We start from the raw sequence: 229,183 nt of genomic DNA, 5'->3' as shown, positions 1-229,183 counted from the left end.
TGGCGAACCCGTGCACACAACCGGCGCCCGCCCAGGCGACGTCGCCGGGGCCGAGCCGGTACACCGTGCCGTCGAAGGTCGCGTCGACCGCGCCTTCGAGGATCAGGTACGTCTCCTCGAAGGGGTGGTCGTGGGTGCCCGCGACGCCGTCGGGCGCGTACTGCACCATGAACATCGTCGAGGCGACGGCGCCCAGGTCGGCGTCGACCATCATCTTCACGGTGATCCCGCTGTAGACGAGGAGCGCGGTGCGCATGCTCGCCGACACCGCGAGGAGATCCTGCGACTGCTTCCCCGGGTCCATCTGCGCGGGCTCGAAGTGGCCGAAGGAGCGGGTGCGCGGGTCACGGACGTCGATCCGGACGGGGTCGCGGCGGGGCAGTGCGGGCACCGTCCGGGTGTCGTGGCCGTAGCGGGCCCGCGGCACCGGGGCGAGCATGTCGGCCCAGCGGGCGCCGGTGTCACCGGCGCCCCGCCAGGCGTGCGGCACTCCGGTCGGCAGGAGTCCGTAGTCGCCCTCTTCAAGGAGGTACGCGCCTTCCGGCACGTCGAGGATCACGGTGCCGTCGAGCACGCAGAAGCTCTCCTCGTAGGAGTGCACGTGCGCCTCGACCGTGCCGCCCGGCAGCAACTCGCAGACGCCGAAGCCGGTGTGGACGCTGCCGTCGTCCTCGCCGACCAACTGCCGCCGCCGGTGGCCGCGTTCGTCGTACTCCGGCGGCGGCACATCGGCGGCGCGGCGCACCAGGTGAGCGGTCACCGTGCCGCCTTCGCGGCCAGGAGCCGGTCGCGGGACTCCTCGACGAGCCGCCGGGCGCGGGCCACGTCGGCGGTCAGCCTGCCGTCCCGCTTGCGGATCACACCGTCGACGAGCACGGTGTCGACGTTGGAGACGTCCGCGCAGAGCGTCACGGCGGCCGCCGCGTCGTGCACGGGCGCGATGTTGAGCGCGGTGGCGTCGATCGCGACGATGTCGGCCCGTTTGCCGGGGGTGAGGGAACCGGTGCGGTCCTCGAGGCCTGCGACATGCGCGCCGTTCAGGGTCGCGATCTCCAGCATCCGACGGGCCGTCAGCATCGTTTCCGGCACCGGGACATCGGCCTGCCAGCACTCGGCGTTGACGCGGGCTCGCTCGGCGCCGAAGGCCGCGCGGATCTGGGTGAACATGTCGCCGGGGACGGTGGTGACGACGTCGATGCTCAAGGAGGGCCGCAGTCCGTGCTCGATCGCCTTCATCACCGGCGGCCACCCGTGCCCCATCTGGGTCTCGACCTGCGGTGCGATGGACACCGTGCCGCCGCTGTCGGCGACCATCCGCCACTCCTCCTCGCTGAAGTAGCAGCAGTGGATGTAGGTGGTGTCCGGGCCGAGGAGGCCGAGGTCGTCGAGTTGCCTGACCATGCCGAAGCGCCCGGCCATACGGCCCATGCCGACGTGGACGGTGATCGGGATGCCCAACTCCCGTGCCAGGCCCCACTCGGAGGCCACGACGTCGTTGACGCAGAAGCCGGGGCCGCGGGTGGCGAGGGCCAGGGTGAGCAGACCGTCGTCGGAGGCGAAGTAGCGGTCCCTGATCCGCCGTACGTCGTCGCCCGGGATCGCGATCTTGCTCTCGAACCAGTAGTCGGCGAGGGAGGTGTTGGCGCTGCCGTAGGCGTACTGGGCGCGGATGCCGGTCTCGGCGAGGGCCCGGATCGCGGCGTCGGGATGCTCCGGGGTGTTGTTGATGTGCGACCAGTCGACGACGGTGGTGATGCCCGCGTTGAGGCATTCCAGGGCGCCGGCGAGATTGGCCGCGTACACGTCCTCGGGGGTGTAGAGCGGGGCGAAGGTGTCGAGGATGTCGACGAAGTAATCGTCGAGGGTGGCGTCGGGAGCGACCCCGCGGATCGAGGCCTCCCAGGTGTGGCGGTGGGTGTCGACGAAGCCGGGGATCACGATCCGCCCGGTCATGTCGAGGACTTCGGCGTCCGCGTCGATCCCGGGCCCCACGGCCGCGATCCTTCCGTCCTCGACGAGGACGTCCCCCTGGGGAAGGTCCCCGATGTCGGGGTCCATCGAGATCACATGGCCGGCACGCAGGAGTGTCCGACGGGTCATGTCCCTTCCTCCCTTGGGGTGTTCAGTACGCGGTGAGGCCGCGGACGGCGGCCACGACCTTGTCGACGGTGGGGATGACCCGCTCCTCCAGCGCGTCGGCGAACGGCAGCGGCACGCACTCCCCCGCAACCCGCCGCACGGGCGCGTCCAGCAGACCGAACCCCTCGTCGGCGACGACCGAGACGACGGTGGCGCCCCAGCCGCCCTGATACGGGTTCTCCTCGACGGTGACGAGGCGCGAGGTCCGGGCGAGCGAGGCGAGCACGGTGCTCATGTCCAGCGGCACCAGACAGCGCAGATCGACGACCTCGGCCTCGATGCCCTCCTCCGCGAGCCGGGCGGCGGCCCGCTGCGCGACCGGCACCATCGCGGCGAGGGCGACCAGCGTGACGTCGGCGCCCTCGCGCACGACGGCCGCGCGTCCCAGTTCGACCACATGGTCCGGCGGCGGGGGCGAACCCTTCGAGGCCAGCAGCCCCTTGTGCTCGAAGAAGACGACCGGGTCGTCGCTGCGGATCGCCGCCGCCATCATGCCGATCACGTCGGCGGGCGTGGCCGGTGCCGCGATCTTCAGGCCGGGGACGGTGAGCGCCCAGTTCTCGGTGGACTGCGAGTGCTGGGCGCCGAAGCCGAGCCCGCCGCCGTTGGCGGTGCGAACGACGAGGGGCACGGTGACCTGACCGCCCGTCATGTAACGCACCTTGGGTATCTCGTTGGCGAGGTAGTCCCAACAACAGGCCAAAAAGTCCGAGAACATGATCTCCGCGACGGGCCGCATCCCGGTCATGGCGGCCCCCATCGCCGCGCCGACGATGGCCTGTTCGGAGATCGGCGTGTCCCACACCCGCCCGGGCCCGAACTCCTTGAACAGCCCGGCGGTCGTCTTGAACACCCCGCCGGCCTCCCCGATGTCCTCCCCCAGGCACACCACGGCCGCGTCCCGCCGCATCTCCCGCGCGATGCCCTCGGCGACCGCCTCCCGATAGGTGATCACGTCCGCCATGCGGCACCCCCGTCGGCCCATACGTCCGTCAGCGCCTGCTCCGGACCGGGCCCGGGCGCGCTCTTCGCCGCCTCGACGGCCTGCCGTACGACGTCCCGGGCGCGTTCGTCGGCGGCGGTGACCGTCTCCTCGGGCACCCCCAGCTCGGTCAGCCGCCCCCGTGCGAGGTCCAACGGGTCGTGCTCGAGCCAGCGTTCGACCTCCTCGGCGGGACGGTAGGCAGCCGGGTCGGCGCGGCTGTGCCCGAAGTGCCGGTAGGTCGCGGCCTCCAGCAGAGCGGGCCCGTCTCCTGCCCGGGCCCGTTCCGCGAGCCGTTCCACGGCTTCCTTGACGGCGACGACGTCGTTGCCGTCGACGGTGTCGCCCGGGATGCCGTAGGCGGGCGCCCGGTCGGCGGCGGGCCGGGCGACCGCGGTGACGTCGGCGATCGGCGTGTACTCCATGTAGAGGTTGTTCTCGCAGACGAACAGCACGGGCAGCTTCCACACGGCGGCCAGGTTGAGCGCCTCGTGGAAGGCGCCGATGTTGGTCGCCCCGTCGCCGAAGAAGGCCACCGCGACCTGGTCGGTGCCGCGCAGCCGCGCCGACCAGGCCGCACCGGCCGCCATCGGGAGGTGGGCGCCGACGATGGCGTAGGAGCCGAGCATGCCGGTGGAGGCCTTGGTGAGGTGCATGGAGCCGCCCTTGGCTCCGCACAACCCCGTCGCCCTGCTCATGAGTTCGGCGAGGCACTCCTCGGGGGTGGCGCCCCGGGCCAGCGCGTGATGGTGGCCGCGGTAGGTGGCGAAGACGTAGTCGTCGGGGCGCAGGGCGGCGCTCGCGCCGACGGCGATCGCCTCGTGGCCGGCGGCGAGATGGGTGGTGCCCTTGACCAGGCCCTGGAGGAACAGGTCGTGGGCGGCCTTCTCGGTGCGGCGGACGATGACCATCTGCTCGTACAGGGCGAGGAGTTCGGTCGCCTCCATCAGTGGTCCCTTGTGTTGAGATGCGACTGGGACTCCCGCCGGGTGTTGAGCTCGCCGCCCACCGTCCAGTACTTGCGGCCCGCCACCAGCAGTTCCTCCGCCGGGAACTTGGTGATGACCTCGCAGCCGTCGGCGGTGACGACGAGCTCCTCCTCGATGCGGGCCGCGGACCAGCCGTCGGCGGCCGGCCAGTACGTCTCCAGGGCGAACACCATGCCCTCTTCGAGGACTTCGGGGTGGTCGAGGGAGACCAGGCGGCTGAAGATGGGCTTCTCCCAGATGGACAGGCCCACCCCGTGGCCGTACTGCAGCGCGAACGCGGCCGTCTCGTCGGCGAAGCCGAACTCCTCGGCGCGCGGCCAGACCTGGACGATGTCGGCGGTGGTGGCGCCGGGCCGGACGAGCGCGATCGCCTGGTCCATGTATGAGCGGCAGCGCACATAGGCGTCCCGTTGCGCACCGGACGCGCTGCCGACGGCGAAGGTGCGGTAGTAGCAGGTGCGGTAGCCGAGATGGCTGTGCAGGATGTCGAAGAAGGCGGGGTCACCGGGGCGGATCAGACGGTCGCTGTAGACGTGCGGGTGGGGTGAACAGCGTTCCCCGGAGATGGCGTTGACGCCTTCGACGTACTCGCTGCCCAGGTCGTACAGCACCTTGCTGACCAGTCCGACGCACTCGTTCTCGCGCACACCTGGGCGCAGGTACCCGTACAGCTCCTCGTACGCCGCGTCCACCATCGCGCAGGCCTGGGTGAGCAGGGAGATCTCGTCGCGGGTCTTGATGCGGCGGGCCTCCAGGAAGACCTGCTGGCCGTCGACGACGTCGATGCCCTCGGCGCGCAGCGCGGCGAGGACCGGCATCTCGGCGACGTCGATGCCCAACGGCTCGCCCGCCAGGCCGTGTTCGCGCAGTTCGGCGGCGATCTTCGCGGCGACGTCCGCGGCGATCCCGGCGTCCGGGTGGAAGGCGCCGCGGAGGGTGGAGATCCCGGCGCGGGCGCCGGTGGGCGGGCCTTCCTTGCCGTCGCTGTAGTCCAGCCAGGGGTTGTACAGCTGGTGGTGGCGGGCGGCGGAGCCGAAGTCCCAGACGACGGGTTCGCCGCCGCGGGTCAGCAGGGCGAAGCGGATCAGCTTGTCCATCGCCCAGGTGCCGATGTGCGTGGCGGTCATGTAGCGGATGTTGGCGAAGTCGAAGCTCAGCACCGCGCCGAGCGAGGAACGGTTCAGGGTCTCGTGCAGCCGGGCCAGCCGCTGCCTGCGCAGCCGGTCCAGGTCGATGCGCTCTTCCCAGTCGACGGCGTTGGGTCCGAACGTGCGGATCGCCATGGCGACCACCCCCACTGCGGAGTGAACGACCGCGCGGAGGAAGTGTCAAGTGTTACTGAACACTCGGGCCGGCCACGAACCACACACCCACGGCCGGTTCACCGCCGTCGTTGCGGTAGCGGTGCGGGGTCGTCGACTCGAAGCAGACGGCGTCACCGGGGCGCAGGGTGCGCTCCTCGAAGCCGAGGGTGAGGACGAGTTCGCCGGAGGTCAGATAGCCGTACTCCGTGCCCGCGTGCCGCATCAGTCCGCCCGAGCCGGCGGAGGAGCCGCCGGGCCGGTAGGTCACGAGCAGGAAGTCGACATCGGTGCCCGGGATGTGCCCGAGCCGCTCCCACACGACGCCCGAGTCCAGCTCCAGGATCTCCCGTTCACCGGGGCTGACCAGGGGTCCGATGCGTCGTGCGGGGTCGGCGGCGAAGGCGGCGAGGGCGTGCAGGACGGTGGTGTCGGCACGCGTCGCGACCGGCTCCGCCGCCTCGAAGAGCGACTCGACGGAGATGCCGAGCGCCGTCGTGATCGCGTACAGCGTGCTCACCGACGGCTGGCTCTTACCGGTCTCGATCTGCGACACCAGACTCGCGGAGACCCCGATCTCCCGCGCCAGGGCCCGCAGACTCAGCCCGCTCTCCAGACGCGCCCGCCGGATCCGCGCGCCGACGGGCGGCACGGCGACAGGGGACACGGGCGGCTCCTCTCATGGCCGGAATGTGCAGCACCATTGAACAGCCGGGGGCGCGATGAGAACAGTGCCGCAGGTGACGGGCCCGGGGTTGCGGACCCGCGTCCCCCTCGGCCGGACGGCCAGGTCCCCTCAGAGCGCTGCCGAACCGCCGTCGACCTCACCGGATCCGCTCAGCCGCCCGGGCGGATGAGCCCCGTCAGATACCGCCACAGCGACGACCGCCGCGTGATCCCCTGTTCCTGATCCGGTAGGCCCGCCTCCGGCTCCGCGGGCTTCGCGGGCTCCGGGGGCATCTCGCCGGACAGCTCGTAACGCACCGGCAGGGAGCGCAGCCCGCGCATGAACGGCGAGGAGCGCCAAGGAAGCTGGTCCACCGGCAGGGCGGGCTCCAGATGCCCGAACCGTTCGACGATCCGGCTCACCCCGGCCGCGGCGATCGTCGACGCCAGCTCACGGGCCGGGCACTGGCGGGGCCCCGCGCCCCATGCCAGATGCGCGCGGCTGCTGATGCTGGAGGAGCCGGGTGTCGTCTGTCCGGCGAACAGCGGGTCGGCGTGCGCGGCGGCGGCGGAGACCCAGACGGGGTCGCCGGCGTGGACGGTGTAGTTGCCGAGCGGGGTGTCGGCGGCCGCGAACCTCGGTACGAAGTTGACGAGCGGCGGCTTGCGCATGGCGACCCGGTTCATGGTCTCCCGGATCATCCCGGCGGACAGCGTGTGGCGCACCCCGCCGTCGCTCTCCCCGGAGATCACCTCGACGACGGTGTTGGCGATGAGGATGCCGACGTGGTCGGAGGTCATGCCGAGCAGCATGAACAGTTCGCGGGCCAGTTCGTCGACCGTGAGGCCGGGGTGGGCGGCGAGCAGCTGGGAGGGGAAGTCCTCGCCGGGATTCTCCGTCTTGGCGGCGGCCAGCTCCGAGAGCGTCACCAGCAGCCGGGCCAGGGCGGGTTCGGCGTCGGGCCCGGCGTCCAGGACCCGCCACATGTCCATCAGCGCGTCGTCGCCCTGTGAGCCGGGGAAGCCCAGCAGATGGCTCGCGGCCATCAGCGGCAGCGGACGTGAGAACTGCGCCGACAGATCGGCGAGTCCGGTACGGCCGCCCTGCGCGATCAGGTCGATCAGCTCGTCGGCGTAGCCGGTGACGGCCGCCCTGAGCCGTTTGGCCTGCGGCTGGCGCGGGTCCTGGAAGGGTCTGAGGGCCGTGTCCCAGGCGCCGCGGAGCCGGGGGTAGCCGGGACCGCCCTGGATCAGTACGTGGTTGACCTCCAGGGAGGGTCCCAGCGGCCAGTCGGCGGGCACCCGCCCCTCGGTGCGGGCCCGCCAGTTCTCCAGCCCCTTGGGCCAGCCCGCGTTGTCCTGGAGCACCTGGAGCGACTCGCGGTAGCCGAGCACCAGCCAGGCGGGGACGCCCAGCAGGTCGACCGGCGCGACGGGGCCGTGCCGCTCGCGCAGCCGCTCGTAGACGAGCGCGGGGCGGGTCTCGTAGTCCCGGGTCAGCAGGGGTTGCGGAGCAAGATCTTCCAGTCGTACGCCGTCGCGTCCGCCGTCAGCCGTCGGCTCTCCTCCGTCGACCGCTTGGAATTCCATGGTGCTGTCGCCCCCTTCGACCCCGCGCGTAGCGAACCGCACGGAACCTTACTCAGGGGTTCACATATGGCAAGGGCCGGGGTACTCGCCGGTAGCGTTCAGTCCCGCTCGCCCTTCCCGCGCACCAACTCCTCCAGCCGGTCGAAGCGTTCGTGCAGCGCCCGGGCCGCCTCCTGGGCGAGACGATGGCGGCGCTTCTCCTCCCGTCCGACGAACCAGGTGGCCAGCGCCGCGGTGACCATGCCGTACGTGGTGATCCCGACGACCATCACCACGGCGCCGACGATCCGGCCCCACAGGGTCACGGGGTAGAAGTCGCCGTACCCGACGGTGGTCGCGGTCTCCACCGACCACCACAGCGCCTTCGGGTACGACGTCAGACTGGCGCCCCGCGCCCCCTCCTCGGCGGCCACCACCGCCCACGAGCCGAGGAGCATCACCGCCACCAGAACCGCCGTGGCGCCGCCCGCCGCCTTCAGATGCAGCGGGCGCCCCTTCCGGCCGAGCAGCAACTCGACGGCTCTGGCGAGGAATCCGGGCAGCATGGCGACTCCTTCGGTGCGGGCACGGCTCGGCATCAGTGTCGGGTCGGGAGCGCGGGCGGGCATGCCGGGCGGGTCGTTCGAGTCGCCGTCAGCCCCACCGCTCACCCGAACGGCCCTCACCGGCTTCGGGAGGGCGGGCTCACGGCCCCTGCGCCAGGCGGGCACCCATGGGTGGGCCGGAGCGCCTCCAGGGCCTGCCGAGCTGCGCGTCCGGCCGGCAACCCCCCTTTCTCACCTTTCACTTGAGCCGATTCCCGGGACATCTTGATCATCCGGCGGCACAATGGCGACGACGGCCCGCGGCGCCGCGGTCGTCGGGCGAGGAGAGGACGAGACGTGAGCGACACCCCGTCGGACGGGACGCCGAAGCTCGACACCAGCGTCGCGCACAACGCACGCGTGTGGAACTACTGGATCGGCGGCAAGGACAACTACGAGGTCGACCAGCGGGTCGGCGAGCATGTCGCGGGGATGTTCCCGATCATCCGGGCCATCGCCCGCGCCGACCGCGACTTCCTCGGCCGGGCCGTGACCCACCTCGCCGCCGAGCGCGGGGTGCGGCAGTTCCTGGACATCGGCACCGGTCTGCCGACGGTGGACAACACCCACGAGATCGCCCAGCGCATCGCCCCGGACGCCCGGATCGTCTACGTCGACAACGACCCCATCGTCCTCGCCCACGCCCGCACCCTGCTCACCAGCTCCGGCGAGGGCGTCACCGACTACATCGACGCCGACGTCCACGACCCGGCGGCGATCCTCGAACGCGCCGCGCGCACCCTGGACTTCACCGAGCCGGTCGCCGTGATGATGCTGGGCATCCTCAACTTCGTCCTCGACTACGACAAGGCGCGGGACATCGTCCGCCAGGTGCTGGCCGCGGTCCCCTCCGGCAGCTTCCTGGTGCTGACCCACCCCACCTTCGACGACGCTCTCGGCGGCGCGGGCCAGATCCCGGCCATGAAGTTCTGGAACGAGAACGCCACCCCGCCGATCACCGCCCGCAGCGGCACCGACATCGCCGCGTTCTTCGACGGCCTGGAGCTCCTGGAGCCGGGCCTGGTGTCGTGCTCTCAGTGGCGTTCCGAGTCCGACTCCGCGGGCGCGGTACCGCAGTTCGGCGCGGTGGCCGTGAAACCCTGACGCGGAAGCCCAGGCCGTCGTGGAGGACGTATGACCCCCGTTGCTGACCTCACCGACCCCGTACCCGGCGGACGCCCCGGTGACGTCGAACGCGCAACCGCACTCACCGGCGAACTGTCCGGGAAAGGCGTCCACGGGATCGTCCTGTCGTACGTCGACACGGCGGGCGTCGGCCGGGTGAAGACGATCCCCACGGCGAAGCTCGCCTCGGCGGCCGCCTGGGGCGTCGGCATGTCCCCGGTCTTCGACACCTTCCTGGCGAACGACTCCATCGTCAGCACCGACGTCCTCGGCTCCCCCGACGGCGATCTGCGCCTCTACCCCGACCTCGGCCGACTCGTGGTCCTGGCCGGGCAGCCGGGCTGGGCGTGGGCGCCGGTCGACCGCATCACGCAGGAGGGCGAGCGCCACCCGGGCTGCACCCGCACCTTCCTGCGCACCCTGGTCGCGGAGGCGGAACGCCGGCACGGCATCACCTTCCAGGCGGCCGTGGAGATCGAGTGGGCGGTCGGTCAAGGCCCGGCGGCCGCCGGGGAGTTCGTGCCGGCGGTCTCCGGTCCCGCGTACGGCGCGATCCGGCAGGTCGAGCTCAGCGACTGCACGGCCGACCTGCTGGCGGCGCTCGCGGCGCAGGACGTGGACGTCGACCAGCTCCATCCCGAGTACGCGGCAGGGCAGTTCGAGATCTCCGTGGGCGCGCTGGACCCGGTGGCGGCGGCCGACCGGAGCGTGCTGGTACGGCAGACGATCCGTGCCGTCGCCCAAAGGCACGGGTTCGTGGTCTCGTTCGCCCCGGCGGTCCTCGCCCAGGGCGTCGGCAATGGCGGCCACCTGCATCTGTCCGCGTGGCGCGACGGCACGAACCTCCACTCGGGCGGCGCCGGCCGCTACGGCATGACACCGGAGGCGGAGTCCTTCGCGGCCGGGATCCTGCGCCGCCTCCCGGCCCTCACGGCACTCACCGCCCCGAGCCCCGCCAGCTATCTCCGCCTCAAACCCTCCCAGTGGGCCGGGGTGTTCACCGCCTGGGGCCGGGAGCGGCGGGAGGCGGCGGTACGGATCGTCACCGGCACTCTGGGCCTGCGCGACCAGGCCGCCAACCTGGAGGTCAAGCCGGTCGACCTGGCCGCCAACCCGTATCTGGCGCTGGGCGGTGTGATCGCGGCGGGCCTGGACGGCATCGCCTCGGCGGCGGGGCTGCCCGAGGAGAGCGCCGGGGACCCCGCCCGCCTCACCATGGAGGAGGCGAAGGCCCGTGACGTGCGCCGGCTGCCGACCTCACTGACCGAGGCCGTGACGGAGTTCCGCGCCGACGACGTACTGCGTGACGCCCTGGGCCCGGTCCTCGCCGACGCCGTCGTCGCCGTACGGGAAGGGGAGGTCGCGGCCGTCGACGGCTGGGACCCCGAGCGGATCGCGGCGGCGTACCGCTGGAAGTACTGACATGAGCGCCGTCCACGAGGCGCTCGGCGCCCTCGGTCTGGTCGACCACCACTGCCACGGCGTAGCCGGGGCCGACCTGGACCGGCCCGCCTTCGAGTCCCTTCTCACCGAGGGCGACCGATGGCCGGGCAGCTCACCCTTCGACACTCCCGTGGGCGTGGCGGTGCGCCGCCACTGCGCACCCCTGCTGGACCTGGACCGGCACGCCCCGCCCGAGGAGTACCTGGCGCGGCGCGCGGACATCGGCTGGCAGGAGGTGAACCGCCGCTTCCTGGCCGCCTCGGGGACGGACACGTACTGCGTGGACACGGGATTCGGCCCGACGGAGCTGGCGGCCGACGACGTGTACGAGGTCGTACGGCTGGAGAGCGTCGAGGAGACGGTGGTGACGCAGGGGGTGGAGCCGGACGCCTACGCCGACGCGTTCCGCTCGGCGGCGCTCCAGGCGGTACGGCGGCCGGGCGTGGTCGCGGTGAAGTCCGTCGCGGCCTACCGGACGGGCTTCGGCCTGGACCCGGCGCGCCCGTCGGAGAAGGAGGTCGAGCGGGCGGCCCGTGAGCGGCTGGCGGCGGGCGGCCGCCTGGAGCACCCGGTCCTCGTCCGCAACCTGCTCTGGACGGCCGTCGACCTCGGCCTCCCCCTCCAGCTCCACACCGGCTTCGGCGACAACGACATCCGCCTGCACCGGGCGGACCCGAGCCGTCTCACGGACTGGCTGCACCTGACCGCGGGCACGATCCCTGTCATGCTCCTGCACTGCTGGCCGTACCAGCGCCAGGCCGCCTATCTGGCGGCGGTCTTCGAGCAGGTGTACCTCGACGTCGGCCTCACCCTCCACCACGTGGGCCCGGCGCGGGCGCGCACGATCCTGGAGGAGGCACTGGAGATCACACCGTTCCGCAAACTGCTGTACAGCTCCGACGCGTACGGTCTGGCGGAGTTCTACGCGCTCGGCGCGCTGTCCTTCCGGCGGGGCCTGGGCGAACTGCTCCAGGACCGGGTGGCCGCCGACGAAATGAGCCTGTCCGACGCGCTACGGCTCGCAGAGTGGGCGGGAGCACACAATGCGCGCCGGGTCTACCGCCTTTCCGGCCCCTCCTGAAAGTATGATCAAGCAATGTCTGACATGACCGAAACCACGCCCGGCTGGCTGACGACGGACGACCTCGAGCAGGCGCGCGCCCGGATGCCGATCCTGTACGTCGAGGCCGTGCCCGTGCGGGTCGACGACAGCGGCGAAGTGACCAGCGTCGGCCTCCTGCTGCGGATCGGCCCCGACGGAACGGTCAGCCGGACGCTGGTCTCCGGCCGCGTGCTGCACCACGAGCGCGTCCGCGACGCCCTCATGCGCAACCTGGAGAAGGACCTCGGCCCGGTGGCCCTGCCCCGCATCCCGGCCGCCCCGCAGCCCTTCACGGTCGCCGAGTACTTCCCGACGCAGGGCATCACGCCATACCACGACCCCCGTCAGCACGCTGTGTCGCTGGCCTACGTCGTCCCGGTGACCGGCGACTGCCGCCCCCGCCAGGACGCCCTGGACCTGGTGTGGTTCAGCCCCCAGGAGGCGGTGTCGGAGGCGGTGCAGAGCGAGATGCCGGGCGGACACGGGGTGCTGCTCAAGCAGGCGCTGGCGCACTTGGGGTGTGCGATCTGACGGAGGGACCCTGTTCGGCGGCGCGCCGTGCGCAGGACATGAGGCCACGGCGCGTCGCGTCGACAGCGCTTGACGCTCGTGGGCAATGAGGGGAAAGTTGGACATATACGCCGTAAACATACGGCGTCAGGAGTGAAGTGAAGGATCGGGCCCATGAGCCCACCCACGACGGTTCTCGTGACCGGCGGAGCCGGTTTCATCGGCAGTCATGCGTGTGCCGATCTGCTCGACCACGGCTACGAAGTGATCGTCGTCGACGACTACTCCAACAGCAGCCCGCAGGTCCTTCCTCGCCTGGAGCGGGTCGCCGGCCGATTCGTGGGAGCGGTCTACGAACTGGACATCCGGGACCGGCGCGCCCTGTCCGCCGTCTTCGACCGGCACTCCGTGGACGCCGTCATGCACTTCGCCGGGCTGAAGGCCGTGGGCGCATCGACCCGGATGCCCGTCGCGTACTACGACAGCAACGTCGGCGGCCTGACCTCCCTGTTGCGGGCCATGCACGGCCACGGGGTGCACCGGCTCGTCTTCTCGTCCTCATGCACGATCTACGGCGACGCCGGACACGGCCCGCTCCCCGAGACGACCCCGGCCCGGCCGACCAACCCCTACGCGTTCTCCAAGTGGCTGTGCGAGCAGATCCTCAAGGACGTCTGTCTGCGCCATCCCGATTACAGCGTCCTGTGTCTGCGCTATTTCAACCCGGCCGGCGCCCACCCCAGCGGACTGCTGGGCGAGGACCCCCGAGGCACGTCCGGCAACCTGATGCCGCACGTCGCCCAGGTGGCCACCGGACGTCAGGAAAAGGTCCGCGTCTTCGGTGGCGACTACCCGACCACCGACGGGACCGCCGTCCGGGACTATCTGCATGTGCTGGACACGGCCGAGGCGCATCGCATCGCGCTGGACCATCTCGTGGACACGGTCGGCCTGCGGGTCTACAACCTGGGGGCCGGCAGGGGCAGTTCGGTCCTGGAGGTCGTCGCCGCGTTCTCCGAGGCCTGCGGCAGGCCCATCCCGTACGAGATCGTGTCCCGCCGGTCGGGCGACGTGGCGGAACTCGTCGCCGACGCGAGCGCCGTGGACCGGGACTGGGGCTGGCACCCCACCCGCGGCCTCGCCGAGATGTGCCACGACGCATGGCGGTTCCAGCTGCTCAATCCGCACGGTTACGCCGGCGCCGCACGGCATCCCGGCGAGAAGCGCTGAGCCTGCCGCCGGCGTCCGGTGCACCGGACGCCGACAGGGCGAACGCCGTCTCCACCAAGGCGATGTGGCTGAACGCCTGAGGAGCGTTACCCAGTTGACGCCCGGCGTCCGGATCCCACTGCTCTGCGAGCAGGCCCACGTCGTTGCGGATCGAGAGCACCCGCTCGAACGCCTCCCGGGCCTGTTCGGCATGGCCGGTCACGGCCAGGGCGTCGGCGTACCACAGCGAGCACGACACGAAGGTCCCCTCCGATCCCCGTCCGCCGTCGACGGCGTGCGGACCGTCGCCGCCCGGTGCGTACCGCCGCACGAACCCGCCCCGGTCGAGACCCCGCATCGCACGGACAGTTCCGGACACCCGCTCGTCCCACGGCGGCAGAAAGCCGAGCCTGGGTATCAGCAGTGCCGAGGCGTCCAAGGCCGTCGAACCGAAGGACTGCACGAAGCACCGCTGCCGGGCGTCCCACCCCCGACGGCAGACCTCCCGGTGCACCTCGTCCCGCATGGCCCGCCATTCACCCGAGGAACCGTTCCTGCCGAGCAACTCCCCCATGCGCAGAGCACGGTCGGCGGCCACCCAGACCATGACCTTGGAGTGGACGAACTGCTGACCCGGACCGCGCACCTGCCACAGGCCCTGGTCCGGTTCGCGCCAATGCCTGCACAGATGACCCATGAGGGCCTCCACCAGGCTCCACACATGGGACGGCATGGGGATTCCGGCCCGGAGCGAGAGACAGAGCGCATCCAGGACCTCGCCGTACACGTCCAGCTGGTACTGGCTCATGGCGGAGTTGCCGAACCGCACAGGCCGCGAACCCTCGTAGCCCGGCAGCCACGGCGCCTCGGTCTCGGGCAACAGCCGCTGCCCTCCTACGCCGTAGACGGTCTGCAGGTCCGCGGGGTCGCCCGCGATGGCCCGCACCAGCCAGTCCAGCCAGGCCGTGGCCTCGGCCCGGTACCCGCTGCGCAGCAGACAGGACAGGGTCAGGGCGGAGTCACGGAGCCAGCAGTACCGGTGGTCCCAGTTGTGTTCCCCGCCGATGCGACCGGGCAGCGACGTCGTGGGCGCCGCGACGATACCGCCGGTGGGCGCGTAGGTGAGCGCCTTCAGGGTGATCAGTGAGCGGAGCACCGCTTCCCGCCACGGGCCCTCGTAGCGGCACCGGCCGCTCCAGCGCCGCCAGAAGTCCCCGGTCTCCTTCAGCAGCGTCTCCGCCGGCACGCAGAGTGGGGACGGTGGCGCGGGCAGGTGGGACGGGGACCAGACCAGCGTCAGGGCCAGCCGTCGGCCGGCCGGGACGGTGAAGTCGTACACCGTGGAGTCCGCACCGTCGGATGCCCGCACCGGGCTGTCGGCACCCAGCCAGACGGCGTCCGGGCCGGCGACCGCGACCGTGTGGTCCTCGCCGCGCCGGATCCACGGCACCACGCGGCCCTGATGGAACCGCAGCCGCAGCTCGCTGCGCATGGACGCACAGCCCGACAGGGCCTCGACGACCCTGACGAGGCACGGCAGTCGGACACGGGGCGGCATGAAGTCCGTGACGCGCACCGTCCCTGTGGCGGTCGTCCACTGCGAGTCCAGAACCAGGGTGTCCGACCGGTAGGCACGGCTCGTACAACGGCCGGAGCCGACGGGCGCGACCCGCCAGAACCCGTTGCGCTCCGTGCCGAGCAGCGCGGCGAGACAGGCGGGCGAGTCGAAGCGGGGCAGGCACAGCCAGTCGACGGAACCGTTCCTGCCGACCATGGCGGCGGTCTCCATGTCGCTGATGAGGGCGTAGTCCTCGATCGGTGCGCTCATGACCGACGTCACCGGCCGTCATTTCGTCCGTGACCGGATCCATGTCGGGTAGACGGGCGATCGTGCGGCGAAGTGGAGGGAGCCGATGAACCCGGCCCCACCGGTGACCAGCATGCGGGTGGTGACCATGACGGAACCTGTGTCTTCGTACGGGTCCCGGCGCCGACGGCGACGGCAGCTGCGCCGTCGGCGCCTCGATCCCCGTGGAGGAGAAAGGCGTATATTTACGCCGTATACGTACATCATCCCTCCAGGAATGGGTCAGGTCAACTCACACCCTCTTGACATTGCATCCAAATCGGTCAAACGTGTATATATACGTTGTAAACGTACGGGGGCGGCCTCTCAGGGAAGCGGGAACAGCTCGTGCGGTGCGTCGTTGAGCCTCTTCAGCACACGGAGCAGCTCCGGGTGTTCGGCCAGCTCGCCGCCCTCGTACTCCCAGGAGAAGGTCATCTGCCCCAGCCACGCGGAGCGCTGCCACTGCGCGATCATCCCGGTCAGCTCCTCGGCCGTCGGCCAGCGCCACTGCTCGAAGGAGAACGCCTGGAGCATGCCCATGTACCGGGTCACGCCCGCCTCCTCCAGCCGCTCGAGGACCTGAGGGATCTTGGACCAGTCGCAGGGCTCACCGACCAGGCAGGGGTACACATTCACGCTCATCACATCCGTCGTGCCACGGAAAGCAGCGAAGTGCTCGGGCTTGTCGACGTTGACCACCGTAAACCGGTCGGTGTCCGGATCGAGGGCCCGCACGAGCGCGGACCGGTCGCGTACGTCGGCGGCGGCCAAGGGGCAGTTGCGGTTGGTGTTGGGCTCATCCGCCACGAAGTATCCGGCGATCCCGGGCGACCGGGCCAGCGCATAGCGCTCGAAGCGATCCCTGACCTCCGCGTCGCTCCAGTTCCAGACACAGCGCTCCTTGTCGTAGCCGCCGAGCCACACCAGTGCACGCTGCCCGGTGGTGACCTGCGAGACCCGTTCGGGCGTGACGTCGATCAGCGAGTAGCCGTAGCGCGCGGTCGCCGGGTCCGTGGTGTTGAGGGCCACGGAGAGGAACCCTCCGCTCGACGCGGACCCGTCGGGCTCCCCCGACGAGGAGACCTGCCGACAGGAGAGCGTCGCCACCAGCAGCAGACCGGAGGCGAACACCGCGAGGAATCTGCGCCGCCGTCGGCGACGGGCACGGAGGTCGGCCATCGGCATGCCTCCCACTCACTGAAGATTTCCGGCTATTACGACAAAAGCCTCTTTTCGAGCCTACTGAGGTTGTGCGATGGAATTCAACGAAGCTCTGCGCCGCACCGTCGGAGGACACTGGCGGCTTCTCGTGCTGTTCATCGTCCTGCCGATGCTCGTCGTGGGTGTGCTCGAACTCCGTGACGCGCGAGCGTACGTCTCCAAGGCGCGGGTCCAGGCCTCGGCCACGCTGCCTGCGACGGACGTGCAGGCCAACGCCATGCTCAGCCGGGTGAAAGCCGTCGCCACCAGTAGTTCCGTCGTGTCGACGGCCCTCGAGGAGTCGAAGGTCACCGACCGCACCCCCGCCCAGGTGGCCAAGGAGACCAGAGTCTCCCGGCTGGGCGGCTCCTCCGTGTTCACCGTCAAGGTCACCGACGCCGACCCCAGAACGGCCGAGAAACTGGCCGGCGCGTTGTCCGAGGAACTCGTGACCTTCTTCAACGGGACCGGAAACCTGCTGGTCACCCAGCTGACGGACCGTGAGGCCGCCCTCCACGACGAGCGGGTACGGGTCGCCGGAGAGCTGCCGGGTGCCAAGGACGCGGCCGAATCCGGGCGGCTCACCGCCGAGCTGAGCTCTCTCGACCAACAGATCCAGGACGTTCAGGCCTCCCTGCGCGCCGCGGAGGCCGCCGGTCTCGGCGACCGCACCGCCTCCCTGCTCTCCCCTGCCAGCGACGCCGTTCCCGTGCCTCCGCTGTCCCGCACCGACATGGCGCTCGCCGGGATGGGCGGGCTCGTCGCGGGGCTGCTGGCCGTGACGCTGCTGGAGGTCTTCCGACCTCATGTCGCCGGGCCGAGCGCATTCGCCCGCGAACTCGACGCCCCTGTGCTGGGCCGTCTCCGCACGACCGAACGCCGCGGCCGCAAAGCCGGTCCCGGGGCGCCCGCCTGCCTCCACACCGAAACGGTCGTCGCGCTGCGCCGAGCCGTCGCGCGCACCAGGGCGGGAACCGTGGTGCTGACCGGACCGGCCGGCGAGGAGCGGCTGGGCACGCTCGCGAAGGAACTCGAGGCACGGCTCGACCTGTCCGTCGTCCCCGGCAGCGGGCCGGACCCGGAGCTGCGGGCGGGTCACCTCGGCGGGCCGCACGCCGCGGGGACGGTCCCCGACGGCAACGACGGCCAGGAGCACTACGGGCTCATCCGCACGCTCACCACCTCACGCATACGCGAGGCCACCGCCCTCACGGACGGCCGTGCCGTTCCCCGGCCCGCCACCGCCGTCCGGGTCCGTGCCTTGCACCAGGTGGACGACGTCTCCGACACCGCCCGGCACGTCCTGCTCGTCGTCGAACCGGAATTTCCCCCCTACGCCGAGCTGCGCAGGGTGCGCAACCTTGTGGCCGCGACCGGTTGGCAGGTCATCGGCGTCCTGGGGGATCACTCCACTCGCCGGTCCCGCAAGGCGGCCCGATCGGAGCGTGGCTGATGCAGGCTCTGCTGATCCAGGCCGGGCAGCGTCTCGTGGTGGACTGCCCTTCGCCGTCGCTGTCCCGGCTGCTGTCCGAAGGCGGCGCGGGGGCCTGGCGCCCCTCGGGCACGGACACCGCGGACGTGCGCGTCGAGGTGCAGTCGCACAACCGACCGTTCGACGTGCGCGGCTGGGCTCCGCTGTGCCGTGGCGGATACGCCCGGGACGACGCGGTGGTGCTGTCCAACGCCTGCGGCAGCGGGTTCGACCTGAGGCTCACGGTCGCTGCCCGGCGGCTGCTGGTCGAGGCACGCTGGAGTCCGCCTGCCCGCGAGCGCCTCGCCGCACGACTGCTGCGCTCCCGGTTCCACCTGCTGGCGCGAGCCGCACTGCTGCAGTACCCGGCGCTGTGGTGGGCCGGCTGCCGGGGCCGGGTGCCGGTGCACGCCGGTGCGGTGACTCTCGGTACCGCGGTGCCGCTGCTGGCCGGTCCGGGCGGGGTGGGCCGGTCGACGCTGGTGCTGGGCGCCGTCACGGCCGGGGAGCGGGCCTGCTCCGACAACCTGTGCGTCACCGACGGCGTGGACGTCCACGGGCTGGTCGAGCCCATGCGGCTTCAGGGCGGCCGCGGCCGTCACATGTCCTACGGGCGTACCGAACGCCCCCTGCTCGGGCGGGTGGACGCCCTGCGCCCGGACCGGCTCGTGGTACTGCGCAAAGCAGTCGCCGGCCGGCCGACGGTGCGTCCCCTGGAGCCCGGCCAGGCGGCACGGTCCCTGGTCACCGCCACGTATCTGGCCGGGGAACTGCGCCGTTACTGGCCCTTCGCGGCGGCCCTCGCTCTGGGGACGGGACGAGGGCCCGCCCACCCCCCGGTGGAGTCGGTGGCACTGCGGCTCGTCCGGCGGCTTCCGGCCGTCGAGCTCACCCTCGGCGACCGGCCGGAGGAAGGGCTCGCCGCGCTGTACCGCCTTGCCTCCGAGACCCTGGAGCGGGCGGAGGCGACGCCATGAGCAGGCTGCGGGTGGCCACCGTCATCACCCGGTTCGAGGCCGGAGCGGGCATCGTCGCCCTGCGTGGCGCACAGGCCCTGGACCCGGCCGTGTACCGCACCACGATCATCACCGGACAGGGGGACCGGCTGCTCGAACTCGCCGCCGGGTCCGGCATCGAGGTGGTCGTCGAGCCGACGCTGCGCTCGCCGGTCGCGCCCCTCCACGACCTGCTCGCCCTGCAGCGGCTGACCCGGCTGTTCGCACGACGGGGGTTCGACATCGTGCACACCCACAGCGCCAAGGCGGGCACGCTGGGGCGGCTGGCGGCCCGGCGGACCGGGGTGCCCCGGATCGTCCACACGTTCCACGGGCTGCCGTATCACGAGTTCCAGTCGGCTGCCCGGCGCACCGCGTACATCGGTGTCGAGCGCACCGTCGGACGCTTCACCGACGTCGCGCTGTGTGTCGGCTCGGCCGTGTCGGTCGAGGTGGTGCGCCGCGGCCTCGTGCCGCCCGAGCGGGTCCGCACGATCGGTGTCCCGGTGGAGCCCAACTGCCCGGACAGGACGCCTGCCGCCCGGGCACGGGCCCGCAAGGCGCTCGGCCTGACCGGCACGGGCCCGGTGGTGGGAGCCGTCGGGCGGCTCGCCTACCAGAAGAACCCCGAGACCTTTGTCCGTGCCGTGCTCGCGCTGGGCCGCTCCGATGTCACGGGGGTGTGGATAGGCGGGGGCGAACTGACCCGGACGGTCCGGGAGTTGATCACACGAGAACAGGCGTCGGTGGTACTGGCCGGGGAGCGCCCGGACGTCCCGGACCTCCTTCCGGCCTTCGACGTGTTCGCCCTGCCGAGTCGGTACGAGGGGCTCCCGGTCGCCGTCGTCGAGGCGATGGCCGGCGGGATTCCCGTGGTGGCCACGGCCGTCAATTCCGTGCCGGACGTGGTGGTGCCGGGTCGTACCGGACTGCTGGTGCCCCCGCAGCGGCCCGACCTGCTGGCCCGGGCGGTCGGTCATCTGCTGGATCACCCGCGGGAGGCGCAGCGGCTCGCCACCGCGGCCCGGGCGCGGATCGGCGACGGCTTCAGCGGCAGGGCGCTGGGCGCGGAGCTGACCGCCGCCTACGCCTGCGAACCCACCTGACCCGAGGAGTCCTCGTGCGCGTCGACATCATCAACGCAACGCACCACGGTCCGGCCGACGGCACCGGGGCCGTCGGCCTCACCGTGTTCGACAGCGCCGAGGCCCCCGCCGACCCGGCACTGCTGGGCCGGCTCCGCCACGGCACCGAGTCGGCGGATCTGGCCGCTCCTCCGGTGGTGCTGCCGGACTTCTGCCACAAGGGCAAGTCGGAGATGCCGTCGAGCATCGCGGTCGCCACCCGAGGATCGATCCGCCCCGCCCTGACCGACGCGGCGCTGAACTGCGGGATGGCGCTGGCCGTGCTGGACGTGCCGCGCCCCTCCGACAGAGCCGTCGAGGAGTTCTACGGCCGCGTCCGCCGGAGGTACCCCGACCCGCCGCGCTGGAAGTTCGAGTTGTCCCGCGCCGAGGTGCTGCGGGCGGCCGTCGAAGGCGCCCGGTTCGCCGCCGACCGATTCGGTCTGGACGCCGCAGATCTTGAGCGGATCGAGGAGTTCGGTCACCTCCCGGTCGAGGAGTTCGGCGGCGCACAGCGCGCCCGCCGCGAACTTCCGTGGCTGTGCGTGCAGTTGGCCCGACTGCGCTTCGGCGGCATCGGCCCCAGCACTCATTTCCTGGAGCTCCAGGAGGTCGAAGAGGTACTGGATCCCGGCATCGCCGAGCAACTCGGGGTGCGCAAGGGCCAGGTGACCCTGCAGTTCCACAACGGCGGGGGTGTACTGACCGGCCAGCTCGGCGAACTGTACGCGCGGCGGCTCGCGGCGTCCCGACTGCTGCGTGCCGAGATGGCGGTGCAGAAGCCGCTGTCGCACCTTCTGGGGGCGGGCAGTCCGGCGCAGGCCCGACGGCGGTACGCGGCGTACTTCCGCCACGGCTGCCCTCCGGTGCCCGTCGACGGCGACGAGGGCCGACGACTGCTGATGGCGCAGCGGCTCGCCATGAACTACGGCTTCGCCTACCGGCTGGCCACCTACGCCACCCTGCGCAGCGTCGCCCGGATCGCCTTCGGCGCCTCACTGCGGCTCGTGGTGGACTCGCCGCACAATTCCGTCTACGAGGAACTCGTCGACGGCGAGCCCGCGTTCGTGCACCGGCACAACGCGGCCCGGGCGTGGACACCGCCGCTCATGGCGGGCCACCCGGTCTTCGCGCACACCGGCCAGCCGCTGCTGGTGCCCGGCACGAACCGCACGTCGTCGTTCCTGTGCGTCCCGGCGGCACAGGCGAAGCGCAGTCTCTACACCGCCTGTCACGGCACCGGCAGCATCATCGGTGCCTTCGAACGCAGCGGCCGCAGCGGTCCGGACCCACGGCACCGGCACACACTGCGCTTCAGCTACGACCGGCCCGCACCGCGCAGTGTCCCTCAGCTGGACGACGCCGGCGTCGACGCGGCGATGGCCATCCTGTCCGGTAACGGCCTGGCCCGTCCGGTGGCCCGGCTACGACCGTTCGCGGTGCTGTCATGAGGGCCGCGGCACCGGAACGGACCCTGCTCCTGCACCAACTGCTGCCCCCGGGGCGGCGGTACGTGGCACTGCCGTCGCGGCACCGCCCGATCGTGGTCGCCGAGGACCGGCCGGCGGTGCTGACGTATGTCCGCGAGGCCCTGCTGTCCGTGCCCCCGCCACTGCCGACGTGGCTCTATCCGGCTGCCCGGGCAGCACTGGGTGTTCCGGCGGTACGGCGATGTGTGCCGGGGCTGACCGTACCCGTACGAGACGGTGGCGCCGCGCGCGACGACGGCGTCGACCGCCTGCTGGCTTCCTCGGGCCCCGTGCTCCTGCTGGACCACAGCCACGACCCGGACGCACGGGTCGTCCTGCTCCTGTTCCCGCCCGGCTCGGCACGGCCCGCCCTGGTCGTGAAGGTCCCGGCCGAGCCGGTCGGTGCGGCCGCCGTGGTCCGGGAGGCCGAGCGGCTGCGGGCCATGACGGCACTGCCGCTGGACGAGGTCCGGCCTACCGTGCCCACCGTCGTGGAACTGCTGCGGCACAAGGGCCTGCCGGCACTCGTGACCACCGCTCTGCCCGGCCTGCCGATGCTGGTCGGGTACCACCGTCCGGGGCACCACACCCGTACGGGACCGGTGCACGCGGACTTCGGCGCGGCAGCGGCCTGGCTGGCGGCCTTCCAGTCGGCCACCGCCGGTGAGCCCGCCCCACTCGAGATCCCGGCGCGGGCGCCCCGCCCGCCGGACCACCGCCCGGACGACGACCGTGCCCGGCAGCAGCTGCACGCCCTGCACCGCCGACTGCGCCGATACGCCGCTCCCACGACCGCGGTGCACGGGGACTTCTGGGCCGGGAACATCCTGCTCCGAGAGGGCCAGGTCTCCGGTGTCGTCGACTGGGAGCGCGCTCGGACGGCCGGCAGTCCCCTCGCCGACCCCGCCCGTTTCGTCGTGGCCTACTGCGAATACCTCGACCGGCGCACCAGGCCGGGGCACCGGGTTCGCGGTCACCCCGGGCTCGTGGCCGGGGAGCCCGGGGCGGCCCTGGCCTACGCCCTGGACGGTACGGGCTGGTACCCGCGCCTGGTCCGCGAGTTTCTCGCCATGGTGCTGCGGCGGCTCGGCCTGCCCCTCGTGTGCGGGCGGGACGCCGTGCTGGCGGAGCTGGCCGCGGTGGCTGCCGAAGCCACGGACCCGGAGTTCGCCGCTTCCCAGCTCCGCGCGTTCCTCAGGCTGGCCTCGGCCGAGGAGGCACCATGACCACCCTGCCCGGCTCAGCCCGAGGAGGCGCCGACACCGAGATGAGCGCGGCCGCCTCCGCCCCGGAGCGCACCCGGGACGAGGCGCTCACCGCAACGGTGGCGCTCGTCGCCTGTGCCGCGATGGTCTTCCAGCCGATCCTGCGCCCCGCCGGCCCCGCCAACAGTTCTCCGGTGGACGTGTTCACCCTCGCCACCGTGCTGATCAGCGTCCTGTGGGCGGCGACCTGCGGACGACGGCTCGGCGCGCCGTACTGCCTGGCGGGCGGTCTGATGCTGCTGAGCGGTGCGGTGGCGGGCCTCGCGGGCCCACTCCCCCTCACCTCGTTGCTGAACCTCGCCAAGGAGCTTCTCCTGCTGGCCTGGTGTGTGGCGCTGTACAACATCGCGCGTCGGCCCGGTGTCCTGCGGCTGCTCACCGCGTCGTTCGCGTACGCGGCCGTGGTCTGGGCGTCGGTCCTGGTGGCCGCCGGCTTCCTGCATCTCACTGCGATCGAGGGGATCAGCCCCACCGAGGGAGACCGGAAGCTGTTCACCCTGGGCGACCCCAACTACGCCGCCACGTACTGGGTGGTGTCACTCCTCATGGTGCACGCCGCCCAGCGTCCGCGTTCCTGGCTGCTGCGCTGGTACGGCTATGCGGTCCTGCTCTGGGCGCTGCTGCTCAGCCAGTCGAACGGCGGCATCCTCGAACTGGCCGTCGCCCTGGTCTTCCTCACCGCGCACCGGGCCTACCGCACGAGCGGTCCGGCCGCGGCGACCGCCGTCGTCCTGCTCGTCGCCCTCGCGGCCGGCGGCGCGCTCAGGGCGGCCGACCTCGCCGATGTCCAGGACCGGGCGCGGCAGTCCGACCATTCCTTGCTGGTGAACACGCTCGGTCGGAGCGGGGCCAGCACCGAACAGCGCGGCACGCTGGTGCGGGAGAGCTTCCAGTTGTACGACCAGCAGTGGCTGACGGGTTCGGGTCCCGGTACGACGAAGCAGCTCTTCGAGGACCAGCAGTTCCCGTACGCCAAGGAGGCCCACGACGACTACCTCGCGGCCCTCGTCGAGCGCGGACCGCTCGGCGCGGTGGCACTGCTGCTTCTGGTGGCGTCCGCGGCTTGGCGGGCTTCCCGCGCGCTGCGCGCACCGCCGGAAAGCCGCTTCGCAGCCGAGGTACCCCGGCCTGCCGGGCTGGTCGCGGCCCTGCTGGCGCTCGCCGTGGCCGCCGCCTACTACGAGGTTCTGCACTTCCGCTTCCTCTGGGTGCTGCTGGCGCTGGTGGCCGTCCTCGCGTCCGCTCCTGAGAAGGACCCGCCATGAAGGCCGCGGCCGAGCAGCGAAGCCCGGAGCTGGGGCCGCGCACCATGGCCGGCAACCTGGCGGCGCAGGGATGTGCGGTGTTCCTGGTCTTCCTCTCCGGTCTGCTCGTCGCCCGGCTGTCCGGCCCCGAGGTACTGGGCGGATACGCGCTGCTGCGGGTGCTGCCGTGGCTGACCGGTGTCGTGGTCAGCTGTGGGCTGCCGCTGGCGAGTGCCTACTACCTCGCGGGGGAGCTGCGCGACGATCCCCGGCTGCGACCGACACTGGCACTGCTCGCCGCCGTCGGCTCGACGGCCGGCGCCCTGGTGTGGCTTGCCATGGTCCCCTTGCTCGACGGCTTCTTCCCCGACGTTCCGCGGTGGCAGCTGACCCTCGTCGCGGTCACCGTGCTCACCCAGCTGCTCACGGTGTGGGGCAAGGCCTGCTGCCAGGGCCGGGCCGACATGCCGGGGGCCGATCTGGTCATCGTCGCGGAGGAGTTTCTCTTCCTGCCCGCCTACGGGCTTGCCCTGCTGACCGGGTTGCGGGACACCGATGCGGTGGTCGCCGGACTGCTCGGAGGCGGGGTGGCCGCCACCGCGACCTCGTTGGGCCGGCTGGTGCGCACCGGGTTCGGACACCGCTGGGGCCGTCCGTCGGCCCCCCTGGCCGCGGAGGTACTGCGCTACGGCGCCCGTGGGCAGTTGGGCAACCTGCTGCTGCTGGTCAACCTCCGGTTGGACTTTCTCGCCGTGGGTGCGCTGTCCGGCCCCGCGGTGCTCGGCGTGTACGCCGTCGCCTCGAAGTTCGCCGAGCTGGTCCGGCTGCCCGCTGTTGCGGTGCACTACGTGCTGTACCCCCGGTTCGCACGGGACGGCCCACTGCTGGCCGGCCAGGAGATGCGCCGTATGCTTCCGCGCGCCCTCGCCGTGACCGCCGCGCCGGTCCCGCTCCTGCTGGGCGCCGCCGCGCTCGTCCTGCCGCTGTTGTACGGCCCGGCCTTCTCCGCCGCGGTGCTCCCTGCCTGCATCCTGCTCGGCGGCCTGGCCTTCGAGGGTGCGACGGCCGTGTGCACCGCCTATCTGTACGGCGTCGGCCGGCCCGGGCTCACCTCCTGTGCCATGGGTGCCGGTGTCGCTGTGACCGTCGTCCTGGACGTGCTGCTCATCCCGCGGTTCGGGGCGGTCGGAGCGGCGGTGGCGTCCAGTGCCTCGTACCTGGTCACCGCCGTGGTGGCGGTGACCCTGACCTGGGCCGTGACCCGATCCCGAAGGAATCACCATGCGTACGGCATCCGTTCGTCCCGCCTCCGCGCACCCGCCCGGCCGCGTCGTCCTCATCGGCGCCGTGCACGAGGCCCGGGCGGCGCTGAGCGCCCTGCTCCACTCACCGCTGGTCCGCCTCACGACGGTGATCACCCCACCTGACGAGGACCTGTGCAGGCTGGCGGGCGCCGCAGATCTCTCGGCCGCGGCCCGGGCCGCCGGCGTACCCGTCCTGCGCGAGACCGACCTCGACACGCCCGCGGTGCGGGCACGGATCCGTGCTTCGGACCCGGACCTGCTGGTGGTCGTCGGCTGGACCAGGCTGCTCGGGCCCGAGCTGCTGTCCGTGCCACGCCACGGCTGCGTCGGCTTCCACGCGTCCCTGCTGCCGCGCCACCGCGGACGGGCACCGGTGAACTGGGCGATCCTGCGCGGCGAGAAGGTCACCGGCAACACGATGATGATGCTCGACCCCGGGGCGGACACCGGGGACATCGTGGATCAGCGAACGCTGTCCATCGGCCCCGAGGACACCTGCGGCAGCGTGTACGACCGGGTCGCCCGGGCGGGTGCCGAGATGCTGCTCGCGCACCTTCCCGGCCTGCTCACCGGTACGGCGCCGCGACGACCGCAGGACCCCGCCGCGGGCGATGTGCTGCCACGCCGCACTCCTGGCATGGGCGTCATCGACTGGGACCGTCCGGCGTCCGCGGTGCACGACTGGGTGCGGGCACTGACCTCGCCGTACCCGGGAGCGTTCGGCGTGCTGGACGGTGAGCGCGTGATGATCTGGCGTACCCGTCCGCCCGGCGACGACGAGCCTGCCGGACCGCCCGGCCAGGTGCTCGCCGTGGAATCCGGCGGTGTGCGGATCGCCACGCGCGGCGGCAGTGTCGTGGTCACCGAGATGAGCGACCGGGCCGGTCCGCCGGGCCCCGCGGACCGGTGGTCGCGCCGGGTCGGTGTGCTGCCCGGGGCTCGTTTCGCGGCGGTACCTCCGGCGGTGTCCCGCTGGGTGCTGGGCGAAGGGCCACGCCCCCTGGGGGCGACACGATGAGCACCGTCCTCGTGCTGGCCGCTCACCCCGACGACGAAGTCCTCGGCGTCGGTGCCACCCTGGCCCGCCATGTCCGGGAAGGTGACGCCGTCCATGCCGTCGTGTTCGCCGAGGGAGCCTCGAGCCGCTACCGGGAGGGGCTCGCGGAGGAGTTGTCCAAGTCGGCGCGCCGCGCGGCGCAGGTTCTCGGCCTCGCCTCGCTGGAGCTGTGGTCGCTGCCGGACCAGCGCCTGGACACACTCCCCCTGATCGAGGTGGTCCAGCGGGTGGAGACGGTGGTGGACGGGCTGCGCCCGGACCTGGTCTACACACACTTCCCCGGCGATGTGAACACCGATCACGGCGTCGTCGCCCGTGCCGCCTGGACCGCCTGCCGCCCCTATGTGCTGCCGAGCCTGCGCAGGTTCGCCGTTTTCGAGACGCCGTCGTCCACGGAGTGGGGCTGGTCGGCCGAACGTCCGTTCTCTCCGTCTCTCTACGTCGATGTCACCCGCACCCTCGACGACAAGCTCGGGGCGATGAGCTGTTACGAGACCGAGCTGCGCGATCCTCCGCATCCGAGGTCGCTGCACGCGCTTCGGGAACGGGCCGCCTACTGGGGCAGCCGGGTGGGCCGTCCGGCGGTCGAGCCGTTCCAGGTACTGCGGGAGGTGCTGTGATCGTGAGACACCTGCCGGGACTGCACGCAGACACCCGACTGCGGCGTGCCGTGGACATCGTCGTCGCACTGGTGCTGCTGCCGACGCTGCTGGTGCCGATGGCGATGCTGGCCGTGCTGGTACGGAGCACCAGCCGCGGGCCCGCGGTGTACCGCCAGTGGCGGGTCGGCCGTGGGCTGCGCCCGTTCACCATCCTCAAGTTCCGTTCCATGGTGGTCGGAGCCGATCGCGCGGGCCCCGCGGTCACCGCAGACGCCGACCCCAGGACCACTTCCGTGGGCCGGTGGCTGCGCCGAAGCCACCTCGACGAACTCCCGCAGCTGATCAACCTGTTGCGCGGCGACATGACCCTGGTCGGACCACGTCCTGAGGTGGAGCGCTTCCTTCCGTACTACACCTCACAGGAGCTGCGGTTGCTGGACGTGCGCCCCGGCATCATCGGCCCCGGCGCACTGTACGTGGCCGGGCGCGGCACCGAACTCGACGACGCCGCGCGCGCCGAGGAGCGCTACGTGCAGTCACAGTTGCACACCAAGCTCGCCCTGGACATCGCCTACCTGCGCGACCGACGGTTCGGCACCGACGTGCACCTGGTGGCGGAGGCGGTCCTCGTCAGCTTCCGTCGTTCTGCACCGTCCGCCACCGCGCCCGCAGCTCCGCCGTGTCCAGGATCAGGGCGTACTGGCCCCGGATCATCTCCGATCGGACGATCGGCGCGATGGTGAAGGTGGTGTCGGAGGCGTCCAGGTGCCGTAGCCCGAGCAACAGATCGCGCAGATCACCGTTGGACATCCGGTCGTCCACGCTCACAGCGCGGGTGACGGCGTCGAGCATCCTGGCGGTGCCGAACGGGTCGGTGAGACCGACCTCGCTGCGTATCTCGGTCATCAGGCTGCGCAGGAACTGCTGCTGGTGCTTGATCCGGTCCAGTTCGCCGCCGGGCACACCGTGGCGCTGCCGGACGTAGGCCAGTGCCTCTTCCCCGTGCATGACGTGGGTGCCGGCCGTGAAGTGCCGCTCCAGTACGGGGTCGTAGGAATCCTCGGGCACGGTGATGGGCACCCCGCCGACGGCGTCGGTCAGCGCCTTGAAGCCGTGCCAGTCGATGACACCGAAGTGGTCGACACGCACCCTCGTCAGCTGCTCGACCGTCTGTACGAGCAGGGCTGGACCGCCCCAGGAGAACGCGGCATTGACCTTCGCCGAGCCGTGGCCGGGGATGGGGACCCAGCTGTCCCTGGGGAGGGACATCACATAGGTCCGGTGCTTGTCGGCGCTCAGATGGACCAGCATCAGGGTGTCGCTGCGTTGTGCTCCGTACCTCCACAGCCGGGCCGTCGCATCGCTTCCGGTGGTCGGCCGCTGCGAGCGGCTGTCGACTCCGGCCAGCAGGAAGGTCGTACCTCCGTCGTGGGACGCGGGTCTGAACGGACGCGGGCCGGAGGGGAAGGCATCGGGGATACGGGTGACCTGGTCGCCGTAGTGATCGGTGCCCCACCACACGGCACCGGCGCCCAGCCCGACCACGGCCAGGACGAGGGCGAGACCGGTCAGCAGCACGGCCCGGACGAGACGGTGGCGTTTCCCGAAGCGCTGTCTGGGTTGCCAACCCGGCCAGCCGTGCCGCGCGGACATCAGAAGTCGTCCGGGTAAGGGGCGGTCAGGGCCGCGGGATTCCGCTCGTCCGGCTGGGTCGCGGGGAACCCGGGCAGGAGCTCGGCGAGGGCACGACGCACCTCTTGCGCGTCGTTGCGTTCCGCCGCACCGTACAGGGCGGGGAGTCGTACGGTCGCGCTGTCGGCGTGGGATGTGGGGGTCGCCGCGAGGATCCTGGGGTGTGCAGTGGGGGTGTGCCGTTCCTGGGCGGAGAACAGGGTCTCGTTGAGCTTCTCCCCCGGCCGCAGTCCGGTGAAGCGGATGTCGACATCGGGCACATGCACCGAGCGGGCGAACTTGCGGACGAGGTCCACGATCCGCACCGGACTGCTCATGTCCAGGACGAACACTTCTCCGCCCCGGGCCATGCGGGCCGCCTCGAGCACCAGCCCGACGGCCTCCTCGACGGTCATGAAGAACCGGGTCACGTCGGGGTGGGTCACGGTCACCGGGGACCCTGTGCCCAGTTGTTCGGCCACCACCGAGAGCAGCGAGCCTCGGCTGCCGAGGACGTTGCCGAACCGGACCGCCGTGAAGACGGTCCCCTGAGGAGCGTGCTGCTGCGCGCCCCGCACGATGAGCTCGGCCAGGCGTTTCGTGGCTCCGAGCACGGACACCGGGTCGGCGGCCTTGTCCGTGGAGATCAGTACGAACCGTCCGGTTCCGACGGCCGCAGCGGCGCGGACCAGGTTCTCCGTGCCGCGCACATTCGACTTCACGCCTTCACAGGGGTGCAGTTCGAGGAGTGGCAGATGCTTGTGCGCCGCCGCGTGGAAGACGACCTCGGGGCGCAGTTCACGGAAGACCTGGTCGATGCGGCGGCGGTCGCGGATGTCGGAGATGACGATGTCGTCGCTGCACAGGGCATCGCCGTAGAGCTCCAGTTGCAGCCGGTGCAGGTTGGACTCGTCGTGGTCGAGCAGGAAGAGCCGGTTCGGGCCGAAAGCGCGTACCTGATGGCACAGTTCACTGCCGATGGAGCCGCCCGCCCCGGTGACCAGTACCCGGCGGCCCGCGACCACCGAACGTGCCTCGGGGCTGACCACATGCATCTCGGCGCGGCCGATCAGCTCGCTCACGTCCAGCTCTCGCAGGTCGGAGCCGACCACGTCACGCCGGAGCGCCGCGATGAACGACGGCAGGTAGCGCACACTGGCACCTGCCGCCTCGGCGGCCCGCGCCACGCGACGGAAGCGGCCCGGGACCAGGCCGGGTATCGCCACGACGACCGCCTCGATCCGGTGCTCGAGCACGCTGGCGCCGGTTTCGTCCAGCTTCCCCAGCACCGGCAGACCGCCGGCCTCCCGCTTGGCCGGATCGTCGTCGAGGAAGCCGAGCGGCTCCAGGCCGAACTCCGGTGCCCGCGCCAGGTCCCGGGCGAGCGCCCGGCCCGCCTCACCGGCTCCGATGACCAGGGTGCGCAGCCCGGTGGGACGCCGGTGCGGCACGGGCCGGGCGGCGAGCCGGGCCAGTTCTGCACAGACACGGTCGACGGCGTCCTCGGCCAGCGCCGGGTACAGGGGCAGCGACAGCAGCTGCGGGAACAGCGCGTCCGCTCCTGGCAGCCCGCCGGGCGGGACGATCGCGGCGCGCTGGAAGTACGGCATGTGGTGCAACGGGATGAAGTGGACGGAGGTGCCGACGCCCCGTTCCGCCAAGCGGTCGACGACCTCGTCCCGGCCGGTCCCGAACTCCTCCAGTACACGCACCACATACAGATGACGTGCGTGCGTCCCGCCGGGTGGGACGTCCAGCGGTTCGAGCCCGCCGACGGCCGAGAGGGCCGTGTCGTAGCGCGTGGACAGGGTGTGCCGCACCTGCTGCCAGCTGTCGAGGTGGCGCAGCTGGGCCCTCCCCACGGCGGCCTGTACATCCGTCATGTTCGCCTTGAGGCCCGCCTCCTCGACGGAATACCGCCAGGTGCTCCCGGTCAGGTTCCGCCGCCAGGCGTCGGCGGACATGCCGTGGAGCCTCGCGCGGCGAATCCGGTCGGCGAAGTCCCCGTCGGCGGTGGTGATCATGCCCCCCTCACCGATGGGCAGGTTCTTGGTGGCGTAGAAGCTGAAGCAGGCGGCTCGGGACAGCGCGCCGACGGCTCGGTCGCCGACCGAGGTGCCCAGGGCGTGGGCGGCGTCCTCGATCACATGGGTGAGGGGCAGCCGGGCCGCTTCGGCGAGTTCGGCCACGGGCGCCGGGGCGCCGCCGTAGTGCAGGACCACCATGGCCTGCGGGCAGCCGCAGGCCCGGGCGGCTCGGGCGACGGAGGCGGGCGTCGCGAGCCCGGTGCGCGGATCGACGTCGACGAGCACAGGCACCAGACCGGCGTGCAGAATCGCGTGGGCCGCGCCGCAGAACGTCACCGCCGGGATCAGGACCCTGCCGCCGGTCGGCAGCTTCAGCCCGCGCAGCGCCAGTTCCAGGGCTGCGGTACAGGAACTCACCGCAATCGCCCGTTGGGCGCCGACGTACGCGGCGAACTCCTCCTCGAACAGCTCCGTCTCGTGCCCGGTGGTGACCCAGCCCGACGCGAACACCCGCTGCGCCGCCCGCTGGGCCTGGGGACTGATCCGGGTCACCGCGAAGGGGACATCCGCTTCCTTCGCGGGCCCGGCAGCCCCCTTCCGGGGCCGCCACCGATGGACTGTCATGGTGTGCTCCCCGGTTCCGGCGCTTCTTGGGGGCACGGCGACGTAGCCGTGGTCCGAATGGCGTATATTTACGTCGTATACGTACATATTCCACTCGAAGATGCATAGAGTCAACACCGACGCGGGCCGACAAGCATCCGGAGGACGACATGGTCAAGGGCAGGGAAGCCGACGAGGCTCCAGCTCGCCGCGCGGGCGACCGTGGCCGCTACGGCCGCCTCAGCCGCGAACGCGTCCTCGCCAGCGCCCTGGACCTCGTGGACCGCGACGGCCTCTCCGCGCTGAGCATGCGCCGCCTGGGCGCCGAGCTCGGAGTCGAGGCGATGGCCCTGTACCGGTACGCGTCGAGCAAGGACGCGCTGCTGGACGGGCTGGTCGAGGCGCTGTACCTGGAGCTGGAGGAGTTGCTGGCCGCCCACGGCCCGGCGTCCGGATGGCGTGCCGAGCTCGACCGGATCGCGGCGGCGACGTACGACGTGTGCCTGGCCCATCCCCAGGTCGTGCCGCTGCTGTCGACCCGCATGCTGGCGGTCCCGCTGGCCCGGCGGCCGCTCGCGACCCTGCGGCACCACGAACGGGTGGTCGGTCTGCTGCAGGAGGCGGGGCTCGGCGCGGACCGGACCGCCGCAGCGTTCCGCGCCTTCACCGGCTGGGTCCTCGGGTACGTGTCGGTGGAACTGCAGGCCATGGTCGACAACCCCGAGGAACCCGAACCCGCGTTCCGGCTCGGCCTGCATCACATGCCTCCGCAGGAGCTTCCCCGGCTGCGCGAGCTCGCTCCCGCCCTCGCGGAGCGGGGTGGCCCGGAGGGGCTGGCATCGGGACTGGACGCGCTGCTGGAGCGTTTCACCCGGAGCGCATGAGGCTTCCCCGGGCATCCGGAGGACACCGGTGCGCCGGACGGACGGACCGCCCTGCGCAAAGGGTTTCGAGCACACGAAAAGGACCCTCACAGGCATCCGCCTGTGAAGGCCCTTCACACCGTCGGGACGACAGGATTTGAACCTGCGACCCCTTGACCCCCAGTCAAGTGCGCTACCAAGCTGCGCCACGTCCCGGTGTCCGTCTGACCTGGGGTTTCCCCCGGCCGAACGTGCATGGAAACAATACCGCACTCGGGTCGGTGGTCGCGCACCCCTTTATCCGGGCCGGCCGGCGATCCCGACATGCCTCTCGGCGCCGGCCATGACGGACGGACTCAGCCCACCGCCGGCCGCCCCAACTCGGGGTACGACTCCAGGAGCCGGGGCGGGGCCGCCTGGCGCCAGGAGTCGGCCAGGATGTCCCGCAGTTCGTCCTCGTCCTCCAGTGCGGCGAGCCGGGCCCGCACCCACGCGAACTGCGCCTCGTGGTCGGCGATCCAGAACTTCTCCGGCTCGGCCAGCACCAGTTCGTCCCGCTCCTCCTTGGGACAGCGCACCGCGAGGGAGGTCTCCTCCTCGGGGAGCGTGGCGAACATCTTGCCCGCGACCCGGAAGGTGGGCATGCTCCAGGCGATCTTCTCGGTGGTGTCCGGCAGGGACAGGGCGATTCGGCGTACGTCTTCTGCATCCGGCATGGGACGCACCGTAACCGGTCCCACTGACAATCACCTGGTGGGAGCGGTCGCCCCCAGTCGCTTGAAGTACAGCGTGGTCGGTCGCAGGACCCCGGCCGGGTCGGCCGCGTAGTCCGGGATCACCCCGGCCCGGGTCCAGCCGGCCGAGGTGTAGAGGCGCTCGGCCGGGCTGTCGGTCTCGGTGTCCAGGTGGAGGAGGATGACATCGGCCGCGGCGGCCGCCTCCTCGGCCGTCGTCAGCAGAGCGCGGCCCAGTCCACGGCCACGGGCGTCCCGGTGCACCATCAGCTTCACCAGCTCGGCGCGGTGACGGCTGTTGGGCTTGTCGGGGAAGGCCAGGCCGACCGTCCCGACCACGCGCTCCCCGTCCTGGGCCGCCCAGGTCGCGAGCGCCCCGGCGGCCACCGCCGCGGCCCGCCCCTTCCACCAGGCGGCGGCCTCGGTGTGCCCCAGGGGGGCGAGGAAGCCGATCGAGGCGCCCGAGTCCACGGTGTCCACCATCAGCTCGGCCAACTCATCGAGGCGCTCCAGCACTTCACTCGCGGACAGACGTACCACCCTCACGGCAGCACCACCGCCAGCACATACCGCACCGGCTCCGGCCCGGCGCACCGGAACCGCGTCGGCCCCCACACCCGCAGCCGCAGACAGTCACCGGCGTCGAGACGGTGCTCGACGTCCTGCGCGGTCACCTCCAGGGCTCCTTCCAGCACCCAGATGTGCTGCTCCAGACCGGGCACGGGCGGCCGGTCGTACGCGATGTCGGCGCCCGCCGCGAGCCGCCCCTCGACGAGTTCGCCGCGCAGGCCGCTGTGCGGCGGTGACACGGACCGCCGTACGAACCCGGAGGCCCGGTCCTGCCACACCGCCTGCTCGGCGGCCCGGACCAGCAGCGCGGGCTCGGACTCGACCTCGCTGAGCAGCTGGGACATGGTCCGCCCGTACACCCCGCAGAGCCGGTTCAGCAGCGACGCGGTGGGGCTGATCTCCGCCCGCTCCGCCCGCGACAGCGTCGACCTGCTCACCCCGCTGCGCTCCGCCAACTCCCCCAGCGACCAACCGCGTTCGGCCCGCAGCTCGGCGAGCCGGGTACCCAGGCGGGCGTCCACGGGATCCGGCGGGATCTCGATGCCTTGTTTCACATCCGGGACCGTATCCCAGATATGAAACGGTGGGGTTAAAGAACCCTCCCATCCCCTCGCGTCCCGCCGTCGAGGCAGGAAACGCAGGCCTACGCTCCCGCCGCGTCCCCCAACGCCCCCAGCACCGTCCGGATCAGCGGATGCCCTTCCGCCCCCCGCCGCACCGCCGCGAACACCCTCCGCGTGGGTGCCGCTCCGTCGACCGGGCGTACGACCACGCCCGCGAGGTCCATGCCCCGCAGCGCGGACCGTGGCACCAGGGCCACGCCGACGCCGGCCGAGGCGAGGGCGACGACGGCGCGGAAGTCGTCCGAGGAGTGCTCCAGACGGGGTTCGAAGCCGGCGTGCTCGCAGGCCAGGACCACCACGTCGTGGCAGGGGTTGCCTGGGTACGGGCCGATCCACGGGTCCTTGGCCAGTTCGGCCAGCGGTACCTCTTCCCTGTCGGCGAGGCGATGGTTCATCGGTACGACGGCGTCGAAGGGCTCGGCGTACAGGGGTACGTGCGTCAGGCGTGGGTCGTCGGCCGCGGGCGCGCCCCGGTACTCGACGGCGACGGCGACATCGACCTGCCGGTCCAGCACCATCGGCAGGCTCGCGTAGCCCTCGGCGTCCTGGACGCGGATGTGGACGCCGGGCGCGGTGTCGGCGAGGCGGGCCACGGCCGGGGCGACGACCAGGGCGATGCCGGTCGCGAAGGAGGCGACGGTGACGGTGCCGGCCTCGCCGGAGCCGTACGCCGCGAGTTCCGCCTCCGCGCGCTCCAGCTGGGCGAGGACGGCGTTGGTGTGGCTGAGCAGGATCTCGCCGGCCGCGGTCAGCCGTACGCCCTTCGCGCCGCGCTCGACGAGGCGGTGTCCCGTCTCCTGTTCCAGCGCGGTCAGCTGCTGGGAGACCGCGGAGGGCGTGAGATACAGCGCGGCGGCAGCCGCGGTCACCGTGCGGTGGTCGGCCACCGCACGGAGGATGTGGAGCCGCCGCGCTTCGATCATGGGATCGATTGTCTCAAATGCCCCGCGTGTTCCTGCCCAGGCCTCTCACCCCCGCCCTCTCACCTCGCCTCCCGCTCACGCCTCGCGCTCAGGCATCTCACTCAGACCTCCAGCTCGGCCCGGGCCGACACGAAGGCGTCCACGGCGCGGTCGACGTCGTCGGTGGAGTGCGCGGCCGACAGCTGGACACGGATACGGGCCTGGCCCTGGGGCACGACCGGGTACGAGAAGCCGATCACATACACGCCGCGCTCCAGCAGCAGCTCCGCCATACGGCCCGCGACCGCCGCGTCACCGATCATCACCGGCGCGATGGCGTGGTCGCCGGGGAGGATGTCGAAGCCTTCCTCGGTCATGCGGCGGCGGAACAGGGCGGTGTTCTCGGCGAGCCGCACCCGCAGGTCGTCCGCCGACTCCAGCAGATCGAGCACCTTCAGGGACGCGGCGGCGATCACCGGGGCGAGGGTGTTGGAGAACAGGTACGGGCGGGAGCGCTGGCGCAGCAGCGCGACGATCTCCGCGCGGGCCGCCACATAGCCGCCGGACGCGCCGCCGAGCGCCTTGCCGAGGGTGCCGGTGATGATGTCCACGCGGTCCATGACGCCGTGCAGTTCGGGGGTGCCGCGGCCGCCGGGGCCGACGAAGCCGACGGCGTGCGAGTCGTCGACCATGACCATCGCGTCGTAGCGGTCGGCGAGGTCGCAGATCTCGTGGAGCGGGGCGACGTAACCGTCCATGGAGAACACGCCGTCGGTGACGATCAGTCGGCGGCGCGCGTCGGAGGCGTCCTTCAACTGCCGTTCCAGGTCGGCCAGATCACGGTTGGCGTAGCGGAAGCGGCGGGCCTTGGACAGCCGGATGCCGTCGATGATCGACGCGTGGTTCAGGGCGTCGGAGATGACCGCGTCCTCCGGGCCCAACAGGGTCTCGAAGACACCGCCGTTGGCGTCGAAGCAGGAGGAGTACAAGATCGTGTCCTCCTGGCCGAGGAACGCCGACAGCCGCGCCTCCAGCTCCTTGTGCACCTCCTGCGTGCCGCAGATGAAGCGCACGGACGCCATGCCGTAGCCCCAGCGGTCCAGGGCCTCGTGGGCGGCGGCGACGACCTCGGGGTGGTCGGCGAGGCCGAGGTAGTTGTTGGCACAGAAGTTGAGGACCTCGCCGGGGCGGCCGCCCGCGGTGACGGCGACGGTCGCGGACTGCGGGGTCCCGATGACGCGCTCGGGCTTGTGCAGACCGGCGGCGCGGATCTCGTCGAGGGTGGCGCGCAGGTCCTCGCGCACGGAGTCGAACATGACAGAAGCTCCTGAAGCAGTGGGGAAGTTACGCGGTCCAGTCGAGGATGACCTTGCCGCCGCGGCCGCTCGCGGCGTCCGCGAACGCCGCCTCAAAGTCGCGGTAGCCGTACCGGCCGGTGATCACGGGGGCGAGGTCGAGGCCGCCTTCCAGGAGCACCGACATCGCGTACCAGGTCTCGAACATCTCCCGGCCGTAGATGCCCTTGATCGTGATCATCGAGGTGACGATCCGGGCCCAGTCCACCGGGAACTCCTGGGCCGGCAGGCCGAGCATGGCGATCCGGCCGCCGTGCGTCATGTTGGCGATCATGTCGCGCATCGCCTCGGGGCGGCCGGACATCTCAAGGCCGATGTCGAAGCCCTCCCGCAGCCCCAACTCCCGCTGCCCGTCGGCGATCTGATGCTCCGCCACATTCAGCGCCAGGCTGACACCGATCTTGCGGGCCAGCTCCAGGCGCTCCTCGCTGACATCGGTGATCACGACGTTGCGGGCACCCGCGTGGCGGGCGACCGCGGCCGCCATCAGGCCGATCGGCCCGGCGCCGGTGATGAGCACGTCCTCGCCGACCAACGGGAACGACAGCGCGGTGTGCACGGCGTTGCCGAACGGGTCGAAGATCGCGGCGACGTCGAGGTCGACGGGGACGCGGTGCACCCAGACATTGGCGGCGGGCAGCGCGACGTACTCGGCGAAGGCCCCGTCGCGCCCCACGCCGAGACCGACGGTCGCCCGGCACAGATGGCGGCGCCCGGCGAGACAGTTGCGGCACTTGCCGCAGACGAGGTGGCCCTCGCCGCTGACCCGGTCGCCGACGGCGATGTCGGTGACGTCACGGCCGGTCTCCACGACCTCGCCGACGAACTCGTGCCCGAGCACCAGCGGCGTCCGGATCGTCTGCTGCGCCCAGCCGTCCCAGGACCGGATGTGCAGATCGGTGCCGCAGATCCCGGTGCGCAGCACCTTGATCAGTACGTCGCCGGGACCGACGGCGGGCTCCGGAACGTCCGCGAGCCACAGCCCGGGCTCCGCCTTCTCCTTGACCAGCGCCTTCAACGCTACGGCTCCTGTGCGTGAGAACCCGTGCGCGGGCATGCCGGGGCGGCCCGCGTCCGGGAAGAGGGTGGGATCGCGTAGCAATCTGCCGTACGGCACCGCCTGAGGTCCATCGAGGTTTTCTTAACCCGGGCCGCAGCTCTGCTTCACGCCTGCCGCGCCCGGCGGGAACACCGGCCCCGGGATGCCCGTTGACATCGGCAGGAACGCATCGGACCGACGGGGAGCCGCACATGAACGCCGCACGTGATCTCGCTGTACTGGCGCTGGCCGCGTCGCCCGGCACCCCGCTCGAGCAGGGCGATGTCTCGCTCGCGCTCGCGGGTGCCGAGCTGCTGGACCTCGTCGAGGCCGGTGCGCTCGTCGTCGACTCCGACCGCATCGTGCCCGGGGCGCCGCCGGAGACCGGGGACCCTCTGCTGGACGAGGCGGCCGCCACGTTCGTACGACAGGAGCCGTACGAGGCGGTCGAGGACTGGCTGTGGCGGCGGGGCGAGGGCCTGTCCGCGGCGTACTCCTCGGCCCTGGAGTCGGAGGGGCTGGCGACTCGGGAGCGGGGCCGCCGTATCCCGGTGCGCAGCGGGCGCACGGTGCTGCTCGACTCCCCGGAGCGGACCCGCGCCGAAGAGCGCCTGGCATCGGCCGAGCCTGTCCTCACCACGCTGGCCACCGCCGCCGGGCTGCAGGACGAGCGGGCGGAGACCCTTGAGGACCTGACCGACGACACGGTCACGGCCGTACTGGCGGCCGTCGGGGACGCGGTGATGGAACTGGAGGGCGTCCGCCAGCGACGGGCGGTAGAGAACTCCGCGTTCGACAACATCTGGCGGGGCGGGGTCTGAGCCTTCGGAGCGGCGAGGGCCTCAGAGCGAACAGGGCCTCCGGGCGAACAGGGCCTCCGGGCGAACAGCGCCTCAGAGCGGGAGGCCGTCCGCCTCCATCCGCTCCACCTTGGCGACGAGTTCCGCCGCGGCCGACTTGATGGTGTCCAGCCCGGCCCTCCCCCAGGGCCGCGGCTCGACGTCGACGACACACACCGTGCCCAGGACCATCCCCGTCCGGTCGATCAGCGGTGCGCCCAGATAGGAGCGGATGCCGAACTCGTCGACGACCGGATTGCCGGCGAACCGCGGGTAGTCGCAGACGTCCTCCAGGACCAGGGCCTTGCGGCGGACCACCACATGGGGGCAGAAGCCGTGGTCGCGCTCCAGATGGCGGCCGAGCTCCGGCTTGGTCTCGTCGGTCCTCACCACCGGCCGGACGTCCGGGGTGTGCAGTCCGGCGAAGAACTGCCGGTTCTCGTCGATGAAGTTGACCATGGCGTACGGCGCTCCGGTCAGCTCGGCGAGCCGGTCCGCGAACGCGTCCAGGGCCGGTTCCGGGTGCTCGCCCAGACCCAGCCCGTGCAGTCGGCGGGCCCGCGCGGGAGCCTCCTTGTCCTCGGGGGTCAGCAGCAGACGACCGGCGGGGCGCACCGGGTCGTAGCTCATCGGCGGGTTCCGTCGCTGTGGGTGTGGGTCATATGCGGCTCCATCAGGGTGTGTAGAGGGTGTGTACGGGGATCACATGTGGGCGCCGTGGCTCGGGGCGGGCGCGGGCGCGTGCGCGATGAGATGGCGTACGAGGGTCAGCAGGGTCTGGACGCCGGAGCTGGAGATCCGGGCGTCGCAGCGGACGACGGGGATCTCCGGGGCGAGGTCGATGGCGGCGCGGACCTCCTCCGGGTCATAGCGGTACGAACCGTCGAACTCGTTGATCGCGACGATGAAGCCGAGGCCGCGCTGCTCGAAGAAGTCGACGGCGGCGAAGCAGTCCTCCAGTCTGCGGGTGTCGGCGAGGATGACCGCGCCGAGCGCACCCTCGGACAGCTCGTCCCACATGAACCAGAACCGCTCCTGCCCGGGCGTGCCGAACAGGTAGAGCACATGTTCCGGATCGAGGGTGATGCGGCCGAAGTCCATGGCCACGGTGGTCTCGACCTTGTTCTCGATTCCGTCGAGGTTGTCGGTCGCGGCGCTCACCGTGGTGAGCAGTTCCTCCGTGCTGAGCGGCGCGATCTCGCTGACCGCACCGACGAAGGTCGTCTTGCCTACTCCGAACCCTCCCGCCACCAGGATCTTGAGTGCGGTGGGGAATGGGTCAGAGCTGTCGTCGTAGTCCATCGAGCACTGCCTCCAGAAGGGCCCGGTCAGTCGGGTTGTGGGTGAACTCGGGGGGCTTGGTGGTGAGCGCCCCGCAGTCGACGAGGTCCGACAGCAGCACCTTGGTGACGGCCGCCGGCAGCTTCAGATGGGCGGCGACCTCGGCGACCGAGACGGGCGCGCGGCACAGGTCGAGTGCCTGCGTGTGCTCGGGGCCGAGGTAGCCGAGGGGGGTGGCTCCGGTGACCATCACCTGCGACAGGAGGTCGAGGGCGATGGTGGGCCGGGTGCGGCCGTTGCTGACCGTGAAGGGGCGCACCAGGCGTCCGGCCGCGTCGTCGAGCCAGGGCCCGTCGCCGGCCATGGCCACGCTCAAGGCCTCATCGCCGTGGGTTCGCCTGCGTGCTGCCGGGGCGCTGTGACCAGATAGGGGCGGACGCTCTTGACCAGCATCGCCATCTCGTAACCGAGGACCGCCGCGTCGGCCTCACGGCCGGCGAGGACGGCGAGACAGGTGCCGGAGCCGGCGGTGGTCACGAACAGCAGGGTCGAGTCCAGTTCGACGACGACCTGGCGGACGTCTCCGCCGTCACCGAAGCGGACTCCGGCGCTGCGGCCGAGGGAGTACAGCCCTGAGGCCAGGGCGGCCATGTGGTCGGCACTGTCGGTGTCGAGTCCGTGGACCGACTTCACGAGGCCGTCGCAGGAGAGGAGGACCGCGCTGGTGGTGTGCGGTACGCGCTGCACGAGGCCGCTCATCAGCCAGTCGAGATCGGATACATGGCCGGTCGGCGCTTCGCTCGCCATGGTGGATCGACTCCTTGAGGTACGAAGGTCTGCGGGAGCGCTGGGGGGTGGGGTGGAAACGGGGGTGGTCATCCGGCGGTTGCGCTCCCGTCGTGCCGGGTGGGGGTGGTGTGATCGGGCCGGACCGCGGACATGCCGTCCCGCGCGCCGCGCACGTCGGCTATCCGGCCGGGCTCCATGGCGGGGACGTCGTTCGGCGACCGGTCTCGGAGGGAGGCGTCCCGGTGGGGGGCGTCCTGGTGGGTGAGGTCCAGGGGCGCGGGTGCGGGCTGCGGGAGGTCGGTGTGGGCGGCCCCTGTGCGGGCGGACTCCCCCGTACGGGCGGGCTCCGTGGCGGGTGAGTCCGGGTACGCCGGCCCCGGGCGCGTCGGCGCCGGGCGCCCGATCCCGGAGTGGGCCGTGCCCGAGTGGGCCGTGCCCGCGTGGGCCGTGTCCAAGGGGGCCGTGTCCGAGCGGGTTCCGTCCGATTGCGTGACGCCTGTGTGGGCCGAGCCCATGTGCGTACCGCCCATGGTGGTCGGGGCGGGGCCCAGGGTATCCATGGGGCCGACGTCCGTGTGGCCGCCGCCCATGGGCCCGACATCCATGTGCCCGCCGCCCATGCGCCCCGCGTCCACGTGCCCGGCATCCATGTGCCCGCCGCCCATGCGCCCGGCGTCCAGATACCCCGCGTCCATACGCGAGGTCGACTCCGTCTCCTCCGCCTCCATGTGCTGCTGCGCCTCGGCGAGGCCGATGCCCCGCTGGAAGGCGGCCATCAGACCCGGGTCGTGCCCGGCGAGGTACTCGGTCTCGGGGCGCGGTGCCGCCGGGCCGTCGCGGAGTTGGGGGGCGATGTGCTCCTGGGCGCGGCGGCGGGGCAGTTGGGGCTTGCCCATGGTGCCGCGGACGGTGCCGGTGCGCGGGGTGGGCGGCAGCGAGGTGCTCTCCACGACGAGCGGCCGGTCGTCGGGCCGGATGCCGGGCACGGCCTCCGCCGGGTTGGGCCGCTCCTGGTGGGTGCCGCGCACGGGCAGCGGTACCGCACCCGAGGCGTCCCGCCCCGGCGCCGCCGCCCGTGGGGCGTCCGGCTGCTGCCGACGGGGCGAGGCGAAGGGTACGACGCGCTGGGCCCCGGTGTCGGACACGGATCCGGCAGGGCCGCCGGCCCCCGCCCCGGTCCTCGGGTCCGCGCCCCCTCTTCCGGTTCCCGCTCCCTGATACTGCTGCGGCGCCACGGGAACCCCGGTCGTCCCCGCCGAGCCCTGCGGCGCCCCTGCCGGGGGTGCCGGGGTCGGCGGCTGCGACGGCGACGGCGACGGCACCCGCGGTACGGCGCCGGGCATGTCGGGATCCGCGCCCAACAGCCCCTGCGGCACGACGAGTACGGCCTGCACACCGCCGTAGATGTTGGTCTGCAGCCGGACGTTGATGCCGTGCCGCCGGGCGAGCTGCGAGACCACGAACAGTCCGATCCGTCCGTCCGCGAGCAGGCTCGCCACATTGACCTGGTCGGGGTCGGCGAGCAGCGCGTTCATCTTGTTCTGCTCGCCGACCGGCATGCCGAGGCCGCGGTCCTCGACCTCGACGGCGAGCCCGGAGGTGACGAGGTTGGCGCGCAGCAGGACCTGGGTGTGCGGGGCGGAGAACACCGTGGCGTTCTCGACGAGTTCGGCGAGCAGATGGATGACATCGGCCACGGCGTGTCCGCGCAGGGTGCCGTCGATGGGCGGCACGAGCTTGACCCGGGAGTACTGCTCGACCTCGGCGATGGCCGAGCGCAGCACCTCGGTCATGGAGACCGGGTGGCTCCACTGGCGGCGTGAGACGGCCCCGCCGAGCACGGCGAGGTTCTCGGCGTGGCGCCGGATACGGGTGGCGAGGTGGTCGACATGGAAGAGCCCCTTGAGCAGGTCGGGGTCCTCGATCTCGTTCTCCAGCTCGTCGAGGATGGAGATCTCGCGGTGCACCAGCGACTGCAGCCGCCGGGCGAGGTTGAGGAAGACCTCCAGTTTCTGTTCACTGCCCGCCTGGCTGGACAGCTGGGCGGCCGCCACGACCGCGGTGACGGCGCCGTCGTGCGCCCGGGCCAGGTCGGCGGCGAGCAGCTCGAAGTCGTCGGCGTTGTCCGGGGGCCCGCCGCGCGGCTTGCGCTGGGGCGCTCCCTCGCCGCGCCGCAAGGCCTCGACGAGCGCGCGCAGTTCGGCCTCGCCACGTGCGCTGCCGCGCCGCAGTGCGCCGATGCGGTCGCTCACCGCCTTGGCGGCGCGGTCCGCGGCGACGGCGGCGATGAGGATGCCGGCGAGCGCCACCGAGACGGCGCCCGCGAGGACTCCTCCAAGGATGAGTCCGGGGCGGGCTCCGGTGGAGCGGATCGTGAAGAGGACGGCTGCCGAGGCGGCGAGGGCGACCGCGATGGGCGGCAGCACGGCGAGCCGCAGCAGTTGGGGCCGTATGTGGGTCTCGGGCAGCGCGGGTACGGGCCGGGCGGCGGGCTTTCCGTGCCGGCCGCCTTCGCGGCGGTCTGCGCGTGCCGCCGGTGCGCGGAGCTGAGACATCGGTGTCCTCGTACTGGTGGTCCGTCGGGCCTGGTTGCCGGGCGGGCTCGGGCGTCCGCGGCCGGGCTCCCGGGGCCCGGGTCGCGCTCCCGTCGCCTCCCGGGTGCGCTCGCTGCGGGCGGCGCGCACTCCGACGCGGTCGTCGGTCACCGGCTTCCCCCGGCTCCCGGTCGCGGTCGAGCTGGGGGAATCCCCATCGCCTCGACTCCCTCCTCCGGCTCGCGGCTCCACGGCGCCCCCGGCAGGGCATGCGCCATCGCGGTGTCGGTCGAGAGCGCCGAAAAAACCGGTACCGCGTCGTCCGACGGACACTCACAGTAGTCGGCAACGCTTCATGTGCGGTGGGCAGTTGACAAACTCGTACGGAGAGCGTCCCGCTCTGGTATGAGGCCTCGTACGACAGCCCGATAAGCCCCTCGATCATCCGCTCCGGAAGAGCGAAACTCTGATCGAACCTGGTCAGATGCGGTCACGAAGAGACGGCGAGGGCCGGAGAGCATCTCGCTCTCCGGCCCTCGCCGTACGCCGTTCTCCGGCCCGGGCTCAGCCCGCGGGCACGGCCTCGGGCTCCCCGGTGCCCTCGGGCTCCACACCGGGAACGTCACGCACCGTATCGGCCTTGGGGACAGCTTCGGCGACCGCCGCATCGACGGGCCAGCCACCCTCCGGTGCCTGGGCGACCCCGCGCCACCACGGCTCGTTCGGCACGGTCTCGGCGGTCGGCTCGAAGGGCTCGCCCGGCCGGGGCAGCGCGGTCCGCGCACCCACCGCACGCGCCGCCGCGACGGTCCCCTCCCCCGGCTCCGCCCACGCGTGCGTGGAGAGGTTGAAGGTGGCCCAGTGGATCGGCAGCATCAGACCGGCCGCGGGTCCGCCCTGGAGGTCGAGGTGGGCGCGCATGCCCTCCTCGGGGGTCATGTGGATGTCCGGCCAGAAGTCGCTGTACGCGCCGATCTGGATCATCGTGGCGTCGAACGGGCCGTGCTGGGCGCCGATCTCCTTGAAGCCCTCGAAGTAGCCGGTGTCGCCGCTGTGGTAGACCCGGTGCTCCTCGCCGGCCACGACCCAGGAGGCCCAGAGGGTGTGCTGGGTGTTGCGCAGGCCGCGGCCGCAGAAGTGGCGGGCCGGGGTGGCGGTGAGGGTCAGGCCGCCGACCGTGGTCGCCTCGTGCCAGTCCAGCTCGCGCAGCCGGTCGGCGGAGACGCCCCAGTGCTCCAGATGGGCGCCCACGCCGAGGGGCACGGCGAACAGGGTGTCCGTGTCGGCCAGTGCCTTGATCGTGGGCATGTCCAGGTGGTCGTAGTGGTCGTGCGAGATGACGACCACGTCGACCGGGCCGAGAGCGGCGATCGGCAGGGGTACCGGGTGGAGCCGCTTGGGGCCGGCGAAGGGGAACGGGGAGCAGCGCTCGCCCCAGACCGGGTCGAAGAGCACCCGCTGTCCGTCGATCTCGGCGAGGACGCTGGAGTGGCCCATCCAGGTCAGCCGCAGTCCGGTCGCGGGCGGCCGGGCGATGTCGGCGAGTGTGGTGGCGTGCACGGGGATCCGGCCCTTGGGGGCGCGGCGGGGCCGTTCGTCCTTGTCGAAGTAGACCTTGGCGAGTTCCACGGTCGACCCCGAGGGCCGGGTGCGGGTGACGCCGCCGGGGTTCTGGAAGACCCCGTCCTTGAAGTGCGGCGACCTGTGGATGCGCGCGAGGCGCTCACCGCTCGGATCCACGCCGAAGGCATCGGGCTGCAGCGCTCGGAGCCCGGCGCTCAGGGAACGGAAACCGGACACGGTACCTCCAGGTGGAGTCGGTGAGGCATTCCATTATGGTCGGCCCCTCCGACAAACCTCGATCAGCCCCGATCAGCACTGGTCATGGCGGTCAGGACGGTCACGGTGGCCACAGCGGCCACGGCAGTCGTGACCGTCAGAGCGGTCACGGCGGTCCTGACGGTCAGGGCAGTCGCGACGAGACCCCTGCCCCGCACTCCTGACGTACCGACGATCACGCCCCCCTTGCCCGCTGCCCCTACCGCTCCGGCTCGCCCCACCCCGTCACATCCACCGCGTCCCCGACCGCGACCTTCCCGGGCCGCAGCACCGAGAACTTCGCGCCGAACACCGTGCCGACGGCCCCACGCCGGTATCCCGCCAGGGTCCGGATGGGTTCCGGCCCGTCCTTGATGCCGTTCTCCTGGTCGACCAGGGTGACCGCACAGCGGATGGCGAGCTTGGCGTAGGCCAGTTCGGTGCCGCCGATCAGGATGCGGTGGGCCCGGTCCTCGGTGTGCGGCTCGTCCCAGCCGCCGATCACGATGTTGGGTCGGAAACGGTTCATCGACAGGGGCTCCCCGCCCCGCTCGGCGATCTTCTCGTTGAGCAGGTCGAGGGAGGACCGCGACAGGACGTGCAGCGCGCCGCTGTCGGCCCAGCCCGCCCTGCCCGGCACCCTGCCGTCGGTCATCCGGTCGTGCTCCGGCGGCACCCGCACGAGCCGGCTCGGGACACCGAGCACCTCGGTGAGCCACTGGGCCACGCCGTCGCCCTGGTCGATGCCCCGGTACGGCGTCCCGAACAGGTCGACCGGCCGCCGCGCCCCGGTGGTGTCGACGTCGACGGCCACCTCGCCCTGTCCAGGCGCCCGCAGTGTGAGCCGCTCACCGCCAACGTCGATGCCGGGCCGGATCAGCGCGAGCCGGGGAGCGCGCCGCTGGGTCCGGAAGACGCCCTCCTCGCTGACGACCATGAAGGCACGGTCGTGGGCGAGTCCGGCGGGCGTCACCATCGCCTCGCTCGCCGAGATCCCGGCACAGCCCTTGACCGGGTAGTACGACAACTCGACGACGTCGGCCATGTCCGCCCCCTCCGACGGCCAGCACGTTCCCCGAGCGAACCTATCGAGGATGCCCGGGCGCCCGCCAACCGGTTTTCGCACTCGCCCCGCACGCGTTGACAGGGCCCGACACCCATTCCGATACTGACTGGCGATTCAGTAACCGTCCGTCGGCGGGCATCCCCCGCGGCCCGCATGGAGGCACCGTGTCCGACCTCCCCACCGAACTGGTCCCGTTCCGTCAGGAGCAGCGCGACATCGTGGACCTCGTGCGCGCGTTCGCACGTGAGGAGATTCGGCCACGCGCGCGTGCCGTCGACGAGGCGGACGTGGAGACACCGTGGGACCTGTGGCGCAAGGCCGCGAAGGTCGGCATCACCGGCTTCATGCTGCCCGAGGAGTACGGCGGGGGCGGCTTCACCGACGTCTTCACCCAGTGCCTCGTGCAGGAGGAGCTGTGCGTCGGTGACCTGGGAATCGGCAACCTGCTCTGCTCGAACGGCTTCTTCGCCGACCCCGTCCTGGAACTGGGCAGCGAGGAGCAGAAGCGGACCTGGCTGACCCCGCTGACCGGCCCCGACACTCCGATGACGGCCCTGGCGACGACCGAGCCGGGGGCGGGTTCCGACGCCGCCTCGATCATCACCACCGCCCACCGCACGGACGGCGGCTATCGCCTCAACGGCCAGAAGGCATGGATCTCCAACGCCGGCGAGGCCGAGCAGTACGTCGTGTTCGCCAAGACGGAACCGACGCAGCGCTCGCGGGGCGTGACCGCGTTCCTGCTCCGCAAGGACACCGAGGGGCTGTCCTTCGGCGAGCCCATGCGGAAGATGGGCCAGCGCGCGATCGTGTGCCGGGAGGTCTTCCTCCGGGACGTCCTCGTCCCCGAGGAGCACCGGCTCGGCGCGGAGGGCCGGGGCTTCCACGGGCTGATGCGCACCTTCGACATCTCGCGCGTGGTGCTGGGCGCCGCCGCGACAGGCGTCGCGCGGGCCGCGTACGAGTACGCGCGCGACTACGCCCGCGAGCGACGCCAGTTCCGCAAGCCGATCGTCGAGCACCAGGCGGTCGCCTTCCGTCTCGCCGACATGCGCACGCGCGTGGAGCAGGCCCGGCTGATGACCTGGCGGGCCGCCAAGCGCCTGGACGCAGGTCTGGACGCGACCGCCGAGGCCGCCATGGCGAAACTGACGGCGTCCGAGACCGCCGCGTACTGCACCTGGGCGGCGGTGCAGACCCTGGGCGGCTGGGGGTACTCCAGGGAGTTCCCGGTCGAGCAGTGGATGCGGGACGCCAGGCTGGAGGAGATCGAGGAGGGCACCTCGGACATCATGCGCCTCCTCATCTCGCGGAGCCTGTGATGGGACACGCCATGACAGCGGCCGGGGACGAGCTCCTCACCGGCGGCGAAGCCCTCGTACGCGCCCTGTGCGGGCACGCCGTGACCCGGGTCTTCGGCATCCCCGGCACCCACAACCTGGAGATCTACCGGCATCTCGCGGCCTACGGCATACGGCATGTGACGCCCCGCCACGAACAGGGCGCCGGGTACGCGGCCGACGGGTACGCGCGCGTGACGGGACGTCCCGGAGTCGTCCTCACGACGACCGGGCCCGCGCTGCTCAACGCCGCCGCGGCCGTCGGGCAGGCCTACTCGGACAGCGTGCCGCTGCTCGTCGTCTCGCCCGGCATGCCGTTGCGCCACCCGCGCCTGTCGACCGGCCTGCTGCACGAGACGCGCAGCCAGACCGAGGCGCTGCGGGGCGTGGCCGCGTTCAGTCATCGTGTCTCCTCGGTCGGCGAGATCGACGCCGCCGTGGCGCGGGCGTTCACCCTGTTCCGTACGGGCCGGCCACGCCCCGTGCACATCGAGATCCCGCTCGATCTGCTGGAGGCCGCGGAGCGTGTCGGCCCCGCCCGCATCAGCCCGCCGCTGCCCCGGGTGACTGCGGACCCGTTCGCGGTACGGGAGGCCGCGCGGGCCCTCGCCGCCGCTGAGCGCCCGGCGCTGGTCCTCGGCGGCGGCGCGCGGGACGCCCGGCAGCCCTGCCTCGCTCTCGCCGAACGCCTGGGCGCCCCCGTGGTCACCACGGCCAACGGCAAGGGCTGCGTCCCCGAGACACACCCCCTGTCCCTCGGGGTCTCGCTGCACAGCGCGGCGGTGCAGAAGTGGCTCGTCTCCCGGGACGTCGTCGTGGCGGTGGGCACCGAGCTCGCCGAGTCCGACTTCTGGGCGCCGCCGCCTCCGCTCGACGGCACGCTGGTCCGGATCGACATCGACCCGGACCAGATGTACGCGGGCGCCCCTGCGGACGTGCCTCTTGTAGGGCACGCGCGTGCCGTGCTGGAGGCGCTGCTGCCGGAGCTGCCGACCCACACGCGCGTGCCGGGCAGCCACGACCACCCACAGCCGCCGGTCGACGCCGCTCAACCTCGGCTCGACCCCGCACGACCGGCACTCAGCGCCTCACAACCGTCACTCGACCCCGCCCGATCACCGCTCGACCGCGCCCGATCACCGCTCGACCCGGGACACTCACCGCTCGCCCCCGCGCAGTTGCCACCGCACCACGCGCGCGTGCCGGAGGACGTCCGCGCCCTCCGCGCCGCCCGCGACGCCGAGACCGCCACGCGCGACGCCCGCTGGATCCCGTACCTCGAAGCGATCCGTTCCGTGCTCGCCGAGGACGCGGTCGTCACCTCGGACAGCGCCCAGTGCTGCTACTACGGCGCACTGCCCCACCTCCCGATCGGCACGACGGGCCGCTACCTCCACCCCACCGGCTTCGGCACCCTCGGCTACGCGCTCCCCGCCGCGATCGGCGCCAAGGTCGCACGCCCCGACCGGCAGGTGGTGGCGCTCAGCGGGGACGGCGGCCTGCAGTTCACGGTGCAGGAACTGGCGACCGCCGTACAGCTCCGGCTCCCGCTGCCGATCGTCGTGTTCGACAACGGCGGCTACGGCGAGATCCGCGACGAGATGAGAGCGCGCGGCGACGCACCCACCGCGGTGGACCTCCCGCCGGTCGACCTGCCCGCGCTGGCCCGCGCGTACGGCGGCCACGGCACGCACGCGTGCAACGCCGATGAGCTGGTCCAGTCCCTCACCGAGGCCCTGGACAGACCCGCCCCCACCCTGATCACCGTTTCCGAGGAGACCGCATGACCGCCCCCCTGATGTCGCTCACCTGGACCGACCATGTCACCGGCCGCCAGGGCTTCCTGGTCGTCGACCGGCTGGTGCGCGGTGTCTCCAGCGGCGGGCTGCGCATGCGTGAGGGCTGCACGCTCGACGAGGTGACCGGCCTCGCGCGCGGGATGACGATGAAGGAGGCCCTGCACTACAGCCCCGAGGGCCGCTACATCCCGCTGGGCGGGGCCAAGGGCGGCATCGACTGCGATCCCCGGGATCCGGCGGCGTACGAGGTGCTGGTGCGGTATCTGCGCGCCATGAAGCCGTACGTGGAGGGTCTCTGGACGACCGGCGAGGATCTCGGCCTCACCCAGGACCTGGTGGACCGGGCGGCGGCCGAGGCCGGACTCGTCTCGTCGATCCAGGCCGTCTATCCCCTCCTCGACGACGAGGCGGCGGCACGGCGGCGGCTCGCGGACGCTTTCGCCGTCGAGGTGGACGGCATAGGGCTGGACGAGCTGGTCGGCGGGTGCGGGGTCGCCGAGTCCGCGCTGGCGGCCCTGGACCGCGCCGGGGTGCCGTACCCGGGAACACGGGTGGCCGTGCAGGGCCTCGGCACCATGGGCGGGGCCACGGCCCGCTTCCTCGCGCGCGCGGGACTCACGGTCGTCGCCGTCGCCGACGTCAAGGGCACGATCGCCAACCCGGCGGGGCTGGACGTCGAGGCGCTGCTCGTCGCGCGGGACGCGTACGGCACGGTGGACCGTGCGGTGCTGCGCCCTGGGGACCTCGAACTGCCGGGGGACGCCTGGCTGTCGGCCGAGGCGGAGGTGCTGGTGCCGGCCGCGGTGTCGTACGCGATCGACGCGGCCGACCAGGGGCGGATCACCGCCCGCTGGATCGTCGAGGCGGCCAACATGCCGGTCCGGCCGGAGGCCGAGGAACTGCTGGCCGCGCGCGGGGTGACCGTTCTGCCGGACGTGGTCGTCAACTCCGGGACGAACGCCTGGTGGTGGTGGACCCTGTTCGGCGACATCGGCCCCGACGCGGACGAGGCGTTCGCCCACACGCGCCGCTCCATGCGGGTCCTGGTCGAGCAGATGCTCGCCCGCGCGGAGACCGACGGAACGACCCCGCGCGCGGCCGCTCACGCCATCGTGGCCGACCGGCTGCCGGTGATCGCCGAGCGGTTCGGCTGGTACCGGTGACGTCGGTCGGGGCACTCCCCCGGTCCGGCGGCGCGGCTCTCCCGGCAGCTGTGTTCGACCCTCGCTCGGTGGCGGTCGTGGGCGCGTCCGACCGCCCCAGGAAGTGGGGGTACTGGCTCGCGAAGGGTGCGCTCGCCGGGCGCGACCGCCGCGAGGTGCACCTCGTCAACCGGCGCGGCGGCGCCCTGGACGGCGTGCCGTTCCGGGCGGGCCTCGACGGCGTGCGGTGCGAGCACGTCGTGGTCGCCGTACCGGCCCCGCACGTGCGCCCGGTGGTGGCCGAGGCACTCGCGGCGGGCGCACACTGCGCCACCGTCGTCACCTCGGGCACCGATCCGACCGAGGAGCAGACGCTCACGGACCCGGTCACGAGCGCCGGAGCGCGGCTGCTCGGCCCCAAAGGCACTGCCCGGCTCACCGCGACGGGCGCCCCTCATGTACCGGCGACGGTGCCGCCCCCGGTGCACCGCATCCACGACGGCGGCTACGAGACGGTCCGTGAGCTGCTGGCGTCGTACGGACTGGCCTTCCCCGTCGCCGAGTTCGTGACGGACGTGAGCCAGGCGGCACAGGCCGCGCACCGGATCGGCGCTCCCCTGGTCCTCAAGGCGATGGGGATCGCCCGCAAGACCGAGGCCGGCGGTGTGGCCCTGCACCTCGCCGACCAGCAGGCGCTCCGCGCCGCCTTTCGCCGTATGCGTGCCGCGACCGGCGCCGTGCGCTTCGCCGTGGAGGCCATGGCGGCACCGCCGTACGCCCGTGAACTCATCGTCGGGGTGCGCCAGGACCCCGCCTTCGGGGTCCCGTCGTCCTCGTCGACGCCGGCGGTGTCAACGCGGAGCTCCTCGCCGACACCGTGCAGGCCCTGGCTCCGCTCAGCCGCGTACGCGCGCGTGCCCTGCTCCTCGAACTGCGCCATGCACCGCCGCTGACCGGGGGGCGCGGCGCCCCGGCCGTGCACCTGGACGCGGCGGCGGCAGCCGTGTGCGCCGTGGCCCGGGCCGGGGCCGAGCACCCTGAGCTCGCCGAGCTGGAGGTCAATCCTCTGCTCGTGCACCCGGGCGGCGCCCTCGCGTTGGACGCGCACGCCGTACCGCGGAACGCACGCTGACGGGGGCGCGGCCACGGCCGCCGGCCGGTCGATCCGACGGGAGCGACCTCGCCCGGCGCCGTCGGCGGTGACGGAATAGGGTGACCGCGTGGCGAGAGTGCGGTTGAGTGTGCCCGAGCGGCGTGAGGAGCTGTTGCGGGCCGCCATCGAGCAGATCGAGGCGCGGGGAGTGGCGGCGGTCAGGATCGCCGACGTGGCCTCTGCGCTCGGGGTGAGCAACGCGCTGGTGCTGTACCACTTCTCGACGAAGGAGAAGCTGGTCGCCGCCGCGTTCGCGTACGCCGCGCAGGACGATCTCGCGCAGCTGCGCAAGCTGCTCGGCCGCCGTACGACGGCACTGCGCCGGCTGCGGTCGGCGGTGCGCTGGTACGCCCCGACCGGCCAGGCCAAGGGCTGGCGGCTGTGGATCGAGGGCTGGGCGGCGGCGCTGCGTGAGCCCGCGCTGCGGGAGGTCACCCGGGATCTCGACAAGCAGTGGAAGGCGGCGATCGCCGAAGTCGTCGCGGAGGGCGTGAGCGCGGGCGAGTTCCAGTGCCCGGACCCGGCTGCCGCGGCGCTGCGTCTGACCGCACTCCTGGACGGTCTCGCCGTCCAGCTGACGTCGTACCCGGGCTCGGTGTCGCGGGTCCGCGCACAGGAGTGGGTGGACGAGGCGCTGGCCCGGGAACTCGGCCTGGGGGCCGAGACGTTGAGCGCACAGGAGCGCTGAGGGGGCCGCACGGGCCCTGCGCACGAAGCGGCGCCCCGCAAGAGCCGGAACCGGCCTCGCCGACCGACAGAAAGGGCCCCCGCCCGTGGTCCCACCGACCGCCCCACCTCCCCTGCCCGGCACGACGAAGGTGCTGTCCGTCGGACTGCACCCGCGGGTGCTCGACTACAGCCGGATGCCCGGCGGGGTCGACGAGGAGGCCTTCACCGCCCGGATCGAGGCGGCGCACACCGCGCTGCGCGAGGCGGGGTTCGATGTGGTGCCCTGTCTGATCGACACCGACCCGGACCGCTCCGAGACGGCCGTCCGGGAGCAGCTCAAGGCGCATGCGTTCGGCGTGGCGATGATCGGCGGCGGCGTGCGGATGGCGCCGGAGAACACCGTGCTGTTCGAGCGGCTCGTCAACGTGCTCACCGAGGCGGCGCCCGGGATCCGGCTGTGCTTCAACTCGTCGCCGGAGAACACGGTCGAGGCGTTGAGCCGCTGGATCCGGCCGTAGCCGGAGTGGGAGCCGTCCGTGTCCGGGCGGCTCACACCGGCCGATGCGCGGACGGTCTCACGGTCTCTCAGTCCAGCTCGTACACCGCGGCCACCGAAGCCGTCGCCTTGATCTCCCCCGGCGCCAGCGGCACCGCGCCGGCACCGCCCGCCGGTGCGTCCGCGGCGACCGGCGGCATCGGCACGACATACCCCGTGCCGCCCTCGCTCAGCGAGACCAGCCGGCCGAGCCGGTGACCGCTGAGCTGGGCGTACTCCTCGGCCTTGGCTCGCGCGTCGTCGTGCGCGGCCTTGCGGGCGCGGGCCTGGAGCGGGCGGCGGTCGTCGAGGTCGAACACGACGGAGTTGATGCGGCCCGCGTTGCCGGTGGCGTCGGTGACGGCCTTGAGCAGGGCACCGGTGGCGGCGACCTTGCGCACCTTGATCGAGAAGGTCTGGGAGGCCTGGTAGCCCTTGAGCGTGGACTCGCCGTCGTCGTAGTCGTAGACGGGGGTGAGGGAGACGTTCTCGGTCCGGACGTCCTTGTCGGCGACTCCCTGGGCTCGTACGGCCTTCAGCAGCGCTGCGGCGGCCTTGCTCTGCGCGTCGAGCGCGGCCTGGGTGGTCTTGGCCGTGACTTCCACGCCCGCGCCGACCAGCGCGATGTCGGGGTCGCCGACGGCGCTGCCCTCGCCGGTCACGCTGACGGTGGCAGGCGCCATGGCGACGCGCGACACGGGGGCGGGGGCGTGGGCGGCGATGGTGACGGCGGCGGCAGCGGGCGCGGCAAGGGCGGGCAGGCCCAGGGCCAGCAGGGTCACAGCGATCGCGGCGGCAGGCGTACGGGGAACGGGCATGCGCGGTCCGGTCCTTCCGGGGTCGGTAACGGTGTGCCGTCATCCCAGCACCGGACCCGGGACCGGAACGCGCACCACTCCCGCGCGGTCACCTCACTGGTCGAGCCGACGGAGGCCGCCCTGCCCGGCGACACGCGAGCCACACCACGCCAGGCCTGAGCGCCCCGCCGTGGTCAGCCACCGCAAGGCCGGGACACCCTGCTGGCATCCGTCGCCTCACGGCCCGGACAGCCCGTCACCGTCAGCCCGTACAAGGGGGCCGCCGTCGCGCCGTCGCGCGGCGCGAGCACCGCCGCCCCGTCACGCCACCGACGCGATCCGCATCTTGATGTCGTCCGGCGACAGCGTGCCCTTGGCCGTCACATGGTCGCCCGAGGACTCCCCGCGCAGTCGCCGCCCGATCCACGGCACCAGGTACTCCCGCGCCCAGTGCACGTCGTCGCGCCGCACGTCGAGCGTGCCGCGGGGCGGCAGCGGGGGCCAGGGCTGGTCGGGGTCGGCCGGGACCTCCAGGCCGAGCACCTGACCGGCGCGGAGCGCCACGCGCGTGTGCCCGTCGGCGGAGAGGTGCAGCCGGTCGCCGTCCCAGGCCCGGCGGTCCTGGATGGTCTTCAGGGACCACAGGTCGAGCACCGGACAGCCGTACCGGTCGGCGACCGCGCGGACATGCCCGTTGTACGTGGCGATCTTGCCGCGCAGATGCTTGAGCACGGGCACGCCACGGGTGTCGAAGCCGGTCGTCACCATCACGGTGCCGCACGCCTCGGTCAGCCGGGCGACCGCCCGCTCGAAGCGCTCCGCCACCTCGTCGGGGTCGCTGCCGGGCCGGAGGATGTCGTTGCCGCCCGCACAGAAGGAGACCAGCTCCGGCGCGAGTTCCACGGCCTTGGGGAGCTGGTCCTCGACGATCTGGTCGAGGAGTTTCCCGCGCACGGCGAGGTTGGCGTACGAGAAGTCGCCCTCGGGCCGCCGGTCGGCGAGAAGTACCGCGAACCGGTCGGCCCAGCCGACGAACGCCCCGTCGGGACCGGGGTCGCCGACGCCCTCGGTGAAGCTGTCCCCCACCGCAACGTACGACCCGATCACTGCTCTGCTGTCACTCTTCGAATCGTCTGCCACAGAGGCATGATTCACCTTCGAATGTGACCTACGCGACCGTAGGGAAGGGTTGACGTGCGGTGAGATAAGCCACTCCTAAAGTGTTGGCCAAGCCCGGAATACCTCTCCCATCAGCGATGTTGAGGGCTCACCGGTGCTGAGGGTTCGGCCGCCACACCCGGAAGTCGCTGAAGCGGAAGTGGCTCCAGGTGGTCCGGAAGGCGAAGTGCCCGTTCGTCTTGAGGTAGTCGTACTCGGCCGGCTGCCCGCCCCGCCGGGTGGCGAAGATGTCCTCCGGGGACCGGGCGTCGACGGCGTTCCAGAAGTTGTTGAGGTCGGAGACCCGGTCGTTGACACCGCCCTCGGAGACGGGGGTGGCCGTGTACTCGATGACGTACGGGCCTTCGAGCCGCTGCCTGAACCAGATCGTCGCTCCGGCCGGCACCTCGGCCTCCAGGGTGCCGCGAGCGGCGGTGACGGTGCCGCCCTTCTCCAGCTCCACGGCCCACTGGCCGAGGCCGTGGCGGAAGTCGTCGCGGGCGATCAGGCGGCCGCGGTGGTGCGCGGAGTGGGCGCCGGCGGCCGGGGCCGGGGCGAGGGTGGCCAGGGCGGCACCGGCCGCCAGGGCTCCGAAGGCTCTACGCGTGGTCGTCACTGACGCAACACATTGATCATGAACCCGCATCGATCACGAATCCGGAGGGCCCGACAGTCCGGAGGACCCGACACCGAAGGCCGGACCCGGGGATCGGGGTCCGGCCTTCGATGGCACAGGGGAAGGGGTCAGCCGACGGAGACGCCCTTCGAGCGGAGGTAGGCGACCGGGTCCACGTCCGAGCCGTAGTCCGGCGTGGTGCGGATCTCGAAGTGCAGATGCGGTCCGGTGACATTGCCGGTCGCACCGCAGAGGCCGACCTGCTGGCCCTCGGTGACGGTCTGGCCGGCCGAGACCGAGAGCGAGGACAGGTGGGCGTACTGGGCGTAGTAGCCGTCGGCGAGCCGGATGACGACCTGGTTGCCGTACGCACCGCCCCAGCCGGCGGAGACGACGGTGCCCGCGCCGACGGCCTTGAGCGAGGTGCCGGTCGGGACGACGAAGTCGACGCCCGTGTGGTAGCCGCTGGACCACATGCTGCCCGCCATGCGGTACGGGGTGCCGACGGTGGCACCGGCCACGGGGAGCGTGAAGCCGCTGGAGCTGCCGGTGCTGGTCGACTCGCTGCTCCGGGTGGCCGTCGTCGTATCCGAGGAGGACGACTTGGAGGCGGAGGAATCGGAGGAACCAGAGGAAGCGGACGACGACTTTCGGGTGTTCGTCGGCTTCTCGGCGCTCGCCGACTTCTCCGTGCTCGCGGCGGCCCTCTTGCCGATGCTGAGCTTCAGACCGGGGTGGATCAACGACGGGTCGGAGCCGACGGCCTCACGGTTGTCCGAGTAGAGCTTCCGCCAGCCACCGCTGACGTTCTGCTCGTCGGCGATCTTCGAGAGATAGTCACCGGCGCGCACCGAATAGGTGCGCACGGTCGCGGCGTTCGCGGCACTCTTCTTCTCCGCGGCCTTCTTCGCGGCGGCGGTCTTCTCGGCCGCGGCCTTCTCGGCGACCGGAAGGGCTGATACGGCCTTTTCCGAAACGGACTGCGGGGTGGCCGCGTGGGCGCCGGCGGCGCCCATCAGCGGGAGGGCGAGTGCGGCTCCGCCGGTGCCGGCGACGGCGATCGAGCGGGTGAGGCGCTGGGTCTTGGGACGGCGGTGCTTACCCTTCGCGGGCATGGGCGAGTTCCTCTCCGGCGCCTGCGAGGTGAGCTGTCGGGTGCGAGCTGGAGATGCCCGGCCGCACCGAAGTGCGACTTAACCCCTAGCCGTTCCGGAGACCGGAACAGGCGGTTGTACCTGTGGGTCCCCCGCTCCTGCCGTGCACGGGTGAGTTGTGCGGATTCCGGGCGGCGGCAGGATTGGGCGTCCGTCCGGATTGATGGCGAACGTAAGCGAGCAAGACGCAAAGGGACAAGTAAGAGGTTCCACACGAATGCGTTCCTCTTGATCCGCTATGAGAATCGGCGGTCACCCTGCGTGAATTACGCCCGTCGCCCGCCCCGCAAAACCCCAGTAAAAGCTGGGGAATTACGTGAACATGACGGGCGACTGACGGTCACGGATATGACGCTGCTCACGTGGCACATTCACAGCTTCCCTTATTCCAGAGCGAGTTGGAATGAAGGATGAGGAAGGCGCCAATTCGGACAGATTGCTCAGATGCGGCGCAGCCGGAGAACTGCCGCATCCAGATCGCCGCGCAATGCCATACGAAGTCCGTGATGCAGCAATACGGCACCTCTGTGAACTTCACCCGTTTCGAGGCATTCGTACGACGCTGTCGGGTCGAGCCCGCGCAGCCGCACCGCCGGTACGGGCTCGCCGTAGCTCTGCGCCTGGAGCCAGGCGAGGACGACGGTCTCGTCGCCGAGGACGTACTGCACGGCACTCAGTCCGCCCCGCGGGGGCCGCAGCCGGTGGAGCTCGCCGCGCTGCACGAGCGGCCGGATCTCCTTGTAGAGCTCCACCCACTCACGGGCCTCGGCGAGCTCCTCCTCGGTCCACCGGGTGAGGTCGCCGCCGACGCCGAGGACCCCGGCCATGGCGCTCACGAACCGGAAGCGCAGCGAGCTGACCCGGCCGTTGAGCATGGCGTTCGGACTGTCGGTGACCCAGGCGGCCATCACGCGCGCGGGGTGGATCTGGCTGAAGCCGTGCTGGATGGCGAGCCGGTCGAGCGGGTCGGTGTTGTCGGAGGTCCACACCTGGTCGGTGCGGCTCAGGACACCGAGGTCGATCCGGCCGCCGCCGCCCGAGCAGGACTCGAAGGCGACGCCGGGGTGGGCGGCCCTGAGGCGGTCCAGCAGGGCGTAGAAGCCGTGCACATGGTCGACCCACAGGCGCTGCGGGTAAGGCTCGCCGGGCCAGCCGGCGTCGGTGAAGCAGCGGTTGAAGTCCCACTTCACATAGTCGATCGGGGCGCTGGTCAGGAGCGTGTCGAGCTGCTGCCAGAGATACTCCTGGACATCCTCGCGTGCGAGGTTCAGTACGAGCTGGTTGCGGAACTCCGTCCGCTTTCGTCCCGGCTGGTACTGCACCCAGTCCGGGTGCGCCCGGTACAGCTCGCTGTCCGGGTTGACCATCTCGGGTTCCACCCAGATGCCGAACTGCATGCCGAGGGCGTGCACCTGGTCGGCCAGGGGCTTCAGGCCGCCGGGGAAGCGGTCCGGGTTGGGCGTCCAGTCGCCGAGCCCGGCGCGGTCGCTGGTGCGGGCGCCGAACCAGCCGTCGTCGACCACGAACAGTTCGACACCGATCGCCGCCGCCCGCCGGGCGAGGGCGCCCTGCTGCTCCTCGGAGATGTCGAACTCGGTGGCCTCCCAGCAGTTGAACAGCACGGGCCGGTCCTGCCCGGCGTCCGGGATGACGTAAGCCCGCTGGTAGGCGTGCCAGGCCCGGCTCGCCCCGCCGAAGCCGCCGTCGCTCCACAGCCCGGCGAAGACGGGGGTGGTGAAGGACTCCCCCGGCGCCAGCCGCAGCAGGCCCGACTCGTCGTACCCGGCGCCGCCGGTGATCTGCACGCGCGCGTCGGGGAGTTGCGCCACGGCGATCCGCCAGGAGCCCGACCAGCCCAGCGCGCAGCCGTAGACCTCGCCGCGCTCCTCGGTGGCGTCCGTGTCGAGCGCGACCCACGGCAGGTACTGGTGCCCGGTGTGGCCGCGCCGGCTGCCGATGACCTTCTCACCGTAGGTGAGGGGGGCCGCGGTCAGCCGGGACTCGGCGGCCCAGCGGCCGTGCAGATGGGTCAGCCGCCAGTCCTCGCGGTCGGGCAGGGTCCAGGTCGCGGAGTCGGCGCGCAGCAGCTCCACGGCCTCGGCCCCCTGGTTGTCCAGGGTCACCCAGCGCTCCAGGACATCGCCGCGCATCCGGTAGTGCAGGGTGATCGCCAGTCCGTCGTCATGGAACAGCAGCCGGAGTTCGTCGCCGTCGGGAGCCGTCACGGTCTCGTACGACGTGAAGGTCCACTCGGTCCCGCGCCGCTCGGCGGTGCGCACGGACAGCGCGGGCCGTACGAAGCGGGGGCCGCCCTCGACGGGGTACTCCTCGCGGCCGTCGAGCTGCGACTCGAAGGGCCGGTAGTCGGGCAGCGGGCGTACCGCGAGGGCCTCGGCGTCGGCGAGCGCGATCGCGGGGCCCCAGTGCAGATGCAGGAGCTCGTCGTTCTCGCCGAGAGAGACGGCATAACTGCTGGCAGGCCCGGAGAGAAGCCAGGTGCGGCCGGTTTCGGAGATCTCCAGCATCAGACCCTCACATATTCGAACAGTGACGCTCAAGTGCCAACATCATCAACGTCCGTGCGGCTCTGATGCAACGCCTGTGGACAACTCATTGCCCCAGGAATCCATGTCGTATCGTCAAGAGCGTGCCCGCCGACGTGCCGTGCGGCGGGACCGGCTGGGAGGAGCCCCCGTGACGCAGCAGATCCCGTCGACCGAGCCCGAGCTGGCCGGTGTCCGCAATTTCCGTGACGTGGGCGGCCTGCCGACCGTGGACGGACGGCGGGTGCGGTACGGGGTGCTGTTCCGCAGCGGCCACCTGGCCCACGCGACCGACGAGGACGCCGCCTTCCTGTCCTCGCTGGGGCTGCACACGGTCTTCGACTTCCGCAACGCCTCGGACCAGAAGCTGGAAGGCCCCGACGTCGAGCTGCCGGGCGTGCGCAATGTGAACCTCCCGCTGAGCGACCCGGCGGACGGCGCGGAGTTCTGGAAGATGGTCCGGGACGGCGAGATCGAGACGCTGCGCGAGCTCCTCGGCGACGACAAGGCGGCGAACCGGATGATCGCCTCGTACCGCCAGATCATCAAGGAGCGCACCGCCGAGCACTCCCGCGTGCTGCACTCCCTCGCCGAGGACAGCGTCCCCGCGCTGATGCACTGCGCGGCGGGCAAGGACCGCGCGGGTCTGTCCATAGCGGTGACGCTGCTCGCCCTCGGGGTGGAGCGGGAGGCGATCGTCGCCGACTACCTGGAGTCGAACGCCAAGCACCGCCGCTACAAGGTGCACCGCAGCAGCAAGTCCACCGCCGCGTACTCCCCCGAGGTCATGGAGCTGCTGAGCCCGCTCTTCGACGCGCGCGCCGAGTATCTGCTGGCCGCGTTCGAGACCATCGAGGAGACCTGGGGCAGCGTCGACGCCTATCTGGAGCAGGGGCTCGGTGTCACACCGGAGCGCCGGGAGCGGCTGCGGGTGCGGCTGCTCGACTGACGGTCGCGGGCTCTACTGCTTGGCTCCGAGCTCGAACAGCAGATAGACGAAGGCCGCGAAGACGTGCCCCACCGCGATGTAGATGATCAGCCGCACCCACAGGGCGCGCGGGAACTTCTCCTCCATGTCGGTCATGGCGTCTCTCCAGTGGTCGGGCCCAGGCACAGGGTGGCCGTGGGGCTCTGCAGCAGGGTGTGGACGAAGAGCAGCTCGACCCCGCCCGGGTCCTGGGCCGCGATGCGGTGCGGGGTCAGCGAGTCGAAGTGCGCGCTGTCGCCGGGGGCGAGCCGGTGCGTGGTGTCGCCGAGGTGCAGTCGCAGCCGCCCCTTGAGGACGTACAGCCATTCCTCGCCGGGGTGGACGCGCACGATGTCGCCCTGGGAGCCGTGCGGGACATGGACGCGCAGCGCCTGCATGCCACGTCCCGGTGAGCCGGCCTGCCAGTAGGTCCAGCCGCCGGCGGCGGTGGGTTCCATGTCAAAGGCGCGTACGACGGCGTCCCGTTCGGTGACCGTCTCGCCGAGCAGCTCCGAGACCGTCGTACCGTAGATGCGGGCGAGCGCGAGCAGCATCGGCAGCGAGGGCTGGCGCCGGCCGGTCTCCAGCCGGGACAGGTGGGCGGGCGACAGCCCGGCGGCACGGGCCGCGGCCTCCAGGGTCAGGGAGGCGCGGCGGCGCAGTGCGCGCAGCTGCGGGGCGACGACGGGCAGGAGGCCGGCCTGCTCGGCAGGGTCCCCGCTCTCGGGAGAGCTCATGCTCTCCATTCAGCCGGAGGCTTGCCTCCACGGCAAATTTCTTGCCTCAGAGGCAAAACTCCCGGCCGTGGTCCTACCGGTTGGCCACCGCCTGCTTGACCAACGTCTTGCCGAAGTCCCACATCAGGCCGCCCCCGCTGTGCGCGTCGTCCATGACCTCCGTGAAGGCGTCCACGAACCGCTCCACCTCCCGTTCGCCGACGGTCAGCGGCGGGATCAGCTTGATCACCTCAAGGTGGTCCCCGGAGACCTGGGTGAGGATCCGGTGCCGTTGCAGCAGCGGTACGACGACCATCTGCGCGAAGAGACCCTTGCGGGCGGCCTGCAGCATGGTCCAGCGGCTGCGCAGCCCGAGGGACTTGGGCCGGCCGAACTCGATGCCGACCATCAGTCCCCGGCCGCGCACATCGGCGAGCAGCTCGTACTTGTCGACGAGGGCCGCGAGCCGGGACCTGAGCAGTTCCCCGGTGGCGCGGGCGTTGGCGACGATCTGCTCGTTCTCCATGACGGACAGCACGGCGAGACCGGCCGCCATGGCCTGCGCGTTGGACCCGAAGCTCGCGGAGTGCACGAGCACCCGGTCGATCGACGAGTAGACCTTCTTGAAGATCCAGTCCTTGCCGAGCGTGGCGCCGACCGGCACATAGCCGCCGGAGAGCGCCTTGGCCACGCAGACCAGGTCCGGCTCGACGCCGTCCTCGTGCTGGTAGGCGTAGAAGTCGCCGGTCCGCCCGAGCCCGGTCTGCACCTCGTCCGCGATCAGCAGGGCCTTGTGCCTGTGCAGCAGTTCCTGGGCGGCGCGCAGATAGCCGGGCGGGGCCTCGTGGACGCCCTTGCCCTGGATCGGCTCGACGATCAGGGCGGCGACGTCGCCCTTCTTCAACTCCCTCGCCAGGGCGTCGAGATCACCGAGAGGCACGGCCGTGTCGGGCAGCAGCGGGGCGAAGCCGTCCCGGAAGCCGTCCTCGCCGTTGACCGACAGCGAGCCCGTGGTCAGCCCGTGGAAGGCGTGATCGCAGTACAGGACGCGCGGCTTGCCGGTGGCCCGCCGGGCGAACTTCAGTGCGGTCTCCACCGCTTCCGTACCGCTGTTGCCGAAGAACACCCGGTCCAGGTGCGGGCTGTGCGTGAGGAGCTTCTCGGCCAGCAGCCCGGGCAGCGGCTGGCAGTCGAAGCGGGTGAGGTCGGCGAGCTGGGCGTCGAGGACGTCGTGCAGCGCCTTGCGGACGACGGGGTGATGACGGCCGAGGCCCATCACTCCGAACCCGGCGAGCATGTCCAGGTAGTCGTTGCCGTCGGCGTCCCAGAAGTAGGCGCCCTCGGCCCGCTCGTAGACCTTGTCGAAGCCGATGGTGTGCAGCATGCGCGGGAGCTGGTGGTTGAGGTACCTGGTGTGCAGCTCGTAGCGCTCGGCTCCGCGCTCGGCGAGGAGTCTGCCGAGGTCGAACTCCGTGGTCATTCGGCGTTCTCCTTGATCGCCGCAGCCGGGTCGGCTGCCACTTCCTTGACGGCCAGGCTCGCGCTGATCCGCCCGGCGACCTCGACCGGCGTGAGACCGATGTCGGCGAGCACCTCACCGCGCTTGGCGTGTGCGAGGAACTGCTCGGGGATCCCGAACCGCCGTACGGGTACGTCGACTTCGGCGTCCCCGAGCGCGAGGGCGACGGCGGAACCGACGCCGGCCGCGCGGCTGTTGTCCTCGACGACGGCGACCAGTCGGTGCTCGGCGGCGAGGCCGGGCAGCGCCGGGTCGACGGGTTTGATCCAACGGGGGTCCACGACCGTGCAGTTGATGCCGCGGGCCGCCAGCAGCTCGGCGGCCTGCAGACAGACCGGCGCCATGACACCGACGGCCACCAGGAGCACCTCGGGCCGCTCCCCCCGGTGCAGCACGTCCATGCCGCCCACCCGGTCCACCGCGGGGATCTCCGGGCCGACCGACTCCTTCGGGAAACGGACGAGCGTCGGCGCGTCGTCCACCGCCACGGCCTCCCTGAGCTGCGACCGCAGCTGGTCGGCGTCGCGGGGCGCGGCGATCCTGAGGCCCGGTACGACCTGGAGGATCGACATGTCCCACATGCCGTTGTGCGAGGCCCCGTCCACACCCGTCACCCCGGCCCGGTCCAGCACGAAGGTCACCCCGCAGCGATGCAGTGCGACGTCCATCAGGAGCTGGTCGAAGGCGCGGTTGAGGAAGGTCGCGTACACGGCCACGACGGGATGCAGCCCGCCGGTCGCGAGCCCCGCCGCGGACACCGCCGCGTGCTGCTCGGCGATCCCCACGTCCCACACCCGGTCCGGGAACCGTGCCGCGAACTTGCCGAGCCCCACCGGGTGCAGCATGGCCGCCGTGATCGCCACGACGTCCTCCCGCTCCTGCCCGATCGCGACGATCTCGTCCCCGAACACCGAGGTCCAGGAAGGCCCGTTGGAGGGCGAGAGCGGCTCGCAGGTGAGCGGGTCCATCACCCCGACGGTGTGGAAGTGGTCCTCCTCATGGGCGAGGGCGGGCTCGTATCCGCGCCCCTTCTCGGTGAGGCAGTGGATCAGCACCGGCCCGTGGAAGCGTTTCGCGCGCCGCAGCGCCGACTCGACGGCCCCGATGTCATGCCCGTCGATCGGGCCGACGTACTTCAGCCCGAGGTCCTCGAACATGCCCTGCGGCGCGAACGCGTCCTTGAAGCCCTTCTTCGCGCCGTGCAGCGACTCGTAGATCGTGTGGCCGACGACCGGGGTCCGCAGCAGTACGTCCTTCCCCCAGGCCAGGACCTTCTCGTAACTGTCGGTCGTGCGCAGGGTCGCCAGGTGGTTCGCGAGGCCCCCGATCGTCGGCGAGTACGACCGCTCGTTGTCGTTGACGACGATGATCAGCGGCCGGTCCTTGGCGGCCGCGATGTTGTTGAGCGCCTCCCAGGCCATCCCGCCGGTGAGCGCCCCGTCGCCGATGACGGCGACCACATGCCCCTTCTCGCCCTGCACCTCGCGGGCCTTGGCGAGTCCGTCGGCCCAGCCGAGCGCGGTGGAGGCGTGGCTGTTCTCGACGATGTCGTGCTCGGACTCCTCACGCGACGGATAGCCGGACAGCCCGCCCTTGCCGCGCAACTTCGAAAAATCCTGACGCCCCGTCAGAATCTTGTGCACATAGCTCTGATGGCCGGTGTCCCAGACAATGCGGTCGACGGGTGACTCGAAGACCCGGTGGAGGGCGATGGAGAGTTCCACCACCCCCAGATTGGGCCCGAGGTGTCCGCCCGTCCTGGCGACCGCGTGCACCAGGAACTCCCTTATCTCCTCGGACAGTTGACCGAGTTCCACCTCGGACAACGCCCTCAGGTCGCGCGGTCCCCGGATGTTCTCCAGAATCGTCACGTCGGGCCCCCTTCGGTCCGTGCTGTTCAACTCACGGTGACGGCCGGCTCCCCCGACGCGACGCCGTCCTGCTCCATCTGTTCGGCGATCTTCATCGCCTCCTCGATGAGGGTCTCCACGATCTTCGACTCGGGGACGGTCTTGACGACCTCTCCCTTGACGAAGATCTGTCCCTTGCCGTTGCCGGAGGCGACCCCCAGGTCCGCCTCCCGGGCCTCGCCGGGACCGTTGACCACACATCCCATGACCGCGACACGCAGGGGCACTTCCATGCCCTCCAGGCCCGCCGTGACCTCGTCGGCCAGCTTGTAGACGTCGACCTGGGCGCGCCCGCAGGACGGACACGACACGATCTCCAGCCGGCGTTGCCTGAGGTTCAGGGACTCCAGGATCTGGATGCCGACCTTGACCTCCTCGGCGGGCGGCGCGGACAGCGAGACCCGGATCGTGTCCCCGATCCCCCGGCTGAGCAGCGCCCCGAAGGCGACGGCGGACTTGATCGTGCCCTGGAAGGCCGGACCGGCCTCGGTCACGCCCAGATGCAGCGGGTAGTCGCACTGCTCGGCGAGCAGGGTGTAGGCCCCCACCATCACCACGGGATCGTTGTGCTTGACGGAGATCTTGATGTCCCGGAAGCCGTGCTCCTCGAAGAGCGACGCCTCCCACAGGGCGCTCTCCACGAGCGCCTCCGGAGTCGCCTTCCCGTACTTCTGCAGCAGCCGCCGGTCCAGCGATCCCGCGTTGACGCCGATCCGGATCGGCGTGCCGTGGTCCTTCGCGGCCCGCGCGATCTCCTTGACCTTGTCGTCGAACTGCTTGATGTTGCCGGGATTGACGCGTACGGCCGCACAGCCGGCCTCGATCGCGGCGAACACGTACTTGGGCTGGAAGTGGATGTCCGCGATCACCGGGATCTGGGACTTGCGGGCGATGGTGGCCAGCGCGTCCGCGTCGTCCTGCGTGGGGCAGGCGACGCGGACGATCTGGCAGCCGGACGCGGTGAGTTCGGCGATCTGCTGGAGGGTGGCGCCGATGTCGGAGGTGCGGGTGGTCGTCATCGACTGCACCGACACCGGTGCCCCGCCCCCGACCGCCACCGGCCCGACCTGGATCTGCCGCGACACGCGCCGCTCGGCGATCGGCCGGACCGGTACTTCGGGGACGCCGAGAGAGACGGCGGTCATGACCTCACTCCCGGTTTCCGGAGACCGTCTCGCGCATCGCGCGCAGCGACTCCTTGAGCGAGCCCATGGTGGCGAGGACGGCGGTCGGCTCATAGCCGCAGTGCGCCATGCAGTTGGCGCAGCGCGGGTCCTTGCCGCGGCCGTACTTGTCCCAGTCCGTCTCCTCGATGAGTTCGCGGTACGTCGGCACGTACCCGTCGCTCATCAGGTAGCAGGGGCGCTGCCAGCCGAACAGGGAGTAGTTCGGGATGGCCCACGCGGTGCACGGGAAGTCGACCTTGCCCTCCAGGAAGTCCAGGAAGAGCGGCGAGTGGTTCAGCCGCCACTTGCGGCGGTTGCCGCCCGCGAAGGCCTTCTTGAACAGTTCGCGGGTCTGCTCGACGCCCAGGAAGTGCTCCTGGTCGGGCGCCTTCTCGTAGGCGTAGGCGGGCGAGATCATCATCTCGTCGACCTGCAGGTCGTCGTTGAGGAAGTTGAGCACCTCGATGATGGTCTGCGGGGTGTCGGTGTTGAAGAAGGTCGAGTTGGTGGTGACCCGGAAGCCGCGCTTCTTGGCCTCCTTGATCGCCTCCACGGCCTCGTCGAACACGCCCTCCTTCGCGACCGACTCGTCGTGCCGCTCGCGCAGCCCGTCGATGTGCACGGCGAAGGCGAAGTAGGGCGAGGGCTTGAACTTGTCCATCTTCTTGCGCAGCAGCATGGCGTTGGTGCAGAGGAAGACGTACTTCTTCTTCGCCACCAACTGCCGCACGATCTCGTCGATCTGAGGGTGCATCAGCGGCTCACCGCCGGCGATGGACACCATCGGCGCACCCGACTCCAGGACCGCCCCGACGGCCTGGGCGACCGGCATGCGCTGCTTGAGCACACCGGCCGGATGCTGGATCTTGCCGCAGCCCTCACACTTGAGGTTGCATGCGAAGAGGGGTTCCAGTTCCACGATGAGCGGGAACTTGTCCCGCTTGCGGAGCTTCTGTTCGGCCAAGTATGTAGCGACCTTGATGGATTGACGCAGCGGCATGGCCATCTGGCTCACCTCCTGGGGAGCAGCAAGGAACGGTGCCATTCATAGAAAGCCGGTAGGACGGAACGAAGGACACGGAAGGCCGATATTCCACCGCGTACCGTGCCGATCCGGACGAGTTCATGTTCTGGAGCGTCCACGACCACCCGTACGGCCGCAACGGGGCGCACGCCCGTGCGCACGGCGCTGTGGAGCGTGGCCGCGGACTCCATGTCGACCGCGATCGCGCCGGTCGCGAGCAGGTCGGACCGTTCATGACCACGTACGACGTGATCGGAGCCGGTGAGCGGTCCGGTGTGGACGGTACGTCCGGGTACGGCCCGGACCAGCTCCTTGACGAGTAGGTCGGTCCCCACGCACGGAACGGTTCCGTCCGGATTCCGGGTCTCCTCGGCGACGACGAGATCCCCGGGGTGCATTCCGGGGGCGAGCCCCGCACAGAAGCCCGTGGCCAGCACCGCGGCACCGGCGAGGCCCGGATCGGCGAGGGCGCGGGTGACGGCCCGCTCGGCCGCCTTGGGCCCCATGCCGGTACGGAGCACGGTGACCGGCCCGTCGGCGCCGCCGCGGTCACCGCTGCGCAGGGCGAGGTGCTCGATGCCGAGCGCGCAGGCGATCAGCAGTGGTGCGGGGGCCGGTCGGTCGCTCATCTCATGCCTCCCCCGCCTCGGCGAACGGCTCTCCGTGGACGTACCGGCCGAGTGCGGTCAGCGGGAAGACCTGCCGGTAGAGGTGGTAGTTGATGGAGAAGTCCCAGGGGAAGCCGGTGCCGGTGAAGTAGGGCTCGTCCCAGGAGCCGTCCTCCCGCTGGGTGGCGGCGAGCCACTCGACGCCCCGCTCGACGGCCTTGGAGTCCTTCTCACCCGCGGCCAGCAGCGCCATCAGCGCCCAGGCCGTCTGCGAGGCGGTCGAGGCACCGCGGCCGCTCCACTTCGTGGACTCCTTGTAGGAGCGCAGGTCCTCGCCCCAGCCGCCGTCGTCGTTCTGGACGGACTCCAGCCAGGTCACCGCCCGGCGGATCGCCGGGTGCGCGGCGGGGATGCCGGCGGCGGTGAGCGCGGGCACCACCGACCCCGTCCCGTAGATGTAGTTGACGCCCCAGCGTCCGAACCACGAACCGTCCGGCTCCTGTTCGGCGAGCAGCCACTCGATGCCGCGCCGGGTGCGCGGATCGTGGGAGAGCCCCTCGACCGCGAGCATCTCCACCACATGGGCCGTCACATCGGCGGACGGCGGGTCGATGACCTCGCCGAAGTCGCAGAACGGCAGCCGGTTGGGGAACGGGCTGGTGTTGTCGACGTCGAAGGCGCCCCAGGCCCCGTTCTTCGACTGCATCCCGAGGTTCCAGCGCACCCCGCGCCCGATCGCCCGCTCCACGCGCTCCGGGTCGTGGTGTCTGACGCGACGCAGCGCGAGGACGACCTCGGCGGTGTCGTCGATGTCGGGGTAGTTGTCGTTGTGGAACTCGAACGCCCAGCCGCCCGGCGGAAGTTGCGGCCGTTTGACGGCCCAGTCACCCGGCCGGACGATCTCCTCGCCGAGCATCCAGTCGGCGGCCTTGACGAGCTGGGGATGGTCGGCGGGCACGCCCGCGTCGGCGAGCGCGATGGTCGCGAGGCAGGTGTCCCACACCGGCGACTGACAGGCCTCGATCATCCGGGCCCCGTCCTCGCGCCAGACGGCGAAGCGGTCCAGGGACTCGAGCCCCGCCCGCATCACCGGGTGTTCGAGGTCGTAGCCGAGGAGGTGCAGCGCGATGACCGAGTACACGGCCGGCGGCTGGATGCCGCCCCAGCAGCCGTCGTTCTCCTGCCGCTCGATGATCCAGCGGGCCGCGGAGTTCATGGCGGCCCGGCGCAGTCTGCGCGGGGCGACCTTGCGCAGCCGGTGCAGCGCCTTGTCGAGGCGCTGGAAGGCACCGTCCCAACTGGCCACCGGGGCCAGGGGTTTGGGCGGATTGGGCTGGGCCGGGTCGGTGTGGAGCTCGTCGAGCGGGAAGGGCGCGGGCCGTACCGGGCGCTTCGCGGAGACGATCGTCAGCGGGACGATGGTCTGGCGGGCCCAGCAGCCGAAGTCGTAGATGTTGAGCGGCACCCACTTCGGGAAGTAGATGAGCTCGGGCGGGAGTTCGGGCAGGTCCTCCCACTTCCACCAGCCGAACAGGGCGAGCCAGATCCGGGTGAAGACTCGGGCGGAGGCGATTCCGCCCTGGGCCCGGATCCACTCCGACGCCCTCGCCATGTGCGGCGCGTCGGGCGCGTCACCGGCCAGCCGCAGGGCGACGTACGCCTCGATGGTGGTGGAGAGTTCGCCGGGTCCGCCGTAGAAGGAGGCCCAGGTGCCGTCCTCGCGCTGCTCGCCGCGGATGAACAGTCCGGCCGCCCGGGTCATCGACTCGTCGCGGATGCCCAGAAACTGACGGAGCAGCAGATCCTCGGCGTCCATGGTGACGTTGGTCTCCAGGTCGCCCTTCCACCAGCCCTGGGTGTCCTGCCGGGACAGCAGATGGTCGGTGGCGCGCTGGACGGCGCGTACGGCGGCTTCGTGCACCCCGGCCGCCACGGGGGTCTCGATGTCGGTTTCGCTGGCCGCGGCAGCGCGGGGCGGCAGTGCCCCGGTGCTTCCGTCGGTCGTCGCTGTCATGGCTTCCCCTTCGTGCAGTGTGCAGTGTGGTGCTCTGCTGTGGGTCCGCCGTCGGCCGGTGCCTTTCCTTTCCTCGCAGCACCGGCCGGCGACTACGCGAGGGCTATTCGACCGATAGTGATCATCTCTTTCGTACGACGACGAAGTCCGCGAGCGCCGTGAACTGCTGTCGCACCCGGTCGGGCATGTCGACGGAGTCCAGGGCCTCGATGGCGACGGTGTGCTGGCGGCGGGCCTCGTCGGCGGTCCACTCGCGACCGCCGGCCTCCTCGATCAGGGCGGCACGGGCCGCGAACTCCTCCTCGGAGAAGTTCTCGAAGTCGCTGCTCTTGGCGTCCGCGGCGAGGATCTCGCCGAGCCGGTCCGAGGCGGGCCCGCCCGCCGCGAGCGCGGCCACGACCGGCAGGGACTTCTTGCGCTGGCGCAGGTCGCTCCAGGTCTGCTTGCCGGTGGAGACCGGGTCGCCCCAGATGCCGAGCAGGTCGTCGACGGCCTGGAAGGCGAGACCGAGGTGGTAGCCGTACTTCTCCAGGGTGTCGGCGGTGCGGTCGTCCGCGCCGCCGAGCACGGCGCCGATGGAGCTGGCGCAGGCCAGCAGGGCGCCGGTCTTGTTGCCCTCCATCTCCAGGCACTCCTCGACGCTGACGCGGTCGCGGTGCTCGTAGGAGATGTCCTGGGCCTGTCCGTCGATCAGGGCGCGGGTCGCGGCGGTCAGGCGGCGGGTGGCGCGGCCGGCCTCGACGGTGCCGAGTTCGAGGAGGACCTCGTTGGCGAGCGCGAACAGGGCGTCGCCGACGAGGATCGCCTGGGCGGGGCCGTGCACCTTCCAGACGGTGTCACGGTGGCGGCGCTGTTCGTCCCCGTCCATCAGGTCGTCGTGCAGCAGCGAGAAGTTGTGGACCAGCTCCACGGCGACGGCGCCGGGGATGCCGGTCTCGGGGGCGGCGCCGGTGACCTCGGCGGAGAGCACCGCGAGGGCGGGGCGCACGGCCTTGCCGCCGTCGCCGGAGGTCGGGTTGCCGTCGGCGTCGATCCAGCCGAAGTGGTAGGCGGAAACGGTGTCCATGGGAGGGGCCAGGCGGTCGATCGCCGCGCGCAGTACCGGTGTCGCCAAGGTCCGGCCGCGCTCCAGCAGCGCGGTCACGTCCACCGCCTCGGCAGCCGTCGAGGCCGGGGGCACAGTGGGCACAGTCTCTCCTCTTGTTGCGGTACCGGGGGTGCGGGGGCCTGCCGCGTGCTGATCGAGCATCACGCCGCCTCCTCTACGTCGAAGAGGTGGCTCGGGCGGGGCCGGCCCAGGGCGCTCAGCGCGGCGTCCGCCGCACCGACACCACTGCGGACCGCACTCTCCATGGTCGCGGGCCACCCTGTGGCGGTCCACGCTCCGGCCAGGTACAGGCCGGGGGCTCTGGTGCGGGCGCCGGGCCGCAGCCGCCCGACGCCGGGGGCGGGATCGAACGTCGCCGTCCGCTCCCTGGTCACGAAGAAGTCCTTCACCTCGGCACCGCGGGTGCCGGGCAGCAGCCGCTCCAGCTCGGGGAGGTACTTCTCCCGGAGCGCGGCGACCGGTTCGTCGATCTCGTCCTGCGCGGCCGACTGGGACAGCGCGAGGTACTGGCCCTCGCGCAGCCCGGAGGCGTCGGTGCGGTCGAAGACCCACTGCACCGGGGTGCCGAGGGCGGCGAAGAAGGGACGGTTCAGCACCGTGCGGTCGTAGACGACGTGCACGTTGAGGATCGGCGCGGTGCCGATCCTCAGCAGCTGCTCAGGGGCGTCGAGCGCACCCTCCGGCAGCAGATCGTGGGCCTCGCGCTGGGGTACGGCGAGCACGACGGTGTCCGCCCGGAGCGTCTCGCCGGGAACCTGAACGCTCCAAGTCCCGTTCTCGTCAGTAGAGATGGAGGTGACGCGTGTACGGACCTCGATACGGACGCCGACGGACTCGAGCGCCTTGCGGGCCAGCCGGTCGTGCAGTTCGCCCAGCGGGACGCGAGCCCATCCGATGTCGGCCGCGCCCGGGTCGGACAGCAGACCGGTCTTGAACACCATCGCGGCGAGCCCCAGCGAGGCGTCGCCCGCGACCGCGTTGAGGGTGGCGACCCCGACCAGGTCCCACAGGGCCTCGACGGCACGCGCCGACTGACCGTGCGCGGTCAGCCAGCTGCCGAAGTCCTGTGCGTCCAGGTCCGGATCGGCGAGGTCGAGCCCCTTGAGCGCGAGCGCGGCCCGGCCCACCTTGGCCCGCTCGGCGAGCGAGAGATGCGGATACGTCGCCAGGCTGCGCCCCAGATGCAGGGGCACCGGCAGGGCGTCGCGCCGCAGTCTGCCGAGCCGCCGTCCCTCGGGCTTGCCGACGTCGACGACGGGTACGTCGAGACGGTCCTGCAGCGGCGCCAGCGCCGTGCCCTCGATCCGGTCGAGGAACCAGCGGTAGGCGGTGCAGCAGCGCAGATAGACGTGCTGTCCGTTGTCGACGGTCAGGTCGCCGCGCTGGAAGGAGAAGGCGAGCCCGCCCAGGCGCGGCCGGCCTTCCAGCAGGGTGACGCGGACTCCTGCGTCCGCGAGCGCGAGCGCGGCGGTGATGCCGGCGAGCCCGCCGCCGATCACGACGGCGTCCCGCCCGGGCTGTTTGCCGTCGGTCATCGCACACCCTCCCCTGCACGGCCGCCGCGGTGCTTGAACGGTGCACGGCAGACCATTGCAGTCAGGGACGCCGTCCCCGTACGGAGGGTTGCGTGCCACTTATCTCCGGTGGCATCACCTTGGACCGAATTGTCCATCAGGCGCGCCTCCTGACGGTCCGCCGCGTCACATGCCGGGCGTCGAGGCCGGAGAGGCCGCGGACGGCGACGTACGCCTTCTCGCGTCCGGGCAGCGAGACCCGGCCGCGCAGCACCGCCTCGGGGTCGCGCTCGATGCGGTCGAGGAGACGGCGGTAGATGCCGGCCATCGCGGCGACACAGGCGCCGCTGCGCCGGTCGAGCATGGGCAGGAGCCGGTAGCCCTCGGCGAAAAGGGCGCGGGCCCGGCGCACCTCGAAGTGCACGAGGCCCGCGAAGTCGGAGCCCTCCGGCGGCACCGACCCCTTGAACCCGGCCGAGCAGCCGAACTTCGCGAGGTCGTCGGAGGGCAGATAGGTGCGCCCACCCTCGGCGTCCTCGCGGACGTCCCGCAGGATGTTGGTGAGCTGAAGTGCGAGACCGAGCGTGTCGGCATACTCCGGCGCGCGCTCGACGCCGCGCGCCCCCGGTTCCGTGCCGAACACGCCGAGCGAGAGCCGCCCGATCGCGCCCGCCACGCAGCGGCAGTAGACCTTCAGGTCGTCCCAGGTCTCGTAGGTCTCGCCGCGGACGTCCATCAGGACGCCGTCGATCAGCTCGTCCAGGCCGCCCAGCGGGATCGGGAAGGTCGCGGCGGCATGGGTGAGGGCGACCGCCACCGGGTCGGTGTCGTCCTCGTCGACCACCCCGTCGCGGACCCGGGCCAGCATCGCCCGGGTGTCCTCGAGTCTGGCCGCCTTGACCTTGTCGTCCAGCGCGCCGTCGCCGATGTCGTCGACGCGGCGCGAGAACGCGTAGAGCGCCGACATCGCGCGACGCCTGGGCGTCGGCAGCAGTCTGATGCCGTACGCGAAGTTACGTGCCTGCTGTCCGGTGACGGCCTCGCAGTAGCTGTAGGCGGCGAGTACCGGTGCGGACACGTGTGGTTCGGCCTCCACGGTCCGGATCACCCCTCTCCTCGCAGAGTCACGCCCACCTCACGCAGCAACTGGAGCTTGCCGGGCTTGGGCGGGCCGGGAAGTACGTCGTATTCGGCGGCGGCAATCGCACGGATTGCCGCCCTTCCCCCCGCCACGAACCCTGCGAGCAGCAGCTTCAGCCTGCCGTGGACGCTACCCACCAGAGGGGCGCCTTCATTCAGGAGACCGCGGGCGCGTTCTGCTTCGTACGCAACCAGTGCGCGCACCGATGCGCCTGCGGTCCTTGTGGCGAGATCCGCCTCCTCGACATGAAAGCGCTTCATGTCCGCGGCGGGCAGATAGATCCGGTCGCGGCCGAGGTCCTCGGCCACGTCCTGGAGGTGTTCGACGATCTGGAGCGCCGTGCAGATCGCGTCGGACAGACGGATCCGCTCGGGGGTCGAGGTGCCGGTGACGCCGAGGACGAGGCGGCCGACGGGGTTGGCCGACAGCTCGCAGTAGGCGAGCAGGTCGTCGTAGGTCTCGTAGCGTTTGACCAGCTGGTCCTGGCGGTTGGCGGCGACCAGGCCGAGGAAGGGCTCGGGGGTGAGCGAGCAGCGGCGGACCGTCGGCTGCAGTCGGCGCAGCAGGGGGTGGCGGGGCTCACCGGAGAAGACCCGGTTCAGGTCGGCCTCGAAGGCGTCCAGCAGGTGCAGCCGGTCCTCGGCCCGCTCGATGTCCACGCCGAGCAGACGCGCGTCGGCGCCGCCCGGGGCGAGGTCGCCGTCGCCGATGTCGTCGACAAGGCGGGCGAAGCCGTACACGGCCATGAGGTCGTCGCGCCAGGCCCGGGGCAGGAAGAAGGGGGCCACGGGGAAGTTCTCACCCGCGGCCTTGTCCAGCGTGCCGCGCTCCGCCGCCGAGGCGCGCGCCGCATCGGTTCCCGTCACCGCCGGCCGCCCGGGGCCGGGACGGCACATGCTGCGTTGAGCTGGGGAGTTTCCGTAGCCATAGCCGTCACGTCTCCCGTTCTACACCGCCGACCCAATACACACTATTTCGGACACGCCGCCCGGCCTTCCGCGCAGCCGCCCTGCCTGAGGGTGTCGGGCATTATCGCCCCACTTGCCGCGATTCGGGACCGGTACAGCTTACGTTGTACAACGCAGCGAGGTTCGCCGGGGTGTCCTGCACATCACAACAACACACCGATTGACTTCAAGATTCCTACGCCGCCTTGAAGTTGACGTTTCCTTTGCAGACGTGGGGCCCCGCCGGAGCAGTTCCGGCGGGGCCCCACGAAGCGTTGTGGCCCGATACGTCCAGGGCCGGGTGGACTACTTGCCCGTGAACTTCTCGTACTCCTTGAGGACCTCTTCGGTCGGGCCGTCCATGCGCAGTTCGCCGCGTTCCAGCCACAGGACACGGTTGCAGGTGTCACGGATCGACTTGTTGTTGTGACTGACCAGAAACACCGTGCCGGCCTCCTTGCGCAGCTCCCGGATGCGCTGCTCGGAGCGCTTCTGGAACTTGCGGTCGCCGGTGGCCAGGGCCTCGTCGATCATCAGGACGTCGTGGTCCTTGGCGGCGGCGATGGAGAAGCGGAGCCGGGCCGCCATGCCGGAGGAGTAGGTGCGCATCGGAAGGGTGATGAAGTCGCCCTTCTCGTTGATCCCGGAGAAGTCGACGATCTCCTGGTAGCGCTCCTTGATCTGCTCGCGGGACATACCCATGGCGAGCCCGCCCAGTATGACGTTCCGCTCGCCGGTGAGGTCGTTCATGAGCGCCGCGTTGACGCCGAGGAGCGAGGGCTGGCCGTCGGTGTAGACCTTGCCGCTCTCGGCGGGCAGGAGGCCCGCGATGGCGCGCAGCAGGGTCGACTTGCCGGAGCCGTTGGAGCCGATCAGGCCGATGGCCTCGCCGCGGTAGGCGGTGAAGGAGACACCGCGCACGGCGTGCACCTTGCGCACTCCGCGTTCCTCGCCGCGCTTGATGATGCGGCTGAGGGCGGCGGTGGCGCTGCCCTTGCCGGTCTTGGCACCGTTGACGCGGTAGACGATGTGCAGGTCGTCCGCGATGACGGTGGGGCGGGGGTCCCGCTGCTGCTCAGCCACGGCCGTACCTCTCTTCCGCCTTCCAGAAGTAGACGAAGCCGCCGAGCGCGAAGAGCACCGCCCAGCCGCCGGCGGCGGCCCAGACGTGCTCGGGGAGGTTCTCGGAGCCGTAGCCGTCGATGAGGGCGAAGCGCATGAGGTCCATGTAGATCGCCGCCGGGTTCCACTGCAGGACATCGGCGAGCCAGGCCGGCTTGTCCTCCAGCATGATCGGGATGGAGAACATCACGCCCGACGCGTACATCCACGTACGCATCACGAACGGCATCAGCTGGGCCAGGTCCGGGGTCTTGGCGCCGGCCCGGGCCATGATCAGGGCGAGGCCGGTGTTGAAGAGGAACTGCAGGGCCAGGACCGGGACGATCAGCGCCCACGACAGGTCCGGGTAGCTGCCGAAGACACAGGTCACCGCGAACAGCACCAGCATCGAGGCGAGCAGCTGCTGGAGCTGCTGGAGCGCGAAGGAGACCGGCAGCGAGGCGCGCGGGAAGTGCAGGGCGCGGACCAGACCGAGGTTGCCGGAGATCGCGCGGACGCCCGCCATGACGGAGCTCTGCGTGAAGGTGAACACGAAGACGCCCGTGACCAGGAACGGGATGTAGACCTCGCGGGACATGCCCCGGTCGGCCTCCAGGATCACGCCGAAGATGAAGAAGTACACCGCGGCGTTCAGCAGCGGGGTCACCACCTGCCACAGCTGCCCGAGCTTGGCCTGGCTGTACTGGGCGGTCAGCTTCGCCCGCGAGAAGGCGAGGATGAAGTGACGTCGGGCCCAGAGCTGGCGGACGTACTCGACGAGCGAGGGGCGGGCGCCGCTCACGGACAGCCCGTACTTGTCGGCGAGCTGTGCCGCCGTGAGGCCCTCGTCGGGCGACGGAGGCGTGGTCACCGCGACTCCGCCGTCATGCGTTGTCTCACTCACTGGTGGAAACACTTTCGTCTTCGAGATGCGCAGCCTGTGCGGGCTTGGGCATGAGCCTTGACCGGGCGGACCCGGTGGCTCTCGGAATCGAGCTTGTCAGATGACCGGGGGCCGGCCCAGTCGGGTCAGCCGCCACACCGTACGCCACTTCATCGGCTTGCGTGGGCCGCACGCGGTGCTCCAGCCCTCGCGGAATCCGCCGAACCAGGCCTTCAGCGCGGGCCGGGAGGGGCGGCGCAGCAGGGTGAGCAGCATCCAGACCCCGAGGTAGACCGGGACCAGGAGGGCGGGGAGGTTGCGGCGGGCGAGCCAGACGCGGTTGCGGGCGACCATGCGGTGGTAGACCGCGTGCCGCGAGGGCGCGGTCGTGGGGTGGTACAGCACCATGTCGGACCGGTAGTCGATCATCCAGCCCGCGTCGAGGGCCCGCCATGCCAGGTCGGTTTCCTCGTGGGCGTAGAAGAATTCGTCCGGCAGGCCCCCGACTTCGGCGAAGACCTGGGTGCGTACGGCGTTGGCGCCGCCGAGGAAGGTGGTCACCCGGGAGGAGCGCATCGGGTCCGAGGCGCGCAGCCGGGGGACGTGGCGGCGCTGGGTGACGCCGGTGTCCGGGTCGGCGATGCGGAAGCTGACGATGCCGAGCCTGGGGTCTTCGGCGAACGCCGTGCGGCACAGCTCGGCGGTGTCGTGGCCCGCGAGGAGGCCGTCGTCGTCGAGGAAGAGCAATATGTCGACGTCACGGCCGCTGGGCCCGAACGCCTCGATGCCGACGTTGCGGCCGCCGGGGATGCCGAGGTTCTCGGGCAGCTCGATCGTGCGGACGCCCTCGGGGACCTCGGGCACGGGCGAGCCGTTGCCGACGACGACCACCTCGACGCGGTCGCCGTCCTGCTTGGCGACCGAGTCGAGCAGGGCGCGGAGCTCGTCGGGGCGGTTGCCCATGGTGATGATGACCGCGCCGACCTTCAGCGGGGCGCTGCCGGGGGCGCTCACTTCAGCCTGCTCGACGCAAGGATGGACACCAGGTGCAGCAGCGTCTGGAGCAGCGCGATACCGGCCAGGACCGCGACACCGAGGCGGGACCAGTACAGGTCGCCGCGCATCTCGTCGGCGACCGCGAGGATCAGGATCAGCAGGGACGCCTCGATGCCGAGGATGAGGCGGTGGAACTTGAGCATGGCGGCGGCCCTGCGGGCCACGGCCATGCCGGAGGAGCGCATCTCGGACGCGGCCTCCTGGACCGGCGGCTTGCCGGCCTGGTGGCGGGCGACGCCGACGAGGTCGGTCTCCGCCTTGATCAGGATGGCGCCGAGCGCGGCGAGTGTGCCGAGGAAGGCCCACAGCCAGTCGATCCGGCCGGAGCCGAAGACGTCGGCGGCGCGCAGACCGAAGCCGACAAGGACGGCGGCGTCGGTGAGATACGCCCCGACCCGGTCCAGGTAGACGCCGCCCAGCGAGTACTGCTTCTTCCAGCGGGCGATCTCGCCGTCGACGCAGTCGAGGAGCAGATACATCTGCACACAGACCACACCGAGCACGGCCCCCGGGATCCCCGGCACGATCAGTGCCGGGGCCGCAAGGACACCGAAGACGGTCATCAGGTACGTGAGCTGGTTGGGCGTGACCCTGGTGTTGACCAGGTAGCGGTCGACCCGCAGGGACACCTCGCGCATGTAGAGGCGCCCCATCCAGTGCTCACCGCTGCGCCGGTCCTTGACCCCTGCGGGGTGCACGACCGGACGGAGTTCAGCTACCGATGGTCTTGACATAGTCGACGTAGAGATCCTTGATCTGGTCGGGCTTGAGGTCGAGGTGTTCGAGGATGGTGTACCGGCCGGGCCGGGTCTCCGGGGCGAACTCCACGGCGCGGACGAACTCGTCCACGGTGAAGCCGATCTCCTCGGGCAGCACGGGAAGTCCGTGCCGGCGCAGCACCGAGGCCATGTACGCCGACTCCTCGTGCGCACCCCGCAGGAACATCGCGAAGGTGGCGCCCAGGCCGCACTGCTCGCCGTGGGCGGCGGCGCGCTTGGGGAAGAGCAGGTCGAAGGCGTGGTTGATCTCGTGGCAGGCGCCGGAGGACGGGCGGGAGTCGCCCGAGACCGACATCGCGATACCGCTGAGGACGAGCGCCTCGGCGAGCACCTGGAGGAAGTCGGTGTCCCCTATGCCGCCGGGGTGCCGCAGGACGGCCTCGCCGGCCTGGCGGGCGATCGCGGCGGCGAGGCCGTCGATCTTCTCGCCCTTGACGCGGTTGGCGAGCTCCCAGTCCGCGATCGCGGAGACGTTGGAGACGGCGTCGCCGATCCCCGCGCGCACGAACCGGGCCGGCGCCTGGTGGATGACGTCGAGGTCGATGACGACCGCGATCGGGTTCGGCACGCCGTAGGAGCCGCGGCCCGCGTCGTTGTCGAGGGTCGCGACCGGGGAGCACAGGCCGTCGTGCGCGAGGTTCGTCGGCACGGCGACCAGCGGCAGGCCGACGCGCGCCGCGGCGAACTTGGCGCAGTCGATGATCTTGCCGCCGCCGAGCCCGACGACCGCGTCGTAGTGCCCTGCCCTTATGTCGCTCGCCAGCCGGACCGCGTCGTCGAGGGTGCCGCCGCCGACCTCGTACCAGGTGGCGCCGGGCAGCGTCGGTTCGAGCCGCCGGCGCAGCCGGGCGCCGGAGCCGCCGCTGACGGCGACGGCGAGCCTGCCGGAGTGCGAGACGCGCTCGTCGGCGAGCACGGAGGCCAGGTCGTCGAGGGCACCCGGGCGGATGTCCACGACGACCGGCGAGGGGATGAGCCTCGTCAGTACTGGCACGCGATCTCCCGTCCGCGGGCGAGATCGTCGTGATTGTCGATCTCGACCCACTTGACGTCGCCGATCGGCGCGACGTCGATCCTGAAGCCGCGGTTCACGAGTTCCTGGTAGCCGTGCTCGTAGAACTGCTGCGGGTCGGTCTCCCAGACCGTCTTCAGCGCGTCGGCCAGCTCGGGGGCGGCGTCGCCCTCGATCAGGGTGACACCGATGTACTCGCCGGTGGCCTCGGCGGGGTCCATCAGCTTGGTGATCTTCTGGACGCCCTTGGCGGGGTCCACGACGACCTTCATCTCCTCGTCCGCGAGGGACTTCACGGCGTCGAGCGCGAGGATGATCTTCTTGCCGTCGCCGCGGGCGGCGAGCAGCGTCTTCTCGACGGAGACCGGGTGCACGGTGTCGCCGTTGGCGAGGATCACGCCGTCCTTGAGGGCGTCACGGCCGCACCACAGGGAGTAGGCGTTGTTCCACTCCTCGGCCTTGTCGTTGTCGATGAGGGTGAGCTTGAGGCCGTACTTCGCCTCCAGCGCCTCCTTGCGCGCGTACACGGCTTCCTTGCGGTAGCCGACGATGATCGCGACCTCGGTCAGACCGATCTCGGCGAAGTTGCCGAGCGTCAGGTCGAGAACCGTCGGTTCGCCCTCTATGCCCGCGGGGCCCACCGGCACCAGAGCCTTGGGAAGGCTGTCGGTGTAGGGGCGCAGACGCCGTCCGGCGCCGGCCGCCAGCACGAGGCCGATCATGCGGGTTCTCCTTCATCGTGTACGGCGGGCGCGCCGCCCAAATGGGCAGCCACCCAGAAGCGGATGCTCTCGACGAGCACCACGAGGGCCACGGCCACGGCGAGCGCCGTCAGCGCGACCTTGAACTGCGAGGCGGTGAGCGCGGCGGCCAGGACGGTGACGAGCAGCGTCCGTCCTTCGTGCCCCCCGATGGCGCGTACCAGCCAGGCCGGGGACGCGCCGGCGTTGCCGCGGATGCGGTACACCGTGTCGTAGTGATGGTAGGCGACCGCGGCCACCAGCCCGAAAGCCGCAGGAAGGGCTCCGTTCACGTCCGCTTTGGCGGCCAGGACCAGGACGGTGCAGTACTCGGCGGCGCGGAAGACGGGCGGGACGAGCCAGTCGAGGGCGCCCTTGAGGGGGCGCTGCAGGGCCACGGGTGACAGCAGGACGTAGACGGCGGCGCCCAGGACGGGCCACCAGCTGCCGTACGGGGCGAGTGCGGCGCCGAGCACCACGAGGGCTCCGGCGGCGAACGCGACGTAGGCCGGACCACGGCTCGCGACGCCGCGCGCGAGGCGGCCGAGGAACTCGGCGAGGGGACCGGAGTCCGTGAGGTCCGCCAACGCCTGCGCCGCCCGGTCGGTCCGCTTGGCCTTGCGGGTCAGCGACCGCAGCACCCGGCCCGCCGTGGTGTACGTCGCCGCGAACGCGCACCCGATGAGCAGCGCGTAGAAGGTGATCCGGGGCGTCGTGGCCGCCGTCAGGATCGCGATCATCGCCCAGCGCTCACCGATCGGCAGCACGATCATGCGGCGGATCCACACCGTCCAGCCGACGCTGTCGAGCTTGTCCGAGAGGGCGGCCGTGGGGCTGGTGTTGGCGGTGGCGTCGTGGTTCGCCTCGTTGAAGGAGAAGTCGACGACGTGCCGGCAGGTCTGCAGGATCATCGCACCCAGCGCGAGCGCCCATACGTCGTCGTCGCCGCGGGCCGCTCCCAGCGCGAGGCCCGCGTAGTAGGCGTACTCCTTGGCCCGGTCGAAGGTGGCGTCCAGCCAGGCGCCGAGCGTGGAGTACTGCAGGGCGTAGCGGGCGATCTGGCCGTCGACGCAGTCCAGGACGAAGGACGCGATCAGCAGGACGCCCGCCGCGATGAACCCGATCCGGGTGCCGGTGGCCGCACAGCTCGCCGCGATGAGGGCGGTGAGCAGGGAGGCGGTGGTGACGTGGTTCGGGGTGAGGCCGTGGCGGGCGCACCAGCGGGCGATGTAGCGGGAGTACGGGCTGATGAAGTGGGTGGTGAAGAAGCCGTCGCGGGACTTCACGGCCGACTTGAGGCGTACGGCTTCGTCGTCGACGTCGGCGACGGCCTGCCGTGCCTCGTTGCGGGCCTGCGGGTCGGTGGGGACGGCGGCGACGAGGCTGCCGAGCTCGGGGTGGTGCACGCCGGCGTCGTCGGCGTCCAGGGCGGTGACGATGCGGTCGGCGAGGCTGCCGACAGCGACCGTCGTACCGCCGCCCGCGCTGCTCTCGCGGGCCATCGCGCGGGTCAGGGCCTGGCGTCCGGAGGGCTGGGCGGTGACGGCGCCGGGGATCGCGGCGAGGTCGAAGCGGGGGTCGGTGAGGCCGAGGCGCAGGGCGTGCAGATGGCCGACGAACCGGGCGTCGACCACGGCGACGCGCTCAGCGCCGGGGACCTGGGCGAGGAGGGTCTCGGCGTCGGTGGCGTCGGAGGCGACCCGGACGTCGTAGCCGAGGGACCGCAGATCGCTCTCGATCGACGATCCGGGGACCGGCTGACCGGTGAGGATGGCGGTCGGCAACCGAACTCACTCCCTGGGCGGCGCGGGGCGCCGGTCATGTGCATGGTGGGGGCGCCCTTGGTGGCCTTCGTGTGGCTCGGCGCACCAGGCGGGCGGCATGTCGGCAGAGGCTATCGGATGCCGGGAAACTCGCGTTCACCGCCCGTTCATGGGCCGATCAGCGCCGCCTCCCCCTGCCTTTGCCGCGATCATCATGGGTGATCGCGGGCCCCGCCCACAAACCGCGCCCGAGCGGAACGGGCATCCGGGACATAGCGGGGGCCGCCGGGGGTCGGAATAGGGTGGGCGACCATGACATGGCTGATCACAGGCGGAGCGGGATACATAGGGGCCCATGTGGCGCGGGCCATGACGGAGGCCGGGGAGCGCGTCGTCGCGCTGGACGACCTGTCGGCCGGGTTCCCCGCGCGGCTGCCGGCCGACGTACCGCTCGTGCGGGGTTCGTCGCTGGACGCCGGTCTGCTGAAGCGGGTCCTCGCCGAGCACCAGGTGACGGGCGTGGTGCATCTCGCCGCGCGTAAGCAGGTCGCCGAGTCCGTGGCGCAGCCGATGCGCTACTACCAGGAGAACGTCGGAGGTCTGGCCACGCTCCTGGAGGCGGTCGCCGAGGCCGGGATCGAGCACTTCCTCTTCTCCTCCTCGGCCGCCGTCTACGGCAACCCCGATGTGGAACTGATCACCGAGGACACTCCGTGCGCCCCGGTGAACCCCTACGGCGAGACGAAGCTCACCGGCGAGTGGCTGGTGCGGGCGGCCGGGCAGGCACACGGGATCTCCACGGTGTGCCTGCGCTATTTCAACGTGGCGGGCGCAGCCTCTCCCGAACTGGCGGACACCGGCGTCTTCAACATCGTGCCGATGGTCTTCGACCGGCTCACGCGCGACGACGCCCCGCGGATCTTCGGTGACGACTACGCGACGCCGGACGGCACCTGCATCCGTGACTACATCCATGTCGCCGATCTGGCGGAGGCGCATCTGTCGGCGGCCAGGAAGCTCTCCGAGGGCGGCCTGCGGGGCGATCTGACGGTCAACATCGGCCGCGGCGAGGGCGTCTCCGTGCGCGAGATGGTCACCGTCATCGGTGAGGTCAGCGGCGACCGGCGGGCCCCGGTCGTGGAGGCGCGGCGCCCCGGTGACGCGCCGGTCTCCGTCGCCTCCGCCGCGCGAGCCGCACAGGAGCTGGGCTGGACCGCGAGGCGAGGGGTGCGCGAGATGGTCGAGTCGGCGTGGCGGGGCTGGCTGCTGCACCGCGCCCCGTGACGGAGCAGGCGGACTGCGGCTGCCCTGACCTGCGGATCGTTTGCGCAGGTCAGGGCACATGACAACGGTGTTCAGTGCCGCGTTGCCCGATACCCCCCACCCGTAGTTGACTGTGATCCCGGACGGAACACACCGGACGGGTTGTTCCGGATCAACGCGTAGGAGGCAGCTTCCATGGGGGCTGGGCACGACCACGGACACGCGCACTCGCATGCGCCGACCGGCGGTACGGCGACCGCGGCCTACCGCGGACGGCTGCGGGTCGCGCTGTCGATCACGCTCACCGTCATGGTGGTCGAGATCGTCGGCGGCATCATGGCCGACTCCCTCGCCCTGGTCGCGGACGCGGCCCACATGGCGACGGACGCGCTGGGCCTCGGCATGGCCTTGATGGCGATCCACTTCGCGAGCCTCCCGCCGAGCGGGAAGCGCACCTTCGGCCTCGCCCGTGCGGAGATCCTGGCCGCGCTCGCCAACTGTCTGCTGCTGCTCGGCGTCGGCGGCTATGTCCTGTACGAGGCGGTCCAGCGGTTCATCACGCCCGCGGGCACCGAGGGCGGGCTGACCGTCGTGTTCGGTGCGATCGGTCTGGTCGCGAACATGATCTCGCTGTCGCTGCTGGTGCGCGGCCAGGCGGAGAGCCTGAACGTGCGGGGCGCGTTCCTGGAGGTCGCGGCGGACGCGCTGGGCTCGCTCGCGGTGATCGTCTCGGCGCTGGTGATCCTGACCACGGGCTGGCAGGCCGCCGACCCGATCGCCTCCCTCGTCATCGGCCTGATGATCGTGCCGCGCACCTGGAAGCTGCTGCGCGAGACCCTCGACGTCCTGCTGGAAGCGGCCCCGAAGAACGTCGACATGGACGAGGTACGGGCCCACATACTGGCCCTCGACGGCGTCGAGGACGTCCACGATCTGCACGCCTGGACCATCACCTCCGGGATGCCGGTGCTCTCCGCGCATGTGGTGGTGCGCTCCGACGCCCTGAACGCGATCGGCCACGAGAAGATGCTCCACGAGCTCCAGGGCTGCCTCGGCGACCACTTCGACGTGGAGCACTGCACCTTCCAGCTGGAGCCGGGCGGGCACGCGGAGCACGAGGCCCGGCTGTGTCACTGAAGGTCCGGTAAGTCCGCACTGACCGGAATGCAGCGATCCGGCGTCCGGCTGCGTCCTCCACCGCACAGAGCCACCCCGGACGATTCCCTGTCCGCCGCGCCGGGCACGATCAACTGCCGGTGGTGTCGTTCTTGTGCGGCACACTTGGGGCGCGAAAAACCGATGCGAAGGATGGGTATGCCGATCACACCTGCCACCGCGACGCACCGTACGTCGAACGGCACCGCTGACCCGATTCTGCTGGAACTGGTCGACGAGGACGGCGTCACGATCGGCACCGCGGAGAAGCTCGCGGCCCATCAGGCGCCGGGGCAGCTGCACCGTGCCTTTTCCGTCTTCCTCTTCGACGAGCGGGGCCGGCTGCTGCTGCAGCAGCGCGCCCTGGGCAAGTACCACTCCCCCGGTGTGTGGTCCAACACCTGCTGCGGGCACCCCTACCCGGGCGAGGCGCCGTTCGCGGCGGCGGCCCGGCGGACGTACGAGGAGCTGGGCGCCTCCCCGTCGCTGCTCGCCGAGGCGGGCACGGTCCGTTACAACCATCCGGACCCGGACTCAGGGCTGGTGGAGCAGGAGTACAACCACCTGTTCGTCGGCCTGCTGCAGGCGCCACTGAACCCGGACCCGGACGAGGTCGGCGCGACGGCCTTCGTGACGCCCGCCGAGCTCGCGGAGCGGCACGCCAAGGACACCTTCTCGTCCTGGTTCATGACGGTGCTGGACGCGGCCCGTCCCGCGGTCAGGGAGCTGACGGGCCCGTCCGCCGGCTGGTGAGCTAGGGGACCCGGACCGCGGCGAGCGGCAGGGCGGCCCAGATCACCTTGCCGCCGTTCGCCGTGTGCTCGACGTCGCAGACGCCGCCCGCCTCCCGGGTGACCTCGCGCACCAGGAGCAGCCCCCGGCCGCCCTCGCCGCTGTGGTCGGTCTCCAGGGCAGTCGGGCGGTAGGGGTGGTTGTCCTCCACGGACACCCGCACCCACTCGGCGCCGACGGCGACCTCCACGGCGAGCATCGGCGACAGCAGCGCCGCGTGCCGGACCGCGTTGGTGACCAGTTCGGACACGATCAGCAGGAGTCCCTGCACCAGGTCGTCCGTGACCGGTACGCCCTGACGCAGCAGCAGGTCCCGCACGGCGTGCCGCGCCTGCGGGACCGAGGCGTCGACGGCGGGGGCGGTGAACCGCCAGACGCCTTCGTACGACAGCGGGCCCGGTGGCCGGTGGGCCGGCTCCCCGTCCTCGCCGGCTGCTGGGCGTGGGCCGGACCCGCGCCCGTGGTTCTCCATCGTCCGGTCGCCACCCTTGCGCTCGATTGTCACCACACGTCGAGTGTTGGTAACGACTCGCTCCGCATCAGATGTCTGAACAGAAGTCAGCAGATATCGAGCGTTAGTGATCGCCTGCGTATGACCCGGTCGAAAACGGGACTGTTCCCGTCCCACTTGTGCCGCGTTCGCGAACTAATCGGGTGGTACGGGTTTGGCGGCCGCCTCGTCCGTTTCGCGCCGTGTGTCGTCCTCCGCGGCGAGCCGCTCGGAGACCATGCCGACGATGCGCCGCCCGCCGAAACCGGTGGCGACAAGGCCGAGTCCGTCGAAGAGCAGCGCGAGGGAGAAGAAGCAGCCGATCACGTACTTGCTGCTGCTCGGCCAGGAGGCCAGCACGAGGATGCCGAGGAGCAGTCCGAAGGCGCCCTGCACAAGAGTCCAGCCGAACTGCGTGCCGCGCACCACCAGGCTGCCGACGAGCCGGAACACCCCGCCCGTCAGGAAGAGCAGCGCGGCGAACATGGTGAGGGCCTCGGCCGCGGCCTCGGGCCGGCGGATGACGACCACGCCGGCCGCGATGTTCAGGGCGGCGACGACCACACCGAGCCAGAAGAAGTTGGTGCCGCGTGCCTGGATCGCGTGCAGCAGCCCGATGACGCCGCCGATCAGCAGCAGCCAGCCGAACAGCAGCATCGAGGTGAGGGTGGCCACGCCGGTGTAGATCAGCCCGACCAGTCCGGCGAGCACCAGGATCACCCCGAGCGCGGCGAGCCAGCCGAAACCACGGCTCAGTCGGGCGGTCTCGTCCTTGGCCATCGGCGCCTCCTCACGCGGGCCCCTCCCCGATCGTAAGGGCGACGGCGGCGGTTAGCATCCGGCCATGGAGCCCCAGCTGCTGTACCGCGTGACCGACTCGGTCGCCACCGTCGTCATCCACCATCCGGCCAAGCGCAACGCCATGACGGCCGCGATGTGGCGGTCGCTGCCGGAGCTGCTGGAGGTGGCGGCGGGCGACCCGGACGTACGGGCCCTGGTGCTGACCGGGGAGGGCCAGACCTTCTGCGCGGGGGCCGACATCTCCACGCTCAAGGGGTCGCCAAAGGAGGCGCAGGGGCTCGCGGTGGCGGCGGAGGAGGCGCTGACCGCGTTTCCCAAGCCGACGCTGGCGGCGGTGCGCGGGCACTGCGTGGGCGGCGGTTCGCAGTTGGCGGCGGCCTGCGATCTGCGGTTCGCGGAGGAGGGCTCGCTGTTCGGGGTGACCCCCGCCAAGCTCGGGATCGTGTATCCGGCGTCCTCCACACGGCGGTTGGTGGCGCTGGTGGGTCCGGCGGCGGCCAAGTACCTGCTGTTCTCCGGCGAGTTGATCGACGGGGAGCGGGCGCTGCGCACGGGCATGGTCGACGAGCTGCTCCCCGAGGGGGAACTGGCCAAGCGGGTTTCGGAGTTCACCCGGATCCTGGTGTCCCGTTCCCAGTTGACGCAGGCCGCGGCGAAGGAGTTCGCGGACGGCGCCCGGGACAAGGACTCCTACTGGGCCGAGCAGGCGCGCGGCAGCGGCGACACCGCGGAGGGGGTCGCCGCGTTCCTGGAGCGCAGGCAGCCGCGCTTCACCTGGACTACGTCAGGATGAACCGGCTCTTCGCACGGAACTCCTCGACGAGGTGCGCGGGGGCCTTCTCCGGCGAGCCGGCGTCGTAGGGCGGCTGCGGGTCGTACTCGGTCAACAGCTGTACGGCCTGGGCGTGTTCGTCACCCGCGATCCGGCCGACCAGGGTGAGCCCCATGTCGATGCCGGAGGAAACCCCGGCCGCGGTCACGTACTTGCCGTCGAGCACGACCCGCTCCCCCGTGGGCTCGGCGCCGAACTGCTTGAGGTGATCGAGCGCCAGCCAGTGGGAGGTCGCGCGACGGCCTTCGAGGAGTCCGGCGGCGGCCAGCAGCAGGGAGCCGGTGCACACGGACGTCGTCCAGGTGCTGGTGGCGTCGACGGCGCGCAGCCAGTCCAGGAGGACCCGGTTCTCCATCTGCGGGGTCTGGCCGGGGCCGCCGGGGACGACCACGATGTCCGGGTCCGGTACGTCGGCGAGGGTCTTGTCGGCGGTGATGGCGAGAGCGCCGGTGTCGGTGCGGACGGGGCCGGTGCGTTCGGCGACGAAGGTCAGTTCGGCGTCGGGCAGGCGGCCGAGGGTCTCATAGGGGCCCACCGCGTCCAGGGCGGTGAAGCGGTCGAAGAGGACGATGGCGATCTGCATCGGGGGCCTTTCGGTGGGCGGACGAGTGGGGTCGGCCGGGCGAGACGGGTGCCCAGGAACTCGGGGGGTCTGTTTCGCGGGCGTCCGCGGGTGGTGCGTGGTTGCTCGCGCCCCGCGGCGGAACCGCTGATGTCACAGCCCCGCCCCTTGGGTACGTGCAGTGAACCGGCCTGAACGGGTGCAGGGAGCCATCGGCTCAACGGGCCGTTGCCGGGTGGGGCCGATGGATCAGCGGGCGGCCGCCGGGCGGAAGCGGCGGCGGTACTCCGCCGGCGGGGTGCCCAGGGCCTTGACGAAGGCGCGGCGCATGGTCTCGGCGGTGCCGTAGCCGCTGGCCCGGGAGATCTCCTCCACGCCGTCGGCGGAGTCCTCCAGGAGGCGGCGGGCGTGTTCGAGGCGGACCCGGTCGACGTAGCGGCCCGGGGTCGTGCCGGTCTCCGACTGGAAGGCGCGGGCGAAGTGGCGGGGTGAGAGGCGGGCGCGGGCGGCCAGGGAGTCGACGGTCAGATCGGCGCCCGGATGCTCGGTGATCCACTGCTGGACCTCCCGCAGGGGTTCCCGCCGGGCGGTCTGGGCGGACAGCTGGGCGCTGAACTGGGCCTGGTTGCCCGGTCTGCGGAGGAAGACGACCAGATGGCGGGCGAGGGTGAGGGCGACGTCCCGGTCGAGGTCCTCCTCGACCAGTGCCAGGGCCAGGTCGATTCCCGAGGTGACCCCCGCGGACGTGGCGACCCTGCCGTCGCGGATGTAGATGGGGTCGGGTTCGACCTCGACGGCCGGGTGGTCGCGGGCGAGCTTGTCGCAGTACGCCCAGTGGGTCGTGGCGCGGTGGCCGTCGAGCAGGCCCGCCTCGGCGAGCAGGATCGCGCCGGTGCACACGGAGACGAGGCGCTCGGCGCGCGGCCCGTTCTCGCGCAGCCAGTCCGTCAGGCGCGGGTCCGGACGGCGGGTGCCCTGGCCGCCCGGTACGAGCAGGGTGTGCGGGTCGGGCGCCACCGTGAGGCCGGTGTCCGGCACGAGGGTCAGACCGCTGGAGGTGCGCACGGGGGCTCCGTCCAGGGAGGCCGTGCGGATGCGGTAGCTGCCCGGGGTGTGCTGCTCGGCCCCCGCGAACACCTCCAGGGGGCCGGTGACATCGAGGCTCTGCACGTCGTCGAAGAGGACGACGAGGACGGTTCGCTGCGTCATGCCGCCAATTCTTGGCGGGCCGCGACAAGGCCGCAATGACGAGTAACCCACCTTTCCTGCCATGCCGAGTCCACCCATGGTCGACATACCAAGCGGTTGGTAACGTGCCCGGCATGACAACCGCCCCCGTCCGATCGCCGGCCGGCCGCCGCTGCGCGCATGTGCTCAACACCCTGCACGCCACCTCCTACTTCGCGCCCGAACTCGGCAAGGAGCTGGCCGGGATCGGGATCACGCACCCCAAGGCCGCGAACTTCGCGGTGCGAGCCGCCGCCATGGGGGCGGTGAGCGCCGGGACGGTGACCGCGGCCTTCTACAACTACAAGCACGAGCTCGTGGCCCGGCACGTCCCGGCCGTCTGGTCGCTCGCCTCACCCGAGGCCGTGCTCGCGGCACGCGTGCGTGGCGTGGACGCGGCGCTGCGACGGCTGCTGGGCGAGGAGACCGTGGCCTCGCCCGAGATGGCGGAGGCCGCGGAGCTGGCGCTGCGCGCCACCGAGGCCTGCTCGCGCAGTGCCCGGCCGCTGTACGCGGCGCACGCGGATCTGCCGGTGCCCGAGGAACCGCACCTGGCCTTCTTCCACGCCGCGACCCTGCTGCGCGAGCACCGCGGCGACGGCCATCTCGCCGCGCTGGTGACCGCCGGACTCGACGGCCTGGAAGCCGTCGTGACCCACACGGCGATCGGCAGGGGCACGGCACCGAAGTGGGTGCTCGCCACGCGCGGCTGGTCCCGCGAGGAATGGGACGCGGCGGCCGGCCGCCTCCGGGGCCGCGGGCTCCTGGACGAGTCCGGCGAGCTGACCGAGCGGGGCGCGGCGCTGCGCGAGGAGATCGAGTCAGTGACGGACCGGCTGGACCTGGCGCCCTACGACCATCTCGGCGCGGCGGGCGTGGCCCGGCTGACGGAACTCGGCGGGGGGTTCGCGCGGGCGGCGGTGGCGGCGGGGGCGTATCCGGTGGATCTGATCGGCAAGGGGTGAGCCCCGGGGCCCGGTCGGAGCCGCGCCGCCCAGCGCCCGGTGTGCCGCGCGGCGCCGCGGCTGCGGGCCGAACGCATGCCGGGGCCGCGCCGAGGTACTCGGGGTGCCCGGCCGCCCGGCCGGGTGAGGAAAGGGGAAGTTCGTGTTCCGAGCGATCGCAGATGTGCTCCGGCAGATCGGTGGGGCCATAGCCACCGTCGTGACGCTGCCCTTCCGGGCGTTGGCACGGCTCTTCGGTGGCGCTTCGGGGTCCACACGCAGTCGCAGGGTCTGATGTCCGCGCCCTGATCCCCGAGTGTCGGTGCCACCTGCCACAATTGCCGCGCAACCTCAGTGAGAAGGCGGTACGGCATCGTGACGACACCCCTCGTTGGATCCATCGAAGGAAGGATCGCCGAGGAGCTCGGCGTTCGGGAGCGGCAGGTCAAGGCCGCCGTGGAGCTGCTCGACGGCGGTTCGACGGTGCCCTTCATCGCCCGCTACCGCAAGGAAGCGACCGAGATGCTCGACGACGCGCAGCTGCGCACGGTCGAGGAGCGGCTGCGCTATCTGCGGGAGCTGGAGGAGCGGCGGGCCGCGATCCTCGACTCGGTGCGTGAGCAGGGCAAGCTCACCGAGGAGCTGGAGGCGCAGATCCGCGGCGCGGAGACCAAGGCGCGTCTTGAGGACATCTACCTGCCGTACAAGCCCAAGCGGCGCACCAAGGCGCAGATCGCCCGTGAGGCCGGTCTGGAGCCGCTCGCCGAGGGGCTGCTCGGGGACCCGACCGTCGAACCGCTGGCCGCTGCGGCCGCGTTCGTCGACGCCGACAAGGGTGTGGCCGATCCGCAGGCCGCGCTCGACGGCGCCCGGGCGATCCTCACCGAGCGGTTCTCCGAGGACGCCGACCTGATCGGCGAGCTGCGCGAGCGCATGTGGGTGCGCGGGCGGCTGGCCGCGAAGGTGCGGGAGGGCAAGGAGGAGGCGGGCGCCAAGTTCGCCGACTACTTCGACTTCGCCGAGCCCTTCAAGGAGCTGCCCTCGCACCGCGTCCTGGCGATGCTGCGCGGCGAGAAGGAGGAGGTCCTCGACCTCGTCCTGGAGCCGGAGGAGCCGACCGAGGGTCCCTCGTCCTACGAGGGGATCGTCGCGCACAGGTTCCAGATCGCCGACCGGGGGCGCCCGGGCGACAAGTGGCTGACGGACACGGTGCGTTGGGCTTGGCGTACCCGCATCCTGGTCCATCTGGGCATCGACCTGCGGCTGCGGCTGCGCACCGCCGCCGAGGACGAGGCGGTGAACGTCTTCGCGGCGAACCTCCGCGACCTGCTGCTCGCCGCGCCGGCCGGCACGCGCGCGACGCTGGGCCTGGACCCCGGTTTCCGTACGGGCGTGAAGGTCGCCGTCGTCGACGCCACCGGCAAGGTCGTCGCGACGGACGTCATCTACCCGCACGTCCCGGCGAACAAGTGGGACGAGGCCATCGCCAAGCTGTCCCGGCTCGCCAAGGAGCACGCGGTCGAGCTGATCGCGATCGGCAACGGCACGGCGTCCCGCGAGACCGACAAGCTCGCCGGTGAACTCATCTCCCGGCACCCGGAGTTGAAGCTCACCAAGGTGATGGTGTCCGAGGCGGGCGCGTCGGTGTACTCGGCGTCGGCCTTCGCCTCGCAGGAACTGCCGGACATGGACGTGTCGCTGCGCGGCGCGGTGTCGATCGCCCGCCGGCTCCAGGACCCGCTCGCCGAGCTGGTGAAGATCGACCCGAAGTCTATCGGTGTCGGCCAGTACCAGCACGACCTGTCCGAGGTGAAGCTGTCGCGTTCGCTGGACGCGGTGGTGGAGGACTGTGTGAACGGCGTGGGCGTGGACGTCAACACGGCGTCGGCCCCGCTCCTCGCCCGCGTCTCCGGCATCACCTCCGGTCTCGCCGAGAACATCGTGGCCCACCGCGACGCCAACGGACCGTTCAAGGCGCGCACCGAGCTGAAAAAGGTGGCGCGGCTGGGCCCGAAGGCGTACGAGCAGTGCGCGGGCTTCCTGCGGATCCGCGGCGGCGACGACCCGCTGGACGCGTCCAGCGTGCACCCCGAGGCGTATCCGGTGGTCCGGCGCATGGTGAAGACGTCCGGCCAGGAGGTGGCGTCCCTCATCGGCAACACGGGTGTGCTGCGCTCGCTGAGGCCGAACGAGTTCGTGGACGAGACCTTCGGTCTGCCGACCGTCACGGACATCCTCAAGGAGCTGGAGAAGCCGGGCCGCGACCCGCGTCCCGCCTTCAAGACCGCCACCTTCAAGGAGGGCGTCGAGAAGATCTCCGACCTGGAGTCCGGGATGGTCCTGGAGGGCGTCGTCACCAACGTGGCCGCCTTCGGCGCGTTCATCGACATCGGCGTCCACCAGGACGGTCTCGCGCATGTCTCCGCCCTGTCGAAGACGTTCGTGAAGGACCCGCGGGACGTGGTGAAGCCGGGCGACATCGTCAAGGTGAAGGTCCTCGACGTCGACATCCCGCGCAAGCGGATCTCCCTGACCCTGCGCCTGGACGACGAGGCGCAGCCCTCCGGCGGTGAGCGCCGTCAGCAGCGCGGCGGTGGCGGACGCCCGCCCCAGCAGCGCCAGCAGCAGCGCCAGGGCGGCGGCCGCGGCGGCCAGGGCGGCGGCTCGCGTCAGGCCCCGCCGCCGGCGAACAGCGCGATGGCGGATGCGCTGCGCAAGGCGGGGCTGCTCGACCCGAAGAAGGGGCGCCGCTGAGCCACTTGTCCGGGCCCGGCCCTCGGCGCGGAAGCACCGAGGGCCGGGCCCGGCCGTTCAGTCCCACCAGTTGAACAGCAGATCGCCGAGCACCTCGGGGCGCCAGTAGCGCATCTGCCGCAGCTCAGCGTCGGCCAGCTCGCTCACGTCCACCCGCGACATCGGCGTAGCCAGGTACTCGACCGGCAGGGGACGCAGTCCGGCGTGTTCGAAGACGTCCGACCACGGCGGTGGGTCCGCGAACCTCGACAAGGGCCGCCCGGGCACGGGCGGTTCACCGAGGAAGGCGACCGACGGGAGGTGCGCATGGCACACGACGACATGCGGATCCCCGTGTCCGACGAGTGCGGCGACGTGGAAGGAGCGCACTCCGCCGGGAAGCGAGACCTCCTCGACGCGGCCCCGGACCCGGCGGGCCGCCTCCCAGCAGGCCGTCCGGAACAACCCGATGTCGGTGTCCGGCAGCGGTTCGTCGCCGCCGTCCCAGCACCCCGTCGCTCCTCGCGGAGCGCGTGTCACCGCTCCGTCACCTTCCCGTCCGCCACCTCCAGACGCCGGGTCACATGGACCGCGTCCAGCATCCGCCGGTCATGTGTGACCAGGAGCAGCGTGCCCTCGTAGGTGTCGAGGGCGGACTCCAGTTGTTCGATGGCCGGGAGGTCGAGGTGGTTGGTGGGCTCGTCCAGGACCAGGAGGTTGACGCCGCGGCCCTGGAGGAGGGCCAGGGCCGCGCGGGTTCGTTCGCCCGGTGAGAGGGTCGCCGCCGGGCGCAGGACGTGGTCGGACTTCAGGCCGAACTTGGCGAGGAGGGTGCGGACCTCGACCGGTTCGGTGTCCGGGACCGCCGCGCAGAACGCGTCCAGGAGCGACTCGGAGCCGTGGAACAGCTTGCGGGCCTGGTCGACCTCGCCGACGAGGACGCCGGAGCCGAGGGCGGCGCTGCCGGCGTCGACCGGGACGCGGCCGAGGAGGACGCCGAGGAGGGTGGACTTGCCCGCGCCGTTCGCGCCCGTCACCGCCACGCGGTCGGCCCAGTCGATCTGCAGGGTGACCGGGCCCAGCGTGAAGTCGCCGTGGCGGACCTCCGCCTCCCGCAGGGTCGCCACGACCGAGCCGGAGCGCGGGGCGGAGGCGATCTCCATACGGAGTTCCCACTCCTTGCGGGGCTCGTCGACGGCCTCCAGGCGTTCGATCATGCGCTGGGTCTGCCGGGCCTTCGCGGCCTGCTTCTCGCTGGCCTCGCTGCGGAACTTGCGGCCGATCTTGTCGTTGTCGTTGCCCGCCTTGCGGCGCGCGTTCTTCACGCCCTTGTCCATCCAGGAGCGCTGGGTCTGCGCCCGCTCCTGGAGCGCCGCCTTCTTGTCGGCGTACTCCTCGTAGTCGTCGCGGGCGTGCCGGCGGGCCACGTCGCGCTCCTCCAGGTACGCCTCGTAGCCGCCGCCGTAGAGGTTGATCTGCCCCTGGGCGAGGTCGAGTTCGAGGACCTTGGTGACGGTGCGGGTGAGGAACTCGCGGTCGTGGCTGACGACCACCGTGCCGGCGCGCAAGCCCTTCACGAAGCGTTCCAGGCGCTCCAGGCCGTCCAGATCGAGGTCGTTGGTCGGCTCGTCCAGCAGGAAGACGTCGTAGCGGGAGAGCAGCAGGGAGGCGAGACCCGCCCGTGCCGCCTGGCCGCCCGACAGGGACGTCATCGGCTGGTCCAGGTCCACCGCGAGGCCGAGGGAGTCGGCGATCTCCTCCGCCCGCTCGTCGAGGTCGGCGCCGCCCAGGTCCAGCCAGCGCTCCAGGCTCGTCGCGTACGCGTCGTCCGCGCCCGGTGCTCCGTCGACCAGCGCCTGGGTCGCCTCGTCCATCACCCGCTGGGCCTCGGCGACGCCGGTGCGGCGGGCGAGGAACGCGCGGACCGTCTCGCCGGGCCGGCGCTCGGGCTCCTGCGGGAGGTGGCCGACGGTCGCCGTCGGCGGGGACAGGCGCAGCTCGCCCTCCTCCGGTGTGCTCAGTCCGGCGAGCAGCTTCAGGAGGGTGGACTTGCCGGCGCCGTTGGCTCCGACCAGCCCGATGACGTCGCCGGGCGCGACGACGAGGTCGAGCCCGGAGAAGAGCGAGCGGTCGCCGTGGCCGGCGGCGAGGTTCTTGGCGACAAGGGTTGCAGTCATCAGAAGGCCGATCCTAGCGACCGTCGTCGGCCGGGTTTCTCCCCTTTCCGGCCGGGAGGACATCGCTCCGGCCCGGCGGAGCAACACCGCGACAACGGCAAAACAACGGGGACACGCCCCCACATCCCCCCGTTCGTCGTACTTTTGCGCTCAACTTCTTTGCACCGCGCGGCCTTTAGACCGACTCCCTCAGGAGACTGTGATGAGCACCAAGACGGGTCCCCAGCGCTACCCGGGCGCGAGCCGGGCCAACTGGTACCAGGACGACTTCGGCGGCGACCCGATGGAGGTCAACGTCGTCGTGCTGCACACCACCGAGGGCCGTAACCTGCCCGGATACGGCGGTGGCGGTTCCGCCCCGAATCTGACGGCGGTGCCGGACTTCGCCGCCAAGAAGCTCAAGTGGTACCAGCACTTCGACATAGAGACCTCCTCCCGCGCGCTGGTCAACCTCAGAGGCGGCGCCGAGACCAACACCGCCAATGTCTGCCAGGTGGAGCTGGTCGGCACCTGCGACCCCAAGACGCACAGGAAGTGGGCGGCCGCCGGCCAGGAGCACATCTACTGGCCGGACGCCCCGGACTGGGCGCTGCAGGCCGTCGCCGCCTTCCTCGCCTGGATGCACGAGCAGCACGGCGTACCGCTGTCGGGGCCCAAGGAGTGGCCCGCGTACCCGAGCTCGTACGGCAAGCGCAGCGGGGCCCGGATGTCGGCCGCCGAGTGGAACAAGTTCCGGGGGATATGCGGGCATCTGCACGTGGTCGAGAACGATCACGGCGACCCGGGGGCGATCGACTTCGCCCAGCTCGTGAAGTACGCGAAGGCCGAGCTGGACGTGGACGACGACGGGCCCGCGGCGCCCACCACGCCGGCCAAGCCGAAGATCCCCGCGTTCCCGGGGCGGAAGCACTTCGCGGCCGGGGCCTCGAACAAGTACGTCCTGCAGCTCGGCAAGCAGCTGGTGAAGCGCGGCTTCGGCGACCACTACAAGGTCGGCCCGAGCAGAACCTGGGGCGAGGCGGACCGCCTCAATGTGCGGGCCTTCCAGAAGTCGCGGAAGGAGCTGCGCGGTGACGCCGACGGCAGCCCCGGGCCGCTGACCTGGCGCCTGCTGTTCTCCTGACCGGGAACCCGGGCCCCCGCGACGGCGGGGGCCCGCCCTCAGTGCGCCCTCAGTGGGCCATCGCCTCCACCAGGACGCTGCCCGATGTCCGCGCCACCACGAAGGACTCCCCCTTCACCGCCTTGGCGTCCAGCGCGATGCGATGCCGGCCCGCCTCCAGCACCCCGTCGAAGACCTCCTGGGCGTGGGGGCGGAAGAGCCGGTCGAGGCGGTACGCCGTCAGGCGCACCCGGCACGGTGAGGTGACCTCGACGCCCGCCTCGCCGTCGGCGGCGACCAGGCGGGTCAGCCGGCGCTGTTCCTGCGGGCTGCGGTCGAGGGCGTGCTCGATCTGGGCGACGAGGAGCGGGACGATCGGGGCGAGGCCGACGACATAGGCGACGTCGACCCCCGCGCGGTCGAAGGAGCGGCGTACGGCGGCACGTTCCTGCTCGCCGATCCCCCGGCCGAAGGCGACCGCCCCGTAGGCCCGCAGTTCGTCGGCGGGGACGCCGTCGGCGTCATGGGCGATGTCGGCGCCGATCCCGATGGTGCGCAGGGCCGCGGCGAGCTTGGCGAGGAGGGCGACGCGGGCGCCGATCAGCAGGACCCGGCGGCGCGGGCCCGCGGAGCCCTCGCCCAGCAGGGAGTCCAGGGCCTGACGGTACTCCGGGCCGCGGAACCGGAACGGGCCGATGCCGTGGTAGCCGTTGAGTTCCAGGTCGGCGTACTCGTCGGTCTGCCAGGCGAAGTCCCGCCAGATGTAGTCGCCGTGCTCCTTCTCGATGACGGCGGTGACCGCGCCGCACGCGAGGTCCTCGCATTCGGGGCAGCCGTATATGACGAAACGCCCGCCCGGAAGCGGGGCGTCCGTCTCCAGCAGGAGACTGCGGACCTGGGCGGTGAAGATGGCGGGTGGGACGTCGGAGGCGAGTGGGGAGACGGCGTCGAGGTCGGAGAGTTGGAAGAGCAGCGGTCGTCCGTCGACGATGAAGTCCACGAAGTCCCGGTGGACTTGGTAGTCACCGTTGACGAGGACTCCACCGGCACGCATCGCCGGTGCCAGGCCGAAGGTCGCGTACTCGGCAGACATGCTGCGAGTATTCCCGCAGCAAGCGCCCTCTGAGCCCGGCATGGGACATTCCGCTAACGTCCGGGCGTGGACAGTGAACTGAGCGGCGATGTGGTGGTGGTCGGCGGCGGGGTGACCGGGCTGGCGACGGCCGTGGTCCTGGCGGAGCGCGGCAGGCGGGTGCGGGTGTGGACCCGGGATCCCGTCGAGGGCACGACCTCGGCGGTTGCCGGGGCGCTGTGGTGGCCGTACCGCATCGAGCCGGGCGCATCGGCGCGGGCGTGGGCGCTGCGCTCGCTTGAGGTGTACGAGGCGCTGTCGGCGGACCCGGATCTGACCGGCGTACGCATGGTCGAAGGGGTACTGGGCGAGGCCGGTCTGGACGAGGCCCGGGCGTGGGCGGGTGAGCGGCTGCCGGGGCTGCGTGCGGCGACGGCGGCCGAGTACGCCGGGAGCGGGCTGTGGGCGCGGTTGCCGCTCATCGACATGACGGTCCATCTGCCGTGGCTGCGGCGGCGGCTGACGGACGCGGGCGGGGTGATCGAGACGCGTACGGTGTCCGACCTGGCGTCGGTCGGGGCGCCCGTGGTGGTCAACTGCACGGGGCTGGGGGCACGGGAGCTGGTGCCGGACGCCTCGGTGCGGCCGGTGCGGGGGCAGCTGGTCGTGGTGGAGAACCCCGGGCTGCGGACGTGGGCCGTGTCGACCGGCGCCGACGGGGAGATGGCGTACTTCTTCCCGCACCGGGACCGGCTCGTGCTGGGCGGTACGGCCGAGGAGGACGTGTGGTCGACCGAGCCGGATCCGGCGGTGGCGGAGGCGATCGTACGGCGGTGTGCGGCGCTGCGGCCGGAGATCGCCGGGGCGCGGGTGCTGGGGCACCGGGTGGGGTTGCGGCCGGCGCGGGACGCGGTGCGGCTGGAGCGGCAGCCGACCGCGGACGGGCGGGTGCTGGTGCACAACTACGGGCACGGCGGGGCCGGGGTGACGGTGGCGTGGGGGTGCGCGGAGGAGGCGGCGGGGCTGGCCACCCGCTGAACCGGCCTGACGATACCGCGCCCCGAACGGGGCACGGGGCCGTACCGGTGTGCGGCTGCCGCTTGCGCGGGCGCGACCGGCCCCCACCGGACTGGAGGCAACTCACCGCTCTCCCGGCGGAGCCCAGCCGTGGTCGTGGCCCAGCGGGTCGCCCTCCGTCTCCGTGCCGGGGCCCGGGCCGACCCTGATCTCGAACTCGCCGTCGTACCTCTTGTGGCCCTCGACGACGGCGAGTTCGACGGCCTCGGAGCCCATCTCGCCGCGGGCTCGCCCGAAGCCCCTTCCCGGCCGCCCCTTTTCTTCAACTCTTCCGTTATTTGCGGCACCTTCTACCGAAAAACATGGATACGGAGAACCACAGGTGCCGCGGATCGAAGCCGTTTCAGCAGTCGGTGTCGGGCTCCCCGACCGTCAGGTGGTACGGGGCTCGCTCGTCGAGCAGCAGCGGTACGAGGGCACGCAGTGGCTGACGGAGAGGTACATATGTACCCCTGGTCCGCACTCCGTGCAGGGCGAGTTCGTCCTTCACCTCCGTGTACTGGTCGTCGGTGAGCCGGTAGCCGCAGGGCGGGTCCTGGATCACCTCGGCGGGTTCGGCCGGGTCGTTGTCGGCGCCGCCGACGTAGACGGGTCCGGTGTCGGCGTAGCCCTCGTGCCGGGCGCCGGTCGTGGCGGCCTCGATACGGCCGCGCCTGGCGTCGGTGAAGCCGAACAGCCCCTTCAGCGCGGCCAGTTGGGAGTCCACCCGACGCCGGTTGTTCGCCGCCTCGCCGACATCGGTCAGGTCGTCGACGCGGCTCTCGATGAGGAGCCCGACGGCGTGCTTGATGCCCGACATGTTGCGCAGGATGCGCTCCTGGCCGTCGCCGGCGGTCTGTTTGATCGGGTCGCCGGTGACGGGGTCGGTCCAGATGCCGTACGTGCCGGTCGTGTACCCGGCGCTGTGCGCGGCGGGGCGGACGTATGCCTGGGAGAGGGTCTGTGCCTCGCCGTGGACGGCCTCGTCGGTGTTGAGGTTGCGGGGCCAGAGGTCGAAGAGGTCCTTGTCGTAGTACGGGGGTGTGGCCGAGTACTCGTGCAGGTCGTAGACCACATCGGGCTGTCGGTCGCGGATCACCGCGGCCATGGCCCGTCCCTCGGCCGTCCGCAGCGCGATGTGGTCGCGGTTGATGTCGACGCCGTCGCTGTTGCCGCGGGTGTCGGCGGCCCGCCCGTCGGGGTTGGCGGTGGGTACGACGAGCAGGGTGGTGCGGTCGAGGAAGCGCCGGGTCGCCGCGTCCTTGGCGAACGCCAGGTCGCGGACCTTGGTGAGACAGGCCTCGCGGCCCGAGGGTTCGTCGCCGTGCTGGCTGCAGACGAGGAGCACCCTGTTCGGGGCGTCCGGCCTGCCCAGGCGGACCAGTTGGAGGGGGCGGCCCTGCTTCGTCGTACCGATGGAGGCGATCGAGACGCGGTCGCTCGCCTCGTCCACGGCAGCAAGGAACGTCTGCTCCTCCGCCTCGCCCGTCCACCGCGCTCCGTTCGACTGCTCGAACCCGGTGCGCGGCGGGGTGCCGGCCGCGTGGGCCGGCACCGCGACGAGGGAGGCGGCGAGGGCCGCCGTGGTGAGGGCGAGGGCCCGGATCACGAGCCCGCCCCCGGGACGCGCCGGACGGTCCGCGGCGCCTGCACGCCTTCGAGGGGCGATGCCTCCGGTACGACGGTGGCCGCGCCGTCGGTGGCGTACGCGAACGCCGAGGCGCCGCCGACCAGCGGGACGCTCGCCTTCGTGCGGGCCAGGTCGATCGTGAGGGTCGGGGTGGTCGACGGCGGGTCGATGAGGTCCTTGTCGGTACCCGCGACGATCAGGGCGAGACGGTGGCCGGCCGGGACGACGTGGTCGGTGGCGGCCAGGTCGAGGGTGATGGTGTACGCCTTGCCCGGGGTGAGCGGGACGCCCTTGCCGGGGTTCGCGTAGGTGCCGAGGTCGGCCCAGCCGCGGCTGACGACCTCGTGGTCGACGGCGGCGGTCTTGGCCTTGGTCTCCTTGAAGCAGGCGCTGTCACCGGCGGTGCTCGCACCCCAGCAGGTGCGGTCGGTGAGGGTGCTGATGCCCTCGCCGGCGGTCGCGTAGTCGCGGATGGTAGCGGGGCCGAGGTCGACGAGGACGGCGGAGAGATGGGCCGTCGCGGTGGTCGGGGTGGCGGTCACGGTGACCTTCGAGGAGCCGGAGATGCGCAGGTCCCTGGTGAGGGCGCCGGTGGTGAAGCCGGCCTTCTCGGGCGTGGCGGTGTCGATCCGCGCGGCCCAGTCGGTCTCGCTGAGCGCCGGGTTGTCGGTGACGGACTCGGTGCCGTGGCCGCGGGTCAGACCGAGGGTGCCGACGCCCGGCTGAGTGCCCTGGCCGGGGCGGAGGGTGGCCGTCGAAGTGCCGCGCGGGGGCCAGACCTTGGAGGTGACCCACTGGTCGGGGTGGCGTTCGATGTCGGCCATCGGCTCACGGTCGATGCCGTTGTCGTAGCCGAGGAGTTCGTGGTCGAACCAGCGGTGCAGGGTGTCGACCCACTCGGCGCGACGGAAGTCGAAGGGGTCGACGTGACCGGTCTGGGAGAGCCAGATCTTGCGCTCGACGCCGTTCCTGCCGAGGGCGTCCCACCACTGGCCGAGGTGCTTCATACGGACGTTGAGGTCCTGCTGGCCGTGGATCGCGAAGACGCTGGCCTTCACCTTGCCCGCGTCCTTGACGTAGTCCCGCTCGGTCCAGAAGCCGGTCCGGTCGCCCGTGCGCGGGGCGCCGTCGACGATCTTCTGCTGGACGGCGTCGCACCTGGTGCGGGCGTCGGGGCTGTTGACGTAGTTCGACAGCCAGTCGGGGCCGGAGTCGTAGAGGGGTGCGCCCTGCTGGAAGTAGTAGTCGTACCAGGAGGAGATGGCGCTGATCGGGACGATCGTCTTCAGCCCCTTGACGCCGGTGGCGGCGACGCCGTTGGCGATGGTGCCGTCCCAGCTCTTGCCGATCATGCCGGTTCTGCCGTTGGTCCAGGTCGCCTTGGCCTTGGTGCCGCCCGTGCGGGTGGTGTAGGCCTTGGCCCGGCCGTTCAGCCAGTCGACGACCGCTTTGGCGGAGAGGATGTCCGAGCGGCCGCCCACGTCCACACAGCCGTCGGAGCGGTTGGTGCCGGCGAGGTCGACGCCGACGAAGGCGTAGCCGCGCGGCACGAAGTAGTTGTCGTAGAACAGCGGCATCTGGACGACGTTGCCGTTCGCGTCGTACGTCTTGCGCTGGCTCTCGTTGCCGCGTCCGCAGCAGGAGTAGTACGGGCTGGCGTCCATGACGACCGGTACCTTGCGGCCCTGCCGGTCGAGTTCGCGGGGGCGGACGATGTCGACGGCCACGCGGTCGTTCTTCCCGTCGCCGTCCCCGTCGAGTCCGGTGTCCACCCAGACGGCCTCGCGGACGGCGTCGTCGTAGGAGTAGACGGGTCGGCTCTCGCGCGGGGCGGCCTGTGCGGCGGCCGGCGTGAGGAACGTGGCCAGCAGGGCGGCGGTGGCCGCCGTCGCGAGCGGTCTCCAGGGTGTGAAGCGCGTGCGTATCGGCATGCGGCGGACGGTACAGCGGTCAACTCCCTTACAAAAGAGGGCCGATTGGGGCGGGTGGAGGGTGGCTGGAAAGGTGTGTGGGGCATGGTCGCTCATGACGGCCGAATGGCGATCGTGTGACAGGGGTGACCATGGACACGCCCGGGTCCACAGGTGATGAATAGGCTCCGAACAGACCTCGTGCCCCTACGACTTGGAGCTTTCGTGCAGCGCAGACTCATCGCGCCCGGCGCACTGGCCGCCGCGTCCGTCCTGCTGGCGATCCCGGCATCGGCCGCCGGCCACTCCCCCGGCGCACCGGGCATCGGCGACCCCTACTACCCGGCCTACGGCAACGGCGGATACGACGTCTCCCACTACGACCTGCGGCTGAAGTACCAGCCGGCCACGGATCAGTTGGAGGGCACGGCGACCCTCCTGGCCCGCACCACGCAGGATCTGTCGCGGTTCGATCTGGACTTCCTGCTGGATGTCAGCGAGGTGCGGGTCAACGGCGTGAAGGCGGCGTTCACCACCTCTGGGGAGCACGAGCTGGAGATCACGCCGAAGACCCCGCTGGCGAAGGGCGCTGCCGCGACGATCGTCGTGCGGTACAGCGGGGTGCCCTCGTCGAAGCAGGCGTACGGATTCACCAGCTGGCACCGCACCCCGGACGGCGGGGTCGGCGCGAACGAGCCCGAGGCGGCCTGGTGGTGGTTCCCGAGCAACGATCATCCGCTCGACAAGGCCACCTACGACGTGTCCGTACTGGTTCCGGACGGCTCCCAGGCCATCTCCAACGGCACGCTGCAGTCGACGAGTTCACGGGCGGGCTGGACCCGGTTCAACTGGCGGTCCGACAAGCCGCAGGCCACCTATCTGGCGACGCTGGCCGTCGGGAAGTTCGACATCACGACCGGGACGACCGAGAGCGGCATTCCGGTCGTCAACGCCTACAGCAAGGACCTCGGGAACAACGCGGGGGCCGCGCGGGCGAGCATCGAGCGGACCGGGGAGATCGCCGACTGGCTGAGCGAGTACTACGGGCCCTACCCCTACAACGCGCTCGGCGGGTATGTGCCGAACACCGACACCGGGTACGCGCTGGAGACGCAGACCCGGCCCTTCTACAGCCCGCGGCAGTTCGCGGGCGGGTCCAATGTGTCCGTGGTCGTGCACGAGCTGGCCCACCAGTGGTACGGCGACCTCGTCTCCGTCGCCGGCTGGAAGGACATCTGGATCAACGAGGGCTTCGCGCGGTACGCCCAGTGGCTGTGGTCCGAGCACGAGAACGAGGGCACGGCCCAGGAGATCGCGGACTACGTGTACGCCTCGCATCCGGCCGACGACCCGTTCTGGACGGTGAAGCCCGGTGACCCCGGGCCGGAGAACCAGTTCCACCTCGCCGTCTACGACCGGGGCGCGCTGGCCCTGCAGGCGCTGCGCAACGAGATCGGGGACGACGACTTCTTCGCGCTCCTGAAGGGCTGGCCGCAGAAGTACGCGTACGGCAACGCGACGGTCGCCGACTTCGAGAAGTACGCCGAGGACGTGTCCGGGCAGTCGCTGTCGGCGCTCTTCGACACCTGGCTGTTCCAGCCGTCGAAGCCGGCCGCTCCGGCGGCGGCGGACGCGTCCAGCGCGCGGGCTGCGGCCGCCGGGGGGACGCCGGTGCAGCCGAAGTCGTGGAAGAAGATCGCCGCGACGAACGGTGTGCACGATCACGAGCACGCCGGCGAGCACGCGGGCGAGTAGGGACCGGCGGGTCGGGGCGGTTCCGTCATCCTTCGACTCCGGTCGAGGTGTGGGCCGCCCCCACCGGCTTGGACTCCGGGGAGCCGCGCTGGCGGAGGTAGACGGACAGGATGGCCATCGACGCCACGGCGAGGAACTCCGACTGCCAGTTCTGCAGGGTGCGGCCCCAGAAGTCCGCCGAGCCGATGTAGTCGCCCCAGCCCATCGGCGCCTGGAGTCGGCGCAGTTGCTCCTCGTTGTACGCGGCGGCTCCGGTGATCGACTGGGACAGCCAGGACAGGGCGAACAGGGTGCCCATCACCAGGCCGAGGGAGTGCGAGAAGACATGCCGCCGGAAGCCGTGCCCACGGGCCCAGCGCGGTGAATGGCGGTGGGCGTATCCGCCCACCTGCTGGGCCTTGTCGGACTCCGTCCCGGCTTTGTCCATTTCCTTCGATTCGGGGGAACCTCGCTGCAGCAGCCAGACGGTCGCGGTGATGTAGAGGAAGAACTGGAGATATTCGGACTGCCAGTTCTCCGTGACGTCGACGGCGAAGTCGGACGACATCAGGTATTCGCCGAAACCGACCTGGGCCAGTCCGTCCGTGGCCAGTTGATTGTTGAACTCCGCGTGGCCCGCGATCGCCTGTCCCACGAGGGCCAGCAGGAATGCGAGGCCGAATCCCAGGCCCAGTCCGTTGTCGCGGAGGAATCCGCGTGTTCTCGTGGTCATCGGTGCATCAGCCCCACGGCGCTGAAGTAGACGAGGCCGGTGAGGACGACGACCAGGCAGAGCGTGAACATGATCCGCATACGGCGTCAGCCTCCCTGGAGCACGCAGTCGTAGGGCTGACCCGGGCGGGGCGTGCATCCGGCGGCGACGACCTTCCAGCCGTCGGCGAAGCGCGACAGGAACAGAGTGTCCGAGTCGAGGACGACGCGGGCCTGTCTGCCGTAGACGTCCGTGCCGCGGGTTTCACCGCCCAGGGGTATGTCCTGGGAGGCGATCGCCTTCTCGCAGCTGGATTTCTCGGACTGCATCAATTCACTGCGGGTTTCCGGAGCGAGTGCCGCGCACAGGCCCTTCGCGTCGTCGGAGTCGAGAAGCCGCTCGAATGCGGTCGCCGCGGCGGTGGCCGCCGAATCGCGCTGTCCCGCACTGTCACAGCCGCCGACAACCAGTCCGCATACGGACAGGAACAGCAGCGTGCCGATCCAGCGCACCTTTCTCACACGGTCCGGGTACCCGCTTGTTCCACGGACAAAAGATCGGCGGTACGGGTGTGGAGCGCGTCCCGGCTTATCGCGTCCGTCTCCGTCGCCGGGACCGTGCAGGCGTGGGCGCCGGCCACCGCTCCGTACAGGGCGCACCGGTGCGCGGGCTCGCCGCTCAGCCAGCCGTGGAGGAAGGCGGCGGCGAAGGCGTCACCGGCGCCGTTGGAGTCGACCACCGGGGCGGGTGGCGGGGCCGCGGGGATCCGGGTCAGCTCGGTGTCGGCCAGCAGATACGCGCCCTCGGCCCCGGCGGTGGCGACGACGATCTGGGCGCGGCCGCGTTCCACGATCCGGCGCATGGTGCGCTCGGGGTCGGTCAGGGCGGCGGCGGAGACGAAGACCACGTCCGCCGTGTACGCGAAGGGCTCGTGGTACGGGTTCTCGCCGTCCCAGTCGTGCAGGTCGGTGGAGATGGTCACGCCGGACTCGCGCAGGACCGGGAGGGCGTGGGCGCAGGGCTGGGTGATCGACACATGTGCGTGCCGGCTGGCCTCGGCGAGTGCCCTCACGGTGGGCTCGGGCAGGCGGTCGTCGGGGTGGCCGCGGGTCACGTCGTACAGGGACAGCCGCCGGCCGTCGGGGCTGACGAGGTTGACCGCGCGCTTGGTGCCCGCGGGCTGCGGGACCGCGGTGAGGGCGATGCCCTTGTCGCGGTGCAGGGCGCGGACCAGGTCGCCCTCGGGGTCGTCGCCGAGCATGTCCAGGTGGTGGGTGCGCAGGCCGAGGGCGCTGAGGGCGACGGCGACGAAGTCCCCGGTCTGGCCGGCGCGGGTGCGGATCCCGGAGTCGATCATGTAGCTGTCGGCGTACGGAAGCGGCAGCTCCGGCACGTGGATGATGGTGTCGACGCCCGCGCCGCCGAGCACCAGAACGTCGGTGTCCCTGCTCAACTCCGGCCCTCCCCATGGTCGTAGACCGTGACGGCGATGTCCTTCGCGACGAGCCGCTCGGTGATGAGGGGTTCGACGCGGGACCACTTGCCTCCGGCCAGCCCGCACCCTATCCGGGGCATGTGCACGGACGCGCCGAGCTCGGTGGCCTTCTCCGCGAGCTTCTCCAGTGCCGCGTCGATCGCCTCGTAGCGCACCGGGACGCCCTTGCTGCCGGTGCGTATCCCCCGCTGCCCGACCATGTTCGCCACCCACACATACGGTTCGACCTGTACGAACTGGACCGCGCCCAGCCCGAAGTCGTTCGACGCGCGCTTGCGGTGCCAGGCGCGGAACGCCGCCTCCGGCTCCGGCCAGCGACGCGACAGCGCGAGCACGAAACCCTTTCCCCATCCCCCGATGTCGTTGCAGACATGGGCGATCACCTTGACGCCCTTCACCGACGGCGCGGTGGCGTCACCCCGGATGTAAGTGATCTCCGACATGACGCCACCGTAGGTGCTGCCACTGACAGTGGCCTCCGAGTTACCGGCGCGCGACCGGCCGGCCTGCGACTCACCGGCCTGCCAGTCACCGGCCCCGGGTCATCAGGTGATGCGGGTCAGCTCCTGGTCCGTGGTCTTCTCCGCGCGGCGGCGGACCGCGTACCAGCCGGTGACCAGCATCGCCGCGATGACCGGGATCATCAGCAGCGTCTTGCGGCCGACCTCCGGGTCGTTCCACATCATGCCGAGGCAGGCGAGCAGGAAGGCGATCGTGGCGGTCTCCGTGACCGGGCTGCCGGGGAGGCGGAAGGAGGGGCGGGTGAGCCGGCCGGCCTTGGCGCGGCGGACGAAGGCCAGATGGCAGATCATGATGATCACCCAGGTGGAGATGATGCCGAGCGAGGCGACGTTCAGCACGATCTCGAAGGCCTGGCTCGGCATGAGGTAGTTCAGGCCGACGCCGAGGACGCAGACCGCGCAGGTCAGCAGGATGCCGCCGTAGGGGACCTGGCTGCGGTTCATCCGCGCCGTGAACCTGGGGGCCGAGCCCGCCATCGCCATGGAGCGGAGGATGCGGCCCGTGGAGTAGAGGCCGGAGTTCAGGGACGACATCGCCGCCGTCAGGACGACCAGGTTCATGACGTCACCGGCCGCGGGGACGCCGATCTTCGACAGGACCGTGACGAAGGGACTCTCGTCGGCCGAGTACACCGAGCCGGGGAGGAGCAGGGCCAGCAGGACCACCGAGCCGACGTAGAACAGGCCCACCCGCCACATGATCGAGTTCACCGCGCGCGGGACGACCTTCTCCGGCTCCGCGGTCTCGCCCGCGGCGACGCCGACCAGCTCAAGGGCTGCGTACGCGAAGATCACACCCTGCATGACGAGGACGACGGGCATCAGGCCGTGCGGGAAGACACCGCCGTTGTCGCTGATCACACCGAGGCCCGGGGTCTGGCCGCCGACCTCGTGCCGGGTGGCCAGCAGGAAGATGCCGACGCACATGAAGGCGACCAGGGTGGCCACCTTGATGATCGCGAACCAGAACTCCATCTCGCCGAAGATCTTCACCGAGATCAGGTTCACCGCCAGGACCACGGCCAGGGCGATCAGGGCCAGGGTCCACTGGGGGATGTCCGTGAACAGGCTCCAGTAGTGCGTGTAGAGGGCGATCGCCGTGATGTCGGCGATACCGGTCGTCGACCAGTTCAGGAAGTACATCCAGCCCGCGACGTACGCGCCCTTCTCGCCGAGGAACTCGCGCGCGTACGACACGAAGGAGCCGGACGACGGCCGGTACAGGACCAGCTCGCCGAGCGCCCGCACCACGAAGAACGCGAAGATTCCGCAGACCAGATAGGCGATCGCGAGCGCCGGGCCCGCGTTGTGGAGGCGTCCTCCGGCGCCGAGGAAGAGGCCGGTGCCGATCGCGCCGCCGATGGCGATCATGTTGACGTGGCGGGCCTTGAGGTCCTTGCTGTAGCCGGCGTCGCCCGCGTCGGCGGGCGCCTGGGCCGCCGGGGTGGGGGATGCGGCCTGTGCCGTGTCCACGGCGTCCTTGCTCACGAGTGGTACCGCTCTCTGGTGCGCCCGAGCGGATCGCGCTCAGGTGTCCGGACGTACGTATGGCCTGTGCGCTCGGTGGAGGCACAGACCAAGGGGCCACCTTCCCCCGTCCCGCACCGGTCACGCGGTGGCGGACCTCACAGAGCGGGACATCTCACATGATCGCCGGGCGAGATCACCGGGCGGGCCGCGAGCAAGGTCGTCAAGGGTGCCCGCGAGGTTTCACAGCACTGGTGAGACAGCGATACTGCTGCACATGACGACCGAATCCACCGGGACCGACGCGACCGTCCTCACGATCGACGAGCTGGCCGCGCGGGCGGGCGTCACGGTCCGCACGGTCCGCTTCTACGGCACCAAGGGGCTGCTGCCGCCGCCGGTGATCGGTCCGCGGCGGGTGGGGCACTACGGCGGGGAGCATCTGGCCCGGCTGGCGCTGATCGAGGAGCTCCAGCACCAGGGGATGACCCTCTCCGCGATCGAGCGGTATCTGCGGCAGCTGCCGCCCGACCTCAGCCCGCACGACCTCGCGATCCACCGCGCGGTCGTCGCCTCCTGGGCGCCGGACACCGCGGAGACGGCCACCCGCGAGGAGCTGGAGCAGCGGGCGGGGCGGGCGTTGAGCGACGTGGACCTGGAGCGGCTGGCCGCGATGACCGTCGTACGGCCGGACGGCGACGGGTACGGCTTCGACTCGGCGCTGCTGCGGCTCGGGGTCCAACTCCTGGACGTGCCCCTGTCGTTGGAGTCGATCCTGGCCGCGCGCAGCGTGCTCGTCGAGCATTCGCGGGCCGCGGCGCACGAGTTGGCGGAGCTGTTCCGGGGCGAGGTGTCGGAGCGGGCCGCACAGGATGTGAAGTCGCTGTCCGCGCACATGCATCCGATCGTGGTGCAGGCGCTGCTGACCACGTTCCAGCGGTCGTTGAAGGAGGAGCTCAGCCAGTGGATCCCCATCTCGTCACAAGTAGGCGGATCCTCCTGAGACGTTGAGGGTCTGGCCGGTCAGGAAGCCGCTGCCCTCGTCGACCACGTACAGCAGCGTCGAGACCAGGTCGGCCGGTTCCTGGGTGCGGGCGACGGCCTGTCCGGCGCGTACGGACTCGAAGCCGCCGTCCGCGCCGGCCGTGTGCTCGGCGGTGGCGGTGGCGACAGCGGTGCGGAGCATGGTCGGGGCGATGGCGTTGGCGGTGATGCCGTACGGGGCGAGCGCGGCGGCGAGGGCGCGGGTGAAGCCGATGAGGCCCATCTTCGAGGCGACGTAGGGGACCATCGTGGGCGGTGCCGTGAAGACCGCCGCGGAGGCGATGTTGACGATACGGCCCCATCCGGCCGCCTTCAGATACGGCAGGGCCGCCTGTGTCACCAGGAACGGCCCCTCCAGGTTGACGCGCATGACACGGCGCCAGTCCTCGGCGGTGGTCTCCTCGAAGGGCTTGGAGGGGCGGACGCCGGCGTTGTTGACGACGACGTGCAGGGTGCCGAACCGGTCGATCAGCCGCTCCAGTTGGGCCTCTATGGCCTCCTCGTCGGTGACGTCGCCGACCAGCTCCACATAGTCGAGGATCTTCGCCGCGGTCCGCGGCTGCGGCACCAGGTCGAGGCCCGCGACCCGGTAGCCGCGCCCGGCCAGCGCTACGGCGAACTCCTGCCCGAGGCCCTGTGCCGCTCCGGTCACCAGGGCGGTACGTGTCTCCATGGGGCGAGTGTGATGACCCGTCAGGCGGTGGGCAAGAGCGCAACCTCGGTGGGGACGGGGCCGGTTCGCGGGCCGGCGTCGGGGCACCGTCCCCCGAGGAGCAAGCGTGACGTGTCGCTCAGCGGTACGTCACCGGGTGTCGGCCGATGCCGTCACCGGGCGTCGGTGAACGTCTCCCCCTTCTCCGCCTTCTCCACCAGCAGCGCGGGCGGCGTGAACCGGTCCCCGTACCGCTCGGCGAGCTCACGCGCGCGTGCCACGAAACCGGGGAGGCCGCCCTCGTATCCGTTGATGTACTGCAGCACGCCGCCGGTCCAGCCCGGGAAGCCGATGCCGAAGATCGAGCCGATGTTGGCGTCGGCGACGGAGGTCAGGACGCCTTCCTCGAGGAGCTTGACCGTGTCGAGGGCCTCGGAGAAGAGCATGCGTTCCTGCATGTCTTTGAAGGGCACGGTCGCGAAGGCGATCCCGGCGCCTTCCCGGGTGAAGTGCTCGCGCAGGCCCGGCCACAGGCCCGCGCGCCTGCCGGTCTCGTCGTAGTCGTAGAAGCCCGCGCCGCCGCTGCGTCCCGTACGCCCGAACTCGTCGACCATGCGGTCGATCACGGCCTCCGCGGGGTGCGTGGGCCACACCCCGCCCGCCTCCTCGACCGCCCGCTTGGACTCGTTGCGGATCTTCCGGGGCAGCGTGAGGGTGAGCTCGTCCATGAGGGACAGCACCTTCGCCGGGTACCCCGCCTGTGCCGCCGCCTGCTCGACGGAGGCGGGCTCGATGCCCTCGCCGACCATCGCCACACCCTCGTTGATGAAGTGGCCGATGACGCGGGAGGTGAAGAAGCCGCGCGAGTCGTTGACCACGATCGGTGTCTTCTTGATCTGCCGGACCAGGTCGAAGGCGCGCGCGAGGGCCTCCTCCCCCGTCCGTTCGCCCTTGATGATCTCGACGAGCGGCATCTTGTCGACGGGCGAGAAGAAGTGCAGTCCGATGAAGTCGGCCTGGCGCTCGACGCCCTCCGCCAGGGCGGTGATCGGCAGGGTCGAGGTGTTGGAGCACAGCAGCGCGTCCGGCGCGACGATGTGCTGGATCTCCTGGAACACCTTGTGCTTGAGCTCGGGGTTCTCGAAGACGGCCTCGATCACCGCATCGCAGCCGGCCACGTCGGCGGGGTCGGCGGTCGGCGTGATGCGGGCCAGCAGCTCGTCCGCTTTCGCCTGCGTCGTACGGCCCCGGCTCACGGCCTTCGCGCACAGCTTCTCGGAGTACGCCTTGCCCTTGGCCGCCGCCTGCGCCGTCACGTCCTTCAGGACGACGTCGATCCCCGCGCGGGCGCACGAGTACGCGATACCGGCGCCCATCATCCCGGCGCCCAGCACGGCGACCTTGCGGACCAAGCGCTGCTCGATGCCCTTGGGGCGGTTGGCGCCGGAGTTGACGGCCTGGAGGTCGAAGAAGAACGCCTGGATCATGTTCTTCGAGGTCTGCCCGGCGGCGAGTTCGACGAAGTAGCGGGCCTCGATGACCTGCGCGGTCTCGAAGTCGACCTGGGCGCCCTCGACCGCGGCGGCGAGGATGCTGCGCGGCGCCGGGTAGGGCGCGCCGCCTGTCTGCTTGCGCAGGTTGGCCGGGAAGGCGGGGAGGTTCGCCGCGAACTTGGGGTTGGCGGGGGTGCCGCCGGGGATGCGGTAGCCCGGCTTGTCCCAGGGCTGCTGGGACTCGGGGTTGGCCTCGATGAAGGCGCGGGCCTTGGCGAGCAGTTCCTCCTGGGTGGCGGCCACTTCGTGGATCAGGCCGTTGTCCAGGGCACGCTGCGGGCTGTACTGGGTGCCCTGGAGCAGCACCTTCAGCAGCGCGTCGGCGATGCCGAGGAGGCGGACCGTGCGGGCCACGCCGCCGCCTCCGGGCAGCAGGCCGAGCGTGACCTCGGGGCAGCCGATCTTGGAGCCCGGCGCGTCGAGGGCGATGCGGTGGTGGCAGGCCAGCGCGATCTCGTAACCGCCGCCCAGGGCCGCGCCGTTCATCGCGGCGACGACCGGCTTGCCGAGGGTCTCGATGCGGCGCAGGTTGCGCTTGATGGCCATGCCGCCGTCGAACAGCTCCTGCGCGGTCTCCGGGGTGACCCGGATCAGGTCGCGCAGGTCGCCGCCCGCGAAGAAGGTCTTCTTGGCGGAGGTGAGGATGATGCCGCGGATGGAGTCCTTCTCGGCCTCCAGGCGGTCGGTGACGTACGCGAGGGAGTCGCGGAACGCCTGGTTCATGGTGTTCGCGGACTGGTCGGGGTCGTCGAGGACGAGGGTGACGACGCCCTCGCGGTCCTGCTCCCAGCGGATGGTCGTGGACTGAGTGCTCATGTGGAGGTTCTCCGTGTGATCCGTTGATCCGTCGTATCCGTCGGGAGGGGGTCAGATGCGCTCGACGATGGTGGCGATGCCCATGCCGCCGCCCACACAGAGGGTGGCGAGGCCGTAGCGCTTGTCCTGGCGTTCCAGTTCGTCGACGAGCGAGCCGAGGATCATCGCGCCGGTCGCGCCGAGCGGGTGACCGAGGGCGATCGCGCCGCCGTTGACGTTGACCTTGTCCAGCGACAGGCCCATGTCCTTCACGAAGCGGAGCACCACGGCCGCGAATGCCTCGTTGATCTCCACCAGGTCGATGTCGTCGATCGTCAGGCCCGCCCTGGCGAGCGCCTTGCGGGTGGCCGGGGCGGGGCCGGTGAGCATGATGGTCGGCTCGGAGCCGGAGACGGCCGCGGCCACGATCCGCGCGCGCGGGGTGAGCCCGTACCGCTCGCCGACCTCCTTGGAGCCGATGGCGACCAGCGAGGCGCCGTCCACGATGCCGGAGGAGTTGCCCGCGTGGTGGACATGGTCGATCTTCTCGACCCAGTGGTACGTCTGGAGGGCCACCGCGTCGAAGCCGCCGAGGTCGCCGATGTCCGCGAAGGACGGCTTGAGCTTCGCGAGGGAGTCCGCGGTGGTGCCGGGGCGCATGTGCTCGTCGTGGTCGAGGACGACGAGGCCGCTGCGGTCCTTGACCGGCACGACGGAACGGTCGAAGCGGCCCTCCTTCCAGGCCGTCGCCGCCCGCTCCTGCGAGAGCGCCGCGTACTCGTCGACGTCCCGGCGCGAGAAGCCCTCGATGGTGGCGATGAGGTCGGCGCCGATGCCCTGCGGCACGAAGTTCACGTTCAGGTTGGTCATCGGGTCGTTGAACCAGGCGCCGCCGTCGGAGGCCATCGGCACCCGGGACATGGACTCGACGCCGCCCGCGAGGACGAGGTCCTCCCAGCCGGAACGGACCTTGGCGGCGGCCATGTTGACGGCCTCCAGTCCCGAGGCACAGAAGCGGTTCTCCTGCACGCCCGCGACCGTGTCGGGGAGTCCGGCGGCCACTGCGGCGATCCGGGCGATGTCGGAGCCCTGGTCGCCGACCGGGCCGACCACGCCGAGGACGATGTCGTCGATCGCCGCCGGGTCCAGGTCCGGGAAGCGGCTGCGGATCTCGTGGATGAGTCCGACGACCAGGTCGATGGGCTTGGTGCCGTGCAGGGCGCCGTTCGCCTTGCCGCGGCCGCGCGGGGTGCGGATCGCGTCGTACACGTACGCTTCGGTGCTCACGAGGAAGCCTTTCGGGGGTGGTCGAGGGTGAGGGTCAGCCCAGCAGGGAACGGCCGATGATCTCTTTCATGATCTCGGTCGTGCCGCCGTAGATGGTCTGGATACGGCCGTCCGTGAAGGCCCGGGCGACGGGGTACTCGCTCATGTAGCCGTAGCCGCCGTGCAGTTGCAGGCACCGGTCGGCGACCCGCTTCTGCAGCTCGGTCGCCCACCACTTGGCCATGGAGGCGTGGACGGCGTCGAGTTCCCCGTTCGAGTGGTCCTCGATGCAGCGGTCGAGGAACGTGCGGGTGACGGCGCACTCGGTGGCCATCTCGGCCACCTCGAAGCGGATGTGCTGCTTGGCGGCGAGCGGGCGGCCGAAGGCCTCGCGCTCCTTGACGTACGCGGTGGTGATCTCCAGGAGGTGTTCGGCGGCGGCGATCGCGGAGACGGCGATGCTCAGGCGCTCCTGGGCGAGGTTGGTCATCAGGTGGACGAACGCGCCGTTCAGCTGCCCGAGGAGGTTCTCCTTGGGCACACGCACGTCGTGGAAGAACAGCTCGGCCGTGTCCTGGGCCTTCTGGCCGATCTTGTCGAGGTTGCGGCCGCGCTCGAAGCCCGCCATGCCGCGCTCGACGACGAGCAGGGACAGACCGTGCGCGCCGCCTTCCGGTGTCGTCCTGGCGACGACGATCACCAGGTCGGCGAGGATGCCGTTGGAGATGAAGGTCTTGGAGCCGCCCAGGACCCAGTGGTCGCCGCGGTCCTCGGCGTGCGTGCGGATGCCCTGGAGGTCGGAGCCGGCGCCGGGCTCGGTCATGGCGATGGCGGTGATGAGCGTGCCGTCGCAGAAGCCCGGGAGCCAGCGCCGCTTCTGCTCCTCGGTGGCCAGGCCGGTCAGATACGGCCCGATGATGTCGTTGTGCAGTCCGAGCGCGAGCCCGGGCGCGCCCGCGCGCGTGAACTCCTCGGCGAGTACGGCGCTGTAGCGGAAGTCGGCGGTGCCGCCGCCCCCGTACTCCTCGTCCACGGCGAGCCCGAGGAGCCCCTGCTTGCCGGCCGCGCGCCAGGCCTCGCGGGAGACGATGCCGTCCTTCTCCCACTGCTCGTAGTGCGGCTCCACCTCCCTTGCGAGGAAGGCGCGCACGGTCTCGCGGAACGCGTCGTGCTCGGGGGCGAAGATCTGCCGCTTCATGCGAGGCCCTTCGGTGCGGGGCCGTCCGGACCGGCGCCCTGGGTGGCGGGGCCGTCCGGTTCGCGGCCCTTCAGGAGATCGGGTACGTCCCAGTCGTGCGCCACGTCGCCGGTGTGCGCGCCGGGTTGGGCGGGGCCGGTGCGTACGGCGGTCGGGGTCGCGGAGAAGCGCGGGGCGGGTGCGGGCTGGGTGAGGCCGTCGTGGTCGGTGAAGGTGCCGCGGGCGGCGAGGTGGGGGTGGTGCGGGGCCTCGCGCAGGGACAGTACGGGCGCCACGCACGCGTCCGTGCCGTCGAAGAGGGACGTCCACTCGTCCCTGGTAAGGGACTTGAAGCGGGCGGCGACGGCCTCGCGCAGCTCGCCCCAGCGGGTCCAGTCCTTGCGGGCGCCGGAGTGCTCCGCGAGGTCGAGGAGGCGTACGAACTCGTCGTAGAACTGCGGCTCCAGCGCTCCGACCGCCATGTACCTGCCGTCGGCGGTCTCGTACGTGCCGTAGTACGGGCAGCCGCCGTCGAGGAGGTTGGCGCCGCGGCGGTCCTGCCAGCCGCCGGCGGCGAGCATGCCGTGGATCATCGCGGAGAGGTGGGCGGTGCCGTCGACGATGGCGGCGTCGACGGTCTGTCCGGTGCCGGTGGCGCGCGCGTGGTGGAGGGCGGCGAGGACGCCCACGACGAGGTAGAGGGAGCCGCCCGCGTAGTCGCCGAGGAGGTTGGCGGGGGCGGGCGGGGGTTCACCGGGGGCGCCGATCATGCCGAGGGTGCCGGTGAGGGCGATGTACGCGATGTCGTGCCCGGCGCGCCGGGCGAGCGGGCCGTCCTGCCCCCAGCCGGTCATGCGGCCGTAGACGAGCCTCGGGTTGCGCGCGTGGCAGGCCTCGGGGCCGATGCCGAGGCGCTCGGCGACCCCGGGGCGGTAGCCCTCGATGAGGATGTCGGCGCGTTCGGCGAGGTCGAGGACGCGCGCGGCGCCGTCCGGGGCCTTGAGATCGATGATCACCGAGCGCTTGTTGCGGTTGGTGACGTCGAAGGCGGGGTCGATGGCGAGTCCCGGGCCGCCGGGCCGGTCCACGCGGACGACGTCGGCGCCGAGGTCGGCGAGGAGCATGGCGGCGAACGGGCCCGGTCCGATACCGGCGAGCTCCAGTACGCGCACGCCGGTGAGCGGGCCCTGCCCCGGCCTCGTTGCCGTTGTCATCCAGCCCCCATTGGCGTGACACAACCGATGTAACACCAGCGATGCTAAGAACCCGTTCCACTCGGCACAAGACCTTCAGCGAGCAAGCGCTTAGACAATCACCGTTCACCCCGCCCCGCGAGGGCGGCTCCGCACCCCTCACGCTAGCCTCGGCCACCGACAACGGCGCGTGGTGCGGAACCGAGGGGTGTCATGAGCAGGCTGAACAGGGCGGACCGTCCGTACGACATCGTGCTCTTCGGAGCCACCGGGTTCGTGGGCACGCTCACCGCGGAGTACCTCGCGGCCCACGCGCCCGAGGGGCTGCGCTGGGCGATCGCCGGCCGCAGCGAGGACAAGCTCCGGGCCCTGCGGGAACGGCTGCCGGGCGGCGCGGAGATCGGGGTGCTGCGGGCGGACGTGTCGGATCCGGCCTCGCTGCGGGCGCTGGCCGGGCACGCGCGCGTGGTGGCCACGACTGTCGGTCCCTATGTGACGTACGGCGAGGAGCTGGTCGCGGCCTGCGCGGAGACCGGGGCGGACTATCTGGACCTCAGCGGTGAGCCGGAGTTCGTGGACCGGATGTACGTCCGGCACGACGCACGCGCGCGTGAGACGGGTGCGCGGCTGGTGCACGCGTGCGGCTTCGACTCGGTGCCGCACGACCTGGGCGTGTACTTCACGGTGCGGCAGCTGCCGGAGGGGGTGCCGCTGCGGGTGGACGGGTTCGTGACGGTGGACGCGACCTTCTCGGGGGGCACCTTCGCCTCCGCGCTGAACCAGTTCGCGCGCGGCCGGCAGATGATCGCCGCCGCGCGGGACCGCGGACGGCACGAGCCGCGTCTGGTGGGGCGCCGGGCGTCCACACCGAACGGCGCGCCGCGGTACGTCGGGGAGGTCGACGCGTGGGCGCTGCCGCTGCCGACCATCGACGCGCAGATCGTGGGCCGGTCGGCCCGGGCGCTGGAACGTTTCGGCCCCGACTTCCGCTACCGCCACTACGCGGCCGTGCGCCGGCTGCCGATCGCCGTGGGCGGGGTCGCGGCCGCGGGCGCGCTGTTCGCGGCGGCCCAACTGCCGCCCGCGCGGCGCTGGTTGTCGGACCGGCTCAAGCCCGGGGACGGTCCGAGCGCCGAGAAGCGCGCCAAGAGCTGGTTCAAGGTCCGCTTCGTCGGCGAGGGCGGCGGCCGCCAGGTGTTCACCGAGGTCGCGGGCGGTGACCCGGGCTACGACGAGACGGCGAAGATCTTCGCCGAGGCGGCCCTGTCCCTGGCCTTCGACGACCTCCCCCCGACGTCCGGTCAGGTCACCACGGCGGTGGCCATGGGCGACGCCCTGATCGAACGGCTGCGGCACGCGGGAATCGTCTTCCGGGTGGCCAGGAGCCGCTGACCCGCCGCTACAGAGGCCACGTGGCCACGGTGTAGATCATCCCGCAGATCCACGCGAGCCCCGCCAGCACGGCCAGGACGAGCGCGGCCATCACGGCCCGCTCGACAGGGCGGTTGGGGTCGGTGAGGGGCTTCGGGGAGCGGTGGCGGGGCATACGGTGCGTCGTCATGGGGCACAGCCTGCCGATCACCGCGGGGCGCCCACATCCGTACGGATACTCAGATCGGGTACTCAGCCACCCAGTACGGCGTCCACGCTCGCGCGCAGTGCGGGGTCGTCGGCGGTGATCCGGTGTGCGAGGGGGCCGATCGTCCAGCCGGCGTGGTGATCGAAGTACGGCGCGGGCCCGGCCGCGTTGTGGGCCACCTTGGCGACGATCTCGGCGAGGCGGTACACCAACTGCCCTTCCTCCGTGAGCCCTTCGCACGGGGTGCCCGCACGGACCTGGTCGAACACCTCGCGGCCCCGGCACCACCGGTCGCGGTCACCCGCGAGGGCGAGCGCGGCCTCGACCTCAGGTGTCCGGTACGGCCCCTGTGCGACGGCCGCCAGGACCCGGCCCGCCCAGCCGACGGGGTCGGCCTGCCGCTCGTAGACGGCGCGCCCCCAGCTCCTGTCGGGGTACCGCGCGGCCTGTCGTGCCTGCGGGTCCGCGACCCGCATCGCCTCCTTCAGCGCCCGTCGGCACAGCGCGTCAGCGCGGCGGGTCGTCTCCGGGAGACGGTACTCAGGGGTCAGCGCCAGAGTGTGGGCGCAGGCGTCGTCCAGACTCACCCGGTGCCCGACCGAGACGAAGACGGGCTTGACGCCGTCCCGGGTGCGCAGGGCCCGGCCGACCTCCTCGGTGCCCGCGAGCAGCGGGGAGGCGCTCCCGCGCGGGGCGGCGGGATCGTCGTACGTGAAGGTGAAGGGGTTCTTGGCGACGCCGATCGTGGGGAGCCCGGTGAGGACGCCCAGGTGGCTCGCCAGGCCGAAGCGGCGGGGGTGGGCAAGGCCGTAGCCGTCGCAGACGACCAGGCCGGGCGGGCACGGCAGGGCGGCCAACGCGGCCATGACCGTGGGGATCTCACGGAAGGCCAGCAGGCCCGGGACGTACGGGAAGGAGATGCGGCCCACGGCCGTGGCCTCGGCCACGACGTCGAGGGTCGCCGCGTCCAGGGCGACTGCTGCCGCCGCCACGACGTCCCGCTCGTCGTCGTACGCCACGTCGACCCCGGTCACGTGCCCGGTGCCCGGCGGCGGGCCGGGCTCGTCCAGCACCACCTTCGTCCGCAACTCGTCCTGGACTGCGCGGGCTTGCTCCTCGGTCGCGGGCCAGCCCGCGGGAATGCTTACGGTCGTCATGATGGCCATGAGCGTACGTCGGCATAGGCTCGCGATCATGTTCGTACTGGAACTGACCTACACCGCCCCGCTCGATCAGGTCGACGCCGTTCTTGCGGCGCATGTGGCGTGGCTCGACGAGCAGTACGCCCAGGGCGTGTTCCTCGCCTCGGGGCGCAAGAACCCCCGCGACGGCGGGGTGATCCTCGCCGTCGCGCAGGACCGCGCGCGGATCGAGGCGATCGCCGCGACCGACCCGTTCGTGACGGCCGGCGTCTGCGCCTACCGCGTCACCGAGTTCGCCGCGACGAAGACCGCGCCGGAGCTCGACCGGTACCGCGAGTCGCCTTCCTGAAGCCTCAACTGCCGCCCAGCGCCCGCTTCAGCTGGCTCTTGTTCATGTCCGAACGGCCGCTGATGTTGCGGCGCTTGGCCTCCTCGTAGAGCTGGTCGTAGGTCGGACCCTGGGAGCCCTTCCCGGAGCGCCGGCCGCCCCTCTTCCCGGACGACATGTCCTGGGTCGAGGTGCGGCTCGCCGTCTTCGACTCCCCCGAACGGGCGCGTTCCTTGTTGACCGTCCGCGCGGCGATCTCCTCGGCGCGCTTGCTGCTCTCGCCCCGGTCCTTCGCGCTCTGCTTGATGTGCTCGTACTGCCGTTCCCTCTTCGGGCTCGAACCACGTGGCATGTGGGCTCACTCCTCTCGCGCTCGGCGACCGGGTACCCACATTCCGGATCAGCTCTCCAGCCGGGCCACGCGCCCCTTCTCCCCCGCCGCCCAGCAGCCGAGGTCTGCGGTGCAGTCGACGGTGTCGTACGAGCCGCTGTCGACCGTGCGCCAGGTGCGGCCCGCGTCGGTCGTCAGGTCGGTGCCGGTGGGGCCGACCGCGAGGGCGGCGGTGCGGCTGTGCGGGAGCCAGGCGACGCCCGAGCGGTAGGCGGGCGGCGGTGTGGCGGCGGGCCGCCAGGTGCGGCCGCCGTCCCGCGTCACGGCGCCGGCCTGCGGGGACGCCTGGTCGGCCCGGTAGTCGCCGCCGACCGCGAGACCGTGGGTGCGGTCGCGGAAGGCGAGCGCGAAGACGCCCTTGGCGGGGTCGCCGGCGGGAATCGGCGTGTCCGTGGCCGTCCAGGTGCGGCCCCGGTCGGCGGAGTGCAGCACGCGTGCGCGTGCCGCTCCGCCGGTGGCGAGCCAGACGTCCTTCGGGCCGGAACTGACGAGGCACTGACCGCTCGCCGCGAAACCGGCCTCGCCCTCCAGGGCGGCCGGCATGCCCTCGTCCGGCAGCACCTTCCAGGAACGGCCGCCGTCGCTCGTCGACAGGATGCGGAACTTCCCGTCCACCGGGTCACTCATCGCCAGACCGTGCCTGCGGTCGAAGAAGGTGAGGCAGTCGTAGAAGGCCCGGGCGTCGGTGTTGCGGAAGGACTCGGTCCAGGTCGCCCCGCCGTCATCGGTCCGGTAGACCCGGGACGCCTCGCCCTCGCCGATCGCCAGCACGACGGCCCGCCGCGCGTCGAACGCCTCGATGTCCCGGAACTGCAGCTCGCCCGCGCCGGGCGGCGAGACGTTCCGCCAGGTCGCGCCGCCGTCCGTGGTGCGCAGGACGGTGCCCTGGGTGCCGGAGACCCACGCGGTGGTCCGGCTGACGGCGGACAGCCCCCGCAAGCGCACCTCCGGGGTGCCGCTGTCCTTCAGCTCCCAGTGCGGTGCGCGCTGCGCCGATGCCGATCCGGTCGCCTGTGCGGGTACCGCCGTCAGCGCGGCCAGCGCCGCCGCGCACGCCACGCCCGCGACGACCCGCCTTCCCGTACGTCCCCCGGGTGCCGTCCGTCCCTGGCGTGCCATCTGTCTCATGCGTTCCGTGCGTGCCGTGCGTGCCGTGCGTCGCGTGATCCCCAAGCGCCTCATGGCGGGCGAAGCTAGCCCACGCACCCGTGATCGTCCAGACCGCCCTCGCCCGGGGCCGCCCTCGCCACAAGTGGCGTTCGGACCACAGGAAGACGACCACGTCACATCCGTGCATGAAAAACGGTGACCGAGGTCACTCGACTTTCGTGTACACGGATCGGCCGATTCCGACGTCTCTACCAGTGCCCGGCCTCATCCGACCGGTAAGCCAGTCCAGCCGTCACGAGGGAGCAACGCGTTGTCCACCGTCATCGAGCAGCCCGTTGAAGCCCGTCTCGTCGCCGCCGCGCCGCGGATGCCGAGCATTCCCGCCAAGCTGCACTACGACCGCCGTGACCCCTTCGCCATCCGCATGACCTTCCCGGCGCCGGCCACGCTGGAGGGCGTCGAGGTGTGCTGGACGTTCTCCCGCGAACTGCTGACCGCGGGACTGGAGAGCGCCGAGGGCCACGGGGACGTGCGGGTGCGGCCGTACGGGTACGACCGCACCGTGCTGGAGTTCCACGCACCCGAGGGGACGGCCGTCGTGCACGTCCGCACCGGCGAGGTCCGGCGGTTCCTGCAGGCGACGGCCGAATTGGTGCCGGTGGGGCTGGAGCATCTGCAGCTCGACCTGGACCAGCAGCTCGCGGAGCTCATGCGGGACGCGTAGGCGATCGGCACGGCCCCGCGCCCCTCGGGTGTCTCACCGCACCGTTCCCAGCAGGTCGTTGAGGCTCCCGTAACCGAGGCCCCCCTCCAGAGCCTCGTACATGCCCGACTCCAGCAGCTCCCGTGCGGCGCGGTGCACCAGGCCGTGCGCGGCCTGCGCGATGCCCGAACCGGCACTCACGCGCGCGACGCCGAGCGCCGCCAGGTCCACGACCAGCGGTGCGCCCGGGCCGGCCATGACGTTCAGTGGGGCATCAATACCGTCGACGAGCAGCTTCACCGTTCCCGGGTCGACGGCCCCGGGGACGAAGATCCCGTCGGCGCCCGCGGCTCGGAAGGCGGCGGCCCGCTCCAACGTCTCGTCCACTCCCCCGGCGCCCCGCAGGAACGTGTCGATGCGGGCGTTGATGAACAGCGGGACACCCTCCGCGTCGGCGGCCTCGCGGGCGGCGGCGATCCTCCCCCAGACTCCGTCCGGGGGACCCCCATTTCGCTTCGCTCGCCTGCTCGGCGACGGTCCGCAGCGGTCCCGTGCCCTCCTCGTACAGGGCGTCCTCGACGTTCACTCCGACCGCGCCCGCGGCGAGCACCGCGCGCACGGTGGCACCGACGCCCTCCGCCGTCCCGGCGTAACCGCTCTCGATGTCCGTGGTGACGGGTACGCCGACGGCTGCCACGATGCCGGCCACGACGCCGAGCGCCATGTCCCGGTCCACCCGGTCACCGTCCGCCGCGCCCAGCGCCCAGGCGAGCCCCGCGCTGGTCGTCGCCACGGCGGCGGCACCGGCGTCCTCGACGAGGCGGGCACTCGCGGTGTCCCAGGCGTTCGGCAGGACGAGCGGCCGCCCCGGGACGTGCAGGGCGCGGAAGGCAAGGGCGCGGTCGCGGAGGGAGGTGCGCAGGGAGGTCCGGTTCGTCACGACGGCCACTGAAGCAGCGCGGGGCCGCGCCGGTCCGGCAGGAATCCGACGTGAACGTGGGACCGCCCGGCTCAGACCCCCACTGCCTCAGACCCCCACCGCCTCACACCCCCGTCGGCGCAGCAGCGGCGGACAACGCCGAACACAGCTCGGCCATGACCTTCCGCACAGCCGGCCCCGCCGCCCCACTGCGCTCGGCCAGCTCCGCCAACCGCTCCTTGTGCTGTCCCCGCTCCTTGCGGGCCACCAGCGCGCGCAGCTCCGCCGCGACCCCGAGGACGACCACGGCCGCGTCCCGGTCGGAGACCTCCGCCGGTCGCACGGGCCCGTCGAGAACCTGCCGCACCTCCTCGCCCAACGCGTCCACGACGGCAACCCGCTCCAACGCGTACTCCACCGTCGGAAAGAGCCCGAGCGCCCGCCGCTTCTCCACGCGCAGACACCCCTCCGCGGCCAGCTGCTCCCGCACCGCCTCCAGCGTCACCCGCGCATGCAAGGGCACCCAGCTCCGCCACCGGTGCGGCAGGGACTCGCGTACGAGTTCCAGGAGCCCGTCGAGGACGGCGTCCCCCGTACGGGAGTCCATGTCGGCCGGGGTGGCGATGCCGTCGTCGTCGACGAGGAGCCCGCGCTGGGCCAGCTCGGCAAGCGCCCCGGCCCGCACCAGATGGTGGGGATGGGCCGTGCCGGTGAGCTCGTTCCTCGTGGTGTCCCAGGCCAGCAGGTAGAGCCGGGCGGGCAGCGACAGCGAGCCGTTGGGCACGGGGCCTCCTAGAGGTGCGATCGGGTCTCACGTTAATTCGTTGACAGCCTTCGCGCCCCCCTCCTACCGTTGACGACGGTCCTGTTGCCGTCGATTGGAGAAGGACGTTGCTCGTCTGAGGTCCTGAGACACCGCGTCACACACCACACGTGTGTGTGCGCTGCGTGCGACCTCGGCGTTCGAGCCGTCCTCCGGTGCAGGGCCTTATCTCATGCGCGCCACAGCCGACGTGCCGGCCATGGCCCATATGCCCGCGGAGCCCGGCTCCCCCTCGGTCGCAGGTGTCTCGACACGCGTTTGCCCCCTGTCGCATCGAGCAACCGCGAGGCCCGTATGTCTACTTCCATCACCTGCACCTCCCTCTCCTTCACCTGGCCCGACGGCACCCCCGTCTTCGAGGACCTCGACATCGTCTTCGGCCCGGGCCGTACCGGCCTTGTCGGAGTCAACGGGTCGGGAAAATCAACCCTGTTGAAGCTGATCGCCGGTGAACTCGCCCCGGCCGACGGCGCCGTGCGCGTCGCCGGCGAGGTGGGCTACCTCCCGCAGAACGTGACGCTCGACACCGCGATCCGGGTCGACGAGGCGCTCGGCATCGCCGCGCAGCGTGCCGCGCTGCACGCCATCGAGGCGGGTGACGTGGCCGAGGAACACTTCGAGACCGTCGGCGACGACTGGGACGTGGAAGAACGCGCCCTGGCCACGCTCGGCGAACTCGGCCTCGGCGACATCGGGCTGGACCGCACGATCGGCGAGGTGTCCGGCGGCGAGTCGGTGCTGCTGCGGCTGGCCGCGCTGCTGCTGCGCCGACCGGACGTACTGCTGCTGGACGAGCCGACCAACAACCTCGACCTGTACGCCCGCCGGCGGCTCTACGCGGCCGTCGCGTCCTGGCCGGGCGTGATGGTCGTGGTCAGCCATGACCGCGAACTCCTGGACCTGGTCGACCAGATCGCCGACTTGCGCTCCGGCGAGGTCACCTGGTTCGGCGGCACCTTCTCCGCCTACGAGGAGGCGCTCGCGATCGAACAGGAGGCGGCGGAGCGGATGTTGCGGGTCGCCGAGGCGGACCTCAAGAAACAGAAGCGCGAACTGTCCGACGCCCAGATGAAGTTGGCCCGCCGCAAGCGGTACGGGCAGAAGATGTGGGACCAGAAGCGCGAGCCGAAGATCGTCATGGGGGCGCGCAAGCGCGCGGCACAGGAGTCCGCGGGCAAGCACCGCATCATGCACGAGGAACGGCTCGCCGAGGCGAGGGAACGGCTCGACGAGGCGGTGGAGGCCGTACGGGACGACGACGAGATCCGTGTCGACCTGCCGTACACGGCCGTACCGCCGGGCCGGAACGTCCTGACGCTGATGGACCTGAAACTGGCGTACGGCGCGGAGGTGAAGGGCGGCTTCGACCTGCGCGGTCCGGAGCGGATCGCGCTGATCGGGCGCAACGGCGCGGGCAAGACCACACTGCTGCGGACGATCGCCGGGGAGCTGGAGCCGGTGGCGGGCGAGGCGACGGCGCATGTCCCGCTGCGGTTCCTGCCGCAGCGCCTCGACGTGCTCGACCCCGAGCTGTCGGTCGCCGAGAACGTGGCCCGGTTCGCGCCCGGCGCCACCAACAACCGGGTCCGGGCCCGGCTCGCCCGCTTCCTGTTCCGGGGCGCCCGCGCCGACCAGAAGGCGGCGACGCTCTCCGGCGGCGAACGCTTCCGGGCGGCCCTGGCCGCGCTGATGCTCGCCGAGCCCGCACCTCAGCTGCTGATGCTGGACGAGCCGACGAACAACCTCGACATGGCCAGCGTCCGGCAGCTGAGGACCGCCCTGGAGTCGTACGAGGGGGCGCTGCTCGTGGCCAGCCACGATCTGCCGTTCCTGGAGTCGATCGGCATCACCCGCTGGCTGCTGCTGGACGGAGAACTGCAGGAAACCACGCCGGAAGCGGTCGGGTATCCCGCCTAGCGCCGGGCGCCGCCCGGCCTCGTCACCGTCACCATCACCGGGGTGACGGAGCACGACGGATGATCTTCGGAGGGCCGCCCCCGGGAACGGGGGCGGCACCGCGCTCGGTTACCGGCGCGTATCTCAGGAGGGCCACAGCCTGACGACGGGGGTTTTGTGCGCGCGGGCCCGGCCTGCATGATGGCTGACCGGTGCCGCTTTTCCGGGGCACCGTCCCTGCCGCCGTTACGGAGTACCTCGTGCCCAGCAAGAAGGCCCTCGTCCGCCGCCCCAGCCCGCGCCTCGCCGAAGGCCTGCTGACGCACATCGAGCGCGAGAAGGTCGACCCCGACCTCGCGCTCGAACAGTGGGAGACGTACGTCGAGGCCCTGCGTGCGCACGACTGGGAGACGGTCGAGGTGGACCCGGCCGACGACTGCCCGGACGCGGTGTTCGTGGAGGACACGGTCGTCATGTACAAGAACGTGGCGCTGATCACCCGGCCCGGCGCCGAGTCGCGGCGCGCGGAGACCGCCGGGGTCGAGGAGGCGGTGGCCTCGCTCGGCTGCTCGGTGAACTGGATCTGGGAGCCGGGCACACTGGACGGCGGTGACGTCCTGAAGGTCGGCGACACGATCTACGTGGGTCGCGGCGGGCGCACCAACGCGGCCGGGGTCCAGCAGCTGCGGGCCGCCTTCGAGCCGCTCGGCGCGCGCGTGGTCGCGGTGCCGGTGAGCAAGGTGCTGCATCTGAAGTCGGCGGTGACGGCACTGCCCGACGGGACCGTCATCGGGCACATCCCGGTGATCGACCGGCCCTCGCTCTTCCCGCGCTTCCTGTCGGTGCCGGAGGAGGCCGGCGGCCATGTGGTGCTGCTCGGCGGCCACAAGCTGCTCATCTCCGCGAGCGCGCCCAAGACGGCCGATCTGCTCGCCGATCTCGGGCACGACCCGGTCGTCGTCGACATCAGCGAGTTCGAGAAGCTCGAAGGATGTGTGACATGTCTCTCGGTCCGGATGCGGGAGCTGTACACCTGACCGAGTGAGCGGACCACCCGTTCAGCCCCGGGACCTGCGGGTCCTGGGGCTTTTCGGCATACCCGGGCACCCGGGCTGAACAGGGATCTTTACATCGCGCTTAACCTACGGTCTCGTAACCTACGGGTTCGTAGCCTACGCTCTCGTAAGTTCCGCAGAGTCCGGCAACCGCTCCGGCATCCGCTCCGCCGGTTTGTTCCGCTTTGTTACGCGTCCCCATGGAGTTCCCGTGACGATCACTTCCCCTCACCTCGGCAGCCCCGCCGTCTGGACCGACGCCAAGCTGCTGTACGCGCTGGAGGAAGTCGTCGAGACCGAGCTCAACCGGCACCTGAAGGTCGCCAAGGACTGGATGCCGCACGAGTACGTGCCCTGGTCGGACGGCCGCAACTTCCCCGGCTTCTTCGAGGACGGCGAGGCCTGGGACAAGGAGCAGTCCAAGGTCACCGAGATCGGCCGGATCGCCCTCGTCGTGAACCTGCTGACCGAGGACAACCTCCCCAGCTACCACCACGAGATCGCCTCGCTCTTCGGCCGCGACGGCGCCTGGGGCACCTGGGTGCACCGCTGGACCGCGGAGGAGGGCCGGCACGGCATCGTGATGCGCGACTACCTCCTCGCCTCCCGCGCGGTGGACCCGGACAAGCTCGAAGCCTTCCGCATGCAGCACATGAGCGAGGGCTTCGAGTCGGACAACCGCCACTCCATGCTGCACTCGGTCGCCTACGTCGCCTTCCAGGAGCTCGCGACCCGTATCTCGCACCGCAACACCGGCCACCAGTCCGGCGACCCGGTCTGCGACCGCATGCTCGCGCGCATCGCGACCGACGAGAACCTGCACATGGTCTTCTACCGGAACCTGCTCAAGGCCGCCTTCGAACTCGCCCCCGACCTCACCATGCAGGCCGTGCGCGACGTCGTCGTCAACTTCCGCATGCCCGGCCACGGGATGCCCGGCTTCGAGCGGTTCGCCGCGCAGATGGCCATCGGCGAGGTCTACAACATGCGCATCCACCACGACGACGTCCTCCAGCCCGTCCTGCGCCACCTGAAGGTCATGGAGATCGACGGCCTCGGCCCGGAGGGTCAGCAGGCCCAGGACGAACTCGGCATGTTCATGGGCGGCCTGGACGCCGAGGCCCTGAAGTTCGACGAGAAGCTGGCGGCGCGCAAGGCGCGGATGGCGGCCCGCGCAGCGGGCTGACGCCGGCCGGCGTTTCACCGGACCGACCCGCACCGCGGCATCCGCCAGGTGCGGGTCGGTCGTCTTTCCGGTGGCCAGCTGACGGCAGCTGGGTCACGTTATTTCCTTTGCCCATATTTCCACTGCGGTGCGGCCCTGGCCTGCGGCATCATGCCGCCATGCGGCAGAACAGCAGGGTGGAGCAGGCGGTCGGGTTTCTGCTCGGGCTCGTCGACGGGGAAACCGCCGAGCGGGTGCGGGCGCGTGCCGGGCTGCCCTCGCCCGAGCAGCCCGGGGTCACCACGGAGCGGGTGCGGCGGGCCTGGACGTGGGCGACGCATCTGCCGGGCTCCGTGACCCTGTGGATCCTCGAGAACGACGATCCCGGCCTCAACGCCTTGGTGTGGCGCCACATACCGGCCGACGCCGGGCTGCGCAGGGCCATCGCGCGCGGTGTGCCCTTCGGCCCCGGCCGGACCGGAACCCTACGGGTCGACAGGCCCCTGTCGGGTACGGAACCCGAGATCCCCGAGAGCTACGTCCGTCACGGACTCGTGGGCAGTCTGCGCGAGGTCGGTTCCATGGAGGCGGGGCGCGCCGCCGCGTCCATGGTGCTCACCCGGGACGACTGGCGGACGGTCGGCGAGGCGGACGGCGAGCGTCCGCTGCCCGGTTACGCGCGCTGGGCGCTGTCCGTGCGCCCGGACTGCCCGCCGCAGATACGGAAGGGCTTCGGCGCGCACGCCAAGTTCACGCACCGGCTTCGCCGGGCGGGCGTGTACGACGGTCCCGCCGAGTACGTGATGTCCGAGAAGCCGGCCGTCCGCGTCCTGGAAGTGCTCGCGATGGGACATGTGCTGTTCCCGGCACGTGTCCAGGAGGCCGAGGACGCTCTTCGCCCGCTCGTCCGGGAGCACTTGGGCGACCGCGAGGAGGCGTGGGCCGTGCTGGCCCAGCTGTTGGAGACCTTCCACGGGACCGCGCCCGAGCTGGTGGTGACCGCGGGCGCCATCGTGTAGGGGGCGGGGCGGCTGGATTCGAACCAGCGTGTTCTGGATCTGGAGTCCGGTGCGCCTGCCTCTGCGCTACGACCCCGCCCTTGACGCCAGATCGTAATGCCTTGGCCCGATGTCAGTGGGCCCTGGTACCAATGGGGCACGGGGGAAGTTCAGTACGGGGGGCACGAGATGGCGTACGGAGAGCGGGGGCGGCGTCCCCCGGTGGTGGACCTCGCCGACCGCAGGGCGCTGGAGGCGTACCGCCCGGCTGATCCGGGGGTGGTTGCCGAGGCGCGGCGGCTCAAGGAGGCCGCGCTGCTGGACTTCGGGCTCACCGAGTCGGCGGTGGCGTCCTGGCTGTACGCCAAGTGCCGTCACCAGATCCCGACGACCGCGATCGACACGGCGGCCGTGGTGGCGTCCGGCGACGGCACCTGTCTGCTGCTGTTCAACCCGGACTTCTTCGTCGGACTCGGCCTGGACGGTGTGAAGTTCGTGCTGTTCCACGAGGCCCGGCACCTCGTGCACCGGCATCTGTTCGCCGACCCCGAGCTGCGCGACGACCCGGTCTTCGAGCTGGCCGCCGAGGTGTCCATCAACCATGTCGCCCTGGTGCGGCTCGACCGGGCGGAACTGCCCCTGCTGGACGGCCGCCCCACGGGCGTCGACCCCCGCGAGGTGTACGAGCGCTACCGCGCGGACCTCACCGCGCACGGCCTGGAGCCGGTGTCGTACGAGACGTTCACCGAGACGGACCTGCGGGTGCACGGCGAACTCAAGCGGATGCACCGTCCGCCGGTCCCGGAGCGCCGGCTGTGCGTGCATCTGGCCGAGGGCCACCCGGTCCCGGCCGACCAGGAGACCATCGACGCGGTGACCTCTTCCGCGCTGCTCAACTCCCTGCTGGCGGCCCGGCGCGGGCACGCGGGCGCGGAGCGGGAGCTGCTCGACCTGATGGACCGCACCCAGGACGGCGGCGCCCGGGCGGCCCGGATCTGGGGAACCCTGGGCGCGGGCATGCTGCGCGGCGAGACCACGCGCACGCGTACGGTCCACTGGTGGCAGCGCTGGCTGGTCGACGTTCTCGGCTCCCGGCTGCGCGACGGTGAGCGGCTGGTGTACCCGAAGAAGCGCGGTGCGCTGCTCGCGGCCCTCGGCCAGGACCCGATGCTGGCGCGCCGCGGCCCGGTGCGGGACAAGGTGCTGGTCATCGCGTACGACACCTCGGGCTCGATGCCGCATCAGGTGATCACATGGCTCACCGAACTGGTCGGCCGGATCGACGGGGTGGCGGCGCACTGGCTGTCCTTCGACGCCTTCGTGATGCCCTTCGTGCCCGGCGAGCGGGTGTACGGCGGTGGCGGGACGAGTTTCCAGGCGGTCGCGGACTACGTGGAGGGCCGCACGGAGGTGAACGGGCGCCGTTTCGACGGGAAGCCGGACGCTGTCGTCGTCCTCACCGACGGATATGCGCCCCCGATCACGCCCGCCGAGCCGGAGAAGTGGATCTGGCTGATCACGGAGGGCGGCGACGAATGGCCCGAGAGGCACACACCCGCGATGGACTGCCATCGCGTGACCACGGGATCGCGGTGATGGGCTCGCGGCTGGAGTCCTTCATCGACGCGATGATCGACATGGGGCAGACGGGTCAGATCTTCGGCGAGCACGGCATCGGCAAGACGGCGACGTTCTTCTCGCACATCGCGCAGGCGTACCCGGACACGACGCTGGTGTACGTCCCGGCGGCGAATCTGACGCCGGACGACCTGCTCGTCAACGCGCCGGTGCGCGACCCGCTGAGCGGTGAACTGGTGCTGCGCCAGCTGGTGATGAGCCGGCTGAAGCCCGGCACGCCGTTCGTGCTGCTGATCGACGACTCGCTGCAGGCGGGCGACACGATCCAGTCGCAGCTGATGCAGATCGCCTGCAACTGGACGCTGGGCGAGCACGATCTGCGCGCGCTCGGCTGCGTGGGCGTGTTCCTGACGGACAACGAGTCGCTGTCGGAGACCTCGGCCCGGCGCGGCGACCTGGCGCTCCTGGACCGCATGGTCACGTTGCGGATCACGGCCGACGACACGTCCTGGCGCCGGCATCTGGCGGCCCGGTACCGCCCGTGGGACCTGCGTCCGGTGTTCTCGCTGTGGGCGTCGCTCTCCCCCGCCCTGCGCGAGCTGCTCTCCCCGCGCACACTCGACCACGTCCTGGCCAACGCCAGGGAGGGTTTCCCGCTGCGCTGGGGACTGCCTTTGGTCGACGGGGACCGGCTGCGCCTGGCCGAGCCCGGGCCGGACGGCAAGCCCGGCCAGAACCGTACGCACGAGATCCTGGACCGGATCGCCGAGGCGGTCGGCGTGGCCAATCCGTCGACGATCGCGGACCCGGTGCGCCAGGTCGTGCGCGCCGCGCTGCGCAACCGCTGGACGGTGCTGCTGCAGGGCCCGCCCGGCTGCGGCAAGACGGAGCTCGTGCGGGAGACAGTGCGCGAGGGGCTCGGCCGGGACGCGCTGTACTTCTCGCTGCCGGTGACGAACGTCGAGGACCTGTGCGCGCCGGTCCCGTCGGCGGAGGGCACCCTCGACAATCTGCTCGCGATGCACTTCACGGGGCCCGAGCCGAAGGCGATCGTGTGGGACGAGTACAACCGGCCCAAGGACAGGGCCGCGTTCGCCAAGCTCATGGAGATCACCCAGGAGTGGTCGCTGGCCGGGCAGCGGATCGAGAACCTGCGCGCCCAGATAGCCGTGCAGAACCCGCCGTACCATCTGGGCCGCAAGCTGCTGGTGTCCCGGAACAACATCGCGCAGGCGACCCGCTTCACGGCCTCGCTGGAGGTGCGGCCCGAGGACATCCCGGCCAACGAGTGGCTGCTGGCCCGCTACGGCTCCGACGCCGAGACGGTCCTGGAGTGGTGGAAGCACGACATCGACGACGACGGGCGGGCCTGGATCACGAAGCGCACCCTGGAGCGGCTCATCAAGCTGCACCGGCGCGGGCTGCCCCTGGAGATGGGCACGGTGTATCTGGGCGACGGCGAGTACGCGCCCGTGCCTCTGACGGCCCTCGTCGACCGTCTGAAGGGCCGCCAGGTCACGGGCCTGCGCGAGCTCGCCCGCGACGCGGACGCGTGGGAGGAGCGACTGCGCCGGGCCGCCGCGCACTCCGCCGAGGGCGGCGACGACAGTGACGTCGTCCACCAGATCCTCGCCAACGCGGAGCTGTCCCAGCTCAAGAAGCACCGCACGGTGGTGGCCCGGCTGGTGGCGCTGCTGCCGGCCAAGCTGCGGGCGACGTATCTCGTGGGGGCGTCGGAGCGGCAGCAGCGGTTCTGGACGGAGGTGTTCGTGGGGATGCGGCGCTGATACGGGGAGGGGTGTCTGTCGCGGCGGGCGGCGACGGCTCCGTCAGCGGCCGACCTGCGTCCGCCTCGCGACCGCCGCCCTCACCCCTCGCCCCGCCCCGCGGTCCGGTGCACGCTGCGTACCGCCGCCACGTCGGCCGGCACCGCGGGCGGCGGGACATGGGCGCTCAGCGCCTCCAGGCGGCGTTTGACGCTGGCGGCGATCCCCTGACCGAGGACGAAGCGGGTGGCCGTGACGGCGTGCGGGGCGGTGTCGAGGAAGCGGTGGGCCTCGCGGCTGCGCATGCCGGTGTGGGTGAGGACGAGGTGGGTCAGACGGTGCTCGGCACCCGCCAGGGTCTCGGCCATCGCCCCGGCGGCGGCCAGGTCGACGCGGTTGTCCGCCGCGCCCAGGACCGCCGCCGCGCGCACCCGGCCGAGGTCCAGCAGTGTGACCCCGGCCGCGGTGGCCGCCGTCACCAGCCGGGCGGCGGCCTGCGGTCCGATGCCGTTGCTGGCGACGGCCAGCCGGGTGAGCCGGCCGTGCGGTGCCCGCTCCAGGGCGGCGGCGAGGCGGAGCGCACCGGCGTCCCCCAACCGGGCGGCGGAGACGTACAGTTCGTCGATCGCGCCCGCCGTCACGACCGCGCCGAGTGCCTCCGCTCCCCCCTCCCCCAGCGGGTTGCCGCCGACGAAGAGCCGCTCGATACGGCGCCCGTTGCCGGCGGCCGCCTTCAGTGCGTCGGCGAGGGCGACGGCGCCGGTCGCGTCGAGGCCGGTCTGGACGAGGTCGAGGGTGCGCAGGGACCGTGCCGACTCGATGAGTTCGGCCGCCGCCCGCCCTCCCCCGGAGCCCAGCGGGTTGCGTTTGAGCCACACCCCCGTCACGACCTGCGGCGAGGCGCGCAGCTGGTCGGCGATGCGGCAGGCGCCGCCCGCGGTGATGCCGTTGCAGCCGAGGTAGAGCGTCTCGACGTCCTCGCCCGCCCCGGCCACGGCGGCCGCTCCGGCGTCGCCCAGTCCGTCCGTGCCGAGCAGCAAGTGGCGTACGGGAGAGGGGCCTTGGCCCAGTGCCTCGGCCACGAGAGCCGCGCCTTCGGCGCCCAGTTCCTGTTTGCACAGGTCGAGGCGTCCGTCGGGCAACGCCGTACCGGCGGGGAAGTCGAGGCGCTCCCCGGCGGGGCGCCCGGCCCGCAACCAGTCCAGCAGCGGGGCGAGTTCGGCGACCGGACGCGGCACGACGGACGGCACACCGGCGAACCCGCTCGCCGCTCGCTCGTCATCCGGTGTCACCACTGCGCCTCCCGGTAGTCCTTGAGGAACACCCCGGCCACCGGGTCCCCCGCCTCACCCCGCACGATCGGGTCGTACACGCGCGCCGCGCCGTCCACGATGTCCAGGGGCGTACGGAAACCCGCCTGTGCCATCCGAGCCTTCTTCGGTGCCGGGTTCTCGTCGGTGATCCAGCCGGTGTCGACGGCGCACATGTGGACGCCCTGCTCGGCGAGTTCGGCGGCACTGGTGCGGGTGAGCATGTTGAGGGCGGCCTTGGCCATGTTGGTGTGGGGGTGGCCGGCCATCTTGTTGCGGACGGCGAAACGGCCCTCGACGGCGGTGACGTTGACGACGTACCGGCGCGGATGCGGCGAGGCGAGCAGCAGGGGCAGCAGCCGGTCGCACAGCAGGGCCGGGGCGAGGGCGTTGACGAGCTGGGTCTCCAGCACCTCGGCGGGGTCGAGGGCCCCGAGCCGGGCCGACCAGGAGTTCTCCGGGGACGGGTCGGGCAGCAGCCCCGCCTCGTCGGCCTCGCGCAGGGCGACAGGAAGGGAGGCGGCCCCGCTCTCCAGCATCCGCATCGGCGTGAACCCGGGTGCCTGCCGGGCGCCCTCGGGCAGCGCCTCGTACTCCCCGGCGGCGAGCAGCGCGTACGACTCCGGCGGTCTGCGCACCGTCTGGGCGGCGTTGTTGACGAGGATGTCCAGCGGCTCGCCCTCCTGCCGCAACTCCTCGCCCAGGCCGAGGACTTGGCGCGGGTCGCGCAGGTCGACGGCGAGCACGGTCAGCCGGTCGAGCCACTTCTCGCTGCCCGGTTCGGCGCGGAAGCGGCGCACGGTGTCGTGCGGGAAGCGGGAGGTGACCAGCAGCTCGGCGCCGTCCCGCAGCATCATCAGGGCCAGTTGGAACCCGATCTTCACCCTGCCGCCGGTGAGGAGCGCACGGCGGCCGGTGAGGTCGGTGCTCAGGGCGCGGCGGGCGGTGTTGTCGGCGGCGCAGGACGGGCACAGCCGGTGGTAGAAGGAATCGACCTCTCGATAGGGCGATTTGCAGACATAGCAGGTGCGGGGCTTGCGAAAGACGCCGGACGTTCCGGCCGACGGTGCCAGCGGTGCGTCCTCGCGCCGCTGAAGGGCGCCGGTCGCCGTCGCCGCCATGACCTGCGCGTCGGCCGCGGACGCCTCGGCGCCCCGCGCCTTGCGCCGGCGCAGCCGTCCGTCGCGGGCGAAGGAGGCGGCAACCTGCTCGGCGGTCAGCCGTACGGGGTCGTCGACGGGCAGCTCGCGCAGCTTGCCCACGACCTGGTGGAAGGCGGCCAGTTCCACCTCGCTGATCGCCTCACCCATGTGCCGTCCCCGCCCCGTGTCCGCCGTACCGCGGTCCCGACCGGATTCGAACCGGCGTATCCGCCCTGACAAGGCGGCGAGTCTGCCTCTGCTCTACGGGACCCCGCACGCGTCCGGACGGCCGGATTCGAACCGGCGTGATCGCCTGAGCAAGGCGGTGCGCCTGCCTCTGCGCTACGTCCGGTGCGCCCCCGGATCCTAACCGCACTCCGAACGGCCGGTCGCACCGATTTACGGGACGCCTCCGCGGTGCAACGGTGCCCGCAGGGGGTGAGAACACCATGGCCCAGACCCATGAGTGGATGTTCTACGAGGTCATGTGGCGCGGCTGGGCGGGTCGGGACCGGGTCCCGTATCCCGTGCCCTGGTGGGCGCAGCAGGCCTTCCGGCGCTGGAGCGACGACTTCGACTCCGGCACGTACGAATCGAAGGAGGCGGCCTTCGCCTCCAACGCCCTTTATCGGTACTGGCACATGGTCGGCGTCAAGGACCACCGGCAGGAGTCCCTGATCGGCCAGGCGGGCGAGATCGAGCCGGTCTACGACAAGTACAGTCTCTCGTTCTTCCTGCACGATCCGGCGACGGGCGCCTTACGACTGCCCCAACTGCCGGACGGGGAGCGAAGCGAGATGGGGGTCCCCCCGGACGGAGTCTGGGGGAGGGTGGAGCAGCGTCTGGAGGCGCCGCACCTGCCGGTCGTGCTGACGTCGTTCCGCACCGGCGACGACGTCGAGTTCGTGCAGCGCACCTTCGCCGGGACCGTGGGGGCGAGTCAACGGGACCTGGTCGTCACACGGGTGACGGTGGGAAGTCCGACCGGGCAGGAGCGCTCGGGGCTGCTGTGCGCGGCGGTGCTGCCGGCCGGGCCGAGCGGTTTCCAGCGGCACGACCGGGGCGGGCGGCAGATCACCGACCGGCGGCTGACGTTCCTGCGGTATCTGCCGGACGAGCGGCGGGTGGAGACCAACGCGGGCTGGGGCCCGGCCTTCGACACCGCGCCCGAGCAGTACGGGGTCTACGGCAACGCGGACTTCTCCTTCGACCCGGACTCGTACCTGACCCGCAGTGCGTTCCACGACCTGGTGGCCGGAGGCAAGCTGAACGGCGCCGCGCAGGCGCAGGACCAGGTGGCGGGGCTGTGCAGCGCGGTGTTCGCGTGGCCGTTCCGGGTCGCGGAGGACGAGGTCTTCGAGATCGACGTACGGCTGCCCGTCGACCAGTTCTCCGGGGCCGCCGACCTAGCCGAGCTGCGGAGTGTGCCGAGCGTCGAACTGGAGGTGGCCAACCGGGACTTCTGGACGGCGAAGCTGCTCGGGCAGGGGCTGCAGCCGGGGCTGCCGCGGCCGGTGGCGCACCTCACCGACCAGTTCCGGCAGGCGCGTTCGCAGCTCCTGATCCTGTCCGACCACGGTGAGATCCACCCCGGTCCCACCGTGTACGACTCCTTCTGGATCCGTGACTCGTCCGTCGAGGCGACCGCGTGCTCCCTCGTCGGCGACTCGGCCCTGGCCGAACGGCAGTTGGGCACGCACTACCCGCTGAGGTTCAACCGCGGGACGGGCCGGATCGGGCCGTGCGCCGAGTACGGCTTCTACGGCGGTCCGCACGAGAAGGACGACCGGGAGTGGGACAGCAACGGGCAGGCCCTGTGGGCGATCGGCCGGTTCGACCGCACGAGCGGCCGACGGGCGGCGTTCGGGGCGAAGTTGTACGTCCCGTACGTGCGCGACGCGGCCCGGTGGCTGCGCGACAACCGCGACGAGTACGGCCTGCTGCACAGCGGCTGGAGCGCCGAACACCTCGGTGAGCGCGACAAGCCGCACTACTGGGACGACTTCTGGGGACTGGCCGGACTCTACGAGGCCGCACGCCTGGCCGAGCGGATCGAGGCACCGGAGGCCGCCGAACTGTGGGGCGCCTTCGACGACTTGAAGCACGCCACCGCCGAGTCGATCCGCTGGGTGCTGGGCGAGCAGCGGGCGCGCGGCGCCTGGGAGACGTACATCCCGACCGGGCCCGGTGACGTGGGGCGGCTCGACTCCACGATGATCGGTGCGGCCGCCTACTTCCATCCGCTGCGACTGCACATGGGCAGCAAGCTCGGCGACGACATCGACCGGGCGGCCCGCTTCACGCTCGACACGATGTACGCGCGCTTCGTCACCGGCGGCTTCCGGCACGATGCCGCGTGGTACGCGTACGGGCCGTATCTGACCATGCAGTTGGCGCACGCCTACCTGCTCGCGGGTGATCCCGGGCGGATGGACGAGCTGCTCGGCTGGGTCTTCGACGCGGGCTTCCCGCGCACGGCCGGGCGTGCGGCGGCGCTGGGCGCGTGGAACGAGCAGCACGCGTACCCGGTGGCGTCGGACTTCGCCGAGGTCCCCTTCGGGCGCTGGTACATGGGCGACATCCCGCACGGCTGGGCGGCCGCGGAGTATCTGCTGCTGATCCGCGACATCCTCTTCTTCGAGGCCGACGAGGACCGCGATCCGCATCTGTACATCGCTCCGGGCGTACGACCGCACTGGGTGCCCGGTGACGAACAGGTCACCGTGGACGCGGCGCCCACCCTGTTCGGCTCGCCGTTCGGCTACCGGCTCGCGCGCGATCCGGCCGGGCGGACGGTGACCGTGGACATCACGCAGGCACCGGAGGGTGTGCGGTTCGTCTATCCGTGCCGGTTCGGCGAGGTGCGCTCGGCCGAGGCGAACGGGCGGGAGCTGGCGGTGACGGGACAGGACGTGCAGGTGCCGGCGGGAACGCGGCGGTTCAGCGTGACGTACGGCTGACGGCGTACAGCTGGCGGCTGACGGCCTGGGCGTTTCGCCCGTTCGGCGTGACGTCGAGGCCGGCGACCGGGGCGTCCGGCCCGCTCAGCGGGTCGTGCGCCTGATCTCCAGCCGTTCCTTCTCCGACAGACCGCCCCACACGCCGAAGCGCTCGTCGTTGTCGAGGGCGTAGTCAAGACAGGCGGAGCGGATCGGGCACAGGCCGCAGATCCGCTTCGCCTCCCGGACGGAGCTGCCCGGCTCGGGGAAGAAGAAGTCGCCACCGGTCTGCGCGCACAGCGCCTCGTCCTGCCAGTCGAGGCCGGGCGGAGTGATCGTGTCGATGAGCATGTGCAGGAGCGTGCCGGGCAGCGAAAAACGTTCGCTCAACGCGGGATCAACGCCGCGTTCACGGGCCTCCGGCCGCCCCGATGGTCCTCCGCCGCACGGCGTGGCGCACGGCGGCGCGCGGGATCGCGGGAAAACCGGGAGCGGCTCGCCGGTCACGGATGGTCACTGTCCGGGGCGATTGTCAGTGGGCGGTGCGAGACTCGGCAGAGCAGGCAACGGGATCCCCGACGAGGAGGGGCAGAGATGCTCACGACCCGTTATGTCACCGGCGCTCCGAACTGGATCGATCTCGGCACCCCCGACATCGACGGCGCCGCTTCCTTCTACGGTGCGCTCTTCGGCTGGACGTTCCGGCCCGGGCCGCCCGAGGCCGGCGGTTACGGCTTCTTCCAGCTGGACGGCAGGACGGCCGCGGGCGGCATGCAGACCACCCCCGAGCAGGGCCCGCCCTCCTGGACGGTCTACTTCCAGACCCCGGACGCGGACGCCACCGCGAAGGCCGCCGAGCAGGCGCACGGCGCGGTCCTCGTGCAGCCCATGGACGTCATGGACCAGGGCCGCATGGCGATCCTCGCCGACAAGGCGGGCGTCCCCTTCGGCATCTGGCAGCCGGGCCGCAACAAGGGCCTCGACGTCGTCAACGACCCGGGCTCGCTGTGCTGGCTGGAGCTGTACACCGCCGACCAGCCGATGGCCGCGTTCTTCTACAACGCCGTCCTCGGCCTGGAGACCTCCGGCTACGACTTCCCGGGCGGCACCTACACCACCCTGAACCCCGCGGGCGGGACCGAGGACTCCTTCTTCGGGGGCGTCATCCCCCTGGCCGACGCCCCCGAGGAGACGGACGCCTACTGGCTGCCGTACTTCGAGGTCACCGACACGGAGGCGGTGGTGTCCCGGGCGGCGGAACTCGGCGGCACGGTTCGGATGCCTTCGACGGACATCGAGGGCGTCGGGAGCGTCGCCCGGCTGTCCGATCCGTACGGAGCGCGGTTCGCGGTGATCAAGAGCGCGCCGATGCCGGAGTGAGACCGGCTGGGCTGCGGTGCGCGACCAGCCACGACGACGACGCCGGCGCCGCAGCCGACCGGCACCCCCTCGCCGTACTCCCAGCGGATGCTCAGGCGGAGGCGCGCCGCACCAGAGTCGTCGGCAGCACCACTCCGGGCGCCGCGTCTGCGGCCCCGCGCAGCAGCAGACGGGCCATCAACCGGCCCATCTCCTCGATGTCCTGGCGGATCGTCGTGAGCGGTGGGTCGGTCTGCTCCGCCACCGGGAGCATGTCGTCGAAGCCGATCACGGCGACGTCCTCTGGAACCCGTAGGCCTCGTTCGCGCAGTACTCGCAGGGCGCCGGACGCGGTGAGGTCGTTCGCCGCGAACACGGCGTCGAGGTCCGGGCGCCGGTCGAGGAGCTGCCGCATGGCGCGCTCGCCGCCGGCGGGGGTGAAGTCCCCCTCGGCGATAAGCCCCGGGTCGACGTCGCCCATGACGTCCCGGAAGCCCTCCAGGCGGTCCGCCGCCGATGTCTGGTCCAGGGCGCCGGTGATGTGCGCGACGCGGCTGCGGCCGAGGCCGACGAGATGGCGTACGGCGTCCCGGGCGCCGCCCCGGTTGTCGCTGTCGACGTACACCACGTCCCGGCTGCCGTCGCTCCAGCCGGGGCGGCCGCCGAACACGGCCGGGATCCCGGCCTGCTGGATCAGGCCGGGCAGCGGGTCGTTCAGGTGCAGCGAGAAGACGAGCGCTCCGTCGACATGGCCTCCGGCCAGATACCGCCCGACGCGAGCGTGATCGTCCCGCCCTTCGGTCAGCAGCAGCACCAGCTGGTTGTCGTGGGCGGTCAGCTCCTTGCTGATGCCGCGCAGTTGCAGGGCGAAGAAGGGGTCGGCGAAGACCCGGGTCTCCGGTTCGGCCACGACGACGGCGATCGCGTCGTGGCGCCGGGTGACCAGGCTGCGGGCCGCCTGGTTGGGGACGTACCCCAACTCCTCCACGGCCCGCCGGACCCGCTGGACGAGGGGCTCCCGCACCCCGTCCCCACCGTTCACCACCCGGGACACGGTGGCCCGCGAGACCCCGGCCCGCGCGGCCACGGCCTCCAGCGTGGGACGCGGCGCTGTCTCGGTCACTTGGGCCCCTCCTCGTGGTTGCGGCTCAGGATAGCCCTGGCCGGGGAAGGGGTGAGAGCGCTCTCGGGGCGACCGGAATGCGCTTGCGTCCGGTCGGCACCGCCCTTGGCCGCCCGCGGCCGTCCTCGGCCGTCGCCGCCTCGTCCGTCGCCGCCTCGTCTGCCGCGGTGCCCGTCTCCCCGTGCAGGAGGAGCCCGCCACCGAGCCGTCCCTGTCCGAGCTCACCTGAACCGGGTCAGGCGAGCAGATCGACCCGGCGTCCGACACCCTCCCGGCGGGCCCGCTCGTAGGCCGTCCAGGCCAGGGCGAGGTCCTGCCAGGGCAGCCCCACCGGGGCGTAGACGGTACGGCTGTCCTTCCCGGTCCGGCCCGGATGCTCGCCCCGCAGCACCTCGCCCAGTGTCGCGTCGGCCGTGACCCCGCCGACCGCCAACGCGCCCATGGTGGCGGCGAGTTCACGGTCGTCGACCACGACGAGCGCTTCCCTCAGCAGTGCGAGGCCCAACTCCCGCTTCCCCGGTTCGTCGGCACCGAGACTCGTGAAGTGTTGTCCCGCCCGGGTGTCCGCCAGGTCCAGCAGCGGCTCGCGGGACCAGGTGGCCAGCACAACCGTGTCCGCGAGCGAGGCCACCTCCGACGCCGACGCCACGACCCGGCCGCGACCCCTGCCCCGGCCCCGGCCCCGGTTCCGGCCTTCACCATGCCGTTCCACGAACTCCGCGGCCCGCTCCCCGTCGGTGTCATGAACGACGAGCTCACCGTGCCCCCGCAGCACCCCCAGCCCCCGGACCGTCAGCTCGGCCTGCGCCCCCGCCCCGACCACCCCCAGGACACTCCCCTCACCGGCCAGCACATGGGTGCCCAGCGCCGCCGCCAGTCCCGTCCGCCATGCCGTGACCGTCGCGGAGTCCAGCAGTGCGAGCAACTCCCCGTCGTGCCCGCTGTGCAGACAGATGATCCCGCGCAACGCGGGCCGCGCATCGGGGAACTTGGCGTTGACCTTGACCGTGTAGGCCTCGATTCCGGGCAGCAGCCCGGGAATCAGGGCGGTCGCCGTGCCCGGGAACGGCAGATCCGTCCGCACCCGCTGCCCGGCGACGGACCCGTCCGGGGACCTCGCGCGGAAGCCGTCCCGCAGGGCGTCGACAGCGTCCGCCGGGTCCAGCACGGATTCCAGATCGCTGCGGGTGAGAAGAAGAGTCACCCGCCCATGATCCGTCAGTGAGCGTGCTCGGGCCGCTGCCCGGTCCCCGTCCGCCGCTCGGCCCCGGTCTGTTGCCCGCCGTGCTCGTGCGGCTCGTACCCGGGAATCGTCCCGTCGGTCTTCTTCACCAGGAACAGCCCCACCATCCCCATGTCGGAGTGGCTCTGCACATGGCAGTGGTACATCCACGCGCCCGCTCCGACCCCCTCCCCCGCGATCACCTGGAAGCCGAAGGAGTCCGCCGGTCCCACGATCTTGTTGTCGATGACCTGGCTCGGGTCCTCCGGCCCGGTGAGCAGGCCCGTGCGGTTGTCCGCCCAGCGGTGACCGTGCATGTGGAAGGTGTGGTAGTACTCGCCGTGCGTGATCACCACGAACTCGACCCGATCGCCCACGGTGGCCTCGAAGTCGGGGCCCGAGTGGGCGGGCTTGTTGTTGATGAGCAGGTCGTTGAAGACGATCGTGTGCGTCGCGTCCGGGAGGATGTCGCCCTTGCGGCGGACGATCACCGCGCCGTAGAGGCCCTTCCGGATGCCGCCCGTCCCGTGTTCCGTGCCCACCACATGGTCGTGGTAGTGCCAGTAGCCCGCGCTGCCCGCCCGCCAGGTGCCGTCCTTGCGGCGGCCGGGGGCGTGGGTGCGCCAGGTGTAGGTGCGGGTGCCGCCCGGTTCGACGTCGCTCCTGTTCAACTTCGTTCCGTCGCTGGAGATTTCGTAGTCCAGGCCGTGGACGTGCAGGCTCGCCGCGACGTCCAGGGTGTTCTCGAACTCGATGTGCAGCGTGTCGCCCTCGTTGAGTTCGATGAGCGGGCCCGGGATCGTCGCCTTGCCCTTCTCGAAGCCGTAGCCCAGCTGCCCGTCGGCGAGCTTCTCGGCGTACAGCTTGATGTGTCTCACCTCGCCCCCGGCCGGTGCCGTCCGTGCCGGCCCGTCGGCGCTCGCCGCCTCCGGCGCCACCGACAACGATGTCGCGACGGCCCCGGTGCCCACCACGGCCGCGCCGCCCAGCAGCATCCGACGGTTGAACCCGCGTCTGTCCATGCAGAACTCCCCAGCGTGATACGGGATGTGCGGAGCAGTACCTGTTGCGGAGCAGTACCTGTGATGAACCTGTGAGACGGTACCGGCGCCTTTGCTGTTTATCCACACCGGGGACAAAGTTGACCCCAACTCGGTCATAGGTATTGGCGAGTTGCGTAAAGAGGTCTAGCTTCCATCGCGCTGTTGCTGTGACCGAGGAGGTGCCCATGCACTTACGAGGGTTGAGCACGAGAAGACGGATCTGTGTGGCGGGTGTGACCGCCGGGGTCGTCGTCGCCGGGCTGCTGTCGGGTCCCGCCGCCAGCGCGTACCCGGCCCCGGAACCACCCCTGACAACGATGTCCATCAAGTCGCCGCCGGGCGGCGCGAATGTACGGGTGCTGCTCTTCCACGGTTCCGCCGCGGCCGGGGAGGAGTCACCGGTGGTGAACGCCGGGATCGAGGCGATCGAGAAGATCGGCCTGTCCGGGCCGACCGAGCAGCGGTTCAGCACCGAGGCCACCGACGACGCCTCGGTGTTCACCGACGAGACCGAGCTCGGGCGCTACAACGCGATCGTCTTCCTGACGGGCGGCGGTGATGTCCTCGATCCGGAGCAGGAGGCCGGACTCGAGGCCTACATGGAGGCCGGCGGCGGGTTCGTCGGCATCCATGACGCGGCCCGGGCGGAGCCGTACTCGGACTGGTTCACCGGTCTCGTCGGCGCGCGTCCGGCCGCCGGCAGTCCAACGGCCGTGCAGCGGGCGGTCGTCGAGGTCGGCGACCGCCGGCATCCGGCCACGAAGGATCTGCCGGTGCAGTGGAAGCGGCCCGATCAGTGGTTCAACTGGGCGAGGAATCCCTCGGGTGACGTGCACACCGTGGCACGGGTCCGCGAGTCGACCTATCAGCCGGGTGCCACCAAGAACGGCTGGGACCATCCGGTGAGTTGGTGCCGTGACTACGACGGCGGCCGTTCCTTCTACACCGGCATGGGCGGCACGGTGTCGTCGTACGACGAGACCGACTTCCGTGCGCATCTGCGGGGCGCACTGATGTGGACCACGCGACTGGTGCAGGCCGACTGCAAGGCGACCATCACCGGCAACTACAAGGCCGAGCGTCTCACCCAGCCCAACCAGGCCGGGCAGAACGACCAGATCGGCGAGCCGCACGGCCTGGTCACCGCGCCCGACGGACGGGTGCTCTACATCGGCCGGGGCGGCGCCGACTCCTCCCAGCCGGTGATCACCGACTGGAACAACCCCGACATCGGCAAGGGCAAGGGCGAGATCCACGTCTACGACCCGAAGACCAAGAAGGTGACGCTCGCGGGCGCCCTGACCGTCTTCGGCAACAAGGGCGGCGGCGACGAGCTGGTCAAGGTCGAGGAGGGACTTCTCGGCATCGAGCTCGATCCGCGGTTCGCGGAGAACGGGTGGGTGTATCTGCACTACACCCCGCACTCTCGGATCGACCGCGACACCCGTATGGCCGAGCGTCGGGTCTCCCGGTTCACGCTCGACCCCGCCACGAACAAGCTGGACCTCGGCAGCGAGAAGGTGCTGCTCAAGTGGCCGGTGCAGATCCACAGTTGCTGCCACGCGGGCGGCGGGATGGCCTGGGACTCCAAGGGCAACCTGTACATCGCGACCGGTGACAACAACTCCAGCCGCTTCAGCGACGGTTACTCGGGCAACAACCCGGAGCCGAACTACAAGGGTGTCTCCTTCGCCGACGCGCGCCGCACCGCCGGCAACACCAACAACCTCAACGGCAAGATCCTGCGCATCCACCCCGAGGCCGACGGAACGTACACCCTGCCCGCCGGGAACCTCTTCACCGGACAGGAGACCGACGAGGGTGGCGGGAAGACGCGCGGTGAGATCTATGTGATGGGCGTCAGGAACCCGGCCCGGATCTTCGTCGACAGGAAGACCGACATCCTCTACGCCGGCTGGGTCGGCCCGGACGCCTCGGCGCCCTCGACGACCTGGGGTCCGGCGAAATACGACACGTTCGCCGTCATCACCGAGGCGGGCAACCGGGGCTGGCCGTACTGCATGGGCAACAAGCAGCCCTACCGCGACCGCAACCTCCCCGATCCGTCGAAGCCGCTGGGCTGGTACGACTGCGACCACCCGAAGAACGAGTCCCCGAACAACGACGGCCTCGTCAACCTCCCGCCGGTCACCGGCAACAACATCTGGTACTCGCCGCAGGGCGGCGCACCGGACTTCCCGCGGGACGCGAACGGCATCCCCTCCTACAAGCAGGAGGAGTCCACCTACCTGCTGCCGTGGCTCAAGGGCGGCGGGCAGGCCGCGATGAACGGGCCGGTCTACCGCTACGACGCGGGAAGCACCAGCGCCGACAAGTGGCCGGCGTACTGGGACGGCAAGTGGTTCGTCGGTGACTTCTACGACGCCGACCAGCCGCGCAACGCCGTCATCACCGACCCGAAGAACCATGGTGCGGGTGGACTGCCCGTGCACTCCGAGTCGTTGAAGAAGATCATCCCGATCGGCAACGACGGCATCAAGAACCTCATGGACTGGAAGTTCGGTCCGGACGGCTCGCTGTACGTCCTCGACTACGGCCGCGGCTTCTTCACCTCGGACGCCAAGTCGGCGCTGTGGCGGGTCACTTACCAGGGCGGCGGTCCCACTCCGGCCGCCGGCCGGCTCGCGAGGGGGGCCGCTCAGTGAAACGGCAACGAAGAGTCTGGACCGCGCTGCTGGCCGCCGTACTGATCATGCTGGGGCTGCAGTCGGCACCGGTGTCCGCCCAGCAGCCCGCCGATCAGAGGGCGGCCGCCGCCCAGACCCTCACCTGGACGGCCGGCGACGACATCACCAAGTACACCTCGGCGCCCGCGACCGCGGTGGCGGGTCAGGCGACGATCGTCTTCGAGAACAGCACGGCGACCGGCAACACCACCGGAATGCCGCACACGTTGACGTTCGTGACATCGGACCCCGAGTTCAACAGCGACGTCGAGCTCAACATCCTCGCCAACCCCAACGACGACATGGGCGGCCGCCACACCGCCGAGGTCACCCTCACCCCGGGCCGCTACTTCTACCACTGCACGATCCCGGGGCACGGCTCCATGCAGGGCATCCTCGTGGTGACCGAGGGCACCGGCGAGGACACCACCCCGCCCCAGGCGGCGGCGCAGGTGACCGGGACTCAGAACGCGCAGGGCCAGTACGTCGGTTCGGCGAGCGTCGCGATCAGCGCGACGGACGACGACGGCGGGTCGGGTGTCGACGGTATGCAGTACGCGGTCGGCAGTACGGGTGACTGGCTTCCGTACACCGCGCCCGTCGTCGTCGACCAGGTCGGCACTCACACCGTCCGCTACCGGGCGCTGGACAAGGCGGGCAATGTCTCCGCCGAGAAGAGCGTGCAGTTCACGGTCGTCGCCCCGCCGTCCGACGACACCACTCCCCCGGACACCTCGGCGACGGTGACCGGCGAGCGGAACCCGGACGGGGCGTATCTCGACATGGCGACGGTGACCGTGTCGGCGTCCGACACCGGCTCCGGGGTCAACACCATCGAGTACGCCGTCGACGGCGGGGCCTGGCAGGCGTACACCGCGCCCGTGATGGTGCATCAGCTCGGCACCCACACCGTGCGCTACCGCGCCACCGACAAGGCGGGCAACGTCGCCGCCGAGAAGAGCGTGCAGTTCACGGTGGTCGCGACGCCGGCTCCGGACACCACACCGCCGGTGACCGGCGTGACCGTCGAGGGCACCCGGAACTCGGACGGGGCGTACGTCGGCAGCGCCCGGGTGACCGTGAGCGCGGTGGACGAGCACGGCGGGTCCGGTGTCGACCGGATCGAGTACTCGATCGACGGTGGACCGTACATCGCATACAGCACACCGGTGATCGTCGACCGCGCCGGCACTCACACCCTCGCCTACCGGGCCACGGACGAGGCGGGCAACACCGCCGCCGCCCGCACGGTGACCTTCACCGTGGTGTCGAGCCAGGTCCCCGCCCCCAACTGCCCGGAGTTCGACGAGCGGTCGACGGTGATCGTCGGCGAGGTCGACTCGGGCGTGCCGAACCGGCTCACCGACAGCCGGTGCCGCATCAACGAGCTGATCGAGGACGAGAAGGAGTGGACCTCCCACGCGCTGTTCCTCAAGCACGTGAAGACCGTCCTCGACAAGCTGCTCAAACAGGGGGTCGTCGACGAGCGCGAGTACGACGCCATCCGGGAGGCGGCCCGCGAGTCCGGGATCGGCAGGCCCGGGCAGACCGAGGGCTACCGGAAGATCCTCGACGGCAGCGCGGACTCCTTCGCCAAGTGGCAGCAGGTGGGCGGCGGTTCGTTCGCCCTGAACGCCGACGGGTCCATCACCTCCGGGACCACCAGGGGCGGGCTCGGCATGCTGTGGTTCCCGCAGCGCAAGTACGGCGACTTCTCGCTCCGCCTCCAGTGGCGCGACGACGCCCCCGGCACCGGCAACGCCAACTCCGGTGTGTTCGTGCGCTTCCCGTGGGTCCACGACCACCCCGAGGAGCCGCGTCCGGAGTGGGCCGCCATCAAGTACGGGCACGAGGTGCAGGTCTTCGACCGGCCCGACGGCGACATGTACAAGACCGGCTCGGTCTACGGGTTCGACCGCGTGGGCCTGGCCGGCGCGGGCGTCACCCAGAAGGGCACCTGGAACGACTACGAGATCCGGGTGGTGGACCAGCACTACTCGGTCTACCGCAACGGCACGCTGATCAACGAGTTCGACAACATCGGCGGCCAGGACTTCGTCCCGTCCCGCTCGGACGATCCGGGCACGGACGGGCGGCGGTTCGCCTCCGGTTACATCGGACTCCAGGTGCACGGCACGACGGACGTGGTCTCGTTCCGGGACGTGCGGATCAAGGAACTCTAGGAGGGTTCCTTGCGCGCCCGGCTCGGCTGTACCCGCTTGGGTTCCCCCGGCATCTTCGGATACTCGGGCGGGTACGGCAGATCACCGAGCCCGTGGTCGTGCTCGTCGCGGCGCGCCAGCTCAAGGAGCGCGTCGAGCGAGAAGGCGTGATCGTCCATGTCCGCGTGCACATCGCCGAGTTCGGCGAAGCGCGCGGGCATGGTCGCGAGGTCGAAGTCCCGCGGGTGCGCCACGCCGACCTCGTCCCAGCGCAGGGGCGCGGAGACCGGGGCGTGCGGGCGCGGCCGTACGGAATAGGCGGAGGCGATGGTCCGGTCTCTGGCGGTCTGGTTGTAGTCGATGAAGATGCGCTCCCCGCGCTCCTCCTTCCACCACTTGATCGTCACCTGGTCCGGCATCCGGCGTTCCAGCTCCCGCCCGACCGCGATCGCCGCGCGTCGCACCTGGGTGAAGGTCCAGCGGGGTTCGATCGGCACGAACACATGCAGGCCGCGTCCGCCGGAGGTCTTCGGCCAGCCGCGCAGTCCGCCGAACTCCTCGAGCACGGCGCGGAGTTCACCTGCCGCCCGTACGGCGTCGTCGTAGTCCGTGCCCGGTTGGGGGTCGAGGTCGATGCGGAGTTCGTCGGGGCTGTCGACGTCGTCGCGGCGGACCGGCCAGGGGTGGAAGGTGAGCGTGCCGAACTGGGCGGCCCACAGGACGGCGGCCTGTTCGGTGGGGCACATCTCGTCGGCGCTGCGGCCGCTGGGGAAGGTGATGTGGGCGGTCGGGATCCAGTCGGGCATGTTCTTCGGGGCCCGTTTCTGGAAGAAGGACTCGCCGGTCACACCGTCCGGGTAGCGCTCCAGGGTGGTGGGGCGGTTGCGGAGGGCGCGCAGGATGCCGGGGGCGACGGCCTGGTAGTAGCGGGCCAGGTCGAGCTTGGTGAAACCGCGCTCCGGGAAGAAGACCTTGTCCGGGCTGGACAGCCGTACGGTCCGGCCGCCCGCCTCCAGTTCCACCGCGTCACCCATGCGAGCCACGGTAGGCGAGCTACGCATATCAGGCATTTCGTGACGTGCAGGCACAGAATCGGACCATGGACCTGCCGGTGATGCCCCCTGTGAAGCCCATGCTCGCCAAGTCGGTCGCGAAGATCCCGCCGGGCATGCAGTACGAGGCGAAGTGGGACGGCTTCCGGGCGATCGTGTTCCGCGACGGGACCGAGGTCGAGCTGGGCAGCCGTACGGGCAAGCCGCTGACCAGGTACTTCCCCGAGCTGGTGACCGCGCTGAAGGAGCGGGTCCCAAAGCGTTGTGTGCTGGACGGGGAGATCGTCATCGCACGGGACGGCCGTCTGGACTTCGACGCGCTCACCGAGCGCATCCACCCGGCCGACTCCCGGGTACGGATGCTCGCCGAGCGGACACCGGCGTCCTTCGTCGCCTTCGACCTGCTGGCCCTCGCGGACGAGTCGCTGCTGGACGTGGAGCTGACCGACCGGCGGGCCCTGCTGGCCACGGCCCTGTCCGGGGTCACCGCACCGGTCCATCTGGCACCGGCGACGACGGACATCGAGGTGGCCCGGGGCTGGTTCGAGCAGTACGAGGGGGCCGGGCTCGACGGCGTCATCGCCAAGCCGCTCACCCTGCGCTACCGGCAGGACGAACGGGCCATGTTCAAGATCAAGCACGAGCGGACGGCGGACGTCGTGGTCGCCGGCTACCGCTTCCACAAGAGCGGCCCGATCGTCGGCTCACTGCTGCTCGGCCTCCACGACGACCAGGGCCGCCTCCAGCACGTGGGGGTCTCGGCGGCCTTCCCCATGAAGCGCCGCGCCGAGCTGATCGACGAACTGGAGCCGCTGCGGATGGCGGACACCGCGGGACACCCCTGGGCGGCCTGGGCGGACGAGGCCGCGCACGAGAGCGCGCGGCTGCCCGGGGCGCCGAGCCGCTGGTCGGGGAAGAAGGACCTGTCGTGGGTGCCGCTGCGGCCCGAGCGGGTGGCCGAGGTGGCGTACGACCACATGGAGAACGGCGTACGGTTCCGGCACACGGCCCGCTTCCGCCGCTGGCGGCCGGACCGGACGGCCGAGAGCTGCACGTACGGACAGCTGGAGGAGCCCGTCACGTACGACCTCGACGAGATCCTCGGCTGACTCAAGCCCTGGCGGCCGTCACGGGCGTCACGGTGTCATCAGGACCTTGACCGCGCCCTCCTGCTTCTTCTGGAACATCGCGTAGGCGTGCGGGGCGTCCGACAGCGGCAGCCGGTGGGTGGCGAAGTCGTCCACACCGAGGGGGTCCTCGTCGGTCAGGTACGGGATGATCTCGTCGCTCCAGCGCCGTACGTTGGCCTGCCCCATCCGGATCTGGAGCTGCTTGTCGAACATGGTGAGCATCGGCAGCGGGTCGGCCGTGCCGCCGTACACGCCGACGAGTGAGAGCGTGCCGCCGCGGCGCACCAGCTCGATGGCGGTGTGCAGGGCGGCCAGCCGGTCGACGCTGAAGCGTTCCGCGAACGGTCCGCTGATCCGGCGGGGCAGCAGCGCCGAGGCCTGCTGGGCGAGGCGGGCGGCCGCGCTGCCGTGGGCCTCGGTGCCGACCGCGTCGATCACCGCGTCGGGGCCTCGGCCGTCGGTCTCGTCGCGGATCGCCTGCACGAGCTCCTTCTCGCTGTCGAAGCTCCTGAGGTCGTACGTCTCGACACCGCGCGCGCGTGCCCGGCGCAGCCGCTCGCTCACCAGGTCCACCCCGAAGACCCGTCCCGCGCCCCGCGCCCGGGCGACGCGGCAGGCCATGTCGCCGATCGGGCCGAGGCCGAGCACGGCGACGCTGCCGCCCTCGGGGACGTCCGCGTAGGCGACGGCCTGCCAGGCGGTCGGCAGCACGTCGGAGAGGTAGACGAACCGGTCGTCGGGCGGTCCCTCGGGGATCTTGATGGGGCCGTACTGCGCCTGCGGGACCCGCAGGTACTCGGCCTGCCCGCCGGGGACCGCGCCGTAGAGACGGGTGTAGCCGAACAGGGCGGCGCCCATGCCCTCGCTGGTGACCTGGGTGGTCTCGCACTGGGTCGGCAGCTCGTTCAGGCACATCCAGCAGTTGCCGCAGGCGATCTGGAACGGCACCACCACCCGGTCACCCGCCTGGAGATCCGGCACCGCGGCGCCGACCTCCTCGACGATGCCCATCGGTTCGTGTCCGAGGATGTCGCCGGGTGTCATGAACGGGGTGAGCACCTCGTACAGATGCAGGTCCGAGCCGCACAGCCCGGTGGAGGTGATGCGGACGATCGCGTCCGTCGGTTCCTGGATCCTCGGATCGGGCACGTCCTCCACCCGTACGTCCCGTTTGCCCTGCCAGGTCACTGCCTTCATCGCGGAGCCCCTTCCGCCTGCGGAGGCGCCCCGGGTACCCGGCCGCATCCCGCCGAACCGCGCCTTGGGCCGCCCGGCGTAGCAACAGGCTTCCTCAGAGGTATTCACCCCGACCCATCAAATCCGAGCGGGTATGGCCAGCAATGAACATATAAGCGCACAATCAGTGAAACGAGACTTGGGTGGCGACGGTGGGCATGGGACGAAGGGCGCGCACAAGACGCGCCACGACGACGGCGGCGCTCCTGGCCGCCGCGCTGACGGTTTCCCTGGCGGCGGGCTGCACGGGCACGAACCGGCCCGGTCCGGTGGACGACGGGAGAGGGGCGACCCAGGACGGGAACGAGAGCCAGGACGCAGGCCGGGACCCGGGGCAGGATCCGGGCGGGGCCCCGTCGCAGAGCGGGCTGTCCGGCGAGTCCGTGCTCGCCGTGAAGATCGACAACGTGCGGGCGGCCCGGCCGCACACCGGCACCGACTCCGCGGACATCGTCTACACCGAGCAGGTCGAGGGCGGGCTGAGCCGGCTGATGGCGGTCTACGCGACCAAGCTCCCGAAGGTCATCGGGCCGGTGCGCAGCGCCCGCGAGTCCGATCTGGAGCTGCTGCGGCAGTTCGACAACCCGACGCTCGCGTTCTCCGGGGCGCAGGGCAAGCTGATGCCGCTGATCGACAAGGCGCCCATCAATCCGCAGACGCCCGGCAAGACCTCCGGCGCCTACTTCCGCGGCACCGGCAAGGCCGCGCCGCACAACCTGTATCTGCACCCGTCCCGGCTGTTGCCGAAGGCCCCCGGCGCGGACGCCCTGACGACCGGTTTCACCTACGGCTCTGCCCCGTCCGGCGGCAGGAAGGACACCTCGGAGACCGTGCGCTACCCGGCGGCCACCTATCAGTTCACCTGGTCGTCGAGCCGTGACCGCTATCTGGTCTCGATGGACGGCACCGCGGCCGTCACGACCGCCGGCAAGCGCATCGCCGCGGCGACGGTCGTCGTGCAGTACGTGAAGATCCGCAAGTCCGCCTTCCACGACTTCCTCGGCAACAACACGCCGTACACCGAGACCGTGGGCTCCGGGAAGGCGAAGGTGCTGCGCGGCGGGAAGGCGTACGACGTCGACTGGGAGCGTGAGAAGGCGACGGACGGTACGACGTTCACGACGGGCGACGGCGAGCCGGTGAACTTCGCCGAGGGTCAGGTGTGGGTGCTCTACGTCAAGGCGTGACGGTCAAGGCATGACGGGCTCAGCCCTGGGCGAGGAGGGGTTCCGCGGGGTTGCGCAGCCCCTCGGCCGCGTCCGCGACGCGTCGGATCAGATCGAAGAAGACCGCCTGCTCGTCGGCGGAGAGCGGGGCCAGGAAGACCTGGTTCATCCGGGCCGTGCGCACGGTCAGCTTGCGGTGGGTGCGCAGCCCGTCGTCGGTGGCGCGCAGCAGGAAGCGGCGGCCGTCCTGCGGGTCGCGCACCTTGTCGACCAGCCCGCGGCGGCCGAGCCGGCTGATCACCTCGGCGATGGTGGACCGGTCGAGCCCCACCCGCTCCCCCACGGTCCGCTGATCGAGGCCCGGCTCGGCGACGAGCGCATTGAGGACCGCGAACTGGGGCGAGGTGATCTCCTCCGAGACCATCGTGTTCCACAGCAGGTGGTGGGCCTGCTGCAGTCGGCGGGCCAGATGCCCGGGGTGGGTGGTGAGGTCCACCGCCGCCATGTGCGCTCCCCGCGGTCGAATTGGTTGGTGCACTGAACGATACCCGCCGACCGCCGGACTGTCTGCGGGCCCGCACACATCCCTGGCCTCGCACTTCTCCAAGGTCTTGACGTCGCATCCGTCGAGTGGCAGCGTGAAGGAAACTTCACGGAAATAGTCAGTGCCCTGATTACTTGCCCTGATTACTTGCCTTCATTACTTGCCCTGGTCATTCAGCGGGATGGAGCTTCATCCATGGACAAGGTGGTCGCCACCGCCGCCGAGGCGGTGGCCGATGTACCGGACGGCGCGACCCTCGCCGTCGGCGGCTTCGGGCTGAGCGGCGTGCCGAACGTGCTGATCCAGGCGCTGTACGAACGTGAGGTCACCGGCCTCGGGGTCGTCTCCAACAACTGCGGGGCCATGGAGTCCGGCCTCGCCGTCCTGCTGGCGGCGGGCCGCATCGCGCGCGTGACCGGCTCCTACATCGGCGCGAACAAGGAGTTCGCCCGCCAGTACCTGTCCGGTGAGCTGGAGGTCGAGATGATCCCCCAGGGCACGCTCGCCGAACGGCTGCGCGCCGGCGGGGCCGGCATCCCCGCCTTCTACACCCCCGCCGGTGTGGGCACACAGGTCGCCGAGGGCGGGCTGCCGTGGCGGTACGACGGTGCGGGCGGTGTCGCGCTGGCGTCGCCGCCGAAGGAGGTGCGGGAGTTCGACGGCGCGGAGTACGTGCTGGAGCGGGGCATCCGGACCGACTTCGCGCTGGTGCGGGCCTGGAAGGGCGACCGGCACGGGAACCTGGTCTTCAACAAGTCCTCGCGGAACTTCAACCCGCTCGCGGCGATGGCCGGGCGGGTGACCCTCGCCGAGGTCGAGCAGCTCGTGGAGCCGGGTGAGATCGAGCCGGACGCGGTGCATCTGCCGGGCATCTTCGTGCAGCGGGTGGTGGCCCTGACGCCGGAGCAGGCCGCCGACAAGCGGATCGAGCAGCGGACGGTGAGCAGCTGATGGCCTGGACACGCGAGGAGATGGCCGCACGGGCGGCACGCGAGCTCGAGGACGGTCAGTACGTCAATCTCGGCATCGGGCTGCCCACGCTGATCCCGAACCACCTGCCCGAGGGCGTGGAGGTGATCCTGGAGTCGGAGAACGGCATCCTGGGCACCGGCCCCTACCCCACCGAGGACCGGGTCGACCCGGACCTCATCAACGCCGGCAAGGAGACCGTGACGGTCCTGCCGGGCGCCTCCTTCTTCGACTCGGCGCTGTCGTTCTCGATGATCCGCGGCGGGCACATCGATGTGGCGGTGCTGGGCGCGATGCAGGTCTCCGCCTCCGGTGACCTCGCCAACTGGGCCGTCCCCGGCAAGATGATCACCGGGATCGGCGGGGCGATGGACCTCGTGCACGGCGCCCGCACGGTCATCGTGGTCATGACCCACACCGCCAAGGACGGCTCGGCGAAGATCCTTCAGGAGTGCGCGCTGCCGCTCACCGGCAGGGGTTGCGTCGACCGGATCATCACCGACCTCGGCGTCCTCGACGTCACCGGGGACGGGCTGGTGCTGGTGGAGACCGCACCCGGGGTGAGCGTCGAGGAGATCGTCGCCAGGACCGCGGCGAAGGTCCGCATCCCGGAGGAGATCCAGTCGTGAAGGACGTCTACGTCGTCGACGCGGTGCGCACCCCGGTCGGCCGCTACAACGGCGGCCTGTCCTCGGTGCGCCCGGACGATCTCGCCGCGCACGCCATCCGTGAACTCCTCGCCCGTACACCCGACCTGGACCCGGCGCGGATCGAGGACGTGTACTTCGGCAACGCGAACGGGGCGGGTGAGGAGAACCGCAACGTCGCACGGATGGGCGCGCTGCTCGCCGGGCTGCCGACGTCGGTGCCGGGGGTGACCGTCAACCGGCTGTGCGCGTCCGGTCTGGAGGCGGTGATCCAGGCGGCCCGTGCGATCGCGGTCGGGGACGCCTGCGTCGCCGTGGCGGGTGGCGTGGAGTCGATGACCCGGGCGCCGTACGTGCTGCCGAAGAACGACCGGGCCTTCCCCGCCGGGCACACCGAGCTGTACTCCACGACGCTGGGCTGGCGGATGGTCAACCCGAGGATGGAGCCGCAGTGGACCGTTCCGCTGGGCATGTCCGCCGAGTTGATCGCCGACAAGCACAAGATCACGCGTGAGCAGCAGGACGAGTTCGCGCTGGCCTCGCATCAGAAGGCGGCCGCGGCGCAGCAACAGGGGCTCTTCGACCTCGAGTTGGCTCCCGTGGCGGTCCCGCAGCGCAAGGGTGAGCCGGTGGTCTTCGGTGCGGACGAATGCGTGCGGGCCGATGCCTCCCTCGCCGCGATGGCGAAGCTCAAGCCGTCCTTCCGCGAGGACGGCGGCACGGTGACCGCGGGCAACGCCTCTCCGCTGAACGACGGTGCGGCGGCGCTGCTGCTGGTGGACGAGGAGGGCCTCAGGGCCACCGGGCGCGAGCCGCTGGCCCGGGTCTGCGCGACCGGGGTGAACGCTCTGGATCCCCACCACTTCGGCCTGGCGCCGGTCGAGGCCGTGAACCGGGCCCTCGCCAGAGCGGGCAAGGCATTTGACGACCTGTCGGTGCTGGAACTGAACGAGGCCTTCGCGGCACAGGTCCTCGGATGTGTCGCCGAATGGCCCGAGTTCGACCCGGCGATCCTCAACCCGCAGGGCGGCGCCATCGCCCTCGGACACCCGCTCGGCGCCTCCGGTGCCCGGCTCGCCGGCACCGTCGCCCACCAACTCGCCCGCCGCGGCAGCGGAGTCGGCGTCGCCACCCTCTGCATCGGCGTCGGCCAGGGCCTCGCTCTCGTCCTCGAACGTTAAATCTCCCCGGGACTTCATATGACTCTCACCCAGCACGACATCGACCAGGAAATCGCCGCCGAGCACGCCGCCTACGAGAAGCGGGTCGCCGACGGGGCCCCCGTCGAGCATCAGCCGCGCCGCGACTACGCGCCGTACCGCTCCTCGGTGCTGCGGCACCCCAAGCAGCCGCCGGTCACCATCGACGTGTCCAAGGACCCGGAGCTGGTGGAGCTGCACTCCCCCGCGTTCGGGGAGCGGGACATCACCGAGATCGACAACGACCTCACCCGGCAGCACAACGGCGAGCCGATCGGGGAGCGCATCACCGTCTCCGGGCGGCTCCTGGACCGCGACGGGCGGCCGGTCCGAGGCCAGCTCATCGAGATCTGGCAGGCCAACTCGGCGGGACGGTACGCACATCAGCGCGAGCAGCACGACGCTCCGCTGGACCCGAACTTCACCGGCGTCGGCCGCACCCTGACCGGCGACGACGGGCAGTACCACTTCACGACCGTCCAGCCGGGCCCGTACCCGTGGCGGCAGCACCTCAACGCCTGGCGGCCCGCGCACATCCACTTCTCGCTGTTCGGCACGGCGTTCACGCAGCGGCTCGTGACGCAGATGTACTTCCCGGCCGACCCGCTGTTCCCGTACGACCCGATCATCCAGTCGGTGACGGACGACTCGGCCCGCCAGCGCCTCGTCGCGACGTACGACCACGACCTGTCGGTGCCGGAGTTCTCGATGGGCTACCACTGGGACATCGTGCTCGACGGCCCGAACGCCACCTGGATCGAAGAAGGACGCTGACCTGCCATGACGAAGATCGACACGAACCGTCCCGAGACGGTGCTGCCCACTCCGTCGCACACGGTCGGGCCCTTCTACGGACACGCGCTGCCGTTCCCCGGCGGCGAGGACATCGCGCCCGTCGGCCACCCGGACACCGTCGCCGTGCACGGTTACATCTACGACGGTGAGGGCAACCCGCTCCCCGACGCGTTCGTGGAGCTGTGGGGCGCCGATCCGGACGGGAACATCCCGCGGGTCGACGGGTCCATGCGGCGCGACGGGGCCAGCGGCGGCTTCATGGGACGTACCGGGGTGGAGTTCACCGGGTGGGGTCGCAGCCAGACGGACGCGAGCGGGCACTGGTCGGCGCGGACGCTGCGGCCGGGTGCGCGGGGGCAGAGCGCGCCGTACTTGAGTGTGTGCGTGTTCGCGCGCGGGCTGCTCGTGCACCTCTACACACGGATCTACTTCCCCGGCGACGAGGCCGCGCTCACCGCGGACCCGCTGCTGAACCAGGTGGCCCCGGAGCGGCGCGGCACACTGATCGCGGCCGACGGCGGCAATGGGACGTACCGTTTCGACATCCGCCTTCAGGGCGAAGGCGAGACGGTCTTCCTGGAGTTCCAGTGACTTCTGCCGAATCCGACGCCGGTCTGCTCGCCCCCGGGTGGGCCGGCTCCCCCGCCGCCTCCGCGACGAGCGACGCCGCCTATCTGCGGGCGCTGCTCGACGCGGAGGCCGCGCTGACCCGCGCCCAGGCGGCCCTGGGGCTGGCTCCCGAAGAGGCCGCCACGGCGGTGACCGCGGCCGCCCGGTCCGGGGAGTTCGACGCCCGGGACCTCGCCGTACGCGCACGGGCGGGCGGCAATCCGGTGATCCCGCTCGTCGCCGATCTGACGCGGGCGGTCGGCGGGGAGTACGGGTCGTACGTCCACCGCGGTGCGACCAGCCAGGACATCATGGACACGGCGACGGTCCTGGTCGCCGTCCGCACCCTCGACCTGGTCCGCGCCGACCTCGGCCGCACGGAGGCGGCGCTGGCCCGGCTGGCCGCCGAGCACCGGGACACCGCGATGCCCGGCCGGACCCTGACCCAGCACGCCGTACCGACGACGTTCGGGCTGAAGGCGGCCGGGTGGCGGTCGCTGGTGCTGGACGCACGGGACCGGATCACGGCCGTACGGAACGCGCTGCCCGCCCAGCTCGGGGGTGCGGCCGGAACGCTGGCGGCCTTCACGGCGTACGGCGCGGCGGACCCGACGGCGCTGCCCGCGGCGTACGCGCGCGAACTGGGCCTCCAGGCGCCCGAGTTGCCCTGGCACACCCTGCGCACACCGATCGCCGATCTCGCCGGCTGTCTGGCCTTCACGGCCGGGGCGCTGGGGAAGGCCGCCGCGGATGTGCTCACGCTGGCCCGGACCGAGATCGCCGAGGTCTCGGAGGGCAGCGGGGGCGGTTCGTCGGCGATGCCGCACAAGGCGAATCCCGTACGGTCCACGCTGATCGCGGCGGCGGCCGCGCGGGCGCCGCAGCTCGCGGCCACGCTGTACGGGTCCCTGGCCGCGCAGGACGAGCGGCCGGCCGGCGCCTGGCATGCCGAGTGGGAGCCGTTGCGGGACCTGCTGCGGCTGGTCGGCGGCGCCGCCCGCGATGCCGCCGACCTCACCGAGGGGCTGCGGGTGCACGCGGACGTGATGCGTGCCCACCTGGACCTCACCCATGGGTTGATCGTGTCCGAGCGGCTGTCCGCCGAGCTGGCCCCCGTGCTGGGCCGGGCCCGCGCCAAGTCGCTGCTGACCGAGCTGGCCGGACGCACCTACGCCGAGGGCCGCAGTCTCGGCGAACTTCTGGCGGAGGAGCCGGAGTTGAAGGGCATCGACCTCGACGCCCTCGCCGACCCCGCCCGGTACACGGGCGCCGCCGCCACTCTCACCGACCGTGCTCTGGAGCGACGTTGACCGAGAAACTCCTCAACCACCGTGTCGAGGGCCCGGCTTCGGCTCCCGCGCTGATCCTCGGGCCGTCGCTCGGGACGTCGTACGCCCTGTGGGACAAGGTCGCGCCCGAGCTGTCCATCACTCACCGGGTGGTCCGCTGGGATCTGCCGGGGCACGGCGGCAGCGCGGCCGGTCTGGTCGGGCCCGGGGCCACGATCGGTGACCTCGCGGATCTCGTGCTGGCGCTCGCCGACTCGCTCGGCATCGAGCGGTTCGCGTACGCGGGGGTGTCGCTGGGCGGGGCGGTCGGACTTCAGCTGGCCGTGCATCACCCGGAGCGGGTGTCGTCGCTGGCCGTGATCTGCTCCTCGGCCCACTTCGGCGGCTCCCGGGTGTGGGAGGAACGCGCCGCGCGGGTGCGGGCCGAGGGCATGGAGTGGCTGGTGGAGAGTGCGGACGCGCGCTGGTTCACCCCCGGATTCACCGTGCCGCGGCTGGTGCGGGACCACCGGGACGCCGACCCGGCCGGGTACGCCGCCTGCTGTGACGCGCTCGCCGCCTTCGACATCCGCGACCGGCTGGCGGAGATCTCCGCGCCGACGCTCCTGGTCGCGGGCCGTGAGGATCCCGCGACTCCGCCCGCGCATCTGCGGGAGATCGCGGACGCGGTGCCGGGCGCCGCGCTCGTGGAGCTCCCGGGCGCCTCGCACCTGGCACCCGCACAGTGCCCGGAGGCCGTGCTGACCGCCCTGCGCACCCACTTCGACGGGGGTGCCGAGCGGGGCATGGAGGTGCGGCGCGAGGTGCTGGGCGACGCCCATGTGGACCGTGCGCAGGCCCGGCAGACGCCGTTCACCGCCCGCTTCCAGGACTTCATCTCGCGCTACGCGTGGGGCGAGATCTGGACCGACCCCACGCTCAGCCGCCGCGAGCGCAGCATGATCACGCTCACGGCGCTGGTCGCGCACGGCCACTACGACGAGCTGGCCATGCACGTCCGGGCCGCCCGGCGCAACGGGCTGACGCCCGAGGAGATCGGGGCGGTGCTGCTGCAGACGGCCGTGTACTGCGGGGTTCCGGCGGCCAACTCGGCGTTCGCCACGGCCCAGCGGGTGCTGGCGGAGGAAGAGGCGCCCGCAGAAGAAGGGTGACCCTGCCGGTCGTAGCTTCGCCGGCACCAGGCAGCTGCCTCCACCACGGCCGCCGCACGCCTACGGTGGAGGCATGTCCACGATTCTGATCACCGGCGCCACCTCCGGGCTCGGCCGTCACGTCGCCTTCGAGCTGGTCCGCTGCGGCCATGTCGTCCTCGCCCACGGCCGCGATCCCCGCCGTACCGGGCAGCTCGTCGAGGAACTGCGCGCCGAGGGCGACGCCGAGCCCTTCGTGGCCGACCTCGCCTCGCTGGCGCAGGTGCGGGAGCTGGCGGCGCATGTCGCGGGCGCGCATCCCGACCTGGACGTGCTGATCAACAACGCGGGGGTGGGCGCCGGTGCGCCCGGCTCGGGGCGCGAGCTCAGCGCCGACGGCCATGAACTCCGGCTGGCCGTCGACTACTTGGCGCCGGTGGTCCTGACCCGCGCCTTGCTGCCGGTCCTTCGCGCCAACACGCCCGCACGGATCGTCAACGTCGGTTCCGTCGGGCAGGATCCCGTCGACTTCGACGACATCGAGTTCCGGCGCGGGTACGACGGCTTCGGGGCGTACCGCCGTGCCAAGTTCGCGCTGGCGGCCCATACGTTCACGCTGGCCGAGGAGTTGGCGGGCACGGGCGTCGCGGTGAACGTGCTGCACCCCGCGACCTTCATGGACACGGGGATGGTGCGGGAGGGCGGGATGAGGCCGTGGAGCACGGTCGCGGACGGGGCGCCGGGGGTTTTGGCGCTGGCTACGCGGGACTTGGGGACGGGGGGCTACTTCGACGGTACGAGTCCGGCGCGGGCGCACGAGGGGACGTACGACAGCGACGTACGCAAGCGGCTGGCCACGGTGACAGACCAACTCCTCGCGCTGTAGCGCCCCCTAAGGGGCGCGGGGCTGTATCGATTTGCGGCTCCGCCGCGTGGGCGCGACCAGCCCCCGCCGAACCCGCGGCCTGCGGCTCAGCGCAAGCCCCTACCCGTCTCCAGCACCTCCCGCGCCTGTGCCACAAGCCCGTCCGCGCCGCACGAACGCGCCAGCGCCAGGCCCCGGTTGATCTCCGCCACCGACCGCGCGGCGATCCCGTACTCCACCCGCGCCGCCGCATGCTCGTACTGGCACGGCGACGCCTCCAGATAGGTCACCGCCTGGGAGAGCAACCGCACCGCCCGCTGTCCCGTCTCCAGCGCGGCCGCGCACCGCAGCGCCTCCCCGATCGCCGTGTCCGTGCCGAACCGCTCCGCGCGGCGCCGGGCGTCGGCGGCGAGCTGGGCCGCCCGGTTCGGTTCCGCCACGGCGAGGGCACGGGCCAGGTCGAGGGCCCAGGGGACCATCACCGGGTTGTGGTGGCCGCGGGCGGTCGCCGCCTTCTCCGCTTCCTCCAGTTCGTTGACCGCTTCCTGGGTGCGGCCCACGGCGAGCAGCAGCCGGCCGCGCACCGAGCGCGGGTCGGGCAGCACGATGGTGGACGGGTACGGCGGGGCGAAGCCGTACTGCTCGGCGATCTCCCAGGCCTCGTCGACATGGCCGCGGGCGAGGAGGGTGTCGACGAGGTTGCAGGTGGCCGACCAGTACAGGGGCAGTCCGCGGCCGACGCGCTCGGCGATGCGCAGGGACTCGCGCAATGTGTCCTCGGCATCGCGGAGGCGGCCGCGCCGACGGAGGGCGAAGCCGAGGAAGGCGTGGGCCAGGGCGAGGTGGCCGCCGCTCCAGCCGGCGGACTCGTAGGTGCGCAGGCCCTCGGTGAACATGCTCTCGGCGCGGTCGAGCCGGTCGGTGTAGGTGTAGCTGCTGGCCAGCATCATGAGGATCTCGACACCCCACTCGGTGTCGGTCCAGCCGAGCCCGGGGGCGAGGCGCCCGTTGACGAGGGCGCGGTCGCAGAGTTCGACGACCTCTTCCGCGTTCTCGCCGTGGGTCATGGCGTCGAAGCCGCGCAGCATCAGCAGGGCGCGCTCGGAGTTGTCGCGGCCGATGCAGGTGGAGGCGAGTGCGGCGAGCCGCTCGGAGCGGCCAGGGGAGGTGGCCTCGCCCGCGTGGATGCCCTCCCACATGTACTGGACTGCCTGGAGCCGCATCTGGGCGGGGCCGGGTTCGAGGCGGGCGGCCTCCGCCTCGACCGTGCGGACGGCTTCCTCCAGCTGGTCGTTGTGGAGCAGGGCCTGGGAGAGGCGGAAGACGGCGTCGACGCGCTGGGGGCCGTCGAGGCCGGGCATGCCGAGCGCGGACTGGAGGTGGTCGACGGTGGTGGAGGGGGCGGTGAGCAGGGCGGCGCAGCCCAGTTCGTAGAGGACGCTCGCGTGGACCTCGGGGCGGGGCGGTTCCAGCAGGGCCCGCTCCAGACAGCGGCGGGCCGCGTCGGGGGCGCCGACGGCGAGGTGTTCGCCTGCGGCATCGCGCAGCTGCTCGACGAGTTCCTCGTCGTCGTCCGGGTGCACCTGGAGCAGGTGCCGGGAGGCCATGGCGGCGCCGAGCCCGGAGTCGGTGACGACCTGGGCGGCGATGCCGTGCATGGCGGTGCGCAGGGCATCGGGGATGGAGTTGTAGACGGCGGTGGCGATGAGGGGGTGGACGAACTCCAGGTCGCCGTCGTCGGCGGGTACGGCGGCCGGGTCGGGTTCGGTCAGGATGCGGGCGGTGCGCAGGAGTTCGGCGCAGCGGACGGCCTCGTCGCGGCTCATGGTGGCGAGCTTGGCCACGAGGTCGACGGAGATGCCGGTGCCGAGGATGGCCGCGGCCCAGGCGAACCGGGTGGCCTCGATGCCGAGTCCTTCGAGGCGGGCGACGAGGCCACCGCCGCGGGCGGAGCGGTTCAGGGCGCGTAGTTCGGCGGCCTGGGACTCGGCGGGTTCGAGTTCGCTGTCCTGGACCTTGGCGAGGAGTTCGACGGTCTCGTAGGGGTTGCCGCCGGTGACGGCCCAGACCTCGCGGCAGAACGGGGCGTCGGCGTGCTCGCCGAGGGTGGCGCGGGTCAGGCCCGCGGTGGCGTCGGGGGTCAGGGCGCTGAGCGTGGCGACCGGGCCACCTGAGGTCGCGGCGATCGCGTCGAGGAGGCGGGCGCTCTCGCCGGAGACGTCCCCGGGGCGGCGGGCGACCAGGACCAGGACGGAGAGGTCGTCGAGGCGCTCGGCGAACGCGGCGAGCCAGCGCAGGGTCTCCTGGTCGGCCCAGTGGGCGTCGTCGATCACCAGGACGAGGGGCCAATCGCGGCGGGCGAGTCTGCGGACGGCGGCGACGAGGCCGTCGCACACGCCCTGCGGGTCGGCCTGTGGCGCACCGGGTTCCGTGATGCCGAGGGCGGGGCCGGCGATGTCGTACCAGTCGCCGAGGTACTCGCGTGCCTCCTCCGGCATCAGGGAGACCAGGGCGGGCTGGAGCAGCTGCCGGACCACGTTGAAGGGCACGGACCTGAGGGTCTCGCCGCCGCGGGCCGACCAGACGTTGCAGCCGCGGGCCTCGGCGATCCGGCGGGTCTCGGTGAGCAGCGCGGTCTTGCCGAGTCCGGCCTCGCCGCGGAAGACCAGGAGGCTGCCCGAGGACGAGCGGTCCGCGCGGAGGGCGTCGATCGCCTGCTCCACGGCGGCGAGTTCCTCGTCGCGTTCCCACAGGGAGGGCGAGGCGGCCGGCGTGAGCCCTTCCTCCGTCATCCCCTTACCTCCCCAAGTCGCCCGAACGACGTACAGACCTCGAGCGTAGCCGTCCGATTGCCTGAGTGAAGGACGGTCCGGGCAGCTGTTGCCGTGACGGGTGACGCCGGGTCCGTACGGTCGACGCGTCAGCTCTCTGACCTGCCGCGTCCCGCTGATTGACGGAGAGTCAAAAAACCGAGGAGGAGCTCATTTTCCAAGATCGGAAGACCGGTCGGTCCCGCCGTGCCCTGGTCGCGGGGTCGGTGGGCAACTTCATCGAGTGGTACGAGTTCGGCGTCTACGGCTACTTCGCCACCGTCATCGCGGCCCGCTTCTTCACCCCGGAGGGCGGCGGCGAGGCCGAGGCCCTGGTCAGGACGTACGCCTCCTTCGCGCTGGCGTTCTTCTTCCGGCCCGTCGGCGCGGCGCTGTTCGGCCGGCTCGGGGACCGGATGGGGCGGCGCCCGGTGCTGATCCTGGTGATCGCGCTGATGACGGGTGCGACCACCCTGATCGGGGCGCTGCCGACGTACGACCAGGCCGGGGCTCTGGCACCCTGGCTGCTGACGTTCCTGAGGGTCCTTCAGGGGCTGTCCGCGGGCGGGGAGTTCGGCGGGGCGGTGTCGGTGATGACCGAGTTCGCGCCACCTGGGCGGCGGGGGCTGTACGGGGCCTGGCAGTCGTTCACGGTGGCGCTGGGGCTGCTGGCCGGTGCGGGGGCGGCCGCCCTGCTGGCGACCGTGCTGACCGAGGGCCAACTGGACGACTGGGGCTGGCGGTTGCCGTTCCTGCTGACGTTGCCACTGGGGCTCGGGGCGCTGTGGCTGAGGCTGCGGCTGGACGAGACCCCCGCGTTCCGGGAGGAGCGCGAGGCCGAACGCCCGCCGGCGCGCGAGGTGGCGGGGGCCATCGCCCTGGGCGCGGGGCGGATCATGGGCTGGGCGGCGGCCGGGTACACCTTCCTCGTCGTGCTGCCCTCGTATCTGCAGAGCACGCTGAACGCGACCTTCCAGCAGGCCCTGGTCGCCACCGTCCTGGCCAATCTGGGCTTCGCGGCGAGCATCCTCCCGGCGGGCCTGCTCAGCGACCGCGTGGGGCGCCGGCCCGTGATGCTGACGGGCGCCCTGCTCGTGGCGGTGCTGTCGGTCCCGCTGCTGGACCTCCTGCAGAACAGCGGGACTTCGAACACGGTGAAGGGGGTGGCGGTGTTCGCCGCGGGTGCCGTGGTCGGCCTGATGGCGGGCCCGGGCCCCGCGATGCTGGCGGAGCTCTTCCCGACGAACGTCCGCTACACGGGCCTGGGACTCGCCTACGCCCTGTCCAATGCGGTCTTCTCGGGCTGCGCGGGGCTCATCATCACCAAGACCGTGGAACGGACCGGGAACGTGGACATCCCGGGGTACTACGCCGCGGTGACCTGCGCGGTGAGCGTCCTGGCACTGGTCAGGTCTCCACGAAGGAAGGCGGGTTGAGCGGATGCGGGTGATCGGCCTGATGTCCGGAACGTCGTACGACGCCATCGACGCGGCGGCGGCCGAGCTGCGACTCGCCGGCGACAGCCTGGTGCTGAGGCCGCTGGGGATGGTGAGCGAGGCGTACGACGAGGAGCTGCGCGCGGCGCTGACGGCGGCGCTGCCGCCGGGGACGACCACGATGGCCGAGGTGTGCCGGCTGGACACGCTGACCGGGCGGGCCTTCGCGGCGGCGGCCGTGCGGGCGGACCGTGAACTGTGCGCGGGGCGGGCCGAGTTGGTCGCCTCGCACGGGCAGACGGTCTTCCACTGGACCGACGGGGGCACGGCCTGCGGCTCGCTGCAGATCGGGCAGCCCGCCTGGATCGCCGAGGCGACCGGGCTGCCCGTGGTCGCCGACTTCCGGCCGCGTGACATCGCCGCGGGCGGCCAGGGCGCGCCGCTGGTCAGCCTGGTCGACCTGCTGTGGCTGCGGGGCCGTCCGGGCACGCCGGTCGCGCTCAACCTCGGCGGCATCGCCAACCTCACCGCGCCCGACGGGACCGCCTTCGACACCGGCCCGGGGTGCGCGCTGACCGACGCGGCCGCCCGGGGGTTCAGCGGCGGGCGCCTGGCGTACGACGTCGACGGGGCGCTGGCGGCGCGCGGGGCGGTGCACGGGCCGCTGCTGGAGCGGCTGCTCGCCGAGCCGTACTACGCGCTGCCGCCGCCCAAGACGACCGGGAAGGAACTCTTCCACCTCGGGCATCTGCAGGACGCGCTGGCCGGGTTCGGGACACTGCCCGCCGAGGACGTCGTCGCCACGCTGACCATGCTCACGGCCCGGACGGTGGCCGACGCGGTGCGGGCCGTCAGGGCGACGGAGGTGATCGCCTCGGGCGGCGGGACCCGCAATCCGGTGCTGATGGGGATGCTGGGCGGGTGCCTGCCGGGCGTGGCGCTGCGCACCTCCGACGAGCTGGGGCTGCCCTCGGACGCGAAAGAGGCGTACGCCTTCGCCGTACTGGGATTTCTGACCGTGCACGGGCTGCCCGGCACGGTGCCCGCGAGCACCGGCGCCCGGCACGCACGCGTGCTCGGGTCGGTGACTCCCGGGCGGGACGGGCTGAGGTTGCCGCCGCCCGCGCGGCAGCGGCCTGTACGACTCGTGCTGGAGTGACCGGAAACCGGAAACCGGTCCGGCCCCTCTCATCCGGCTTTCACGGAGGCCTCATACGGTGGGGGGCATGACGCAGGTGACTCCTCCCGGGTGGTACCCCGATCCCGGGCAGACAAGTGACGGTCCCGCCACCGAGCGCTGGTGGGACGGCAGGGCATGGACGGACCGGACGCGCCCCGCGGGGTCGGCCGCCGTATGGGGTCCCCCGGCGCAGACCCCCGAGGCGGGGGCGTACCCGGCGTACCCTGCCCACCCCGCGCAGCCACCGGCGGGCGGACGGCGCGGGCTGCGCACCGGGACAGCCGTGGCGGCCGCCGTCGCGGTCCTCGCCAGCATCGGCGTGGGTGTGTGGGCGCTGGCCGGCGGCGACGACTCGGGCGGCACCAGGGCCGACTCCCGGCAGGGGCAGGAAGGGCCGGGCGGACAGGACGGCTCCACCGGCGGTCAGGGCGGGCCGGGCGGGAACGGCGGCCCCGGCGGACCGGGCGGTTCCGACGGGGCGTCGCCCTCGCCCCAGGGTTCCGAGGCGCCGAAGATCGAGAGCGGTTCCGTGGCCGACCCGGTCAGCGGGATCAGCCTCCCCATCCCGGACGGCTGGTACGGCCAGCAGATCCAGATCGGTGCGCAGGTCACGTCGGACGACTCCTACCAGTGCCCCGGCGAGACCTCCAAGACCTGCACCAAGGGCGGCGCGTACTCGGTGCCCGCGGCCGCGCTCGGTCATGAGGGCACGGCCGAGCAGGTCGCCAAGGCCGACATCGAGGCGAACGCCGAGGAGTCGTACGGCGGCAAGACCTACGGCTCGATCACCTCGCACGACGTGCTGGCCTCCGAGGCGGTGACCGTCGCCGGGCAGAAGGGCTACCTGGTCCGCTGGAAGGCGGTCACCAGCAAGGGCGCGGACGGCTATGTCGAGTCCCTCGCCTTCCCCTCCCCCGCGAACTCCTCGCGGATGGTCGTGGTGCGCTTCGGCGTCGACGTCGGGGAGAAGCAGTCGGTGATCGACGAGATCACCAAGGGGATCAAGGTGTCGACGGGCGGCGGCAACGGCCAGACCGTCTGACCCGCCCCGGGGAACCGGTCGGCCGGGTGGGGCGCCTCTCCGCTCAAGAGGAACCCCACCCGGCCGGGGGGTGCGCGCCGCCCCCGTCCCCACGGTGCGGCGCGTGCAGGTCGCCGTCCAGTCATCCCACGGACGGCGGCCTGGGTCTTAGGTGAGTCCCAGTGCGGGCAGCACCGCGGCCTCCACGAAGCAGACCAGGTAGTCCGGATCCGCGTACTCCCCGTCCACGATGGGCCGGGCCCGGATCACACCGAACATCTGGGCCGGGATGTACTCCAGCGCCGGGTGCCCGGCGGCGATCTCGCCCCGGTCGACCCCGCGCTGCAGGATCTCCTTCAGCGAGGCGATCTCCGGGTCGACGAGCGCCTCGCGCAGCGCCTTCGCCAGTTCCGGATCCTGGGTGACGGCGTGCCCGAGGGCCTGAAGCAGTTTGGTATCACTGTTCGACCAGCGTCCGGCGGCCCGCGCCACCTCGCGCAGATCCTCGGCGAGCGACCCGGTGTCGATGCCGTCGAACTTCGACTGCCGGCGGGAGCGCAGCGCGGCCACCACGAACTGGGGCTTGGTCTTCCACTGCCGGTAGAGCGTGGACTTGCTGCAGCGGGTGCTGGCGGCCACGCCCTCCATGGTCACGGCGTCATAGCCGCACTGCCGGATCTGTTCGAGCACGGTGTCGAAGAACTCCTGCTCACGCTCGGGCGTCAGCTTGGAGCGGCGCGAGGCGACGACCGTCTCCGGTCCGTCCGCGGCCTGCGACGTCATGTGCTCGTCTCCTCGTTCTAGTGCGGCTTGAGCGGCAGTGGCCAAGGTTTTGAGGGTGTCTGCATCCAGTGTGGCGTACGTCTATCGATACGTGAGTGTACCGGTACCCGACCGTATCGGTACACTGTCGTATCGGTACGCACCCGTATCGATTCAGAGCGATGAGTTCGCCGCACCCGACGAGTCACAAGCTCTACCGCACCACCGTCAGCGAAGGGGCCGGGGGATGAATGCCCGCACCGAGCCTGCAGAAGCGAAGACCGCCGCCACAGCGCGGCCGCCGCTCGTCCGTGAGCTCCTGCTCGTCGCAGGGCTCTTCCTCGTCTACAAACTCGGCCGTCAGCTGGCGACCGGCCACACCGGCGAAGCGTTCCGCAACGCGCACCACGTGTGGGACTGGGAACGAACCCTCCACCTCCCCGGCGAGGGCGATGTGCAGCACCTGCTGCTGCACGGCGACACCCTCGTGCACATCGCGAACACCTACTACGCGACGGTCCATTTCCCGGCCACCGCGGCCTTCCTGATCTGGCTCTATCTGCGCCGGCCCACGCACTACGTGTGGGCCCGGCGGGTCCTCGCCGTGATCACCGGCGCCGCGCTCCTGGTGCACCTCGTCTTCCCGCTGGCCCCGCCGCGGATGCTCGCCGCGACGGGCCTGGTGGACACCGCGCGGGTGTACGGGCCGTCCGTGTACGGCCCGCCGCAGACCGACCACCTCTCCAACCAGTTCGCGGCGATGCCGTCGCTGCACTTCGGGTGGGCGCTGATGGTGGCGATCGGACTGATCGTGGCGACCAGGTCGCGCTGGCGGTGGCTGTGGCTGCTGCATCCGCTGCTGACGCTGCTGGTGATCGTCGGAACCGCGAACCACTACTGGCTCGACGCGATCGTGGCGGCCGCCCTGCTCGGCATCGCCCTCGCCGTGCTCCGCCTCAGGACTCCGTCCGCAGGGGCCCCCGTCCCGCCTCGCCCGCCGCACCGCACGGCGACGGCCGGCGGCCGGTCCCAGGAGCACCCGGCGCCCACGGACGACAAGAACACGCTGGTCGGAGCGGGCCGATGAGCGCCACCACCCTCGCCGTCGTCCTCTCCCTCTTCTCCGCCGTCGCCTACGCGGCCGCGGCCGTCGCCCAGGAACGCCTGGCCTCCCGCGACCCCGGCGCGGGGATGCTGCGCATGCTGGCCTCGGGCGCCTGGTGGTGGACGGTCCTCCTCAACGCCTCCGCGGCCCTGCTGCACGTCGTGGCCCTGAAGTACGGCCCGCTGACCGTGGTCCAGCCCCTCGGTGCGCTGACCCTGGTCGCCGCGGTGCCCATGGGCGCGCGGGTGGCCGGACGCCGGGTCAGCGCGACGGAGTGGCAGGGCACGGCGTACACCCTGCTGGGTCTCGCCGCGATCCTGGTCACCGCGTCCGGCCCCGCCCCCGACGATGTGCTGAGCGTCCCGGAGGCCCTGGCCGTCGCCGGTGCCACCGCCGCGCTGATCGGCCTGCTCGCCCGCCGGGGCACCCGTCCCGGCCTCCGTCACGCCTCCGCCTCCGGCTTCGCGTCGGGCGTCGCCTCCGCCCTGACCCAGACGGTCACGGTCGCCGCGACCGACCGCTCCGGCTCCCTGCTGAGCGTCCAGGTGATCGGCGTGGCCCTGCTGGTCGCCGCGTTCGCGGCAGGCGGCCTGCTGCTGTCCCAGGTCGCCTACCGGGGCGGCCTCGGCGCGCCGCTCGCGGTGGTGACCCTGGCGAACCCGGTCGCCGCCGCGGTGATCGGCCTGACGCTGCTCGGCGAGCGCCTCCAGGGCGGCGCGGCCGGCATCCTCCTGGCACTGGCCGGGGCGGGCCTGGCGGCGTGGGGCGTGGTGCTGCTGAGCCGCGCCACGCCTCAGACGGCTGCCGCCGGCGCGGCCGCGGTGCCGTCCGAGGCGGTCACGCACGAGCGCTCCGCGGCCGACGCGCACCCGGCGACCGCCGGGCACCCCTACGACCACGACCATCCCGTCGCCGCCGTCCTCGCGCTGGAGGCCGCGAGGATCGCGCCCGAGGAGATGCTGATGCCCCGGCAGCCCGGGCCGGGGCATCTCACTCCGCTCTGATCTCTGTCTGATCCCTGTCTGCTCCCTGTCTGATCCCTACTCGCCCGACAGGGCCGGGTCGCTCACGCCCGGGCGGCCGTTCTCGACGTGGCCGGCGAAGCGGCGCAGGAACGTCGGGTCGGTGTCCGAGGTGACGGTGAGGTCGTACCAGCGGCGGCCGGCCGCGAGGTCCGCGCGGTGCCTGACGGTGGCGCCGGGGCGGACGGTGAAGGTGCGGGCCCGGCCGCCGTAGCCGCTGGTGACGTGCAGGCGGGCCGTGCCCGAGCCCTTGTTGGTGAAGGTGAGTTCGAGGCAGTCGCCGCCGTGGCGGGCGGTCACCTCGGGGCCGGCCTTCTTGTTGGAGCCCTTGAACCAGCGCACGAAGCCGTTCGGGCCGTGCACGGTCAGGTCGTACGAGCCACTGGAGTACGCCGAGTTCCAGGCGTCGGCGATCGACTTGCCGGCCTCCGTGGTGTACGTCCAGGGGCCGTCGGTGCGGTTGCCGGAGGTCACGTGGAAGGCGGCGCCCGCCTCGGCGCCGGAGGCGAAGCTCAGCGTGAACTTACCGGTCGCGGTGTCGACGGAACCGTCCACGTGCGGGGCGTACTTGAGCGGGCGGGAGGGCCGCAGGCCGCGCTCCTGGCGGGGCATGTCCGGGTCGGCGGGCGGCGTCGGCCTGTAGTCGGGGTGCCGCTCGCGGTCCTGCGGCTCGTACTCGTCGGTCTCCGGCAGCGCGGCGGGGCGGCTGTCCTTGCGGGAGAAGTCGAAGGCCGAGGTGAGGTCGCCGCAGACTGCGCGGCGCCAGGGCGAGATGTTGGTCTCCTTCACCCCGAAGCGGCGCTCCATGAACTGCAGGATCGAGGTGTGGTCGAGGGTCTCGGAGCAGACGTAACCGCCCTTGCTCCACGGCGAGACGACCAGCATCGGCACGCGCGGGCCGAGGCCGTAGGGGCCCGCCGGGCGCCTGCTGTCGCCCGGGTAGAGGTCGAGGGTGACGTCCACCGTGGACTTGCCCTTGGAGGCGTCCTTCGGCGGGAGCGGCGGGACCACGTGGTCGAAGAAGCCGTCGTTCTCGTCGTAGGTGATGAACAGGGCCGTCTTCGACCAGACCTCCGGGTTGGAGGTGAGGGCGTCCAGGACCTGGGCGATGTACCAGGCGCCGTAGTTCGAGGGCCAGTTGGAGTGCTCGGAGAAGGCCTCGGGGGCGGTGATCCAGGAGATCTGCGGCAGCTTGCCGGCCTTGACATCGGCCTTCAGCCGGTCGAAGTAGCCGTCGCCGTTCTTGACGTCGGTGCCGGTACGGGCCTTGTCGTACCAGGGGTCGCCGGGCTGGGCCCCCCGGTACTTGTTGAAGTACAGCAGCGAGTTGTCGCCGTAGTTGCCGCGGTAGGCGTCCGCGATCCAGCCCCAGGAGCCCGCCGCGTCGAGGCCGTCGCCGATGTCCTGGTAGATCTTCCAGGAGATCCCGGCCTGCTCAAGACGCTCGGGGTACGTCGTCCAGCCGTACCCGACCTCGTCGTTGCCCATGACCGGACCGCCGCCGGTGCCGTCGTTGCCGGTGTAACCGGTCCACATGTAGTAGCGGTTGGGGTCGGTGGAGCCGATGAACGAGCAGTGGTAGGCGTCGCAGACGGTGAAGGCGTCGGCGAGGGCGTAGTGGAACGGGATGTCCTCACGGGTCAGATACGCCATCGTCGTGGTGCCCTTCGCCGGCACCCACTTGTCGTACTTGCCGCCGTGGTAGGCCTGCTGGCCGTCGGTCCAGCCGTGCGGCAGCCCCTCCAGGAACTGCATACCGAGGTCGTCGGCGGTCGGGTGGAAGGGCAGGACGTCCTTGGTGCCGTCGGACTGGTGCCAGATCGACTTGCCGTTGTCGTGCAGTACGGGCCGCGGGTCGCCGAAGCCGCGCACGCCCCGCAGCGCACCGAAGTAGTGGTCGAAGGAGCGGTTCTCCTGCATCAGGACGACGATGTGCTCGACATCCTCGATCGACCCCGTGCGGTGGTTCGCGGGCAGCGCGGCGGCGCGCTGGATGCTGCTCGACAGCGCGGTGAACGCCGAGGTGGCGCCCGCGAGTTGGAGGAATCTGCGCCGGTTGACTTCGGGCATGGGTGGGTGCTGCCTCTCATCCAGGGGTGCGGATGCCGGAACATGACGGAATACGCGCGGAGCGAGTGTTCCAAGAGCACCAAACGTCAGGGAAGGGTCCGGTGTCGCCAGTGTGAAAGTCGGCGGTACGGGAGGTGTGCCGTGCCGGGAGGCTGCGCAGGACACGGCTTCCTGGCGGCCGCGGGCTCTGACCAGGCCCGTCGCAGACGCGCTTCCGCCTGGCAGAAGCCGCCTTGCGCGGCGACCGCAGCCGTCAGGACCCTGATTCCAACGACGGCACGCGGGGCGAGGGAGCCCCGCCGACAGGGACGGGAACCTTCATGCCGCACATGACCGCTTTTGCCAGGAATCAGTGGTACGTGGCCGCCTACAGCCACGAGGTCGGGCGGGAGGAACTCCTCGGCCGGACCCTCCTCGGCGAGCCGCTCGTCTTCTACCGCACCGAGGAGGACGGGACGCCCGTCGCGCTGGCCGACCGCTGTGTGCACCGCCGGTTCCCGCTGCACGAGAAGCCGAGCCGGCTCGACGGGGACCGGATCGTGTGCGGCTACCACGGGTTCACGTACGACACGACGGGCACCTGTGTGTATGTGCCGGGGCAGAAGCGGATACCGCGGACGGCGCGGGTCGCCTCGTACCCGGTCGTCGAGCAGGACTCCCTGATCTGGGTGTGGATCGGCGACGCGGCGCTCGCCGATGCGGACACCATCCCGCGGGCGCGGCACCTGGACTCCCCCGGCTGGACGACCGTGCGCGGGATGGAGCCCATCGACGCCGACTACGGGCTGCTCGTCGACAACCTGCTCGACCTGTCCCACGAGACGTATCTGCACGGCGGCTACATCGGCACCCCCGAGGTCGCCGAGACGCCGATCACGACCGAGGTCGACGAGGGGGCCGGGATCGTACGGGTCAGCCGGCACATGGACGACGCCGAGTGCCCGCCGTTCTACGCCAAGTCCACCGGGATCGAGGGCCGGATCACCCGCTGGCAGGACATCGAGTACCACGCGCCCTGCCTCTATCTGCTGCACAGCCGGGTCGCCCCCGTCGGCGTGGTGCCGGAGGCGGACGGCAGCGACCCGGGCGGCTTCCACACCGAGGTGACGTACGCGATCACGCCGTCCTCCGACGGGAAGGTGTACGACTTCTGGATGGTCTCGCGGGACTGGGCGACCGAGGACGACGAGGTCACGGAGTTCCTGCGGAAGAACAACCACACCGTGGTCATGCAGGACGTCGACGCGCTCAATCTGCTGCAGCGGACGCTCGGGACCGAGCGCACGGGGTACCAGGAACTCAGCATCAACATCGACACCGGCGGTCTGGCCGCCCGCCGTATCCTCGCCCGCCTCGTCGAGGAGGGCGACAAGCCCGTGGAGAAGGCGCTGTGAGCACGAGCCCCACCGGAGAGATCTACCGCATCGACTGGCTGCCGGGCACCGACGTCCTGCACGGCACCTGTCACTGCGGCCGTGAGCACACCTCGCAGGACCCGATCGAGATGTGGGAGTGGATGCTCGCCCATCCGCAGGGACACGAACCCCGGGGAACCCGTCCATGAGTGATGTGTACGAAGCCGAACTCGTCGTCGCGCGCCGGGAGTCCGCGGCCGACGGCGTGCTCGCCCTCACCCTGCGCCATCCGCTCGGCGAGCAGCTCCCGGTGTGGGAGCCGGGCGCGCACATCGACGTCGTGCTCGGTCCCGGTCTGGAGCGGCAGTACTCCCTGTGCGGCGACCCCGCCGACCGCACCGCCTGGCGGATCGCCGTGCTGCGCGAGCCGGACGGCCGTGGCGGATCCGCCCATGTGCACGAGCAGTTGGGGCAGGGCGACAAGGTGCGGGTGCGCGGGCCGCGCAACCACTTCGCCCTCAGGCCCGCGCCCCGCTACCGGTTCATCGCCGGCGGCATCGGCATCACGCCCATCCTGCCGATGCTCGCGGCGGCCGAGGCCCGGGGCGCGGAGTGGACCTTGCTCTACGGCGGACGCACCCGTGACTCCATCGCGTTCACCGGGGAGTTGAGCCGGTACGGCGACCGGGTCACCGTCGCCCCGCAGGACGAGACCGGGCTGCTCGACCTGGCCTCGGTGCTCGACGACGTCCCCGAGGGCACGCTCGTCTACTGCTGCGGTCCGGGGCCGCTGCTGGACGCGGTGGAGGCGCGCTGCCCGGAGCCCGGTGTGCTGCACATGGAGCGGTTCACGCCCAAGGAACAGGAGACGGGCGAGAACACCGCGTTCGAGGTCGAGTTGGCGCGCAGCGGTACGACGGTGACGGTGCCGGCGGACGTCTCCGTGCTGGACGCCGTGCGCGCCGCCGGTGTCGAGGTGCTGTTCTCCTGCACCGAGGGCACCTGCGGGACCTGCGAGACCGATGTCCTGGAAGGCACCCCGGACCACCGGGACTCGGTGCTCACGGACGAGGAGCAGGCGGCCGGGGAGACGATGATGATCTGTGTGTCCCGGTGCCGGGGGAAGCGGCTCGTCCTCGACCTGTAGCCATCCGGAGGTCCCGCTCGATCCCGGCGACCGTGTCCAGCAGATGCGGCAGCAGATCGCGGCGGACCGACGCCACGCTGTTGCGGCTGGCGTGCACCGGGATGTTCACCGCCGCCACCACCTCGCCGCCCCGGTCCCGCACCGGGGCGGCGAGCGAGCGCAGCCCCTCCTCCAGTTCCTGGTCGACGACGGCGTATCCGCGCGAGCGCACCTTCTCCAGTTCGGCCCGCAGCAGGCCGGCGTCGGTGATCGTGCGCGGGGTCAGCGGCCTGAGGTCGGCCCGCGCGAGGCGCATCTCCCGTTCCTCGTCCGGCAGATGGGCGAGGATCACCCGGCCCACCGAGGTGACGTGTGCCGGGAAGCGGGTTCCGACCGTGATCGCCGCCGTCATGATGCGGCGTGCGGGCACCCTCGCGATGTACACGATGTCATCGCCGTCGAGCACGCACAGGGACGACGACTCCCTTGTGCGGTCGACCAGTTGCTCCAGGTGCGGCTCGGCGATCTGCGCCAGAGAGAAGCCCGCGAGGTAGGAGTAGCCGAGCTCCAGCACGCGGGGCGTGAGCCGGAAGGCGCGGCCGTCGGCGTGCACGTATCCGAGGTCGGCGAGGGTCAGCAGAAAGCGGCGGGCCGCCGCGCGGGTCAGTCCGCAGGCGCGGGCGACCTCACTGAGCGTCAGTTCCGGGTGCTCCGCGTCGAACGCGCGGATCACCGCGAGCCCCCGCTCGAAGGAGCGGACGAAGTGCGGGGCTCGGTCTGCTGCAGGCATCGCCGCCTCCAGACTGTCAACAATATTGTTAGCCGAGGGCATTGACCGCGGGGAGCAAAAACTCTACCTTTCGCGCTGTGCACCAACGTGCGCTCTGCGCACACCTGTCGGAACAATGAAGTCTGCACAGGAGGAGCCATGCGTCGTCTGCTCGCCGCGCTAGCGGCCGGAGCATTCCTGGTCACCGCGTCGGCCTGTGGCTCGTCCGGGGACAGCACGGGGTCGGACAAGGCGTCGTCGCCCGGCGGCACCACCAAGGTCAAGGTGGGTGTCATCCCCATCGTCGATGTCGCCCCGCTGTATCTGGGCCAGGAGAAGGGCTTCTTCAAGAAGCACGGCCTGGAGCTGGAGATCTCGCTCGCGCAAGGAGGCGCGGCGATCGTGCCCTCGGTGGCCGGCGGGCAGTACCAGTTCGGCTTCTCCAACTCGACCTCGCTGATGATCGCCCAGTCCAACAACGTGCCGGTGAAGGTCGTCTCCAACGGCATCGCCTCGACCGGCGTGCAGGGCAAGGACTTCGGCGCCCTCACCGTGAAGGGCGACAGCCCGGTCAGGTCCGCCGATCAGCTGGCGGGCAAGAAGGTCGCCATCAACACCCTGAAGAACATCAACGAGACCGCGGTGCGCGCGTCGGTGCGCAAGGCGGGCGGTGACCCGGACGCGGTGAAGTTCGTGGAGCTCGCCTTCGACCAGATGCCGGCCGCGCTCGACAGCGGGCAGATCGACGCGGCGATGGTCGTCGAACCGGCGCTGGCCACCGTCAAGAGCCAGGGCGGCAAGGAGATCGCCTCACCCCTGGTGGACGTCGCGCCCGACCTGACGGTGGCGATGTACTTCACGTCGGCCTCGTACGAGCAGCAGAACGCCGACACGGTGAAGGACTTCAAGGAGGCCCTCGCCGAGTCGCTCGCCTACGCGGACGCCCACCCGGACGAGGCCCGCGCGATCGTCACGACGTACACGAAGATCCCGGCGGCCGTGCTGGCGAAGGTCACCCTGCCGGCCTGGCCGGCCGAGCCGAACCGGCAGTCCCTGGACGCTCTGCGGAAACTGGGCCAGGAGGACGGCCTGTTCAAGTCGGAGCCCGATCTGGACAAGCTGCTGCCATGACGGGACGGACCGCCAAGAACGCCGCCCTCGGCGCCGCCGGGCTCGCGGCCTTCCTCGCCCTGGGCGAGGCGGTGCCGCGGCTCGGCCTCGTCAAGGAGGCCTACTTCCCGCCGACCACCCGCATCGCCGACGCCCTCGGCACCGAGCTCTCCGACGAGACTTTCTGGACGGCGCTCGGCGACACCCTCACCGGCTGGGCGTTGGGTCTCGCGATCGCCGCGACCGCGGGCATCGTCATCGGGGTCGCCGTCTCGGTGGTGCCCTACCTCCGTGAGGCGACGGCCTCCACGATCGAGTTCCTGCGCCCGATCCCCTCGGTCGCGCTGATCCCGCTCGCGGTGCTGCTGTACGGCACCGAACTGAAGTCGGTGCTGCTGCTCGTGGTGTACGCCTCGTTCTGGCAGGTGCTGATCCAGGTCCTGTACGGCGTCCAGGACGTCGACCCGGTCGCCGAGGAGACGGCGCGGTCCTACGGTCTCGGCCCCTGGGCGCGGGTCCGCCATGTGCTGTGGCCGAGCGCGCTGCCGTACGTCATGACCGGCGTCCGGCTCGCCGCGGCCGTCGCCCTGATCCTCGCCATCACCGCCGAACTCGTCATCGGCGCACCGGGGTTGGGGGCGAGGATCGCGGTCGCGCAGAACTCCCAGGCGGTGCCCGAGATGTACGCCCTGATCGTGGTGACCGGCGTTCTGGGGCTGCTCATCAACGTGGGCGCGCGTACCGTGGAGCGGCGGGCCCTGGCATGGCATCAGTCGGTGCGCGGGGAGGTGATGGTGTGAAGGGCGTGCTGCTCCGGCTGGTCTTCGTGCTCGCGCTGCCCGCGCTGCTGTTGACGGCGTGGTGGTTCGCGTCCGACGGCAGTACGAACGTGTTCTGGCCGCCGCTGCGGACCATTCTGGAGACCTTCCCGGACGTGTGGACGGGCGAACGGCTGAAGGACGACGTGCTGCCCAGCGTGCTGCGCCTCACGGCCGGTTACGCCGTGGCCGCCGTCGCGGGGGTCGGGCTCGGCCTGGTCATCGGCTCCTACCGGCGGGTGCGGGCGGTGTGCGAGCCGGTCCTGGAGTTCCTGCGGGCGGTGCCGCCGCCGGTCCTCGTGCCGGTCATCATGCTGTTCGCCGGCATCGACGACACGATGAAGATCGTCGTGATCGCCAGCGGCTGTGTCTGGCCGATCCTGCTCAACACCGTCGAGGGCGTGCGCGCGGTGGACTCCGTGATGGCGGAGACGGCCCGCTCGTACGGCATCACGGGCGTCGCCCGCCTGAAGGAGGTGGTGCTGCGCTCGGCGAGCCCGCAGATCTTCGCGGGGCTCAGGCAGGCCCTGTCGATCGGCATCATCCTCATGGTGATCAGCGAGATGTTCGCGGCCAGCGACGGTCTGGGCTTCACCGTCGTGCAGTTCCAGCGCAGTTTCGCGGTCCCCGAGATGTGGACCGGCATCCTCGTCCTCGGTCTGCTCGGCTTCCTGCTCTCCGTCGTCTTCCAGCTGGTCGAGCGGCGGGTGCTCGGCTGGTACCACGGTCTGCGGGCCTCGGCCCGGCGGTCCCCGTGACGCTCACGAAAGGGCGGTCCATGCACGCGCTTGTCGTATCCGGCCTGCAGAAGGTCTACGAGGGGTCCGGGCGCCGGGTCGAGGCGGTCCGCGACCTCACCTTCACCGTCGAGGCGGGCGAACTCGTCTGTCTCGTGGGCCCGTCGGGCTGCGGCAAGACGACCCTGCTGAAGTGCATGGGCGGCCTCCTCGCGCCGACCGCCGGCGAAGTCCTGCTGGAGGGCAGGAAGGTGAGCGGCCCGCCGCCGGGCATGGCGTTCGTCTTCCAGGAGTACGGGCGCAGCCTGTTCCCCTGGAAGCGGGTCGGCGAGAACGTCGAACTCCCCCTCAAACAGAAGGACTTGAGCAGACAGCGGCGCAAGGAACTGGTCGCCGGCGCGCTGGAGTCGGTGGGGCTCGCGGACGCCGCCGGGGCGTATCCCTGGCAGCTGTCGGGCGGTATGCAGCAGCGGGTGGCGATCGCCCGCGCCCTGGCCTACGAGCCCGAAGTGCTGCTCATGGACGAGCCGTTCGCAGCGGTGGACGCCCAGACCCGCGCCGATCTGGAGGATCTCGTACGGCGGCTGTGGCGGGAGCGCGGCATCACGATCCTGTTCGTCACCCACGACATCGACGAGGCGGTGTACCTGGGCGAGCGGGTCATCGTGCTCTCGGCCTCCCCCACCGTCGTGCAGGAGCAGCTGAAGGTCGATCTCCCGGACGAGCGAGACCAGTTGCACACGCGCGTGGCCCCGCGCTTCGCAGAGTTGCGGACCCATGTGTACGAGCAGATCCAGGCGGCGAAGCGCGGGGTCGTGCAGGACGCGGTCACGAAGTCGGATACGCCTCCACCTCACTGAACTGCCCCGCGGGCCAGCCGGTGTTGGCGCTCACCGACAGCCGCAGATGCCGCAGGTTCGTACCGCCGGGCAGGGCGACGGTGGCGGTGTTGCCGGTGGCGGGGTCGAAGCGGTAGCCGGTCGCGCCCACCACGGTCGACCAGGCCGAGCCGTCGGTGCTGCCCAGGACGGTGATCGTCTGGGTGCGCGCGCCCCAGGCGGCGGACGGCGGCAGTTTCAGCACCAGCCGCCTCACCGTGTAGGACGCCCCGAGGTCGACGGTCCAGGACTGCGGGAAGGCGTTGTTGGTGGACTCCCAGTAGCTGTTCGCGTCGCCGTCGACCGCCTTGCCGGGCGTGTAGACGTCCTGCGAGCCGGTCGCGGTGGCCGGGCGTCCCTTGGCGAGGTTGCGGTTCGGGTCGGGGTCCGGATTGCCCTGGCCGGGCTGCGGCCAGGTCGAGCAGTCCGACCAGGTGCTGCTCCAGCCGGAGTTGCCGCCGCCGTCGGTGAGGGCGAAGGTGCCGGAGTTCGCCGGATAGGGGCAGTTGTAGACGCCGGCCGCCCCGACCGAGGTCGCCGTGACGTTGCGGAAGGTGGCCGCGCCCTGGGCCTCGGCCTGGACGACGACGGTGCCCGTGTTGCGGACGGTCGCGCCGTCCACGGTGACATTGCGGACCGGATACCCCTGTCCGCCGCCGGAGACGAACTCGAAGGCGCTGTAGGGGCTGTCGATGATCGTCGTGTCGGTGATGGTGACGGTCGCGTTGACGGCGCTGTCGTAGGAGTCGACGCGCAACGCGCCCATGGGATGGTTCCAGTTGGGGTTCATCGCCCCGGTGCGCACCAGTGTGTTCCCGGCGACCGTGATGGTGCCGGCCAGCGGGTGGAAGGGGTCGAGGAACTTCTGGTTGGAGATCGCGATGCCGCTGCCGAGGGCGTTGGTGTCGGAGATCAGGTTGTTCCTCACGGTGATGTCGGTACCGCCGTAGATCGCGATGCCGTTGGCCAGGTTCGGCTGGGTGATCGTGTTGTTCTCGAAGTTGCTGTTCGTGTCCGGCGCGTACAGGGACCACATGGCGAGCGCGTCGTCGCCCTGGTTGCGCAGGAAGTTGTTGCGGACGCGGACGCCGCGGGCGTTGCCGTTGAGGTTGAGGCCGTCGGCGGTCATGTCGAGGAAGCGGTTGTTCTCGACGACGAGGTTGTCGTTGTTACCCAGCAGCCAGAGGCCGACCTTGAGGTGCTGGAGCCACATGCCGGAGACGCTGGAGTTCGGGCCCAGCGTGCCGTTGACGAAGTTGTCCGGGTTGGAGTCGACGCGCTCGGTGACCTCGCCGAGGACCGCGAAGTCCTTGATGTGCACGCCGCCGGACGAGCCGGACTGGTCGATGAAGCGGGAGGTGTGGACGACGGAGTGCCAGCTGCCCGCGCCCCGGAGGGTGACGTTCTGGACGCCGCTGAGCGACGAGGTCAGCCGGTAGTCGCCGGGCGGGATCCAGACCACTCCGCCCTGGGCGGACGCGATGGCGTCCCGGAAGGCCTGGGTGGAGTCGCCCTGCCCGCTCGGATCGGCTCCCTTGTCGGTGACCGAAACGGCCCCGGCAGGCTTGCTCCCCGCCGCGGCGACCTGCTCGAAGTCGGCGACGTCCACGGTGACTTGGACGCCGGTCGCCTGGAAGGCCACCTTGTCGCCCGCCTGGAGGTTCTGGCCGAGCAACAGGCGGGCGTTGTCGTAGAAGTGGTGGGTCTTGGCGCCGGGGATCCAACCGGTGTCGATGTAGGAGTACTTGGAGGTGACGGCGAGGGTCTTGGAAATCCGGGTGCTGTTGACGTACACGTCGAGCGTGCCCGACTGCCCGTCCGGAACGCTGTAGGCGACGTTCACCGCGTTGGCCGCGCTCGGCACGGTGAACTCGACGCGCTGCCCGGAACTGATCCTGACGGCTTGCCGCCCCGACGCCTCCGAGGCGAGCGTGCCCTGGGTGTGGTCGGGGCCGATCTTCGAGCCGGTCGTGGTCACGGACTCCGCCTCGACCGAGGTGAACGGGAGCGCGGCCCCGGCGGCGGCGTGCGCGGTGGGGGCGACGGCGGTGAGCAGTCCGGCGGAGAGGGTCGCCACCATGACGATTGGCATGATCCTGACACTTCTGTGCATGTGCTGATCCCTTCGGAGTGGGGGCGCAAGGGGATAGCGGAGTGCGCGCGCCGGGCTCAGGTCCGGAGCCAGACCGCGGTGTCTCCCGGCAGACGGCCGTCCGCGTCCAGGGGGCCGCTGGCGAGGAGGGGTTCGCAGTGGGCGGGAAGCGCGGCCGGAGCGTCGGCCAGGTTCACCATGCACCGGACACCGGCGCCCCGGGCGAAGGAGAGGACACCTTCGGGCGCCGGGAGCCAGGCGAGCGGGCCGTCGCCGAGGGCGGGGCGCAGGCGGATGGCCTCGCGGTAGAGGGTGAGCATGGAGGACGGATCATCCCGCTGACGGTCGACTGCATACGATGTCCAGTCGACGGGCTGCGGTAGCCACGGTGTCTCCAGTGAACCGAATCCTGCATACGGTGCCGCGGCGGCCCACGGCAGCGGCACCCGGCAGCCGTCACGCCCCGGATCGACACCGCCCGACCGGAAGTGCATCGGATCCTGGATCCGCTCGACGGGGATCTCCGCCTCGGGCAGCCCCAGCTCCTCCCCCTGGTACACGTACACCGCCCCGGGCAGCGCCAGCGAGAGCAGGGCGGCGGCACGGGCGCGGCGGGTGCCGAGGGCGAGGTCGGTCGGGGTGCCGAAGGCCTTGGTGGCGAAGTCGAAGCCGGTGTCCGCGCGGCCGTAGCGGGTCACGGTCCGGGTGACGTCGTGGTTGCAGAGGACCCAGGTCGCGGGGGCGCCGACCGGGGCGTGCTCGGCGAGCGTCTCGTCGATGGAGCCGCGCAGGCGCCGCGCGTCCCAGGGGCAGGTCATGAAGGAGAAGTTGAAGGCGGTGTGCAGTTCGTCGGGGCGCAGATAGCGGGCGAAGCGCTCGCTGTCGGGGAGCCACACCTCGCCGACGAAGATCCCGTCGTACTCGTCGGCGATCGTCCGCCAGGAGCGGTAGACCGTGTGCAGTTCGTCCCGGTCGACATAGGGGTGCGGGTCCCGGCCCTCGACGAAGTCCGGCAGGCGCGGGTCCTTCACCAGGAGCGCGGCCGAATCGATCCGCACCCCCGCCACGCCCCGCTCGAACCAGAAGCGCAGGATGTCCTCGTGCTCCTGACGCACCGCCGGATGGGCCCAGTTGAGGTCGGGCTGTTCCGGGGCGAAGAGATGGAGGTACCAGTCGCCGTCGTCGACGCGGGTCCAGGCCGGGCCGCCGAACTGGGACTGCCAGTCGTTGGGCGGGAGTTCACCGCGCTCGCCGCGCCCCGCGCGGAAGTGGAACAGTTCGCGTCCGGGTCCGCCGGCGAGGGCCGCGCGGAACCAGGGGTGCTGGTCGGAGACATGGTTGGGGACGATGTCGACGATGGTGCGGATGCCGAGTTCGCGTGCCTCGGCGATGAGTTTCTCGGCCTCGGCGAGGGTGCCGAAGGCCGGGTCGATGGCGCGGTAGTCGGCGACGTCGTAGCCGCCGTCCTTCATCGGTGAGAGATACCAGGGGCTGAACCAGAGCGCGTCCACCCCGAGTTCGGCGAGATACGGCAGTCTGGCGCGGACGCCGGCGAGGTCGCCGGTGCCGTCCGCGTCGCCGTCGGCGAAGCTGCGGACGTAGACCTGGTAGATGACGGCGGAGCGCCACCACTCGGTGGGCTGTCCCACGGGGGTTCCCTTCTGTAGGCGTACGGGCGCTGTCAGCCCTTCGTGCTGCCCGCGCTGATGCCCGCGACGATGTGCCGCTGGAAGATCAGGAACAGGGCGACCATCGGGATGCTGGCGATGACCATCGCGGCGATGAGCACGGTCAGCTGGATGTTCTGGGACAGCTGGACGAGTGCCACGCTGATGGGCTGTTCGTCGGTGTCGGAGAAGACCATCAGCGGCCAGAGGAAGTCCTGCCAGACGGCGACCAGCGCGAAGATCGAGACGACCCCGAGGACGGGCCTGGACATCGGCAGCACGATCGACCACAGGATGCGCAGCTTTCCGGCGCCGTCGATCTCGGCGGCCTCCAGCACGTCACGCGGGATCTGGTCGAAGAACCGCTTGAGGAGATAGAGGTTGAAGGCGTTGGCGACGGCCGGGAGCCAGATGGCGAGGGGGTCGTTGAGCAGTCCCAGGTCGGCCACCGTCAGATACTTCGGCACCACCAGCGCCTGTGCGGGGACCATCAGGGTGGCGAGGATGCCGGCGAGGATCACCTTGCCGAAAGCCGGCTTCAGCTTGGACAGCGCGTAGGCGGCGGCCGTGCAGAGGACCAGCTGGAACGCCCAGGCACCGGCCGCCTGCACCACCGTGTTCCACAGATGCGTGGGCAGTTGCATCAGGTCCCACGCGTCGCGGTAGCCGCCGAGCCGCCACCGCTCGGGGACGAGGGTGGGAGGCGTCCGGGCCACCTCGTCCGGGGACTTCACCGCACCGGTGACCATCCAGTACACGGGGAAGAGGAAGGCGAGCGTGAACAGCAGGACGACACCGGTGAAGACGGTCCAGTAGACGGCCCTGCCGCGGGGCCGGGCCAGGGCGGCCGGGGAGACGAGGGTGCGGGTGCTCATCCGTGGTCCTCCTCTGCGGACCGGGTCAGCCGCAGATACACGGCGGAGAAGGCGCTCAGCAGGAGCAGCAGCATGACGCTCAGTGCGCAGGCGCCGCCGAAGTCGTTGTAGAGGAAGGCGTACTTGTAGATCAGGTAGAGGACGGTGACCGTGGCGTTCTCGGGGCCGCCGCCGGTGATGACGAAGGGTTCGGTGAACACCTGCATCGTGGCGATGATCTGAAGGAGCATCAGCATGAGGATGACGAACCTGGTCTGGGGGATCGTCACATGCCGGACGCGCTGCAGGAGGCCCGCTCCGTCCAGTTCGGCCGCCTCGTACAGCTCTCCGGGGATGGACTGGAGTGCGGCGAGGTAGATCAGGACGGTGCCGCCCATGTTGGCCCAGGTGGCCACGATCACCAGGGAGATCAGTGCGGTGTCGGCGCCGTTGGACCAGTTCGAGGTGGGCAGGTGCACCGAGCGCAGTGCCTCGTTGGCGAGGCCGGCGCCGGGATCGTAGAACCACTTCCACAGCAGGGCGCTGACCACCGGCGGGATCATCACCGGCAGATAGACCACGACCCGGAAGAAGGCCTTGGCGTGCCGCAGTTCGTTGAGCACCAGGGCGAGCACGAAGGGGATCGCGAAGCCGATCAGCAGGGCCAGCGCGGTGAAGGTGAGGGTGTTGCGCCAGGCCGCCGTGAACTCCGGGTCGTGCCATACGCGGCTGAAGTTGGCGGTGCCGACCCACTGCGGTGACGAGCCGGGCGTGTACTTCTGGAAGGCGATCACGACGGCGCGGACCGCCGGGTACCAGGAGAACAGGGCGAAGCAGGCCAGGCCCCCGAACAGGAAGGCGTGCGCGCGGAGTTGGCCGGTGAGGCGGCGCCGCCTCCGGTCCCCTGCCGGGGGCGGCGCCGGGACCGCTCGTACGGGGATGGTGTCGACCGGTCGTCGGGGGGCCGTCTTCGTCATCGGGGTCAGCCCCGGGCGAGGATGCCGTCGATCTTGCCGGAGGCGTCCTTGAGGAGGCGGTCGATGTCGGCGTCCTCCTTGGTGAGGACCGCGGAGACCACGCCGTCGAGGACGGAGTAGATCTGCTGGGCGTGCGGGGGCTCGATCTTCATGTCGAGGTTCTGGTTGCCGTCGAGGAATGCCTGGTAGTTCTCCACCGGGACATTGGCGTTGGCCTTCTTGACCTGCTGGTCCTTGGTGTCGGCGGCGCCGGTGAACAGGCGTGGTTCGGGCAGGCCGACGGGGGCGTCGTTCTGCCCTGCGCGGGCGTAGTCGCCGAGGAAGCCGTCGCCGGGGGTGAGGAACATGTGGTCCAGCCACTTCAGGCCGGCGCGGATCTGGGCGGGGCTCGCCTTCTTGCTGAACATGTAGCCGTCGCCGCCGATGAGCGTGCCCTGGCCGCCGGGCATGGGGGCGAGGGCGAGGTCCTTGTAGTCGCCGCCCTTCTCCTTGACCAGGATCGGGATGTTGTCGGGGGCGGAGAGGTACATGCCGAGCTTGCCCGAACCCATCATCTGCTGGACGTCGTTGATGACCAGGAGCTGTTTGCTGCCCATGGAGTCGTCGGTCCAGCGCATGTCGTGCAGGTTCTGCAGGACGGCCCGGCCCTCGGGGGTGTCGACGGTCGCCTTCTTGCCGTCGGCGCTGACGACGTCGCCGCCCTGGGAGTACAGCTCGGCGGTGAAGTGCCAACCGCCCTGGTTCTGGGCGCTGTAGTCGGCGTAGCCGACGGTGCCGTCGCCGAGGGCGGCGATCTTCCGTGCGGCGGTGCGCAGTTCGTCCCAGGTGGCCGGGGGCCGGTCGGGGTCGAGGCCGGCCTTCTCGAAGAGGGCGCGGTTGTAGATCAGCCCCATGGAGTAGCCGGTGCGCGGGATGCCGTAGACCTTGCCGTCGACCGTGTACACGTCCCTCAGCTGCTGCTGGATGGTGGCGTAGCTCTTCAACTCCTTGACGTAGGGCGTGAGATCGGCTGCCTGACCGATGTCCACGACGTGCTTGGCGTCGGTGAAGTACGTGTAGAAGACGTCCTCCATCTGCCCGCCGGCGAGCTTGGCGTCGAAGGTCTTCGGGTCCTGGCACGGGAAGGCGTCGTGTGCGACGACGTCGATGTCGGGGTTCTGCTTCTCGAAGGCGGCGGTGTCGTCCTCGAAGAACCCGCGGTCGACCTCGGCGCTCTTGGGCGGCATGCAGTTGACCGTGATGCGGGTCTTGCCGCCCGCGGATTCGTCGCCCGACCCGCAGCCCGCGGCGGTGAGGGCGAGGGAGCAGACGCTGAGCGCGACGAACGTACGGCGGAACCCGGTGCTTCTCATCGGTGGACCCCTCGTGGCAGGAGCGGTGGGCGGGGCACACTCAAGCACCGGCAGCACCGGGCCGCAAGATGTCGCGCACAATCTGAAATTATTCGACAGGGAGCTGGATCTCAGAGACGAGAGGCTTGCGCTGTCGAGCCCCGCACCACCAGCTCGGGTTCGAACAGCAGCTCCTCGGGGGTCACGGAACCGCCGCTGATCTGTGTGTTCAGCAGTTCCACGGCGGCTCTGCCCATGGCCTCGATGGGCTGGCGGACGGTGGTGAGCGGCGGCTCGGTGCAGTTCATGAAGGCCGAGTCGTCGTACCCGACGACCGACACCCGGGAGGGGACGTCCAGGCCCTTGCGGCGGGCGGCCCTGACGGCGCCGAGCGCCAGGGGGTCGCTGGCGCAGATGATGCCGGTGACGCCCCGGTCGATGAGCCGGGAGGCCGCCGCATGACCGCCCTCGATCGAGAACATCGCGCGGACGACACGCTCCTCGGGCAGCTCCCCCACGGCCCGCGCGGCGGCCAGCTTGCGCGCCGAGGGCACGTGGTCGGCGGGCCCCAGCACCAGCCCGATCCGCTCGTGTCCGAGCGAGGCCAGATGCCGCCAGGCCTGCTCCACCGCGACCGCGTCGTCGCAGGAGACCCCCGGGAAGCCGAGGTCGGCGATGGACGCGTTGACCAGCACCACCGGGATCTTCCGCTCGGCCAGCTGCCGGTAGTGGTCGTGCGGGGCGTCGGCCTGGGCGTACAGCCCGCCGGCGAAGACGACGCCGGAGACCTGCTGCTGCAGCAGCAGCTCCACATAGTCCGCCTCGGAGACGCCGCCCTTGGTCTGTGTGCACAGCACCGGCGTCAGACCGAGCTGGGCGAGCGCCCCGCCGATCACCTCGGCGAACGCCGGGAAGATCGGGTTCTGCAGCTCGGGCAGCACGAGGCCCACGAGCCGCGCGCGCTCACCGCGCAGCTGCGTGGGCCTTTCGTAGCCGAGTACGTCCAGGGCGCTCAGCACCGCCCGCCGGGTGGACTCGGAGACTCCGGGCTTGCCGTTGAGCACCCGGCTGACCGTGGCCTCGCTGACCCCGACCTTCTTCGCCACCTCGGCAAGTCGTCGCGTCATGAGCGCAAGAATAGCGCAAGCCATGCAAACGGCTTGCGCTATTCGTTGCGCTCGCCGCCGCGGCCCACGGCCTCTAGCGCGCCGCCCACAGACCCCGGACGTGCCCCAGATGCCGGGCCATCACCTCGTGCGTCGCCGCCTCGTCCCGTGCCATCAACGCGTCGATGAGTTCGAGGTGTTCCTCCGCCGAGGCCAGCAGCCGGCCCGCCTCGACGAGCGCGGTGAGCCCGTAGAGGCGGGAGCGCTTTCGCAAGTCGCCTACGACGTCGACGAGATGGGCATTGCCGGAGAGGGCCAGCAGGCCCAGATGGAAGCGGGTGTCGGCCTCCACGTACGCCACGAGGTCGCCGGCCGCCGCGGCCTGGACGATCTCCCGGGCGGCCGGTCGCAGCGCCTCCAGGGAGACCGGGTCGGCGGTCCGGGCCAGCGCCGTCACCGTGGGGATCTCGATGAGCGCACGGATGTGGGTGTACTCGTCGAGCTGCTTCTCGGAGACCGCGGTGACCCGGAACCCCTTGTTGGGGACGGTGTCGACCAGGCCCTCCTTGACGAGGTCCAGCATGGCCTCACGCACCGGCGTCGCCGAGACCCCGAAGCGGGCGGCGAGCGTCGGTGCGGAGTACACCTCGCCGGGGCGCAGCTCACCGGCGATCAGCGCGGCCCGCAGGGCGTCGGCGACCCGCTCCCGGTAGCTGCTCTTCTTGCCGCCGAGGGTGGGCAGGGCCGGGGCGGCGGCGGGCGAGCCGGTCTGGGCGGCGGGCATGGGCGGTCTCCTCGTACGGCACGTGCGGGTGCGGGACAGGGGTGCGCGCGGCGCGGGGCAGGGCGGGGCGGCGTATGCCATGCCACGCACGTATGCCATGTCACACGCCACCAGTATCTACGCCGCGGACCGCGGCGTCGCGGTCCGGGCGGTCCCGCCGGCTAGAGGACGAACCCGGCCGGGAACGGGTCGGTCGGGTCGAGCAGGTACTGGGCGGTTCCGGTGATCCATGCCCGGCCGGTGAAGCTGGGCAGGACGGCGGGGAGGCCGGCGACCTCGGTGGTGCCGAGGAGGCGGCCGGTGAACCGGGTGCCGATGAAGGACTCGTTCACGAACTCGGTGTGCAGGGGGAGTTCGCCGCGCGCGTGCAGCTGGGCCATGCGCGCGCTGGTGCCGGTGCCGCAGGGTGAGCGGTCGAACCAGCCGGGATGGATGGCCATGGCGTGCCGGGAGTGGCGGGCGGTGGACCCGGGGGCGTACAGGTGGACGTGGTGCACTCCGTGGATGTCGGGGTCCTCGGGGTGGACGGGTTCGCCCTCGGCGTTGATCGCCTCCATGAGGGAGAGGCCCGCCTTGAGGATGTCGTCCTTGCGGTCCCGGTCGAAGGGCAGGTCGAACTCGTCCAGCGGCAGGATGGCGTAGAAGTTGCCGCCGTACGCCAGGTCGTATGTCACCGTCCGCCCGTCGGCGAGCGTGATCTTGCGGTCGAGGCCGACGGAGAAGGAGGGCACGTTCTGGAGGGTGACGTGCCGCGCGGCCCCGTTCTCGACCGCGACCTCGGCGACGACGAGGCCCGCCGGGGTGTCGAGGCGGATCGTGGTGACGGGTTCGACGACCTCGACCATGCCGGTCTCCACCAGCACGGTGGCCACCCCGATGGTGCCGTGCCCGCACATCGGCAGATAGCCGGAGACCTCGATGTAGAGGACGCCCCAGTCGCAGTCCGGGCGGGTGGGCGGCTGGAGGATGGCACCGCTCATCGCCGAGTGGCCGCGGGGTTCGTTCATCAGGAGCTGCTTGATGTGGTCGCGGTGCTCACGGAAGTACAGCCGCCGCTCCCCCATGGTCGCGCCGGGGATCGTGCCGATACCGCCGGTGATCACACGGGTGGGCATGCCCTCGGTGTGCGAGTCGACGGCGTGCAGGACGAGTTTGCTGCGCATGGATCCGGTCCTCTCCTCGCGGTCACGCAAGTCCGGCGGCGACGGCCCGCTCGGTGGCGGAGCGGACTACGGCCTCCTGCTCGGGCAGCAGGGGCTGGCGCGGCGGACGGCAGGGTCCCCCGTGCCGGCCGACGATGTCCATGGACAACTTGATGGCCTGCACGAACTCGACCTTGGAGTCCCAGCGCAGCAGCGGGTGCAGCTGCTCGTACAGTTTCCTCGCGGTGGCGAGGTCACCGCCGACGGCCGCCTTGTAGAGGTCGGTGCTCGCCCGGGGCAGCGCGTTCGGGTAGCCGGCCACCCAGCCCTTGGCGCCCGCGATCGCGAGCTCCAGCAGGACGTCGTCGGCGCCGATCAACAGGTCGAGTTCCGGGGCGAGTTCGGCGAGCTGGTAGGCGCGGCGGACATCGCCGGAGAACTCCTTCACCGCCTGGATGTGGCCCTCGGCGTGCAGTTTGGCGAGCAGTTCGGGGACGAGGTCGACCTTGGTGTCGATGGGGTTGTTGTAGGCGACGACCGGCAGGCCCGCCTCGGCGACGGCCGCGTAGTGCGCGAGCACCGAGCGTTCGTCGGCGCGGTAGGCGTTGGGCGGCAGCAGCATCACGGACGCGCAGCCCGCGTCGCGCGCCTGCTCGGCCCAGCGCCGGGACTCGGCGGAGCCGTAGGCGGCGACACCCGGCATCACCCGTTCCCCGCCGATCGCGGCGACGGCCGTCTCGACGACCTTGGCCCGCTCCTCGGGGGTGAGCACCTGGTACTCGCCGAGCGAGCCGTTGGGTACGACGCCGTCGCAGCCGTTCTCCACGAGCCAGGCGCAGTGGTCGGCGTACCGGGCGTGGTCGACGGACAGGTCGTCGTTCAGCGGGAGCGCGGTGGCGACGAGGACACCGTGCCAGGGGCGATGATCGTTGGCGGCCATGGAGGAGGCCCTCTCTACGAGATGTGACATATCACTGTTCCTCGGTCTCTGCGGTCCGGGCGAGCACACCGAGTGGCACCGGTCGGGCGAACGGCCGCCTGCCCGGGGTGAGTTCGCACCCGGCCAGCCCCGCGACCGCGGGCCCGCACACCCGCCCCTGACACCAGCCCATTCCGGCCCGCGTCAGCAGCTTCACGGTCCGCAGATCACCCGCGCCCAGCTCCGCCACCGCCTCGCGGATCGCACCGCCGGTGACCTCCTCGCAGCGGCAGACGACGGTGTCGTCGGTGACCTGCTCGGTCCAGTGGCCGGGCGGTGCGCAGACGCTGTCGACGGCCGCGAAGAAGGCGCGCAGCCGGGTACGGGCCCGCGCGGCCCCCGCCCACTCCGCCGGGTCGGGTGCCGTGCCGTGCAGGCGCGCCGCGATCGACCGGCCCGCGATGTGCCCCTCGGCGAGGGAGAGCGCGGCGCCGCCGATGCCGGTGGTCTCGCCCGCGGCCCAGACCCCGGGTACGTCGGTGCGCTGCTCGTCGTCGACGTGCACGGCCATGCCGTCGAGGCGGCAGCCGAGCGTCTCGGCGAGGTCGGTGTGCGGGAGCATGCCGTGCCCGACGGCGAGGGTGTCGCAGGCGATACGGCGCTCGGTGCCGGGCCTGACCCGCCCGTCGGCGTCGAGCGCGGCGACGGTGACCGCCTGGAGCCGATCCGCGCCGTGCGCCTCGACGACGGTGTGGTGGGCGAGCGTACGCACCCGGTGCCGGAGCAACCGGGCTGCGTACCGGGCGCCTTCGGCGAGCTTGCCGGGCTCGGCCGCCAGCGCACGGGACCGCCGTACGAACGCCTTCGGGTCCGCCGACTCCACGAGTGCCGTCACCCTGACACCGGCCGCGGCGAGACCGGTCGCGACGGGAAGCAGCAGCGGCCCCGTACCGGCGACCACGGCGGTGCGGCCGACGACCGAGAGGGTGCCCTTGAGCATGGCCTGGGCGCCGCCCGCGGTGAGGACTCCGGGGAGCGTCCAGCCGGAAAAGGGCAGGACCTTCTCGTAGCCGCCGGTGGCGAGGAGCACGGCGTCGGCGCGGACGGTCACCGGCTCCTCCTGCTCGGGGCCGAGGAGGGCGTGCACGGTGAGACCGGCCGGCAGCCGCTCGACGAACCAGACATGATGATCCGTCAAGTGGGTTGCGGAGCCTGCCTGTACGTGGCTGCGGAGCCCGTCGTCGAGTCGCTCCCAGGTGTGCCACTGGTGGTGCAGGGCCTGGGGGCGGCGGGCGCCGAGTCCGGGCGCCGGGCGGCGGTAGAACTGTCCGCCGGCCTGCGGCGCGGAGTCGATCAGCGTGACCCGGACACCGCGTGAGGCGGCGACGATGGTGGCCGCGAGCCCTGCCGGGCCCGCGCCGATCACCGCGAGGTGCGGCCGGTCATGCGCCATGCCCGGTCCCCTCCTGCGTGCGGATCGCGTCGCCCGGTTTCAGGGGTACGAGGCAAGCCCGTTGGTTCGGGCGGTCGTTGAGGGTCACGAGGCAGTCGAAGCAGACGCCGATACCGCAGAAGACGCCGCGCGGGCGGCCCTCGCCGCGTGTCGAACGCCATGACGTCACACCGGCCGACCAGAGCGCGGCGGCGACCGTCTGCCCGGGCAGCGCCTCGATGGCGCGGCCGTCGAGGGTGACCGTGAAGGCCGGGCCCGGGTGGGCGTCGGCCAGTTCGAACGGGGATCTCACGCGGTCTCCTCCTCGGCGGCGGGGAAGCGGTCGGGCCGGAAGGGCGCCAGGTCCAGCTCGGGCGTCTTCCCGGTCAGTGCCTGTGCGATCAACTGCGCGGTGCCGGTGGCGAGTCCGATGCCCGCACCTTCGTGACCGCACGCGTGGTGCAGACCGGGGACGCGCGGGTCGGGGCCGATCGCGGGGAGGTGGTCGGGCAGGTACGGGCGGAAGCCGAGGTAGGCCCGCATCGCCCGGGCGTCCGCGAGGAACGGGAACAGCCGGGTCGCGCCCGCCGCCAGTGCGCGCACGACCGGCAGCGAGAACGACCGGTCGAAGCCGACCCGTTCCCGGCTCGCGCCGATCAGCACCGGTCCCGCGGCCGTCCCTTCGACGACCGGCGAGGTCTGCAGCGCGGCGGAGTCGCTGGCCACGTCGGCCACGTAGTCGGCGGCGTAGACCTTGTGCCGGACCATGCGCGGCAGGGGTTCCGTCACCAGGACGAAGCCGCGGCGCGGGAGCACGGGGAGGTGGACGCCCGCGAGCGCGGCCAGTTCGCCGCCCCAGGTGCCTGCCGCGTTGACGACCGCGGGGGCATGGATGTCGCCCCGGCCGGTACGGACGCCGCGCACCGCGCCGCCGGGCGTCAGCAGTACGTCCGTCACGGCCCGGCCGGTGAGCAGCCGGGCGCCCGAGGCGCGGGCGAGGTGGGCGGCGGCCAGCGCGGGCATGACCTGGCAGTCCTGGGGATAGCGGACGGCGCCGGGAAGGCCCGGCGCCAGGCGGGGTTCCAGGCCGTACAGCTCCTCCCCCACGACGGTCTCGGCGACGACGCCGGCGGCGCGCTGTCCGTCGGCGAACCGCTCCAGGGCCGCGAGCCCGTCCGGGGTGGAGGCGACGACCACGCCGCCCTTGGCCTCGTACTCGACGGCCGGCCCGAACTCCTCGGCGAGGTCCGCCCACAGACGTGCGGACAGGAGGGCGAGGTCAAGTTCCGGGCCGGGTTCCTTGTCGGAGACGAGGAGGTTGCCCTCACCGGCGCCGGTCGTGCCGCCGGCCACCGGACCGCGGTCCACCACGATCACGCGAAGGCCCGCCCGGGCCGCGTACAGGGCGCAGGCCGCGCCCACCATTCCGGCCCCGACGACCACGACGTCACAGGTCAGCCGCTCGCTCACGCCAGTACTATGTCACATACCTCTGCCGGTCGGAATGCCGGAACCTCCTCCAGTGGGCCGGCCGGGCCGGTCGGGGGATCAGGGCACGGCATTCCTCGACAGCTGAACGGACAACCGATCAGAAACGAAAGTCGCGGGGGCTCAGCCGGTGCCGGACGAGTCGCGGACGTGCAGTTCGGGCAGGATCGACAGCCGGTGGGGCGGCCGGTCGGGGTCCCCCACACGCTGCAGGAGGAGGTCGACGGCCGCGGCACCCACCGCCTGCCTGGGCGGGGCGACGGCGGTCAGCGGGATGTCGGCCAAGGCGGCCAGGTCGTCGTCGTAGGCCACGATCGCGAGGTCGCCGGGGACCGCGATGGCGCGGGCCCGCAACTTGTTGAGCAGCAGCAGGGCGTCATGGTCGTTGTGGACCAGGACCGCGTCGACCCGGCCGTCCGCGACCTGGTCCAGGTAGGCGTCCAGCCGTGCGTCGTGGTCGCGCCGGACGGCTTCCGAGGGGGCCGGTACGACGAGCCGGGCCGACTCGGGGGCGGACAGCCCCGCCGCGTCGAGCCCCTTGCCGTAGCCCTCGCGGAGCGCGTCGGCGTACGGGCTGTCCTCGCGCAGGATCAGGCCGATGCACTTGCGGCCGCGGCCGGCGAGATGGCGTACGGCGAGCCGGGCGCCGTGGACGTGGTCGCTGACGGCGTGCTCGGTGGCCGTCTCGTCCTCGCGCCGGCGCTCCACGAGCACGACGGGGACGGGCAGTTCGGCGTACCAGGGCGGGCCGTCGCCGGTGCCGCTGGGGGTGAGGAGCAGGCCGTCGACGCCGTCGGCGAGCAGCTGCCCGGCCTGGGCGCGCTCCTCCGCCTCGTCGTGGCGCGAGATGCCGAGGACGAGCCGGACGCCGTACCGGCCGGCGGCTTCACGGGCGCCCTTGATGACGTCCGGGTAGTAGGAGCCGGCGTCCGGCACGATCATGCCGAAGGTGCGCGGGAGCTGCCCGCCCGGCGGCCGCCACGGCTCGGGGGCGGCCTCGGTGCGGGTCTCCCGCAGCACCGCTCCCCCGTGCACCCGCGCCAGCAGCCCCCGTTCGTCCAGGGTCTCGACGTCCCGGCGGATGGTGACGGACGAGACACCGAGCTCCTGCGCGACGTCACTGACCCTGATCGACCCGATGTCCCGCAACCGGCGCAGAATCGCCTGGTGCCGCTCCTCGGCATGCATACGCCACCCCGTCCCCTCGGCGTCCCGGCGCCGCACGGCGCCCCGGCCCGAAGCGTACGCCCCACTCGTTCATATGTGAATGTTTTCGATCGAACAGACAGATACGAAAGGGGTCGTTCAGGAGGTGCAGAAGGTGACGGCCCGGCGGACCGCGCTCACTCCGGTGCGGGGACCACCCTCAGATGCGCGACCGAACGGCGCGCGCCCCGCGTCCCGGCGGATGTCCGGCGCGTCTCGCGGAGCACCAGGGTCAGCCGGGTCCAGCCCAGCTCGCGCAGGGTGCCCGGCGTCTCGTCCACGACCCGGCAGTCGGTGGCGCCCCAGCGCGGGTCGGGATGCAGGACCGGGCGGACGGCGCCGTCGTGGGCGAAGGCGCGTTCGCCGACCGCGCGGATCCAGTGCGGCAGGCCGTGCCGGTAGGCGGCGTCCATGATGGGGTCCTGGGCGATGTCCCGGCGGATGGACTGCAGTTCGTGGTCGTGGCCGTCGCGCTCCACGGCGGCCGCGAAGTGGGCGAGCATCGGCAGGCACCAGCTCGACTCGTGCTCCCCGAGGACCGTGCCGGCGTCCGGATGGAAGAGGACGAACCGGAGGAAGTTGTCACCGGGCATAGCCGTGGGGTGCGGGCCGACGCCGACGAAAAGTGTCTCGAAAGCGGCGTTGGAGAGGACGACGTCCCAGCGGTGGTCGAGGACCATGGAGGGGAAGGGGACCGCTTCCAGGAGGGTGGCGTAGTCCTGCAGATACGCCCGGGCCTCGGGGGTCTCGGGGACGGACCGCGGCTTAGGCCGCTGCCCTCCTGCCTGTTGTGCCATCGGGAGGTCACCCCTCTTGCCTATGCGGCCTTCGCGCGGCGCCCCGATCCTGCTGCCCGGGCACAAGTGGTGTCAACTATCGTGGCATTTCATGTCTGTTGACGGCTGAAATTGGCCACAGTTGTGGCGAGACCTGGCTGTGGGTTCGAACAAGGGCTACTCTCCCGGGAGTTCACGGCAACCGCTTGTGATGATCTGCTTGTGAGAAGCCTGTGAGAGACGTAGGAGATCTGTCGGTGACGGACGGCTTCGCGAATCCGGGCGCCGCGCCGGCGGCCGTGCTGCCGGCCGTCGTCGTCCGTGTCACCGCACTCGCCGACCGGCTCGGCGTGCCGCACGCGGAGGTCTTCCACACCGGCCGCCTGTCCGTGGCGTCCGGGGTTCCCGAGCCGGTGGTCAAGGCCCTGCTGAGCGGCCGCCCGGCGGGTGAGCCCGACATCCAGGCCCGTTTCCTGCAGCGCCTGGACCTGCTGCGGCGCACCCGGCTCAAGCCCAACGGGCGCAAGTACACCCAGCAGGAGATCGCCGACGGCGCCGGCATGTCGCGGCAGCAGGCGGGCGCCCTCATCAACGGCGACCGGCGTCCCACCATGGAGCACTGCGACGCCATCCAGCGCTTCTTCCGGGTGCACGCGGGTTTCCTCACGGCCGAGGACCCCGAGGCGCTCGCCGGGGCCCTGCAGCGCACCGAGCAGGAGCTGCTGCAGAAACTGGCCGACCGCGAGAAGGAGACGTCGGCGTCGGCCGGTGACCCTCTGGAGCGGCTGCTGCAGGACCACGGGGTCCGCGGGATCGCCTGGCGGGCCGCGCAGCTGCCCACCGACCAGCACCGCGACAAGGTCGCCGAGTGGCTGGACATGCTCCTGGAGAGCGTCAAGCGGCCCGAGTCGTGAGCCGGGGGATAACTGTGGGCATCGGTAGGGAAATGCGGCGCCTGAGCGGCGAGTTGGTGGCGGAGCTGGACCTGTCCGCGCCGGCCCGCCCCGCCGATCTGTACACGGCCCTGTGCGCCGCGATGAGCCGCCGCCGCGGCCGCCCGGTCCACTTCCGTACGGCCGCCTTCCCCGTCGGCACCGCGAGCGGGCTGTGGCTCGACATGGCGGACCAGGATCTGGTCGTCGTGGAGGAACGCACGGCCCCCGGGCACCAGTTGGTGATCCTCGGCCACGAGCTGTGGCACATGAACGCCGGCCACTGCAGTCATCACGTCGAGGGTGCCGCGGTCGCGGCCCGCATGCTCAGCGACGACGCCGACCTCCGCGCGGCCGTCCTCAAGGTCGCCGCCCGCAGCCGCTTCGACCAGGCCGACGAGAAGGAGGCCGAACGCTTCGGCCTGCTGCTGGCCAGCAAGTGCCGTACCTGGCTGGACGGTTCATCGGTACGGGGCCCGGTACGGCGTGACCGGCTGGCGGGCCGCATCGAGGTGTCCTTGGGGTATCTGGGCCCACAGGGCTGACGGCACCTGCTCCGAGGCGAGGCCCACCGGCCGCGAAAGAGCCGCAGGGGTGCGCCGAAGGCGAAAGAGCAAGAACTCACGTCGCGCTGCGTTCGCTGGCCTCTCGCAGGTCGCGTTCCACCGCGCGGTTGCGCACGGTGTCGGGCCGGCCGGCGGCGGTTCCGGGGCGGCCCTCGCAGAGCAGGTCTCGCCAGTGGTCGCGGCTCCAGTCGGCCGGGGCGGTCGTGGCGGTGAACTCCTCGACCAGGGAGACGAAGCGGGAGGGGTCGGTGTGGAAGGGGAAGTGCCCGGCGCCCTCGAAGATCTCCAGTCGGCTGCCCGGCATCGCCTCGTGCGCCCCGAACGCGTGCCGTACCGGCACCACGCTGTCCCGGTCGCCCCACAGCAGCATCGTCGGCATGCCCTCGGTCAGATAGCAGCGGTCGAGCATCGTCACCACCTGCCCCCGCCAGTCGACGACCGCGCGCAGGGTGCGGATGAAGGCGTTGCGTGAGGTCTCGTCCGGCAGGGCGTCGACGAGGTTGAGGAGGTCGGGGGCGTCCTGCCCGAGGTCGGTGTCCAGGAGCCTCATGAGGTGGACGCCGAGCCCCACCTGGAGCCGCATGCCCGGCAGCCGCAGCGCCGACAGCATCAGATGGGCGCCCGGCAGCGAGACCAGCCGCAGCACGGGGTTCACCTCGCGCCCCACGCCGCCGGCGCTGACCAGGATCAGCCGCTCGGTGCGCTCGGGGAACTGGTAGGCGAACTGCATGGCCACACCGCCGCCCAGCGAGTGCCCGACGAGGGTCGCCGACTCGATGCCGAGGGTGGTCAGCAGATCCCGTACGCCGTTGGCGTACGCGGCGACCGAGTAGTCGGCGCGCGGTTTGTCCGAGGCGCCGTGGCCGAGCAGGTCGGGGGCGATCACGGTGTGGGTGCGGGCGAGGTCGGGGATCAGCTCCGCCCAGGTGGCGGAGGAGTCCCCGATGCCGTGGATGAGCACCAGTGCGGGACCCTCGCCGGCCATGCGGAAGGCGCGCCGGTAACCGTGCACGACCCGGTACTGCAACTCGAGTTCACCGTCTCCCACGGAGCGCAGCCGTACGGTGCGCGCCGGGCGCCGGTGCGGGACGTCGACCACGCACGTGCCTCCCGTTCCATGGCCGCCGGGCAGCGGCCGAAAGCCCTTCCCTCCAGCGTAGAGCCCCTTTCCCACAGCCGATTTCAAGGAGGTTTCGCCTCCGCTAAGCGGGCGAACCGGAATGCGCCGAAGCCCCGTTGTCAGTGGTGGGCGGCAAGCTGGAGATGCACCCCTTGTGCGGGTGCGTGAGAGACGAGCCGACCCGGGGAGAGCCGACCGATGCCCACCGCCGTACTGACCGACCGCGAGCGCACCGCCGTCCAGGCCTATCTGCGGCTTCTGCACACCGTGCGCGCCGCCTTCGACGGCCCGCCGGACGGCCGGCGACCACCCGTGGTCCCGCCCTCGGTGCTGGCCGAGGCGGAACGGGCGCTGGCGGACGCGGGTCTGACGGGGAACGAGGAGGCGTTCTTCCGTCTGCTGCAGAACTGGGTCCCGCAGCCGTGAGGGGCGCGCTCGCGGGTGCGGCGCCCGCGGCCGGGGTACGCGCGGCCGGAGTGTCCGCGGCCGGGGTGCGCGCGCTCAGGTGTGCGGGACCACGACCGCCGTCGCCAGCAGCCCGTGTCCGACGGTCCAGCGGCCCTCGAAGCGGTCGAGGCGCTTGCCCGCCACCATCGGTCCGGGTACGAGGAGTTCGGCGCTCAGGCCGCCACAGAGCCGTTCTCCGGGGTCCACGAAGAGCTCGATGTCGGCCTCGGTGAAGTCGAGCCACTTCCGGGCGAGGGGGAACCACGCCTTGTAGACGGACTCCTTGGCGCTGAACAGCAGCCGGTCCCAGTGGACGTCGGGCCGCTCCTCGGCGAGTCCGCGCAGCCGCTCCGCCTCGGTGGGCAGGGCGGCGTAGGCGAGGACCCCCTCGGGGAGCGGCTCGTCGATCTCGGCGTCGATGCCGAGGGAGAGCAGGTCGGTGGCGCGGGCCAGAGCGGCGGCGCGGTAGCCGTCGCAGTGGGTCATGCTGCCGATCAGGCCCTCCGGCCAGCGCGGGGCGCCGCTCTCGCCGGGCAGGACGGGCTGCCGTGGGACGCCGAGTTTCTCCATGGCCCGGCGGGCGCAGGAGCGCACTCCGGCGAACTCGCGCCGGCGCTTGGCCGCCGACCGTGCCACGACGGCCGCCTCCTCGGGGAACAACGGGACGGTCGTGTCGTCACCGTACGTCGCCACGGCCACCACCGTGTCCGGCAGCAGCTCCTCGATCACCGGGGCCTACCTCCCTGGGCAGAATGCGGCGCAGCCGGCCCGGCGGGTCGGGGCGCTGGCGCCACTCCCGGGGGTATCCGACCGACACCTCTTCGAAACGGACACCCTCGTGCCACGTGGTCCGAGGGATGTGGAGATGACCGTAGACCATGGTGTCGACACGGAATCTGCGGTGCCAGTCGGCGGTGAGTTCCGTGCCGCACCACATCGCGAACTCCGGGTACCAGAGCACCTCGGTCGGGTGCCGGTCCAGCGGGTAGTGGTTGACCAGCACGGTCGGCAGGTCGTCGGGCAGTTCGGCGAGTCTGCGTCCGGTGTGCTCGACGCGGGCCCGGCACCAGGCCTCGCGGGTGGGGTAGGGGTCGGGGTGCAGGAGGTACTCGTCGTTGCAGACGATGCCGGTGCCGTACGCGTACTCCAGTCCCTCCTCCTTGGTCGTGCAGCCCTCGGGCAGGAAGGAGTAGTCGTACAGCAGGAACAGCGGGGCGACGACGACCGGGCCGCCGGGGCCCTCCCACACGGGGTAGGGGTCCTCCGGGGTGGTGACTCCGAGGTCGCGGCAGAGGGCGACCAGGTGCTCGTAGCGCTCGACGCCGCGCAGGGTGACCTCGTCCTCGGGGTGGGTCCACAGTTCGTGGTTGCCGGGGACCCAGACGACCTTGCGGAAGCGGCCGGCGAGGGTTTCCAGCGCCCAGCGGATCGAGGAGACGGTCTCGGCGACGTCACCGGCCACCAGGAGCCAGTCGTCGTCCGTCTCGGGGTGCATCTCCTCGACCAGCGCACGGTTCTCGGGATAGCCGATGTGCAGATCGCTGATGGCCAGTAACTGTCCGGCATCACCGGCCGTCGATGTCACCCTCTCGCCCCCTCCGAGCACGCGTTTGGCTCCACGACAGCATATTCACGGCGCCCGGACAACCGGCCGGGCCGGGCCCGGGGGACATGGCCGGGAGATGGTTCAAGATCGAAAAATCCGTAACACGCACGTTGCACGACGGACCCTCGGGAAGCCGTATGATCGCCCCAACACCACCGCCATGAACTTCCCTTCGCGCAGGGCGGTTTGGTGTCCCTCCAAACACCCTGGCCGGGCCCGGCCTGCTTCGTCGTGCCCGAAAACCCCGAAAGGCGGCCTGCATGATCTCTCGCGTACGCGTCTGGCTCAACCGCACGTACGCGGAGAACGTGTTCTTCATGGATCAGCTGCGCCGAAATCCCAGTGATCGCGCCGTCGAGATCCATGCGACGCACGGCGACGCCGACTCCCCCGTGCTGGCCGCCGCCGACACCGCGGAACTGGAGCCGGAGGGCCTGTCCCCGGCCGCGTACGTCGAGTACGCGCTCGACCAGTGCACCCGGCGCGGCATCGACGTGTTCGTGCCCCGGCTGCACCAGTCGGCGATCGTGGCGCACCGCGCGGAGTTCGAGGCGGCCGGTACGGCGCTGCTGGCGCCGCCGCCGGAGGGCGTGGCCGTCTTCGAGGACAAGGTGATCGCCTACGAGGCCGTGCAGGCCGTCGGGGTGCCGGTGCCGCCGTGGTGGCGGGTGCGCTCGGCGGAGGAACTGGTCACGGCGGTCGAGAAGTTGGAGGCCGACGGGCACAAGGCATGCTTCAAGCCGGCGTCCGGGGCGGGCGGGGTGGGCTTCCGCGTCATCACGCGCGCCCCCTTCTCACTCGTTCACCTCGAAGGGTTCCCGAGCCCGTACGTGCCGCTGGACATGGTCGTGCAGGCGCTGGCGCAGTCCGGCAAGCCGGTCGACTGGCTGGTCATGCCGCGCCTCGAACAGCCCGAGGTGTCGGTGGACTGCCTCACCGGGCCCGACAACCGGGTGCGGCTGGCGATCGGCCGTACGAAGAACGGGCGGCGGCGCGGGTTCACGCTGCACGAGCAGTGGCTGGAGCCGGCGCGGATCATCGCCGAGGGGTTCGGGCTGCACTATCTGTCCAACATCCAGTTCCGGATGTTCGGTGACACGCCGGTGCTGATGGATGTGAACACACGGCCGGCGGGCGGCCTGCACCAGCTGTCGCTGTGCGGGGTCAACGCGCCTTGGGCCGCCGTGCAGTTGGCGCTGGGCGAGGACCCCGGGGTGATCGTGCCGCCGTTTTTGGGACAGGACTACACGGTGGTGTCGGGGCCGCGGCAGCTCAGGCCCGTGGCGATTCCGCATCAGAGGGCGGAGGTTTCCGAGCCGCTGCCCGCGATGCCCGCGCCCGCGGCGGCCGAGCCGGTCGGCGTCGACTCGGTCTCGGCGGCCGGTCAGGCACTGCCGCTCTAGGCCGTCGGCACCCCTCTCACAGGGCACCCTCCCCTCAACCGGTATGGACCAATTCCCCCTCTCACCCTTGACAGGCGGATTGGTCCATACCAACTTGTGTTGCGCACTCCCCTGCACTCCCGGGCACCCCCATATCTTCAGGGAGATCACGTGCGCACCCCACTCCTGTGGCGTCCCAGACGTCTCTTCGCGCTCCTCGGCACCGCGGCCCTCGCGCTCGCCGGTGCCGTCGCCCTTCCCGGTACCGCCCAGGCGGCCAACGTCCTGACCAACCCCGGGTTCGAGTCGGGGGCCCTGAGCCCCTGGTCCTGCACCGGCAATCTCGGCTCGGTCGTCTCCTCCCCCGTGCGCACCGGCGGCAAGGCGCTCGCCGGTGCGGTGAGTTCGAGCGACATCGCCAAGTGCAGCCAGACCGTCGCCGTGCGGCCGAACACGGCGTACACGCTGAGCGGCTGGGTGCGCGGCAGCTATGTGTACCTCGGGGTGGACGGCGGTTCCTCGACATGGACCTCGTCGCCGTCGGCGTACAGCCAGCTCAGCGTGTCCTTCACGACCGGTGCCTCGCAGACCAGTGCCACCGTGTACGTCCACGGGTGGTACGCGCAGGGCACCTACTACGCCGATGACATCAACCTCGACGGCCCGGGCGGGAGTTCGGACACGCAGGCGCCGACCGTGCCGTCGAGTCTGCGGTCGACCGGGAAGACCTCGTCGAGCGTGTCGCTGGCGTGGAACGCCTCGACGGACAACGTGGGTGTCACGGCGTACGACGTCTACAGCGGGCCGAACCAGGTGCTCAGTGTCTCCGGTACGAGTGCCACGGTCAGCGGGCTCGCCGCCAGTACGGCCTACACCTTCACCGTGCGGGCGCGGGACGCGGCCGGGAACTCCTCCGCTGCCTCCAACGCCGTGAGTGTGACCACCGACGCGGGCGGCGGGGGCGGTACCGGGTTCAAGCAGGCCGCGCCCTATCTGTACCTCGGGTGGGGTGATCCGCCGAGCGCGAGCTCGGTGATGAGCTCGACCGGGATCAAGTGGTACACGATGGCGTTCATCCTGTCCTCCGGCGGCTGCAATCCGGCCTGGGACGGCAGTCGGCCGCTGACCGGCGGCAACGACCAGAGCGTCATCAACTCCATCCGGTCCGCCGGCGGTGACATCGTGCCGTCGATCGGCGGCTGGAGCGGGAACAAGCTCGGGCCGAACTGCTCCACCCCCGAGGCACTGGCCGGCGCCTACCAGAAGGTGATCGACGCCTACGGGCTCAAGGCGATCGACGTCGACATCGAGAACACGGACGAGTTCGAGAACGCGACCGTGCAGGACCGGATCCTGGGCGCCCTGAAGATCGTCAAGGCGAACAACCCGGGGCTGCGGACCGTGCTGACCTTCGGGACGTCCACGACCGGGCCGACGTACTGGGGCAACCGGCTCATCGAGCAGGCCAAGGCGCTCAACGCCGGCATCGACGTGTTCACGATCATGCCGTTCGACTTCGGCGGCGGCGCCGACATGTACGGCAACACCGTGAACGCGACGGAGGGGCTGAAGACCAAGCTGAAGTCCACCTTCGGCTGGGACGACGCCACCGCCTACGCCCACATCGGCATCTCCGGCATGAACGGGCTCTCCGACCAGCAGGAGCTCACCTCCCCCGCGACCTGGACCTCGATCCGGGACTGGGCGAACTCCCGTCACATCGCACGGCTGGCGTTCTGGTCGGTCAACCGTGACCGGCCGTGCCCGGGCGGCGGCGTGGTCAGCAACTGCTCCGGCATCAGCCAGAGCAACTGGCAGTTCACCTCCATCACGGCCGGGTTCACCGGCTGAACCACGAGTCAGCCGGTCCCGTGCCCCACGCCTGCGAGATGTTCAGCAGGCGGCACGAAAGGGTCACGGCGGGCTGGAAGCCCGCCGTGACCCGGTGACTCACCGCGTTCTCAATCCTTGACGGGAACCGCCGTCCGCGGCGCGGTCAGAAGCGTCCCGCGCCCCGGTACAGCTCCAGTTCTCCGTCCAGCTCGACCGCGAGCACCGTGGCGTGCGGGTCGAGGTCGGACTCCGCGGGCGGTTCGATCCACAGCACGCCGACCGCCTCGTGCAGTCCGCCGATCACCCGGTGGGCGAGCTCGGTACCGGTGCCGAGGACGGTGACCTTGCGGACCGGGGTGACGAGCCCGCGGACACCGATCTCGGCGCGGGGGATGTCGAACAGGGTCAGGTAGAGGGTGCGCCGGTCGGCGGAGAGGGTGCTGGGCCCGTAGTGGTGCCCGGCGGGCAGTCCACGGACCGTTCCGTACACCGCCTCCGCGTGCCTGGCGATCCACTCCCCCAGCCCTTCGAGGCGCTCCACCTGCGGCTGCGGGATGGTGCCGTCCTCCATCGGGCCGACGTCGAGGAGCAGATTGCCGCCTCCGCCGATGGTCTCGGTGAAGTAGCGGACCAGCTGGGTGAGCGACTTGTGGTTGTGGTCGTGGTGCTGGTATCCCCACGAGTCGTTGATGGTCAGGCACAACTCCCAGGGCCCGGCGGGCGGTTCGATGGGGGCGCCCTGTTCGGGGGTGGCGTAGTCGCCCTCGCTGAGCATGCGGGCGTTGAAGACCACGTCGGGGTTGTACGAGCGGATGAGCGCGGCGAGTTCGGGGATCCGCCACTGCTCCTCGCTGCGGTCCCACTCGCCGTCGAACCACATCAGGTCGGGCCGGTAGCGGGAGGCCAGTTCGCGGATCTGGCCGTCGCGGTAGGCGATGAACCTCTCCCAGGCCGCCAGGTCCTCGTCCTTGGCGGCGCATTCGGAGTAGCGGTTGTCCTCCTGCTCCGGCGGGCGGCCCGGCTTGCGCGTGGAGGCGTAATCGGGGTGGTTCCAGTCGGAGTGCGAGTAGTAGAAGCCGACCTTGAGGTCCTTCTCGCGTAGCGCCTCGGCGTACGGGCCGATGTAGTCCTTGCCGAGGTTGAGGTCGCCGAACTTCGTGTCCCACAGGGCGACTCCGTCGTGGTGACGGGTCGTCAGCACGGCGTACCTCGCCCCGGCGCGGGCGAACAGGTCGGCCCACGCACGGGGGTCGTACTCGGCGCCCGTGAAGCGGTCGAGCTGGGACATGTACCGGTCGTGCGGGACGATGTCGTCGTAGAACGACCAGGACTCCTGGACGCCGTCGACGGCGTAGATGCCCCAGTGGACGAAGATCCCCAACTTGGCGTCGGTGAACCAGGGTTGCATGGGCACGGGTCAGTTCACCTCGGCACGCTTCAGTCGCAGGGTCAGGATCTGGAAAGGACGCAGCCGGACCGGGACCTCGCCGTCGACGACGGCCTCGTCCCCGGTGAGCGGGCGCTCCAGGAGGTCGGTGACCGTGGCCCCGGCGAGCGGGAAGCCGGTGCGCAGGACGCCCTCGGCGCGGCCGCCGCGGGACTCGTAGAGCCGTACCACCACATCGCCCGAGGTGTCGTCGGCGAGCTTGACCGCCTCCACGGTGATGCCCTCGCCGTCGACGGAGACGACCGGCTCGGGCTCACCCGCCGAATCGGCCACGCGGAGGGGGAGGTTGAGGGCGTACCCCTCGGCGACCGCGTCCTCGATGCTCGCGCCGGGCAGCAGGGAGTACGTGAAGCGGTGCCTGCCCTGGTCGGCCTCCGGGTCCGGGACGCGCGGGGCGCGGACCAGGCTGAGGCTGACCTTCGTCGTCGTACCGCCGTCCTCGCGGACCGTGCGGGTCACGTCGTGGCCGTAGGTCGAGTCGTTGAGGACGGCGACGCCGTAGCCGGGTTCGCCCACATGCACCCAGCGGTGGCCGGAGACCTCGAAACGGGCCGCCTCCCAGCTGGTGTTGGTGTGCGTCGGGCGCTGGATGTGGCCGAACTGGATCTCGGCGGAGGAGTGCGGGGCGCGGATGTCGATCGGGAAGCCGGCCTTGAGGATCTTCTCGGCCTCGTGCCAGTCGATGTCCGTCTCGATGTCGATCCGGGGGCTGCCGGCGCGGACGCTGATCGTCTGGGTGATCGTCGAGCCCTTGCCGAAGGCGCGTGTGACACGGACGGCGCCGAGCAGCGGGTCCTGCGAGACGACCTCGATCGAGGAGGCGTCCAGCAGGTCGGTGAAGCGGTTCTTGTAGTGCTTGTCGATGTCCCAGGCGTCCCAGTAGTTCGGGAGGTCGGTGTGGAGGCGGAGGAGGTTGCCGGGCTCGGCGAGGACTTCACGGTTCGCGCGGATGTCGTATACAGACGACAGTGTTCCGTCTTCCGCCACCTGTACCCGGACGAGACCGTTGTCGAGGACGTGGCCGTCGACCGACACGGGGTGCGCGGGCTCGGCCGCGTCGGCCGCGAGGGGCGCGCTGCCGTTCGCGGGGACCGACACGAACGCCGGTGCGCCGGAGCCGTCCCGGACCACCTCGGCGCGGTCGTACGGGCTGGTGTTGAAGACCCGCGCCCCGCCGCCGCCCAGCGCCGCGACCGCCTCGGCCGTCAGCGCCTCCAACTCCTCGGCCACGCGGGCGTATTCGGCCTCCGCCTCGCGGTGCACCCAGGCGATGGACGAGCCCGGCAGGATGTCGTGGAACTGGTGGAGCAGGACCGTCTTCCACAGGCGGTCGAGCTTGTCGTACGGGTAGGTGTAGTCCGGCGCGTGCAGCGCGGCCGTCGTCGCCCACAACTCGGCCTCGCGCAGCTTGTGTTCGCTGCGGCGGTTGCCCTGCTTGGTGCGGGCCTGGGAGGTGTAGGTGGCGCGGTGCAGCTCCAGATAGAGCTCGCCGTGCCAGACGGGGGCGTCCTCGTACTCGGCGCGGGCCTTGGCGAAGAACTCGTCGGGGTGCTCGACGACAACCTTGGGCGAGCCCTCCAGGTCGGCGAGACGGCGGGCGCGTTCCATGATCTCGCGGGTGGGGCCGCCGCCGCCGTCGCCCCAGCCGAAGGGGGCCAGCGAGCGCTTCCCTGCGCCCTTCTCGGCGTAGTTGCGGACCGCGCGGTCCATCTCCTCGCCGGAGAAGCGGGCGTTGTAGGTGTCGACGGGCGGGAAGTGCGTGAAGATGCGGGTGCCGTCGATGCCCTCCCACCAGAAGGTGTGGTGGGGGAACTTGTTGGTCTGGTTCCAGGAGATCTTCTGGGTGAGGAACCAGTCGTTGCCGGCGAGCTTGGCGAGCTGCGGGTAGGCGGCGTTGTAGCCGAAGGAGTCCGGCAGCCAGACGCCCTTGGTCTCGATGCCGAAGTGCTCGATGAAGAACCGCTTGCCGTGGATGAGCTGGCGGGCGATGGCCTCGCCGCCGGGCAGGTTGCCGTCGGACTCGACCCACATGCCGCCGACCGGCGCCCACTGGCCCTTCTTCACGGAGTCCTGGATACGGGCCCAGACGTGCGGGTAGTTGTCGCGCACCCACTCGTACTGCTGGGCCTGGGAGCAGGCGAAGATGAAGTCGTCGTACTCGTCGGCGAGCGAGGTGACGTTGGAGAAGGTGCGGGACGTCTTGCGCTTGGTCTCGCGGATCGGCCAGAGCCAGGCGGAGTCGATGTGGGCGTGGCCCACGCCGGAGACGATGTGCGCGCTGGCGTGGGCGGGCTTGGCGAGGACCGGGGCGAGCACCTCGCGGACCGCCGCCGCGCTGCCGGAGATGTCGTCCAGGTCGAGGACGTCCATGGCCCGGTCCAGGGCGTGCATGATCTCGTGGCGGCGGGGCTCGTGGTCGCCGAGGTGGGTCATGACGCCGAGCAGGACCTGGATGTCGAGGTCGAGGTGCCAGACCTCTTCGTCGAGGACGGCGATGTCGGCGCGCTGGAAGGTGTAGAGGGGCTTGTCGCCCGCCGTCAGCACATCGCCCAGCAGCGTGGGCCGGGAGAAGTTGTTCGCCAGGATGTCGGGGTTGGAGGCGGCCTCGACCAGGTAGTCGATCCGCTCGCCGCCGGTGGCCGGGTTGGCGATCGGGACGTACTGGTTGAGCGGGTTGACCGCCTTCAGGGGGCGGCCGTCGGGCAGGTGGACCAGGGCCTCGGCCTGGTTGCCGGGCCAGTCGCCGACGAAGCCGAGGTCGATGACCGCCTCGACGCGCTTCCCGGCGAACGCGGCGGGCACCTCGCCCCGCATCCGGAACCAGGTGGTGCCCCAGGGCGGGCCCCACGGGGTGTCCATCGCGAAGGGCGTGTACCGGGCGGCGGCCGCCTCCTCGAAGGAGACCGGCTCACCGGGCGCCTGCCACGCCTCGACCTCGAAGGGGACGGTGGCCGCGTAGACGGCGGGCTTGATGCGCTGGGTGTGGAGGCGCTCTACGCGCTCCTCGATCCGTCGGCGTTCGTCGTGCATGGAGAGCTCCAGGGAGGAGGAAGAGAAGGGGTCGGCGGAGAAGGCAGGGGAAAGCGCTTACCAGCAGGTGCTCACCTAAGGTACGCCAGGCCCGGATGGACCTCGCGATAGCCCTCCACCAGCCGCCGGGCGACGTTCACGGAGTCCACGAGCGGATGCAGCGCGAAGGCCTTCACCGCGGTCGTGCGGGAGCCGGACTCGGCCGCGGCGAGCACCTCGCGCTCGACCGCCTTGACCGCGCAGACCAGCCCTGTGGCGTGGTCGGGCAGCGGCTCGACGGCGACCGGGTGGGCGCCGTTGGCGTCGACGAGGCAGGGGACCTCGATCACGGCATCGTTGTCGAGCACCGAGAGGGTGCTCTGGTTGCGGACGTTGAGGATCAGGGTCGTGCGCTCGTCGCGGGCGATGGCCCGCATCAGCGCGAGGGCGACCTTCTCATAGCCGCCGGACAGGTCGTCGGCGTCGCGCTCGCCGGCGCCGGCGGTCTCGCGGTTCTCGGACATGTAGGTGGCCTCGCGCTCGGCGCGGGTGCGGTCCCAGACGTCCAGTGCCTTGGCGTCGGCGGCGCCGACCTCGTCGTAGAAGCGGGCCTGCTGGTCGCGGAGGAAGGCGCCGCGGGTCTTGTCGGCCTGCTGGTAGGCGCGCACGGCCTCGCGGTTGAAGTAGTAGTAGTGCAGGTATTCGTTCGGGATCGCGCCGAGCGACTGGAGCCAGTCGACGCCGAAGAGCTTGCCCTCCTCGAAGGAGCCGAGCAGTCCGGGGTCGGCGAGCAGGCGCGGGAGTTCGTCGCGGCCCGCGACGCGCAGGCCGCGGACCCAGCCGAGGTGGTTGAGGCCGACGTAGTCGATCCAGGCCTCGCGCGGGTTCGCGCCGAGCACCCGGGCGATACGGCGGCCGAGGCCGACCGGGGAGTCGCAGATGCCGATGACGCGGCCCGCGAGGTGGCGGGACATGGCCTCGGTGACCAGACCGGCCGGGTTGGTGAAGTTGATGACCCAGGCGTCGGGGGCGAGGCGGGCGACGCGCCGGGCGATGTCGACGGCGACGGGGACCGTGCGCAGGCCGTAGGCGATGCCGCCGGCGCCGACGGTCTCCTGGCCGAGGACACCCTCGGCGAGGGCCACCCGCTCGTCGTTCGCCCTGCCCTCCAGGCCGCCCACGCGGATCGCGGAGAAGACGAAGTCGGCGCCGCGCAGGGCCTCGTCGAGGTCGGTGGTGGCGGTGACCTTGGGGGCGTCGTCGACGGTCGACGCCTGTTCAGCCAGTACACGGGCGACTGCATACAGTCGTCTGTCGTCCAGATCGTGCAGAACGACTTCCGTGACCCGCCCCTCGGCACGGTCCGTCAGAAGCGCCCCGTACACGAGCGGCACCCGGAATCCGCCGCCGCCCAGAATCGTCAGCTTCACGCTTGAGCCTTTCCTGCCAGCGCCACCACGACGCCGGCCTCCTCCAGGGAGGCCCGCGTCGCGGCGTCCACCGGCGCGTTCGTCACCACCACGTCCAGGTCCTCGGGACCGCAGACCTTCGCCATTCCCGTCCCCGGGAACTTCGCCGCGTCGGCGAGCAGCACCACCTTGTCGCTCACCTTGATCATGGCGCGCTTGACCGGCACCTCGACGACCGTCGTGTCCATCACCTGCCCACCGGGGCGCACTCCACTGGTGCCGAGGAAGAGCCAGTCGGCGTGCAGCTGACGGAGGTTGTCCTCGGTGAGGAAGCCGACCAGGGAGCGGTACTCGCGGCGGACCATGCCGCCGAGCAGGACCAGTTCGATGCCCTCGTCGTCGGCGAGCTCCTCGTAGACCACCAGGTTGCTGGTGATCACGGTGAGGCGGCGGCCGTGCAGCTGGCGGGCGAGCCGGTAGGCGGTGGTGCCGATGTCGAGCAGCACCGACTGACCGTCCTTGATCAGCCCCGCCGCATGCGCGGCTATGGCGTCCTTCTCGGCCACGCGGACCTCGGCGACCTCCGCGAAGGGCTGGTCGCCCTCCTCGGCGCGGGCGCCGCCGTGGACCCGGGTGAGCAGCCCGTCCTCCTCCAGTTTGACCAGGTCACGCCGGATGGTGGCGGGGCTCACACCGAGCTGCTCGGAGAGGTCGGTCACAGCCGCGGGGCCGCCCGAGCGCAGGGCCCGCAGGATGAGTTGATGTCGTCGTTCCGCCAGCATGCCGTGAACAGTACTCGTCATCTTCAATCATTTCCATGCTCAGTTCTGCTCGGGTATTGACCAATCGTGCGGAGCGGCGCACGATTCCGGTCATCGAAATTGACGAGTTTTGACGAGAGGTGGCGAGTGTGGATGACGACAGGCCCGACGTACTCCTGACCGGGCTGCTCTTCTACGACCTCGTCCTCACCGGGCTCGGAAAGCCGCCGACGCCGGGCGAGGAGATCTGGACCGGCGGCATGGGCTGCGGCCCCGGCGGCATCGCGAACCTCGCGGTCGCCGCGTCCCGGTTCGGCCTGCGCACCTCGCTGGCCACGGTCTTCGGCGACGACTTCTACGGCGAGTACTGCCGGGACGTCCTGTGCGACCAGGAAGGCATCGACCTCTCGCTCTCCCGTACCGCCGACGGCTGGCCCACCCCCGTCACCGTCTCGATCGCGCAGGGCCACGACCGGGCCCTGGTCACCCATGGCACGGAGCCCCCGTACTCGCAGGACACGCTGATGGGCGACCCGCCCGAGGCGCGTACCGCCCTCGTCCACCTCGAGGCCGAACCCCGCGAGTGGATCGCCAGGGCCGCCGCGAACGGCACCCACGTCTACGCCGACGTCGGCTGGGACCCCACCCAGCAGTGGTCCACGGACCTCCTCGACCAGCTGAAGCTGTGCCACGCCTTCCTCCCCAACGAGACCGAGGCGATGGCCTACACCCGCACCGACAGCGCGGTCGCGGCGCTCGGCACGCTCTCCGAGCTGGTGCCGGTCGCGGTGGTCACGCGGGGCGGGGACGGCGCGGTCGCCGTGGACCAGACGACCGGTGAGTACGCGGACGTCCCGGCCCTCGACATCGATGTCCTGGACGCGACGGGCGCCGGGGACGTGTTCGGCGCGAGCTTCGTCGCGGCCTCGCTCGGCGGCTGGCCGCTGGCGGAGCGGCTGCGGTTCGCGGTGCTCGCGGCCGGGCTGTCCGTCCGGCATCCGGGCGGGGCGCTGGCCGCGCCTGGATGGTACGGCGTCGACCGCTGGTGGCGGTCGCTGTCGGCGGCCGGCCGTGGACTGTCCGCGGCCGACCGTGAACTGAAGACTGCATACGGTTTTCTGTCGGACCGGATCCCACCGGATCCCGGGCCCCCCGTCCAGTACGCCCCCGTGACCCCACCCGCACGGCAGCTCTGACTCCCCCACGCCCCCACGCAACGCCCCTCATGCGAAGACCCGAAAAGACCCGAAAGGCGGTGGGAGCTGTGCGGCTCTCACGAAGAGGCCTGCTCCGCGCGGGCCTGGCCGGTACGGCCGCCACGGCGCTCGGCGGCCTGGCGTCCGGCTGTGCCGTTCCGACCGGCTCGACCGGCCGGAACATGGTCCTGTGGTACTGGAGCGGCGGTCTGAGCGACACCGTCGTGAAGAACGCCAAGGCCCGCTACGACAGTTCGGTGGACCTCCAGGCCATCCAGATCGGCGGCCAGTACCGCTCGAAGCTCATCACCACCATCACAGGGCGGGCCCACATCCCCGACATCGCGGGGCTCAAGGGCGAGGACATGGCCGCCTACCTCCCGAACGCGGACCAGTTCATCGATCTGCGGACGCTGGGCGCGGAGAAGTACAGGAGCCGGTACCTGTCCTGGAAGTGGGACCAGGGCATCGCCGACGACGGCACGATGGTCGGCTTCCCGATCGACTGCGGGCCGGTGGCGCACTACTACCAGTACGACGTCTTCCAGAAGGCCGGACTGCCGTACGAACCGGCGGACGTCTCCCGGGAGTTGAACACCTGGGAGAACTTCTTCGCCGCGGGTGAGCAGCTCAAGAAGCGGATCCCGGGGACCATGCTCCTCACCGACGTCAACTCCGTCTTCGAGAACGTCGTGCAGCAGGGCTCCAAGCGGTACGTCGACAAGGACCGTCATTTCATCGGTGACCAGGAGCATGTGCGCAACGCCTGGGCGCTCGCCGTGGAGGCCAAACGCCGCGGGATCGTCTCCGACCTGGTGAACGGCACCCCGGACCAGCTGTCGGCCAAGCAGGACGGCAAGCTGCCCAGCGAACTGGGCGCCTCCTGGGCGGCCTTCGACATCAAGAACGGTGTGCCGAAGACCAAGGGCAGGTACCGGGTCGCCGACATGCCGGTGCGGCCCGCCAACAACGGCGGCTCGTTCCTGTCGATCACCAAGGCGTGCCGGGAGCCCGAGCAGGCCTTCGAGATCATCACCTGGATGCTCGACGCGGCCAACCAGGCGCAGGGTTACGTCGACGCGGGCCTCTTCCCCTCCACGCCCGCCTCCTACGGCCTCAAGCAGATGCAGGAGCCGGACGACTTCTTCGGCGGCCAGGTCACCACCGACATCTTCGGTCCTGCCGCGCAGAAGATCGCCGTCGCCTACAACAGCCCGTTCGACGTCGCGCTCGGGCAGCCCATCAAGGACGAGATCAAGAACGTCGGCGTCCTCGGCAAGGACCCCGAGAAGGCCTGGAGTGACGCCATGAGCAAATGCCGTCGCATCGCGAAGCACCTGGGGGTGAGCTACTGATGGCCGTCCTGGAGCAGACCCCGCCCGCTGTCGCGCAGCCCTCGCCGTCCCAGCCCAAGAAGGGTTTCCGCAAGTACTGGCACCTGTATGCCGCGATCTCCCCCTTCTATCTGATCTTCCTCGGCTTCGGCCTCTTCCCCGTCGGCTTCTCGCTCTACCTCTCCTTCCACCGCTGGGACGGCCTCGGCACCATGGAGTGGGCCGGGCTCTCGCAGTACCAATACCTGCTGAGCGACAGCGACTTCTGGAACTCGATCGGCAACACGGTCATCATCTGGGCGCTGGCCACCTTCCCCATGATCTTCCTGGCGATGGTCACGGCCGTGATGCTCAACTCGGCGGTCCGCTTCAAGAGCCTGTACCGCGTCGCGTACTTCCTGCCGAACGTCACGTCGGTCGTGGCGATCGCGATCGTCTTCGGGTCGATCTTCTCCACCAACAACGGTGTGATCAACGCCGTCCTGCACGGGTTCGGGATCGACCAGGTGGCCTGGCTGAACACGCCCTGGGGCATCAAGGTCACCATCGCGGCACTGATGACCTGGCAGTGGACCGGCTACAACGCCATCATCTTCCTCGCCGGCCTCCAGACCATCCCGAGCGATCTGTACGAGGCGGCCCGTATGGACGGCGCCGGACCGATCCAGACCTTCTTCCGGATCACGCTGCCGCTGCTGCGGCCGACCCTCCTGTTCGTGCTCGTCGTCTCGACGGTCACGGGCCTGCAGAGCTTCTCCGAACCACAGGTGCTGCTCCAGACCTCCTCCAACGACTCGACGTTCGCGGGCGGTCCGGGCCACTCGGGCCAGACGATGGTCCTCTACTTCTTCCAGCAGACCTTCGACAACAACGACTTCGGGTACGGAGCCGCGGTGGCCTGGGGCATCTTCCTCGTCGTCGTGCTCTTCTCGATCATCAACTGGCGCCTCGTGCAGCGCCGGGGCGAGTAGGAGGAGCGCATCATGGCATCCATCAAGGGGTCCCGCCGCAGAGGGATCGCGCTGCATCTCCCGCTGATCATCGGCACGCTGCTCTCGGCCTTCCCGTTCTACTGGGCCGTGATCATGTCGACGCACAGCTCGTCGGAGATCTTCTCCTACCCGCCGAAGCTGCTGCCGGGCACGCACTTCCTGGAGAACGTCCGCAACCTGTTCGACGCCATCGACTTCTTCGGGTCGATGTGGAACTCGTTCCTGGTCGCGGCCGCGGTGACCTTCCTGGTCCTGCTCTTCGACTCGCTCGCGGCCTTCGTCTTCGCCAAGTTCGAGTTCCCGGGCAAGAACGTGCTGTTCGGGCTGCTCATGGTGATCTTCATGGTGCCGGCGCAGCTGTCGGTGATCCCGCAGTTCGTCCTCATGGCGAAGATCGGCTGGATCGGCTCGATGACCGCGCTGATCGTGCCGGCCGCGGCCAACGCCTTCGGCATCTTCTGGATGCGGCAGTACATGAAGTCCGCCATCCACGACGAACTCCTCGACGCCTCCAAGCTGGACGGCGCGAACTTCCTGCGCCAGTACTGGCATGTGGCGCTGCCGGTGGTCCGCCCCGGTCTCGCCTTCCTCGGCATCTTCACCTTCATGGGCCAGTGGAACGACTTCGCCTGGCCCCTGATCGCGCTGACCAACCCCGACAACGTGACCTTGCAGGTCGCGCTCTCCCAGCTCAACGGCACCCACGGCACGACCGACTACGGCATCGTGATGACCGGCGCCCTGCTCGCCCTCGTCCCGCTGCTGATCGTGTTCGCGATCGGCGCCAAGCAGATCATCGGCGACCTCGCGAAGGGAGCCGTCCGCGGATGACGAGCGATCCTCTGCTCGCCCTGCGCCCCTGGGAGTCACCCGAGGTGACCTCCTGGGGGCGGCTGCCCATGAACGCCGTCGACCGGCGCTCCGGAGTACTCCCCCTGGACGGCGACTGGTGCTTCCAGTTGCTTCCGGCTCCGGACGCGCCGGTCGGCGGTGCGTGGTCGACGGCGTACGTCCCCGGTGTCTGGACCCTGCAGGACACCGACGACCTCCCGCAGTACACGAACGTCCGTATGCCATATGCGGAATTCCCTCCACTGTCGCCTGCATACAGAAACCCGACGGGTGTGTACGAGCGGACGGTCGACATCCCCGCCGACTGGGCCGGCCGCCGGATCGTGCTCCAGGTCGGCGCCGCCGAGAGCGTGCTGCTCGTCCACGTGGACGGGCGGCCGGTCGGCATCTCCAAGGACTCCCATCTGGCCGCCGAGTTCGACCTGACCCCCGTGGTGCGCCCCGGCTCACCCGCGACGCTGCGGCTCACCGTCGTCAAATGGTCCGACGCCTCCCACATCGAGGACCAGGACCAGTGGTGGCACGGCGGGATCACCCGCTCGGTGCTGCTGTACGCCACCGACCCCCTCCATCTCGCGGACGTGACCGTGCGGGCCGCGTACAGCGGGGAGCTGCGTGTCGACTGCCGGGTACGGGACACCGGCGGGGCGCTGCCCGACGGGTGGTACGTCACCGGCGAGCTCGACGGCGACGTACTCGCCCAGGACGCGGAGTTCGACCGGGCCAACGTCGAGGACGACCGGGTCTCCGACTTCCTGGGCGAGGCACGCCTGCATACAGTCGTCGGTGATGTGCGTACATGGAACGCCGAGACGCCCGAGCTGTACGACCTGACCGTCCGCCTCCACCGCGCCGACGGAACGGTCGCCGACACCTCGTACCAGCGCATCGGTTTCCGCGACGTCGAGATCGTCGGCCGGGACCTCCTCGTCAACGGCGAGCGCGTCTACATCCGGGGCGTGAACCGGCACGACTTCCATCCGCTGACCGGGCGGACGGTGTCGTACGACGACATGCGCGCGGACCTCGTCCTGCTGAAGCGTTTCGGCTTCAACGCGATCCGCACCGCCCACTACCCGAACGACCCGGCGCTGTACGACCTCGCCGACGAGCTCGGCTTCTACGTCGTCGACGAGGCCGACATCGAGTCCCACGACCACGCCCACGAGATCGCCGACGACCCGCGCTATCTGAACGCCTTCGTGGACCGGGTCTCGCGGATGGTGCTGCGCGACAAGAACCACCCCTCGGTCATCATCTGGTCGCTCGGCAACGAGTCCGACTACGGCGCCAACCACGACGCCGCGGCGGGCTGGGTACGCCGGCACGACCCCACCCGCCCGATCCAGTACGAGGGGGCGGCCAAGCTCGACTGGGCGGCGACGGACGACGCCTCCGACATCGCCTGCCCCATGTACGCGCCCCTTGAGGACTGTGTCGCCCATGCCCTGTCCGGGGAGCAGACCAGGCCGCTCATCCAGTGCGAGTACTCGCACGCCATGGGCAACAGCAACGGCACGCTCGCGGACCATTGGGCGGCCATCGAGTCAACGCCAGGTCTTCAGGGCGGGTTCATCTGGGAGTTCTGGGACCACGGCATTCTCCAGCGTGTGAACGACGGAAGACCGGTCGGGCGTGGGGGCGCCGGGCTCTATGACAACGGTGTCGCCGCGCCGGGCCTGCGCTGGGCGTACGGCGGCGACTTCGGCGAGACCATCCACGACGGCGCGTTCATCGCGGACGGTGTCGTCTTCCCCGACCGCACTCCCAAGCCGGCGATGTACGAGCACCGGGAGATCGCGGCGCCGCTGCGGATCGAGTGTTTCAGGCACGAGGGGATCGTGCTCGGCAATCACCAGCACTTCCGGGGCCTGGACTGGCTGGCCGGTGAGTGGGAGCTGTCCTCGGCCGACGGTCCCACGCTGACCGCGGCCGCCGAGCTGCCGAATCTGCGGCCGGGTGAGACGGCCGTCGTGCCGCTGCCCTTCGAGGTGCCGCGGGACGGTGGCGAGGTCTGGCTGACGCTGCGGGTGACGACCGCACGGGACGAGGCGTGGGCGCCGCGGGGGACGGTGGTGTGTCTACCGCAGGTGCGGTTGCGGGAGGCGGTGCCGGTCGCCGGGTCCCCGGCCGTGGCGAATCGTTCCGCCTCCGTCGAGGTCGACGCCGACGGCCTGCTCGTCCATCCCCTCCTCACCGCCGCCCCCACCCTCTCCCTCTGGCGGGCCCCCACCGACAACGACGAACTCGGCGGCATGGCCCTGCGCTGGCGGACCTGGGGGCTCGACGCCCTCGTCCGCAAGGCGGTGTCGGTACGGGAGGACGGCGGCCGGGTCACCGTGGACGCCGAGTACGCCGGTACCCTCGGTGTCGTACGGCACCGGCAGGTGCTCACGCCGGTCGAGGGCGGCATCCACGTCGCGGAAGAGGCCGAGCTGCCCGTGGAGTTCGACGATGTGGCGCGGGTCGGCTCGGTCTTCGAGACGATGCCGGGGCTCGACCTGCTGGAGTGGTTCGGGCAGGGCCCCTGGGAGTCGTATCCCGACCGGAGCACGGGCGCGCCCGTCGGCCACCACTCCCTGCCCGTCGACGAGTTGTTCACCCCCTATCTGCGCCCGCAGGAGAGCGGCGGCCGTCACGGCGTACGGCGCTTCACCCTGTCGGCGCCGGACGCGACCGGTCTGGCCGTCACCCTGGACGAACCGCGCCAGATCTCCGTGACCCGCTACCGGGCCGACGACCTCACCGCCGTCACCCATCACGACCAGCTCGTCCCCCGTTCCGGGTGCGTGGTGCACCTCGACGCGGCCCACCGGGGCCTCGGCACGGCCTCGTGCGGCCCCGACACCTCCCCCTCCCATCTCGTCGCACCGGGTGTCCACCGCTGGAGCTGGACCCTGCGCGCTCTTTGAACTCCCCCTGCTTTCACCCCTTTTACGGAGCACACGTGTGCACTTCGCCTGAACACGGGTCCGAGCATGCCCAGGCGGGCGCCGGACGACGCAGTTTCCTGAGAGCCACCGCGCTGCTCGGTGCCGCCGCCACCGCCGGGGTCGCGATGCCCCAGGTCGCCGAGGCGGCCACGGCCGGCCGCCGGCGGCCCGACACCGAGAGCCGGCGCTTCACCCTCGCGGTGATGCCGGACACCCAGTACCTCTTCGACGGGCCGAGCATCGACAAGGCGCCCGTCGAGGCGTCCCTGCGGTATCTCCTGGAGCACGGCAAGGACGAGAACATCGTCTTCCTGTCCCACCTCGGCGACCTCACCCAGAACGGGGCGAAGGCCGAGGTCGCCGCGATCAGCGAGGCGTTCGGGCTGCTGGACCGGCGCGGTGTCGGCTACAGCGTCCTCGCCGGCAACCACGACGTGAAGTCGTCGACGACGGACCAGCGCGGCCCGACGCCGTACCTGGACGCCTTCGGGCCTTCCCGGTTCAAGGGGCACAGGACCTTCGGGGGCGCGTCCGACGACGGCTACAACACCTACCACCTCTTCCGGGCCGGGGGCCGGGAGTGGATGGTCCTGGCGCTGGACTGGCGGCTGTCGGACAAGGGGTACGCCTGGGCCGAGAGCGTCCTGGCCGCTCACCCGAGGACGCCGGTGATCCTGACCACCCACGAACTCGTCGTCGAGGACGATGAGTTGTCGGCCTACGGGCAGCAGCTCTGGGACCGGCTGATCGAGGACCACGACCAGATCTTCCTCACCCTCAACGGCCACTACTGGCCCGCCGCCCGGGCGACGCGGAAGAACGCGGCCGGACATGACGTCCACCTCCACCTGGCGAACTATCAGAACCGCTACTTCGGCGGCGCGGCGATGATCCGCCTCTACCGCTTCGACCTCGACCGCAACGTCATCGACGTCGAGACGGTCTCGCCGTGGATCCTGGGCCGGGCCGGGAAGGGCCTGAACGAGCTGGAGCGGCAGGAGATCGAACTCAGCGGCGACGCCGACCGGTTCACGATGGACATCGACTTCGCCGACCGGTTCGCCGGCTTCGCTCCGGTGCCCGCGCGTCCGGCACGGCCCGCATCGCGGATGCTGATACCGGGCACGGTGGCGTACTGGCGGTTCGACAACGCGGTGACGGACAAGGTCCGTGACCTGTCCGGGCGCGGCAACGACCTGAGCCTCGTCACCGTCGGCGGCGGCACGCTCGGCTGGTCCTCCGATCACCATCCCGACCAGCCCGGCCACGGCAGCCTGGAGTTCCAGGGGTACAAGTCGCCGCTGAAGGGCGCGTATCTGCGTACGGTCGACGGCGCCCCGCTCAACTCGGCGACCTTCAAGGCCGGTTACACCATCGAGGCCTTCTATCGCCTGCCCGCCGACTGGGATCCCGGCCACCACGCGTGGTCCGGCATCGTCAGCCGCACCGGCACGGGCGGTGCCGCCGGCAAGACCGCGGACGACCCCGACGAACCGCTGGCCACCCTGTCCCTCTCCAACGACCGCGAGCCGCAGTGGGCGATGCGCCCCCTGAACCAGGAGGGCATCGCCACCAACTGGGGCCAGGAGACTCCGCTGGAGACCTGGTGGCATCTCGCGGTCGTCAACGACGGCCGGCACACCACCCTCTACATCGAGGGCTGCCCGGTCGTCCGCAACCCGAAGGCCACCGCGACCGGCATCACTTCCGTGGGCCTGCCGTGGCTCCTCGGCGGCTACGAGTACGGCGGCAAGATCGACCAGATCCTGCACGGACGCCTCGGCGACGTCCGCATCGTCGAACGGGCGCTGCCCGTCACGTCCTTCATGAACCACTGACCCGTCGGGGACCACCATGACCGAGCAGCAGCTGCCCTCCTGGGCCGACCCTTCCGTCTCCACGACCGATCTCGACCCGCAGGGCCTGTCGAGGCGCGGACTCCTGCGCCGCGCGGGCCTGTTCGGGGCGGCCTTCGCCCTCGGTGGGGCGGCCGTGCCCGCCACGCCCGCCGCGGCCGCCGAGCAGCGCCTCGGCGGCGACGACCCGCGGCTCGCCTACCTCGTCGGCGACCACCACGTGCACTCCGTGTACAGCCACGACGCCAAGTACACGTTCTCCCAGCAGGCGCAGGCCGCCGCCAAGTACGGCCTGGACTGGATGGTGTTCAACGAGCACTCCAACTTCGGGCACGCCAACTACGGTGCGAAGCTGGAGCACGCCGAGATCGTCAAGGCCCGTGCGGAGAACCCGCGTCAGCTGATCTTCCAGGGCCTGGAGTGGTACATCCCGGCCGCCGAGCACTGCACGGTCTTCGCCGCGCCCGGCCCCCACGAGACCGACCTGCTCACCCAGTTCGAGCTCGCCTACGACGGCAAGCTGCTCGGCTACACCGACGGCTCCGCGGCCGGCGCGGACACCGCCCGCAACGAGGCGCACGCCGTCAAGGCGATCAAGTGGCTGGCGGAGCAACGCCGTTCGGGCTACGTCGACGACGTCCTCGTCCTCGCCAACCACCCCCTCCGGCTCGGCATCGACTCCCCGCACGAGATGCGGAACTGGCGGGACGCGGCCCCCGAGATCATGATCGGCATGGAGGGCGCGCCCGGCGCCCAGGGTGCGGCGATCCCCGGCTGGCGCGGTGCGACGTCGATCCGCGGCGAGTACGAGAACAAGCCGTCGGCGCAGTCCTGGGCGGGCTATCCGGCCGAGGCGTATGTGACGTACGGCGGTTTCGACTGGGCGACGGCGACCGTCGGCGGGCTGTGGGACGCGATGCTCGCGGAGGGGCGCCTCTTCACGATCACCACCAACTCCGACAACCACCGCACGGTCTTCGACACCTGGAAGAACGGCGACTGGGCGGCCGGCCAGAACTTCGACAACACCGGCAGGCTCCCCGACCCGGTGAACACCGACACCCCGCAGGCGGGCAGCGACTTCTGGCCCGGCCAGTTCAGCCGCACCCATGTCGGCGTCACCCGCTACGGCTACCGCGCGGTCATGGCGGGCCTGCGCGCGGGCCGCGTCTGGCTGGACCACGGGCATCTGCTCGACGGTCTCGACGTCCGCCTCAAGCGGGACTGCGACTTCGGCCGGGGCGTCACCCTGGGCGGCCGACTGCGGGTCCGCAAGGGCGAGAGGATCACCCTGTACGTCACCGTCACGACCGCCAGCCGTCCCAACCCGCACGGAATCCTGCCCGAGTTGGCGCACGTCGACGTGATCCGGGGTGCGGTGCGCGGCCCCGTCGCCGACCGGGACAGCTGGAGGGCGCCGGACACCAAGGTCGTACGGACGAAGGACGTCAGCGGTCGCAAGGGGACGTACACCCTGCGCATCCCGCTGACCGCCGGGGACGAGTCCTTCTACGTCCGGCTGCGCGGCAGCGACGGCAACCGGCATGGTGCGGGCTGCCTCGGTGCCGCCGTCGACCCGAACGGGCCGATCCCGCACGAGCCCGGGAACGGTGACCCGTGGGCGGATACGTGGTTCTATTCCAACCCCATCTTCGTCGACGTGGCAGGTGCCTGATGAAGCGTCATCTACTGTCCCTGGGCTGCTTATCGGCGTCGCTCGTGCTCGGCGCGGCCGGCACGGCGTCGGCGACCGGTGACCCGCACTGGGCGGAGACCGGCACCGCCTACACGGACACCCTCGGCGGCGGGCAGGGCCTGGCGAGCCGCGCGGACGGCACCCTGCTGTACCGCGGGCTCGCCTCGATCCCGCTGGACCTGCGACTGAAGGGCTGGAACCACGTCGGCGACCCGGACATCTCGGCGAACGGCTACGTCTTCGACGCCTATCAGGGCCCGGACACGGCCACGTCGAAGATGTTCGCGGTCACCACACCGGCCGGGAAGCGCTACGAGTACGTCCATCAGCTCAACCCGGGCGAGAAGCTGAACAACTCCTTCGCGGCCGTCTCGCCGGACGGGCAGTGGCTGGTGTCGGGCGAGTGGGGCGACCAGAACAGACTCCAGGTCTTCCCCGCCCCCCTGCTCAACCCGGCCACCCCGCCCGCCGGCGGGGCCCTGAAGGAGGCCTGGCAGATCACCCTGGACAAGCCGGTGCGCGACATCCAGGGCTGCGACTTCGTCACGGACACGCGCCTGCTGTGCGCCTCGAACGACGCGACGGGCACGCTCTTCCCGGAGATCCGCCCGCTGCTCCAGGTCGACCTGGACCGCAGGCTGGACGGGCAGCCGGTCACGGGCGCGGTGAAGAGCCTGTTCGCCCTGCCGCAGCGCAGCACGTGCACGGGCACCTTCGAGACGGAGGGCGTGGACTACGACGTGCGCAGCGGCACGCTCCGCGCGGAGATGATCCCACCGGGCGTCTGTGCGGTGGCGACGGCCGTGTACTCGTACCGGCAGGTCACAGGCTGATCCGGGGGAGGTACGGTGGCCGCGTGACCACGGAAGAGTCGCTGCGGCCCCAGTCCCTCATGCTCACGTTCCTGGGCGACCAGGTCCTCGGGCGGGACGTCTGCGTGTACTCGGGCAGCGTCATCGACGTCTTCGCCCGGGCCGGCGTCGGCGAGCAGGCGACGCGCTCCACCCTGACCCGCATGGTGAACCGCGGCCTGCTGCGCCGCCAGCGCGAGGGCCGCCGCATGTACTTCGGCCTGACCGAGCACTCGGAGGCCGTGCTGCGGGACGGCGAGCGCCGCATCTGGCAGACGGGGGCGGTCAACCGCCACTGGGACGGCACCTGGACCCTCCTCGGCTTCTCCCTCCCGGAGTCCTGGCAACGCCAACGCCACGACCTGCGCTCCAAACTCACCTGGACCGGCTTCGGCCCGCTGTTCAGCGGCCTGTGGATCGCGCCCGGCGAGGTCGACGTCTCGGAGCTGGTCGCCGAACTCGGCCTCTCCGCCCATGTGAAGGTCTTCCGCGCCCACGCCGGCACGGGTATGGACATCGGCGCGATGATCGAGGAGACCTGGGAACTGGCCGAACTGGCCGAGCGCTACGAGGGTTTCGTACGGCGTTGGCAGCCGTGGGAGACCCGGGCGCCAGAGGCCGACGAGGCGCTCGCGCAACGGCTGCTGCTCCAGGCGGAGTGGCTGCGGGTGATCCGGCGGGATCCCCGGCTGCCGGTGAAGCACCTGCCGGACGACTGGCCGGCGGAGGAGGCGGAGAGGACGTTCCGGCATGTGCACGAACGGCTGACTCCGCCGGCCCGGTCGTCCGCGCAGGCGCTGCTGGATCTGGTCCCGGTGCGGGCGGACGACAGAGCGGACGACTGAGCGGACGACTGAGCGGACGACTGAGCGCTGGCGTGGCGGTCCCCCGGTCACACAGCGGGTCACCCGGTCACACGTAGAACCGCGACAGACTCTGCAGCACCGCCGCCGGCTTCGCCCCGCCCTCGATCTCGATCGTGCCGTCGACGGTGATCTGCACCCCGCCCGGCACGTCCTCGACGTCCGACAGCTTGCCCACCAGCCGGATGCGCGAGCCCACCTTCACCGGTGACGGGAAACGGACCTTGTTCAGACCGTAGTTGACCTTGGTCGTGACGCCCTGGACGTCCAACAGCTCGGTGAACAGCGGAATGAAGAGGGAAAGGGTCAGATAGCCGTGCGCGATCGGCGCGCCGAACGGGCCCGCCGCGGCGCGCTCCGGGTCGACGTGGATCCACTGGTGGTCGCCCGTGGCGTCGGCGAAGGTGTCGATGCGGTCCTGGGTGACCTCGATCCAGTCGCTGGCGCCCAGGTCGCTGCCGGCCAGCTTCTTGAGTTCGTCGATGCCGTTCACGGTGATGCTCATGAGGTTCCTTAGCTGTTGCCGTACCGGGTACGGACACGGGACTTGAGAAGCTTTCCGGAGGCGGTGCGCGGCAACTCGTCCGCGAGGACCACCGACTTGGGGATCTTGTACTTGGCGAGGCGGCCGGCGAGGGAGGCCAGTACCTCGTCGGGGTCCAGCGAGGCGCCCTCGCGCGGGACCACGACCGCGCGCGGGACCTCGCCCCACTTGTCGTCGGGGACGCCGATGACCGCGCACTCGACGATGTCGGGGTGGGCGAGGAGGAGGTCCTCGATCTCGGCGGGGTAGACGTTCTCACCACCGGAGATGATCATGTCCTTGATGCGGTCGACGATGTACACATAACCGTCCTCGTCGACGCGCGCCGCGTCCCCGCTGCGGAACCAGCCGTCCGCGAAGGCGGCGGCCGTCTCCTCGGGGAGCCCCCAGTAGCCGGGCATGACGTGCGGTCCGCGGACATGGACCTCGCCGGTCTCGCCGACCTCGGCGGCCACGAGGTCCGGCCGTACCACCCGTACGTCGCTGAAGAAGTGCGGCACACCCGCCGAGCCCGTCTTGCTCACCGCGTGCTCCGCGTCGAGGAACAGCACGCCGGGGCTCGCCTCCGTCATGCCATAGCCCTGGAGGAAGTGGAGGCCCCGCTCCTGGTACGCGGCGATGAGCGGTGTCGGCACCGGGGAGCCGCCGCAGGTGAGGATCCGCAGGGACGACAGGTCGGCGCCGGCCCAGCGGGGATGCCGGGCCACCTGCTCGAACATCGTCGGGACGCCGAACATGAAGGTGATCCGGTGCCGTTCGATCAGATCAAAGGTGTCGGAGGGGTCGAAGGCCTCCACCAGGACGCACGAGCCGCCCTTCAGCAGCACCGGCAGCGTCAGCATGTTCAGGCCCGCCGTGTGGAACAACGGAGCGGAGACCAGGGCCCGTTCGTCGGCGATCAGGTCGTGGTCGATCAGGACGTTGATCGCGTTCCAGGTCAGATTGCCATGGGTGAGCATGGCGCCCTTGGGCCGGCCGGTCGTCCCCGAGGTGTACATGATGATGCAGGTGTCGTCGGGGGTGACCGGCTCGTCGATCGGCTCGTCCGAGGCCGACGCCAGCGCCTGCTCGTACTCGGCGCCGACCTCGATGTACGTCCGTACGTCGGTGCTGCCCGGGAGGCCGGCGACGAGCCCCGTGTGCGCGGGGCCGTAGACGAGCGCCTTCGCGCCGGAGTCGGAGAGCTGGTAGGCGATCTCGGGCCCCGCGAGGCGGGTGTTGAGCGGGACGAAGACCGCGCCGAGGGTGCCGGCCGCGAACAGGGTCTCCAGGTAGGAGGGGTGGTTCGGGCCGAGGTAGGCGATGCGGTCGCCGCGGCGGACGCCCCGGGCGCGCAGGGCGTGGGCCAGACGCATGGTGCGCGTATGCAATGTACGGTAGTCCGTCGACTGCTCACCGTGGACCAGAGCCGTGCGGTGCGGGGTCTTACGGGCCCGGCGTGCGGGCCACGACCCCAGTCCCTCGTTGCGCATGTACGGCCCCTTACGGCTTAGTCAGCCCGAGCAGACGGGCGGCGTTCTCCTTGAGGATCTTCGGCTTGACCTCGTCCTTGACCGACAGCTTCTCGAAGTCGGCGAGCCAGCGGTCGGGGGTGAGGACGGGGAAGTCGGAGCCGAAGAGGACCTTGTCCTTGAGCAGCGTGTTGGCGTACTGCACGAGCTGCGGCGGGAAGTACTTCGGCGACCAGCCCGACAGGTCGATGTGCACGCCGGGCTTGTGGGTGGCGACCGCGAGGGCCTCGTCCTGCCAGGGGAAGGACGGGTGCGCCAGGATGATCTTCAGATGCGGGAAGTCGGCGGAGACGTCGTCGACGTGGAGGGGGTTGGAGTACTTCAGCCTGATGCCGCCGCCTCCCGGGACGCCCGCACCGATGCCCGTCTGGCCTGTGTGGAAGAGGGCGATCGTGCCCGTCTCCTCGATGACCTCGTACAGGTCGTACGCGACCGAGCGGTCGTTGGGGAAGAAGCCCTGGATGCTGGGGTGGAACTTGAAGCCCTTCACCCCGTACTCCTCGACCAGGCGCCGGGCCTGCTTGACCCCGGCCTTTCCGCGGAAGGGGTCGATGGAGGCGAAGGGGATGAGGACGTCCGCGTTGGCGGCGGCCGCCTCGGCGACCTCCTCGTTGGGCACCGGCGCGGTGCCGGTCGCCGATTCCGCGTCCACCGTGAAGATCACGGCGGCCATCTTCCGCTCGCGGTAGTAGGCGGCCGTCTCCTGAAGCGTCGGCTTCCGCTTGCCCTCGACCTTGAAGTAGGCGGAGGAGGCGTCGTGCAGGTCGTCGTCCAGGGAGGAGTGCCCCTTGGAGGAGACCTCCGCATGGGTGTGGACGTCTATCGCGACGAGTTCCTCGACGTTGAGGTTCGCCATGGTCACGCCTCCGGGAACTTCGGCGCCGGGATGCCGACCGACTGCAGCTCGGCGCCGACCGACGTCGGGAAGGCGTCGGCGAGGGTGTCCGGGGTCCAGCCGCCGTCGGCGTACGCCGTCCTGATCTCCTGCGGATGGGACCAGAGTGCCACCTTGTCACCGCCGATGCCGATGGCCTGCCCGGTGATGCCGCGGGCCGCCTCGGAGGCGAGGAAGGGGACGAGGGCGGCGCAGTCCTCGGGGGTGCCGAAGCCCTCGCCCTTGCGGAGGAAGTCGGGCAGCGGCTCGCCGCCCCGCATGGCCTCGATGTACGGGGCGAAGGCCGGGATGGTCTCGGTCATCGCGGTCGCCGCGACCGGGACGATCGCGTTGACGGTGATGCCGGCGCGGCCCAGTTCCATGGACCAGGTGCGGGCGAACGCGGCGATGCCGGCCTTGGCGGCGGCGTAGTTGGTCTGCCCGAAGTTGCCGCGCTGGCCGGCCGGGGAGCCGACGAGGATCAGGGTGCCGCCCTCACCCTGCTCGCGCATGCGGACCGCGGCGGCGCGGGCGCAGGTGAAGGTGCCCTTGAGGTGGGTGGTGATCACCGCGTCGAAGTCGTCGTCGGTCATCTTCCACAGCACCTTGTCGCGCAGGATGCCCGCGTTGGTGACCAGGACGTCGAGCCGTCCGAACGCCTCCACGGCCCGCTTCACGAGCCGCTCGGCGGCCTCGGTGGTGCCGACGGGGACGACCTCGGCGACGGCCCTGCCGCCGGCCTCGGTGATCGACTTCACGGCCGCCTCGGCCACCGCCTCGTCGACGTCGTTGACGACCACGGACCCGCCGTGGGCGGCGAGGGCGTGCGCATAGGCGAGGCCGAGGCCCCGGCCGCTGCCGGTGACGACGGCGACCTTGCCGGAGAGATCGATGCTGGGCACGGGTGGGTCCCTTCACATGGGGTGCGGCTTCGAGATCGAAGCTAAGAGCAATAATTGTTGACGTCAATAGTTGTTCGCCACCTGCGGGTACGTCATGCTGGAATCCGTATGACCGAACGACTCCGGGAGCCCGCCATCACACGCCAGCACGCCACCTCCAACGCCGCAGGCCCCAACCCGATCGACGCGGACGAGCCGTGGATGCGCGGACTGCACGCCGACACCGGCTATCTGCTGTACCGCCTCGGCCTGCGCTCGGGCCAGCTGTTCAACACGTTCCTGCAGGAGTCGGGGCTGCGGCTGCGCCACTACGCGATGCTGCGTTTCCTCGCCGGTTCGCAGGGCGCGCTGCAGCGGGAGCTGAGCAACCGGCTCGGCTACGACCCGAGTGCGATCGTCGGCCTGGTCGACGACCTGGAGAAGCTGGGTTTCGCCGAGCGCCGCCCCTCCCCCGACGACCGTCGCAGCCGGATCGTCGTGCTGACCGAGGACGGCCGCGCGTTCCTGCGGGACACCGACGAGGCGGGGCTGCGGGTGACCAACGAACTCCTGGAGCCGCTGACCCCCGCCGAGCAGGAGGTGCTGCACGGACTGCTGTTGCGGATCGCGAAGGACGGGCTCAACTGATGTTGTGCAAGTGATTGACGGCGATAGGAGACTTGCCTAACTTCACTCGCGTCCCGCACCACCGCCCCCGCATCGGAAGGGACCCTGTGTTGAGAACCCCCACCGCCCTCGCCGTACTGACCGCGACCCTGTGCGCGGCCACCGCTCTGCCCGTCCAGGCCGCCACCGCCGCGGACACCCACCTCGAAGGCCGGCTCCCGTCGGGCGCCGCGTACCTGATGGACGTCCCGGCCGACTGGAACGGCACCGTGCTGCTCTACAGCCACGGCTACCGCCCGGCCGGTGCCCCCCTCGCCGCCCAGAACGCGCCCGATCCGGCCACGCTCACCAAGCTCCTCGGCGAGGGATACGCACTGATCGGCTCCTCCTACGCGACCAACGGCTGGGCGATCACGAACGCTGTGCCGGACCAGCTCGCCACGCTGGACCTGTTCACGGCGAAGTTCGGCGCGGCCGAGGAGACGATCGCCTGGGGCACGTCGTACGGCGGCTTCGTCACGACCACGCTCGCCGAGCGGTACCCCGGCCGGTTCGACGGCTCGCTGTCGATGTGCGGTCTGGTGCAGGGCGGGATCGCGAACTGGAACAGCACCCTGGACCCGGTGTTCGCGCTCAGAACGCTGCTGGCGCCGGACGCGGACATCCCGCTCGCCGGTTTCGCGGACCAGTCGGCGGCCGTGAACGCGGCGAACGCGCTCGGTACGAAGGTCACCGAGGCCCAGCAGACCCCCGAAGGCCGGGCCCGCATCGCGCTGGCCGCCGCCCTCCACAACATCCCCGGCTACAACGACGCCTCCCAGAGCGAGCCCGCCCCGACCGACTGGGCCGGCCAACAGGCCAACCAGTACGCGGCGATCACGGGACTCCTGCAGCTGCCCGCCTTCAGCTGGCGGCAGGAGGCCGAGAGCCGGGCGGGCGGCAACATGTCGTGGAACACCGGCGTCGACTACACCTCGATGCTCGCCCGGTCCCCGCTGTACAAAGAGGTGACGGAGCTCTACAAGGAGGCGGGACTGACCTTGCGCACCGACCTCAAGGCCCTCAACCGCGCACCCCGGATCTCCGCGGACCCCGCGGCCGTACGGTGGATGCGGCGTACCAGCGCGCTCTCGGGCCGGCTGTCCGACCCCCAGCTCAACATCCACACCACCGGCGACGCGCTGATCCCCGTCCAGGCCGAGAGCGCCTATCGCCGGGCCGCCACGGCGGCGGGCTCCGGACAGCTGCTCCGCCAGGCCTATGTCGAAGCTCCCGGGCACTGCACCTTCACCACCGGTGAGATGACCGGCGCGCTGCACACCCTGGAGCACCGCCTGGACACCGGCCGCTGGGACGCCTCGCCCGAGGCCCTCAACTCCCGTGCTCAGCAGGAGGATCCGACGACCGAGGCGCGCTACGTCGGCTACCGCCCCGCCGCCTACCCCCGCCCCTACGACCTGGCACACCCGGGAGACGCCCGGCCATGACCGCCCGCTCCGCGCCCGACCGACTGCTGTCCGTGCTCGCCGCGTTCGACCACGAACATCCGGCCCTGAGCCTGACGGACATCAGCCGGCGGGCCGGGCTGACCCTCACCACCGCGCACCGGCTCGTGGGCGCCCTGACCGACTGGGGCGCCCTGGAGCGGGACACGTCGGGCCTGTACCACGTAGGGCTGCGGCTGTGGGAGATCGCGGCGCTCGCCCCGCGCGGCCTCGCCCTGCGCCAGATCGCGCTGCCCTATCTGGAGGACCTGTACGAAGCCACCCACGAGAACGTGCAGTTGGCGGTCCGGGACGGCGACGAGGTCGTCTACATCGAGTGGCTGTCGGGCCGTTCGTCGGTGGGCGTGCACATCCGGGTCGGCGCGCGCTGGCCGCTGCACGCCACCGGGGTCGGGCTCGCGCTGCTCGCCCGCGAGCCCCTCGAGTTCCAGGAGCGGTACTGCGCGGGCCCGTTGACCGCCTTCACCCCGTACACCATCACCGACCCGGCCCGGTTGCGCCGGGTCCTGGCCGACGTACGGCGCACAGGGGTGGCGGTCAGCGACCGCCAGGTCACCGACGACGCGCTGTCGGTGGCCGCCCCCGTGCGCGGGGCGGGCGGGGCGGTGGTGGCCGCCGTGTCGATCGTGGTGCCCCAGGCCGACGCGCAGGTACCGGTGCTGATCCCGGCGGTGCGGGTCGCGGCGCGCGGGATCTCGCGGGCGCTGGGGTGGCAGCCGACGGTCGGCAGCCAGCTGCCGACGGCGGACACCGGGCGGGAGGCGGGCGATCGTCCGTCCGCCGTGAGCAAGTAGGGAGGGCGAGCCGGAGGGGCGAGGACTGTACGCCGTCGACTGGTCGCACATATCCCTCTCACCGGCGAGGACCGCCCGCCGCCCGCGTCGCGATACTGGTACGGCCCTTGCCCCGAGGAGCCGCTCATGTCCGCCCAGTCCTGGTTCGCACCGGCCGCCGCCCGGCTGCGTACGGCGAATCCGTACGTCGTCGACGCGGCGCTCGCCGTGCTCGTGCTGTTCGCCGCATCGCTGCAGTGGATCTTCCCCGACGAGGGGGACGACCGGCTCACCCTGCAGGGCTGGCTGCTCGGCGCGGCCACGGCGCTGCCGCTGGTGTGGCGGCAGCGCGCCCCCTTCACGACGGCGTGCGCGGTGTCCGTGGCCACGCCCGCGCAGGCGATGTACCACGCGCCGCCGCCGGATGTGATGTACGCCGGTCTGGTCGTCCTCTACACCATGGCTGCCCGCGGCAAGCCCTGGCAGCGGCACTTCATGCTGGTGGGCTGGTTCCTCGGGGTCTCGTTCGTCATGCAGCACAAGGAGAGCCCCCAGCCCTTCGAGTACGCCTTCCAGCTGCTGAGCATCACCTGCGCGTACGCCCTCGGGATGCTGGCGCGGATCCAGCGCGCCTACACCGCCGAACTGGAGGACCGGGCAAGGCGGTTGGAGCGGGAGCGGGCCGCGGACACCGCGCGGGCGACGGCGCAGGAACGGGCCAGGATCGCCCGGGACATGCACGACATCCTCGCCCACGCGGTGAGTCTGATGGTGGTGCAGGCCGAGGCGGGGCCGGTCGTGGTGCGCAGTGATCCGGCGCGCGCGGAGGCGGCGTTCGACGCGATCGCGACGGCGGGGCGGGACGCGATGGGGCAGTTGCGGCGGATCCTCGGCGTCCTCAAGGAGGAGCAGCGGAACGGGACTTCACCGCAGCCGGGCGTCAAGGCGCTGCCCGCGCTCGTCCGGCAGGTCTCCGGATCGGTGGGCCTCCGTATCGAGTTGATCACCACCGGGGAGCCGCGCACTCTGCCGCCGGACACCGACATCGCGTCCTACCGCGTGGTCCAGGAGGCCCTCACCAACACGGTCAAGCACGCGTACGCTTCCTCCGCGACCGTCGAACTCGACTGGACGGAGGAGGCGTTGACGCTGACGGTGACGGACGACGGGCGGGGCCCCGCAGCTCCGGGCGGCGGGCACGGGCTGATCGGGATCCGGGAGCGGGCCGCGGCCTGCGGCGGTGAGGCGCGCACCGGGCGCGGTCCGGACGGCGGTTTCCGGGTCGTCGTACGCCTTCCGGTGGCGGATCGTCAGGTGGCGCCGGGGTGAGCATCCGGGTGGTCGTCGCCGACGACCAGGAACTGGTCCGCAGCGGCTTCAGCATGATCCTGGAGGCGCAGACCGACATCGAGGTGGTCGCCGAGGCCGGGGACGGGGCCGAGGCGGTCGCGGCGGTGCGCCGGCACACGCCCGACGTGCTGCTCCTCGACATCCGGATGCCCGTGATGGACGGGCTCCAGGCGGCCCGGCGGGTGTGTGCGGAGTCCGCGTGCAAGGTCGTCATGCTGACCACGTTCGACCTGGACGAGTACGTGTACGAGGCGCTCTACGCGGGGGCCAGTGGCTTTCTGCTCAAGGACGTGCGCCGGGACGACCTGGTGCACGCGGTCCGGGTGGTCGCGGCGGGCGACTCGCTGCTCGCTCCGGCGGTGACCCGGCGGCTGGTCGCGGACATCGTGCGCCGCCGCCGCGAGGAGGCCGCCGCCGAGGTCACCCCGCAGCGGCTGGACGTGCTGACCGCGCGCGAGGTGGAGACGCTGCGGATGCTGGCGCGCGGTCTGACCAACGCCGAGATCGCCACGGCGCTGTTCGTGAGCGAGCACACGGTGAAGACCCATGTCAGCAATGTGCTCGGCAAGCTGGGACTGCGGGACCGGGTGCAGGCGGTGATCTGCGCGTACGAGACGGGGCTGGTGACCCCGGGTGCGGGCTAGGGCCTGTCCTGGTCGCCGAGCTCGGTGAAGAGGGTGAGCTGGAGCGCGCCCGGGGCCTGCAGACGGGAGTTGAGCGAGTTCCAGGGGGTGCGGGTGGGTTCGGCGATCACTCGGGCGCCGGCCTTGGCGAGTCGCGCCGTGACGGCGGTGGAGTCGTCGACCTCGAAGGCGACCCGGATGTGTCCGGCGACGGGGCGGCCGACCTCGACGTCGTCGATGAACGCGGCGTGGTTCGGGTCGGTGATCTCCAGCGTGGCCCGGCCCGCCTCCAGGATGGTGACCCGGCCGTCGGGCGAGGAGTACGCGGCGCGTTCGGGCAGGCCGAGGACGTCGCGGTAGAAACGCAGCGCCTCGTCGTAGTCGTCGGCCGTGACGACGAGTCGGAGTTCGCGGACGGCGGCTGCGTCGGACATGTCGGCTCCTGGTGGTCGCGAGGGTGACACGACCCACCATTGCACCACCATGGGGCCGGTGCCGTGCGTTCCTCCCTCTGGGGAGGGAGACGGCGGGTCGCCTCCCCCGAGCGACGGAGTCCCGGAAACCGCTCCCTCCGGCGATCCGGCACCACCCCCTTCCCCGCGAGCCTGAGGGGCATGTCCACCGATGCCCCGCCGGGAGGGACCATGCTCTCCGCACTCGCCCGGGCGGCCACCCGCCGTCCGCTCACTGTCATCGCCCTCTGGGTGGTCTTCCTGCTGCTCGGCTTCGGACTCGGGACGGGTGTCTTCGGACGCCTGTCGGACAACGTGCCCGAAGTGCCGGGCACCGAGTCGGAGGCGGCCGCCCAGTATCTCGACCGCGTCGATCCCGCCGGTGACTCCGTCACGGCCGTCGTCGAGGGAACCGCCGTCTCCGACCCGGGACTCCGGGCCCAGGTCGAGCGGGCCGTGGCCGACGTCCGCAACGTCGCCGGGATCGCCGCCGTACCGGATCCGTACACGACGCCCGGTCTGCTCGCCGAGGACGGGCAGGCGCTGATCATCCCCGTCGCCCTGGAGGGCGGCCTGGACGACGACGCCGAGGAACGGGCCGTGAACGACGCGGCCGACCGCATCCAGCGGATCGAGGCCCCCGAAGTCCACGTCAGCGGCGGCCCGTTGCTGGGTCTGCAGATCGGCGAGAAGGCCCAGGAGGACGTCAGGAACGCCGAGTTGATCTCGCTGCCCGTCGTACTCGCCCTGCTGCTGGTGGTGTTCGGCGGGCTGCGCTCGGCCGCCATGCCGCTGGTCGTCGCGGTCAGCGGCATCGCGGGCGCCTTCCTCGCGCTGTTCCTGTTCAGCGAGGTCACCGACATCTCCGTGTACGCGATCCAGGTCACCACCATGCTGGGCCTCGGACTCGCCGTGGACTACGCCCTGTTGATGCTGGTGCGGTTCCGTGAGGAGCGCAGGAACACCGACGACGTCACCGAGGCCGTGCACCGGACGGTCGCCGCGGCCGGCCGGACGGTGCTGTTCTCCGGGCTCACCGTGGCGGTCAGTCTGACCGGGCTGCTGGTCTTCCCGAGCGTGTTCCTGCGCAGCATGGGGCTGGCCGTGGCCGCCGTGGTGGTCGTCGACATGCTGGCCGCGCTCACCCTGCTGCCCGCGCTGCTCGCCCGCTTCGGCGGGAAGATCCCGCCGGCGAAGATCCGCCCGGAGGGTGAGGAGGGCCGTGTCTTCGCCCGGCTGGCCCGCTTCTCCACCCGCAACCGGGTCGCCGTACTGGCGGTCGTCGTCCCGGCCCTGCTGGTCCTGGCCCTGCCCGTCGCGGGCATGCGGATCAACCTCGGCGGCGCCGAGCAGCTGCCCACGAGCACCGAGGCACGGCAGCTGTACGACACCGTCGAGGGGCACTTCCCGCCGGGCACCGGGGTGTCACCGGTGACGGTCGTCCTGAAACCGGGCACACCACAGTCGACCGTCGACCGTATACAGTCGCTCAGCGACCGCGCCGAGACCCGTGACGTGCCGGGCGGCATCACCGTCGTGGAACTGCCACCGCCCGGCAGCGCGGACGGCGGGGGAGCCACGGACCTGGTCAAGCAGGTACGGGACCTGCGCGGCGACGACCCGGTCGAGGTCACCGGACCCGCGGCCCGCCTGGTCGACTTCCGCGAGATGCTCGCCGACCGGGCACCCTGGGCGGCCGTGACCGTCCTGGCCGGCATCTTCGTCCTGCTGTTCGCGTTCACCGGCTCGGT

At 71.3% G+C, this 229,183-nt stretch carries 203 protein-coding genes, 4 tRNA genes, 3 pseudogenes and 1 riboswitch (2 of these 211 only partly in view); of the genes and pseudogenes, 91 read left to right on the top strand and 119 right to left on the bottom strand.

The features are described 5' to 3' along the window. From PH203_RS27115 to PH203_RS27080, 8 genes are all read right to left on the bottom strand, one after another. Positions 1–760, bottom strand: partial view of a cupin domain-containing protein gene (locus tag PH203_RS27115; RefSeq protein ID WP_289923115.1) — the 5' portion only. 116 nt of this gene lie to the left of the window's left edge; 760 of the gene's 876 nt are visible here — the first part of the coding sequence; its start codon is at positions 758–760; its stop codon lies beyond the left edge, outside the window. Further along, entirely contained in the window at positions 757–2,100 is a 1,344-nt protein-coding gene (locus tag PH203_RS27110) for an amidohydrolase family protein (protein ID WP_289923114.1), read from the bottom strand. The genes PH203_RS27115 and PH203_RS27110 overlap by 4 nt, the downstream gene beginning before the upstream one ends. Positions 2,101–2,122: 22 nt before the next feature. After that, the gene (locus PH203_RS27105; protein ID WP_289923113.1) at positions 2,123–3,103 is read right to left on the bottom strand and encodes an alpha-ketoacid dehydrogenase subunit beta; all 981 of its coding nucleotides are present in this window, start codon (positions 3,101–3,103) and stop codon (positions 2,123–2,125) included. Beyond that, complete coding sequence (locus PH203_RS27100; RefSeq protein ID WP_289923112.1) at positions 3,091–4,068, bottom strand: thiamine pyrophosphate-dependent dehydrogenase E1 component subunit alpha; 978 nt, start codon at positions 4,066–4,068, stop codon at positions 3,091–3,093. Before PH203_RS27100 ends, PH203_RS27105 begins: the two co-directional genes overlap by 13 nt. Next, the gene (locus PH203_RS27095; protein ID WP_289923111.1) at positions 4,068–5,393 is read right to left on the bottom strand and encodes a M24 family metallopeptidase; all 1,326 of its coding nucleotides are present in this window, start codon (positions 5,391–5,393) and stop codon (positions 4,068–4,070) included. The genes PH203_RS27100 and PH203_RS27095 overlap by 1 nt, the downstream gene beginning before the upstream one ends. A gap of 52 nt (positions 5,394–5,445) precedes the next feature. Beyond that, the gene (locus tag PH203_RS27090) at positions 5,446–6,078 is read right to left on the bottom strand and encodes an XRE family transcriptional regulator (protein WP_289923110.1); all 633 of its coding nucleotides are present in this window, start codon (positions 6,076–6,078) and stop codon (positions 5,446–5,448) included. Between the two features lie 170 nt (positions 6,079–6,248). Further along, entirely contained in the window at positions 6,249–7,667 is a 1,419-nt protein-coding gene (locus PH203_RS27085; RefSeq protein WP_289923109.1) for a cytochrome P450, read from the bottom strand. 98 nt (positions 7,668–7,765) lie between these two features. Then, positions 7,766–8,212, bottom strand: a complete 447-nt coding sequence (locus PH203_RS27080) for a potassium channel family protein (protein ID WP_289923238.1) — start codon at positions 8,210–8,212, stop codon at positions 7,766–7,768. A gap of 336 nt (positions 8,213–8,548) precedes the next feature. Here PH203_RS27080 and PH203_RS27075 point away from each other — a divergent pair, with 336 nt between their 5' ends. The 5 genes from PH203_RS27075 to galE (PH203_RS27055) all read left to right on the top strand — a co-directional run bounded on the left by PH203_RS27075 (position 8,549) and on the right by galE (PH203_RS27055) (position 13,661). Further along, positions 8,549–9,355 (top strand): SAM-dependent methyltransferase, encoded by an 807-nt coding sequence (locus PH203_RS27075; RefSeq protein WP_289923108.1) that lies wholly within the window; start codon positions 8,549–8,551, stop codon positions 9,353–9,355. 30 nt (positions 9,356–9,385) lie between these two features. Beyond that, the gene (locus PH203_RS27070; protein WP_289923107.1) at positions 9,386–10,798 is read left to right on the top strand and encodes a glutamine synthetase family protein; all 1,413 of its coding nucleotides are present in this window, start codon (positions 9,386–9,388) and stop codon (positions 10,796–10,798) included. 1 nt (position 10,799) lies between these two features. Next, positions 10,800–11,900, top strand: coding sequence for an amidohydrolase family protein (locus PH203_RS27065; protein WP_289923106.1), 1,101 nt, complete (start codon positions 10,800–10,802; stop codon positions 11,898–11,900). 15 nt (positions 11,901–11,915) lie between these two features. After that, on the top strand, positions 11,916–12,452 hold the full coding sequence (locus PH203_RS27060; RefSeq protein ID WP_289923105.1) for an NUDIX hydrolase family protein: 537 nt from the start codon (positions 11,916–11,918) through the stop codon (positions 12,450–12,452). 153 nt (positions 12,453–12,605) lie between these two features. Beyond that, positions 12,606–13,661, top strand: a complete 1,056-nt coding sequence (gene galE, locus PH203_RS27055; protein ID WP_289923104.1) for a UDP-glucose 4-epimerase GalE — start codon at positions 12,606–12,608, stop codon at positions 13,659–13,661. On the opposite strand, the gene PH203_RS27050 is transcribed toward galE (PH203_RS27055), so the two are convergent. Together PH203_RS27050 and PH203_RS27045 are read right to left on the bottom strand one after the other, a co-directional pair. Then, a complete protein-coding gene (locus tag PH203_RS27050; RefSeq protein ID WP_289923103.1) occupies positions 13,609–15,468 on the bottom strand; it encodes a glycoside hydrolase family 15 protein in 1,860 nt (619 codons plus the stop codon). The genes galE (PH203_RS27055) and PH203_RS27050 overlap by 53 nt on opposite strands. A gap of 345 nt (positions 15,469–15,813) precedes the next feature. Further along, positions 15,814–16,668, bottom strand: coding sequence for a hypothetical protein (locus PH203_RS27045; protein ID WP_289923102.1), 855 nt, complete (start codon positions 16,666–16,668; stop codon positions 15,814–15,816). A 76-nt stretch (positions 16,669–16,744) separates the two neighbouring features. Between PH203_RS27045 and PH203_RS27040 the strand changes: the two genes are divergently transcribed. From PH203_RS27040 to PH203_RS26995, 10 genes are read left to right on the top strand one after another with little or no spacing between them, the layout of a single operon-like run. Further along, positions 16,745–18,142, top strand: a complete 1,398-nt coding sequence (locus PH203_RS27040; RefSeq protein WP_289923101.1) for a hypothetical protein — start codon at positions 16,745–16,747, stop codon at positions 18,140–18,142. Beyond that, positions 18,142–19,137, top strand: coding sequence for a hypothetical protein (locus tag PH203_RS27035; RefSeq protein WP_289923100.1), 996 nt, complete (start codon positions 18,142–18,144; stop codon positions 19,135–19,137). The genes PH203_RS27040 and PH203_RS27035 overlap by 1 nt, the downstream gene beginning before the upstream one ends. Then, positions 19,134–20,261, top strand: a complete 1,128-nt coding sequence (locus tag PH203_RS27030) for a glycosyltransferase family 4 protein (RefSeq protein ID WP_289923099.1) — start codon at positions 19,134–19,136, stop codon at positions 20,259–20,261. Before PH203_RS27035 ends, PH203_RS27030 begins: the two co-directional genes overlap by 4 nt. Before the next feature lie 14 nt (positions 20,262–20,275). Continuing rightward, positions 20,276–21,730 carry an RtcB family protein gene (locus PH203_RS27025; RefSeq protein ID WP_289923098.1) on the top strand — a complete coding sequence of 485 codons (1,455 nt, stop codon included), beginning with the start codon at positions 20,276–20,278 and terminating at the stop codon, positions 21,728–21,730. Continuing rightward, positions 21,727–22,974, top strand: coding sequence for an aminoglycoside phosphotransferase family protein (locus PH203_RS27020; RefSeq protein ID WP_289923097.1), 1,248 nt, complete (start codon positions 21,727–21,729; stop codon positions 22,972–22,974). The genes PH203_RS27025 and PH203_RS27020 overlap by 4 nt, the downstream gene beginning before the upstream one ends. Then, a complete protein-coding gene (locus tag PH203_RS27015; RefSeq protein WP_289923096.1) occupies positions 22,971–24,278 on the top strand; it encodes an O-antigen ligase family protein in 1,308 nt (435 codons plus the stop codon). The genes PH203_RS27020 and PH203_RS27015 overlap by 4 nt, the downstream gene beginning before the upstream one ends. Beyond that, positions 24,275–25,684: a polysaccharide biosynthesis C-terminal domain-containing protein gene (locus PH203_RS27010; protein ID WP_289923095.1), complete on the top strand. Its 1,410-nt coding sequence runs from the start codon at positions 24,275–24,277 to the stop codon at positions 25,682–25,684. Before PH203_RS27015 ends, PH203_RS27010 begins: the two co-directional genes overlap by 4 nt. Beyond that, positions 25,605–26,579 carry a methionyl-tRNA formyltransferase gene (locus tag PH203_RS27005; protein WP_289923094.1) on the top strand — a complete coding sequence of 325 codons (975 nt, stop codon included), beginning with the start codon at positions 25,605–25,607 and terminating at the stop codon, positions 26,577–26,579. Before PH203_RS27010 ends, PH203_RS27005 begins: the two co-directional genes overlap by 80 nt. Next, positions 26,576–27,238, top strand: a complete 663-nt coding sequence (locus PH203_RS27000; RefSeq protein WP_289923093.1) for a PIG-L deacetylase family protein — start codon at positions 26,576–26,578, stop codon at positions 27,236–27,238. Before PH203_RS27005 ends, PH203_RS27000 begins: the two co-directional genes overlap by 4 nt. 2 nt (positions 27,239–27,240) lie before the next feature. Next, positions 27,241–27,963 carry a sugar transferase gene (locus PH203_RS26995; RefSeq protein WP_289923092.1) on the top strand — a complete coding sequence of 241 codons (723 nt, stop codon included), beginning with the start codon at positions 27,241–27,243 and terminating at the stop codon, positions 27,961–27,963. On the opposite strand, the gene PH203_RS26990 is transcribed toward PH203_RS26995, so the two are convergent. Then, the gene (locus PH203_RS26990) at positions 27,851–28,798 is read right to left on the bottom strand and encodes an LCP family protein (protein WP_289923091.1); all 948 of its coding nucleotides are present in this window, start codon (positions 28,796–28,798) and stop codon (positions 27,851–27,853) included. The two genes, PH203_RS26995 and PH203_RS26990, sit on opposite strands and share 113 nt — an antisense overlap. 74 nt (positions 28,799–28,872) lie before the next feature. Then, positions 28,873–31,542, bottom strand: coding sequence for a DegT/DnrJ/EryC1/StrS family aminotransferase (locus PH203_RS26985; RefSeq protein WP_289923090.1), 2,670 nt, complete (start codon positions 31,540–31,542; stop codon positions 28,873–28,875). A gap of 149 nt (positions 31,543–31,691) precedes the next feature. On the opposite strand from PH203_RS26985, the gene PH203_RS26980 reads away from it, so the two are divergent. Beyond that, entirely contained in the window at positions 31,692–32,405 is a 714-nt protein-coding gene (locus tag PH203_RS26980) for a TetR/AcrR family transcriptional regulator C-terminal domain-containing protein (RefSeq protein WP_289923089.1), read from the top strand. A 121-nt stretch (positions 32,406–32,526) separates the two neighbouring features. Here the strand turns inward: PH203_RS26980 and PH203_RS26975 are convergent. The 7 genes from PH203_RS26975 to tdh form a co-directional block, all read right to left on the bottom strand. Then, a tRNA-Pro gene (locus tag PH203_RS26975) sits at positions 32,527–32,600 on the bottom strand. Positions 32,601–32,740: 140 nt separating this feature from the next. Further along, entirely contained in the window at positions 32,741–33,100 is a 360-nt protein-coding gene (locus PH203_RS26970; RefSeq protein WP_289923088.1) for an MmcQ/YjbR family DNA-binding protein, read from the bottom strand. A gap of 30 nt (positions 33,101–33,130) precedes the next feature. Next, positions 33,131–33,664 carry a GNAT family N-acetyltransferase gene (locus PH203_RS26965; protein ID WP_289923087.1) on the bottom strand — a complete coding sequence of 178 codons (534 nt, stop codon included), beginning with the start codon at positions 33,662–33,664 and terminating at the stop codon, positions 33,131–33,133. Then, a complete protein-coding gene (locus tag PH203_RS26960) occupies positions 33,661–34,242 on the bottom strand; it encodes an XRE family transcriptional regulator (protein ID WP_289923086.1) in 582 nt (193 codons plus the stop codon). Before PH203_RS26960 ends, PH203_RS26965 begins: the two co-directional genes overlap by 4 nt. A gap of 89 nt (positions 34,243–34,331) precedes the next feature. Continuing rightward, positions 34,332–35,234, bottom strand: a complete 903-nt coding sequence (locus PH203_RS26955) for a LysR family transcriptional regulator (RefSeq protein WP_289923085.1) — start codon at positions 35,232–35,234, stop codon at positions 34,332–34,334. Positions 35,235–35,335: 101 nt separating this feature from the next. Further along, on the bottom strand, positions 35,336–36,529 hold the full coding sequence (locus PH203_RS26950) for a glycine C-acetyltransferase (RefSeq protein WP_289923084.1): 1,194 nt from the start codon (positions 36,527–36,529) through the stop codon (positions 35,336–35,338). A gap of 28 nt (positions 36,530–36,557) precedes the next feature. Next, positions 36,558–37,586 carry an L-threonine 3-dehydrogenase gene (gene tdh / locus PH203_RS26945; RefSeq protein ID WP_289923237.1) on the bottom strand — a complete coding sequence of 343 codons (1,029 nt, stop codon included), beginning with the start codon at positions 37,584–37,586 and terminating at the stop codon, positions 36,558–36,560. A 233-nt stretch (positions 37,587–37,819) separates the two neighbouring features. Between tdh and PH203_RS26940 the strand changes: the two genes are divergently transcribed. Beyond that, positions 37,820–38,428: a GPP34 family phosphoprotein gene (locus tag PH203_RS26940; protein WP_289923083.1), complete on the top strand. Its 609-nt coding sequence runs from the start codon at positions 37,820–37,822 to the stop codon at positions 38,426–38,428. A gap of 72 nt (positions 38,429–38,500) precedes the next feature. On the opposite strand, the gene PH203_RS26935 is transcribed toward PH203_RS26940, so the two are convergent. From PH203_RS26935 to PH203_RS26905, 7 genes and pseudogenes are all read right to left on the bottom strand, one after another. After that, positions 38,501–39,076 (bottom strand): GAF domain-containing protein, encoded by a 576-nt coding sequence (locus PH203_RS26935; RefSeq protein ID WP_289923082.1) that lies wholly within the window; start codon positions 39,074–39,076, stop codon positions 38,501–38,503. A gap of 72 nt (positions 39,077–39,148) precedes the next feature. Beyond that, positions 39,149–39,748, bottom strand: coding sequence for an ATP/GTP-binding protein (locus PH203_RS26930; protein ID WP_194081664.1), 600 nt, complete (start codon positions 39,746–39,748; stop codon positions 39,149–39,151). After that, entirely contained in the window at positions 39,726–40,097 is a 372-nt protein-coding gene (locus PH203_RS26925; RefSeq protein WP_289923081.1) for a DUF742 domain-containing protein, read from the bottom strand. The genes PH203_RS26930 and PH203_RS26925 overlap by 23 nt, the downstream gene beginning before the upstream one ends. Before the next feature lie 2 nt (positions 40,098–40,099). Continuing rightward, complete coding sequence (locus PH203_RS26920) at positions 40,100–40,534, bottom strand: roadblock/LC7 domain-containing protein (RefSeq protein ID WP_046257445.1); 435 nt, start codon at positions 40,532–40,534, stop codon at positions 40,100–40,102. Positions 40,535–41,238: 704 nt separating this feature from the next. After that, positions 41,239–43,071: pseudogene (locus tag PH203_RS26915) on the bottom strand (ATP-binding protein); the annotation flags it as partial. 543 nt (positions 43,072–43,614) lie between these two features. Next, the gene (locus tag PH203_RS26910) at positions 43,615–44,850 is read right to left on the bottom strand and encodes an MBL fold metallo-hydrolase (RefSeq protein WP_289923080.1); all 1,236 of its coding nucleotides are present in this window, start codon (positions 44,848–44,850) and stop codon (positions 43,615–43,617) included. Positions 44,851–45,088: 238 nt separating this feature from the next. Then, complete coding sequence (locus tag PH203_RS26905; RefSeq protein ID WP_289923079.1) at positions 45,089–45,913, bottom strand: MOSC N-terminal beta barrel domain-containing protein; 825 nt, start codon at positions 45,911–45,913, stop codon at positions 45,089–45,091. Between the two features lie 185 nt (positions 45,914–46,098). Here PH203_RS26905 and PH203_RS26900 point away from each other — a divergent pair, with 185 nt between their 5' ends. The 7 genes from PH203_RS26900 to PH203_RS26870 all read left to right on the top strand — a co-directional run bounded on the left by PH203_RS26900 (position 46,099) and on the right by PH203_RS26870 (position 52,555). Beyond that, a complete protein-coding gene (locus PH203_RS26900; RefSeq protein ID WP_289923078.1) occupies positions 46,099–47,256 on the top strand; it encodes an acyl-CoA dehydrogenase family protein in 1,158 nt (385 codons plus the stop codon). After that, on the top strand, positions 47,256–49,061 hold the full coding sequence (locus PH203_RS26895) for a thiamine pyrophosphate-dependent enzyme (RefSeq protein ID WP_289923077.1): 1,806 nt from the start codon (positions 47,256–47,258) through the stop codon (positions 49,059–49,061). The genes PH203_RS26900 and PH203_RS26895 overlap by 1 nt, the downstream gene beginning before the upstream one ends. Further along, complete coding sequence (locus tag PH203_RS26890; RefSeq protein WP_289923076.1) at positions 49,058–50,236, top strand: glutamate dehydrogenase; 1,179 nt, start codon at positions 49,058–49,060, stop codon at positions 50,234–50,236. The genes PH203_RS26895 and PH203_RS26890 overlap by 4 nt, the downstream gene beginning before the upstream one ends. A gap of 68 nt (positions 50,237–50,304) precedes the next feature. After that, a complete protein-coding gene (locus tag PH203_RS26885; protein ID WP_289923075.1) occupies positions 50,305–51,168 on the top strand; it encodes an acetate--CoA ligase family protein in 864 nt (287 codons plus the stop codon). Continuing rightward, positions 51,093–51,347 (top strand): acetate--CoA ligase family protein, encoded by a 255-nt coding sequence (locus PH203_RS26880; protein ID WP_289923074.1) that lies wholly within the window; start codon positions 51,093–51,095, stop codon positions 51,345–51,347. Before PH203_RS26885 ends, PH203_RS26880 begins: the two co-directional genes overlap by 76 nt. A gap of 88 nt (positions 51,348–51,435) precedes the next feature. Further along, positions 51,436–52,056, top strand: coding sequence for a TetR/AcrR family transcriptional regulator (locus PH203_RS26875; protein WP_289923073.1), 621 nt, complete (start codon positions 51,436–51,438; stop codon positions 52,054–52,056). A gap of 85 nt (positions 52,057–52,141) precedes the next feature. Next, positions 52,142–52,555: a hypothetical protein gene (locus PH203_RS26870; RefSeq protein ID WP_289923072.1), complete on the top strand. Its 414-nt coding sequence runs from the start codon at positions 52,142–52,144 to the stop codon at positions 52,553–52,555. A gap of 67 nt (positions 52,556–52,622) precedes the next feature. Here the strand turns inward: PH203_RS26870 and PH203_RS26865 are convergent, their stop codons facing one another. The 5 genes from PH203_RS26865 to PH203_RS26845 form a co-directional block, all read right to left on the bottom strand. Continuing rightward, entirely contained in the window at positions 52,623–53,390 is a 768-nt protein-coding gene (locus PH203_RS26865; RefSeq protein ID WP_289923071.1) for an SIMPL domain-containing protein, read from the bottom strand. 300 nt (positions 53,391–53,690) lie between these two features. After that, positions 53,691–54,476 carry an SGNH/GDSL hydrolase family protein gene (locus tag PH203_RS26860; protein ID WP_289923236.1) on the bottom strand — a complete coding sequence of 262 codons (786 nt, stop codon included), beginning with the start codon at positions 54,474–54,476 and terminating at the stop codon, positions 53,691–53,693. A 160-nt stretch (positions 54,477–54,636) separates the two neighbouring features. Then, complete coding sequence (locus tag PH203_RS26855; RefSeq protein WP_289923070.1) at positions 54,637–55,143, bottom strand: DUF6250 domain-containing protein; 507 nt, start codon at positions 55,141–55,143, stop codon at positions 54,637–54,639. A 128-nt stretch (positions 55,144–55,271) separates the two neighbouring features. Beyond that, complete coding sequence (locus PH203_RS26850; protein ID WP_289923069.1) at positions 55,272–56,258, bottom strand: LysM peptidoglycan-binding domain-containing M23 family metallopeptidase; 987 nt, start codon at positions 56,256–56,258, stop codon at positions 55,272–55,274. 5 nt (positions 56,259–56,263) lie between these two features. Beyond that, a riboswitch (cyclic di-AMP (ydaO/yuaA leader) is annotated at positions 56,264–56,421 on the bottom strand. A gap of 316 nt (positions 56,422–56,737) precedes the next feature. Continuing rightward, the gene (locus PH203_RS26845) at positions 56,738–58,822 is read right to left on the bottom strand and encodes an alpha-galactosidase (protein ID WP_289923068.1); all 2,085 of its coding nucleotides are present in this window, start codon (positions 58,820–58,822) and stop codon (positions 56,738–56,740) included. A gap of 169 nt (positions 58,823–58,991) precedes the next feature. Between PH203_RS26845 and PH203_RS26840 the strand changes: the two genes are divergently transcribed. Further along, on the top strand, positions 58,992–59,789 hold the full coding sequence (locus PH203_RS26840) for a tyrosine-protein phosphatase (protein WP_289923067.1): 798 nt from the start codon (positions 58,992–58,994) through the stop codon (positions 59,787–59,789). A gap of 12 nt (positions 59,790–59,801) precedes the next feature. Here PH203_RS26840 and PH203_RS26835 read toward each other — a convergent pair whose 3' ends face one another. The 20 genes from PH203_RS26835 to PH203_RS26740 form a co-directional block, all read right to left on the bottom strand. Beyond that, a complete protein-coding gene (locus tag PH203_RS26835) occupies positions 59,802–59,924 on the bottom strand; it encodes a DUF6126 family protein (protein WP_289923066.1) in 123 nt (40 codons plus the stop codon). Continuing rightward, positions 59,921–60,544 carry an XRE family transcriptional regulator gene (locus PH203_RS26830; RefSeq protein WP_289923065.1) on the bottom strand — a complete coding sequence of 208 codons (624 nt, stop codon included), beginning with the start codon at positions 60,542–60,544 and terminating at the stop codon, positions 59,921–59,923. Before PH203_RS26830 ends, PH203_RS26835 begins: the two co-directional genes overlap by 4 nt. A 73-nt stretch (positions 60,545–60,617) precedes the next feature. Then, on the bottom strand, positions 60,618–62,003 hold the full coding sequence (locus PH203_RS26825) for an aspartate aminotransferase family protein (RefSeq protein WP_289923064.1): 1,386 nt from the start codon (positions 62,001–62,003) through the stop codon (positions 60,618–60,620). Beyond that, on the bottom strand, positions 62,000–63,913 hold the full coding sequence (gene dxs, locus PH203_RS26820; protein WP_289923063.1) for a 1-deoxy-D-xylulose-5-phosphate synthase: 1,914 nt from the start codon (positions 63,911–63,913) through the stop codon (positions 62,000–62,002). The genes PH203_RS26825 and dxs overlap by 4 nt, the downstream gene beginning before the upstream one ends. Positions 63,914–63,939: 26 nt before the next feature. Further along, a complete protein-coding gene (ispG, locus tag PH203_RS26815) occupies positions 63,940–65,097 on the bottom strand; it encodes a flavodoxin-dependent (E)-4-hydroxy-3-methylbut-2-enyl-diphosphate synthase (protein WP_289923062.1) in 1,158 nt (385 codons plus the stop codon). A gap of 4 nt (positions 65,098–65,101) precedes the next feature. Beyond that, positions 65,102–66,124, bottom strand: a complete 1,023-nt coding sequence (hpnH, locus tag PH203_RS26810; RefSeq protein WP_289923061.1) for an adenosyl-hopene transferase HpnH — start codon at positions 66,122–66,124, stop codon at positions 65,102–65,104. A gap of 5 nt (positions 66,125–66,129) precedes the next feature. Continuing rightward, entirely contained in the window at positions 66,130–66,771 is a 642-nt protein-coding gene (locus tag PH203_RS26805; protein WP_289923060.1) for a 1-hydroxy-2-methyl-2-butenyl 4-diphosphate reductase, read from the bottom strand. Position 66,772: 1 nt separating this feature from the next. Next, positions 66,773–68,764, bottom strand: a complete 1,992-nt coding sequence (gene shc, locus PH203_RS26800; RefSeq protein WP_289923059.1) for a squalene--hopene cyclase — start codon at positions 68,762–68,764, stop codon at positions 66,773–66,775. Positions 68,765–68,885: 121 nt separating this feature from the next. Then, entirely contained in the window at positions 68,886–70,013 is a 1,128-nt protein-coding gene (locus PH203_RS26795; protein ID WP_289923058.1) for a polyprenyl synthetase family protein, read from the bottom strand. Next, entirely contained in the window at positions 70,013–71,407 is a 1,395-nt protein-coding gene (hpnE, locus tag PH203_RS26790) for a hydroxysqualene dehydroxylase HpnE (protein ID WP_289923057.1), read from the bottom strand. The genes PH203_RS26795 and hpnE overlap by 1 nt, the downstream gene beginning before the upstream one ends. Then, positions 71,404–71,544 carry a DUF6380 family protein gene (locus tag PH203_RS26785; protein WP_289923056.1) on the bottom strand — a complete coding sequence of 47 codons (141 nt, stop codon included), beginning with the start codon at positions 71,542–71,544 and terminating at the stop codon, positions 71,404–71,406. Before PH203_RS26785 ends, hpnE begins: the two co-directional genes overlap by 4 nt. Beyond that, entirely contained in the window at positions 71,544–72,494 is a 951-nt protein-coding gene (gene hpnD / locus PH203_RS26780) for a presqualene diphosphate synthase HpnD (protein ID WP_289923055.1), read from the bottom strand. The genes PH203_RS26785 and hpnD overlap by 1 nt, the downstream gene beginning before the upstream one ends. After that, positions 72,491–73,393, bottom strand: a complete 903-nt coding sequence (hpnC, locus tag PH203_RS26775) for a squalene synthase HpnC (protein ID WP_289923054.1) — start codon at positions 73,391–73,393, stop codon at positions 72,491–72,493. Before hpnC ends, hpnD begins: the two co-directional genes overlap by 4 nt. Positions 73,394–73,780: 387 nt before the next feature. Beyond that, positions 73,781–74,557 (bottom strand): ABC transporter ATP-binding protein, encoded by a 777-nt coding sequence (locus PH203_RS26770; protein ID WP_289923053.1) that lies wholly within the window; start codon positions 74,555–74,557, stop codon positions 73,781–73,783. Then, positions 74,550–75,479: an ABC transporter permease gene (locus PH203_RS26765; protein ID WP_289923052.1), complete on the bottom strand. Its 930-nt coding sequence runs from the start codon at positions 75,477–75,479 to the stop codon at positions 74,550–74,552. Before PH203_RS26765 ends, PH203_RS26770 begins: the two co-directional genes overlap by 8 nt. Positions 75,480–75,575: 96 nt before the next feature. Continuing rightward, positions 75,576–76,472 (bottom strand): glycosyltransferase, encoded by an 897-nt coding sequence (locus tag PH203_RS26760; protein ID WP_289923051.1) that lies wholly within the window; start codon positions 76,470–76,472, stop codon positions 75,576–75,578. Continuing rightward, positions 76,469–77,248, bottom strand: coding sequence for a CDP-alcohol phosphatidyltransferase family protein (locus PH203_RS26755; protein WP_289923050.1), 780 nt, complete (start codon positions 77,246–77,248; stop codon positions 76,469–76,471). Before PH203_RS26755 ends, PH203_RS26760 begins: the two co-directional genes overlap by 4 nt. After that, on the bottom strand, positions 77,226–78,287 hold the full coding sequence (locus tag PH203_RS26750) for an iron-containing alcohol dehydrogenase family protein (RefSeq protein ID WP_289923049.1): 1,062 nt from the start codon (positions 78,285–78,287) through the stop codon (positions 77,226–77,228). Before PH203_RS26750 ends, PH203_RS26755 begins: the two co-directional genes overlap by 23 nt. After that, the gene (locus tag PH203_RS26745) at positions 78,275–79,027 is read right to left on the bottom strand and encodes a phosphocholine cytidylyltransferase family protein (protein ID WP_289923048.1); all 753 of its coding nucleotides are present in this window, start codon (positions 79,025–79,027) and stop codon (positions 78,275–78,277) included. Before PH203_RS26745 ends, PH203_RS26750 begins: the two co-directional genes overlap by 13 nt. Then, positions 79,024–80,829, bottom strand: a complete 1,806-nt coding sequence (locus PH203_RS26740; protein WP_289923047.1) for a DUF5941 domain-containing protein — start codon at positions 80,827–80,829, stop codon at positions 79,024–79,026. The genes PH203_RS26745 and PH203_RS26740 overlap by 4 nt, the downstream gene beginning before the upstream one ends. Before the next feature lie 291 nt (positions 80,830–81,120). On the opposite strand from PH203_RS26740, the gene galE (PH203_RS26735) reads away from it, so the two are divergent. The 3 genes from galE (PH203_RS26735) (at position 81,121) to idi (ending at position 83,979) form a co-directional block, all read left to right on the top strand. Then, on the top strand, positions 81,121–82,092 hold the full coding sequence (gene galE / locus PH203_RS26735) for a UDP-glucose 4-epimerase GalE (RefSeq protein ID WP_289923046.1): 972 nt from the start codon (positions 81,121–81,123) through the stop codon (positions 82,090–82,092). A gap of 174 nt (positions 82,093–82,266) precedes the next feature. Then, on the top strand, positions 82,267–83,208 hold the full coding sequence (locus tag PH203_RS26730) for a cation diffusion facilitator family transporter (RefSeq protein ID WP_289923045.1): 942 nt from the start codon (positions 82,267–82,269) through the stop codon (positions 83,206–83,208). A 177-nt stretch (positions 83,209–83,385) separates the two neighbouring features. Continuing rightward, positions 83,386–83,979 carry an isopentenyl-diphosphate Delta-isomerase gene (gene idi, locus PH203_RS26725; RefSeq protein WP_289923044.1) on the top strand — a complete coding sequence of 198 codons (594 nt, stop codon included), beginning with the start codon at positions 83,386–83,388 and terminating at the stop codon, positions 83,977–83,979. Position 83,980: 1 nt separating this feature from the next. Here idi and PH203_RS26720 read toward each other — a convergent pair whose 3' ends face one another. Together PH203_RS26720 and PH203_RS26715 are read right to left on the bottom strand one after the other, a co-directional pair. Next, positions 83,981–84,490: an ATP-binding protein gene (locus PH203_RS26720; protein ID WP_289923235.1), complete on the bottom strand. Its 510-nt coding sequence runs from the start codon at positions 84,488–84,490 to the stop codon at positions 83,981–83,983. Between the two features lie 174 nt (positions 84,491–84,664). Next, positions 84,665–85,288: an HdeD family acid-resistance protein gene (locus PH203_RS26715; protein WP_289923043.1), complete on the bottom strand. Its 624-nt coding sequence runs from the start codon at positions 85,286–85,288 to the stop codon at positions 84,665–84,667. Between the two features lie 64 nt (positions 85,289–85,352). Here PH203_RS26715 and PH203_RS26710 point away from each other — a divergent pair, with 64 nt between their 5' ends. After that, positions 85,353–86,102 carry an enoyl-CoA hydratase/isomerase family protein gene (locus PH203_RS26710; protein WP_289923042.1) on the top strand — a complete coding sequence of 250 codons (750 nt, stop codon included), beginning with the start codon at positions 85,353–85,355 and terminating at the stop codon, positions 86,100–86,102. Here PH203_RS26710 and PH203_RS26705 read toward each other — a convergent pair. Further along, positions 86,089–86,724, bottom strand: coding sequence for a DJ-1/PfpI family protein (locus PH203_RS26705; RefSeq protein ID WP_289923041.1), 636 nt, complete (start codon positions 86,722–86,724; stop codon positions 86,089–86,091). The two genes, PH203_RS26710 and PH203_RS26705, sit on opposite strands and share 14 nt — an antisense overlap. A 228-nt stretch (positions 86,725–86,952) precedes the next feature. Continuing rightward, on the bottom strand, positions 86,953–87,912 hold the full coding sequence (locus tag PH203_RS26700; protein ID WP_289923040.1) for a GlxA family transcriptional regulator: 960 nt from the start codon (positions 87,910–87,912) through the stop codon (positions 86,953–86,955). 113 nt (positions 87,913–88,025) lie between these two features. Here PH203_RS26700 and PH203_RS26695 point away from each other — a divergent pair, with 113 nt between their 5' ends. The 3 genes from PH203_RS26695 to PH203_RS26685 all read left to right on the top strand — a co-directional run bounded on the left by PH203_RS26695 (position 88,026) and on the right by PH203_RS26685 (position 91,628). Further along, the gene (locus tag PH203_RS26695; protein ID WP_289923039.1) at positions 88,026–88,895 is read left to right on the top strand and encodes a hypothetical protein; all 870 of its coding nucleotides are present in this window, start codon (positions 88,026–88,028) and stop codon (positions 88,893–88,895) included. A 142-nt stretch (positions 88,896–89,037) separates the two neighbouring features. Beyond that, positions 89,038–89,169 carry an LPFR motif small protein gene (locus PH203_RS26690; protein WP_266450389.1) on the top strand — a complete coding sequence of 44 codons (132 nt, stop codon included), beginning with the start codon at positions 89,038–89,040 and terminating at the stop codon, positions 89,167–89,169. Between the two features lie 80 nt (positions 89,170–89,249). Beyond that, on the top strand, positions 89,250–91,628 hold the full coding sequence (locus tag PH203_RS26685) for a Tex family protein (RefSeq protein WP_289923038.1): 2,379 nt from the start codon (positions 89,250–89,252) through the stop codon (positions 91,626–91,628). Between the two features lie 57 nt (positions 91,629–91,685). On the opposite strand, the gene PH203_RS26680 is transcribed toward PH203_RS26685, so the two are convergent. After that, complete coding sequence (locus tag PH203_RS26680; protein WP_289923037.1) at positions 91,686–92,147, bottom strand: hypothetical protein; 462 nt, start codon at positions 92,145–92,147, stop codon at positions 91,686–91,688. Then, positions 92,144–93,784 carry an ABC-F family ATP-binding cassette domain-containing protein gene (locus tag PH203_RS26675; RefSeq protein ID WP_289923036.1) on the bottom strand — a complete coding sequence of 547 codons (1,641 nt, stop codon included), beginning with the start codon at positions 93,782–93,784 and terminating at the stop codon, positions 92,144–92,146. Before PH203_RS26675 ends, PH203_RS26680 begins: the two co-directional genes overlap by 4 nt. A gap of 202 nt (positions 93,785–93,986) precedes the next feature. Between PH203_RS26675 and PH203_RS26670 the strand changes: the two genes are divergently transcribed. Next, positions 93,987–94,907 (top strand): peptidoglycan-binding protein, encoded by a 921-nt coding sequence (locus tag PH203_RS26670; protein ID WP_289923035.1) that lies wholly within the window; start codon positions 93,987–93,989, stop codon positions 94,905–94,907. Positions 94,908–94,956: 49 nt separating this feature from the next. Here the strand turns inward: PH203_RS26670 and PH203_RS26665 are convergent, their stop codons facing one another. Beyond that, positions 94,957–95,979, bottom strand: a complete 1,023-nt coding sequence (locus PH203_RS26665; RefSeq protein ID WP_289923034.1) for an oxidoreductase — start codon at positions 95,977–95,979, stop codon at positions 94,957–94,959. Between the two features lie 66 nt (positions 95,980–96,045). On the opposite strand from PH203_RS26665, the gene PH203_RS26660 reads away from it, so the two are divergent. After that, complete coding sequence (locus PH203_RS26660; protein ID WP_289923033.1) at positions 96,046–96,996, top strand: FAD-dependent oxidoreductase; 951 nt, start codon at positions 96,046–96,048, stop codon at positions 96,994–96,996. Positions 96,997–97,098: 102 nt separating this feature from the next. On the opposite strand, the gene PH203_RS26655 is transcribed toward PH203_RS26660, so the two are convergent. The 3 genes from PH203_RS26655 to PH203_RS26645 form a co-directional block, all read right to left on the bottom strand. Further along, positions 97,099–97,251, bottom strand: coding sequence for a hypothetical protein (locus PH203_RS26655; RefSeq protein WP_289923032.1), 153 nt, complete (start codon positions 97,249–97,251; stop codon positions 97,099–97,101). A gap of 127 nt (positions 97,252–97,378) precedes the next feature. Further along, positions 97,379–98,623 (bottom strand): M14 family metallocarboxypeptidase, encoded by a 1,245-nt coding sequence (locus PH203_RS26650; protein WP_289923031.1) that lies wholly within the window; start codon positions 98,621–98,623, stop codon positions 97,379–97,381. After that, positions 98,620–100,575: a Xaa-Pro dipeptidyl-peptidase gene (locus PH203_RS26645; RefSeq protein WP_289923030.1), complete on the bottom strand. Its 1,956-nt coding sequence runs from the start codon at positions 100,573–100,575 to the stop codon at positions 98,620–98,622. The genes PH203_RS26650 and PH203_RS26645 overlap by 4 nt, the downstream gene beginning before the upstream one ends. A gap of 204 nt (positions 100,576–100,779) precedes the next feature. Between PH203_RS26645 and PH203_RS26640 the strand changes: the two genes are divergently transcribed. After that, the gene (locus PH203_RS26640; protein ID WP_289923029.1) at positions 100,780–102,309 is read left to right on the top strand and encodes a M1 family metallopeptidase; all 1,530 of its coding nucleotides are present in this window, start codon (positions 100,780–100,782) and stop codon (positions 102,307–102,309) included. A 25-nt stretch (positions 102,310–102,334) separates the two neighbouring features. On the opposite strand, the gene PH203_RS26635 is transcribed toward PH203_RS26640, so the two are convergent. The 5 genes from PH203_RS26635 to PH203_RS26615 form a co-directional block, all read right to left on the bottom strand. Then, positions 102,335–103,021, bottom strand: coding sequence for a DUF6766 family protein (locus PH203_RS26635; RefSeq protein WP_289923028.1), 687 nt, complete (start codon positions 103,019–103,021; stop codon positions 102,335–102,337). An 86-nt stretch (positions 103,022–103,107) separates the two neighbouring features. Then, positions 103,108–103,521 carry a hypothetical protein gene (locus PH203_RS26630; protein ID WP_289923027.1) on the bottom strand — a complete coding sequence of 138 codons (414 nt, stop codon included), beginning with the start codon at positions 103,519–103,521 and terminating at the stop codon, positions 103,108–103,110. Further along, entirely contained in the window at positions 103,518–104,453 is a 936-nt protein-coding gene (locus tag PH203_RS26625; RefSeq protein WP_289923026.1) for a PfkB family carbohydrate kinase, read from the bottom strand. Before PH203_RS26625 ends, PH203_RS26630 begins: the two co-directional genes overlap by 4 nt. Then, positions 104,450–104,938, bottom strand: a complete 489-nt coding sequence (locus PH203_RS26620; RefSeq protein WP_289923025.1) for a macro domain-containing protein — start codon at positions 104,936–104,938, stop codon at positions 104,450–104,452. The genes PH203_RS26625 and PH203_RS26620 overlap by 4 nt, the downstream gene beginning before the upstream one ends. Before the next feature lie 102 nt (positions 104,939–105,040). Further along, positions 105,041–106,504: an amino acid permease gene (locus PH203_RS26615; protein ID WP_289923024.1), complete on the bottom strand. Its 1,464-nt coding sequence runs from the start codon at positions 106,502–106,504 to the stop codon at positions 105,041–105,043. 256 nt (positions 106,505–106,760) lie between these two features. Here PH203_RS26615 and PH203_RS26610 point away from each other — a divergent pair, with 256 nt between their 5' ends. Continuing rightward, positions 106,761–107,486, top strand: a complete 726-nt coding sequence (locus PH203_RS26610; RefSeq protein ID WP_289923023.1) for a MerR family transcriptional regulator — start codon at positions 106,761–106,763, stop codon at positions 107,484–107,486. Here PH203_RS26610 and PH203_RS26605 read toward each other — a convergent pair. The 5 genes from PH203_RS26605 to PH203_RS26585 form a co-directional block, all read right to left on the bottom strand. After that, the gene (locus tag PH203_RS26605; RefSeq protein ID WP_289923022.1) at positions 107,463–108,200 is read right to left on the bottom strand and encodes an SDR family NAD(P)-dependent oxidoreductase; all 738 of its coding nucleotides are present in this window, start codon (positions 108,198–108,200) and stop codon (positions 107,463–107,465) included. The genes PH203_RS26610 and PH203_RS26605 overlap by 24 nt on opposite strands. 152 nt (positions 108,201–108,352) lie before the next feature. Continuing rightward, a complete protein-coding gene (locus tag PH203_RS26600) occupies positions 108,353–110,548 on the bottom strand; it encodes a 3-hydroxyacyl-CoA dehydrogenase NAD-binding domain-containing protein (RefSeq protein ID WP_289923021.1) in 2,196 nt (731 codons plus the stop codon). A gap of 51 nt (positions 110,549–110,599) precedes the next feature. After that, positions 110,600–111,814: an acetyl-CoA C-acetyltransferase gene (locus PH203_RS26595; RefSeq protein ID WP_289923020.1), complete on the bottom strand. Its 1,215-nt coding sequence runs from the start codon at positions 111,812–111,814 to the stop codon at positions 110,600–110,602. A 34-nt stretch (positions 111,815–111,848) separates the two neighbouring features. After that, positions 111,849–112,991 carry an acyl-CoA dehydrogenase family protein gene (locus tag PH203_RS26590; RefSeq protein ID WP_289923019.1) on the bottom strand — a complete coding sequence of 381 codons (1,143 nt, stop codon included), beginning with the start codon at positions 112,989–112,991 and terminating at the stop codon, positions 111,849–111,851. After that, positions 112,988–114,184 (bottom strand): CaiB/BaiF CoA-transferase family protein, encoded by a 1,197-nt coding sequence (locus PH203_RS26585; RefSeq protein WP_289923018.1) that lies wholly within the window; start codon positions 114,182–114,184, stop codon positions 112,988–112,990. Before PH203_RS26585 ends, PH203_RS26590 begins: the two co-directional genes overlap by 4 nt. A gap of 192 nt (positions 114,185–114,376) precedes the next feature. Here PH203_RS26585 and PH203_RS26580 point away from each other — a divergent pair, with 192 nt between their 5' ends. Further along, positions 114,377–115,555 carry a saccharopine dehydrogenase NADP-binding domain-containing protein gene (locus PH203_RS26580; RefSeq protein ID WP_289923017.1) on the top strand — a complete coding sequence of 393 codons (1,179 nt, stop codon included), beginning with the start codon at positions 114,377–114,379 and terminating at the stop codon, positions 115,553–115,555. A 7-nt stretch (positions 115,556–115,562) separates the two neighbouring features. Here the strand turns inward: PH203_RS26580 and PH203_RS26575 are convergent, their stop codons facing one another. Continuing rightward, positions 115,563–115,724 (bottom strand): hypothetical protein, encoded by a 162-nt coding sequence (locus PH203_RS26575; protein ID WP_289923016.1) that lies wholly within the window; start codon positions 115,722–115,724, stop codon positions 115,563–115,565. Positions 115,725–116,218: 494 nt separating this feature from the next. Next, positions 116,219–116,899 (bottom strand): annotated as a pseudogene (locus PH203_RS26570) (endonuclease V); the annotation flags it as partial. Between the two features lie 37 nt (positions 116,900–116,936). On the opposite strand from PH203_RS26570, the gene PH203_RS26565 reads away from it, so the two are divergent. Beyond that, complete coding sequence (locus tag PH203_RS26565; protein ID WP_289923015.1) at positions 116,937–117,233, top strand: YciI family protein; 297 nt, start codon at positions 116,937–116,939, stop codon at positions 117,231–117,233. A gap of 4 nt (positions 117,234–117,237) precedes the next feature. Here the strand turns inward: PH203_RS26565 and PH203_RS26560 are convergent, their stop codons facing one another. Together PH203_RS26560 and PH203_RS26555 are read right to left on the bottom strand one after the other, a co-directional pair. Further along, entirely contained in the window at positions 117,238–117,564 is a 327-nt protein-coding gene (locus tag PH203_RS26560; protein ID WP_289923014.1) for a plasmid stabilization protein, read from the bottom strand. Positions 117,565–117,612: 48 nt separating this feature from the next. Then, complete coding sequence (locus tag PH203_RS26555) at positions 117,613–118,722, bottom strand: oxidoreductase (protein ID WP_289923234.1); 1,110 nt, start codon at positions 118,720–118,722, stop codon at positions 117,613–117,615. A 301-nt stretch (positions 118,723–119,023) separates the two neighbouring features. Here PH203_RS26555 and PH203_RS26550 point away from each other — a divergent pair, with 301 nt between their 5' ends. Further along, positions 119,024–119,437 carry an SsgA family sporulation/cell division regulator gene (locus tag PH203_RS26550; protein ID WP_289923013.1) on the top strand — a complete coding sequence of 138 codons (414 nt, stop codon included), beginning with the start codon at positions 119,024–119,026 and terminating at the stop codon, positions 119,435–119,437. A gap of 33 nt (positions 119,438–119,470) precedes the next feature. Here the strand turns inward: PH203_RS26550 and PH203_RS26545 are convergent. Then, a pseudogene (locus PH203_RS26545) lies at positions 119,471–120,356 on the bottom strand (isocitrate lyase/phosphoenolpyruvate mutase family protein). Positions 120,357–120,459: 103 nt separating this feature from the next. After that, positions 120,460–121,119 carry a GPP34 family phosphoprotein gene (locus PH203_RS26540; RefSeq protein WP_289923012.1) on the bottom strand — a complete coding sequence of 220 codons (660 nt, stop codon included), beginning with the start codon at positions 121,117–121,119 and terminating at the stop codon, positions 120,460–120,462. Positions 121,120–121,452: 333 nt separating this feature from the next. Between PH203_RS26540 and PH203_RS26535 the strand changes: the two genes are divergently transcribed. The 4 genes from PH203_RS26535 to PH203_RS26520 all read left to right on the top strand — a co-directional run bounded on the left by PH203_RS26535 (position 121,453) and on the right by PH203_RS26520 (position 126,293). Further along, positions 121,453–123,075, top strand: a complete 1,623-nt coding sequence (locus PH203_RS26535) for an ABC-F family ATP-binding cassette domain-containing protein (RefSeq protein WP_289923011.1) — start codon at positions 121,453–121,455, stop codon at positions 123,073–123,075. Positions 123,076–123,314: 239 nt separating this feature from the next. Beyond that, complete coding sequence (ddaH, locus tag PH203_RS26530) at positions 123,315–124,091, top strand: dimethylargininase (protein ID WP_289923010.1); 777 nt, start codon at positions 123,315–123,317, stop codon at positions 124,089–124,091. Between the two features lie 229 nt (positions 124,092–124,320). Further along, positions 124,321–125,295 (top strand): acyl-ACP desaturase, encoded by a 975-nt coding sequence (locus tag PH203_RS26525; RefSeq protein ID WP_289923009.1) that lies wholly within the window; start codon positions 124,321–124,323, stop codon positions 125,293–125,295. A 158-nt stretch (positions 125,296–125,453) separates the two neighbouring features. Beyond that, positions 125,454–126,293 carry a hypothetical protein gene (locus PH203_RS26520; RefSeq protein ID WP_289923008.1) on the top strand — a complete coding sequence of 280 codons (840 nt, stop codon included), beginning with the start codon at positions 125,454–125,456 and terminating at the stop codon, positions 126,291–126,293. A gap of 2 nt (positions 126,294–126,295) precedes the next feature. Here the strand turns inward: PH203_RS26520 and PH203_RS26515 are convergent. Further along, positions 126,296–126,371: transfer RNA gene (locus tag PH203_RS26515), tRNA-Trp, on the bottom strand. 90 nt (positions 126,372–126,461) lie between these two features. Here PH203_RS26515 and PH203_RS26510 point away from each other — a divergent pair. Both PH203_RS26510 and PH203_RS26505 read left to right on the top strand, forming a co-directional pair. Further along, positions 126,462–127,868 (top strand): hypothetical protein, encoded by a 1,407-nt coding sequence (locus tag PH203_RS26510; protein WP_289923007.1) that lies wholly within the window; start codon positions 126,462–126,464, stop codon positions 127,866–127,868. Further along, the gene (locus tag PH203_RS26505) at positions 127,868–129,637 is read left to right on the top strand and encodes an AAA family ATPase (RefSeq protein WP_289923233.1); all 1,770 of its coding nucleotides are present in this window, start codon (positions 127,868–127,870) and stop codon (positions 129,635–129,637) included. Before PH203_RS26510 ends, PH203_RS26505 begins: the two co-directional genes overlap by 1 nt. 80 nt (positions 129,638–129,717) lie before the next feature. On the opposite strand, the gene PH203_RS26500 is transcribed toward PH203_RS26505, so the two are convergent. The 4 genes from PH203_RS26500 to PH203_RS26485 all read right to left on the bottom strand — a co-directional run bounded on the left by PH203_RS26500 (position 129,718) and on the right by PH203_RS26485 (position 132,420). Next, entirely contained in the window at positions 129,718–130,908 is a 1,191-nt protein-coding gene (locus PH203_RS26500) for a ribonuclease inhibitor (protein ID WP_289923006.1), read from the bottom strand. Beyond that, positions 130,905–132,236 (bottom strand): SDR family oxidoreductase, encoded by a 1,332-nt coding sequence (locus tag PH203_RS26495; protein ID WP_289923005.1) that lies wholly within the window; start codon positions 132,234–132,236, stop codon positions 130,905–130,907. Before PH203_RS26495 ends, PH203_RS26500 begins: the two co-directional genes overlap by 4 nt. Positions 132,237–132,267: 31 nt before the next feature. Beyond that, positions 132,268–132,339 (bottom strand) — tRNA-Asp (locus tag PH203_RS26490). Positions 132,340–132,348: 9 nt separating this feature from the next. Continuing rightward, positions 132,349–132,420: transfer RNA gene (locus PH203_RS26485), tRNA-Ser, on the bottom strand. A gap of 97 nt (positions 132,421–132,517) precedes the next feature. Between PH203_RS26485 and PH203_RS26480 the strand changes: the two genes are divergently transcribed. Further along, complete coding sequence (locus tag PH203_RS26480) at positions 132,518–135,028, top strand: hypothetical protein (protein WP_289923004.1); 2,511 nt, start codon at positions 132,518–132,520, stop codon at positions 135,026–135,028. 84 nt (positions 135,029–135,112) lie between these two features. On the opposite strand, the gene PH203_RS26475 is transcribed toward PH203_RS26480, so the two are convergent. Continuing rightward, the gene (locus PH203_RS26475; RefSeq protein ID WP_289923232.1) at positions 135,113–135,358 is read right to left on the bottom strand and encodes a WhiB family transcriptional regulator; all 246 of its coding nucleotides are present in this window, start codon (positions 135,356–135,358) and stop codon (positions 135,113–135,115) included. A 243-nt stretch (positions 135,359–135,601) separates the two neighbouring features. Here PH203_RS26475 and PH203_RS26470 point away from each other — a divergent pair, with 243 nt between their 5' ends. Continuing rightward, complete coding sequence (locus PH203_RS26470) at positions 135,602–136,387, top strand: VOC family protein (protein ID WP_289923003.1); 786 nt, start codon at positions 135,602–135,604, stop codon at positions 136,385–136,387. 91 nt (positions 136,388–136,478) lie between these two features. Here PH203_RS26470 and PH203_RS26465 read toward each other — a convergent pair whose 3' ends face one another. The 3 genes from PH203_RS26465 to PH203_RS26455 all read right to left on the bottom strand — a co-directional run bounded on the left by PH203_RS26465 (position 136,479) and on the right by PH203_RS26455 (position 139,733). After that, positions 136,479–137,489, bottom strand: a complete 1,011-nt coding sequence (locus tag PH203_RS26465; protein ID WP_289923002.1) for a LacI family DNA-binding transcriptional regulator — start codon at positions 137,487–137,489, stop codon at positions 136,479–136,481. 235 nt (positions 137,490–137,724) lie between these two features. Further along, positions 137,725–138,693, bottom strand: coding sequence for an ornithine cyclodeaminase family protein (locus PH203_RS26460; RefSeq protein ID WP_289923001.1), 969 nt, complete (start codon positions 138,691–138,693; stop codon positions 137,725–137,727). 14 nt (positions 138,694–138,707) lie between these two features. After that, entirely contained in the window at positions 138,708–139,733 is a 1,026-nt protein-coding gene (locus tag PH203_RS26455; protein WP_289923000.1) for a multicopper oxidase domain-containing protein, read from the bottom strand. Between the two features lie 206 nt (positions 139,734–139,939). Between PH203_RS26455 and PH203_RS26450 the strand changes: the two genes are divergently transcribed. Both PH203_RS26450 and PH203_RS26445 read left to right on the top strand, forming a co-directional pair. Further along, on the top strand, positions 139,940–142,420 hold the full coding sequence (locus tag PH203_RS26450) for a ThuA domain-containing protein (RefSeq protein ID WP_289922999.1): 2,481 nt from the start codon (positions 139,940–139,942) through the stop codon (positions 142,418–142,420). Positions 142,421–142,467: 47 nt separating this feature from the next. Then, positions 142,468–144,624: a family 16 glycoside hydrolase gene (locus PH203_RS26445; RefSeq protein WP_289923231.1), complete on the top strand. Its 2,157-nt coding sequence runs from the start codon at positions 142,468–142,470 to the stop codon at positions 144,622–144,624. Here PH203_RS26445 and ligD read toward each other — a convergent pair. Next, a complete protein-coding gene (gene ligD / locus PH203_RS26440) occupies positions 144,621–145,637 on the bottom strand; it encodes a non-homologous end-joining DNA ligase (RefSeq protein WP_289922998.1) in 1,017 nt (338 codons plus the stop codon). The two genes, PH203_RS26445 and ligD, sit on opposite strands and share 4 nt — an antisense overlap. 65 nt (positions 145,638–145,702) lie before the next feature. On the opposite strand from ligD, the gene PH203_RS26435 reads away from it, so the two are divergent. After that, positions 145,703–146,764 carry an ATP-dependent DNA ligase gene (locus PH203_RS26435; RefSeq protein WP_289922997.1) on the top strand — a complete coding sequence of 354 codons (1,062 nt, stop codon included), beginning with the start codon at positions 145,703–145,705 and terminating at the stop codon, positions 146,762–146,764. 27 nt (positions 146,765–146,791) lie between these two features. On the opposite strand, the gene PH203_RS26430 is transcribed toward PH203_RS26435, so the two are convergent. Next, entirely contained in the window at positions 146,792–147,982 is a 1,191-nt protein-coding gene (locus PH203_RS26430) for a zinc-dependent alcohol dehydrogenase (protein ID WP_289922996.1), read from the bottom strand. 197 nt (positions 147,983–148,179) lie between these two features. Here PH203_RS26430 and PH203_RS26425 point away from each other — a divergent pair, with 197 nt between their 5' ends. Continuing rightward, positions 148,180–149,208 carry a DUF3048 domain-containing protein gene (locus PH203_RS26425; protein WP_289922995.1) on the top strand — a complete coding sequence of 343 codons (1,029 nt, stop codon included), beginning with the start codon at positions 148,180–148,182 and terminating at the stop codon, positions 149,206–149,208. A gap of 19 nt (positions 149,209–149,227) precedes the next feature. Here the strand turns inward: PH203_RS26425 and PH203_RS26420 are convergent, their stop codons facing one another. Next, a complete protein-coding gene (locus PH203_RS26420) occupies positions 149,228–149,692 on the bottom strand; it encodes a MarR family transcriptional regulator (protein WP_289922994.1) in 465 nt (154 codons plus the stop codon). 234 nt (positions 149,693–149,926) lie between these two features. Here PH203_RS26420 and PH203_RS26415 point away from each other — a divergent pair, with 234 nt between their 5' ends. The 8 genes from PH203_RS26415 to PH203_RS26380 all read left to right on the top strand — a co-directional run bounded on the left by PH203_RS26415 (position 149,927) and on the right by PH203_RS26380 (position 157,255). Beyond that, positions 149,927–150,682 (top strand): CoA transferase subunit A, encoded by a 756-nt coding sequence (locus PH203_RS26415; protein WP_289922993.1) that lies wholly within the window; start codon positions 149,927–149,929, stop codon positions 150,680–150,682. Beyond that, entirely contained in the window at positions 150,682–151,329 is a 648-nt protein-coding gene (locus PH203_RS26410; RefSeq protein ID WP_289922992.1) for a CoA transferase subunit B, read from the top strand. Before PH203_RS26415 ends, PH203_RS26410 begins: the two co-directional genes overlap by 1 nt. Then, entirely contained in the window at positions 151,326–152,528 is a 1,203-nt protein-coding gene (locus PH203_RS26405; RefSeq protein ID WP_289922991.1) for an acetyl-CoA C-acyltransferase, read from the top strand. The genes PH203_RS26410 and PH203_RS26405 overlap by 4 nt, the downstream gene beginning before the upstream one ends. Before the next feature lie 18 nt (positions 152,529–152,546). Then, entirely contained in the window at positions 152,547–153,320 is a 774-nt protein-coding gene (gene pcaH, locus PH203_RS26400; RefSeq protein WP_289922990.1) for a protocatechuate 3,4-dioxygenase subunit beta, read from the top strand. 6 nt (positions 153,321–153,326) lie between these two features. After that, positions 153,327–153,932 (top strand): protocatechuate 3,4-dioxygenase subunit alpha, encoded by a 606-nt coding sequence (gene pcaG / locus PH203_RS26395; RefSeq protein ID WP_289922989.1) that lies wholly within the window; start codon positions 153,327–153,329, stop codon positions 153,930–153,932. After that, a complete protein-coding gene (gene pcaB, locus PH203_RS26390; RefSeq protein ID WP_289922988.1) occupies positions 153,929–155,260 on the top strand; it encodes a 3-carboxy-cis,cis-muconate cycloisomerase in 1,332 nt (443 codons plus the stop codon). Before pcaG ends, pcaB begins: the two co-directional genes overlap by 4 nt. Beyond that, positions 155,257–156,390, top strand: coding sequence for a 3-oxoadipate enol-lactonase (gene pcaD / locus PH203_RS26385; protein WP_289922987.1), 1,134 nt, complete (start codon positions 155,257–155,259; stop codon positions 156,388–156,390). Before pcaB ends, pcaD begins: the two co-directional genes overlap by 4 nt. Positions 156,391–156,463: 73 nt before the next feature. Further along, a complete protein-coding gene (locus PH203_RS26380; protein ID WP_289922986.1) occupies positions 156,464–157,255 on the top strand; it encodes an SDR family NAD(P)-dependent oxidoreductase in 792 nt (263 codons plus the stop codon). Between the two features lie 86 nt (positions 157,256–157,341). Here the strand turns inward: PH203_RS26380 and PH203_RS26375 are convergent, their stop codons facing one another. Next, positions 157,342–160,026, bottom strand: coding sequence for an AAA family ATPase (locus tag PH203_RS26375; RefSeq protein WP_289922985.1), 2,685 nt, complete (start codon positions 160,024–160,026; stop codon positions 157,342–157,344). 245 nt (positions 160,027–160,271) lie between these two features. On the opposite strand from PH203_RS26375, the gene PH203_RS26370 reads away from it, so the two are divergent. The 3 genes from PH203_RS26370 (at position 160,272) to PH203_RS26360 (ending at position 163,702) form a co-directional block, all read left to right on the top strand. Beyond that, entirely contained in the window at positions 160,272–161,480 is a 1,209-nt protein-coding gene (locus PH203_RS26370) for an MFS transporter (protein WP_354671262.1), read from the top strand. A gap of 4 nt (positions 161,481–161,484) precedes the next feature. Then, a complete protein-coding gene (locus PH203_RS26365; RefSeq protein ID WP_289922984.1) occupies positions 161,485–162,639 on the top strand; it encodes an anhydro-N-acetylmuramic acid kinase in 1,155 nt (384 codons plus the stop codon). A gap of 67 nt (positions 162,640–162,706) precedes the next feature. Next, complete coding sequence (locus PH203_RS26360) at positions 162,707–163,702, top strand: DUF2510 domain-containing protein (protein ID WP_289922983.1); 996 nt, start codon at positions 162,707–162,709, stop codon at positions 163,700–163,702. Positions 163,703–163,849: 147 nt separating this feature from the next. Here PH203_RS26360 and PH203_RS26355 read toward each other — a convergent pair whose 3' ends face one another. Continuing rightward, the gene (locus PH203_RS26355) at positions 163,850–164,464 is read right to left on the bottom strand and encodes a TetR/AcrR family transcriptional regulator (protein WP_289922982.1); all 615 of its coding nucleotides are present in this window, start codon (positions 164,462–164,464) and stop codon (positions 163,850–163,852) included. Between the two features lie 226 nt (positions 164,465–164,690). Here PH203_RS26355 and PH203_RS26350 point away from each other — a divergent pair, with 226 nt between their 5' ends. Further along, positions 164,691–165,530 (top strand): phosphatase PAP2 family protein, encoded by an 840-nt coding sequence (locus PH203_RS26350; protein WP_289922981.1) that lies wholly within the window; start codon positions 164,691–164,693, stop codon positions 165,528–165,530. Continuing rightward, a complete protein-coding gene (locus tag PH203_RS26345; protein WP_289922980.1) occupies positions 165,527–166,552 on the top strand; it encodes a hypothetical protein in 1,026 nt (341 codons plus the stop codon). Before PH203_RS26350 ends, PH203_RS26345 begins: the two co-directional genes overlap by 4 nt. A gap of 36 nt (positions 166,553–166,588) precedes the next feature. Here PH203_RS26345 and PH203_RS26340 read toward each other — a convergent pair whose 3' ends face one another. Continuing rightward, on the bottom strand, positions 166,589–168,640 hold the full coding sequence (locus tag PH203_RS26340) for a phosphocholine-specific phospholipase C (RefSeq protein WP_289922979.1): 2,052 nt from the start codon (positions 168,638–168,640) through the stop codon (positions 166,589–166,591). A 320-nt stretch (positions 168,641–168,960) separates the two neighbouring features. Here PH203_RS26340 and PH203_RS26335 point away from each other — a divergent pair, with 320 nt between their 5' ends. From PH203_RS26335 to PH203_RS26325, 3 genes are read left to right on the top strand one after another with little or no spacing between them, the layout of a single operon-like run. Next, positions 168,961–170,034: an aromatic ring-hydroxylating dioxygenase subunit alpha gene (locus PH203_RS26335; RefSeq protein WP_289922978.1), complete on the top strand. Its 1,074-nt coding sequence runs from the start codon at positions 168,961–168,963 to the stop codon at positions 170,032–170,034. After that, positions 170,031–170,204: a hypothetical protein gene (locus PH203_RS26330; protein ID WP_289922977.1), complete on the top strand. Its 174-nt coding sequence runs from the start codon at positions 170,031–170,033 to the stop codon at positions 170,202–170,204. Before PH203_RS26335 ends, PH203_RS26330 begins: the two co-directional genes overlap by 4 nt. Beyond that, positions 170,201–171,142, top strand: a complete 942-nt coding sequence (locus tag PH203_RS26325) for a PDR/VanB family oxidoreductase (protein ID WP_289922976.1) — start codon at positions 170,201–170,203, stop codon at positions 171,140–171,142. The genes PH203_RS26330 and PH203_RS26325 overlap by 4 nt, the downstream gene beginning before the upstream one ends. On the opposite strand, the gene PH203_RS26320 is transcribed toward PH203_RS26325, so the two are convergent. Continuing rightward, the gene (locus tag PH203_RS26320; RefSeq protein ID WP_289922975.1) at positions 171,057–171,911 is read right to left on the bottom strand and encodes an IclR family transcriptional regulator C-terminal domain-containing protein; all 855 of its coding nucleotides are present in this window, start codon (positions 171,909–171,911) and stop codon (positions 171,057–171,059) included. The two genes, PH203_RS26325 and PH203_RS26320, sit on opposite strands and share 86 nt — an antisense overlap. A gap of 138 nt (positions 171,912–172,049) precedes the next feature. On the opposite strand from PH203_RS26320, the gene PH203_RS26315 reads away from it, so the two are divergent. From PH203_RS26315 to PH203_RS26300, 4 genes are read left to right on the top strand one after another with little or no spacing between them, the layout of a single operon-like run. Continuing rightward, the gene (locus PH203_RS26315; protein ID WP_289922974.1) at positions 172,050–173,021 is read left to right on the top strand and encodes an ABC transporter substrate-binding protein; all 972 of its coding nucleotides are present in this window, start codon (positions 172,050–172,052) and stop codon (positions 173,019–173,021) included. Continuing rightward, positions 173,018–173,800, top strand: a complete 783-nt coding sequence (locus PH203_RS26310) for an ABC transporter permease (protein WP_289922973.1) — start codon at positions 173,018–173,020, stop codon at positions 173,798–173,800. Before PH203_RS26315 ends, PH203_RS26310 begins: the two co-directional genes overlap by 4 nt. Beyond that, positions 173,797–174,576 carry an ABC transporter permease subunit gene (locus PH203_RS26305; RefSeq protein WP_289922972.1) on the top strand — a complete coding sequence of 260 codons (780 nt, stop codon included), beginning with the start codon at positions 173,797–173,799 and terminating at the stop codon, positions 174,574–174,576. Before PH203_RS26310 ends, PH203_RS26305 begins: the two co-directional genes overlap by 4 nt. A 20-nt stretch (positions 174,577–174,596) precedes the next feature. After that, positions 174,597–175,415, top strand: a complete 819-nt coding sequence (locus tag PH203_RS26300; RefSeq protein WP_289922971.1) for an ABC transporter ATP-binding protein — start codon at positions 174,597–174,599, stop codon at positions 175,413–175,415. Here the strand turns inward: PH203_RS26300 and PH203_RS26295 are convergent. The 14 genes from PH203_RS26295 to PH203_RS26230 all read right to left on the bottom strand — a co-directional run bounded on the left by PH203_RS26295 (position 175,384) and on the right by PH203_RS26230 (position 191,228). Then, the gene (locus tag PH203_RS26295) at positions 175,384–177,546 is read right to left on the bottom strand and encodes a discoidin domain-containing protein (RefSeq protein ID WP_289922970.1); all 2,163 of its coding nucleotides are present in this window, start codon (positions 177,544–177,546) and stop codon (positions 175,384–175,386) included. The two genes, PH203_RS26300 and PH203_RS26295, sit on opposite strands and share 32 nt — an antisense overlap. 56 nt (positions 177,547–177,602) lie before the next feature. Further along, positions 177,603–179,174, bottom strand: coding sequence for a glycoside hydrolase family 13 protein (locus tag PH203_RS26290; protein WP_289922969.1), 1,572 nt, complete (start codon positions 179,172–179,174; stop codon positions 177,603–177,605). A 32-nt stretch (positions 179,175–179,206) separates the two neighbouring features. Continuing rightward, positions 179,207–180,067, bottom strand: coding sequence for a carbohydrate ABC transporter permease (locus PH203_RS26285; protein ID WP_289922968.1), 861 nt, complete (start codon positions 180,065–180,067; stop codon positions 179,207–179,209). Beyond that, the gene (locus PH203_RS26280) at positions 180,064–181,023 is read right to left on the bottom strand and encodes a sugar ABC transporter permease (RefSeq protein WP_289922967.1); all 960 of its coding nucleotides are present in this window, start codon (positions 181,021–181,023) and stop codon (positions 180,064–180,066) included. The genes PH203_RS26285 and PH203_RS26280 overlap by 4 nt, the downstream gene beginning before the upstream one ends. A gap of 5 nt (positions 181,024–181,028) precedes the next feature. Further along, positions 181,029–182,375: a sugar ABC transporter substrate-binding protein gene (locus PH203_RS26275; protein ID WP_289922966.1), complete on the bottom strand. Its 1,347-nt coding sequence runs from the start codon at positions 182,373–182,375 to the stop codon at positions 181,029–181,031. A gap of 110 nt (positions 182,376–182,485) precedes the next feature. Then, complete coding sequence (locus PH203_RS26270) at positions 182,486–183,481, bottom strand: LacI family DNA-binding transcriptional regulator (protein WP_289922965.1); 996 nt, start codon at positions 183,479–183,481, stop codon at positions 182,486–182,488. 73 nt (positions 183,482–183,554) lie between these two features. Continuing rightward, entirely contained in the window at positions 183,555–184,244 is a 690-nt protein-coding gene (locus PH203_RS26265; protein ID WP_289922964.1) for a GntR family transcriptional regulator, read from the bottom strand. 161 nt (positions 184,245–184,405) lie between these two features. Beyond that, positions 184,406–185,407 carry a proline racemase family protein gene (locus PH203_RS26260; RefSeq protein WP_289922963.1) on the bottom strand — a complete coding sequence of 334 codons (1,002 nt, stop codon included), beginning with the start codon at positions 185,405–185,407 and terminating at the stop codon, positions 184,406–184,408. Between the two features lie 22 nt (positions 185,408–185,429). Next, positions 185,430–186,326: a dihydrodipicolinate synthase family protein gene (locus PH203_RS26255; protein ID WP_289923229.1), complete on the bottom strand. Its 897-nt coding sequence runs from the start codon at positions 186,324–186,326 to the stop codon at positions 185,430–185,432. A gap of 31 nt (positions 186,327–186,357) precedes the next feature. Further along, positions 186,358–187,758 (bottom strand): FAD-dependent oxidoreductase, encoded by a 1,401-nt coding sequence (locus tag PH203_RS26250; protein WP_289922962.1) that lies wholly within the window; start codon positions 187,756–187,758, stop codon positions 186,358–186,360. Next, positions 187,748–188,050: a (2Fe-2S)-binding protein gene (locus tag PH203_RS26245; RefSeq protein WP_289922961.1), complete on the bottom strand. Its 303-nt coding sequence runs from the start codon at positions 188,048–188,050 to the stop codon at positions 187,748–187,750. Before PH203_RS26245 ends, PH203_RS26250 begins: the two co-directional genes overlap by 11 nt. After that, positions 188,047–189,207, bottom strand: a complete 1,161-nt coding sequence (locus PH203_RS26240) for an FAD-binding oxidoreductase (RefSeq protein ID WP_289922960.1) — start codon at positions 189,205–189,207, stop codon at positions 188,047–188,049. The genes PH203_RS26245 and PH203_RS26240 overlap by 4 nt, the downstream gene beginning before the upstream one ends. Positions 189,208–189,348: 141 nt before the next feature. After that, positions 189,349–190,413, bottom strand: coding sequence for a substrate-binding domain-containing protein (locus PH203_RS26235; protein WP_289922959.1), 1,065 nt, complete (start codon positions 190,411–190,413; stop codon positions 189,349–189,351). 155 nt (positions 190,414–190,568) lie between these two features. Continuing rightward, positions 190,569–191,228 carry a hypothetical protein gene (locus PH203_RS26230; RefSeq protein WP_289922958.1) on the bottom strand — a complete coding sequence of 220 codons (660 nt, stop codon included), beginning with the start codon at positions 191,226–191,228 and terminating at the stop codon, positions 190,569–190,571. Between the two features lie 236 nt (positions 191,229–191,464). On the opposite strand from PH203_RS26230, the gene PH203_RS26225 reads away from it, so the two are divergent. Both PH203_RS26225 and PH203_RS26220 read left to right on the top strand, forming a co-directional pair. Next, positions 191,465–192,121, top strand: a complete 657-nt coding sequence (locus PH203_RS26225; protein ID WP_289923228.1) for a helix-turn-helix transcriptional regulator — start codon at positions 191,465–191,467, stop codon at positions 192,119–192,121. A gap of 32 nt (positions 192,122–192,153) precedes the next feature. Further along, a complete protein-coding gene (locus tag PH203_RS26220; protein ID WP_289922957.1) occupies positions 192,154–192,684 on the top strand; it encodes a toxin-antitoxin system, toxin component in 531 nt (176 codons plus the stop codon). Positions 192,685–192,760: 76 nt separating this feature from the next. Here PH203_RS26220 and PH203_RS26215 read toward each other — a convergent pair whose 3' ends face one another. Continuing rightward, positions 192,761–193,804, bottom strand: coding sequence for an alpha/beta fold hydrolase (locus PH203_RS26215; protein ID WP_289922956.1), 1,044 nt, complete (start codon positions 193,802–193,804; stop codon positions 192,761–192,763). Between the two features lie 219 nt (positions 193,805–194,023). On the opposite strand from PH203_RS26215, the gene PH203_RS26210 reads away from it, so the two are divergent. Beyond that, positions 194,024–194,251, top strand: coding sequence for a hypothetical protein (locus PH203_RS26210; RefSeq protein WP_289922955.1), 228 nt, complete (start codon positions 194,024–194,026; stop codon positions 194,249–194,251). 75 nt (positions 194,252–194,326) lie between these two features. Here the strand turns inward: PH203_RS26210 and PH203_RS26205 are convergent, their stop codons facing one another. Both PH203_RS26205 and PH203_RS26200 read right to left on the bottom strand, forming a co-directional pair. After that, the gene (locus tag PH203_RS26205; RefSeq protein WP_289922954.1) at positions 194,327–195,001 is read right to left on the bottom strand and encodes a 4'-phosphopantetheinyl transferase superfamily protein; all 675 of its coding nucleotides are present in this window, start codon (positions 194,999–195,001) and stop codon (positions 194,327–194,329) included. Next, the gene (locus PH203_RS26200; protein ID WP_289922953.1) at positions 194,949–195,857 is read right to left on the bottom strand and encodes a metallophosphoesterase; all 909 of its coding nucleotides are present in this window, start codon (positions 195,855–195,857) and stop codon (positions 194,949–194,951) included. Before PH203_RS26200 ends, PH203_RS26205 begins: the two co-directional genes overlap by 53 nt. A 281-nt stretch (positions 195,858–196,138) precedes the next feature. On the opposite strand from PH203_RS26200, the gene PH203_RS26195 reads away from it, so the two are divergent. Both PH203_RS26195 and PH203_RS26190 read left to right on the top strand, forming a co-directional pair. Continuing rightward, positions 196,139–197,281, top strand: coding sequence for an ATP-grasp domain-containing protein (locus PH203_RS26195; protein ID WP_289922952.1), 1,143 nt, complete (start codon positions 196,139–196,141; stop codon positions 197,279–197,281). Positions 197,282–197,431: 150 nt separating this feature from the next. Then, positions 197,432–199,111: a carbohydrate binding domain-containing protein gene (locus tag PH203_RS26190; RefSeq protein WP_289922951.1), complete on the top strand. Its 1,680-nt coding sequence runs from the start codon at positions 197,432–197,434 to the stop codon at positions 199,109–199,111. Positions 199,112–199,256: 145 nt separating this feature from the next. On the opposite strand, the gene PH203_RS26185 is transcribed toward PH203_RS26190, so the two are convergent. From PH203_RS26185 to PH203_RS26170, 4 genes are all read right to left on the bottom strand, one after another. Then, positions 199,257–200,507 (bottom strand): alpha-L-fucosidase, encoded by a 1,251-nt coding sequence (locus PH203_RS26185; protein ID WP_289922950.1) that lies wholly within the window; start codon positions 200,505–200,507, stop codon positions 199,257–199,259. Positions 200,508–200,510: 3 nt separating this feature from the next. Then, positions 200,511–203,570 (bottom strand): glycoside hydrolase family 38 C-terminal domain-containing protein, encoded by a 3,060-nt coding sequence (locus PH203_RS26180; protein WP_289922949.1) that lies wholly within the window; start codon positions 203,568–203,570, stop codon positions 200,511–200,513. Between the two features lie 71 nt (positions 203,571–203,641). Beyond that, the gene (locus PH203_RS26175) at positions 203,642–204,979 is read right to left on the bottom strand and encodes a 6-phospho-beta-glucosidase (protein WP_289922948.1); all 1,338 of its coding nucleotides are present in this window, start codon (positions 204,977–204,979) and stop codon (positions 203,642–203,644) included. Then, the gene (locus PH203_RS26170) at positions 204,976–205,740 is read right to left on the bottom strand and encodes a DeoR/GlpR family DNA-binding transcription regulator (RefSeq protein ID WP_289923227.1); all 765 of its coding nucleotides are present in this window, start codon (positions 205,738–205,740) and stop codon (positions 204,976–204,978) included. The genes PH203_RS26175 and PH203_RS26170 overlap by 4 nt, the downstream gene beginning before the upstream one ends. A 128-nt stretch (positions 205,741–205,868) precedes the next feature. Between PH203_RS26170 and PH203_RS26165 the strand changes: the two genes are divergently transcribed. The 9 genes from PH203_RS26165 to PH203_RS26125 all read left to right on the top strand — a co-directional run bounded on the left by PH203_RS26165 (position 205,869) and on the right by PH203_RS26125 (position 218,274). After that, the gene (locus PH203_RS26165) at positions 205,869–206,915 is read left to right on the top strand and encodes a carbohydrate kinase family protein (RefSeq protein WP_289922947.1); all 1,047 of its coding nucleotides are present in this window, start codon (positions 205,869–205,871) and stop codon (positions 206,913–206,915) included. 68 nt (positions 206,916–206,983) lie between these two features. After that, positions 206,984–208,270, top strand: coding sequence for an extracellular solute-binding protein (locus tag PH203_RS26160; protein WP_289922946.1), 1,287 nt, complete (start codon positions 206,984–206,986; stop codon positions 208,268–208,270). After that, positions 208,270–209,220 carry a sugar ABC transporter permease gene (locus PH203_RS26155; protein ID WP_289922945.1) on the top strand — a complete coding sequence of 317 codons (951 nt, stop codon included), beginning with the start codon at positions 208,270–208,272 and terminating at the stop codon, positions 209,218–209,220. Before PH203_RS26160 ends, PH203_RS26155 begins: the two co-directional genes overlap by 1 nt. Before the next feature lie 12 nt (positions 209,221–209,232). After that, positions 209,233–210,072, top strand: a complete 840-nt coding sequence (locus tag PH203_RS26150; RefSeq protein ID WP_289922944.1) for a carbohydrate ABC transporter permease — start codon at positions 209,233–209,235, stop codon at positions 210,070–210,072. Then, positions 210,069–213,005 (top strand): glycoside hydrolase family 2 TIM barrel-domain containing protein, encoded by a 2,937-nt coding sequence (locus PH203_RS26145; RefSeq protein ID WP_289922943.1) that lies wholly within the window; start codon positions 210,069–210,071, stop codon positions 213,003–213,005. Before PH203_RS26150 ends, PH203_RS26145 begins: the two co-directional genes overlap by 4 nt. Before the next feature lie 35 nt (positions 213,006–213,040). Next, complete coding sequence (locus PH203_RS26140) at positions 213,041–214,864, top strand: LamG-like jellyroll fold domain-containing protein (RefSeq protein WP_289922942.1); 1,824 nt, start codon at positions 213,041–213,043, stop codon at positions 214,862–214,864. A 16-nt stretch (positions 214,865–214,880) separates the two neighbouring features. Next, positions 214,881–216,557, top strand: coding sequence for a PHP domain-containing protein (locus tag PH203_RS26135; RefSeq protein WP_289922941.1), 1,677 nt, complete (start codon positions 214,881–214,883; stop codon positions 216,555–216,557). Then, a complete protein-coding gene (locus PH203_RS26130) occupies positions 216,557–217,411 on the top strand; it encodes a hypothetical protein (protein ID WP_289922940.1) in 855 nt (284 codons plus the stop codon). Before PH203_RS26135 ends, PH203_RS26130 begins: the two co-directional genes overlap by 1 nt. Positions 217,412–217,434: 23 nt before the next feature. Beyond that, a complete protein-coding gene (locus tag PH203_RS26125; protein WP_289922939.1) occupies positions 217,435–218,274 on the top strand; it encodes a PaaX family transcriptional regulator C-terminal domain-containing protein in 840 nt (279 codons plus the stop codon). Positions 218,275–218,341: 67 nt separating this feature from the next. On the opposite strand, the gene PH203_RS26120 is transcribed toward PH203_RS26125, so the two are convergent. The 4 genes from PH203_RS26120 to PH203_RS26105 are packed head-to-tail and all read right to left on the bottom strand — an operon-like array spanning position 218,342 to position 222,123. Beyond that, a complete protein-coding gene (locus PH203_RS26120; RefSeq protein ID WP_289922938.1) occupies positions 218,342–218,797 on the bottom strand; it encodes a MaoC family dehydratase in 456 nt (151 codons plus the stop codon). An 8-nt stretch (positions 218,798–218,805) separates the two neighbouring features. Beyond that, on the bottom strand, positions 218,806–220,308 hold the full coding sequence (locus tag PH203_RS26115) for a long-chain fatty acid--CoA ligase (protein ID WP_289922937.1): 1,503 nt from the start codon (positions 220,306–220,308) through the stop codon (positions 218,806–218,808). 10 nt (positions 220,309–220,318) lie between these two features. Next, a complete protein-coding gene (locus tag PH203_RS26110) occupies positions 220,319–221,203 on the bottom strand; it encodes an amidohydrolase family protein (protein WP_289922936.1) in 885 nt (294 codons plus the stop codon). A 2-nt stretch (positions 221,204–221,205) separates the two neighbouring features. Further along, entirely contained in the window at positions 221,206–222,123 is a 918-nt protein-coding gene (locus tag PH203_RS26105) for an SDR family oxidoreductase (protein ID WP_289922935.1), read from the bottom strand. Between the two features lie 108 nt (positions 222,124–222,231). On the opposite strand from PH203_RS26105, the gene PH203_RS26100 reads away from it, so the two are divergent. From PH203_RS26100 to PH203_RS26080, 5 genes are all read left to right on the top strand, one after another. After that, positions 222,232–222,750 carry a MarR family transcriptional regulator gene (locus PH203_RS26100; RefSeq protein WP_289922934.1) on the top strand — a complete coding sequence of 173 codons (519 nt, stop codon included), beginning with the start codon at positions 222,232–222,234 and terminating at the stop codon, positions 222,748–222,750. A gap of 89 nt (positions 222,751–222,839) precedes the next feature. Further along, a complete protein-coding gene (locus PH203_RS26095; protein ID WP_289922933.1) occupies positions 222,840–224,216 on the top strand; it encodes an alpha/beta fold hydrolase in 1,377 nt (458 codons plus the stop codon). Then, positions 224,213–225,028, top strand: a complete 816-nt coding sequence (locus PH203_RS26090; protein WP_289922932.1) for an IclR family transcriptional regulator — start codon at positions 224,213–224,215, stop codon at positions 225,026–225,028. Before PH203_RS26095 ends, PH203_RS26090 begins: the two co-directional genes overlap by 4 nt. Before the next feature lie 126 nt (positions 225,029–225,154). Then, on the top strand, positions 225,155–226,336 hold the full coding sequence (locus PH203_RS26085) for a histidine kinase (protein WP_289922931.1): 1,182 nt from the start codon (positions 225,155–225,157) through the stop codon (positions 226,334–226,336). After that, complete coding sequence (locus PH203_RS26080) at positions 226,333–227,001, top strand: response regulator transcription factor (RefSeq protein WP_289922930.1); 669 nt, start codon at positions 226,333–226,335, stop codon at positions 226,999–227,001. Before PH203_RS26085 ends, PH203_RS26080 begins: the two co-directional genes overlap by 4 nt. Here PH203_RS26080 and PH203_RS26075 read toward each other — a convergent pair. Beyond that, positions 226,998–227,414 (bottom strand): VOC family protein, encoded by a 417-nt coding sequence (locus PH203_RS26075; RefSeq protein ID WP_289922929.1) that lies wholly within the window; start codon positions 227,412–227,414, stop codon positions 226,998–227,000. The genes PH203_RS26080 and PH203_RS26075 overlap by 4 nt on opposite strands. A gap of 210 nt (positions 227,415–227,624) precedes the next feature. On the opposite strand from PH203_RS26075, the gene PH203_RS26070 reads away from it, so the two are divergent. Further along, positions 227,625–229,183 carry the 5' portion of an MMPL family transporter gene (locus PH203_RS26070; RefSeq protein ID WP_289923226.1) on the top strand. 544 nt of this gene lie beyond the right edge of the window, so only the first 1,559 of its 2,103 coding nucleotides appear in the window; the start codon lies at positions 227,625–227,627; its stop codon lies off the right edge, out of view.

It is taken from the genome of Streptomyces sp. S.PB5, from assembly GCF_030403745.1.
Lineage (GTDB): Bacteria > Actinomycetota > Actinomycetes > Streptomycetales > Streptomycetaceae > Streptomyces.
This window is presented reverse-complemented; position numbering and strand designations above follow the sequence as displayed.

Excerpts from the sequence above, each read along its gene's own strand:
- pcaG (WP_289922989.1), top strand. The coding sequence starts at position 153,327 with ATGACGAAGATCGACACGAACCGTCCCGAGACGGTGCTGCCCACTCCG.
- PH203_RS26645 (WP_289923030.1), bottom strand. The coding sequence starts at position 100,575 with ATGCCGATACGCACGCGCTTCACACCCTGGAGACCGCTCGCGACGGCG.
- PH203_RS26380 (WP_289922986.1), top strand. The coding sequence starts at position 156,464 with ATGTCCACGATTCTGATCACCGGCGCCACCTCCGGGCTCGGCCGTCAC.
- PH203_RS26345 (WP_289922980.1), top strand. The coding sequence starts at position 165,527 with ATGAGCGCCACCACCCTCGCCGTCGTCCTCTCCCTCTTCTCCGCCGTC.
- PH203_RS26450 (WP_289922999.1), top strand. The coding sequence starts at position 139,940 with ATGCACTTACGAGGGTTGAGCACGAGAAGACGGATCTGTGTGGCGGGT.
- PH203_RS26985 (WP_289923090.1), bottom strand. The coding sequence starts at position 31,542 with ATGACAGTCCATCGGTGGCGGCCCCGGAAGGGGGCTGCCGGGCCCGCG.
- PH203_RS26655 (WP_289923032.1), bottom strand. The coding sequence starts at position 97,251 with ATGGGCTCCGAGGCCGTCGAACTCGCCGTCGTCGAGGGCCACAAGAGG.
- PH203_RS26480 (WP_289923004.1), top strand. The coding sequence starts at position 132,518 with ATGGCCCAGACCCATGAGTGGATGTTCTACGAGGTCATGTGGCGCGGC.
- PH203_RS26505 (WP_289923233.1), top strand. The coding sequence starts at position 127,868 with ATGGGCTCGCGGCTGGAGTCCTTCATCGACGCGATGATCGACATGGGG.
- PH203_RS26920 (WP_046257445.1), bottom strand. The coding sequence starts at position 40,534 with ATGGCGAGCGAAGCGCCGACCGGCCATGTATCCGATCTCGACTGGCTG.
- PH203_RS26310 (WP_289922973.1), top strand. The coding sequence starts at position 173,018 with ATGACGGGACGGACCGCCAAGAACGCCGCCCTCGGCGCCGCCGGGCTC.
- PH203_RS26620 (WP_289923025.1), bottom strand. The coding sequence starts at position 104,938 with ATGTCGGAGATCACTTACATCCGGGGTGACGCCACCGCGCCGTCGGTG.
- PH203_RS26375 (WP_289922985.1), bottom strand. The coding sequence starts at position 160,026 with ATGACGGAGGAAGGGCTCACGCCGGCCGCCTCGCCCTCCCTGTGGGAA.
- PH203_RS27015 (WP_289923096.1), top strand. The coding sequence starts at position 22,971 with ATGACCACCCTGCCCGGCTCAGCCCGAGGAGGCGCCGACACCGAGATG.
- PH203_RS26710 (WP_289923042.1), top strand. The coding sequence starts at position 85,353 with ATGGAGCCCCAGCTGCTGTACCGCGTGACCGACTCGGTCGCCACCGTC.
- PH203_RS26430 (WP_289922996.1), bottom strand. The coding sequence starts at position 147,982 with ATGAAGGCAGTGACCTGGCAGGGCAAACGGGACGTACGGGTGGAGGAC.
- PH203_RS26180 (WP_289922949.1), bottom strand. The coding sequence starts at position 203,570 with ATGCACGACGAACGCCGACGGATCGAGGAGCGCGTAGAGCGCCTCCAC.
- PH203_RS26410 (WP_289922992.1), top strand. The coding sequence starts at position 150,682 with ATGGCCTGGACACGCGAGGAGATGGCCGCACGGGCGGCACGCGAGCTC.
- PH203_RS26150 (WP_289922944.1), top strand. The coding sequence starts at position 209,233 with ATGGCATCCATCAAGGGGTCCCGCCGCAGAGGGATCGCGCTGCATCTC.
- PH203_RS26420 (WP_289922994.1), bottom strand. The coding sequence starts at position 149,692 with ATGGCGGCGGTGGACCTCACCACCCACCCCGGGCATCTGGCCCGCCGA.
- PH203_RS26265 (WP_289922964.1), bottom strand. The coding sequence starts at position 184,244 with ATGCCCGCCGCCCAGACCGGCTCGCCCGCCGCCGCCCCGGCCCTGCCC.
- PH203_RS26445 (WP_289923231.1), top strand. The coding sequence starts at position 142,468 with ATGCTGGGGCTGCAGTCGGCACCGGTGTCCGCCCAGCAGCCCGCCGAT.
- PH203_RS26230 (WP_289922958.1), bottom strand. The coding sequence starts at position 191,228 with ATGGCACAACAGGCAGGAGGGCAGCGGCCTAAGCCGCGGTCCGTCCCC.
- PH203_RS26610 (WP_289923023.1), top strand. The coding sequence starts at position 106,761 with ATGACGACCGAATCCACCGGGACCGACGCGACCGTCCTCACGATCGAC.
- PH203_RS26555 (WP_289923234.1), bottom strand. The coding sequence starts at position 118,722 with ATGGCACGCCAGGGACGGACGGCACCCGGGGGACGTACGGGAAGGCGG.
- PH203_RS26795 (WP_289923058.1), bottom strand. The coding sequence starts at position 70,013 with ATGCTCGATCAGCACGCGGCAGGCCCCCGCACCCCCGGTACCGCAACA.
- PH203_RS26940 (WP_289923083.1), top strand. The coding sequence starts at position 37,820 with ATGAACGCCGCACGTGATCTCGCTGTACTGGCGCTGGCCGCGTCGCCC.
- PH203_RS27085 (WP_289923109.1), bottom strand. The coding sequence starts at position 7,667 with ATGGAATTCCAAGCGGTCGACGGAGGAGAGCCGACGGCTGACGGCGGA.
- PH203_RS27050 (WP_289923103.1), bottom strand. The coding sequence starts at position 15,468 with ATGAGCGCACCGATCGAGGACTACGCCCTCATCAGCGACATGGAGACC.
- hpnH (WP_289923061.1), bottom strand. The coding sequence starts at position 66,124 with ATGGCCATGCCGCTGCGTCAATCCATCAAGGTCGCTACATACTTGGCC.
- PH203_RS26425 (WP_289922995.1), top strand. The coding sequence starts at position 148,180 with ATGGGACGAAGGGCGCGCACAAGACGCGCCACGACGACGGCGGCGCTC.
- galE (WP_289923104.1), top strand. The coding sequence starts at position 12,606 with ATGAGCCCACCCACGACGGTTCTCGTGACCGGCGGAGCCGGTTTCATC.
- PH203_RS26950 (WP_289923084.1), bottom strand. The coding sequence starts at position 36,529 with ATGTTCGACTCCGTGCGCGAGGACCTGCGCGCCACCCTCGACGAGATC.
- PH203_RS26930 (WP_194081664.1), bottom strand. The coding sequence starts at position 39,748 with ATGGACTACGACGACAGCTCTGACCCATTCCCCACCGCACTCAAGATC.
- PH203_RS26130 (WP_289922940.1), top strand. The coding sequence starts at position 216,557 with ATGAAGCGTCATCTACTGTCCCTGGGCTGCTTATCGGCGTCGCTCGTG.
- PH203_RS26665 (WP_289923034.1), bottom strand. The coding sequence starts at position 95,979 with ATGTCTGCCGAGTACGCGACCTTCGGCCTGGCACCGGCGATGCGTGCC.
- PH203_RS26805 (WP_289923060.1), bottom strand. The coding sequence starts at position 66,771 with ATGAGCGACCGACCGGCCCCCGCACCACTGCTGATCGCCTGCGCGCTC.
- PH203_RS26785 (WP_289923056.1), bottom strand. The coding sequence starts at position 71,544 with ATGGACAATTCGGTCCAAGGTGATGCCACCGGAGATAAGTGGCACGCA.
- PH203_RS26315 (WP_289922974.1), top strand. The coding sequence starts at position 172,050 with ATGCGTCGTCTGCTCGCCGCGCTAGCGGCCGGAGCATTCCTGGTCACC.
- PH203_RS26285 (WP_289922968.1), bottom strand. The coding sequence starts at position 180,067 with ATGAGCACCCGCACCCTCGTCTCCCCGGCCGCCCTGGCCCGGCCCCGC.
- PH203_RS26220 (WP_289922957.1), top strand. The coding sequence starts at position 192,154 with ATGCGGCGCCTGAGCGGCGAGTTGGTGGCGGAGCTGGACCTGTCCGCG.
- PH203_RS26145 (WP_289922943.1), top strand. The coding sequence starts at position 210,069 with ATGACGAGCGATCCTCTGCTCGCCCTGCGCCCCTGGGAGTCACCCGAG.
- PH203_RS26170 (WP_289923227.1), bottom strand. The coding sequence starts at position 205,740 with ATGCTGGCGGAACGACGACATCAACTCATCCTGCGGGCCCTGCGCTCG.
- PH203_RS27030 (WP_289923099.1), top strand. The coding sequence starts at position 19,134 with ATGAGCAGGCTGCGGGTGGCCACCGTCATCACCCGGTTCGAGGCCGGA.
- PH203_RS26475 (WP_289923232.1), bottom strand. The coding sequence starts at position 135,358 with ATGCTCATCGACACGATCACTCCGCCCGGCCTCGACTGGCAGGACGAG.
- PH203_RS26580 (WP_289923017.1), top strand. The coding sequence starts at position 114,377 with ATGAGCAGGCTGAACAGGGCGGACCGTCCGTACGACATCGTGCTCTTC.
- PH203_RS26835 (WP_289923066.1), bottom strand. The coding sequence starts at position 59,924 with ATGACCGACATGGAGGAGAAGTTCCCGCGCGCCCTGTGGGTGCGGCTG.
- galE (WP_289923046.1), top strand. The coding sequence starts at position 81,121 with ATGACATGGCTGATCACAGGCGGAGCGGGATACATAGGGGCCCATGTG.
- PH203_RS26705 (WP_289923041.1), bottom strand. The coding sequence starts at position 86,724 with ATGCAGATCGCCATCGTCCTCTTCGACCGCTTCACCGCCCTGGACGCG.
- PH203_RS26320 (WP_289922975.1), bottom strand. The coding sequence starts at position 171,911 with ATGCCTGCAGCAGACCGAGCCCCGCACTTCGTCCGCTCCTTCGAGCGG.
- PH203_RS26575 (WP_289923016.1), bottom strand. The coding sequence starts at position 115,724 with ATGACGACGCACCGTATGCCCCGCCACCGCTCCCCGAAGCCCCTCACC.
- PH203_RS26360 (WP_289922983.1), top strand. The coding sequence starts at position 162,707 with ATGACGCAGGTGACTCCTCCCGGGTGGTACCCCGATCCCGGGCAGACA.
- PH203_RS27045 (WP_289923102.1), bottom strand. The coding sequence starts at position 16,668 with ATGGCCGACCTCCGTGCCCGTCGCCGACGGCGGCGCAGATTCCTCGCG.
- PH203_RS26935 (WP_289923082.1), bottom strand. The coding sequence starts at position 39,076 with ATGAGCTACGACCCGGTGCGCCCCGCCGGTCGTCTGCTGCTGACCCCC.
- ligD (WP_289922998.1), bottom strand. The coding sequence starts at position 145,637 with ATGGGTGACGCGGTGGAACTGGAGGCGGGCGGCCGGACCGTACGGCTG.
- PH203_RS27010 (WP_289923095.1), top strand. The coding sequence starts at position 24,275 with ATGAAGGCCGCGGCCGAGCAGCGAAGCCCGGAGCTGGGGCCGCGCACC.
- PH203_RS26520 (WP_289923008.1), top strand. The coding sequence starts at position 125,454 with ATGCGGCAGAACAGCAGGGTGGAGCAGGCGGTCGGGTTTCTGCTCGGG.
- PH203_RS26120 (WP_289922938.1), bottom strand. The coding sequence starts at position 218,797 with ATGAGCATCACCGTGAACGGCATCGACGAACTCAAGAAGCTGGCCGGC.
- PH203_RS26890 (WP_289923076.1), top strand. The coding sequence starts at position 49,058 with ATGACCGCCCCCCTGATGTCGCTCACCTGGACCGACCATGTCACCGGC.
- PH203_RS26590 (WP_289923019.1), bottom strand. The coding sequence starts at position 112,991 with ATGAAGCGGCAGATCTTCGCCCCCGAGCACGACGCGTTCCGCGAGACC.
- PH203_RS26635 (WP_289923028.1), bottom strand. The coding sequence starts at position 103,021 with ATGACCACGAGAACACGCGGATTCCTCCGCGACAACGGACTGGGCCTG.
- PH203_RS26905 (WP_289923079.1), bottom strand. The coding sequence starts at position 45,913 with ATGGCCGACGTCGTCGAGTTGTCGTACTACCCGGTCAAGGGCTGTGCC.
- PH203_RS26730 (WP_289923045.1), top strand. The coding sequence starts at position 82,267 with ATGGGGGCTGGGCACGACCACGGACACGCGCACTCGCATGCGCCGACC.
- PH203_RS26135 (WP_289922941.1), top strand. The coding sequence starts at position 214,881 with ATGACCGAGCAGCAGCTGCCCTCCTGGGCCGACCCTTCCGTCTCCACG.
- PH203_RS26825 (WP_289923064.1), bottom strand. The coding sequence starts at position 62,003 with ATGACCACGGAGTTCGACCTCGGCAGACTCCTCGCCGAGCGCGGAGCC.
- PH203_RS26565 (WP_289923015.1), top strand. The coding sequence starts at position 116,937 with ATGTTCGTACTGGAACTGACCTACACCGCCCCGCTCGATCAGGTCGAC.
- PH203_RS26720 (WP_289923235.1), bottom strand. The coding sequence starts at position 84,490 with ATGGAGAACCACGGGCGCGGGTCCGGCCCACGCCCAGCAGCCGGCGAG.
- PH203_RS26600 (WP_289923021.1), bottom strand. The coding sequence starts at position 110,548 with ATGAGCACTCAGTCCACGACCATCCGCTGGGAGCAGGACCGCGAGGGC.
- PH203_RS26325 (WP_289922976.1), top strand. The coding sequence starts at position 170,201 with ATGAGTGATGTGTACGAAGCCGAACTCGTCGTCGCGCGCCGGGAGTCC.
- PH203_RS26970 (WP_289923088.1), bottom strand. The coding sequence starts at position 33,100 with ATGCCGGATGCAGAAGACGTACGCCGAATCGCCCTGTCCCTGCCGGAC.
- PH203_RS26350 (WP_289922981.1), top strand. The coding sequence starts at position 164,691 with ATGAATGCCCGCACCGAGCCTGCAGAAGCGAAGACCGCCGCCACAGCG.
- PH203_RS26845 (WP_289923068.1), bottom strand. The coding sequence starts at position 58,822 with ATGCTGGAGATCTCCGAAACCGGCCGCACCTGGCTTCTCTCCGGGCCT.
- PH203_RS26235 (WP_289922959.1), bottom strand. The coding sequence starts at position 190,413 with ATGCATGCCGAGGAGCGGCACCAGGCGATTCTGCGCCGGTTGCGGGAC.
- PH203_RS26510 (WP_289923007.1), top strand. The coding sequence starts at position 126,462 with ATGGCGTACGGAGAGCGGGGGCGGCGTCCCCCGGTGGTGGACCTCGCC.
- PH203_RS26895 (WP_289923077.1), top strand. The coding sequence starts at position 47,256 with ATGGGACACGCCATGACAGCGGCCGGGGACGAGCTCCTCACCGGCGGC.
- PH203_RS26115 (WP_289922937.1), bottom strand. The coding sequence starts at position 220,308 with ATGCGCAACGAGGGACTGGGGTCGTGGCCCGCACGCCGGGCCCGTAAG.
- PH203_RS26700 (WP_289923040.1), bottom strand. The coding sequence starts at position 87,912 with ATGACGCAGCGAACCGTCCTCGTCGTCCTCTTCGACGACGTGCAGAGC.
- PH203_RS26415 (WP_289922993.1), top strand. The coding sequence starts at position 149,927 with ATGGACAAGGTGGTCGCCACCGCCGCCGAGGCGGTGGCCGATGTACCG.
- PH203_RS26270 (WP_289922965.1), bottom strand. The coding sequence starts at position 183,481 with ATGACGCGACGACTTGCCGAGGTGGCGAAGAAGGTCGGGGTCAGCGAG.
- hpnE (WP_289923057.1), bottom strand. The coding sequence starts at position 71,407 with ATGACCGACGGCAAACAGCCCGGGCGGGACGCCGTCGTGATCGGCGGC.
- idi (WP_289923044.1), top strand. The coding sequence starts at position 83,386 with ATGCCGATCACACCTGCCACCGCGACGCACCGTACGTCGAACGGCACC.
- PH203_RS27110 (WP_289923114.1), bottom strand. The coding sequence starts at position 2,100 with ATGACCCGTCGGACACTCCTGCGTGCCGGCCATGTGATCTCGATGGAC.
- PH203_RS26335 (WP_289922978.1), top strand. The coding sequence starts at position 168,961 with ATGCCGCACATGACCGCTTTTGCCAGGAATCAGTGGTACGTGGCCGCC.
- shc (WP_289923059.1), bottom strand. The coding sequence starts at position 68,764 with ATGACAGCGACGACCGACGGAAGCACCGGGGCACTGCCGCCCCGCGCT.
- PH203_RS26100 (WP_289922934.1), top strand. The coding sequence starts at position 222,232 with ATGACCGAACGACTCCGGGAGCCCGCCATCACACGCCAGCACGCCACC.
- PH203_RS26300 (WP_289922971.1), top strand. The coding sequence starts at position 174,597 with ATGCACGCGCTTGTCGTATCCGGCCTGCAGAAGGTCTACGAGGGGTCC.
- PH203_RS26195 (WP_289922952.1), top strand. The coding sequence starts at position 196,139 with ATGATCTCTCGCGTACGCGTCTGGCTCAACCGCACGTACGCGGAGAAC.
- PH203_RS26495 (WP_289923005.1), bottom strand. The coding sequence starts at position 132,236 with ATGGGTGAGGCGATCAGCGAGGTGGAACTGGCCGCCTTCCACCAGGTC.
- PH203_RS26255 (WP_289923229.1), bottom strand. The coding sequence starts at position 186,326 with ATGGCCGCCAACGATCATCGCCCCTGGCACGGTGTCCTCGTCGCCACC.
- PH203_RS26535 (WP_289923011.1), top strand. The coding sequence starts at position 121,453 with ATGTCTACTTCCATCACCTGCACCTCCCTCTCCTTCACCTGGCCCGAC.
- PH203_RS26980 (WP_289923089.1), top strand. The coding sequence starts at position 31,692 with ATGGTCAAGGGCAGGGAAGCCGACGAGGCTCCAGCTCGCCGCGCGGGC.
- PH203_RS27100 (WP_289923112.1), bottom strand. The coding sequence starts at position 4,068 with ATGGAGGCGACCGAACTCCTCGCCCTGTACGAGCAGATGGTCATCGTC.
- PH203_RS26470 (WP_289923003.1), top strand. The coding sequence starts at position 135,602 with ATGCTCACGACCCGTTATGTCACCGGCGCTCCGAACTGGATCGATCTC.
- PH203_RS26670 (WP_289923035.1), top strand. The coding sequence starts at position 93,987 with ATGAGCACCAAGACGGGTCCCCAGCGCTACCCGGGCGCGAGCCGGGCC.
- PH203_RS26755 (WP_289923050.1), bottom strand. The coding sequence starts at position 77,248 with ATGTCAAGACCATCGGTAGCTGAACTCCGTCCGGTCGTGCACCCCGCA.
- PH203_RS26275 (WP_289922966.1), bottom strand. The coding sequence starts at position 182,375 with ATGAGAAGCACCGGGTTCCGCCGTACGTTCGTCGCGCTCAGCGTCTGC.
- PH203_RS27040 (WP_289923101.1), top strand. The coding sequence starts at position 16,745 with ATGGAATTCAACGAAGCTCTGCGCCGCACCGTCGGAGGACACTGGCGG.
- PH203_RS27070 (WP_289923107.1), top strand. The coding sequence starts at position 9,386 with ATGACCCCCGTTGCTGACCTCACCGACCCCGTACCCGGCGGACGCCCC.
- PH203_RS26605 (WP_289923022.1), bottom strand. The coding sequence starts at position 108,200 with ATGGAGACACGTACCGCCCTGGTGACCGGAGCGGCACAGGGCCTCGGG.
- PH203_RS26830 (WP_289923065.1), bottom strand. The coding sequence starts at position 60,544 with ATGAGCTCTCCCGAGAGCGGGGACCCTGCCGAGCAGGCCGGCCTCCTG.
- PH203_RS26260 (WP_289922963.1), bottom strand. The coding sequence starts at position 185,407 with ATGCGCAGCAAACTCGTCCTGCACGCCGTCGACTCGCACACCGAGGGC.
- PH203_RS26295 (WP_289922970.1), bottom strand. The coding sequence starts at position 177,546 with ATGCACAGAAGTGTCAGGATCATGCCAATCGTCATGGTGGCGACCCTC.
- PH203_RS26955 (WP_289923085.1), bottom strand. The coding sequence starts at position 35,234 with ATGATCGAAGCGCGGCGGCTCCACATCCTCCGTGCGGTGGCCGACCAC.
- PH203_RS27080 (WP_289923238.1), bottom strand. The coding sequence starts at position 8,212 with ATGCTGCCCGGATTCCTCGCCAGAGCCGTCGAGTTGCTGCTCGGCCGG.
- PH203_RS27105 (WP_289923113.1), bottom strand. The coding sequence starts at position 3,103 with ATGGCGGACGTGATCACCTATCGGGAGGCGGTCGCCGAGGGCATCGCG.
- PH203_RS26210 (WP_289922955.1), top strand. The coding sequence starts at position 194,024 with ATGCCCACCGCCGTACTGACCGACCGCGAGCGCACCGCCGTCCAGGCC.
- PH203_RS27020 (WP_289923097.1), top strand. The coding sequence starts at position 21,727 with ATGAGGGCCGCGGCACCGGAACGGACCCTGCTCCTGCACCAACTGCTG.
- PH203_RS26365 (WP_289922984.1), top strand. The coding sequence starts at position 161,485 with ATGCGGGTGATCGGCCTGATGTCCGGAACGTCGTACGACGCCATCGAC.
- PH203_RS26355 (WP_289922982.1), bottom strand. The coding sequence starts at position 164,464 with ATGACGTCGCAGGCCGCGGACGGACCGGAGACGGTCGTCGCCTCGCGC.
- PH203_RS26085 (WP_289922931.1), top strand. The coding sequence starts at position 225,155 with ATGTCCGCCCAGTCCTGGTTCGCACCGGCCGCCGCCCGGCTGCGTACG.
- PH203_RS27035 (WP_289923100.1), top strand. The coding sequence starts at position 18,142 with ATGCAGGCTCTGCTGATCCAGGCCGGGCAGCGTCTCGTGGTGGACTGC.
- PH203_RS26455 (WP_289923000.1), bottom strand. The coding sequence starts at position 139,733 with ATGGACAGACGCGGGTTCAACCGTCGGATGCTGCTGGGCGGCGCGGCC.
- PH203_RS26280 (WP_289922967.1), bottom strand. The coding sequence starts at position 181,023 with ATGACGAAGACGGCCCCCCGACGACCGGTCGACACCATCCCCGTACGA.
- ispG (WP_289923062.1), bottom strand. The coding sequence starts at position 65,097 with ATGACCGCCGTCTCTCTCGGCGTCCCCGAAGTACCGGTCCGGCCGATC.
- PH203_RS26560 (WP_289923014.1), bottom strand. The coding sequence starts at position 117,564 with ATGCCACGTGGTTCGAGCCCGAAGAGGGAACGGCAGTACGAGCACATC.
- PH203_RS26695 (WP_289923039.1), top strand. The coding sequence starts at position 88,026 with ATGACAACCGCCCCCGTCCGATCGCCGGCCGGCCGCCGCTGCGCGCAT.
- PH203_RS26090 (WP_289922932.1), top strand. The coding sequence starts at position 224,213 with ATGACCGCCCGCTCCGCGCCCGACCGACTGCTGTCCGTGCTCGCCGCG.
- PH203_RS26435 (WP_289922997.1), top strand. The coding sequence starts at position 145,703 with ATGGACCTGCCGGTGATGCCCCCTGTGAAGCCCATGCTCGCCAAGTCG.
- PH203_RS26340 (WP_289922979.1), bottom strand. The coding sequence starts at position 168,640 with ATGCCCGAAGTCAACCGGCGCAGATTCCTCCAACTCGCGGGCGCCACC.
- PH203_RS26715 (WP_289923043.1), bottom strand. The coding sequence starts at position 85,288 with ATGGCCAAGGACGAGACCGCCCGACTGAGCCGTGGTTTCGGCTGGCTC.
- PH203_RS26585 (WP_289923018.1), bottom strand. The coding sequence starts at position 114,184 with ATGACAACGGCAACGAGGCCGGGGCAGGGCCCGCTCACCGGCGTGCGC.
- PH203_RS26250 (WP_289922962.1), bottom strand. The coding sequence starts at position 187,758 with ATGGCGCATGACCGGCCGCACCTCGCGGTGATCGGCGCGGGCCCGGCA.
- PH203_RS26745 (WP_289923048.1), bottom strand. The coding sequence starts at position 79,027 with ATGATCGGCCTCGTGCTGGCGGCCGGCGCCGGACGGCGTCTGCGCCCC.
- PH203_RS26110 (WP_289922936.1), bottom strand. The coding sequence starts at position 221,203 with ATGGCGAACCTCAACGTCGAGGAACTCGTCGCGATAGACGTCCACACC.
- PH203_RS27095 (WP_289923111.1), bottom strand. The coding sequence starts at position 5,393 with ATGGCGATCCGCACGTTCGGACCCAACGCCGTCGACTGGGAAGAGCGC.
- PH203_RS27000 (WP_289923093.1), top strand. The coding sequence starts at position 26,576 with ATGAGCACCGTCCTCGTGCTGGCCGCTCACCCCGACGACGAAGTCCTC.
- PH203_RS26865 (WP_289923071.1), bottom strand. The coding sequence starts at position 53,390 with ATGCCCGTTCCCCGTACGCCTGCCGCCGCGATCGCTGTGACCCTGCTG.
- PH203_RS26675 (WP_289923036.1), bottom strand. The coding sequence starts at position 93,784 with ATGACTGCAACCCTTGTCGCCAAGAACCTCGCCGCCGGCCACGGCGAC.
- PH203_RS26075 (WP_289922929.1), bottom strand. The coding sequence starts at position 227,414 with ATGTCCGACGCAGCCGCCGTCCGCGAACTCCGACTCGTCGTCACGGCC.
- PH203_RS26155 (WP_289922945.1), top strand. The coding sequence starts at position 208,270 with ATGGCCGTCCTGGAGCAGACCCCGCCCGCTGTCGCGCAGCCCTCGCCG.
- PH203_RS27060 (WP_289923105.1), top strand. The coding sequence starts at position 11,916 with ATGTCTGACATGACCGAAACCACGCCCGGCTGGCTGACGACGGACGAC.
- PH203_RS26850 (WP_289923069.1), bottom strand. The coding sequence starts at position 56,258 with ATGCCCGCGAAGGGTAAGCACCGCCGTCCCAAGACCCAGCGCCTCACC.
- pcaH (WP_289922990.1), top strand. The coding sequence starts at position 152,547 with ATGACTCTCACCCAGCACGACATCGACCAGGAAATCGCCGCCGAGCAC.
- PH203_RS27065 (WP_289923106.1), top strand. The coding sequence starts at position 10,800 with ATGAGCGCCGTCCACGAGGCGCTCGGCGCCCTCGGTCTGGTCGACCAC.